Source organism: Dermabacter hominis NBRC 106157, assembly GCF_001570785.1.
GTDB lineage: Bacteria > Actinomycetota > Actinomycetes > Actinomycetales > Dermabacteraceae > Dermabacter > Dermabacter hominis.
This window is the reverse complement of the sequence record NZ_BCSI01000003.1, coordinates 1-230686: the sequence shown is the minus strand read 5'-3', so window position 1 is coordinate 230686 and position 230686 is coordinate 1. Positions and strand designations below refer to the sequence as shown.

205 protein-coding genes, 9 tRNA genes, 1 pseudogene and 1 riboswitch (1 of these 216 cut by a window edge) are annotated in these 230686 nt (G+C 63.3%); of the genes and pseudogenes, 70 read left to right on the top strand and 145 right to left on the bottom strand.

What is annotated here, in order from left to right; all coding sequences use genetic code 11:
• The 3 genes from qcrB to DEHOM01_RS05190 form a co-directional block, all read left to right on the top strand.
• Positions 1-355, top strand: the 3' portion of a protein-coding gene (gene qcrB, locus DEHOM01_RS05200; RefSeq protein ID WP_061211803.1) for a cytochrome bc1 complex cytochrome b subunit. It extends 1277 nt beyond the left edge of the window; the window shows 355 of its 1632 coding nt (coding positions 1278-1632); its start codon lies off the left edge, out of view; it ends in the stop codon at positions 353-355.
• Positions 356-1015: 660 nt separating this feature from the next.
• Positions 1016-1342 carry an ArsR/SmtB family transcription factor gene (locus tag DEHOM01_RS05195; RefSeq protein WP_061211802.1) on the top strand — a complete coding sequence of 109 codons (327 nt, stop codon included), beginning with the start codon at positions 1016-1018 and terminating at the stop codon, positions 1340-1342.
• On the top strand, positions 1243-2484 hold the full coding sequence (locus DEHOM01_RS05190) for an MFS transporter (protein WP_369405725.1): 1242 nt from the start codon (positions 1243-1245) through the stop codon (positions 2482-2484). Before DEHOM01_RS05195 ends, DEHOM01_RS05190 begins: the two co-directional genes overlap by 100 nt.
• Before the next feature lie 546 nt (positions 2485-3030).
• Here the strand turns inward: DEHOM01_RS05190 and ctaF are convergent.
• The 5 genes from ctaF to DEHOM01_RS05165 form a co-directional block, all read right to left on the bottom strand.
• Positions 3031-3447 carry an aa3-type cytochrome oxidase subunit IV gene (gene ctaF, locus DEHOM01_RS05185; RefSeq protein WP_016664693.1) on the bottom strand — a complete coding sequence of 139 codons (417 nt, stop codon included), beginning with the start codon at positions 3445-3447 and terminating at the stop codon, positions 3031-3033.
• Positions 3448-3449: 2 nt separating this feature from the next.
• Positions 3450-5162, bottom strand: a complete 1713-nt coding sequence (ctaD, locus tag DEHOM01_RS05180; RefSeq protein ID WP_016664694.1) for an aa3-type cytochrome oxidase subunit I — start codon at positions 5160-5162, stop codon at positions 3450-3452.
• Positions 5159-6067: an aa3-type cytochrome oxidase subunit II gene (gene ctaC, locus DEHOM01_RS05175; protein ID WP_061211800.1), complete on the bottom strand. Its 909-nt coding sequence runs from the start codon at positions 6065-6067 to the stop codon at positions 5159-5161. Before ctaC ends, ctaD begins: the two co-directional genes overlap by 4 nt.
• Positions 6068-6404: 337 nt before the next feature.
• Positions 6405-6761, bottom strand: coding sequence for a HesB/IscA family protein (locus DEHOM01_RS05170; protein ID WP_016664696.1), 357 nt, complete (start codon positions 6759-6761; stop codon positions 6405-6407).
• Between the two features lie 43 nt (positions 6762-6804).
• Positions 6805-8178, bottom strand: coding sequence for a dipeptidase (locus DEHOM01_RS05165; protein WP_061211799.1), 1374 nt, complete (start codon positions 8176-8178; stop codon positions 6805-6807).
• A gap of 132 nt (positions 8179-8310) precedes the next feature.
• Between DEHOM01_RS05165 and DEHOM01_RS05160 the strand changes: the two genes are divergently transcribed.
• Complete coding sequence (locus tag DEHOM01_RS05160; RefSeq protein WP_061211798.1) at positions 8311-8910, top strand: DUF3043 domain-containing protein; 600 nt, start codon at positions 8311-8313, stop codon at positions 8908-8910.
• A 74-nt stretch (positions 8911-8984) separates the two neighbouring features.
• Here the strand turns inward: DEHOM01_RS05160 and aspS are convergent, their stop codons facing one another.
• Positions 8985-10796 carry an aspartate--tRNA ligase gene (aspS, locus tag DEHOM01_RS05155; RefSeq protein ID WP_061211848.1) on the bottom strand — a complete coding sequence of 604 codons (1812 nt, stop codon included), beginning with the start codon at positions 10794-10796 and terminating at the stop codon, positions 8985-8987.
• A 788-nt stretch (positions 10797-11584) separates the two neighbouring features.
• On the opposite strand from aspS, the gene DEHOM01_RS05150 reads away from it, so the two are divergent.
• A complete protein-coding gene (locus DEHOM01_RS05150; RefSeq protein ID WP_061211797.1) occupies positions 11585-13483 on the top strand; it encodes a DEAD/DEAH box helicase in 1899 nt (632 codons plus the stop codon).
• A 99-nt stretch (positions 13484-13582) separates the two neighbouring features.
• On the opposite strand, the gene DEHOM01_RS05145 is transcribed toward DEHOM01_RS05150, so the two are convergent.
• Positions 13583-13936, bottom strand: a complete 354-nt coding sequence (locus DEHOM01_RS05145; protein WP_061211796.1) for a sigma factor-like helix-turn-helix DNA-binding protein — start codon at positions 13934-13936, stop codon at positions 13583-13585.
• A gap of 153 nt (positions 13937-14089) precedes the next feature.
• On the opposite strand from DEHOM01_RS05145, the gene DEHOM01_RS09965 reads away from it, so the two are divergent.
• Together DEHOM01_RS09965 and DEHOM01_RS05140 are read left to right on the top strand one after the other, a co-directional pair.
• Positions 14090-14254, top strand: a complete 165-nt coding sequence (locus tag DEHOM01_RS09965; RefSeq protein ID WP_016664704.1) for a hypothetical protein — start codon at positions 14090-14092, stop codon at positions 14252-14254.
• Positions 14255-14268: 14 nt separating this feature from the next.
• The gene (locus DEHOM01_RS05140) at positions 14269-15102 is read left to right on the top strand and encodes an SDR family NAD(P)-dependent oxidoreductase (protein ID WP_061211795.1); all 834 of its coding nucleotides are present in this window, start codon (positions 14269-14271) and stop codon (positions 15100-15102) included.
• A gap of 59 nt (positions 15103-15161) precedes the next feature.
• Here the strand turns inward: DEHOM01_RS05140 and DEHOM01_RS05135 are convergent, their stop codons facing one another.
• Positions 15162-15758, bottom strand: coding sequence for a cation diffusion facilitator family transporter (locus tag DEHOM01_RS05135; protein WP_245630655.1), 597 nt, complete (start codon positions 15756-15758; stop codon positions 15162-15164).
• A 176-nt stretch (positions 15759-15934) separates the two neighbouring features.
• The gene (locus DEHOM01_RS10355; RefSeq protein ID WP_369405727.1) at positions 15935-16171 is read right to left on the bottom strand and encodes a pyrimidine dimer DNA glycosylase/endonuclease V; all 237 of its coding nucleotides are present in this window, start codon (positions 16169-16171) and stop codon (positions 15935-15937) included.
• A gap of 167 nt (positions 16172-16338) precedes the next feature.
• Here DEHOM01_RS10355 and DEHOM01_RS05125 point away from each other — a divergent pair, with 167 nt between their 5' ends.
• The 3 genes from DEHOM01_RS05125 to pepT are packed head-to-tail and all read left to right on the top strand — an operon-like array spanning position 16339 to position 18960.
• On the top strand, positions 16339-17019 hold the full coding sequence (locus DEHOM01_RS05125) for a flagellar basal body-associated FliL family protein (protein ID WP_061211793.1): 681 nt from the start codon (positions 16339-16341) through the stop codon (positions 17017-17019).
• Between the two features lie 34 nt (positions 17020-17053).
• On the top strand, positions 17054-17680 hold the full coding sequence (locus tag DEHOM01_RS09960; RefSeq protein WP_156468305.1) for a hypothetical protein: 627 nt from the start codon (positions 17054-17056) through the stop codon (positions 17678-17680).
• Positions 17681-17706: 26 nt separating this feature from the next.
• Positions 17707-18960 (top strand): peptidase T, encoded by a 1254-nt coding sequence (gene pepT, locus DEHOM01_RS05115; RefSeq protein WP_061211791.1) that lies wholly within the window; start codon positions 17707-17709, stop codon positions 18958-18960.
• Between the two features lie 79 nt (positions 18961-19039).
• Here the strand turns inward: pepT and DEHOM01_RS05110 are convergent, their stop codons facing one another.
• Positions 19040-21694, bottom strand: a complete 2655-nt coding sequence (locus DEHOM01_RS05110; protein ID WP_061211790.1) for an esterase-like activity of phytase family protein — start codon at positions 21692-21694, stop codon at positions 19040-19042.
• Between the two features lie 193 nt (positions 21695-21887).
• A complete protein-coding gene (locus tag DEHOM01_RS05105) occupies positions 21888-23915 on the bottom strand; it encodes a S9 family peptidase (RefSeq protein WP_061211789.1) in 2028 nt (675 codons plus the stop codon).
• Positions 23916-24168: 253 nt separating this feature from the next.
• On the opposite strand from DEHOM01_RS05105, the gene DEHOM01_RS10375 reads away from it, so the two are divergent.
• On the top strand, positions 24169-24354 hold the full coding sequence (locus tag DEHOM01_RS10375) for a hypothetical protein (RefSeq protein ID WP_061211788.1): 186 nt from the start codon (positions 24169-24171) through the stop codon (positions 24352-24354).
• 145 nt (positions 24355-24499) lie between these two features.
• Here the strand turns inward: DEHOM01_RS10375 and DEHOM01_RS10350 are convergent, their stop codons facing one another.
• From DEHOM01_RS10350 to DEHOM01_RS05085, 3 genes are all read right to left on the bottom strand, one after another.
• On the bottom strand, positions 24500-24796 hold the full coding sequence (locus DEHOM01_RS10350; protein ID WP_439645382.1) for a hypothetical protein: 297 nt from the start codon (positions 24794-24796) through the stop codon (positions 24500-24502).
• A 138-nt stretch (positions 24797-24934) separates the two neighbouring features.
• Entirely contained in the window at positions 24935-25603 is a 669-nt protein-coding gene (locus DEHOM01_RS05090) for an NAD(P)-dependent oxidoreductase (RefSeq protein WP_061211786.1), read from the bottom strand.
• Positions 25600-26514: an EamA family transporter gene (locus DEHOM01_RS05085; RefSeq protein WP_061211785.1), complete on the bottom strand. Its 915-nt coding sequence runs from the start codon at positions 26512-26514 to the stop codon at positions 25600-25602. The genes DEHOM01_RS05090 and DEHOM01_RS05085 overlap by 4 nt, the downstream gene beginning before the upstream one ends.
• Positions 26515-26593: 79 nt before the next feature.
• On the opposite strand from DEHOM01_RS05085, the gene DEHOM01_RS05080 reads away from it, so the two are divergent.
• Positions 26594-27514 (top strand): LysR family transcriptional regulator, encoded by a 921-nt coding sequence (locus DEHOM01_RS05080; protein ID WP_061211784.1) that lies wholly within the window; start codon positions 26594-26596, stop codon positions 27512-27514.
• 211 nt (positions 27515-27725) lie between these two features.
• Positions 27726-28214 carry a hypothetical protein gene (locus tag DEHOM01_RS09955; RefSeq protein ID WP_061211782.1) on the top strand — a complete coding sequence of 163 codons (489 nt, stop codon included), beginning with the start codon at positions 27726-27728 and terminating at the stop codon, positions 28212-28214.
• Here DEHOM01_RS09955 and DEHOM01_RS05065 read toward each other — a convergent pair.
• From DEHOM01_RS05065 to DEHOM01_RS05010, 12 genes are all read right to left on the bottom strand, one after another.
• A tRNA-Ala gene (locus DEHOM01_RS05065) sits at positions 28206-28278 on the bottom strand. The two genes, DEHOM01_RS09955 and DEHOM01_RS05065, sit on opposite strands and share 9 nt — an antisense overlap.
• A gap of 45 nt (positions 28279-28323) precedes the next feature.
• Positions 28324-28965 carry a histidine phosphatase family protein gene (locus DEHOM01_RS05060; RefSeq protein WP_061211781.1) on the bottom strand — a complete coding sequence of 214 codons (642 nt, stop codon included), beginning with the start codon at positions 28963-28965 and terminating at the stop codon, positions 28324-28326.
• Positions 28965-29354 (bottom strand): ribosome silencing factor, encoded by a 390-nt coding sequence (gene rsfS, locus DEHOM01_RS05055; protein ID WP_061211780.1) that lies wholly within the window; start codon positions 29352-29354, stop codon positions 28965-28967. The genes DEHOM01_RS05060 and rsfS overlap by 1 nt, the downstream gene beginning before the upstream one ends.
• Complete coding sequence (locus DEHOM01_RS05050; protein WP_061211779.1) at positions 29351-30433, bottom strand: prolipoprotein diacylglyceryl transferase; 1083 nt, start codon at positions 30431-30433, stop codon at positions 29351-29353. Before DEHOM01_RS05050 ends, rsfS begins: the two co-directional genes overlap by 4 nt.
• Entirely contained in the window at positions 30420-31028 is a 609-nt protein-coding gene (nadD, locus tag DEHOM01_RS05045) for a nicotinate-nucleotide adenylyltransferase (protein ID WP_082738721.1), read from the bottom strand. Before nadD ends, DEHOM01_RS05050 begins: the two co-directional genes overlap by 14 nt.
• A 10-nt stretch (positions 31029-31038) precedes the next feature.
• Positions 31039-31248 carry a hypothetical protein gene (locus tag DEHOM01_RS05040; protein ID WP_061211778.1) on the bottom strand — a complete coding sequence of 70 codons (210 nt, stop codon included), beginning with the start codon at positions 31246-31248 and terminating at the stop codon, positions 31039-31041.
• 88 nt (positions 31249-31336) lie between these two features.
• Positions 31337-32617 (bottom strand): glutamate-5-semialdehyde dehydrogenase, encoded by a 1281-nt coding sequence (locus DEHOM01_RS05035; RefSeq protein ID WP_061211846.1) that lies wholly within the window; start codon positions 32615-32617, stop codon positions 31337-31339.
• Between the two features lie 37 nt (positions 32618-32654).
• Positions 32655-33827, bottom strand: coding sequence for a glutamate 5-kinase (gene proB / locus DEHOM01_RS05030; RefSeq protein WP_061211777.1), 1173 nt, complete (start codon positions 33825-33827; stop codon positions 32655-32657).
• Positions 33827-35365, bottom strand: a complete 1539-nt coding sequence (obgE, locus tag DEHOM01_RS05025; protein ID WP_061211776.1) for a GTPase ObgE — start codon at positions 35363-35365, stop codon at positions 33827-33829. The genes proB and obgE overlap by 1 nt, the downstream gene beginning before the upstream one ends.
• Positions 35366-35513: 148 nt before the next feature.
• Entirely contained in the window at positions 35514-35768 is a 255-nt protein-coding gene (rpmA, locus tag DEHOM01_RS05020; RefSeq protein ID WP_034373440.1) for a 50S ribosomal protein L27, read from the bottom strand.
• A 33-nt stretch (positions 35769-35801) separates the two neighbouring features.
• A complete protein-coding gene (gene rplU / locus DEHOM01_RS05015) occupies positions 35802-36110 on the bottom strand; it encodes a 50S ribosomal protein L21 (protein WP_016664727.1) in 309 nt (102 codons plus the stop codon).
• Positions 36111-36351: 241 nt separating this feature from the next.
• Complete coding sequence (locus DEHOM01_RS05010) at positions 36352-39318, bottom strand: Rne/Rng family ribonuclease (RefSeq protein WP_061211775.1); 2967 nt, start codon at positions 39316-39318, stop codon at positions 36352-36354.
• A 513-nt stretch (positions 39319-39831) separates the two neighbouring features.
• On the opposite strand from DEHOM01_RS05010, the gene DEHOM01_RS05005 reads away from it, so the two are divergent.
• From DEHOM01_RS05005 to DEHOM01_RS04985, 5 genes are all read left to right on the top strand, one after another.
• On the top strand, positions 39832-41406 hold the full coding sequence (locus tag DEHOM01_RS05005) for a cytochrome ubiquinol oxidase subunit I (protein ID WP_061211774.1): 1575 nt from the start codon (positions 39832-39834) through the stop codon (positions 41404-41406).
• A gap of 19 nt (positions 41407-41425) precedes the next feature.
• Positions 41426-42514: a cytochrome d ubiquinol oxidase subunit II gene (gene cydB / locus DEHOM01_RS05000; RefSeq protein ID WP_061211773.1), complete on the top strand. Its 1089-nt coding sequence runs from the start codon at positions 41426-41428 to the stop codon at positions 42512-42514.
• Between the two features lie 73 nt (positions 42515-42587).
• On the top strand, positions 42588-44240 hold the full coding sequence (gene cydD / locus DEHOM01_RS04995; protein WP_061211845.1) for a thiol reductant ABC exporter subunit CydD: 1653 nt from the start codon (positions 42588-42590) through the stop codon (positions 44238-44240).
• Positions 44237-46096: a thiol reductant ABC exporter subunit CydC gene (cydC, locus tag DEHOM01_RS04990; protein WP_061211772.1), complete on the top strand. Its 1860-nt coding sequence runs from the start codon at positions 44237-44239 to the stop codon at positions 46094-46096. The genes cydD and cydC overlap by 4 nt, the downstream gene beginning before the upstream one ends.
• Positions 46071-47252, top strand: coding sequence for a sensor histidine kinase (locus DEHOM01_RS04985; protein WP_061211771.1), 1182 nt, complete (start codon positions 46071-46073; stop codon positions 47250-47252). Before cydC ends, DEHOM01_RS04985 begins: the two co-directional genes overlap by 26 nt.
• A 15-nt stretch (positions 47253-47267) precedes the next feature.
• Here DEHOM01_RS04985 and DEHOM01_RS04980 read toward each other — a convergent pair whose 3' ends face one another.
• Complete coding sequence (locus tag DEHOM01_RS04980; protein ID WP_016664734.1) at positions 47268-47891, bottom strand: response regulator; 624 nt, start codon at positions 47889-47891, stop codon at positions 47268-47270.
• Positions 47892-48032: 141 nt separating this feature from the next.
• On the opposite strand from DEHOM01_RS04980, the gene chrA reads away from it, so the two are divergent.
• A complete protein-coding gene (gene chrA / locus DEHOM01_RS04975; RefSeq protein WP_061211770.1) occupies positions 48033-49250 on the top strand; it encodes a chromate efflux transporter in 1218 nt (405 codons plus the stop codon).
• A gap of 263 nt (positions 49251-49513) precedes the next feature.
• Here the strand turns inward: chrA and DEHOM01_RS04970 are convergent, their stop codons facing one another.
• Positions 49514-50989 carry an ApeA N-terminal domain 1-containing protein gene (locus DEHOM01_RS04970; protein WP_061211769.1) on the bottom strand — a complete coding sequence of 492 codons (1476 nt, stop codon included), beginning with the start codon at positions 50987-50989 and terminating at the stop codon, positions 49514-49516.
• 762 nt (positions 50990-51751) lie between these two features.
• On the opposite strand from DEHOM01_RS04970, the gene DEHOM01_RS10345 reads away from it, so the two are divergent.
• Positions 51752-51859: a helix-turn-helix domain-containing protein gene (locus DEHOM01_RS10345; RefSeq protein WP_082738731.1), complete on the top strand. Its 108-nt coding sequence runs from the start codon at positions 51752-51754 to the stop codon at positions 51857-51859.
• 699 nt (positions 51860-52558) lie between these two features.
• Here the strand turns inward: DEHOM01_RS10345 and DEHOM01_RS04955 are convergent.
• From DEHOM01_RS04955 to DEHOM01_RS04905, 11 genes are all read right to left on the bottom strand, one after another.
• Positions 52559-54601 (bottom strand): ATP-binding protein, encoded by a 2043-nt coding sequence (locus DEHOM01_RS04955; RefSeq protein WP_061211766.1) that lies wholly within the window; start codon positions 54599-54601, stop codon positions 52559-52561.
• A 71-nt stretch (positions 54602-54672) separates the two neighbouring features.
• Complete coding sequence (locus DEHOM01_RS09745; protein WP_156468304.1) at positions 54673-57195, bottom strand: HsdM family class I SAM-dependent methyltransferase; 2523 nt, start codon at positions 57193-57195, stop codon at positions 54673-54675.
• Between the two features lie 5 nt (positions 57196-57200).
• Positions 57201-60422 carry a type I restriction endonuclease subunit R gene (locus DEHOM01_RS04945; protein ID WP_061211765.1) on the bottom strand — a complete coding sequence of 1074 codons (3222 nt, stop codon included), beginning with the start codon at positions 60420-60422 and terminating at the stop codon, positions 57201-57203.
• Between the two features lie 3 nt (positions 60423-60425).
• Positions 60426-61706: a restriction endonuclease subunit S gene (locus DEHOM01_RS04940; RefSeq protein ID WP_061211764.1), complete on the bottom strand. Its 1281-nt coding sequence runs from the start codon at positions 61704-61706 to the stop codon at positions 60426-60428.
• Positions 61703-63709, bottom strand: coding sequence for a type I restriction-modification system subunit M (locus DEHOM01_RS04935; protein WP_061211763.1), 2007 nt, complete (start codon positions 63707-63709; stop codon positions 61703-61705). Before DEHOM01_RS04935 ends, DEHOM01_RS04940 begins: the two co-directional genes overlap by 4 nt.
• A gap of 322 nt (positions 63710-64031) precedes the next feature.
• A complete protein-coding gene (gene mutM / locus DEHOM01_RS04930) occupies positions 64032-64994 on the bottom strand; it encodes a bifunctional DNA-formamidopyrimidine glycosylase/DNA-(apurinic or apyrimidinic site) lyase (RefSeq protein ID WP_061211762.1) in 963 nt (320 codons plus the stop codon).
• Between the two features lie 12 nt (positions 64995-65006).
• A complete protein-coding gene (gene rnc / locus DEHOM01_RS04925) occupies positions 65007-65756 on the bottom strand; it encodes a ribonuclease III (protein ID WP_082738719.1) in 750 nt (249 codons plus the stop codon).
• Positions 65753-66373: a YceD family protein gene (locus tag DEHOM01_RS04920; RefSeq protein ID WP_061211761.1), complete on the bottom strand. Its 621-nt coding sequence runs from the start codon at positions 66371-66373 to the stop codon at positions 65753-65755. Before DEHOM01_RS04920 ends, rnc begins: the two co-directional genes overlap by 4 nt.
• Positions 66370-66885, bottom strand: a complete 516-nt coding sequence (gene coaD / locus DEHOM01_RS04915; protein WP_061211760.1) for a pantetheine-phosphate adenylyltransferase — start codon at positions 66883-66885, stop codon at positions 66370-66372. Before coaD ends, DEHOM01_RS04920 begins: the two co-directional genes overlap by 4 nt.
• Before the next feature lie 9 nt (positions 66886-66894).
• Positions 66895-67476, bottom strand: a complete 582-nt coding sequence (locus DEHOM01_RS04910; RefSeq protein WP_061211759.1) for an RsmD family RNA methyltransferase — start codon at positions 67474-67476, stop codon at positions 66895-66897.
• A 2-nt stretch (positions 67477-67478) separates the two neighbouring features.
• On the bottom strand, positions 67479-69707 hold the full coding sequence (locus DEHOM01_RS04905) for an ATP-dependent DNA helicase RecG (RefSeq protein ID WP_061211758.1): 2229 nt from the start codon (positions 69705-69707) through the stop codon (positions 67479-67481).
• 214 nt (positions 69708-69921) lie between these two features.
• Between DEHOM01_RS04905 and rpmB the strand changes: the two genes are divergently transcribed.
• On the top strand, positions 69922-70113 hold the full coding sequence (gene rpmB, locus DEHOM01_RS04900; RefSeq protein ID WP_016664741.1) for a 50S ribosomal protein L28: 192 nt from the start codon (positions 69922-69924) through the stop codon (positions 70111-70113).
• Between the two features lie 131 nt (positions 70114-70244).
• Here the strand turns inward: rpmB and DEHOM01_RS04895 are convergent, their stop codons facing one another.
• From DEHOM01_RS04895 to DEHOM01_RS04885, 3 genes are read right to left on the bottom strand one after another with little or no spacing between them, the layout of a single operon-like run.
• Complete coding sequence (locus tag DEHOM01_RS04895; RefSeq protein ID WP_369405723.1) at positions 70245-70895, bottom strand: class I SAM-dependent DNA methyltransferase; 651 nt, start codon at positions 70893-70895, stop codon at positions 70245-70247.
• A gap of 18 nt (positions 70896-70913) precedes the next feature.
• A complete protein-coding gene (thiL, locus tag DEHOM01_RS04890; RefSeq protein WP_061211757.1) occupies positions 70914-71942 on the bottom strand; it encodes a thiamine-phosphate kinase in 1029 nt (342 codons plus the stop codon).
• On the bottom strand, positions 71943-73034 hold the full coding sequence (locus tag DEHOM01_RS04885) for a GNAT family N-acetyltransferase (protein WP_156468303.1): 1092 nt from the start codon (positions 73032-73034) through the stop codon (positions 71943-71945).
• A gap of 66 nt (positions 73035-73100) precedes the next feature.
• On the opposite strand from DEHOM01_RS04885, the gene DEHOM01_RS04880 reads away from it, so the two are divergent.
• Positions 73101-73631 carry a DUF3515 family protein gene (locus DEHOM01_RS04880; RefSeq protein WP_061211841.1) on the top strand — a complete coding sequence of 177 codons (531 nt, stop codon included), beginning with the start codon at positions 73101-73103 and terminating at the stop codon, positions 73629-73631.
• A 3-nt stretch (positions 73632-73634) separates the two neighbouring features.
• On the opposite strand, the gene DEHOM01_RS04875 is transcribed toward DEHOM01_RS04880, so the two are convergent.
• The 6 genes from DEHOM01_RS04875 to leuC all read right to left on the bottom strand — a co-directional run bounded on the left by DEHOM01_RS04875 (position 73635) and on the right by leuC (position 79890).
• Positions 73635-74735 carry a D-alanine--D-alanine ligase family protein gene (locus DEHOM01_RS04875; protein ID WP_061211755.1) on the bottom strand — a complete coding sequence of 367 codons (1101 nt, stop codon included), beginning with the start codon at positions 74733-74735 and terminating at the stop codon, positions 73635-73637.
• 10 nt (positions 74736-74745) lie between these two features.
• Positions 74746-75765, bottom strand: coding sequence for an NAD(P)H-dependent glycerol-3-phosphate dehydrogenase (locus DEHOM01_RS04870; RefSeq protein WP_276325412.1), 1020 nt, complete (start codon positions 75763-75765; stop codon positions 74746-74748).
• On the bottom strand, positions 75749-76342 hold the full coding sequence (locus tag DEHOM01_RS04865; protein ID WP_061211754.1) for a hypothetical protein: 594 nt from the start codon (positions 76340-76342) through the stop codon (positions 75749-75751). The genes DEHOM01_RS04870 and DEHOM01_RS04865 overlap by 17 nt, the downstream gene beginning before the upstream one ends.
• A 33-nt stretch (positions 76343-76375) precedes the next feature.
• The gene (gene murA / locus DEHOM01_RS04860) at positions 76376-77692 is read right to left on the bottom strand and encodes a UDP-N-acetylglucosamine 1-carboxyvinyltransferase (RefSeq protein WP_016664749.1); all 1317 of its coding nucleotides are present in this window, start codon (positions 77690-77692) and stop codon (positions 76376-76378) included.
• A gap of 116 nt (positions 77693-77808) precedes the next feature.
• Positions 77809-78420 carry a 3-isopropylmalate dehydratase small subunit gene (leuD, locus tag DEHOM01_RS04855; RefSeq protein ID WP_061211753.1) on the bottom strand — a complete coding sequence of 204 codons (612 nt, stop codon included), beginning with the start codon at positions 78418-78420 and terminating at the stop codon, positions 77809-77811.
• Between the two features lie 33 nt (positions 78421-78453).
• Positions 78454-79890: a 3-isopropylmalate dehydratase large subunit gene (gene leuC / locus DEHOM01_RS04850; RefSeq protein ID WP_061211752.1), complete on the bottom strand. Its 1437-nt coding sequence runs from the start codon at positions 79888-79890 to the stop codon at positions 78454-78456.
• A gap of 134 nt (positions 79891-80024) precedes the next feature.
• Between leuC and DEHOM01_RS04845 the strand changes: the two genes are divergently transcribed.
• Positions 80025-80756 (top strand): IclR family transcriptional regulator, encoded by a 732-nt coding sequence (locus DEHOM01_RS04845; protein ID WP_276325411.1) that lies wholly within the window; start codon positions 80025-80027, stop codon positions 80754-80756.
• 26 nt (positions 80757-80782) lie between these two features.
• Here the strand turns inward: DEHOM01_RS04845 and DEHOM01_RS04840 are convergent, their stop codons facing one another.
• The 11 genes from DEHOM01_RS04840 to DEHOM01_RS04790 all read right to left on the bottom strand — a co-directional run bounded on the left by DEHOM01_RS04840 (position 80783) and on the right by DEHOM01_RS04790 (position 91044).
• Complete coding sequence (locus tag DEHOM01_RS04840) at positions 80783-81601, bottom strand: universal stress protein (protein WP_061211751.1); 819 nt, start codon at positions 81599-81601, stop codon at positions 80783-80785.
• Positions 81602-81729: 128 nt separating this feature from the next.
• A tRNA-Glu gene (locus DEHOM01_RS04835) sits at positions 81730-81802 on the bottom strand.
• Positions 81803-81878: 76 nt separating this feature from the next.
• Positions 81879-81950 (bottom strand) — tRNA-Gln (locus DEHOM01_RS04830).
• A 138-nt stretch (positions 81951-82088) separates the two neighbouring features.
• The gene (locus DEHOM01_RS04825; RefSeq protein ID WP_061211750.1) at positions 82089-83249 is read right to left on the bottom strand and encodes a hydroxymethylglutaryl-CoA synthase; all 1161 of its coding nucleotides are present in this window, start codon (positions 83247-83249) and stop codon (positions 82089-82091) included.
• On the bottom strand, positions 83246-84307 hold the full coding sequence (locus DEHOM01_RS04820; RefSeq protein ID WP_061211749.1) for a hydroxymethylglutaryl-coenzyme A reductase family protein: 1062 nt from the start codon (positions 84305-84307) through the stop codon (positions 83246-83248). Before DEHOM01_RS04820 ends, DEHOM01_RS04825 begins: the two co-directional genes overlap by 4 nt.
• Entirely contained in the window at positions 84300-85385 is a 1086-nt protein-coding gene (gene fni / locus DEHOM01_RS04815) for a type 2 isopentenyl-diphosphate Delta-isomerase (protein ID WP_061211748.1), read from the bottom strand. Before fni ends, DEHOM01_RS04820 begins: the two co-directional genes overlap by 8 nt.
• On the bottom strand, positions 85378-86505 hold the full coding sequence (locus DEHOM01_RS04810) for a phosphomevalonate kinase (protein ID WP_061211747.1): 1128 nt from the start codon (positions 86503-86505) through the stop codon (positions 85378-85380). Before DEHOM01_RS04810 ends, fni begins: the two co-directional genes overlap by 8 nt.
• On the bottom strand, positions 86502-87494 hold the full coding sequence (gene mvaD, locus DEHOM01_RS04805; RefSeq protein WP_061211746.1) for a diphosphomevalonate decarboxylase: 993 nt from the start codon (positions 87492-87494) through the stop codon (positions 86502-86504). Before mvaD ends, DEHOM01_RS04810 begins: the two co-directional genes overlap by 4 nt.
• The gene (mvk, locus tag DEHOM01_RS04800) at positions 87491-88663 is read right to left on the bottom strand and encodes a mevalonate kinase (RefSeq protein WP_061211745.1); all 1173 of its coding nucleotides are present in this window, start codon (positions 88661-88663) and stop codon (positions 87491-87493) included. Before mvk ends, mvaD begins: the two co-directional genes overlap by 4 nt.
• A complete protein-coding gene (gene gltX / locus DEHOM01_RS04795) occupies positions 88660-90186 on the bottom strand; it encodes a glutamate--tRNA ligase (RefSeq protein ID WP_061211838.1) in 1527 nt (508 codons plus the stop codon). The genes mvk and gltX overlap by 4 nt, the downstream gene beginning before the upstream one ends.
• Positions 90187-90252: 66 nt before the next feature.
• The gene (locus DEHOM01_RS04790; protein WP_061211744.1) at positions 90253-91044 is read right to left on the bottom strand and encodes a fumarylacetoacetate hydrolase family protein; all 792 of its coding nucleotides are present in this window, start codon (positions 91042-91044) and stop codon (positions 90253-90255) included.
• A 132-nt stretch (positions 91045-91176) separates the two neighbouring features.
• Here DEHOM01_RS04790 and DEHOM01_RS04785 point away from each other — a divergent pair, with 132 nt between their 5' ends.
• The 6 genes from DEHOM01_RS04785 to DEHOM01_RS04760 all read left to right on the top strand — a co-directional run bounded on the left by DEHOM01_RS04785 (position 91177) and on the right by DEHOM01_RS04760 (position 96977).
• A complete protein-coding gene (locus tag DEHOM01_RS04785) occupies positions 91177-92190 on the top strand; it encodes a 3-methyladenine DNA glycosylase (RefSeq protein ID WP_245630652.1) in 1014 nt (337 codons plus the stop codon).
• Between the two features lie 48 nt (positions 92191-92238).
• On the top strand, positions 92239-93060 hold the full coding sequence (locus tag DEHOM01_RS04780) for an endonuclease/exonuclease/phosphatase family protein (RefSeq protein WP_061211742.1): 822 nt from the start codon (positions 92239-92241) through the stop codon (positions 93058-93060).
• 34 nt (positions 93061-93094) lie between these two features.
• Entirely contained in the window at positions 93095-95650 is a 2556-nt protein-coding gene (locus DEHOM01_RS04775; RefSeq protein WP_061211741.1) for a DEAD/DEAH box helicase, read from the top strand.
• Complete coding sequence (locus DEHOM01_RS04770) at positions 95647-96177, top strand: PTS sugar transporter subunit IIA (RefSeq protein ID WP_061211740.1); 531 nt, start codon at positions 95647-95649, stop codon at positions 96175-96177. Before DEHOM01_RS04775 ends, DEHOM01_RS04770 begins: the two co-directional genes overlap by 4 nt.
• A 13-nt stretch (positions 96178-96190) precedes the next feature.
• A complete protein-coding gene (locus DEHOM01_RS04765; RefSeq protein WP_061211739.1) occupies positions 96191-96430 on the top strand; it encodes a hypothetical protein in 240 nt (79 codons plus the stop codon).
• Positions 96431-96512: 82 nt separating this feature from the next.
• A complete protein-coding gene (locus tag DEHOM01_RS04760) occupies positions 96513-96977 on the top strand; it encodes a hypothetical protein (protein ID WP_061211738.1) in 465 nt (154 codons plus the stop codon).
• A 12-nt stretch (positions 96978-96989) separates the two neighbouring features.
• On the opposite strand, the gene DEHOM01_RS04755 is transcribed toward DEHOM01_RS04760, so the two are convergent.
• The 15 genes from DEHOM01_RS04755 to DEHOM01_RS04685 form a co-directional block, all read right to left on the bottom strand.
• Positions 96990-97667 carry a hypothetical protein gene (locus DEHOM01_RS04755; RefSeq protein ID WP_061211737.1) on the bottom strand — a complete coding sequence of 226 codons (678 nt, stop codon included), beginning with the start codon at positions 97665-97667 and terminating at the stop codon, positions 96990-96992.
• Between the two features lie 726 nt (positions 97668-98393).
• Positions 98394-100007 carry a citramalate synthase gene (cimA, locus tag DEHOM01_RS04750; protein ID WP_061211736.1) on the bottom strand — a complete coding sequence of 538 codons (1614 nt, stop codon included), beginning with the start codon at positions 100005-100007 and terminating at the stop codon, positions 98394-98396.
• A 46-nt stretch (positions 100008-100053) separates the two neighbouring features.
• On the bottom strand, positions 100054-101136 hold the full coding sequence (locus tag DEHOM01_RS04745; RefSeq protein WP_061211735.1) for a branched-chain amino acid aminotransferase: 1083 nt from the start codon (positions 101134-101136) through the stop codon (positions 100054-100056).
• 41 nt (positions 101137-101177) lie between these two features.
• Entirely contained in the window at positions 101178-102233 is a 1056-nt protein-coding gene (locus tag DEHOM01_RS04740; RefSeq protein ID WP_061211734.1) for a 3-isopropylmalate dehydrogenase, read from the bottom strand.
• 44 nt (positions 102234-102277) lie between these two features.
• Complete coding sequence (gene ilvC / locus DEHOM01_RS04735) at positions 102278-103309, bottom strand: ketol-acid reductoisomerase (protein WP_061211733.1); 1032 nt, start codon at positions 103307-103309, stop codon at positions 102278-102280.
• A gap of 129 nt (positions 103310-103438) precedes the next feature.
• A complete protein-coding gene (gene ilvN, locus DEHOM01_RS04730; RefSeq protein WP_061211732.1) occupies positions 103439-103969 on the bottom strand; it encodes an acetolactate synthase small subunit in 531 nt (176 codons plus the stop codon).
• A gap of 2 nt (positions 103970-103971) precedes the next feature.
• Entirely contained in the window at positions 103972-105726 is a 1755-nt protein-coding gene (locus DEHOM01_RS04725; protein WP_061211731.1) for an acetolactate synthase large subunit, read from the bottom strand.
• 218 nt (positions 105727-105944) lie between these two features.
• The gene (gene ilvD / locus DEHOM01_RS04720) at positions 105945-107777 is read right to left on the bottom strand and encodes a dihydroxy-acid dehydratase (protein ID WP_061211730.1); all 1833 of its coding nucleotides are present in this window, start codon (positions 107775-107777) and stop codon (positions 105945-105947) included.
• Positions 107778-107867: 90 nt separating this feature from the next.
• On the bottom strand, positions 107868-109463 hold the full coding sequence (locus DEHOM01_RS04715) for an alanine/glycine:cation symporter family protein (protein ID WP_061211729.1): 1596 nt from the start codon (positions 109461-109463) through the stop codon (positions 107868-107870).
• Positions 109464-109732: 269 nt separating this feature from the next.
• A complete protein-coding gene (locus DEHOM01_RS04710) occupies positions 109733-111322 on the bottom strand; it encodes an alanine/glycine:cation symporter family protein (RefSeq protein ID WP_061211728.1) in 1590 nt (529 codons plus the stop codon).
• Between the two features lie 117 nt (positions 111323-111439).
• Positions 111440-112951, bottom strand: coding sequence for an Asp-tRNA(Asn)/Glu-tRNA(Gln) amidotransferase subunit GatB (gene gatB, locus DEHOM01_RS04705; protein WP_082738714.1), 1512 nt, complete (start codon positions 112949-112951; stop codon positions 111440-111442).
• Entirely contained in the window at positions 112948-114453 is a 1506-nt protein-coding gene (gene gatA, locus DEHOM01_RS04700; protein WP_061211727.1) for an Asp-tRNA(Asn)/Glu-tRNA(Gln) amidotransferase subunit GatA, read from the bottom strand. The genes gatB and gatA overlap by 4 nt, the downstream gene beginning before the upstream one ends.
• A gap of 3 nt (positions 114454-114456) precedes the next feature.
• Positions 114457-114753 carry an Asp-tRNA(Asn)/Glu-tRNA(Gln) amidotransferase subunit GatC gene (gene gatC / locus DEHOM01_RS04695; protein WP_055088781.1) on the bottom strand — a complete coding sequence of 99 codons (297 nt, stop codon included), beginning with the start codon at positions 114751-114753 and terminating at the stop codon, positions 114457-114459.
• A 17-nt stretch (positions 114754-114770) separates the two neighbouring features.
• Entirely contained in the window at positions 114771-117185 is a 2415-nt protein-coding gene (gene ligA, locus DEHOM01_RS04690; RefSeq protein ID WP_082738713.1) for an NAD-dependent DNA ligase LigA, read from the bottom strand.
• Positions 117186-117189: 4 nt separating this feature from the next.
• Positions 117190-118038, bottom strand: coding sequence for a hypothetical protein (locus DEHOM01_RS04685; protein ID WP_061211726.1), 849 nt, complete (start codon positions 118036-118038; stop codon positions 117190-117192).
• A gap of 158 nt (positions 118039-118196) precedes the next feature.
• On the opposite strand from DEHOM01_RS04685, the gene DEHOM01_RS04680 reads away from it, so the two are divergent.
• From DEHOM01_RS04680 to DEHOM01_RS04660, 5 genes are read left to right on the top strand one after another with little or no spacing between them, the layout of a single operon-like run.
• Positions 118197-118913 (top strand): DUF4129 domain-containing protein, encoded by a 717-nt coding sequence (locus tag DEHOM01_RS04680; protein WP_061211725.1) that lies wholly within the window; start codon positions 118197-118199, stop codon positions 118911-118913.
• Positions 118910-119473, top strand: coding sequence for a hypothetical protein (locus tag DEHOM01_RS04675; RefSeq protein ID WP_061211724.1), 564 nt, complete (start codon positions 118910-118912; stop codon positions 119471-119473). The genes DEHOM01_RS04680 and DEHOM01_RS04675 overlap by 4 nt, the downstream gene beginning before the upstream one ends.
• Positions 119470-120435, top strand: coding sequence for an AAA family ATPase (locus DEHOM01_RS04670; RefSeq protein ID WP_061211723.1), 966 nt, complete (start codon positions 119470-119472; stop codon positions 120433-120435). The genes DEHOM01_RS04675 and DEHOM01_RS04670 overlap by 4 nt, the downstream gene beginning before the upstream one ends.
• Positions 120436-120437: 2 nt before the next feature.
• Entirely contained in the window at positions 120438-121667 is a 1230-nt protein-coding gene (locus DEHOM01_RS04665; protein WP_061211722.1) for a DUF58 domain-containing protein, read from the top strand.
• Positions 121664-122245, top strand: coding sequence for a hypothetical protein (locus DEHOM01_RS04660; RefSeq protein WP_061211721.1), 582 nt, complete (start codon positions 121664-121666; stop codon positions 122243-122245). Before DEHOM01_RS04665 ends, DEHOM01_RS04660 begins: the two co-directional genes overlap by 4 nt.
• Positions 122246-122270: 25 nt before the next feature.
• On the opposite strand, the gene DEHOM01_RS04655 is transcribed toward DEHOM01_RS04660, so the two are convergent.
• The 9 genes from DEHOM01_RS04655 to DEHOM01_RS04615 form a co-directional block, all read right to left on the bottom strand.
• Entirely contained in the window at positions 122271-123359 is a 1089-nt protein-coding gene (locus DEHOM01_RS04655) for a hypothetical protein (protein ID WP_061211720.1), read from the bottom strand.
• Positions 123356-124453 (bottom strand): tRNA 2-thiouridine(34) synthase MnmA, encoded by a 1098-nt coding sequence (gene mnmA, locus DEHOM01_RS04650; RefSeq protein WP_061211719.1) that lies wholly within the window; start codon positions 124451-124453, stop codon positions 123356-123358. Before mnmA ends, DEHOM01_RS04655 begins: the two co-directional genes overlap by 4 nt.
• Positions 124454-124547: 94 nt before the next feature.
• Entirely contained in the window at positions 124548-125681 is a 1134-nt protein-coding gene (locus DEHOM01_RS04645; protein ID WP_061211718.1) for a cysteine desulfurase family protein, read from the bottom strand.
• Entirely contained in the window at positions 125675-126556 is an 882-nt protein-coding gene (locus DEHOM01_RS04640) for a hypothetical protein (RefSeq protein WP_061211717.1), read from the bottom strand. Before DEHOM01_RS04640 ends, DEHOM01_RS04645 begins: the two co-directional genes overlap by 7 nt.
• A gap of 2 nt (positions 126557-126558) precedes the next feature.
• Positions 126559-127569 (bottom strand): vWA domain-containing protein, encoded by a 1011-nt coding sequence (locus tag DEHOM01_RS04635; protein ID WP_061211716.1) that lies wholly within the window; start codon positions 127567-127569, stop codon positions 126559-126561.
• On the bottom strand, positions 127566-128582 hold the full coding sequence (locus DEHOM01_RS04630; RefSeq protein ID WP_245630651.1) for a vWA domain-containing protein: 1017 nt from the start codon (positions 128580-128582) through the stop codon (positions 127566-127568). Before DEHOM01_RS04630 ends, DEHOM01_RS04635 begins: the two co-directional genes overlap by 4 nt.
• Complete coding sequence (locus DEHOM01_RS04625; RefSeq protein ID WP_061211714.1) at positions 128579-129043, bottom strand: hypothetical protein; 465 nt, start codon at positions 129041-129043, stop codon at positions 128579-128581. The genes DEHOM01_RS04630 and DEHOM01_RS04625 overlap by 4 nt, the downstream gene beginning before the upstream one ends.
• The gene (locus tag DEHOM01_RS04620) at positions 129030-129923 is read right to left on the bottom strand and encodes a DUF58 domain-containing protein (RefSeq protein ID WP_034373585.1); all 894 of its coding nucleotides are present in this window, start codon (positions 129921-129923) and stop codon (positions 129030-129032) included. Before DEHOM01_RS04620 ends, DEHOM01_RS04625 begins: the two co-directional genes overlap by 14 nt.
• 8 nt (positions 129924-129931) lie before the next feature.
• Positions 129932-130999, bottom strand: coding sequence for an AAA family ATPase (locus tag DEHOM01_RS04615; RefSeq protein ID WP_061211713.1), 1068 nt, complete (start codon positions 130997-130999; stop codon positions 129932-129934).
• A gap of 134 nt (positions 131000-131133) precedes the next feature.
• Between DEHOM01_RS04615 and glgX the strand changes: the two genes are divergently transcribed.
• From glgX to glgB, 3 genes are read left to right on the top strand one after another with little or no spacing between them, the layout of a single operon-like run.
• Positions 131134-133335, top strand: coding sequence for a glycogen debranching protein GlgX (glgX, locus tag DEHOM01_RS04610; RefSeq protein ID WP_082738711.1), 2202 nt, complete (start codon positions 131134-131136; stop codon positions 133333-133335).
• Positions 133336-133372: 37 nt separating this feature from the next.
• A complete protein-coding gene (locus DEHOM01_RS04605) occupies positions 133373-135391 on the top strand; it encodes an alpha-1,4-glucan--maltose-1-phosphate maltosyltransferase (protein WP_061211711.1) in 2019 nt (672 codons plus the stop codon).
• 24 nt (positions 135392-135415) lie between these two features.
• Positions 135416-137620 carry a 1,4-alpha-glucan branching protein GlgB gene (gene glgB / locus DEHOM01_RS04600; protein WP_061211710.1) on the top strand — a complete coding sequence of 735 codons (2205 nt, stop codon included), beginning with the start codon at positions 135416-135418 and terminating at the stop codon, positions 137618-137620.
• Positions 137621-137699: 79 nt separating this feature from the next.
• Here the strand turns inward: glgB and DEHOM01_RS04595 are convergent, their stop codons facing one another.
• The 3 genes from DEHOM01_RS04595 to DEHOM01_RS04585 are packed head-to-tail and all read right to left on the bottom strand — an operon-like array spanning position 137700 to position 140854.
• On the bottom strand, positions 137700-138572 hold the full coding sequence (locus DEHOM01_RS04595; protein WP_061211709.1) for a co-chaperone YbbN: 873 nt from the start codon (positions 138570-138572) through the stop codon (positions 137700-137702).
• 33 nt (positions 138573-138605) lie between these two features.
• The gene (locus DEHOM01_RS04590) at positions 138606-139640 is read right to left on the bottom strand and encodes a DUF8094 domain-containing protein (RefSeq protein WP_061211708.1); all 1035 of its coding nucleotides are present in this window, start codon (positions 139638-139640) and stop codon (positions 138606-138608) included.
• A complete protein-coding gene (locus DEHOM01_RS04585) occupies positions 139637-140854 on the bottom strand; it encodes a hypothetical protein (protein ID WP_061211707.1) in 1218 nt (405 codons plus the stop codon). Before DEHOM01_RS04585 ends, DEHOM01_RS04590 begins: the two co-directional genes overlap by 4 nt.
• A 165-nt stretch (positions 140855-141019) precedes the next feature.
• On the opposite strand from DEHOM01_RS04585, the gene nucS reads away from it, so the two are divergent.
• Positions 141020-141703: an endonuclease NucS gene (gene nucS / locus DEHOM01_RS04580; protein WP_061211706.1), complete on the top strand. Its 684-nt coding sequence runs from the start codon at positions 141020-141022 to the stop codon at positions 141701-141703.
• Positions 141704-142912 carry an N-acetylglucosamine-6-phosphate deacetylase gene (locus DEHOM01_RS04575; RefSeq protein ID WP_061211705.1) on the top strand — a complete coding sequence of 403 codons (1209 nt, stop codon included), beginning with the start codon at positions 141704-141706 and terminating at the stop codon, positions 142910-142912. It abuts the gene before it with no gap.
• A 127-nt stretch (positions 142913-143039) separates the two neighbouring features.
• On the opposite strand, the gene DEHOM01_RS04570 is transcribed toward DEHOM01_RS04575, so the two are convergent.
• The 17 genes from DEHOM01_RS04570 to lysA all read right to left on the bottom strand — a co-directional run bounded on the left by DEHOM01_RS04570 (position 143040) and on the right by lysA (position 159642).
• Complete coding sequence (locus DEHOM01_RS04570) at positions 143040-143363, bottom strand: F0F1 ATP synthase subunit epsilon (protein ID WP_070436287.1); 324 nt, start codon at positions 143361-143363, stop codon at positions 143040-143042.
• Positions 143364-143368: 5 nt separating this feature from the next.
• Positions 143369-144853 (bottom strand): F0F1 ATP synthase subunit beta, encoded by a 1485-nt coding sequence (gene atpD, locus DEHOM01_RS04565; protein ID WP_061211704.1) that lies wholly within the window; start codon positions 144851-144853, stop codon positions 143369-143371.
• 27 nt (positions 144854-144880) lie between these two features.
• Positions 144881-145798, bottom strand: coding sequence for a F0F1 ATP synthase subunit gamma (locus DEHOM01_RS04560; protein ID WP_061211703.1), 918 nt, complete (start codon positions 145796-145798; stop codon positions 144881-144883).
• A 44-nt stretch (positions 145799-145842) separates the two neighbouring features.
• The gene (gene atpA / locus DEHOM01_RS04555) at positions 145843-147471 is read right to left on the bottom strand and encodes a F0F1 ATP synthase subunit alpha (protein ID WP_061211702.1); all 1629 of its coding nucleotides are present in this window, start codon (positions 147469-147471) and stop codon (positions 145843-145845) included.
• 71 nt (positions 147472-147542) lie between these two features.
• Complete coding sequence (locus tag DEHOM01_RS04550; RefSeq protein ID WP_061211701.1) at positions 147543-148355, bottom strand: F0F1 ATP synthase subunit delta; 813 nt, start codon at positions 148353-148355, stop codon at positions 147543-147545.
• A gap of 14 nt (positions 148356-148369) precedes the next feature.
• Positions 148370-148912, bottom strand: coding sequence for a F0F1 ATP synthase subunit B (locus DEHOM01_RS04545; protein WP_061211700.1), 543 nt, complete (start codon positions 148910-148912; stop codon positions 148370-148372).
• Between the two features lie 12 nt (positions 148913-148924).
• Positions 148925-149185 (bottom strand): ATP synthase F0 subunit C, encoded by a 261-nt coding sequence (gene atpE, locus DEHOM01_RS04540; protein WP_276546606.1) that lies wholly within the window; start codon positions 149183-149185, stop codon positions 148925-148927.
• A gap of 64 nt (positions 149186-149249) precedes the next feature.
• Positions 149250-150056, bottom strand: coding sequence for a F0F1 ATP synthase subunit A (gene atpB / locus DEHOM01_RS04535; protein ID WP_082738710.1), 807 nt, complete (start codon positions 150054-150056; stop codon positions 149250-149252).
• 185 nt (positions 150057-150241) lie between these two features.
• The gene (locus tag DEHOM01_RS04530; protein WP_061211699.1) at positions 150242-150661 is read right to left on the bottom strand and encodes a hypothetical protein; all 420 of its coding nucleotides are present in this window, start codon (positions 150659-150661) and stop codon (positions 150242-150244) included.
• Entirely contained in the window at positions 150658-151782 is a 1125-nt protein-coding gene (locus DEHOM01_RS04525; RefSeq protein WP_061211698.1) for a glycosyltransferase family 4 protein, read from the bottom strand. The genes DEHOM01_RS04530 and DEHOM01_RS04525 overlap by 4 nt, the downstream gene beginning before the upstream one ends.
• On the bottom strand, positions 151779-152522 hold the full coding sequence (locus tag DEHOM01_RS04520) for an L-threonylcarbamoyladenylate synthase (RefSeq protein ID WP_061211697.1): 744 nt from the start codon (positions 152520-152522) through the stop codon (positions 151779-151781). The genes DEHOM01_RS04525 and DEHOM01_RS04520 overlap by 4 nt, the downstream gene beginning before the upstream one ends.
• The gene (gene prmC / locus DEHOM01_RS04515) at positions 152519-153466 is read right to left on the bottom strand and encodes a peptide chain release factor N(5)-glutamine methyltransferase (RefSeq protein ID WP_061211696.1); all 948 of its coding nucleotides are present in this window, start codon (positions 153464-153466) and stop codon (positions 152519-152521) included. The genes DEHOM01_RS04520 and prmC overlap by 4 nt, the downstream gene beginning before the upstream one ends.
• 6 nt (positions 153467-153472) lie before the next feature.
• Positions 153473-154570: a peptide chain release factor 1 gene (gene prfA / locus DEHOM01_RS04510; RefSeq protein ID WP_061211695.1), complete on the bottom strand. Its 1098-nt coding sequence runs from the start codon at positions 154568-154570 to the stop codon at positions 153473-153475.
• Positions 154571-154674: 104 nt separating this feature from the next.
• Complete coding sequence (gene rpmE, locus DEHOM01_RS04505) at positions 154675-154887, bottom strand: 50S ribosomal protein L31 (protein WP_016664822.1); 213 nt, start codon at positions 154885-154887, stop codon at positions 154675-154677.
• A 148-nt stretch (positions 154888-155035) separates the two neighbouring features.
• Entirely contained in the window at positions 155036-156889 is a 1854-nt protein-coding gene (rho, locus tag DEHOM01_RS04500) for a transcription termination factor Rho (RefSeq protein WP_061211694.1), read from the bottom strand.
• A gap of 276 nt (positions 156890-157165) precedes the next feature.
• On the bottom strand, positions 157166-158095 hold the full coding sequence (gene thrB / locus DEHOM01_RS04495) for a homoserine kinase (protein ID WP_061211693.1): 930 nt from the start codon (positions 158093-158095) through the stop codon (positions 157166-157168).
• Positions 158096-158229: 134 nt separating this feature from the next.
• Positions 158230-159642 (bottom strand): diaminopimelate decarboxylase, encoded by a 1413-nt coding sequence (gene lysA / locus DEHOM01_RS04490; protein WP_061211834.1) that lies wholly within the window; start codon positions 159640-159642, stop codon positions 158230-158232.
• A gap of 163 nt (positions 159643-159805) precedes the next feature.
• On the opposite strand from lysA, the gene DEHOM01_RS04485 reads away from it, so the two are divergent.
• Positions 159806-162064 (top strand): bifunctional alpha,alpha-trehalose-phosphate synthase (UDP-forming)/trehalose-phosphatase, encoded by a 2259-nt coding sequence (locus DEHOM01_RS04485; RefSeq protein ID WP_061211692.1) that lies wholly within the window; start codon positions 159806-159808, stop codon positions 162062-162064.
• 21 nt (positions 162065-162085) lie between these two features.
• On the opposite strand, the gene DEHOM01_RS04480 is transcribed toward DEHOM01_RS04485, so the two are convergent.
• The 7 genes from DEHOM01_RS04480 to DEHOM01_RS04450 form a co-directional block, all read right to left on the bottom strand.
• Positions 162086-162325: a hypothetical protein gene (locus tag DEHOM01_RS04480; protein ID WP_061211691.1), complete on the bottom strand. Its 240-nt coding sequence runs from the start codon at positions 162323-162325 to the stop codon at positions 162086-162088.
• A gap of 8 nt (positions 162326-162333) precedes the next feature.
• Positions 162334-162780 (bottom strand): hypothetical protein, encoded by a 447-nt coding sequence (locus tag DEHOM01_RS04475; RefSeq protein WP_061211690.1) that lies wholly within the window; start codon positions 162778-162780, stop codon positions 162334-162336.
• Positions 162781-162812: 32 nt separating this feature from the next.
• Positions 162813-162888 (bottom strand) — tRNA-Arg (locus tag DEHOM01_RS04470).
• A gap of 62 nt (positions 162889-162950) precedes the next feature.
• Positions 162951-164003 (bottom strand): tRNA (adenosine(37)-N6)-threonylcarbamoyltransferase complex transferase subunit TsaD, encoded by a 1053-nt coding sequence (gene tsaD / locus DEHOM01_RS04465; RefSeq protein WP_061211689.1) that lies wholly within the window; start codon positions 164001-164003, stop codon positions 162951-162953.
• A complete protein-coding gene (locus tag DEHOM01_RS04460; protein WP_061211688.1) occupies positions 163994-164773 on the bottom strand; it encodes a M23 family metallopeptidase in 780 nt (259 codons plus the stop codon). Before DEHOM01_RS04460 ends, tsaD begins: the two co-directional genes overlap by 10 nt.
• A 252-nt stretch (positions 164774-165025) precedes the next feature.
• Positions 165026-166120, bottom strand: coding sequence for a hemolysin family protein (locus tag DEHOM01_RS04455; RefSeq protein ID WP_061211687.1), 1095 nt, complete (start codon positions 166118-166120; stop codon positions 165026-165028).
• Positions 166113-167456, bottom strand: a complete 1344-nt coding sequence (locus tag DEHOM01_RS04450; protein WP_061211686.1) for a hemolysin family protein — start codon at positions 167454-167456, stop codon at positions 166113-166115. The genes DEHOM01_RS04455 and DEHOM01_RS04450 overlap by 8 nt, the downstream gene beginning before the upstream one ends.
• A 168-nt stretch (positions 167457-167624) precedes the next feature.
• On the opposite strand from DEHOM01_RS04450, the gene DEHOM01_RS04445 reads away from it, so the two are divergent.
• From DEHOM01_RS04445 to DEHOM01_RS10370, 5 genes are all read left to right on the top strand, one after another.
• Positions 167625-168365, top strand: a complete 741-nt coding sequence (locus DEHOM01_RS04445; RefSeq protein ID WP_061211685.1) for a response regulator transcription factor — start codon at positions 167625-167627, stop codon at positions 168363-168365.
• The gene (locus tag DEHOM01_RS04440; protein WP_061211684.1) at positions 168362-169450 is read left to right on the top strand and encodes a HAMP domain-containing sensor histidine kinase; all 1089 of its coding nucleotides are present in this window, start codon (positions 168362-168364) and stop codon (positions 169448-169450) included. The genes DEHOM01_RS04445 and DEHOM01_RS04440 overlap by 4 nt, the downstream gene beginning before the upstream one ends.
• 32 nt (positions 169451-169482) lie before the next feature.
• Positions 169483-173205 carry a multifunctional oxoglutarate decarboxylase/oxoglutarate dehydrogenase thiamine pyrophosphate-binding subunit/dihydrolipoyllysine-residue succinyltransferase subunit gene (locus DEHOM01_RS04435; protein WP_061211683.1) on the top strand — a complete coding sequence of 1241 codons (3723 nt, stop codon included), beginning with the start codon at positions 169483-169485 and terminating at the stop codon, positions 173203-173205.
• A gap of 112 nt (positions 173206-173317) precedes the next feature.
• Positions 173318-173950 (top strand): GDSL-type esterase/lipase family protein, encoded by a 633-nt coding sequence (locus tag DEHOM01_RS04430; protein ID WP_061211682.1) that lies wholly within the window; start codon positions 173318-173320, stop codon positions 173948-173950.
• Positions 173951-174090: 140 nt separating this feature from the next.
• The gene (locus DEHOM01_RS10370; protein WP_371327113.1) at positions 174091-174165 is read left to right on the top strand and encodes a 50S ribosomal protein bL37; all 75 of its coding nucleotides are present in this window, start codon (positions 174091-174093) and stop codon (positions 174163-174165) included.
• An 82-nt stretch (positions 174166-174247) separates the two neighbouring features.
• Here the strand turns inward: DEHOM01_RS10370 and DEHOM01_RS04425 are convergent, their stop codons facing one another.
• On the bottom strand, positions 174248-174574 hold the full coding sequence (locus tag DEHOM01_RS04425; protein WP_034373682.1) for a hypothetical protein: 327 nt from the start codon (positions 174572-174574) through the stop codon (positions 174248-174250).
• Positions 174575-174673: 99 nt separating this feature from the next.
• Positions 174674-175369 (bottom strand): sigma-70 family RNA polymerase sigma factor, encoded by a 696-nt coding sequence (locus DEHOM01_RS04420; protein ID WP_061211681.1) that lies wholly within the window; start codon positions 175367-175369, stop codon positions 174674-174676.
• A gap of 98 nt (positions 175370-175467) precedes the next feature.
• On the opposite strand from DEHOM01_RS04420, the gene DEHOM01_RS04415 reads away from it, so the two are divergent.
• The 6 genes from DEHOM01_RS04415 to DEHOM01_RS04390 all read left to right on the top strand — a co-directional run bounded on the left by DEHOM01_RS04415 (position 175468) and on the right by DEHOM01_RS04390 (position 181438).
• Positions 175468-176037, top strand: a complete 570-nt coding sequence (locus DEHOM01_RS04415; protein WP_061211680.1) for a hypothetical protein — start codon at positions 175468-175470, stop codon at positions 176035-176037.
• A 14-nt stretch (positions 176038-176051) separates the two neighbouring features.
• Positions 176052-177380 (top strand): 3-phosphoshikimate 1-carboxyvinyltransferase, encoded by a 1329-nt coding sequence (gene aroA / locus DEHOM01_RS04410; protein ID WP_061211679.1) that lies wholly within the window; start codon positions 176052-176054, stop codon positions 177378-177380.
• Positions 177377-178435 carry a ribosome small subunit-dependent GTPase A gene (rsgA, locus tag DEHOM01_RS04405; protein ID WP_061211833.1) on the top strand — a complete coding sequence of 353 codons (1059 nt, stop codon included), beginning with the start codon at positions 177377-177379 and terminating at the stop codon, positions 178433-178435. Before aroA ends, rsgA begins: the two co-directional genes overlap by 4 nt.
• Positions 178436-178465: 30 nt before the next feature.
• On the top strand, positions 178466-179257 hold the full coding sequence (locus tag DEHOM01_RS04400) for an inositol monophosphatase family protein (RefSeq protein WP_061211678.1): 792 nt from the start codon (positions 178466-178468) through the stop codon (positions 179255-179257).
• Between the two features lie 97 nt (positions 179258-179354).
• Complete coding sequence (locus DEHOM01_RS04395; RefSeq protein ID WP_061211677.1) at positions 179355-180575, top strand: pyrophosphate--fructose-6-phosphate 1-phosphotransferase; 1221 nt, start codon at positions 179355-179357, stop codon at positions 180573-180575.
• 95 nt (positions 180576-180670) lie between these two features.
• Positions 180671-181438: a C2 family cysteine protease gene (locus tag DEHOM01_RS04390; protein ID WP_061211676.1), complete on the top strand. Its 768-nt coding sequence runs from the start codon at positions 180671-180673 to the stop codon at positions 181436-181438.
• A gap of 2 nt (positions 181439-181440) precedes the next feature.
• Here the strand turns inward: DEHOM01_RS04390 and DEHOM01_RS04385 are convergent, their stop codons facing one another.
• The 3 genes from DEHOM01_RS04385 to DEHOM01_RS04375 all read right to left on the bottom strand — a co-directional run bounded on the left by DEHOM01_RS04385 (position 181441) and on the right by DEHOM01_RS04375 (position 187710).
• Positions 181441-183090 carry a polysaccharide deacetylase family protein gene (locus tag DEHOM01_RS04385; protein ID WP_061211675.1) on the bottom strand — a complete coding sequence of 550 codons (1650 nt, stop codon included), beginning with the start codon at positions 183088-183090 and terminating at the stop codon, positions 181441-181443.
• Positions 183091-184451: 1361 nt separating this feature from the next.
• A tRNA-Met gene (locus tag DEHOM01_RS04380) sits at positions 184452-184525 on the bottom strand.
• Between the two features lie 104 nt (positions 184526-184629).
• Entirely contained in the window at positions 184630-187710 is a 3081-nt protein-coding gene (locus DEHOM01_RS04375) for a UPF0182 family membrane protein (RefSeq protein ID WP_061211674.1), read from the bottom strand.
• Positions 187711-187808: 98 nt separating this feature from the next.
• On the opposite strand from DEHOM01_RS04375, the gene DEHOM01_RS04370 reads away from it, so the two are divergent.
• On the top strand, positions 187809-188351 hold the full coding sequence (locus DEHOM01_RS04370; RefSeq protein ID WP_061211673.1) for a hypothetical protein: 543 nt from the start codon (positions 187809-187811) through the stop codon (positions 188349-188351).
• Positions 188352-188427: 76 nt separating this feature from the next.
• Here DEHOM01_RS04370 and DEHOM01_RS04365 read toward each other — a convergent pair whose 3' ends face one another.
• Positions 188428-188979 carry a single-stranded DNA-binding protein gene (locus DEHOM01_RS04365; RefSeq protein ID WP_061211672.1) on the bottom strand — a complete coding sequence of 184 codons (552 nt, stop codon included), beginning with the start codon at positions 188977-188979 and terminating at the stop codon, positions 188428-188430.
• A 183-nt stretch (positions 188980-189162) separates the two neighbouring features.
• On the opposite strand from DEHOM01_RS04365, the gene DEHOM01_RS04360 reads away from it, so the two are divergent.
• Positions 189163-189235: transfer RNA gene (locus DEHOM01_RS04360), tRNA-Arg, on the top strand.
• Between the two features lie 53 nt (positions 189236-189288).
• Here the strand turns inward: DEHOM01_RS04360 and DEHOM01_RS04355 are convergent.
• The gene (locus tag DEHOM01_RS04355; RefSeq protein WP_061211671.1) at positions 189289-190524 is read right to left on the bottom strand and encodes a M48 family metallopeptidase; all 1236 of its coding nucleotides are present in this window, start codon (positions 190522-190524) and stop codon (positions 189289-189291) included.
• Between the two features lie 175 nt (positions 190525-190699).
• On the bottom strand, positions 190700-191329 hold the full coding sequence (locus DEHOM01_RS04350; protein ID WP_061211670.1) for a superoxide dismutase: 630 nt from the start codon (positions 191327-191329) through the stop codon (positions 190700-190702).
• 116 nt (positions 191330-191445) lie between these two features.
• Here DEHOM01_RS04350 and orn point away from each other — a divergent pair, with 116 nt between their 5' ends.
• Entirely contained in the window at positions 191446-192072 is a 627-nt protein-coding gene (orn, locus tag DEHOM01_RS10210; RefSeq protein ID WP_082738706.1) for an oligoribonuclease, read from the top strand.
• A gap of 39 nt (positions 192073-192111) precedes the next feature.
• On the top strand, positions 192112-193392 hold the full coding sequence (locus DEHOM01_RS04340; RefSeq protein ID WP_061211668.1) for an AGE family epimerase/isomerase: 1281 nt from the start codon (positions 192112-192114) through the stop codon (positions 193390-193392).
• Here DEHOM01_RS04340 and DEHOM01_RS04335 read toward each other — a convergent pair.
• The 7 genes from DEHOM01_RS04335 to ribD form a co-directional block, all read right to left on the bottom strand.
• Positions 193370-194254: a DNA-methyltransferase gene (locus DEHOM01_RS04335; RefSeq protein WP_061211667.1), complete on the bottom strand. Its 885-nt coding sequence runs from the start codon at positions 194252-194254 to the stop codon at positions 193370-193372. The genes DEHOM01_RS04340 and DEHOM01_RS04335 overlap by 23 nt on opposite strands.
• Before the next feature lie 74 nt (positions 194255-194328).
• Positions 194329-194401, bottom strand: a tRNA-His gene (locus DEHOM01_RS04330).
• Positions 194402-194490: 89 nt separating this feature from the next.
• Positions 194491-194973 carry a 6,7-dimethyl-8-ribityllumazine synthase gene (gene ribH, locus DEHOM01_RS04325; RefSeq protein WP_061211666.1) on the bottom strand — a complete coding sequence of 161 codons (483 nt, stop codon included), beginning with the start codon at positions 194971-194973 and terminating at the stop codon, positions 194491-194493.
• A 25-nt stretch (positions 194974-194998) separates the two neighbouring features.
• A complete protein-coding gene (locus DEHOM01_RS09735; RefSeq protein ID WP_070458216.1) occupies positions 194999-195622 on the bottom strand; it encodes a GTP cyclohydrolase II in 624 nt (207 codons plus the stop codon).
• Positions 195619-196254, bottom strand: coding sequence for a 3,4-dihydroxy-2-butanone-4-phosphate synthase (gene ribB / locus DEHOM01_RS09730; protein WP_082738705.1), 636 nt, complete (start codon positions 196252-196254; stop codon positions 195619-195621). Before ribB ends, DEHOM01_RS09735 begins: the two co-directional genes overlap by 4 nt.
• Positions 196251-196901, bottom strand: a complete 651-nt coding sequence (locus DEHOM01_RS04315) for a riboflavin synthase (RefSeq protein ID WP_016664929.1) — start codon at positions 196899-196901, stop codon at positions 196251-196253. The genes ribB and DEHOM01_RS04315 overlap by 4 nt, the downstream gene beginning before the upstream one ends.
• 3 nt (positions 196902-196904) lie before the next feature.
• Positions 196905-198029, bottom strand: a complete 1125-nt coding sequence (gene ribD, locus DEHOM01_RS04310; protein WP_245630650.1) for a bifunctional diaminohydroxyphosphoribosylaminopyrimidine deaminase/5-amino-6-(5-phosphoribosylamino)uracil reductase RibD — start codon at positions 198027-198029, stop codon at positions 196905-196907.
• Between the two features lie 98 nt (positions 198030-198127).
• A riboswitch (FMN riboswitch) is annotated at positions 198128-198271 on the bottom strand.
• A gap of 153 nt (positions 198272-198424) precedes the next feature.
• Between ribD and DEHOM01_RS04305 the strand changes: the two genes are divergently transcribed.
• The gene (locus DEHOM01_RS04305) at positions 198425-198808 is read left to right on the top strand and encodes a hypothetical protein (protein ID WP_034373723.1); all 384 of its coding nucleotides are present in this window, start codon (positions 198425-198427) and stop codon (positions 198806-198808) included.
• A gap of 11 nt (positions 198809-198819) precedes the next feature.
• On the top strand, positions 198820-199107 hold the full coding sequence (locus DEHOM01_RS04300; protein WP_034373726.1) for a hypothetical protein: 288 nt from the start codon (positions 198820-198822) through the stop codon (positions 199105-199107).
• 452 nt (positions 199108-199559) lie between these two features.
• Here DEHOM01_RS04300 and mobC read toward each other — a convergent pair whose 3' ends face one another.
• The 5 genes and pseudogenes from mobC to DEHOM01_RS10055 form a co-directional block, all read right to left on the bottom strand.
• Positions 199560-199643 carry a plasmid mobilization relaxosome protein MobC gene (gene mobC / locus DEHOM01_RS10340; RefSeq protein ID WP_369405726.1) on the bottom strand — a complete coding sequence of 28 codons (84 nt, stop codon included), beginning with the start codon at positions 199641-199643 and terminating at the stop codon, positions 199560-199562.
• 354 nt (positions 199644-199997) lie between these two features.
• Positions 199998-200132 carry a hypothetical protein gene (locus tag DEHOM01_RS10305; protein WP_259853281.1) on the bottom strand — a complete coding sequence of 45 codons (135 nt, stop codon included), beginning with the start codon at positions 200130-200132 and terminating at the stop codon, positions 199998-200000.
• A 457-nt stretch (positions 200133-200589) separates the two neighbouring features.
• Positions 200590-201759, bottom strand: a pseudogene (locus DEHOM01_RS04295) (IS3 family transposase).
• A 1983-nt stretch (positions 201760-203742) separates the two neighbouring features.
• The gene (locus DEHOM01_RS04280) at positions 203743-203985 is read right to left on the bottom strand and encodes a hypothetical protein (RefSeq protein WP_144246000.1); all 243 of its coding nucleotides are present in this window, start codon (positions 203983-203985) and stop codon (positions 203743-203745) included.
• A 444-nt stretch (positions 203986-204429) separates the two neighbouring features.
• Positions 204430-204663, bottom strand: coding sequence for a hypothetical protein (locus tag DEHOM01_RS10055; protein WP_150332983.1), 234 nt, complete (start codon positions 204661-204663; stop codon positions 204430-204432).
• Positions 204664-204839: 176 nt separating this feature from the next.
• Between DEHOM01_RS10055 and DEHOM01_RS09720 the strand changes: the two genes are divergently transcribed.
• The gene (locus tag DEHOM01_RS09720) at positions 204840-205079 is read left to right on the top strand and encodes a helix-turn-helix domain-containing protein (protein WP_167346644.1); all 240 of its coding nucleotides are present in this window, start codon (positions 204840-204842) and stop codon (positions 205077-205079) included.
• On the opposite strand, the gene DEHOM01_RS04275 is transcribed toward DEHOM01_RS09720, so the two are convergent.
• Positions 205045-205118: transfer RNA gene (locus tag DEHOM01_RS04275), tRNA-Lys, on the bottom strand. The genes DEHOM01_RS09720 and DEHOM01_RS04275 overlap by 35 nt on opposite strands.
• A 135-nt stretch (positions 205119-205253) precedes the next feature.
• Here DEHOM01_RS04275 and DEHOM01_RS04270 point away from each other — a divergent pair.
• The 5 genes from DEHOM01_RS04270 to DEHOM01_RS04250 all read left to right on the top strand — a co-directional run bounded on the left by DEHOM01_RS04270 (position 205254) and on the right by DEHOM01_RS04250 (position 209582).
• Positions 205254-206150 (top strand): NAD-dependent epimerase/dehydratase family protein, encoded by an 897-nt coding sequence (locus DEHOM01_RS04270; RefSeq protein WP_061211664.1) that lies wholly within the window; start codon positions 205254-205256, stop codon positions 206148-206150.
• Positions 206151-206243: 93 nt separating this feature from the next.
• The gene (locus tag DEHOM01_RS04265) at positions 206244-207143 is read left to right on the top strand and encodes an ABC transporter ATP-binding protein (RefSeq protein WP_061211663.1); all 900 of its coding nucleotides are present in this window, start codon (positions 206244-206246) and stop codon (positions 207141-207143) included.
• Complete coding sequence (locus tag DEHOM01_RS04260; protein WP_061211662.1) at positions 207143-207889, top strand: ABC transporter permease; 747 nt, start codon at positions 207143-207145, stop codon at positions 207887-207889. The genes DEHOM01_RS04265 and DEHOM01_RS04260 overlap by 1 nt, the downstream gene beginning before the upstream one ends.
• A gap of 29 nt (positions 207890-207918) precedes the next feature.
• Entirely contained in the window at positions 207919-208980 is a 1062-nt protein-coding gene (locus DEHOM01_RS10205; RefSeq protein WP_245630649.1) for a sensor histidine kinase, read from the top strand.
• Complete coding sequence (locus tag DEHOM01_RS04250; protein WP_276325410.1) at positions 208977-209582, top strand: response regulator transcription factor; 606 nt, start codon at positions 208977-208979, stop codon at positions 209580-209582. The genes DEHOM01_RS10205 and DEHOM01_RS04250 overlap by 4 nt, the downstream gene beginning before the upstream one ends.
• A gap of 27 nt (positions 209583-209609) precedes the next feature.
• Here the strand turns inward: DEHOM01_RS04250 and DEHOM01_RS04245 are convergent, their stop codons facing one another.
• The 4 genes from DEHOM01_RS04245 to DEHOM01_RS04230 are packed head-to-tail and all read right to left on the bottom strand — an operon-like array spanning position 209610 to position 212793.
• Complete coding sequence (locus DEHOM01_RS04245; RefSeq protein WP_061211660.1) at positions 209610-211328, bottom strand: cation:proton antiporter; 1719 nt, start codon at positions 211326-211328, stop codon at positions 209610-209612.
• A gap of 44 nt (positions 211329-211372) precedes the next feature.
• Positions 211373-212125, bottom strand: a complete 753-nt coding sequence (locus DEHOM01_RS04240) for an SDR family oxidoreductase (protein ID WP_061211659.1) — start codon at positions 212123-212125, stop codon at positions 211373-211375.
• 33 nt (positions 212126-212158) lie between these two features.
• The gene (locus DEHOM01_RS04235; RefSeq protein ID WP_016664946.1) at positions 212159-212482 is read right to left on the bottom strand and encodes a GroES family chaperonin; all 324 of its coding nucleotides are present in this window, start codon (positions 212480-212482) and stop codon (positions 212159-212161) included.
• A complete protein-coding gene (locus tag DEHOM01_RS04230; protein ID WP_061211658.1) occupies positions 212479-212793 on the bottom strand; it encodes a hypothetical protein in 315 nt (104 codons plus the stop codon). Before DEHOM01_RS04230 ends, DEHOM01_RS04235 begins: the two co-directional genes overlap by 4 nt.
• Before the next feature lie 105 nt (positions 212794-212898).
• On the opposite strand from DEHOM01_RS04230, the gene DEHOM01_RS04225 reads away from it, so the two are divergent.
• The 3 genes from DEHOM01_RS04225 to DEHOM01_RS04215 all read left to right on the top strand — a co-directional run bounded on the left by DEHOM01_RS04225 (position 212899) and on the right by DEHOM01_RS04215 (position 214285).
• Positions 212899-212980, top strand: a tRNA-Leu gene (locus DEHOM01_RS04225).
• A 43-nt stretch (positions 212981-213023) separates the two neighbouring features.
• Positions 213024-213752 (top strand): histidine phosphatase family protein, encoded by a 729-nt coding sequence (locus DEHOM01_RS04220; RefSeq protein WP_061211657.1) that lies wholly within the window; start codon positions 213024-213026, stop codon positions 213750-213752.
• Complete coding sequence (locus DEHOM01_RS04215; RefSeq protein ID WP_016664949.1) at positions 213749-214285, top strand: DUF4916 domain-containing protein; 537 nt, start codon at positions 213749-213751, stop codon at positions 214283-214285. Before DEHOM01_RS04220 ends, DEHOM01_RS04215 begins: the two co-directional genes overlap by 4 nt.
• Before the next feature lie 44 nt (positions 214286-214329).
• On the opposite strand, the gene rdgB is transcribed toward DEHOM01_RS04215, so the two are convergent.
• From rdgB to clpS, 6 genes are all read right to left on the bottom strand, one after another.
• Positions 214330-214959 carry an RdgB/HAM1 family non-canonical purine NTP pyrophosphatase gene (gene rdgB / locus DEHOM01_RS04210; RefSeq protein WP_061211656.1) on the bottom strand — a complete coding sequence of 210 codons (630 nt, stop codon included), beginning with the start codon at positions 214957-214959 and terminating at the stop codon, positions 214330-214332.
• Positions 214956-215699 (bottom strand): ribonuclease PH, encoded by a 744-nt coding sequence (rph, locus tag DEHOM01_RS04205; protein WP_061211655.1) that lies wholly within the window; start codon positions 215697-215699, stop codon positions 214956-214958. Before rph ends, rdgB begins: the two co-directional genes overlap by 4 nt.
• A 31-nt stretch (positions 215700-215730) precedes the next feature.
• Positions 215731-216513: an MBL fold metallo-hydrolase gene (locus DEHOM01_RS04200; protein WP_061211654.1), complete on the bottom strand. Its 783-nt coding sequence runs from the start codon at positions 216511-216513 to the stop codon at positions 215731-215733.
• Positions 216510-217331: a glutamate racemase gene (gene murI, locus DEHOM01_RS04195; protein WP_016664953.1), complete on the bottom strand. Its 822-nt coding sequence runs from the start codon at positions 217329-217331 to the stop codon at positions 216510-216512. The genes DEHOM01_RS04200 and murI overlap by 4 nt, the downstream gene beginning before the upstream one ends.
• A gap of 72 nt (positions 217332-217403) precedes the next feature.
• Complete coding sequence (locus DEHOM01_RS04190) at positions 217404-218057, bottom strand: DUF2017 family protein (RefSeq protein WP_061211653.1); 654 nt, start codon at positions 218055-218057, stop codon at positions 217404-217406.
• A complete protein-coding gene (clpS, locus tag DEHOM01_RS04185) occupies positions 218057-218338 on the bottom strand; it encodes an ATP-dependent Clp protease adapter ClpS (RefSeq protein ID WP_061211652.1) in 282 nt (93 codons plus the stop codon). The genes DEHOM01_RS04190 and clpS overlap by 1 nt, the downstream gene beginning before the upstream one ends.
• Before the next feature lie 87 nt (positions 218339-218425).
• Here clpS and DEHOM01_RS04180 point away from each other — a divergent pair, with 87 nt between their 5' ends.
• The gene (locus DEHOM01_RS04180; protein WP_082738702.1) at positions 218426-219781 is read left to right on the top strand and encodes a nicotinate phosphoribosyltransferase; all 1356 of its coding nucleotides are present in this window, start codon (positions 218426-218428) and stop codon (positions 219779-219781) included.
• An 18-nt stretch (positions 219782-219799) separates the two neighbouring features.
• On the opposite strand, the gene DEHOM01_RS04175 is transcribed toward DEHOM01_RS04180, so the two are convergent.
• The 4 genes from DEHOM01_RS04175 to hrpA are packed head-to-tail and all read right to left on the bottom strand — an operon-like array spanning position 219800 to position 227282.
• A complete protein-coding gene (locus DEHOM01_RS04175) occupies positions 219800-221665 on the bottom strand; it encodes a DEAD/DEAH box helicase (RefSeq protein WP_082738701.1) in 1866 nt (621 codons plus the stop codon).
• A gap of 40 nt (positions 221666-221705) precedes the next feature.
• Positions 221706-222113, bottom strand: coding sequence for a DUF3039 domain-containing protein (locus tag DEHOM01_RS04170; protein WP_061211651.1), 408 nt, complete (start codon positions 222111-222113; stop codon positions 221706-221708).
• 9 nt (positions 222114-222122) lie between these two features.
• Positions 222123-223322 (bottom strand): NAD(P)-dependent malic enzyme, encoded by a 1200-nt coding sequence (locus DEHOM01_RS04165; RefSeq protein ID WP_061211650.1) that lies wholly within the window; start codon positions 223320-223322, stop codon positions 222123-222125.
• 39 nt (positions 223323-223361) lie between these two features.
• A complete protein-coding gene (hrpA, locus tag DEHOM01_RS04160; protein WP_061211649.1) occupies positions 223362-227282 on the bottom strand; it encodes an ATP-dependent RNA helicase HrpA in 3921 nt (1306 codons plus the stop codon).
• A gap of 152 nt (positions 227283-227434) precedes the next feature.
• Here hrpA and tdh point away from each other — a divergent pair, with 152 nt between their 5' ends.
• The 3 genes from tdh (at position 227435) to DEHOM01_RS04145 (ending at position 230629) form a co-directional block, all read left to right on the top strand.
• Complete coding sequence (tdh, locus tag DEHOM01_RS04155) at positions 227435-228496, top strand: L-threonine 3-dehydrogenase (protein ID WP_034373871.1); 1062 nt, start codon at positions 227435-227437, stop codon at positions 228494-228496.
• A 9-nt stretch (positions 228497-228505) separates the two neighbouring features.
• A complete protein-coding gene (locus tag DEHOM01_RS04150) occupies positions 228506-229702 on the top strand; it encodes a glycine C-acetyltransferase (protein ID WP_016664962.1) in 1197 nt (398 codons plus the stop codon).
• 546 nt (positions 229703-230248) lie between these two features.
• Positions 230249-230629: a DoxX-related protein gene (locus DEHOM01_RS04145; protein WP_016664963.1), complete on the top strand. Its 381-nt coding sequence runs from the start codon at positions 230249-230251 to the stop codon at positions 230627-230629.
• Positions 230630-230686: the final 57 nt, after the last annotated feature.

The window sequence follows — 230686 nt, the reverse complement described above, 5'->3', positions numbered from 1 at the left end:
CTTCGCGATCCCGGTCATCTCGTTCATCGTGACGAAGCGCGTGTGCCTCTCAATCCAGAAGCACAAGAAGCAGATCGCCCTCCACGGCGTTGAAACCGGCAAGGTTGTGCGCATGGAGAACGGTGAAACGCTCGAGATCCACGAGCCTCTCAGCGAGTATGATCGCTGGGTTCTCGTGAGCTACGACAACCACCGCCCGCTCAAGAAGGGCGAGGGCGTCTCGTCGCTTCGAGCAAAGGCCTCGAGCTTCTTCTTCAAGGACCGTGTGGAGCCTGCTACGCCTGCGGAGCTCCGCGAGGCGCTCGAGCACTCGGGCCACGAGGAGCATAAAATCAAGGCTCTCGTCGGCAGCTGATCGAACGCCCGTCCCGAATTCCATAGAGGTTGTGGGGGTTTGCCACTGAGCTTCGGCTCGGGCAGGCCCCCACTTCTGTGTGCCAGGGCTTCTTCTGCTTCGCCTCTTGCTTCCCTACCACGCCTCCGTTCCCTTCTCTTCTGTCCCCCTCTTCCCACCTAACCGGATTGAGGGCAGTCAAACTTCGTTAGTTCGCGTGGCGGTTTTAAGCCGGCGGTCCGACGGTTGCTGGGCTTTCATGTGTGGGCGCCTCGCGCACGAAACTGGCAAGAGGTCTAGAGAGAGCACAGCCATTTCGCTCGCACCACAGTAAAAGAACCCAAGTCTGCCCGAGCATCCAAGTGAACCTTTCTACCCCCTATCCCACCAGAAGATAGTTTGTCGCCCCCGCCCTGAGCGTCCTGCGCTTCACACAAGCACAGCGCTCGAACGGAAAATCGGATCTACCAGCCAACGGCAAGAAAACTCGCGATATTGCGTTAGAGCCCCCGATCAATCACGCATCCCAAGTCTAGGCCCGCCGCGGCACTTCTAGACGCCAGCGCGAGACCTCAAATCGCCCGAATGGGGCGGCGTCAATTCACTGACAGCGCTCGGGATCGTGCAGTGATTCCTGTACGATAATCGTGCAATTATTGCTGCACGATTCATGGAGGTACGATGGCACCCCGCAAATATCACCACCCGAATCCTGACGAAATCAGTTTGCCTAGGGTGCTTGCCGCCCTAAGCGACCCTACGCGGTTAGAAATGATCTGCCGCCTGGCCGACGGTCAAGAGCACGACAGCCTTGAGCTCGCGGACGATCTCCCCCGTTCGACGCTGACGTACCACACGCGCATGCTGCGAGAGGCAGGAATGACCTGGACGAGGAGCGAGGGACGCTCATGCCTAATACAGTTGCGGCGCGAGGATCTGGACCAGTTGTTCCCAGGGGTTCTCTCGGCAGTACTCGCAAGCGCAGACTCCAGGGAGGCACAGGAATGATGCGTCGACTGTGGCCATTCGTGTTGGGCAGCGTTGCCCTCGGCCTAGACGCCTATGTTGTGGCGGGACTTCTACCCGACGTCGCATCATCATTGGAAACTAGGGAAGCCGATGTTGGGTTAAGCGTTGCGGCATTCACGGGCTCCTACGCAGTCTCGGGCCCCTTACTTGCGGGACGCGCTGGGCAGCGGTCGCGACGCAGTTTGGTTACAGCCTTACTGGTATTCACGGTAGCGAACCTGATCACAGCACTGTCACCAACGATTGGGGTCTTCCTAGCCACTCGTATAGTCGCTGGCGCGGCAGCAGGCGTGTATTCGCCACTGTCGTCCGCGGTGGCCTCAGAGGTTGTGGATCAACAGCGTCGAGGTCGTGCGGTGGCTATGGTTCTTGCCGGTCTGGCAGTCGGTACCGTGTTCGGCGTGCCCATCGGACTTTTCCTGGCCCGACTATGGGGGTGGCGCGCGGCGATACTACTGATCGTGATAATCGGCTGCGCTGCACTAGCAGGCATAACGCTGCGCGGCGGCGAACTACCGTCGATTCCGGCGTCTAGCGCTGCTGACCGACTTCGATCCATCACAAGCCCACGGAATCTCCTCACGATTTCAGTAACGCTTCTCACCGCAGTGGCTTCCTTGGGGCTCTACACCTACCTGACCGTCGTGCTGTCCGCCGGAAGCCTAGCGTCGCATCAGAGCCTTGGGATTTGGGTCTGGGGACTCGGTGGGGCGCTCGGGGCTCTAGGCATCGGATGGCTCGTGGACAGGTGTGACCCCTTGCGCTTGAGCGCTGTCATCCTCGCCGGCCTGACATGCGCGCTGATCGGCATGACTCAGGGGCATCTGCCAGGGGTCACCGTGGTGAGCCTGTTCATTTGGGGGCTGTGTGGTTGGTCATCCCTCGCGCCCCAGCAGCATGTGCTCCTGCAGGCGAATCCAGCAGATGGTGCTACGGCTGTGGCTGCTAACGCATCAGCCAACTACCTGGGATCGGCACTAGGGGCGACTCTTGGCTCGCTGTTGGTGGCTGCGCACGTGGCGCCAGACGTGCTATGCGGTTCCGCAGCTGGCGTTGCCGCACTCGCACTGCTCTGCCAGATTGTTCGACAACGGGTGGGATTCCAAAGCGTAGACGCGTAACCCAACACGTTTTCAAGCCACTACATCGCTTCTCGATTCAACAGCCCGCGCTCTACTAGAACTCGCCCAGCGCCCAAGCCCTCTCTCTCTCTCCCCCCCCGACTGCCAGGGGGCCTCGCCGACAGCGAAGCGCTAGCGCATCACTCGCACCTAAGGCAGTCCAAGTGGAACCGCAGCTGACGACCTACCAACACCTCCGCAATACCGACTCATCCACGGCAGTGGATGTCTCCTTGTCGCCATCACCCTCGCTGCCAGCCTTTCCCTGTCGGGCAAGGGTTACGTTCTTACCCGCCTTAGCAAGGATGAATGGCGTGATGGCTTCGTGGGCAGATTGCGCATTTTCTAATCTCCGTAATCACGCCATCCACAACTAGCCTGGCCAATCCATCTTGCGTCCCACCACTTACGGCAAGCTCATCCACGAGGCATCGAGGGTTTCGCGATATCGAGCAAAGTGCCCGGCCAACTCTTTCGAGTCAGCCGGGCATTCGCTATGTCGCCGAGATCAGCGCCCTATTTCACGGGCGTCTCGGAGCCTTACTCTTAGTGGCTGTTGTGCCCCACCGAGTAGGCCATAACCCACATGATGACGCCGATCATGCCGATCACGATTCCGAGCGCGGTGATCCAGTAGGCGATTGGGAAACCGCCGAACGCGAGGGAAGCACCGACCGCACATACGAGTGGCGCCCAGCTGTAGGGAGCGAAGACGCCCTTGTGGCCGGCTTCTTCGTGAACTTCGGCGTTGTCGTCGTCTTGAGCACCTCCGCCGAAGCGGCGCTCGCTCATCCACACGTAGATGGCGATCATCCAGCACATCGCCGCGAGGGCAAAGAGCGCGGGAACGCCGACCCATTCGATCCCGCCGGGATCGACGTTGAGGGTGAGGAGGGTGTAAACAACGCCGACGACGGTCACGAAGCAGCCGATGAGGGCGAAGATGATGACGTTGGTGCGCATTCTTACTTACCTCCGTGGGCGCTAACGAGGGCTGTCTCGTCGCGGTTGACGTGGACCTGGTCGATCGCGGCGACTTCCGGGAACTTCTGGTCGAAGGCCGGACGTTCGGAGCGGATGCGCGGCAGCTCGACGAAGTTATGGCGCGGCGGCGGGCACGAGGTTGCCCACTCGAGGGAAGCGCCGTAGCCCCAGGGGTCGTTCACGGTGACCTTCTCGCCCTTCATGTGGGTGAGGATCACGTTGAGGAAGAACGGAAGAGTCGAGGCACCAAGGATGAAGGCGCCGATCGTGGAGAACTGGTTCATCCACTGGAAACCGTCCTCGGAGAGGTAGTTCATGTAACGGCGCGGTGCACCCTCGACACCCATGAAGTGCTGGATGAGGAAGGTCATGTGGAAGCCGACGAGTAGGAGCCAGAAGTGCACCTTTGCGAGGTCTTCGCGGAGCTTGTAGCCAAACATCTTGGGCCACCAGAAGTAGAAGCCCGCAAACATTTCGAAGGCCACCGTGCCGAAGATGACGTAGTGGAAGTGGGCGACAACGAAGTAGGTGTCGCTCAGGTGGAAGTCGAGCACCGGGGTGGAGAGGATGACGCCGGTGAGGCCACCAAAGAGGAAGGTGGTCATGAAGCCGAGCGTGAACAGCATTGGCGATTCAAAGGTGAGGGAACCGCGCCACATGGTGCCGACCCAGTTGAAGAACTTCACGCCTGTGGGAACCGCGATCATCATGGTCATGAAGGCGAAGAAGTCGAGCATCACTGCGCCGGTTGTGAACATGTGGTGTGCCCACACGGTCACGGAGAGGGCAGCGATCGAGATCGTCGCGTAGACGAGGGTCTTGTAGCCGAAGATGGGCTTGCGGCTGAAGACGGGGATGATCTCAGAGGCGATGCCGAAGAACGGCAGTGCGAGAACGTAAACCTCGGGGTGGCCAAAGAACCAGAAGAGGTGCTGCCAGAGGATTGGCCCGCCGTTGGCAGGGTCAAAGATATTGGCGTCGAGCACGCGGTCAGCGCCGAGGGCGAAAAGCGCGGCTGCGAGAGGCGGGAAGACCATGAGGATAAGGATCGACGTAATGAGGACGTTCCACGTGAAGATCGGCATGCGGAACATGGTCATGCCGGGCATGCGCATTGTGATGATGGTCGTGATGAAGTTGACCGCGCCGAGGATGGTGCCGAAGCCCTGCATGCACAGACCGAAGGCCCACAGGTCGCCGCCGAGCCCCGGCGTAAAGGTGGTGTCAGAAAGCGGCGCGTAGGCGAACCAGCCGAAGGACGCCGCACCTTGAGGCGTGAGGAATCCGGCGCAGGCAATGAGTGAGCCGAATCCGGTGAGCCAGTACGAGAACATGTTCAGTCGCGGGAACGCCATGTCGACCGCACCGATTTGAAGCGGCAGAAGGTAGTTTGCGAAGCCGGCAAAGAGCGGTGTGCCGAACATGAGGAGCATGATCGTGCCGTGCATCGTGAAGAGCTGGTTGTACTGGCCCTTCGACACGACAACCTGGAGGCCGGGCTCCCACAGTTCAGCGCGGATCAGGAGCGCAAGCACGCCGCCGAAGCAGAAGAAGAAAAAGGCGGTCGCCATGTACATGATGCCGATCGTCTTGTGATCGGTCGTGGTGAGCAGCTTGAAGAGCTGGTTGCCCTTCTTCGTCTCAGGCGTGGCCGGGGTGAAGCGGCTCGTGGTCTCTGCGGTTGTAGTGCTCACTTTTTGGCATCCTCACGACGGTTTTCGATGCGGCGGTCGGAATCGTCCTTCATGTTCCAGGACTTTTGGAGGCGGTTGAGGTCGTTCGACAGCTGACCCGTGTTCCCCTTCGCGCGCAGCTCTTCCATGTGCGCTTCGAACTCTTGCTTGGAGACAACCTTGACGTTGAAGAGCATGTCGGAGTGGAACTCACCGCACAGCTCGGCGCATTTGCCGGCGTAGGTGCCTTCGATCTGCGGGGTCACCTGGAAGGCGGTTGTGTGACCGGGGAACATGTCCTTCTTGTAGAGGAAGTCCACGACCCAGAACGAGTGGATGACGTCGCGCGAGTCGAGCTGGAACTCAACGGTTTCGCCAACGGGAAGGTAAAGAGTGGGAAGGTCTTCAGCGGCACCTTCTTCGCCAGTGCGGAAGGACTGGACGCCTGGGTCTTCGTGGACGTCTGCGTCAACGTAGTTGAAGTCCCAGCTCCACTGCTTCGCAACGACATTGACGGTGACATCCGGGTTCGGGTCGAGACGTTCGATCTCGGAGATGTCACGCTGCGTGAAGTAGAAGAGGGTCATGATCATGATGACCGGAATGAGCGTGAACGTCAGCTCGATCGGAACGTGATAGCGCAGCTGGACGGGGAAGCCCTTGTCGCCCTTCTTGCGGCGGTAGGCGATGGCACACCAGAAGATCAAGCCCCACACGAGAAGGCCGACGGCGAGGAGGGTAATCCACGAACCGGTCCACATCGTGATGATGCGGTCTGTCTGGTTCGTGATCTGGTGAGTGGTGTCACCGGGGAGGAATCCTCGCTGCTGCTCTTCCGTGCAGCCCACGAGAGCAAGCGCCGTCAGGCCGAAGGCTGCGATGGCCTTCGGCATTCGGCGGCTGCGTTCCGGGGTTTGGGGGATCACAGGCTGACCTTCCATGTATCGCGTGGCGAATCGGTTGTGGGGAGATTCGCTCTCGATTGTGCGGTTGTTACGGGCTACCTCGCTCCCGGCGTGGCACGGGGTGCGCACACTAATCGGGACGAGAGTCCTTAGTCATCATACGCGACTTGCCACCAAATGTTGCCTTCACCGTCGCTTTTTGCAGATTCGGTGGGGTTTGCTCAGTCACGTTTGGGCCGTTCGGAACGGGCACGAAGGTCCAGCGCGAAGTTTTGGGGTCCGACGGATGCCCGATTAACGCGCAAGTGGGCCGCCGCGTGCGCGGCAGCCCACTCGAGAACTGAACGAACGAGCGCGTTTAGGCGAAGGAGTCTCCGCATGCGCACGAGCTCGACGCATTGGGGTTGTCGATCGTGAAGCCCTGCTTCTCGATGGTGTCGGAGAAGTCGATCGTTGCCCCCGACAGGAACGGGATCGAGTTCTTGTCGACAACGACCTCGACGCCGTTGAAGTCAACGGTCGCATCGCCCTCAAGGAGACGTTCATCGAAGTAGAGCTGATAGATGAGCCCCGAGCAGCCGCCAGGCTGAACGGCGATACGAAGGCGCAGGTCATCGCGACCTTCTTGCGCGAGAAGCTGTTTCACCTTGTCGGATGCAACCTCGGTGAGGGTCACACCGTGTGCGGGAACAGCTTTAGTTGCGGTGTCGGTCATTGGTCCTCCGTCGTGGTCCGGTATGTCACGTGTGCGTCAAAGCCTACGCGGTTTCTTTCGGTTCGAGCTCGGCGGCGCCGAGCAGGATGAGTGCTTCAGCGACGCAGACGCGTTCGAAGTCGCCGAGGTGGAGCGACTCGTCGACGCCGTGGGCGCGCGAATCCGGGTCTTCAACACCGGTCACGAGCACATCCGCTTTCGGGAACAGCTCGAGAAGATCGGAGATGAAGGGGATCGAGCCACCGAGGCCCGTATCGACGGGTTCGACGCCCCACGAGTCATGAAACGCGCGGCGAGCCAGATCCATTCCCGCGCTGCTCGCAGGTGCAAGGAATGGTTTGCCGGCATCGACGGGCGTGAAGGTGACCTTCGCGGCGGCCGGCGTGTGGGCTTCAACGTGCTTTCTAAGAACCTCGGTGGCGTGTGCGGGGTCTTCGCCAGGCGCGATGCGCACGCTGACCTTCGCGCGAGCCTTCGATACGAGCGTGTTCGAGGCTTGCTGCACGGCCGGTGCGTCGATGCCGATGACCGAGATCGCGGGCTTCGTCCACAGACGCGAGGTGATCGATCCGTCGCCGGCGAGCGGCAGCCCTTCGGGGACACCGGCGTCGCGGCGGAAGTCCGCTTCGTCCATGTCAACTTCGGGGGCATCGGCCACGTGAAGACCGTCGACGGCGATCGTGCCGTCTTCGTTGTGGAAGGTCGTGAGGACGCGCGAGAGCTGGGTAAGAGCATCGATCACGGGCCCACCGAACATGCCCGAGTGCACGGAGTAGTCGAGAACCTGAACGTCAAGCTCAAAGGCAACAACGCCGCGAAGGCTCGTCGTGAGGGCGGGGCGGCCGACGGCCCAGTTCGAGGAGTCGGCAACGACGATGATGTCGCTGCGCATGATGTCCTGGTGCTTTTCGAGGAACGGGCGGAAGGTCTCGCTGCCGTATTCCTCTTCACCTTCCACAAACACGACGATGCCGACGCCGGATTCTTCGAGCTCGTCCTTGAGCGCGCGCAGGGCGGTCACGTGAGCCATAACGCCAGCCTTGTCGTCGGCAGCGCCGCGGCCGTACAGGCGGCCGTTGCGCTCGGTCGCGTCAAACGGCGGAGTTGTCCATTCGGATTCATCGCCGACGGGCTGCACGTCGTGGTGGGCGTACAGCATGACCGTCGGCTTACCTGGCTTCGCGGGACGTCGCGCGAGAACGGCCGGCGCGCCGCCCTCGACGGACTCGATGCTCACCTCGGGCATACCGGCATCCTTGAGGAGCGCGGCTACTTTTTCGGCACTAGCCCTCACGTGCGACTGGTCGTAACCGTCAAAAGCGATCGAGGGAATCGCGACGAGCGCCGTGAGGTCCTCGAGTGCTTGCGGTTGAAGGGCTTTGACCTTCTCATTGATTGCGTCGACGCTGAGCGACATTCCTCTTCTCCTTCCGCGCCGCTGGCGCGTTAGTGGTCTTTGCTCCACCGTATCCCTGCAACCGTCGGAATTCCTCACGAAACCCCGTGCCTGCTGTGCGTGTCCGGGCACCGGGAGTCTAGAATTGGGCAGGTGAATACCGACTCTACTTCCGCGCACTCCCCCAACCCTGCCCCAGCCGAGCATTCTGCGACGACCCCGAAGAAGGGGCGCCCGACCCGCTCGCGTAAGGACGCCCAGGCTGCGCGCCGCACGCCGCTCGTCCCGAAGGACCGCAAGGAGGCGAAGCGCCGTTCTAAGCAGAAGGACCGCGCGGCGGCCAACCGCGAGCACCAGGCTCTCCTCACCGGCGATGAGGCGCACTACCCGGTACAGCACCGAGGTGCCGATCGCCGTCTCGTGCGTGACGTCGTCGACTCGCGCCATAACGTCGCCGAGTACTTCTTGCCACTCGCCCTGATCGCGATGCTGTTCCCGTTCGTGATGCAGCTCATCGACCCGGTAAAGTTCCAGGTCGTTTCGATTGTGTTCCTCGCCGTGCTGTGGGCAGGCATCATCGTCGTGGTGATCGATACGTTCCTCGTGCGGCGCAAAATTCGCAAGGCACTCATGGAACGGTTCGGCGTGGTCCCGGCCGGAATGGTGTCGTACGGGCTCCTTCGCTCAACGAACATCCGCCCGTGGCGCATGCCCAAACCGCAGATCAAGCACGGCGAGGACCCTCGTCCGTAGATTTACTTCGCCCACGCGAAAGCCCCCGGCCCGAACATGTCGTTCGGTAACCGGGGGCTTTGTGCAGGTCCGGGTTACTTGGCGGTGTCCGACGGCTGCTCGGCCTTCGCCGAGTCCTTATCCTTCGCCTTCTTCTCAGGCTTAAAGTCCACGCCAGCTTCCTTACGCTGCTGCGGCGTGATGGGCGCCGGAGCTGCCGTCAGCGGGTCGTAACCGTTACCGGTCTTCGGGAAGGCGATGACATCGCGGATCGAGTCGGTCTTCGCGAGGATCGACACGATGCGATCCCAACCGAACGCGATGCCGCCGTGGGGCGGTGCACCGAACTTGAACGCCTCGAGGAGGAAGCCGAACTTCTCCTGCGCTTCTTCTTCGCTGATGCCCATCAGTGCGAAGACGCGCTGCTGGACGTCGGCCTGGTGGATACGGATCGAGCCGCCGCCAATCTCGTTGCCGTTGCACACAATGTCGTAGCCGTAGCTGAGCGCCGAGCCAGGGTCGGTGTCAAACGTGTCGAGGAACTCCGGCTTCGGGGACGTGAAGGCGTGATGAACGGCGGTCCACTCGCCGTGACCAACCGCGACGTCACCGGCCGCTTCGGCGTCGCCGGCGGGCTCGAACATGGGCGCATCCACAACCCACACGAAAGCGAACTCGTCGGGGTTGATCAGGCCGAGGCGGTCGCCAATCTCGTTGCGCACGGCGCCAAGAAGGGCGCGCGAGCTCTTGGCCTCGCCTGCTGCGAAGAACACGCAGTCGCCAGCGCTCGCGCCGACCTCGTCGGCGAGGCCGGCCTTCTCCTCGTCGGAGAGGTTCTTGGCAACGGGGCCGCCGAGCGAACCATCCTCCTGGAAGAGGACGTAAGCGAGGCCCTTTGCGCCGCGCTGCTTCGCGAATTCCTGCCACGCATCGAGGGTACGGCGGGGCTGCGAGGCGCCGCCTTTCATGACGATCGCGCCAACGTACGGCGCCTGGAACACGCGGAACGGCGTGTCCTTGAAGAACTCGGTCATCTCGGTGATCTCGAGATCGAAACGGAGGTCTGGCTTATCGGAGCCGTAGCGAGCCATCGATTCGTGGTAGGTGATGCGCTTGATCGGCGTTTCAATGTCGTAGCCGATTTGCTTCCACACGTTCACGAGGATCTTCTCGGCAAGCGCGATCACGTCTTCCTGATCGGCGAAGCTCATTTCGACGTCAAGCTGCGTGAACTCGGGCTGACGGTCAGCGCGGAAGTCTTCGTCGCGGTAGCAGCGAGCGAGCTGGAAGTAGCGCTCCATGCCGCCCACCATGAGCAGCTGCTTGAAAAGCTGCGGCGACTGCGGAAGTGCGTACCACGATCCGGGAGCGAGGCGTGCCGGCACGAGGAAGTCGCGCGCACCCTCGGGTGTCGAACGGGTAAGGGTCGGCGTTTCGATCTCGACGAAGTCTTCGTTGAGGAGCACCTCGCGCGCGGCCTGATTGACTTTCGAGCGCAGGCGCAACGCATAGGCCGTTTCCGCACGGCGCATGTCCAGGTAGCGGTAGCGCAAGCGAGCTTCCTCGCCCACCTCACTGTGCTCATCGAGCTGGAACGGGAGCGCAGCGGCGGGGTTGAGCACCTCAACCTCGGATGCGATGACCTCGATGTCGCCCGTGGGAAGGGCCGGGTTTTCGTTGCCTTCGGGGCGGCGCTCGACCTTTCCCGTGACCTTGAGCACGAACTCGTTTCGCAGGTGGTGTGCGTCTTCCTCGCGAACAACGACCTGCGACACCCCCGAGGCGTCACGCAGATCGAGGAAGGCCACACCGCCGTGGTCACGGCGCCTTCCAATCCAGCCGGCGAGAGTGACGTCCTGGCCAATGTGATCTGCCCTCAGATCACCGGCGCGGTGGGTGCGAAGCATGAAGATTCCTTTGACTTCGAGGTGGTCGGTCGTGTGCGGCGCATGCATGCGCGGGCACCGTACGGGTGCGGTGCGCTCGGCGATCAGCCGCAATCCGCACCAGTTTAGCGCGCACGGCTAGCGGGTGCAGTCCGACGGTTGCCGCGCAACCGTCGGACCTGCCCCAAATCTCATCGCCACCTACCCCTGCCCCGTCCCCTGTTACTTTCTCCCGTACCCACTCCGCTCTAGCCGCGCTCCAACTCCCCCGGCCCGTGTCTCCTCGCTCCTTAGGTCGCCCCTGCCTCCGTTCCACGCCGCTCCCGCAACGAAAGCGGTGATTTTTGGCGCTAAGGACCTGATTAGCATCGTGAGGCGGCGATTTTTCACCACTTTCACCGAATCTTCTGGGGCGATAGGGGGCAAGGCGGCCCCAGGGGCGAGAGGATTGGGGGTGCCCGAGCAGCGAGATCAAGGGGCGATGAGAGCGTTCAAGGGGCGATGCAAGAGAAATGGGACCAAAAGCCACACGAACAATGCGTGAGGCCAGCAGAGAAATCTTGCGGAGGTGACCATTGTCGCGCCCTTCCCCCCTCCCCTTGCGCCCCTGTTTTCCGTAAGCTGGTGCCAGCACGTGTGAGCGCCATGTGGGCGCGATGAGGACTTAGCGCCGATCCGGACGGCGCATTTTTTGTGCGGGATTCCCGCGGGGACGTGCTCGACAAGATGAGGGGCCGATGAACGGTCCGAAAATGTTCACGTGCGTATTCCGGGGCGGGCGTGTGTGATGGCCCGGAAGGACCCGAATAATGACGACCGACAACCACAACGACACGGAAATCGCCCTGGAAAACCGCGAAGAAATCGCGGAAGCGCTCGAAATGGATGGCATGGCGCAGGCCGGTACATCCGCCGCCGACGGCGGCACGGATACAGACGCCCCCGAAGAAACAAGCAACGACGAGCGCATGCGCTTCGATGAACTCGGCCTTCCGCCGGAGCTTCTCGCGGCCGTCCACGACCTCGGGTTCACGCATCCCTCCCCCATCCAAGAGCGCGCCATCCCCGCACTGCTCGAAGGGCGAAGCGTCCTCGGCGTCGCCCAGACCGGTACGGGTAAAACCGCCGCGTTCGGTCTGCCGCTGCTCGCTGAGATCCGAGCATCGAATCGCTCAACCCAGGGACTCGTTCTTGCCCCAACGCGAGAGCTCGCCATGCAGGTGGCCGATGCAATCCAATCCTTCGCCGCGAAGCTCGATGGTGTGAACGTCGTGAGTGTGTATGGCGGCGCCCCGTACGGCCCGCAGGAAAGAGCACTCGAGCGCGGCGCCCATGTCATTGTCGGCACGCCCGGGCGCGTCATCGACCATCTCAAGCGCGGCAATATCGTGCTCGACGACCTCTCAACACTCGTGCTGGACGAGGCCGATGAAATGCTCCGCATGGGCTTCGCCGAGGACGTCGACGAAATCCTCGGTTTCGCCCCGAAGCAGAAGCGCATGGCACTTTTCAGCGCAACCATGCCTCCCGCGATTAAGCGCGTTGCGGAGGAGCACATGCCCGATGCGGTCAGCGTCGCCGTCGCCCGACAGTCGACGACCGTCACGAGCGTCGACCAGAAGTACGCGGTCGTGCCGTTCCGCCACAAGACGGGTGCCCTCACTCGCATCGTTGAGACGACGGATGCCGATGCCACGATCGTGTTTGTGCGCACGCGTAGCGCGGCCGAAGAAGTAGGAACGGCGCTCATTGCTCGCGGCATCGTGGCTGCGACCATCTCGGGCGACGTCCCACAAAAGGAGCGCGAGCGTATCGTCGAGCGCCTGCGCGACGGTTCACTCACGGTCCTCGTCGCGACCGACGTTGCCGCCCGAGGTCTAGACGTCGAACGCATCGGCCTCGTGGTCAATTTTGACATTCCCTCGGAACCCGAGGCATACGTCCACCGCATTGGCCGCACTGGCCGCGCTGGCCGCACGGGGCAGGCGATTACTTTCGTCGCACCTCACGAGAAGCGGAAGCTGCGCAACATCGAGCGCACGACTCGTCAGGAACTCGAGGAGGTGCAGATCCCCTCGCCGCTCGACGTTTCCCGCCACAAGATGAAGAAGGTGCTGAGTGAGGTGCCCGCACGTCTGGAGAAGGGACGGCTCAACCTCTACTACGACCTCCTCAACGAGTTTTTGAGCGAAAACAATGTCTCGATTGAACAGGTAGCAGCGGCGCTTGGTGCGATGACGGTCGGCGACGACGGCCCACGCGCGAGCGATGATGAGTTTACGGGTGCAAGCTTCCGCGATAAGGGAGCCAAGGGAGATCGCGGCGATCGCAAAGATCGTGGCGACCGGGGAGATCGCAACCGCGGCGAGAAGCGCTCACGCCGCTCGAGTGCTGGCTTCACGACCTACCGCATCGCAGTCGGTAAGAATAACGGCGTGCGCCCGCAGGCGATCGTTGGGGCGATCGCCGGTGAGGGCGGACTCAATGGTCAGGATGTCGGCAAGATCGATCTCTTCCCCTCGTTCTCGCTCGTCGAGCTTCGCGATGGCGTCGACGAGGCAGCGCTCGCCCGCATTGGCCGCGCGCGCGTGGGCGGCAAGCCGATGCGCATTCAGGTCGATCAGGGTCCAAAGAAGGGCGGAAAATTCAAGACCCGTAAGGGCAAGCGATTCGAGGACCGCGGCGCGAAGAAGTCCAATCGCTGGTAAAGAGGCGAGACTTTTCACGCCCCTACCGTTCGAATGCAGTCGCGCAGTTAATCCTGTGCAGGTCCTCGGGGTCGGGTGACGCCCTTTTTGCGTGGGGCGTCAGCTGCTCAGCTGAGAGACGCGTTGTCGCGAGATCCCGAGGATCGCGCCGATGTCGTCCTGGCTAAGGCCGTCGGCTCGCATTTTTCTGATGATCGAACGGCGGATTTCCGAGGCCATTTTTGCCGCTGCCTCCGCTTCTGCGCTTGCGTGGTCGGCTCCGCGTTTGGCGTCGTCGTACTCGGTTACCACGCGCACCTCTCGACCAGTGTGACCGGCGTCCGCGAGAGCGCGCTGCACGAGGGGCCTGATCTGCGCGAACGTACGAGCACGGACTCGGATGCTCTCGCCGCCTATAGAGAGGGTCGCATCCCACTCTCGTCCGCTTCGCGTGGCCTTGACCTCGATCGCCATCGATTCGTCTCCTTTTGCTTACCCGCTCACCACAATCATGCCACACCCTCTTGCGCACCTATCGCAACCGCACCTAGCACATTGGGGGCATCAAGGAGGGTATGACGCGACCGGTAGAGTGGAGGCATCACCCCAACCGAGAAGGAGGCGCCCATGACCCCGCCGAAGTACGCCCAGGCGTTCCCGAGCGCGACCGCCGAGCAGAACATCACCGCCGCCAACGCTCGAGTCGAGGCGCGAATCGCGGGTAAGGGTGCGATCACTCCCCCTCAGTTCGCAACGCTCCTTCAGGCGTGGCGGCTCGAGAAGCTCGCGTGAGAGGCAAAGGCACCATGAGCACACACCTCTCCCCCGAAGGGCTGCGCGGCAAAGTCGCCTTCGTGACCGGCGCCTCCGGCGCACTTGGTTCCGACGCCGCCCGGGCCCTTAACGCCCGCGGAGTTCGGCTCGCTCTCCTGGGCCGCAACACCGACAAGCTCGAGACTCTCGCCGGCGAGCTCGGTGGCCCTGAGAAGGCCCTCGCGATCGAGATGAACGTCCGCAACCTCGCCTCGGTCGAGGCTGCGGCGAAGAGCGCCGCCGACCACTTTGGCGGCATCGATATCCTCGTCGCCGGCGCAGGCATGGTGACGACTGAATTGGTCGAGGACTACTCGGCGACGGGCTTCGTGGATGACGTTGACACCAACCTCAACGGGGTGTGGCGCACCATTAAGGCCACACTCCCCTACGTTCGCAAAGCAAAGGGGCACGTGTGCATCATTGCGTCCCTCGCCTCGTTCATTCACATGCCGGAGATGTCCGCATATTCAGCCTCGAAGGCCGGAGTGCTCGCGCTCGCTAATTCACTCAGGCTTGAGCTCGATGGAAGCGGAGTGAGCGTCGGAACCATTCACCCCTCGTTCTTCGAATCTGCTCTCGGGGATGCACTCACCACCTCTCCGCTCCTGAATCGCGCAAGCGGTAACTTCGGCGGGCTCTTCACCCCGATCAAACGCGAGGACGTCGTTGCCGCGATCGTCAAAAACATCGAGCGTCGCTCACGAGTTGTGGTGCTACCGAAGGCGTTTTCGGCCCTCGCCCTCGTACCTGGTCTCGGCCAGCGCGTAATCGAACCGTATCTCACGCACAATCTTCGAAAGACGGCTCAGAAGCTCTCGCGTTAGCGGGCGATCCCCCAGCTCTCAAGGGTCCGATCAACCATTCCGTGACGCCAACGAGTGCCCTAAGCCTCCAGCTCCGGCTCCTCCGCTCGGGCCTGCTCGAACACCTCTTTTGCCGCACCGAGATTGACGAGCCCAATGACGGTGCCCACGGCGACGTCGGGGAGAACCGAATGCCACACGAGGGTGAGAACGCCTGCCGCAATGATGAGGACGTTCGCGAGCACATCGTTGCGGGCGGCGAGCCATGCGCCGCGCACGAGCGCGTTGTGACCCGCGCGCAGGCGCACGAGGAGCACGGCACAGCAAGCGTTAATCACGAGCGCTGCAAGGGCTGTTCCTGAAAGCGCAAATGGTTCCGGCGGCAGTCCCGTGAGGAGCTTGTGAATCGCCATCGCGAACGCAGCGCCCGCGGGAATAAGGATGAGCCCTGCGAGCGCGTAGGAGGCTTTCCGTCTGCTCTCCAGCGGCCATGCGAGGGCGAGGAGAACGAGGGAGTTGATGAGGAAATCCTCGAGAAAGTCTGCTGCATCGGCGAGCAGAGAGGCGGAGCCGATCGCGAAGGCGAGGATCGCCTCGCCGAGGCAACCGGCAAGGTTGAGGAGCGCGACGATGAGTATTATTCGACGCGCACGAGCGTCAAGCTCCGATGTATTCACGGCCTCTCCCACGATTCAAGGTGTCCTTCCCTCACGCGAAAAAGGGGATGGGGCTCAAGCACAGCACCCTCGGGCGGGACCCCTTGCCAGCCTGGTTCGCGTTCTCGCACCTTCCTTCGTAAGTGCTCGACTTCAAACATTAGCTGCCCGGTAGTAACCGAGAGAGAGCCGTCGAGTTACCCGGGCGCGTGAATTTTCGAATGATCAAACGAGTATCCACGGGAATCTGCCTCACGTGCGATCCCTAAAAGGAATGCCCCGATGCTCCCTTGGGGATCGGCGCTCTCTCGAAAACGTTCGAGTTGGGGATGCTTCGTGTACCCCTTAGTGAGGCCCGCGAGCACCTTTTGCGCCAAGAGTGCCTCACGCCAGCAGGCGACGAGTGCCATCCGATCGAGGTAGGCGGGATTCAAAGACCACAGCCGCAAGTGGCACCCCCTTTCGTGGCGGAGAGAAATGCAAGCCTCTAGCTATTCGAACCGTGCTGTGGCCTAATAGCCAGTTACCCGGGTAGTGTGTGACGTAACCGACGTTTTCCGGCTTCGTTCAAGCGGCGCCACGCGGGTTGAAAGGGAAGGCGATGTCAGCACAGCAACCACCCCAGCAAACGCAGGGCTACCCGCAACCGCCACTTGGGCCCGAAAAGTCGTCGGGAAGGCGAGCAGTCGTCATCTGGTCGTGTATCGCGGCAGCGGGCCTCTTCCTCATTCTTGCGGTGGTGGCAGTCGTTGCATTTCTATTGTGGAACGGCTCGAAAGAAGAGCCTCCAGCCGCACCCGCGACGACTCAAACGTCGCCGTCACCGGCACCCTCTGACCCCACCTCCGAGGGCCCCACTTCCCCGCCCGACGAAACTGAATCGCCGACGCCTGTCGCACCACCAACGACCAACACGCCTTCCGCACCAACGCCGAAGTCTGCTGAAGAAGCGAAGGCGGCACTGCACTCGGCACTGCCGGAGAAGATCGAAAACTGGGTCCTCAAGGATGTTGGTGGGGACAAGATCTATAAGGACGGGGACCGACGGATCAGCTTCATGGTGGTCAGCCTTTCCGAGGACCCATCGAACCCCTCACAGGGCCGTGAGGGCGAACAGGTGTTTGAGCGTGGCAGCTGCGGCGCAAATGCCCACAACCCTGATGCGATCACCTGCCTGATTTTTCCGCGCGCAACAGGAAACACCGCGTATTACATGACATCGAAGTACTCCGATATGGAGGAAATGGTTCGTATTTCGAAAGCCGTGATCGAGGGTAAGTAGTCCCACGAAGCGCGCGTAAAGATAAGGGGAAACCATGGCTGGCCCGCACAACCTGCAGAATCGGACACGATCGCCGCTGGCGATTACTTTTGCGGCCTGCGGCTGCCTCATCGCCGCAGGTATAACAGGGATCATGGTCGCGGTCGCCGCGATCATCATCGGTATGCCCAAAGCCGCAAACCCGCCGGCACCAACGTCTAGTACGTCGACGTCATCGTTTAGCCCGTCGGCGTCGGCCGATGAAACCTCACACCCACCTGCCTCCCCAACGCCTGGCGTCCCTCAGCCGACGCCGGGCCGTCCGTCAATGAACACGGGAGATAACACCGACGACACCATAAACGCCCGCCTTCCCGACACCGTCGGTGAGTGGGATCTCGCCCACATCGGCACAAGGCCCATCTACGCGCGAGGCGAAAACACCATTTCGATCCTCATCTCCGACATCGCCGACGGTAAAGCCACCGCGGAAAATCCCTCGTGGGGGCTCGAAGGTGAGAAGGTTTTCGACCGCGGTGTGTGCGCGCCGCATCCCGATGGACGCGGAGGCTTCATGTGTTGGGTATGGCCCAAGGACCTCCCCGACACCGTGTTTTCAGTGCAGTCTCGCGATGCGTCGATGGAGGAAATCATTAAGGTCGCGGAGGCCGTCCGAGGCTGACCCCGACTCGTACGAAAGAACCGCCGATGACAGCAAAGTCAATCCAAGATGCCCTCGCCGAGCGTTTCCTGCGTTACTCGGCGATTTCGAGCCAGTCTGATGCGTCTTCGACAACCGTTCCCACAAGTGAGGGGCAGTGGGAGCTTGCGCGTTTACTCAAGAGCGAACTCGAGGAGGCAGGGGCCGAGGCGATTCACCTCAGCGACACGTGTGTGCTCACCGCCAAGGTTCCCTCGAACCTTCCCGGAGATGCCGCGGCCCCCGCGATTGGTTTTTGCACCCACCTCGACACGGTCGATGTGAATCTTTCCCCGGACGTGAAAGCCCGCGTGATCGAGTACGGCGGCGGGGATGTGTGCCTCAATGAGGCAAACGACGTCTGGATGCGCGAGCGTGAACACCCCGAGATCGCCCGTTACAAGGGCGAAAGGATCCTCGTGACGGACGGTACGAGCGTTCTCGGCGCGGACGATAAGGCGGGGGTCACGTCCGTCATGGAGACAGCGGTGCGTCTGCTGCAGGATCCGACGGTTCCCCACGGCGACGTGTACCTGAGCTTCGTGCCGGACGAGGAGATTGGTTTGCGGGGCGTGCGGACGATGGACCTCGCGCGCTTCCCCGTCGAGTACGCGTTCACGCTCGATTCGTGCGAGCTTGGGGAGGTTGTGGAGTCGACCTTCAACGCGGCGAGCGTAAGAATCGACATCGTTGGTGTTTCCGCTCACCCCATGAACTCGAAGGGGAACTTGGTCAACCCAATTCTGATCGCGCACGACATCATTGCGCAGTTCGACCGGCGGGAGACCCCGGAGTGCACGGAGGGCCGCGAGTCCTACATTTGGGTGAACGCGGTCGAGGGGAATCAGACCACGGCGCACATCGGTATCGCTGTGCGGGACCACGACCGTGCCGGCTATGAAGAAAAGAAGCAGCGTATCCGCGATAGTGCGGCGCGCGTGTCGCAGGCGCATCCTCGCGCGAAGGTCACCGTCGACATTGAGGACGTGTACGGCAACATCGAGGACGCGAAAACAGAAGAGAACGCGGTCGCAACCGACAGCATTGTGAAGGCAATGGCACAGCTCGGCATCGAGCCGATCCACCTGTCGATGCGCGGCGGCACGGACGGTTCGTGGCTTTCGCGTCAGGGAATCTTCACGCCGAACTTCTTCACGGGCGCGCATAATTTTCACTCGGTGTTCGAGTTTTTGCCGCTTAACGCCTTTGAGAAGAGTTTCGAGATGGTCAATACGCTCATTCGACAGGCGGCACAGCAGTAACGCCCGTGTTCTGAGCCGTGAAAGGGCCGGCGGCCTCCCCGGGGAGATCGCCGGCCCTCGTGTTCGCGGGAAAGACCGCTTAGCGCTTGCGTACGGAGCGAGCGACGAGCGTTCCGCCAACGCCGAGCAGCACGAGAGCTCCGAGCGCGGTCACGAGGTAGGCGCTGCCTTCAACGCCTGTACGCGGAAGCGGCACGTGGGCCTTCTTCTTTCCTTGACTTGTCAGGCGAGTGGGTTCATCAGCCTTCGCCGGTGTCTTCGCTGGCGCTTCGACCGAGTTCGACGGCCCATCGGCAGGCGCGGGGGCAGGCTTCTCAGGTGCTTCACCCGCGCCCTCATCCTCGCCTGTTTCGTCATCGGCGGGATCGGCAGGGAGGTCTTCCGACGGCTGTTCGCCTTCATCGGAGGCGACATCGAAGGCGTCACCGACCTTGCCGAGGCGGAGGAAGAGCGTCTCGCCAGTTGCGTCATCGAGGCCGTCGTTATCGGTGACGGCGTACATCGAGCCGTCCTTTGCGACGGTGAAGCCTTCGAGCTTTTCCTGGGTCCAGCCGTTGGTTGCACGCAGCTTCGGCAGAACATCGAGGACCTTGCCCTTATCGAGCGCGATCGGCGCGCCGTTCGCGGCTGCGACTTCGTCTTCGCTGGGAAGCGATACCTGAACGAGCTGCTTCACCTCGGCGTCGGGGCCGTTGAGCTTATCGCGTTCGATGAGCACGAGTGTGTCGCCGACGATGGTGAGCTCAGAAAGGCCCATCCAGTCACCCTTCGTGTCGGTCGCGGTGAGCTCGACCGTGTACCAGTTCCATGCTTTGGTCGTGGTGTTGTAGCGACCGATGCGTGCGACGTTTCCCTCCTGGGCCTCGAGAGGCTTCGCACTCGCGTCTTTCCACAGCGGACGTTGGATCGCGACGAAGACCTCTTCTTCGCCCTTCTCGTTGATGCGTGCGTCGATGCCCTCGAGACCCCACTTGCCAATGTGCGCGGAAACGTCCTCGGGAAGTGCGATTTCTTCCTGGATGTTGAGGTCGGCATCGGTGCGCACGATGCGGTTTTTGTCGCCCGTCTTGCCTTCGGACGCGAGCCAGAAGCCGCCGTCTTCGCGCTGGCTGAGTCCCTCGATGTCGAGGCCTTCGGCAACTGCGCCATCGCGCTTGACGGCGCGGCGCTCGGTGATGAGAGCAGGTTCTTTCGAGGCATCGATCGTGTAAACGTAGGCGACATCCAGGGCCGCGTCGGACGCTGCGTAGAGCGTGGAGGCGTCGGACTTACTCGCGGCGAGGGAACCGAGCGCCGTCCACGGAACCGCGTGGCCATCTTCGGATTTCACAGAGACGATGCTCGGCTGGGCGGTTTCGGGGGCATCGGCACCGAGCTTGTACAGGTTCACGGCGCTGCGCACGCGAGCGGACGCGTCGTCGGTTTCGCTCGAGACGGCGAGAAGATTGCGGCCGGGGATCGGCAGAATTCCTTCGGGGCCGTTCGTTGTGAACAGCAACTGCTCGAAGGTGGGTGCGGCCGGGTTCTCCACGTTGTAGACCGCAACGAAGTTGGAACGCTCGGAAGCAACGAAGGCGTAGCGGACGCCTTCGATTTCAGCCACGGCGAGCCCTTCAATTTCGGGGCCTTTTTTGCCGGCGCGCTTTTCGTTGTGCAGACCGTACTTGTTTGCGATTTCCTCGATCGAATTGCCGGCATCCCACACGACGGTGCCCTTGGTGTCGAAGACGGTCCAGCCTCGCGAGCCGCCTTTCCAGTCGCCCTCGTTCGCGGTGGCAACGTGCTCGTCATCGATCCACGCAATCGCGTCGGGTTCGCGCGGAATTCTAGTGAGCGATTCGGTCGGCTGGATATCGCCGTCCTTCTTCTCGTCGATGCCGTCGAGGTTCACCGTGCCGGCGGTGAACACGCTCGTGATCTCGTTCGTGTTGAGATCGATAATCGCGACGCCGTTGTTCTCCTGGAGCGTGACGGCGAGCTCGTTCTTCGAGTTGATCGACACGTACTCGGGCTCGAGGTCCTCGGGCGTGTTGAGGCCGGCCTTCTTCACGATGTCGAGAACCTCACCGTTGCTGTCTGTGAAGCGCACGGGGACGGCCGTCCAGGTCGAGGGGTCGCCCTCGAGCTTGAGTGTTTGCACGAAACCGGTGGGCATTTGCGGCAAACCGCCCTCGACGTCCTTGCGTTCTTCATCGCGCTGGTTCTCGATCGCAATTGCGGCAATCGAGCCATCCTTGTTGATAGCGATCGAGTCGGGCTGGCCTTCGAGGTCGATCGAGGCGACCTTTTCTCGCGTGCTGACCTTGAGTACGTCGACGCGTCCCTTCGGATGCTCAAAGTCGCCGCCGGTCTCATCGATCACGACGAGCACGTAATCTCCGGCGACGGCAACCGAGGTGGGCTGGTCATCGGCGTGGCCAAGCTCGGCGAGCGAAACGCTGCCAGCTCCCTTGGGGGCGTTCGGGTCGGTGATGTCGAGGAACCCGATGCGCTTACCTGCAGCGTCGGTGTAGATGAGGGTGTTGCCGTCTTCACTCACGGTCGAAATTTCGGCGACGGTTTCATCCGCGGGATCAACCCCCTCGGGGGCATTCATATACACCGGGTACGTCGCGGTGCGTGCGAAGGGGCTTTCGACGTTCTCGTCGCCCTCGGCGAGAGCGGGGATAGCAAGGCCGAGGCCGAGCGAGCACACGAGGGCACTTGCCGCGAAGATTGAGGAGGTACGCTTCACGTCTTTGACTTTCTAAGAGATGCGGGATCGTTCACGCGCGCCGGGGAAAATTTCACGCACCCCCATCTTTGCCCCACCCGGTAAACGCACGGTTACGCAGCGGCGAGTGTTGGTTGAATCGCTCCGCTTGCAGCAGGAAAAACGCGGCCCGACGGCACCCTAAGAACCGCCGAGCCGCGCAGCGGGTATCGCGCTAACCGAGCAGGTCTGGGTAGTCGGTCTCTACCCCTTTGACGTGGCGGTCCACGAACGCGAGGACAGTCGAGTACCACGTGAACGCGTTGTTCGGCGTCAGCACCCAGTGATTCTCATTCGGGAAGTAGAGGAACCTGTGAGGGTTCTCCTCGGGGCTCTTGCCCGAGGCCTCAAGCAGCTCGTACCAGAGACGCAGACCCTCTCCGATCGGAACGCGGTAATCCTTATCGCCGTGGATCACGAGCATGGGCGCGACAATCTCCCCCACTGAATCAGCGGGGTTGTATTCGGCCACATGAGCATCATCGAGGTGGGCACCCCAGTGCTGGCCAGCGTCGGTCGTGTGGCGGAACTGGTCGATATTCCACAGGGACGCATGCGTGACGATGCAGTCGAAGAAGTCTCCCGTGTGGCCCGCTACCCAGTTCGCCATGTAGCCGCCGTAGGATCCGCCAAGCGCGGCCTTCTTACTTTCGTCAATCTCGGGGCGTTCGAGTGCTGCCTTCGTGGCCCGCATGATGTCGTCGAACGGGCTTCCGCCGAGCTGGTCCCAACCGCGGTCGATCATGCCTTGGCCGTACCCGGTCGAGATGGCGGGGTCGGGAAGGAGCACCGCGTAGCCACGGGCGACGGCCGTCCACGGGTTCCAGCGCCAACTCCAGCTGTTCCACGAGCCGAAGGGGCCACCGTGAATCCACAAAAGAAGCGGCGCAGGGTTTGTTTCACTCGCGCCCTTCGGCACGCACAGCCACGAGCGCACGCTCGTGCCGTCTTCTGCCTCGATGCTGAACTCGGTGAGGTCGCCCGGAACCGCCGGGGCCTCAAGCGCAGCATCGATGCGGCTCACCTCGCGTGCGTCGGGATCGAGCCGCACGGGAAGAGGCGGCTGGTCGATTGCATCTTGAAGGGCGACGAGGCTCCCGTCGCGCTCGGCGAGCGCGAGGGCGTCGTAGTGGAACTTCCCCTCGGTGAAGAGCTCAACCGTTCCCTTATCGACATCGAGACGGAAGATTCCGCCGCGACCCTCATGGTCGGCCGTAAAGTAAATGTTTTTGCCACAAGGCGTGATCGCGACGCAGCCAATCCAGTCGGCGAAATTCGTCGCCGTCATAGTGCGCTCGCCGGTTTCAAGGTTGTAGATCGAGTACTCGAGCTTCAGCGGCACCGTTCGGCTCACCGCCTGCTCACGGGCAAGGAGGAGGTAATCCCCCGCGGGGCTCACCGCTTCGAGCATGTGATGGGCGCCGTCTTCTTCGGCAAGTGTCGTGACGGATCCCGACTCAACTTCGATCTTGACCACGGTACTGAAAGCGTTGATCCCGCGCACCGTGCGATTCAGCGTCGCGTAAATGAAGCGACCGTCGGAACTAATCTGGGCACCCGAGACCCGTTCATAAGGAGCAAAGTGGGTGAGCTGGCGAAGCTCGAGCTCGGCGTCGCCGTCCTCGGTATCGAGCGGCTCGGCAACGAAGATCTGGCTCACGGTGGGGCCAAGGTCGTGATCCCACGCCCTCACGGGATAGCCGGTGTGGAGGATGCCCGTAAATTTCTTGTCTTCGCGCTCTTTCGCGATGCGAGCGTCGTCTTCGGCGTCTTTCGCGTGAGGATGCACCCCGCTCACGAGCGCGATGTGACCGCTTTCGCGCGCGATGCTGAGTCCAGCAAAGCCTGAATGGCGCTTCGCGACGACGCGGGCCTCTCCCCCGCCGTTCGGAAGAAGAAAGAGGCGCTGTTCGCTGTCGTCCTCGCCCGTCTCCCGCTTCGCGGTGAAAAGAATGTCGCCCTCATTGGTGATGCCCGCGAGGGCCTCCCCTTCGAGGCCGCGCGTGAGGCGGCGTGGCTTGCGGGTGTCGCCTTCTCCGCACGGAAGCTCCCACAGGGCACTCACGTACGCGTTTTTCTTCTGGTTGAGTTCGGTGCGTACCGCAATGAGGCGGTCCCCTGCGGGAGAAAGCGCCAGGCCCGAAAAGCGCGGCTCGGCGACGAACTGTGTCAGGTCATGAAAAATTGATGCTGTCTCAGTCATGGAGCAAGCCTAGCGAGAAAAGCGCACAGTGTGCCGCGCGTCTCACCCAGAGGAAGTCGGCCCGCGACAAACGAAAAGCCCCGGGTGCCCGTACCTGCAACCTGGGGCTTTAGTTCGACGTGGACCTAGCGGAAGGCTTGTCGAAACTTGCCCCGCCGTTAGCACGGATGAGTTCAATGCACGACGCGATCCGGCGCCGCACAGGCGACTCGGTCGGCCGTGAGGTCTCTCGGGACCATGGCACGATGAGCACATGCCCACGCCCGAACAGCGCCGTCACGACCTCGCGCGGCTGCGGCGCGTCCGGGACCGGATCGACCGCGAGTTCGACCAGCCCCTCGACCTGGAGGACCTGACTCGCGGCGACTGGTTGAGATGGAGTGGCGTGGTGATGACAGCCGCTCGTCTGCGCAACTGTGATCATGGCGATCGCCAGTAGGAGGTCTTTGCTGGCTGATTCTTGCAGGACCCCAGGATCTGCAAAGCAACGGGGATGGGAATCGGCGTGGCAACTGGGATTGGCAACTGTGTGGCGATGGGGGTGTAGAGGTCGACGCCTTGATCCTGTGTCTGAAGCGACAGGACTAGCGAGTACCGGACCGGCAGGTCCCGTCGGTCCTTCCTGCTGTTGTTCTTCCACCAGCCTCCGACTGGAGAGACCGCCACGTTGTTGCAGTGAGCGAGCTTGGCGCCGGTGCCATTCCATTCTGAAGCGCCCAACTCGTGGCGAGGCCGGACAAGACGAGTCCTGCAGTAAAGATCCCGAAGCCAGCCAGGTACGGTCCGCGCGGGTTGTGCCGGTCTGCGAGGAAGCCGGAGATCACGGTGCCCGCGACACTGGCCAGCATCAGTGCCGAGACCGCCCACCCGTAGGTGTCCATCCCTCCCAGCTCTGAGGCGATGGCCGGCAGAGCCGTAGTCACCCCCCAGTCCCTCGAACGCGACGATGCCCACCGAGACCAGCAGACCGACGGTGACCAAGCGCAGCGCGGGCGAGAACACACCTTCAGTAGTGGCGGTCATGCACGCTTCTCCATCGTCTCGTTGTCGGAACTGAACGTCGCCACGGTGAAGTGGATGTCCTCGCCGGGGTTCTCCAGTTCGTCGACGATGGCGATCGCGAAGTCCGCCGCATTGATGCGAGAGGTTCCGCGCTCGTCCACCAGGAGCGTGTCTGTGCCGCGTTCGTACCGTCCGGTTCGTGGTCCCGGTTCGAAGATCGCTGGTGGGCTGACGTACGTCCACCACCCATGTGGGTGCTGCTGACAAGCGGTGAACTGGTCCAGGCTCGCCTGAGCGATGGTGCGCCACGCTGCCGGAACATAGGCAGGATCGTCAATGACCCGACGGCCCGGCAAGCTGGGCGACCACAGGGGTGCGGATCCGCCCACCACGATCACGCGAACATCGTGGAGCCGGGCGGCATCGAGCACGTTCCGGGTGAGGGCAGGCAGGCTACTCTCCTGGCCAGGCGCGGGGCGGACGGCGACAACAGCCGCGTCCATGTCGGCCACAGCCGCTGCTACTGACGTGCTGTCTGCGACGTCAACGGCTCGGGATGCGACGTCGGCCGCACCGTCCGCGCGCGGGTGGCGGGATGCTGCGAGGACGTCGTGCCCGCGTCGTGCGGCTTCGTCGGTGATGGCAGAACCTGCCATGCCCGTGGCTCCAAAAATGGCGATCTTCATGCGTTGTCCTTTCGTCGATTCGGTGGTGGAAGTTGCCCCGAGGCCAGGGCGATCAGTGCCGTGGCGAAGCCGACAAGCTGGATCGCGGTGAGCGCTTCACCCGCGATGAGCGCGCCCAGTGCCGCAGCGGTCAGGGGTGAGAGCAGGCCGAGCAAGGCGGTCGGCGTGACGGGCAGATGGCGGATGCCCGCGAACCAGATCGTGTACGTCAGCAGCGCCCCGACGAGGCCGAGCCAGGCGTACCCGGCGAGCGCGGCGGCGTCGATGCCGGGCGGGCCGTCGATCACCAGCGCGGGCAGCAGCAAGATCAGCCCGGCTGCGGTGAGTTGCCATCCCGCCAGTCCGACGGCGCTCACGTTCACGGGGCGTCCCCACTTCTTGGTGAGCACGACGCCGGTCCCCATGGACACGGCACCCGCGAGGCCCGCCACCACCCCGAGCGGGTCCAGCGCGGCCTCCGGTCCGAGGACCACGAGGCCCACGCCTACCATGCCGACCACGCCCCACAGCAGCCGCCAACCAGAGAGTTTCTCGTGCAGGATCACGACAGCGAGGAACGCAATCACGATCGGCTGCACGGCGCCCAAGGTGGCAGCGACCCCACCGGGCAGACGCTGAGCTGTCACGAACAATAAGGGGAAGAACGCCCCCATGTTCAGTCCGCCCAGCACCAGACTCTTCCACCACCAGTTGCCCCGGGGGAGTTGGCGGGCGATCGCGAGGGCGATCAGCCCGGCCGGAAGGGTGCGCATCAGCGCGGCGAACAATGGATGTCCCGGTGGGAGCAGGTGGGTGGTGACGATGTAGGTCGTGCCCCAGACCATCGGCGCAACGGCCGTGGTGGCAATCCAGCCGGCACGTGCCGCGGGAGTCGTCGCGCTGTCCGTACCTGGTGCGGTCGTGGTGTCCATGTGTTCCATCCTGACCCCCACACGGTCATGAGTCCAACACATGCTTGTCATTTCTGGCATGCACGGGGATCATGGATGAATGGAGTTGCAGCAGATGCGCTATGCCGTGGCAGTCGCCGAGGAGCGGAGTTTCACGCGTGCCGCCGAACGGTGTTTCGTGGTCCAGTCAGCGCTGAGCCACCAGATCAAGGCGCTCGAACAGGAGATCGGGGTCCAGCTTTTTGCGCGCACCTCACGCCGCGTGGAACTCACCCCGGCGGGGGAGGCCTTCGTCCAGGCGGCACGGCAAAGCCTGGCCGCTGCCGAGCGTGCCGTCGCCGACGCCGCCGCAGCCGGCGGCGAGGTGCGCGGGTCTTTGAGCATCGGAGTGATCCCCACCGTCACGGCCATCGACGTGCCGCACCTACTCGCGTCTTTTCACACCAAACACCCCGCGGTTCGCATCGCGCTACGCACCGGAGGCAGCAAACAATTCCTGGGCGACATCCGCTCCGGTCAGCTCGACGTCGCCTTCCTCGGACTCGCCGAGAGCACACCCCCGCACGGGGTCACCACCAGGGAACTCTCGAGAGAATCCCTGGTCGCGGTACTGCCAGCAGCACACCCACTGGCATCGAGCACGCACGTGACGCTGGAGGACCTCACCCACGAACGGTTCGTCGACTTTCCCAGTGGAACCGCCGGCCGGGCACAGGCCGACCTTGCATTCAGCGCGGCCGGCCTTAAACGCGAGGTGGCGTTCGAAGCGATGACCATCGATCTCATCCTCGGACTCATCCGCAACGGCCTGGCAACAGCCCTCCTATCCGCCCATGTTGTCCCCGCAGACCACACGCTGGCAGCAATCACCGTGCAGGACGCGCCACGGCGAGTGGAATACCTCGCCTGGAACGACTTCAACCCCAGCCCCGCCACCACCGCGTTCCTCGACGCCGTCACTCTCCATCACTCAGAGCACGCCGAGCATTCCGCGGACCTCTCTGACGAATCACCCTCGTGACGTCTACCTAGCGGGATGAAGCGCCCCCACCAAAGCGCCTCTGGGCTACCTCAACGTCCGCACCACCGATGCCCGAGGAAGCGAGTCCCGCGAGATTGAGATCGACCCCGAACGCGCCGAAGCCGAGATCGAACGCACCTACCAGCGCAACTCCCTGACCCAGACGCAGACCCAAACCCAGACTGAGCACGTCCGGAAGGTCCTCAACGACGTGTTCGACCAGCTCGAAGGACCCAGCGAGGACGAACGCAAGCTCCTGGCCGCCCAGCGCGACAAGCTCGAAGCCGAACGCCTCAAACTCGTCCAAGCCCACTTCGCCGACACGATCCCACACGACCTCCTCAAAAGCGAACAAGACCGCATCCGCGCCAGCCTCGACCAGATCACCACACAGCTCGACAACCTCACCGACACCTATGCCAAAGCCCGAACAGGCTTGGACCAGCTCACCGAACTCCTGATCGACCTCGACGACCTCTACAACAAGTGCGAACCAGCCGAACGACGCATCCTGAACCGCGCCCTATTGATCCGCATCATCAACGAAGACGAGGGGAAAGCGACCTACTCACCAGAGACGACCACCGCCAGCGTCCTTGCCCACACCGGTATTAACGCCCCGGCGCACCTCACCGCAGAAACAAAACTGCCCCGCCATCAGGCGGGGCAGTTTCGACTATCTAATCTTACGTGGAGCTAACGGGATTCGAACCCGTGACCTTCTGCATGCCATGCAGACGCGCTACCAACTGCGCCATAGCCCCAAATTTTTTGGGCGTCGCCGTAGCGACTCCAGCAATATTACACGCTCATTGGGCAGCGGAGAAATCCGGCGGGAGGTTCAGTGATGTGAGCCTCACCCACCCAGCGCCCTCGCGCGCTCGCCTGACTTCCACGACAGCGCGGTGACAGTTGCCCATGCTCGCAAGGCCATAAAAATCGCCTAGCCCCGCGCCAATCATCGCGGACAGGCCAAGAGAAATCGCAGCGCCGTGCGCAACAACGACGACGGTGCCGGTCTCGTGTCGATCACTGAATTCGCGACAGGCCGCATCAAACCGGCGCGCGACATCCGCCCTGTGCTCGACTCGAGCCTTTTCGAGACCGCTCGAGACCCCGGCGCGCCACAGCGCAAACTCGAGAGGCCACCCCTTTTCGATCTCCTCGCGGGTCAGCCCCTCCCAGTCGCCAAAACCGCGTTCGCGCAGGCGAGCGTCGGATGAAACCTCTAACCCGTGAGACGCCGCGATTGACTCCGCCGTCGCCATCGCACGCCCAAGCGGTGAGGAGTACACGGCCGCTATGCTCTTGTCACCCGCAAGAGACTCCCCCACCGCACGCGCTTGAGCGAGGCCCGCCTCGTTGAGGGGAATATCGGAAGCGCCTTGAATGCGGCCGGCATAGTTGTAGTCAGTTTGCCCGTGACGAACGAGGATGAGGCGAGAAGCCATTACTTCTCCTGCGCCTCCGCGTCGGGACCGAGGTCAAGATCCAAGTCGATCGCCGGGGCATCACGCCACAGGCGTTCAAGGGCGTAAAACGCGCGGTCCTCCGCGTGCTGGACGTGCACGACGATGTCGGTAAAGTCGAGGAGGATCCAGCGAGCGTCCTTCTCGCCCTCGCGCCGCTTGGGCTTGTAGCCCGCTTTGAACATTTCCTCTTCCACGCCATTGACGATCGCGTTCACCTGGCGTTCCGAGTCGCCTGAGCACACGACGAACACGTCGGTGATGACGAGCTGCTCAGACACGTCGAGTGCGATCACGTTGCCCGCAAGCTTGTCGGCCGCGGCCTGCCCGGCGATGCGGGCCATGTCAATGGATTCCTGGGTTGCGGTCACGAAGCGAGTCCTCCGGAAAGGTCATAGGGAACGGTCTCGGGAATGGGGGCGATTGCTTTCGTGATGCCGGGGCCGATCACGCCCGTCACGAGAAGCACAACGAGGGTAATCGCGATCGCTGCGACGAGCAACCACGTGATCCACATGCCGATTCCGCCGGAGGTGCGACTCGGCTTGTCGAGCACCGTCCCGTCGAAGCGAGCCGCGGGCTTGGGCTCAGGTGCCTGATCGGCGGGAAGGTCACCAACCTCGAGCCACTCGGAGGCGTCGGAGAGCGGTGTCCCGTCGCTCGTCTCGTATACGGGGGCGGGTTCAGTTTCAGGATCGGCAGGCTTGGGTGCGAGTGCCTCGGAAGCGCTCGGCACCGACGTTTCGGGATCGGCAGGCTTGGGTGCGAGTGCCTCGGAAGCACTCGGCGCCGACGTTTCGGGATCGGCAGACACGGAGGTCCAGGCCGACGCCTGCCCAGCCTCGACTGATTCTTGCTCCGTGGGGTCGAGGGTCGGCTCTTCGGGTGCGGTCTCGGCGCTTTCGGCCCCGTCGATGGCGTCGCTCGTGGCGGGATTTCCGGCATCCTCGGCGCTGCCGATCTCTTCAGGATCGAGAACCGCGGTCTCGTACGCGTCAGTCGCGGGTTCGTCAGGGGTTACGGCTTCTCGGCCGAAGCGGGCGCCGGGCCATGAACCCTTCTTCGTGCCGACGCTAGCCGCGGGAAGATCGTCACTCAGGGGGTCCGGGGTAGCTGCCGAAACCTCCTGAGGCGCGGTCTGTTCCGCAGCCTTGCCTCTTTCGGTCTCCACGGCCGCGACTGGCTCGGAGGGTACGTGCGCTTCAGGCTTGGCCTCAGCCGTGGGCTCCACGAGGATGTCGGCGCGGCGCTTTGCGCGCTTGCCGGTGTAGTGCTTCAGCTCGGGAAGCTGATCGTCTGCGACCGGAGGAATCACCGCCGTGCGGCGCGCATAAAGCGTGAGATCGCCCGTCACGCCGCGAGTTGCCGACGTGTTGTTCTCGTCTCCGCTCATTGCACGAGCGCGGCGCCCGTGCCGACGACCGGAAAGCTGCGTCTCAGTTCCCGTCATGCTCACTTCCTAGATAGAGCTTGTATTTGTTGATGTATTGCACGACGCCGTCGGGGACGAGGTACCACACCGGTACCCCCCGCTTGACGCGTGTGCGGCAGTCAGTTGACGAAATCGCCATCGCGGGAACCTCGATGAGGGTCACCCCGCTTGGCGGGAGGCCATCGGTGTTGATGTCGTGGCCGGGGCGCGTGACCCCCACGAAGTGCGCGAGGTCAAAAATCTCGCTGTAATCCTTCCACGTGAGGATGTTCGTGAGAGCGTCCGCTCCCGTGATGAAGAACAGGTCGTCGTTCGGCAATTGCGCGCGAAGGTCACGAAGAGTATCGATCGTGTAGGTCTGCCCTGGTCGATCGATATCGACACGCGAAACCGTAAAGCGCGGGTTCGCAGCCGTTGCCACGACCGTCATGAGGTAACGGTGTTCGGGGTCGGAAATCTCCTTATCCGACTTCTGCCACGGACGCCCAGTGGGGACGAAGATCACCTGGTCAAGGCCGAAAACCGACTGGACTTCGCTCGCGGCAACGAGGTGGCCGTGATGGATCGGATCAAAAGTCCCACCCATCACGCCAATCCGGCGCTTTGCGCTCATGCGGAATGCCTCAGCGGGAGGTGCCGCTGCGGTGCTCGCGCTCAACCTCGGCGACAGTCTTCGCGCTCGAGGACGGTTCCTGGTGGAGACCGCTGAAGAGCGACGTGATCACGAGCAAAAGCATGAGGATCACAAACGCCGCGACGCCGAACACGGCAGGGTGCGGCCCGTGAGAGTGTGCGGCGGCCTCTTCGGCGAGGATCAGAAAATCAGCGTGCATGCCAGACCTTTCGCAATCGTTCATCCCATCGAGGGGCTATGCCATTGTTCCACACATTGCCCCGCGCGCGAGGGTTACGCCGCGAAGCTCACCCCCTCACGTGGCCTTCGCCTCGCACAATCCACGTGGTACTCGTGAGCTCACGAAGGGCCATGGGCCCGCGCGCGTGCAACTTTTGCGTGGAGATGCCGATCTCCGCGCCGAAACCAAATTCGCCCCCGTCACTGAAGCGCGTCGACGCATTGACCATGATGACAGCGGAGTCGAGTCCCGCGATAAAGGCCCGTTCACTCTCAATGGAAGAAGTAAGGATTGATTCGGTATGCCCGCTCGTATGGGTGCGGATGTGCTCCACCGCTTCGTGCACATCGGCAACAACCTTGATAGCGAGGTCCAGCGAAAGGTACTCGGTGAAGAAATCTTCCTCTCGAGCTTCCACGACGCGCGCGGGCCCGCCGTGAAGCACCGCATAGGAGCGAGCATCCGCGTGCAGCACTACTTTTTTCGGGGCGAGCGCCTCGGCTAGACGTGGCAGGAAATCCTGGGCGATGCGTTCGTGGACGAGGAGGTTTTCGAGCGCATTGCACACCCCCACGCGCTGGGTCTTCGCATTGACCACGATGTCGATCGCGCGGTCCAGATCCGCGCTTTCATCGACAAAAATGTGCGTGTTTCCCGTTCCGGTCTCGATCGTCGGCACAAGGCTCTCCTCGACAACGCGGGAGATGAGGCCCGCCCCGCCACGAGGAATGAGGACATCGACGAGACCTCGAGCGCGCATGAGGGCACTAACGCCCTCACGCCCGAGGTCATCGAGGGAGGCCACGAGTTCCGCGGGAAACCCTTCGCCCGTGAGCGCGGTCCTGATTGACTCCACCAGGGCGCGATTAGTGGACGATGCGGCGCTTCCTCCCCGAAGGATGACGGCATTGCCCGACTTGAGTGCGAGGGCTGCCGCGTCAACGGTAACGTTCGGCCTGGCCTCATAGATCATGCCAATCACCCCGAGCGGAACGCGGACTTCGGTGAGCGAAAGCCCGTTCTCGAGCACCCCGCCACGCACAACCTCGCCGACCGGATCGGCAAGGGCTGTGGTCGCGCGCACCTGGGCGGCAATCGCCTGCACGCGAGACGGGTTCAACGCGAGGCGATCTCTCAGGCCCGGATCGATTCCGCTCTCATCCGCACGGGCAAGATCCTCGGCGTTCGCCTCGAGGATTCGCGCGCAATCCGCGTCAAGCTTCGCGGCTATCGCACGCAGAAGGGAGTCCTTTCGCGTGCGATTCTCGCGTGCAATCGTGCGTTGGGCGCGCTTGGCGCGCGCAGCAATGTCGTGAACCCTCTCGGTCACCGTCAACTGCTCATTCATGAGCACCACTTATAGCGCATATCTCCCACCAAAGCGTCTATTTCAGCAGCACGAGATCGTCCCTGTGCACAACCGTGTGCACCCCGATCTCGCTTTCGCGCGCAGCAACCTCTTCCGATGTGAGCCCCATGATGCGCGAGATAGCGTCGGAAGAAAAATACGTGAGCCCGCGCGCCCGTACCCGCCCCGAGCCGTCAGCGATGTCCACGGGAGATCCGGCCGCGAACGTGCCCTCTACGCGCGTGATTCCCACGGGAAGAAGCGAACGTCTCTGCTCGACAACCGCGTGTACCGCGCCCTCGTCGAGCACCAGGGTGCCCTCCCCGCGGCTCGCGTACATGAGCCACATGAGTCGAGACCGCCGGCGACCCGTGGTGCGCGCCGGAAAGAACGTGCCGAAATCTTCGCCTGAGAGAACGGCATCGAATCTCGCGGGGAGAGTGAGAACGCACGCGGTTCCCGTAATGGTGGCGTTATGGGCGGCCGAAAGCTTCGTCACCATCCCACCGGTTCCGACGGTTGACCCGCGTGAGCCGATTTCGACCCCTTCGAGTTTTGCCGCATCCTTCACGCAGGCGATTCTCTCGGCCCCCGGTTCCTTAGGCGGGCGTGTGAAAAGTCCATCGACATCGGTGAGAAGAACGAGGAGGTCGGCTCCCGTCACTTGCGCGACGAGGCTCGCGAGGCGGTCGTTGTCGCCGAAATGGATCTCGCGAGTGGCGACCGTGTCGTTCTCATTGACGATGGGGACCGCCCCTGCGGCGAGCAGCGCGTTGAGCGATGCCCGCACGTTCCTGTATTTCTCGGGGTGAACCATGTCGTCCTCGGTGAGCAACACCTGCCCCACAAGCACATTGCTCATGCCGAAGGCCTGCGACCATTCACGAATGAGCATGCCTTGCCCGACCGAGGCGAGCGCCTGGCTATCGGTGATCGACTCGGGTCGCGCGTTAAAACCCATCGGGCGAAGCGCCGCGGCGATGGCACCCGAGCTGACGATGACGACCTCGCGTCCCTCGTGAACAAGGCGCGACACGCTCGAGGCGAGTGCCCAAATCGCGTTGCGGTTGAGGTCACCGCTTGGAAGCGTGAGCGAACTCGAACCGATTTTCACCACGATGCGCTGTGCGCGCGTGAGAGAGGCTCGCGTATCGAGCCGTGCGGGGTCGTGTACACCGTGCCCGATACGTACCTTGTCGATTCGCGTCATTAGTCGTCTTTCGAAGGATCAGACCAGTGTCCTGCTTTACGCTCCGCTTCCATCGCACTGATCCGGTCCATGCGTTCCTTCACACGCACACGACGCACCTCGCGCTTTTCCTGACGCGTCGGGCGGGTACGCTCCTCAAGTCGCATGTCCGTACCGCGCTGGCCGAGGAATTCCGCACCTGTGACCATGGTCGGCTCCCAATCAAACACAACCGCGTCGTCTCCTGGGCCGATCACGACCGTGTCTCCGGCTTTCGCGCCCTTCTTGAAGAGTTCGTCCTCGATACCGAGGCGATTGAGCCGGTCGGCGAGGTACCCCACAGCCTCGTCATTCGCGAAAGCCGTCTGACGCACCCATCGCTCGGGCTTGTCACCGCGGATGCGGTACACGCGCTGCCCCTCGAACTCCTCCGGGGTGATCGTAAACCCGCCCGAATCCTGGTCCTCGGGGGTGATCGCGATCGTGGGGCGCTCGTCGCGCTCGGGGTTCGGGTTCTCGAGGCGCTGGCGCTCCACGAGGGCTCCGAGGGTCAGCGCAAGCTCGCGAAGGCCCGCGCGAGTCAGGGCGGACACTTCGAGAACGGGAACACCACGCTCCTTGAGCTCTTCACGCACCATATCGGCCATGTCTGACCCGTCCGGCATATCAACTTTGTTGAGCACGATGACCGTGGGGCGCTCCATGAGGGGCGGAAGGCCAAGTCGACTCGACTCAGAATCGAGCCGTTCGGCGTACGTGCGCAGCTCGGTTTCGATGAGCTCGAGATCGTGGACCGGGTTGCGCTCCGCTTCCATCGTCGCGGCGTCAAGCACGTGGACGATCACGTGACAACGCTCGATATGCCGAAGGAAGTCGAGGCCGAGCCCCTTGCCTTCGGACGCGCCGGGGATGAGCCCGGGAACGTCAGCCATCGTGAAGCGGAATTGCTCTTGCTCGACCACCCCGAGATTCGGGGTGAGAGTTGTGAACGGGTAATCCGCAATCTTCGGGCGCGCCGCACTCATCGCGGCGATGAGCGAACTTTTGCCCGCGCTCGGGAAGCCCACGAGGGCTACGTCGGCGATGGACTTCATCTCAAGAACGATGGAACGTTCCTCGCCTGGTTCGCCTAGGAGAGCGAAACCCGGCGCCTTGCGCTTTGAACTCGCGAGGGCGGCGTTCCCGAGGCCACCCTTACCGCCACGCGCCGCAACGAACCGCGTACCTTCACCGACGAGGTCCGCGAGGAAGTTTCCTTCCTTGTCGCGCACGACGGTACCTTCGGGGACCTGGAGCACGAGATCCGCGCCTTTCGTCCCCTCGCGGAAGTCTCCCTTCCCAAATCCGCCCGACTCGGCGCGGCGGTGAGGGAGGTGGTGAAAGTCCATGAGCGTCGTGACATTGCGCGAGACCTCGAGGATGACGTTGCCGCCGTCGCCTCCGTTGGCGCCGTCGGGCCCCGCGAGAGGCTTGAACTTTTCACGCTTGATCGAGGCGCAGCCATTGCCACCATCACCGCCGGTGATGTGGAGAACAGCGCGGTCAATGAAGGTTGCCATGGTGGCCTTTCGACGCGAGCGGATGCGCGAAGAGCGCTCTTGGCACCAGCCTAAGCTGATCCGCTCTGGAGTGCAGGGAGGTTAAACGTGAGGCGGGGAAGAGCCCCGCTGGGCACTTCCCCGCCTCACGTGTGAAAGTGGGCCAGCCTCAGGCCGAGGCCACCACGTTCACCACGTTACGGTCGCGCTTACGCGCGAACTCGACGACGCCCTCGGTGAGAGCAAAAAGCGTGTCGTCGCCGCCACGGCCAACGCCCTGGCCCGGGTGGAAGCGGGTGCCGCGCTGGCGAACGATGATCTCGCCCGCGCCAACTTCCTGGCCCGCGAAGCGCTTCACGCCGAGGCGCTGAGCGTTCGAGTCGCGGCCGTTCTTCGAGGAGCTAACGCCCTTCTTTGATGCCATGAGTCAGTACCTTCTCTCGATATTTGAGATCGCTCAGGCGATCTTCGTGACCTTGAGCCGAGTCAGTTCCTGACGGTGGCCCTGGCGCTTCGTGTAGCCGGTCTTGTTCTTAAACTTGAGGATGCGAACCTTGGAACCGCGGAAGTCTTCGATCTTCTCAGCGGTCACGGTGACCTTCTCGAGGTCTTCCTTCGCGGAGGTCACCTTGTCACCGTCAACCAGGAGGACGGGAGCGAACTCTACGGTGTCACCCGCCTCGCCGGCCACGCGGTTGATCACGATGGTGTCACCAACCGACACCTTCTCCTGACGACCGCCTGCGCGGACGATTGCGTACACCACGTCACTGCTCTTTTCTCGTTGCTGACAATTATGCTGGGTGTTTTCCCTCAAACCGCGCGGGCCACCGGTTGGGGCTTTACGGTCACTGCCGAAAGCGCGACCGCGAGAACCGCTGCGGGAGGGAAAAGTCTACGGCACGAAATGCACCGACGTATAGCTTACGAAATGCATTCCCCAGAATCAACCGTTGCAGGCATCGCGACCTGCGAAAACGCTCGAGAATCCTGTGGAACTCATCACGTCACTCGCCCTGCGAGTCCCCGCTGTGACCCACGGCAGTGTCCTCGGTCTCAGTGGAGGCACCCGCGGGGGCCTCAGAAGTCGTGGGCGGCTCCGCTGATTCAACGGGTTCGCCACCCTCAGCCGGCGCGATGACCTGACCGTCGACAGTCACCTCGGGGGCCGAATGACCGGTGCTCGCAGCGGCAATCGAGGCAATCGTTGCGCGCGCGAGGGCACGCGAAGCCTCGTTGTCTTCAAGCCTGTGAACGTCCGAAGCATTCTTTGAATCGACGAGATCCTGCACGGCGTCTTTCGCCGAGGCGGCCTTGTCCTCGGCGGACTGCCCCTTTGACTCTCGCTTCGCCGACTTATTCGAATCGCCGTCTGAGTTGCGCGACTTCTTGGAGCGCCTGCGCGACTTCTTGGGCTCATCGTCGAAGGCGGGCGGCTCGTGATGATGCTGGCCGTCGAGATCGATTTGAATGCCACGCCCATTGCAGGCCTCGCACATGGTCGAGAACGTTTCAACGAGGCCCGCGCCCACGCGCTTGCGGGTCATCTGCACGAGTCCAAGGCTCGTGACTTCCGCGACCTGATGCTTGGTGCGGTCACGCGAAAGGCACTCGATCATGCGGCGCAGCACAAGATCGCGGTTAGCTTCGAGAACCATATCGATGAAGTCCACCACGATAATGCCGCCGATGTCGCGAAGTCGAAGTTGGCGAACGATCTCCTCGGCCGCCTCGAGGTTGTTACGGGTCACGGTTTCTTCGAGCGAACCGCCAGTTCCCGTGAACTTGCCCGTGTTGACGTCAACGACGGTCATGGCCTCGGTGCGATCGATGACGAGCGAACCGCCGGAGGGCAGGTAGACCTTGCGGTCCATCGCCTTCATGAGCTGCTCATCCACGCGGTATTTCGCGAAGGAATCCTTCTCCCCCACGTGTTTCGTGACGCGCTCGAGAAGATCGGGGGCGACCTCGCTAATGTATTCGTGCAGCTCCCTGTAGACGCTTTCGCCTTCGACGATGAGCGACGTGAAATCTTCATTGAAGATGTCGCGCACAACCTTGATCGCGAGATCCGGTTCGGTTGAGAGCGCGGTCGGGGCGTTCTTGCCCTTGGCGCTCGCTTTTTCGATCTTCTCCCACTGCTTCTGGAGTCGCTCGACGTCACGCTTGAGTTCGTCTTCGCTCGCGCCTTCAGCCGCGGTGCGCACGATAACGCCCGCTTCCGCGGGAACGATCGACTTGAGGATCTTCTTGAGGCGCGCACGCTCCTTGTCGGGAAGCTTCCGGCTGATGCCGGTCATCGATCCACCCGGGACATAAACGAGGTAGCGACCAGGCAGAGAGATCTGGCTCGTTAGGCGCGCGCCCTTGTGGCCAATTGGATCCTTCGTCACCTGGACCAGCACGGGATCGCCCGCCTTGAGAGCGGATTCGATGCGGCGCGGCTGCCCCTCGAGGCCAGCGGCATCCCAATTGACCTCGCCCGCGTAGAGCACGGCGTTGCGACCGCGACCGATATCAACGAAGGCAGCTTCCATCGATGGGAGAACGTTTTGGACCTTACCGAGGTAGACGTTGCCCACCATCGACGTGTGCGACTTCTGCGCCACGTAGTGCTCGACGAGGATGTTGTCCTCGAGCACCACGATCTGGGTTCGGCCCGGTCGTTCGCGCACGATCATCGTGCGCTTGACGGACTCGCGGCGAGCGAGGAACTCCGACTCGGTAATCGAGTGGCGCCTACGGCCGGATTCGCGGCCCTCGCGACGGCGCTGCTTCTTCGCTTCCAGGCGAGTCGAGCCTTTGACAGCCTTGACTTCGTCCCGCGCCTCGCGAACCTTGACGACTGTGTTCGGCGGATCGTCGGGGTGGGGCTCATCAGAGCCGCCTGAGCTGCCCGTTCGGCGGCGGCGACGGCGGCGACGGCTCGACGTGCCACCCTCGTCATCGCTGTCATCCGCATCGGTCGACGAGTCGCGATCGGCGACGTCCTTGGGCTCCTCTTCGCCATTCTCGCCCTGGGGCGAGTCGTCCTCACTCTTGCTTCCGCGACCGCGACGGCCGCGTCCGCCACGGCGGCGACGTCGGCGCGAGCTTCGCTGCGTGCCTTCACCGTCGGATTCTTCGGACTTTTCGGTGTCGTTCGCGCCCGTCTCCGCTTCATCTTCGCTCGCGGATTCCGAATCGGAGCCCTTTTTCTTCGCGCTGCGTTCAGTGCGGGCAGCCTCGCGCGACTCGCGCTCGGCACGCTCGATAGCTGCACGACGTGCGGCTTCGAGATCGGGAGCGCCAAAAGTAATGTCAACGGAGGCTTCGGCGAACGGGTCGCTGGCCTCTTCGCTATCGTCGATATCGCTCGCGGTCGCGGTCGGTTCCGAGGTCGGAGTAGGGGCCTGGAAGAGAAGCGAGGCAAAGCCGAGCATGTCGGGGGCCGACGGCTCTTCGGTTACCTCGACGCTCTGACGAGAATCGGCGAGGGCCTTGAGATCACTCGAAATGTCATGAGCCCCGGAGGAGCCTTCTTCTCGGCCGTCGGATTCTCGCGTGTCCGTGTCGGGTGCGGATTCGGATGCCTCGCTCGACGCACCCTCTTCATGATTCGTACGCCCCTCATCGAAGGCCGCGGGCTCACTCTCGTTTTCCACGACTGAGCTTTGGGCGGACGGCTCAGGCGAATTAGAACGTGCGGCATCGCTCGCGGGAATACTTGTTGCCGACTTCCCTGCCTTCTCTGCCTCTTTCTTGGCGGCCCGCTCGGCAAGCCGACGCTCGCGAAGATTAAGGGGCTTGGCGTCGCTCACGACAGCACTGCCTTGAGCGGCAACGCTCGTGTGCGCACTCGAGGAAGGAGCCGTGTGCTCCGGAGCGACAGAAGGCGCCCCTGCGGGCGCTCCTGCGGCGCGTCGGACACGACGGCGCGGGCGCGAGGCGCCCTGACTACTCGATGATTCGTTATAGGAATCCACTTCAGCCATGTGGCTGCTCCGTTCTAGAGCGGCCCAGCGCATCCTGGAGCCGCCATATGTCATCGCCCGTGGGCGGAAGCCGAATTAACCCTCCCCCTTCGCGCTGCTCTTCACGAGCGCTGCGACACCCGAAGCCTTGCGTCACGGCCAAAGCGTGGCCGGAGCGACAACCGGATAGCGGGGGATCCTTTACGCCGGATGCGTCGGCGCAAACATCACTCCAAGTATCGCACACGATGACACGAATCGCTCGCAGGTAGGCAGCCGTCGGACGCCTCTCGAACGGCGGCGCGGCGCAGCAATAGCCCCGCAACCAGCGGCGCACCAGCCGCGGCAGCGTACTTTTCGCGAGGCGCCCATTGCATAAAACAATGGGGGCGACACGTAAAAACCGCAGGCCAGAAACGCCTTAGAGGCGTAGAATGGCAAACAGCAAAGCCGGGCCCAAAGTCCCGACCATGCACCCTCGAGGTTTCTAACCTGAGGGTGAACCACCCTGTCCCTCTCTAGAAAAGGACGCCCATGGACGCGCTCGATCTCGCGCGGTGGCAGTTCGGTATCACGACCGTCTACCACTTCATTTTCGTGCCGCTCACGATCGGTCTTTCGCTGCTTGTCGCGATCATGCAAACGATCGCTGTACGCGCAAAAGACCCCGTGAAGGCCGATTCGTGGACGCGCATCACGAAATTCTTTGGCTCAATGCTCATCGTGAACTTCGGCATCGGTATCGCGACCGGTATCGTCCAGGAGTTCCAGTTTGGCCTGAACTGGTCTGAGTACTCCCGCTTCGTGGGCGACATCTTCGGAGCGCCGCTCGCGCTCGAAGGCCTCGCCGCCTTCTTCATGGAGTCAACCTTCCTCGGCCTGTGGATCTTCGGCTGGAACCGCCTCCCGAAAGGCCTGCACCTCCTCACGATCTGGATGGTGGCGATTGGCACGACCCTTTCGGCGTACTTCATCATTGCCGCGAACTCGTTCATGCAGCACCCCGTCGCTGCCGTGTTCAACCCTGAAACCGGCCGTGCGGAGCTCGACCCTGCGCAGGGCGGCATTTTCGCGCTCCTGACGAACATCACAACCCTCGCGGCCTTCCCTCACGTGATTGCTGGCGCATGGCTCGTGGCCGGCTGCTTTGTCACCGGCATTGCCGCATGGCACATGGTGAAAAACCACAAGCGCGCCGAGGACCAGACCCTCTCGGGCGAGGAACAGGCCGCTGCCGGCCATCTCGCGAAGAACGTCTGGCGTCCGGCAACCCGCTTCGGAGTCCTCGTCATGGTGCTGTCCGCCGTCGGTCTCCTGGCATCCGGCGACTTCCAGGGCAAGCTCATGTTCGAGCAGCAGCCCATGAAGATGGCCTCGGCGGAGGCCCTGTGCCACACCGAAACGGGCGCGAACTTCTCGATCCTCTCGGTCGCGGGACCCCGCGCGTTCTCTCAGGACTGCACCGACATCTCGCACATCATCGAAATCCCGTACGTGACCTCGATCCTCGCGACGAATGACCCGAACGCAACGCTCAAGGGCGTGACTGAGCTCAACGCTGAATACAAAGAAAAGTTCGGTGCCACGGCCGTCGATGCGAGCGGCAAGACCGTCGACGTCGACTACCGCCCGAACCTTTTCGTCACCTACTGGTCCTTCCGTCTCATGATCGGCTTCGCGATCTTCTCGGGCATCCTTGCCGTCTGGGCTTTCTGGGTCACGCGTGGCAAGGGCGAGAAGGCACGCACCTCGGGCTCGACCTGGTTTGCGCGCTTTGCCCTGTTTGCGATCCCCATGCCGTTCATCGCCAACGCCTTCGGCTGGATCTTCACCGAGATGGGCCGCCAGCCGTGGATCGTCGCACCGTCACCCACCGGCGACCCGCTCGTACGGCTGCTCACGATGCAGGGCGTCTCCGGCCACGAAGGCTGGCAGGTAATCGTTTCGCTCGTGGTCTTCACGCTTCTGTACGGCGTGCTTGCGGTCGTGTGGTACTACCTCATGCGCAACCAGGCCCGCAAGGACATCAAGGCTCCGCGCTCGCTCTCCGCGAAGGAGAGTGCAGCTCCCGCTGAGATCGATACCCCGACCATCAGCTTCGGCTACTGAGAGAAAGGAGTAGACAATCATGGAAGCAACGTTCCTACAGACCCTGTGGTTCATTCTCGTCGCAGTGCTGTTCCTCGGCTACTTCATTCTCGAGGGCTTCGACTTCGGCGTGGGCATGAACGTCTTCGCGCTCGGCAAGGGCGAGGAGAAGCGGAAGAATCAGATCATCACGACCATTGGTCCCGTGTGGGACGCCAACGAGGTGTGGATCCTCGTGGGTGGTGGCGCGCTGTTTGCCGCGTTCCCGGAGTGGTACGCGACGATGTTCTCGGGCTTCTACCTCGCGCTCATCATCATTCTCGTGGCCCTCATCGTTCGCGTCTGCGCGTTCAAGTACCGCAATAAGGTCGAGAGCGCGTCGTGGAAGTTCGCGTGGGACATCTGCCACTTCATCGGTGGCCTCGTGCCCGCGCTCATTTGGGGCGTGGCCGTGGGCAACATCGTGCGTGGCGTCAACATGGAGGCGAATGCCGGCGGCAAGAGCATCGTCACTGATTCGCTCTTTGATCTCCTGAACCCGTTCGCGCTTCTCGCGGGTGTGGTGTTCGTGCTCCTCTTCTGGCTGCACGGCACGCTGTTCCTCGCGCTTCGCACCACGGGCGAGGTTCGACACGACGCGAACAAGCTCGCGGGCGTCATCGCCATCCCGACCATCGTCGCAGCGGCAGCGTGGGTCCTGTGGGCCCAGCTCGCCTACTCGAACAACGCCTGGACGTGGATCCCGCTCGTCATCGCAGCGCTCGCCCTTATCGGGGCGTTTGTACTGAACCGCGCAGGGCGCGAGGGCCTCGCATTTGCTTCGACGTCGGTCGCTATCGGCTTCGCCACGATCATGGCCTTCGGCGCGATCTTCCCGAACGTGCTCCCCGCCGCCAATGATCCGGCTCTCTCGCTGACCGTTATGAACGCCTCGAGCACCGAGTACACTCTTCGGGTCATGACGATCGCGACCGTCATTTTGCTCCCGATCGTTCTCGCCTACCAGGCTTGGGCCTACTGGGTCTTCCGCGCTCGCGTTACGGGCGAGGGCTTCCCGGCCGCCCACGCGGCGAACCTCGCGCGAAAGGCGAAAGAGGGCTACCGCGAAGCCTTCGACACGGAAAGCTAAAGCACCTTTGGCAAAGCGACAGCCTCCACTTGATCCGAGACTCCTCCGTCACGTTCACAGCGCTCGCGCGCACGTGCTCCGCACGGTTGTCTTGGGCCTGGTGGAGGCTGTTTGCGCAATCACGACCGCATGGTGCGTCGCCTCGCTCGGCGCGGATCTCCTCGCCAACCGAACATGGCCGCACGAAAACCCCCTCCCACTTGTCGTGCTCGCGATCGCGCTTGTGATTCGTGCGAGCGCCGTGTGGTACACGCAAGCCACGGGCCATCGTGCAGCGACCGAAACGATCGGGGAACTGAGGCGGGCCGTCGTCGAGACGAACGCGCGTCTCGGCCCGCGCGGACGCACCGGCGAAGCCGCCTCGACAGCCGCACTCGCCACCGCGGGGCTCGAAAACCTCCGCCCCTATCTCACGGGGTACGTTCCGCAGCTTGCACTATCGGCGACGGTCACCCCACTCGCACTGACCGCGATCGCGGTATGGGATCTCACCAGTGCGATCGTCGCGTGTATCGCCCTTCCGCTCATCCCCATCTTTATGATCCTCATCGGGAAAATGACTGAAGGCTCCTCGGCCCGCTCTCTCGCGACCATGCGCACGCTGTGGGCCGAGACTCTGGATCTGGTCGAAGGCCTCCCGACGCTACGTGCGCTCGGCCGCGCACAGGGATCCGAGCGCATCGTCGCGGACCTCGGCGCGCGACACAAGAAGTCCGCAATGACGACGCTTGCGTGGGCGTTCCTTTCGAGCTTTGCTCTCGAACTCATCGCTACCCTCGGCATCGCGCTCATCGCGGTCTCCATCGGTTTGCGCCTCGTGGGCGGTGCAATGGAGCTTTTTCCGGCAATCGCCGTGCTCGTTCTTGCCGCCGAGGTGTATCTCCCCTTGCGCCTTGTGGGCCAGCAGTTTCACGCTTCGACGGATGGCCTCGCGGCCGTCGACGCCGCCTTCGAGATCCTCAATGCCCCCGCAGCGGCGGGCAAAGTGGATACCGGTGACGAGGCCACCCGCCCCGCTGCCCCCTCGCTATCACGCACGAGTATTGTCCTGCGTGATCTGAGCGTTGCGGGGCGCGACCGTCTCGCGCCAGCCCACCTCACTGCCGTCATCACACCCGGCCAGATCACTGCCCTTCGCGGCGCAAGTGGCGAGGGAAAATCGACGACGATCGCCGCCATCCTCGGGCTCCTCACGCCGACCACGGGCGGCGTCCTGCTTCGCACTGAGGAAGGCAACAGTATTGCACTCAGCGAGATCGATCGAGAAAGCCTCTGGGCGCAGATCGCATGGCTGCCCCAGCGACCCGTCGTGGGCCCTGGCACCCTACGCGAGATCCTCCACGAGTCCCTTCCCGCGGGAATCGCCCCGGGAACCGAAGAGGCATGCGCCCTCATTACGAGGGCGTCACGTGCGACCGGTCTCGGCACACACGTCGCGGATGTTCACGGCTGGGACGTCGAACTTGGTCGCGGCGGAACTGGGCTTTCCGTCGGTCAGCGCCAGCGCGTCGCCCTCACAACCGCCCTCCTCGAGGCGAAACCGCTCGTCATCCTCGACGAACCCACTTCGCACCTCGACGGGGCGAGCGAGGCGATGATCGTTCGCCTGCTCGAGACGCTGCGCGAACAGGGCTCAAGCGTCCTCGTGACCGCTCATAGACAGGCTCTCCTCGATGTCGCCGACCAGGTGATCGATGTGCGTGCCGCGGAGGTGCCAGTCCCGTGAAAATATCGTCGCGCGCTCTTTCGCGCATGCATGAGCTCATGGAGATCGCCCCGCGTCAGCTCACATCAGCGGTCGCCGCAGGTGCAGCGACCCTCGCGAGTGCTTTTGCCCTCGCGGTTGTGTCGGGCTACCTCATTACGAAGTCGTGGACGATGCCGCCAGTTCTCGACCTTTCCGTTGCCGTCGTGTCCGTGCGTGCTCTTGGCATCTCCCGCGGCGTCTTTCGGTATTTCGAGCGCCTGCTCACGCACGATGCCGCCCTCACCGGCGTCGCGCGCCTGCGTACCAACATGTACGCGGGGCTTGCGAGCGCCCCCTCAGCCCTCGCAGGGCGCCTCAAACGCGGCGATCTACTCGCGCGTATCGGCGATGACGCCGAAGACATGGCGAACGATGTCATTCGTGCCGTGGTGCCCGCCCTCGTCGCACTCGTCATGGCAGTCGCGATCCTTGCGACCATCGCCCCATTCTCGCCGATTGCGGCACTCGCCATGCTCGTTGGCCTCGCCTTCGCGACGATCATCGCCCCGTTCTTCGCCTTCAAGGCGGCGCTCTTTGCGGAGCGCGAACTCGTCGAGGCCCGCTCTCGCCTCAATACGCTCTCGCTTTTTGCCCTCGACAACGCTGATGTCCTTCGCGTAAAGGGGCAATGGAACAGCACCCTCGCCGACCTAGAGGCCGCCCAGGGACAGTTTGATGCGGCCCTCGACAAAGCGGCCGTGCCCTCGGCTTTCGCGCGCAGTAGCACCCAGATCGCTATGATCCCCGCGCTTCTCGGCTCGATTCTCGCCGCGGGCGCCGTCTACAACCTCGACACCACGGGGTTGCTTGGCGGCCTCATGGGCCACACGGCGGGCATCATCGGCGTCATCATTCTCGCCCCGCTGTCGAGCTTTGAAGCGGCATCTGTTCTCCCGCAAGCAGCCAGTCAGCGCGCACGCTCGATCGTGGCCGCTGAACGCCTCCACGAACTTGATCCAGGCAACACCCCGATCGCCTCAGCATTCGACACTCGGGCAGGCTCGAGCGTGCGCGACGCTCTGCGTGCTGCGACAGAAGACGCGCAGTCGGCGATCGAAGGCCGCCGAGCCGTCGGGCCCGCCTCTGCCGAAGTCGCCCCCGCACCCGCACCCGCACGCGCTGAACGCCCCTCCCCCGCAGTCCTGAGTGCATCTGGACTGACGACGGGCTGGAGTGCCGAGCATCCACTCGCACACGGGCTTGAACTGAGCTTTACCCCGGGAAGTCGCACTCTCGTGTACGGCGCTTCGGGCCGCGGAAAGTCGACGCTCGGCCTGACCCTTGCGGGGCTCCTCACCCCACTGAGCGGGCAAGTTGTGTATGGCGATACTCCCCTCACGTCGTTCACTCCGGCCGCGCTCGCCTCACGTGTGTCGTTTTACGCCGAGGACGCGCACGTGTTTGCGACGAGCCTTCGCGAGAATATTCGTGTCGTGCGCGGCGATCTCACCGACGCAGAAATCCATCGCGCCCTCGACCTCGCGGGCCTCGGTCCATGGGTTTCGGGGCTCGCTTCGGGGCTCGACACAATCCTTGGCAGTGGCGGCGAGGACGTCTCCGGTGGCGAGCGGCGAAGGCTTCTTCTCGCTCGCGCGATCGCGCACGGCGCTCCCGTGACGATCCTCGATGAACCTACCGAACACCTCAACCTTGACCTGGCGGCCGAGCTCATGGACGGTATTCTCACCCCGGGCGCGTTCTTCGCGGCCGATGCGACCGTCATCGTGATTACGCACGATCAGCGCTTCAAGGAATCGGGAGCGGCGGTGCTCGACCTCGACGCCCACACGAATCACGAAGGGAGCACCCATGTCGAACGCCACGAAAATCAGTGAGCTGACAGCGGCGGTACTCAATGCCGAGGACCCCGACGATGTCCTCGACCTCTTGGCCGATTCCACGTTCGAGATTCTTTCGCCCGCTTCGCTCCTCGTGCTTCTCCCCCTGAACGATTCGACGTGGGTGTGCGAGCTTGTTCGGGGGCGGTTTCAAGCTGAACTACTCGGAGCGTCCGTCTCTCACTCGTCGGAAACGGCCGATTCGGCGCCCTTGCCTTTTGTACTCGATCACGACTCACCGGAGGCACTTGCGACTCTCACGTGGGGTGACCTCACGCGCGCTCTTGCCGATGAGGACCTCCCGGCTCCCGCGGGATCGACGAGCGCACTCGTGGCGTTTCCGATCGATGCGGGTGCCGCGAGGCGCGGATTACTCATCGCCGTTCGGTTCGCGGATGAGGGCACCGACGCCACCGCAGCTTTTACCGACGCCGAGAACGTGAGCGCCGCTTCGCTCGCCTCTCTCTTTTCGTTCGCGCTCAATGGGTCAACGGGGCGCAGCGCCATCGAGGATGACCTCAATAATGAACGCAACCGCATCGCCCGCGACCTTCACGATCTCGCCATCCAAGAGCTTTTCGGTGTGGGCATGCAGCTTGAGACCGTGATGTCGCAAGCCTCGCGTTTTCCTGAATACTCAGACGAAGGGCCGGTCGCGACGAGCCTTAAGGATTCTGTCGCGGGCATCGAGCGTTCGATCGCGGAAATCCGCGGGATCGTCCAGTCGCTGCGGAATGAGACGGTCGAGGTGACGCTCTCTCAGCGGCTTCGCCACGAGTGCGGGCTCGCGATCGCAGGCCTCGGCTTTGTGCCGTCGCTGCACCTTCAGGCACCGGTCGCCGAGCTCGACGCGATCGAGGGCGAACTTAAGGAGGATGTTGTCGCGGTCGTGAAGGAGTGCCTGGCGAACGTTGCGCGCCACGCGCACGCGAGCGCGGTCTCCGTGAGCATCACGCTCTTCAAAGAGGGCGTGGATACGGTCATCCAGGTGAACGTGAGCGACAACGGGCGCGGCATCGATCCCAGTATCACGCGCCGCTCGGGGCTCGCGAACATGGGTGCACGCGCACGGCGCCACCTCGGCTGGGTTGATTTTTACAGCCTCGACCCGGGGACGATGGTGAGCTGGCGCGCGACCATCATCGCCGAGTAGTGCGGCGCAGGGGCGTTACTTCCAGTCGGCTCGACGGCGCGAGACGACCCAGGCCGCGACCTGAGTGCGGCGCTGCAGCCCCATTTTGTGGAGGATGCCCGTGATGCGGTTCTTGACGGTCTTTTCGGCGACGCCGAGCTGGTCGGCGATTTCGCGGTTCGCGAGCCCGTCACCGATGTACTCAACGATGCGGCGTTCGACGGCGGAGAAGTCGAATTCGTCTTCGCTCGTGCCGCCCGCGGGCCACGCGGTTTCGCCGTTCGCCACCTTGAGGATCGTCGAGATGATCTCGGCCGAGCGCACGGATTTGAGGAGGAGCCCCGAGGCGCCAGCAGCGCGGGATTCGCGGATCGCCGCATCGTCATTGAACGAGGTGAGCACGAGCATGGTCTGGTTCTCGTTCTCCTGGCGGGCCGCGTTCATGACGTCGATTCCGGTACCGTCGGGGAGCTGGAGGTCCGTGACGAGGATGTCTGGCTGGACGGCGGGAAGCCGACGCTTGGCTTCGCCAACGGTGCTTGCCTCGGCGACAACGCTGAGGCGGGCATCCGCGTCAATGACGGCAACGATGCCGCGACGCACAACTTCGTGGTCGTCGACAATCATGACGCGGTACTGATCGCCGCTTACTTCGCTCACGCGGTACTCTCCAGTTCGTTTGATCGGGATCCTCACTTGTCCTACCTGGACATCCTAGCCGAACGGGGACCAAATGCCCCACTACAACACCTTTATGCGGGCGTATATGAGCGTGCGGCTGCGCGCTCATAAGATGGCAGCATGACAACGACACACGGTGCCGCTGCCGTTAGCTCTCGTGGCTCTGCGTGGGAGGTGCTCGTCGCTTTCTCGAAGCTGGGTGTCACCTCTTTTGGCGGGCCCACCGCACACCTTGGCTTTTTCCGTGCCGATATCGTCGACAAGCGCGGTTGGATAAGCGATGAGGAGTACGCGGATCTCGTGGCTCTGTGCCAGTTTCTTCCGGGCCCTGCCTCTAGCCAGGTGAGCTTTGCTCTCGGGCTCCGCCGTGCGGGTTACCTCGGGGCCTTCGCGGCGTTCGTCGGCTTCACACTTCCGTCCGCCGCACTCATGGTGGCGTTCGCGTATGGCGCGTCGGTGTTTTCGGGAATGGTGGGTTCCGGAATCCTCAAGGGACTCGTGATCGCAGCCGTCGCCATCGTTGCCCACGCCGTCCTCGGTATGGCGCGCTCGCTCACGCCGGATGCCCGGCGCGCGTCAATTGCCGTGGTCGCCGCATGCCTCGCTCTTGTGTTCGCCAGCGCAGCGGGCCAGGTGATCGCGATCGGTTGCGGCGTGCTTGCGGGTCTTGCGCTGTGCAGGTCCGACGCTTCTCCTCCCCCGAGCGTTCTGCGGTTTCCGGTGGGCCGCGCCGCCGGCGTGCTCGCGCTCGTTCTCTTCGCGGGGCTCCTCTTCGGGCTTCCCGTTCTCGCTCATGCCTCGAACAACGGCGGCTTGTCGATCGCCGATGCCTTCTACCGTGCGGGTGCTCTCGTGTTCGGCGGCGGGCACGTTGTTCTGCCGCTTCTCGAATCGGGCGTCGTTGAGCCCGGTTGGGTGAGTGAATCGGATTTTCTCGCGGGGTACGGCGCGGCCCAAGCGGTGCCGGGTCCGCTGTTCACCCTCGCGCCTTATCTCGGCGCGGCCTCGAACATGGGGCCAGGTGGCGTGGCCGGTGCAGTACTCGCTCTCGCGGCAATTTTTGCGCCGGGATTCCTGCTCTTGATCGGGGTTCTTCCCGCTTGGGACCGTTTCCGCACTGTCGTGTGGGCACAGTCTGCGATGCGCGGTGCCAACGCCGCGGTCGTTGGAATCCTCACCGCCGCCCTCTACTCCCCCGTTTTCACGACCGCCATTACCGGCGTCGGGTCTTTCTGTCTCGCTCTCGCATGCTTCGTGCTTCTGCACTCATGGAAGCTCCCGCCGTGGGCGGTCGTGGCGTGCGGAGCTGCGGGCGGGGTGCTCCTCCAAGCGCTCTAGCGCAGGCGCTGACAATAGGGTCAGAAGTGGCTCGAGCGGTTCTGGAACTGCGCCCGCGCGAGGGCACGATTGCACCGTGGGCACGGGCTTCTGTGCTTGCCGTCGGCCTTCAGCGACCGGGCGAAATAGTCGGACTCGACTCGTTTATAACGCTCACGAATGGTCAGTCGAGTCATCAGTCCAGTGGTGACTCAATGGAGACTCGACTGCCTTACGTGGTCTGGCTATGCGATCAAGGGTACTGGTCCTCCCCTTCGACGAGCTTACGCTTCGGGCGTCACGAGCTCCGTCCTCGCCCAACTCGCGATCATCCGGAGTTGTGGATGCTCCCTCACGATCGCTCGCTGACGGTCCGCGGGCATCCCGATCTCGTGCAAGAGATTCAGGATCACCACGCCCGTTGTGACCTCGACGACGGCGACGAGCTCCTCGAGCTCGTGCCTCGGGGTGCGCCCCTCATGAGCCAGGTCGTTGCGGGCCTTTACAGTCCTGCTGGCCCATCGCTCAACATCAGGAACGAGCACAGACACCGCCTCCTGGTCAGGCCGATTGACTAGCGCCCCCAGCCGGTCGCGGAGAGTCAGGTCGTTGCGGATCGCGGACTTGAGCCGCTCCCGCTGATCCTCCGGAGCCAGCTCAAGCATCGCCTCGCGCATCTTCTTGAACTCAGCATTCGGCATTGGGCGCTTTTCGATTCCGAGCGCCCGATGGAGGGCTTCGGCAGCGCCGACCGCCATGAGAAGACGGCTCTCGACGTACTGCGCCGGCGCGTACCTCAGCGCCAAGATCAGGTCCATCGAGGCCCGGAGGCGATCTCGCACAGCGCACCATCGCGGGACGATCTCCTCGAAGGGAATGTCCCTGCAGGTGAAGAACACTCTGCGGTGCTCGATGGCCTTTGCATCTCGCTCCCCCACTGCGGCGGGCAAGTAGAGCACCTCGACATAACGCTCCATCGGATGTCGTTCGGCCCCCGGTCCGTCTCCCGTCAGCTTTAGCCGCAGCCAGATCACCCCGGCAGCACGATGGGTCGCGAGCGAAATCAGGTCCTGCAGAGACTTCATCGATGCGAGCGCTTCCTCGAAGGAGCATGCCCCTCGCGGAGCGACCTGCAGGAAGACCGTGTCACGCATCCGCGCGGTCGTCCTCCCGCGAAGCTCGTCGAAGTACGGAGGATTGCGAAGGTGCTCAAGTGAGTACTCGGTGCCGTCGACCAGGACCGACGTGGATTCCATAGGCTTCGCCGAAATGGAGCCGCTCCCGTCGGGACGCTTCCCGTCTAGAACACCAATGGAAGATGAGAAAACCGTGACGGCGGACCAGCGCCTGAGGTTCTCGATCGAGAGTTGAAGTGCTTCGAACAGGGCGTCACCTCCGTTCGTAGCATGGACACCAATCAGCGCGGACTGAGCCGAGACCACCTGTTTGTCAGGACTCTGAACCCGGGGCCCAAGATTTCGGTTCGAGTTCGTAAAGTTGCACCCGAGCAGAGTGATTTCCCTCGCCTCGGCGACACCGTGGATGACCTCCCAAGACCGCACGCCATCGTGCTCAAGCATTACCCCGGGCTGAGGCGAGGAGAAGATCCGGTCTTCGAATGTACCGATCAACGTCAACCTCACACCGCCATCGCGGTCGTAGCGGAGCACGCCTGGCACCCGATCATCCGGCGCGTCAGGCAGCCACCACAGTCCGGACCACTCATGGGACTCAGCCAGATGCAGCGGTCCACTAGGCATGCGCTCTCCCCTACAAGACTGATGCCCCTGGAGTCCGGACTAGGAGGTCTGAATAGTCACCGGGGCGTACGCTGTCGATTCTAGCAGTGCCAGTTACTCAGCTTGCCACGGGCGTATATACATAACAGACCACACCGGCTTCTCGCACGGCAACCTGAGTAGCAGTTTTGTGACCTCGTAGCTCTAGGGCGTCACTCCGCCAACCTGCCCCCCCTCTTTAGCTTCGCCTCCTTCTCTGCAAGATGATCGAGAAGCACCTTACGTAGAACGATCTTCTGGTCCCGTGTCAACGGCTGCGAGGTGGCTCGAATCCTTCAAACATGTTCCTCTCGAGCCGCGTGGCCAAACACCTCATCGAGCTCAGAGACCCGGAGCCAAGTCTTAACCGTGTACCGCCCATCGCGATCCGTGGAGCCTTCTATGCGCGCCGTCAGAACCCCAGCCTTGGTCCGTCGGCGAATGGACTGAGGGCTGCACGACTCGCGCTCTGACGCCGCGGCAATGTCGATCCACTCATCTTCTGGCCCCATGCTCTACTTGCTCCTTCGCGTTGCCCAGATCCTGACGCGAATGCGATCACCCCGGGTTTTCGAATGTGGCTCATAGTCCGTGGAATCATGGTCATCGTAGCGAAATTGTTGAGATATGAGGGAGTCCGCGCACCGCATCGCATTCGGCGAGCATCTCCGCGAACTCCGCCAGGAGCGAGGCTGAGCGTCTCAGGAGGCCTTCGCTCACCACTTTGGTCTCGACCGCGCCTACATAAGCGGCCTGGAGCGTGGCCGCCGCAACCCCACGCTCGACATCATCGTCAAGTTCGCCCACGGGCTCGATGTCTCCCCATCGGAGCTCCTCAGACCTATTCCTTGAAAGCCGCCAGCTTCGTACGAATAGAAATCGCGGAAGCGCAGTGACTCCCGGGCTGCGATCGGCCCGTCCAAGCCGCACCCGGCTTGCACTAGTTAATGTTCACCGGGCCAGTACCTGTCACCACGGCAAATTGCCCCGTAGTTTCCCGCGTTCCTACCGTCGCTTTCGGCCCCGTGCACTGATGCGTATGTCGACACAGCAGGCACGAAACGTGGGACGGTCAGGAGAAGCTTGGTATTTACGCGTGCCGGAACCGGTGCGGTGAGTCGCGCCTTCATCATGGGGGCATGACACCGCACCTTGTCCTCACTCGTCTCGCTGAACTCCGCGATACGTTACTGGAGAGTACAGCACCCGAGGCGCGTCTCGAAGCCGAGGAGCGGCTCTTCCACGCGCTTTCAGTAGTCGCCGAGAGACACCGGCCTAACGAAGTCGAGGAGTACCGCCCGGCGAGCTTCGGTGACTCCTGCACAAGCCCCAAAGCGTTCAATCACCATCCGATCGGCGAGAGGTCCTGCGTCCACGCCGGAGTAATCGTTCGTTTGTAGTGCGCAACCTGTGGCGACGAGGACAACCAGGCCGTCGAGCAGCCGTGTGAAGAGTATCAATGCCTAATCGGTTCACCGGGCCTAGGTGACTGACTAGCCACGGTAATCCTCTGCACCCGGACGGGATAGCACCCCACCGGTGCAATGGCCCCTATGTCGACGGCAGCCCTAGCTTGTCGAAGAACGCCCGGTTCCTCTCCGTAGCCGCGTTCACAAGCCGGTCGAAGTTCACGACCTCGATGTACGCCTTGTTCGGTTCGTTGAATCCAAAGTAGCCGAGGCCATCGTGAGTCGGCCGCAAGTTCGCATACTCGCATCGACTGATCATCGTCGGCGTGAGATCGGCGACGATGTAGCAGAACGCCGGTGGGTCCTGGGACTTAGGAATCTGGCGGCCGGCTGCCGTTCGCACCCCGCCCTCCCGCACTCGCTTCACGTACTCGAGGCACTGCTGAATCGGATCTTTATCTTCGGTCGCGTCGTTGCGCATCGGTCGCTTGATCTCGACCACGACGATTGACGGTAGGGGTAGCGACTTGCCCTCGGCGGCGAGCACCGGCCGATCGGCAAGCCTCATCGAGAGTATGTCCGGCTCCTTCGTCGACTCCGAGCCCGTGATCGGTGTGCTCTTGAGCGTCTTGTCGGACGCCAGGTAGTCGTGGAACGCGAGACGCTCGTCGAGAATCCAGAGGTTTGAGGCATCGGTGCCGACCTCGTTCGAGTCCTTCCGCATCGGGAACAGCAGCGAGTGGATCGTCTCCTCGCGGCTGTACTTTCCGTGGTCGTCGGATCGGATCAGCTTGGAGAGCAAGTCGAGGATCTTGCGGCGACGGAACACATACGCGGCGAGGTCCGACTGGTTGATCTCGGTGACCTTGTCAAGGTATTCGGCGAGGCGCTCTTCGTAGTCTTCGAGCGGTGCGGAGCCGACCTCGGCGAACACGGCCTGTCCCTCGGCGATGGCGTCCGCCTCGAGCTTCTGCAGGCTGCGATGCAGCATGATCTCGAGGTCCTGGTCTTTGATCGTCGGATCGACAGTCACGCCCAGCGACTCGAGACGCGAGAGAACCGGACGATACCTCGGCGAGCGATTGCTCACGAAGTCGTTCACCCGCGCCTTACCCTCCTGGCGCGCGGCGCTGAGGGGCGTCGCAAGGATCCGCTCCACCTCCTTGAGCGCGGCCGCGCGGATGTCGTCCAGCGAAACGTCGTCGAGCAGTGACGCGCCGGCGACCCGATCCATGATGTCGAAGCCAGTACGGTCACTGCGAACGCGTGTGTCGAGAAAACCCGACGATAGGTAGCAGACGTAGGTAAATTCCGTGGCGTTCTCGTCCTTCAACCGACCATAGAGGCCGGGGACCTTACCAGTGAGATTCTCCTCCATCACCACGCGGCTGGCGGCGCACCAGTGGAGCCGTGGGCTCTGGTTGCGTGTTGACGACTTCAAGCAGAGGTTGACCATCTCGAACTTCTCACCCTTGACATCGATCGTGGTGGTCGGCATCTCTGAGTACACGAACTCGTGCATCAGGTCTTTCAGCGCGACGGAACTCTCACCATCGGACACCGTGATCTCGGGAGCGCCTCCCGGTCGAAGGAAGTACCAAATGCAGTGTTCGAAAATTTCGCGAGCGATTGCTTCGACAGTCTTCGCCGCGGCCTGCTGGTAGGACTCCTTGAAGCCGTCCAGGCGTACGACAGCGCCGGGTTCGGTGAGGCCTTCCGGCTCTCCGCCATGCTCGACCTCCCGGTCCATCGAGAACCGGAACCGACGACCGCAAAGCTCTCCGTCACTGTTCTTGTACGCGCTGCTGACGACAACCCTGTCGAACGCCTTCAGCCAGAGGAGGCGACCAACTCCCCGGCAGCCGAGCTCGGCCTTGTAGTCGGTGTCCAGAGTCTCAAAGGAGTCCATGTTCTCGGGGGTGAAACCCACGCCGTTGTCCTCGATGGCAAACCCTGTGATCGCCTTCTGCGGCGTACGGCCGGGTCCGGCCGGGCCGAGATCGAGCGAGTCCTGCAGCCTCCTGTCAATCCTGACGGCGATGCGTCCGTGTTCGACCGCGTCGCCAAATCGGTCATCGACGGCCTGTATGGCGTTGACGACCGCCTCGAGGAGAGGCAAGAGTGCGTGGCTCTTCGGCAGACTGGTGTTGCGAACTCGCCCTTTGAGTGACGTGGTCAGTGCCATGACGCTCTTCCTCTCTGTAGCTTCGACATCTTCACGCTAGCGGCGCGCACCGACATCGATTGCATCCGAGCTCACCGACGAGCCAGCTCCCCGAAGTCCGCCCGAAGGTTCTCCACGTGTTCCACCCGCTCGCTTTCCGGTCCATACTGGTAGCTGACCATCCGCACGCTCGTCCCCTCGGTGCGGTTGTAGAAGTACGTGGTGAACTGGGCGCTGCTCGGGGCGGCGCGCAGCTGAACGAAGTGGCCCAGGCGCAGCGGCGACTGCGAGCCGTCCCGGACAAGGTAAAGCTCGTCTTCGTACATGTGCTCGCCCACGGCGAACTCTCGAGCGGCGAACGGCGTGCGCGTTCCGACGGCGACCTCTGCGGTCTGGACGACGCTGTCGCGACGGTGCTTGGCGCTGCCCGGACGGACGAGCAGCAGCTGAGACCACACGTTCCCGAGGAGTCCGCGAAGCTCCCTGAGGTCCGAGACAAGCGAGTCGATCTGGGTTCTCAGCTCTTGCTCCGAGGTGTAGCCTGTGTGGCCAGACCACCGATTCCGCTTGCTGTTCAACTCGTTGAACTTCTTGACGACGTCCTTCGAGATCAACCGCTCGATTCCTGCGCGGCCGAGGTCGGCGAACGCCCGGCGGACGCGGGCCACGTCGTCGGCGTTGCCGTTCTCGAGCGCGCTGCGCAGGCTCTTCGAGGTCTTCTCGACGATGACCACCCAGGTGCCGAACGACGCCTTCTCGATGCCCAGATGATGCTCATGCAATGTCTCACGGATCGCCGCTTCGATCTCGCTACTACTACCAGGGTCGCTACGAGTCGCGGCGAGCAGGACGGTCGCGTGGAAAGTCACGATCGCCTCCCAGGCGTGGAGATAAGCGCGTTGCTTCTCCACCGCCGCTTGGGCCGACTCGGCGGTCCACAGCGCCGAGGCGATCGGGTACGGCAACTGTTCCAGCCACGCGGTCAGCGAGTCGTCGAATGCTCCCGCGATCTTGCTCACGACGTCGTCAGCACTTTCTGGGGCAGACCAGATGCTGGCTCGCTGAGTGCCGAGCTCCGCCTGGAACGAACCGAGCCGTTCATCCGCCGAGGCGAGGGCTAGTTGGACCCTGCGGTCCGGGAGCGGCAGGAGGAGTTCGTCGGCCCACCTCATCAGCGAGTTAGCGTCCGACCCCAGAGCCCGGAATTGATGGCCCGAACTGGCGACTTCGATGGCGCGGAGCCGGCTGGCGACGCCCTGCTCCGAATTAAGCCACGCCGCAAGGAAGGGCAGGTAGACCACATCGCTGTCGAGTCGAACGGACAGCACACGTCCGCCGGTGTTTGTCTCCGAGCCGTCGGTGGTGACTCTACCGGCCCCGGTCGTCGGCACGAACAGTTGGTGTTCGTCGTCTCGGTCAACCGCGTCCAGCATCGCCTCAGGCTCTCGGGCGAGAAGGCTGCTCAGGCGGCATTCGGGCCAGCCCTTCGCGGCCATGTCTCGGAGCAGTTCGCGCGAGTCATCGCCGAAGATGCGGCTGGGGTCGAGGTCGACGATCTCGCGTGGTTCCTTGTCCAACTCGATGCCGGAGTCCGGGCCATAGCGAGTCTCCAGGAACTGACCGTCGATCGCCACGTCGTTATACGTGGTGACGCGCCACGACAGCCGGTTTCCTTCGTTCGTGGTGCGCGACAGGCGTGCATCCCTGCGCGTGAATTGCCTGGTGCTGATGGACCGATTGCGCGGGCCCGCCTTCTTCGTCCTTAGCGCGGATTCGAGCGTGTCGAACGTCTCGACTGGAATCGATCTGCGGCCGTGCTCCGTGGTGAACATCGTCTGTAGGTCCGCGATCATCGTCTTCCCCTTGCCGACGTCATCGGCTCTGTTGGAGAAGGTCAGGAGGTACAGGGGGATCCACGTGTCCGGTGCGAGGCCATCGGGGAGACGGGTGACCGACTCCAGCAGGCCGGCGTCGACGATCCGTTGCCGGACAGCACCGGTTGCTCCGCCGGAGCTCAGAGCGCCGGGGTTCACCAATGCCGCGACGCGCCCCCCGCCCTGCTCCGCCGGGCGCAGCTTCTCCAGCGCCAGAGAGATGAACAACCAGGTGCTATCGGAGCGCTGCGGGAGGCCGAATCCGAACTCGCCGACAGACTGCCGCGCTTCCACTGCCGCAGACGAGTGTCTCCAGTGCATGCCCCAGGGCGCGTCGACGATCACCAGATCGGCGCGGAAGCCCTCGAAGGCGTCGTGCACCAGCGTGTCCGCATGCGCGATCTCAGCGTCGCGGATCGTCTCGAACCGGCGAAGGCTTTCCGACACTGCAGCCTCGTTGATGTCCTGGCCGCGATACCGGACGTTAACTCCCGAGGACTGCAGAGCGTCGACCAAGAGGTATCCGGCGAACCCCAATCCGGCCGCAGGATCCCAGACGTCGACAGTCGCGAGGCTCGGATCTAGGCGGCTGAGGGCGCCGATGGCAAGCGCTCGTGCCAAGGACTCACTCGTCGTGTGCTCCAGGCCGACCAGACCGCGGTTCCTGTCGGAGTACGGCACCGAGTCAGAGTTTTGAAGAACCGCGCTGATCGCCGGATGTGGAGCCTTCTTCGTCGCCATCCCGATCACTCGCCCTCGACGGAGGACTCTGCGGCACCCGGAGCTGTCTCGTCAATCGTCCGCATCCGACGCGACCGGTAGAGGAATTGCCCGATAAGGCGGATGAATTCATCGGCCCGGTCGCTCTCACCGGTGAGCGCTCCGGTGAGTTTCCCGAACGCGCCCTCGTTGAGCACAGCGGCGTCGGTGAGGGTCTCGCGCAACTCGGGCGAGGCCATAAACTGGTCCAGGGCATTGTGATCGATCTGGTCAGCGATGCGGGGGTCTTCCTCGGCCATGCCGGCCGCGGCGACGACGAACCCTTCGATCTGCGGGTCGGCGAACTCGGCCCCAAAGAGGGCGTTGATGCGATCGACGATCTCCGACAACAGTTCTTGCTGCGGGTCCTTCCCGATGACTCTAGAACCGATGCCGGTGATGCCAGGTAGCGGCGGGGTGTCCTGGTCGCCTGACAAGCCGATGTTCGCCTTGCCCTGGTCGATCTGACGGACCCGGCGCAGCTCGAGCCCGGATACGTCGACGTCAACGCTCTGCTCCTCGCCGGGCAACAGTCTCGTGAGCTGACGGAGAAACTCTGCGAGCTTCTCCAAATCACTGGTGCCGTAGTCGACCACCTGGGACATGAAGTCATACAGACGTACATACGAACCACAGTCCTTCCGGAAGGTCCGCAGATCGTCGAGCGCCTGTGAGTCCTGCTGTGCGTGCGCCTCGGTCCACCGGTTCACGAACTCATCCCGGGCTGGCGTCACCGCGGCAGCCAGTCGGGCATGCGACTGCTTCGGGACCCACCACGCCTCGGCGTACTGCTCGACGTCGGCAGGCGTGTAGATGCGCGCCTGCGCGAGCTTCGTCGCGAGCCTGTGCACGAGGTTCGGATCCGTACCCGTCTCGACGTGCGCCTCGAGGTAGTACGTGAGGAAGGCTTCCTGGATCTCCTCGGGGTCGTTAACGAAGTCGAGGACGAAGGTGCGGTCCTTCACCTCACCGGAGGGCGCACGGTAGGTGCGATTGAGCCGGGACAGGGTCTGGACCGCGTGCACGTCGGGGAGCTTCTTGTCGACGTACATCGCGCACAGCAAGGGTTGGTCGAAACCCGTCTGGAACTTGTCGGCGACGAGCATGAGCCGGTAATTCGGGCGGCGGAACTCCTTCGCGAGGTCGGAACCGAGCCCGGGGTTCATCGTCGCCTCAGTGGCGTCCTCCAGGCCGTAGTTCTCGTCACTGATCTTCCCGGAGAACGCCACGATCGACTGGTACCCGTACCCCTTCTCGGCGAGGTACTTGTCGGTCTCGATCTTGTACCGCACCGCAGCCTGGCGAGAATCCGTGACGACCATGGCCTTGGCATGCCCGTCGAGCAGGTGCGCGACGTTGGCCCGGAAGTGTTCGACGATGATCTCGACCTTCTGCCCGACGTTCGTCGGGTGCAGCTTCGCGAACCTTATGATCTTGCGCGTGGCGGCTTTCGGGTCGACGAGTCGATCCCCGTCCTCACCGTGGGAGAGCTCGGTGACGAGGCCCTTCTCACCGCGCCGCTCGATCTCGAAGGCGGTCTTGTAGGTCTGGTAACCGCGCAAAACGTCGAGGATGAAGCCCTCCTCGATGGCCTGCCTCATCGGATACACGTCGAACGAGACGGGTTTGCCCTCGTCGTTCTCCCGCCCGAAGAGCTGTTTGGTCTTCGCCTTCGGTGTCGCGGTGAACGCCAGGAGCGACACGTTCCGAGCACCCGCACGCGCAGCGGTCTCGGCAGCGATCTGCTGCTCGCGGGCGAGGTCGGCTTCGACGGTCTGGTTGATGACGTCCTGGCTGTCGAGTTCCTCCTCATCGGTGAACTGACCACCGTCGGTGAGGACCTTCTTGAGATCGCCCGCGGTCTTACCCGACTGTGAGGTGTGGGCCTCGTCGACGATCACCGCGAAGTTCTTGTGCCCGAGGGTCGTGTCGAGAAGATCCTTCACGTAGGGGAAGGTCTGAATGGTGACGACGACGATGAGTGCCGACCCGGTGAGAGCGTCCAGCAGCGCCCGGGACTTGGAGCCACCGGAACGACGCACTGCTGTGGAGTCGATGACGGCGACGGTGCCGACGGTGTCATCGACCTGCTCGACAGCCTGCTGCAGCTGAGCGTCGAGGACACGCCGGTCGGAGACGATGAGGACCTTGTCGAAGACCTTCTCGTTCGAGGTGTCGTGGAGGCGGGCGAGGCGGTGTGCGGTCCACGCGATCGTGTTCGTCTTGCCCGAGCCGGCGGAGTGTTCGATCAGATATCGGTACCCGGGGCCCTCCTCGGTGATCGTCTCCACAAGCTTCTTCACCGCACGCCACTGGTGGTAGCGCGGGAACATGAGCGCGGTGGAGCGTTTGATCTTCCCCGTAGCCGGGTCCTCGTTGACCTCGGTCCTGAGGAACATCTGCGAGCCGAGCACCGCCAACAGGTTTTCGCGCTGGAGGACTTCCTCCCACAGGTAGGACGTCGCAGCACCGTCCGGATTCGACGGGTTGCCGGCCGCCCCGGTGTCCTCGTGACCGCGGTTGAACGGCAAGAAGTACGTCTTCTCCCCCGCGAGCTTCGTGGTCATATGCACCTGGTCGTCATCGACCGCGAAGTGCACGAGCGCGCGGGTGCCAAACCCTAGCAGCGGCTGGCCGGCCGGATCACGGTCCTTCCGATACTGGGTGACCGCCGAACGCCACTCCTGCTTGAAGAAGGATTTGAGCTCGCAGGTCGCTACAGGAAGACCATTGACGAAGAAGACGAGGTCGATCGACCGCGAGTCACCACGTTTGGATGAGAAGTGGACCTGCCGGACTACACGCAGCCGCACCTTGCGGTAGTTCTCCGTGACAGCCTTATTGAGCGTGGTGGCCGGTTTGAACTGGCACATGCGCAGGTGCGCCGTCGCTCCGCAGGTGTGGGAGAACTTCCGGCGCAGGACGTTGAGCGTGCCACCGCCGGAACTCATGGGCATATCGAGGTGGGTAACGAGGGAGTTCAACAGCGCCTCGCGATCCGCGGCTTCCGCGCCGGTGCCAACGCGCACGACCTTGGCGTACTCGTCTGGCTGGGTCTCTTGCAACCACCAGTGCACGTCCTCGGGCCAGATCGCCCGTTCGACGTCGTAGCCGGTGTCCGTCTCGCTGTACTCCCAACCGTGAACCGCGAGGTACTCGGCGATCTCGGTCTCGAACGCAGCCTCGCGTGTACCGTCCGGTGCTGCCATGGTTTAGCTCGCTTTCCGTGCTGTGCGTACGTCGATCTGCCCCGTCACCGCCGCCGTGATGAGCGCCGAGCGACGCTCCTTGGCCAGGGCGATATGTTCTTCCGATTTGGCGATCAGGACGTCGATCTGAGCAGTCTGCTCCTCGATGTGCTCGACGATCGCACGCTGCTCATCGATCGGCGGGATCGGTAGGGGCAGGTTGTCGAGGTCGTTCTGCTTGATCCGGCGGTCGAACGTCGTGTTGGACCGGGTGTACAGCTTGTACTGGTCGAAGTAGGGCGCGGAGCGGAGCACCGCATGCAGGTACCGGGGGTTCAGCGCTGTGTCGATCTCGAACACGCGGTAGTCAGGGCTGACGGCTCCCCGCTTATCCGAGACTCCGATCGCACCGCCGATCAACCACATCGGGTTGACGACGAGATCGCTCGGCCGCGCCACGAAGTATCGAGGGATAGACACGTCGGAAGCGTTCTGCTGGATGGCCATGGTCGAACGATCGATCAGATGGCCCTTGACCGTCAGCGACAGCATCATCTCGGTCCCTGTGACGTTGCGCTCCTCCCGCGCCAGGCAAACCGTCTTAAAGCGCTCCATACGCCACGAGCATGGTGATCGCGCGAGCCAAGGCTCGACGGCCAGCGAGCTCCCCCACCGCGAGAAGTCGTGCTCGCCCCCTTCTTCGCCCTGGAGGCCCATCAGTGCAGCGGTCGTGATGACCGTGAGACGGCGCTCCTCGAGATGACGGATGAGTTCCTCCTGCTTGGCCACGAGCGCGTCGATTTGGGCCGTCTCGTGGTCCAGGTAGTCGGCGATGGCATGTTGCTCGTCAACATGCGGGAGTTGGAGATCCAGCGACATCAGGTCAGTGGCTGTGATCGCTGGATAGGACACACCGACGCTGTTCGCTACGACCTTGTCGACGAACTCGTCGCCCTGGAGCACGTAAGCAAAGAACCGCCGGGAGATGCCCGCCCGCGGGTGCAACACCGCGAAACCTGTCGAAAAGACCAGTTTCTCGTCCGTCTCGGGAACCGTCGCTACCGCGCGCAGATACGTCCGAACTGTGGAGATGACAATGTCACCCGGTTCTGCCAATCTGCGCGCACGGGATGGGGCGTCGCCGAATCGAGTTGTGTCATCGGGGATGTCCATCGTGCCTTGTCCAACGGCACCGATGTCGACGTACTTGAATGTGCGGTCATCACACGTCGACTCCGAAAGCACATGTCTGTTGCAATCGGCGACGTACTTGAGGCGCGACCGTTCCCATACCGCCGGGCTCACGACTCCACCTCGCGCAGCAACGTCATGATCTCGCCGACGACCCTCTCGAGGTCGGCGTCGATCTCGTCGAGCGGCCTAGGCGGATCGTAGGTGTAGAAGTGTCGGGTAAATGGAATCTCGTAGCCCGTCTTCGTCTTTTCCCAATCGACCCAGGCGTCGTGGACGTAGGGCTTCACCTCGGCGTCGAAGTATGCCTCAACGGTCTCGCGGAGCGCCTCGTGCGTCTTCGGGTGACCACCCCACCCGAACGGCACGTTCTCGGTGTCACGCAGCGCCGGGTCGGGCTCGAGATCGCCCTTGTTCTTCCCCGAGATCGCACGGCAGTAGTCGGCGGTCTCGTCATGGACACCGATTGTCTGCCAGAGCTTCTTGCGCTGGGCTGCGGAGAGATCGACGCCACGGCTCTTGACGTGACCACCAAGCTCTTTGTTGAACTTCTCACGGTTGAGGTAGACCTCGTCACCGAAGGACGCGAGCGCCTCGGCGAGACCCTCGACGTTCGCGAGGGTCTTCTGCTGGGAAACGGCAGCGATCGCTTCCGGAGTGCACTGGAAACGAAGCTGCAGCGGGCGCTCGACAGTGACTGTCCAGTACGCGAAGTCGCGGTTCGAGAAGGTCTTGACGGGCACCTGCACGTCGGCGTCCTCGTCTTGCGTGCCGGCGAAGGCACGCACGATGTCCTCGCGGTTCTGACCCGAGATCTCCATGCGCTTGTTGCCAATCGACTTGCGCATCTTCGTACCCAGCGCGGTGGCGTCGATGAGCCGAACGGTGCCTCGGCGTTCGTCGGACTTCGAGTTCGTGAGGATCCACAGGTAGGTGGCGATATCGGTGTTGTAGAACATGTCGTTCGGCAGTGCGACGATCGCCTCGACGAGGTCGTTCTCGAGCATGTGGCCACGGATCTCGGATGGGCCGGAGCCCGCACCGCCGTTGAATAGTGGAGAACCGTTGAGGACGATGCCGGCGCGGCCTCCGCGTCCTGTCTCATCGACGTCACGCATCTTCGCCGCCACATGCAGCAGAAACAGCATCGCGGCGTCACCGACACCAGGCAGGCCCGGCGCGAACCGTCCCTGGCCACCCCGGGCGTGCTCGTTCTTCACCTCTGCCTCGACGGCTTTCCAGTCGGTTCCGAAGGGTGGATTGGAGAGCACGTAGTCGAAGCGACGGTCCTCGAACCGGTCCTCGAAGAGGGTGTCGCCCTGCCGTACGTTGCTCGGGTCCTGGCCCTTGATGAGCAGGTCGGCTTTGCAGATCGCGTAGGTTCGGGAGTTGATCTCCTGCCCGAACAGCGCAATGGATGCGTCCGGGTTGAGGCTGTGCAGGTGCTCGTCGGCGACGGTGAGCATGCCGCCGGTGCCGACTGTCGGGTCGTAGATCGACCGGACCGTGCCGCGGTCGCGCAGCGCCTCGGTGTCCTCGGCATAGACGAGGTCGACGAGGAGCCGGACGACGTCACGGGGAGTGTAGAACTGACCGGCACCATTGTTGGCCGACTCGGCAAACCTGTAGATCAGGTTCTCGAACAGGTCACCCATGTCAGCGTTGGACACACCTTCAGGTGACAGATCGATCTTCTCGAAGTGGTGGACGACCTGTGCTAACCGATTGCGTTCTTCGAGCAACTTGATGACGTTCTCGAAGCCGAAGGACTTGAAGACGTCCAGGTTCGCTGAGAACCCGCTCACGTAGTCGATGAGGTTTTCGGCGAGGTTGTCGGGGTCCTGCAGCGCCTTCTCGAGCGTGTAGTCGCTCGTGGTCCAGAAGGAAAGACCTGCGTTGTCCTCGGTGCGCGTGCGGATCTTCAGGTGCGTGCGGCGCTGCTGCTCCCCGCTGTACTGCGCAACGACCTCTGCCATGACCTCACGGTGCGGCTCCATAACGCATTCGAGGCGGCGGAGCACGGTGAAGGGGAGGATGACGGAGCCGTACTCGGACTCTGCGTAAGGTCCGCGCAGAGTGTCGGCGACACTCCACACGAAGTTGGACAGGACTGACACGGCAGGCGATTCTCCTTATATTTGAGATAGAGCGACGATGTGACCTGATCATATCGATCCAATCGCGCGCAACCGGGTTCCGACGCGTCGAGACCGCGCTCCACGCGAAGCCCTCGCGCACTGAAACACATGCGCAACTCACTGCCCGGAGCGCTCGTTCGAATCTTGGGACACCCACAAGTCTCGATTCAACTCGCTGGATGTACATGCTCGAACGTAAGAAGAGAGTTTCTTCCCACTATGCACTCATGTACGACGGGTCGAGACCGTTGTCCCTTGCTCAGGGACCGAGCAAACAGCCATGCTCCGCAGGAACTCGGAATCAGCGTTTCCGCTGGCAGGACGGGCAGAAGTGGCTCGAGCGATTCTGGAATTGCGTCCGCACGAGGGCACGATTGCACCGTGGGCATGGGGTGCCGTGCTTGCCGTAGGCCTTCAGTGACCGAGCGAAATAGCCGCTTCGGCCATCGACGTTCACGTATAGCGCATCGAAGCTCGTTCCGCCCACCTCGAGGGCGCGCTGCATGACTTCACGGCACGCCCGCAGAAGCTCCTTGACCTTTCGACTCGAGATTCCGATCGCGGGGCGCGCGAAATGCAGCCGCGCCTCCCATAGGCCCTCGTCAGCGTAGATATTCCCGATCCCGCTGAGGGTGCTTTGATCCAGGATGACGGATTTGATGGGGGCCGTGCGCCTACGGATCCGGCGCACGAGGAGCTCTTCATCGAGACAAGGATCGAGCAGGTCACGGGCAATATGCGCCGCGCTTTGCGGAATGAGCGGAAGATCGGTGCCCTCGCCCCCTGCACGAGCATCGGCCGTACCGATCAGCGGGCTTACGTGCATCCCGCCAAAAATCCGCTGATCCACAAAATCGATGCGCGCACCGCCCTCCATGTGAAGGCGAATGCGTAGGTGGGTCGCGGGATCTGGCGCGGGTCCCTCGCTCACGTGCGGTTCCGACGTTTGACTCGCCCCGCGCACTTCCCCGTCGCGAACACGAAGCTGGCCGCTCATGCCCAGATGCATGACGAGCGCTTCGCCGTGCGCTGAAGGAATCGAAGGAGCGTAGCCGGCGTCGGATAGCGGCGCCCACAGGAACTTTCCTCGCCTCGCAACCGAGCGAATGCGGCGCCCCTCAAGCTGCCGCACGAAACTTTCCGCGCCGCCAGAGTGGCGTTTGAGCGAGCGTGCATCGAGCACCTCGACGCGTTCGATCACGCGCGAGGCCATGTACGGCTCGAGGCCTCGACGAACGACCTCAACCTCGGGAAGCTCGGGCACCGCGGGCCTGCCTTACTCTTCGAACATCGTGAATGTCTCGCCGCGTGCGCTGTAGTACGCGAGGACGGCCCTGCGGGCGGCCTCCATCTCGGCCCCCTTCTTGCTCGTGCCTTCGCCCGTCCCCGCGAGGGTGTCGCCAACGCTCACGTGCGCGCAGAAGTGTTCGGTATCGCCCGCTGTCCATTCCTCGTACGTGTAGGCGGGGACAGCGCCAAGAAGTGCGCCGATCTCCTGCAGCCGCGACTTGTAGTCGAATGCGCCGAGCATGAACGTGTCGTCGTCGAGGATCGGAGAGAGGAGGTCGAGCACGAATACGCGGGCCGCTTCGGCGCCGAGGCTCAGGTGCACGGCTCCGATAATCGCTTCGACGGCATCCTCGAGCACGGAATCTCGGTCGCGCCCTCCCGTAAGGGACTCACCCTTGCCGAGCTTGAGGTAGGCGCCGAGGTTGTGCAGGCGCGCGATGTGCGAGAGGGCGCGCGTGCTCACGACGGTCGAGCGGCGTCGGGAAAGAGAGCCCTGGGATGCGTCCGGGTAGGTGCGGTACAGGTGGTCGGCGACGGCGAGGCTCAGCACCGCGTCGCCGAGGTACTCGAGGCGTTCATTCTGTGGGCACTCGTCGTTTTCGAAACTGTAGGAGCGGTGGGTGAGCGCGAGGTCGAGCAGGTCGGGATCGAGCTCGCCCTTCAGCGGGAGCGAAGCCAACAGACCGCTGCGATCCTCGAGGTGCGGGATAGGTTGCCGTTTGCGCTTACGGCTCACTTCTCCTCACCCTCGCGATCGTCGTCCTGCTCGAGCAGTCCGGCGAGCGCCGCAAAACGCGGGTCGTAGATGACATGCTCGTGGTCGGGATCGTCTTCCATACGCATGCCGCACTGAGAGCACAGGCCCGGGCAGTCTTCGCGGCACAAAGGTTGGTAGGGCGCGGCCATCGCAAAAGCGTCGTGAACGAGAGGGCCGAGGTCGATCACATCGCCCTCGAGTACGGGGACGTCCTCGTCTTCGAGCTCGGCCGGGACCTTCTCGGGGTAGCTAAACAGTTCGTCGAAGCGCACGTCGAGGTGGTCGTCAACCGGGTCGAGGCAGCGCGAGCACTCGGCGTGGACGTCCGCGCTTGCCGTCCCGGTCACGTAGATGCCTTCATCGACCGATTCGAGGCTTGCCTCGACCGTGATGTCGTCGCCGGGCCTTACGGCAAATTCGGGATCGCCCACGGGCTGCGTGGAGGTTGCTGCCCGCGAAATGGTGCGCTGCGAGCCAATTTTATGGATGAGATCGATCGCGTCGATCTCAAGATCGAGCCCCGCGTTGAAGGGCTTTTCAGCCTGAGCGTCCTTCTTTCGAGTGCGCGGGGTGCTCTTGCCCTTCGCGTCGGTCATGATTGCTCCTTTGAGTCTACGGCTGGTGTGGTGCATGCAGCGGCGAGGGCGCGCGTTGACGCATCCGGAAGATAAAGGCTCACGTCACCGCCAAGCGAGAAAATCTCTCGCACGAGTGAGCTCGAGACGTGCGCGAGAGCGGGATCCGTCAGGAGAAAGAGCGTGTCCAGCCCGCCGAGGTCCATATTGGCCCGCGCCATGGGTTCCTCGTACGCGAGGTCCTGGGCGTTTCGTATTCCTTTGACGAGGTGGGTTGCGCCGAGTTTCTTCGCGCCTTCGACAAGGAGGCCACCCGGCAGCGTGTCAACACTCGCTCTATCGGCAAGGCCCTCGCGGGCAAGCGTCTCACGAATAGCTTCGCAGCGCGCGTCTAAGGGGATGCGCGCGCTCTTATGGGGGTTATGGGCGACTGCCACGATCACGCGGTCGCTGAGCGCATACGCGCGCCTCACGAGATCGAGGTGCCCGAGAGTGAACGGATCGAATGACCCCGGGATAAGGGCGGTGAGCATGCGTTAAGCCTACCGGCTTGCCTCCGTGATCGCTGGATCGAGGTAGGTGAAGTATTCGACTCTCGTGTCCCCGAAATCTCGCGCTCCCTCGTCAACGAAATAGGAGGGTAGCGGAGTTTTTTCGCTTCGCGCGGAGCGTTCGAGCACGATAGTCGCCTCATCGGAAAGCTGGCCGGCTGCACCGAGGCCGGTCACGAGGCGCGCAAGCTCCTCGGTCGCAACGGCGTAGGGCGGGTCGGCGCACACGAGCGTAAAGGGGGCCTCCCGGCGGGGTCCGACGCTTGCCTGGCCACACTCGACCCTCAGGCTTTCGTCGAGGCCAAGCGCTCGGGCGGCCTCGCCGATGGCTTTTGCCGTGGGGCGATGCGCCTCGACGAGGACGGCGAAGTCCGCGCCTCGCGATAGTGCCTCGAAGGCGAGCGCGCCGGTTCCGGCGTAGAGGTCGAGAACCGTCGAGCCGCGCACGGCGCCCCACGAGTCGAGCCTTGAGAAAACTGCTTCGCGCACGCGATCACTCGTGGGCCGGGTGCGGTTCGTGGGAGGTGACGGCACGGTGCGTCCGCCGAGTCGTCCGGCGATAATGCGGGGCACGGTCAGCTCCTTTCGAGGTTGTCGACGCCGCGAGCACTGTGGCGCGCAATCGCGGCATCGAGGGCATCGTGTTCGCTCGCGGACGGCGCCTCGAGGCTACTTGTCGTAAGCGCCCCTCGAGACAGGGCTTCGGTCACGAGAGCGTCTTCGCGGGCCTCAAGGATCATACGCGCGTCGCGGCCCACGTCGAGGAATCGCACGGCTACGGACGTTCCCGATTGAATATCGCCGACGAGGTCGCCGCCGCCGCGACGCTCGAGATCCAGCTCGGCGAGAGCAAATCCGTCAGTGGTGGAGGCAAGTTCTACGAGCCCGTCGTGCTGCGCGCTCTGGCGAGGGAACCGCGTGGCAAAGAACGCGATTCCCGGATGCGCGCCTCGACCAATACGGCCGCGGAGCTGGTGAAGTTGGGCGAGGCCGAAGCGCTCGGCATCAAGCACGAGCATGACGCTCGCATTCGGCACATCGACTCCCACTTCGATCACGGTCGTCGCCACGAGCACGTCAATGTCACCGGCGGCAAACGCCTCCATGCGCTCGCGTTTAATGTCGCTTGGAAGCCGGCCGTGCAATTCCTCGATGCGAAGCGCGTCAAAGCCCGGTTTCGCCCGCAGCATCTCGAGCGTGTGAGTGACCGCATGGAGCGGGCGTTCGCTCCCGAACGGATCCGCGGGGGAAGCGGCCTGCGCTGGATCCTCCGGATCAATGCGCGGACACACGACGAATGCCTGGCGGCCGGCGTGGACTTCCTCGAGGACGCGCTCCCACATGCGCTCGCGCCACGCGGTATCGCCCAGGGGAACGACAAATGACGACACCTCGGCCCCCTCGCGGGGTCGCCCCTCGAGCGTGAGCAAATCGAGATCACCGACGAGGGCGAGCGCAGCCGATCGAGGGATCGGGGTCGCGGTCATCACCATCATGTGCGGGCGCAAGTCGCCGGGTCCCTTGGACCGCAGTTGGCGGCGGTGATCCACGCCGAAGCGATGCTGTTCATCGATAATCACGAGGCCGAGCTTCAAAAAGTCGACGCTCTCGGTCAGCAGCGCGTGTGTTCCCACGGCGATCCCGGCCTCGCCACTCATGAGATCGAGAAGGCTCTCGCGTCGCTCGGAGGCCTTCTGGGCGCCGACGAGCAGACGAACGCGAGTCGCCGACTCGTGCGCATCAAGGTGACCGCGGCGCGCAAGGTCGCCAAGCATCGACGTGATGGTCGAGTAATGCTGCCGTGCCAGCACTTCCGTCGGGGCGAGAAGCACGGCTTGGAAACCGGAATCGACGGCGCGCGCCATCGCGCGCAGCGCCACCACGGTTTTTCCCGAGCCCACGTCTCCCTGGAGCAGGAGCGACGTGGGGTGGGGTGCAGCAATCCTCTCGGCGATCTGCTCCCCCACGTCCTTCTGTGACGAGGTCAAGGTGAACGGCAGCCGCCCATCGAGTGCCCGGCTGAGGTCCCCGTAGGTCCCGAGCTGCGGGGCGGCGTCCTGAACGTCTTGTGCTCGGCGCCTGGCGAAAATCGACTGGATGACAAAAGCCTCTTCGAAGCGGAAATACCGCAGGGCGCATTCGACCTCCGTTTGGTCGTGAGGCGCATGGAGCATCCTCGCCGCCTCAGCGATCGTGGGCAGGTCGCGCTCACGCCTAATCGCGGCAGGAATGACGTCGCGCAGCTCGTCGACGTGCCGCAGCACTTTTGTCAATAGCGAGCGCATGAGCTTCTGCGTCGCTGCACCGCGAAGTGGATACACGGGAGCAGGCTCGAGCGCAGCGGCGACCGCCCGGGCCTCCTCCGGCGAGGGGTCGCTTGCAAGCAGAAGGTAGTCGGGGTGCGCGATCTGGTTTTCCCCCCGAAAACGCGAAACCGTTCCGCTCACAAGCACGCGCGTGCCCTCGCGCAGCCTGCTCATGTGCCAGTTGACGAGGTGCGCCTTGAAAAGAAAGAACGTGAGTTGGATGCTTTCGCCCTCGTCGTCGCACACGCGCACATCAAGGAGGGTGCCCTTGCGATTCTTCATCGCGCGCTCACGCACGCGTTCGACGGTCGCGATGACGGAGATGTCGTCGCCCTCGCTCAAATGGCGCAGGTCGCGCAAGGGACCGGGCGAGGCATAGCGGCGTGGCGGAATGCGCACGAGGTCCTCGACATCCCCCGCACCCAGTGCGCGCGCGGCGGTGGTTTCCTTGGGAGTCAAGAGACCCGCGGGGAAACCGTCGGCCTTCGCCTTCACCACGCTCGCTCCTTTCGCCCCGCCATCACTGACGGCATTCTTTCACGACCGAAGTCGCGATGTGGCTGACTACACAGGGGTTATGGAGGAATCCCTATCGCTCTTCGCGCGCGAGTGGGCTATGCTTTTGGGGTTGCCCAGCGCCACGCGGCTCGATCCGCTGCATGAGCCTCGGCGCACAAGATCAAGTACGTTAGCGATTATTCAGGAGAACACCGTGGCTTCCAAGTGTGACATTTGCGCCAAGGGCCCGAGCTTCGGCAAGAGCGTTTCCCACTCGCACCGTCGCACCTCGCGCCGCTGGAGCCCCAACATCCAGTCCGTGCGCACCGTGATCGGCGGCACCTCAAAGCGCCTCAACGTGTGCACCTCGTGCCTCAAGGCCGGCAAGGTTCAGCGCGCCGCCTGAGCATCCGGGCACTGCCCGAGCGAAAGCTTAGTAAAAGGACCTCCCCTCGGGGAGGTCCTTTTCGCATGCCCGGAAGACATCCGCAGTGGCACCACACACGAGGTACCCGGGGAAGTCCCACCGAGGTTGCTTTACGTGCCTTCGCCCTTCACCGAGATGGCAACGGCGAATCCAGGGTCATCGCTCGCCGGGCGTAAATCCCACGTCGAAAACACCTGGGGGACCTCGAAGCCCGCGGCAGCAGCATCCGCCACATAGCTCTCGAGCGAATACCCGCGGCCCGTTCCAAAACCGGTAACAAGGCGACCTCCCGGACGCAGGAGCCTTGCGAAGTTCTCGAGCACGCGGCGCCTATCGCTTTCGGCAACAAACGTGACAACATTGCCCGCCGCGACAACCACGTCGAATGTACCGAGTGAGTCCTCACCGAGAATCGCGCACGCCGCGGCAAGGTCGCCTGTAATCCAGCGGGGACCTGGCGAGGTACGCTCCGCATAGGCGACGAGGGTTGGGTCAAGGTCGATCCCCACAACGTCGTGGCCGCGACGAGCAAGCTCTGCACCGACGCGCCCGGTTCCACTCCCGGCATCGAGCACGAGGGCCCCGCGAGGCGCGAGTGCATCGATAAGTCGCGCTTCCCCATCGATGTCCTTGCCTTCGGCGCGCATCCGCTCCCAGCGCTCGATGTACCACTGGGAGTGGCCCGGATTGCGTTCGAGGTTGCGCGTCCACTGCGATTTCCCGGGAGAACCGGGCGTGGGATTCATGGGCATGATCGGCATAGAAGGCATCCATCCACCCTAAACGGAAAAATGGTCCCAGCCGTACATGGCGAGTGGCACGCCGTCGAGACGCACGTCGCCATCGCCCTCGGCAGCGCGCACGCACCCAATCTCCCGGAATGCGGCACGCACCTGAGCGTTTTCGTCCCACACCGAGCGAGGGAACGTCGCGAGCATGAGGTGTTCCTCCCCTGAGCCCAGGACCCACTCCATGGGATCGACGCCAAACACCCTGGCAAGCGGCGCGAGAAGCGCGCGATCACTCTCAAGCGCAGCCCGCGATAGATCGAGGTTTACCCCACTTGCGCGAGCGATTCGGCTCGCATCCCTCACGAGTCCATCGGAGATATCGATCATCGCGCTTGCCGAACGCCCCGCGCCCCACCCCGCTGTGAGGTCGGGTTCGGGCGCGAGGTGCCACGAGAGTGCACGGTCCGCAATGCTCGCGACGCCTTTGCCCCGAGACTCGAGGTCGGGCAGGGTGGCGTCGGACTTCCCGAGTACCTGAGCGAGCCCCGCGCTGCTGAGCCCGAGTACCTCCCCGCCGACCGCAAGAACATCCCCATCTGTCGCGCCAGAGCGCATGACTGCCGTACCCGGCCGCGCAAGTTCGCCGATCGCCGTGATCGAAACCGTGAGCTCGCGAGCGGTGCCGAGGTCCCCGCCGATCACCGACGCGCCGAGCGGGTGCGCCTCGCGCGCAATGCCCTCGGCGATGCCCTCGAGTACCGCGATCGGTGTGTCTTTGCTCGCGAGAACGGTCGTCAGCAGCCAGCGCGGCTGCGCCCCCATCGAGGCGACATCCGCGAGGTTCTGCACGGCAGCCTTGCGGCCGATGCTCACGGGATCGGAAATACCGAGAATGAAGTCGTATCCCTCGACGATCGCATCGGTCGTGAACACCAGCTCCCCGGCGGCGCGAACAACGGCGCAGTCATCGCCCGGGCCCACGATGACCGCATCATCGCGATGCTGAAAAAACGGGACGATTCGCTCGAGGATCCCCGACTCACCAAGCTCGCCGAGGCTTGTCTCGTGCTGCCGCACTCAAATCCCTCGAAGCTTTCCTTCGAAGGTGATTTCTTTCGCGACCGTGCGATAGCCAAGGCGTTCGTTGACGGCATTCATATAGGTATTGGTGTGGTTCGTGTACGTGCGCAGCACATCGACTTTTGACTCAGTTTCGGTCAGGAGGCGATGCGTCATGAGCTTAAGCGCGAGGCCAAGGTTATGCCCGCGGTGCTCGGGCATGACCAGGGTGATGGCCTGCTCGCCAAGTCGCGAACCATCCTCGCGAAACATCACGTATGACGTCCCAGCAAACGTGCCGTTCGACGCGAGGGCGACCGCCGTAAGGCGGCGATAGCCACGTTCAGCGATCCTCGCTTCGATCGCTCGGACCCGCTCCTCGTCGTACTCGGGCTTCTCAAGCGAAGAATCCTCAGTCGGGGCATCCGCGACCATCTGATTCAGCAGCACACACCACTGCTCCATGTGCTCCTCAGGGATGTCCCCTTCCCAGGTAATGATGCGGTACTTGCCAAGGGAAGCTTCGACCTCGACGTGGAGGTCCTCGACGAGATCGCGATCGAGCGGGAGCGAAACCGTGCTCACGAACTCCGTGGCGACCTTCGCGAGGCCAAGCCGGGTCGCGATCCTTGAAGCCGGAAGCTCGTTTTCCGCCTGAGTTGAATCCACGTGGGTGAGCGCATAGCCGAAAGCCTTCGGACGCTCCTCGTGCTTCATGATGTCCCGAAGAGCATCCGTGAGCATCGTGCCAATGCCTTTGCCTCGCCACGCCGGGTACACCACGAGGTCGATCTCCTGCGTATCAGTGTTCTCAGCGAGAGGGAGCTGAAGCTCGGCGAGTCCGGCGATCATGCGCGCACCTTCAAGACTCTCAACCTCGGCCACGAGTTGATAGGAACGCTTCCGATCGGTGTCCGCGTGTTCAGCACGAAGCTCGGCGGGCGTGCGACGCTCGTGGGCGCCGCAAAACTCCTCGTCAAGAACGCGGTAGAGATCCCAATATTGCTTCAGCTCCGCGTCGCTCGATTGATCGAGGAATCGCACCGTGACATGCGGCCCTTCGGGGAAAAGCTGCTCGGTGCGGGGCGTCAGTGCGTACTTCTCGCTCATGGTCACCAAGATTATCAGCTTCCGTCCAGGCACTCACGATCAAGACAGAGAGTTAGGGTGGTGTTCATGATGCATACGCCCCCGGCCCAGCCCCTGGCATGCGCGCTGCGGCGCGCGCTTGGTATCTCGCTTGCGATCGGGAGCACCCTGACACTCGCTGCGTGCGGAGCCGTCGCCGTGCCCCCGCCCGAAGCCGACGCCACCAACCCCCGCTGCGCCGAGATCATCGTGTCACTTCCCGATACCCTTGTAGGCCTCGATCGCAGCGAAACCACGGCCCAATCAACGGCCGCATGGGGTCACGGCGACAGTACGATCGTGCTTCGCTGCGGTGTAACCCCTCCCCCGCCCACGACCGATCTGTGCACCACGATCGCCGCGCGCAACGGCAAGGAGATCGACTGGATCGTGAAAGAAGACGACAAGCGCAGGATCGTCCACATGACGACCTACGGGCGAGAACCGGCAATTGACATCACCGTGCCTCGCTCGGTCGCCCCCGACCAGCCGAGCGCCGCGGCCATCGAACTCGCGAGCCTCATTGCGCAGGTCCCTCAATCGGGTGGTCGCTGCCTCGCATTCGACGACGCGCAATAGCCCCTAGCGCAGCCCTACACCACGCTCAAGGGCGTTGTCGATCAGGTGAGAGATCAGGTCGGCGTAGGAAAGCCCCATGTTCTCCCACAGCACGGGGAACATCGAGATCTGGGTGAAGCCCGGCATTGTGTTGACCTCGTTGACGATCACCTCGCCCGCCCCGGTCACGAACACATCCACGCGCGCGAGCCCCTCGAGTTCGAGGGCTTCGAACGCACGCGCGGCTACCTCTCGCACTGCCGCCACGTACCGCTCGGGAATCGCCGCGGGGATATCGATCGTGACGGTGCCCTTACCGAAATACTTCGACTCGTAGTCATAAAACGCGAGGTCCTCGCCGATGACGACCTCACCCGGAAGACTCGTGCGCGGTGCCTGTCCATTCTCCCCCTGGAGAACGCCGCATTCCACCTCGCGCCCCTCGACACCCTGCTCGATGAGTACCTTCGGGTCGAAGCGGAAGGCTTCGTCAAGCGCCGCATCGAGCTGCTCGGGGGCGTCCACTTTCGTCACGCCGAAACTCGAACCCGCGCGCGCCGGTTTGACGAACAGCGGAAAGGAAAGGCTCGATGCGCGCTCGCGCACCGCCGCTCGAGGTTCACTCGCGCGCGCGACGACGCCGCGGGCAATGTTGAGACCCGCGCCTTCGAGAATGCGCTTCGTGAAGTCCTTATCCATCGAAGCTGCGGAGGCAAGCACGCCCGACCCGACATAGGGCACATCCCAGAGCTCGAATAGTCCTTGGATCGTGCCGTCCTCGCCGTAGGGCCCGTGCAAAAGAGGAAACACCGCGTCAATATGTGCGAGGTGCTCAATACGACCGCCGTCGCGCACGACGCGAAGCTCGACCTTTCCCTGCCCAAGTCGCGACTGCTGAAGGATGATTTCGTCACCCGAATCGGGCACGTGCGGGGCGAGCCCGTTCGTGATCTGCCATTGCTCAGGATCTCCCGTGACCTCGACAAAGCGGCCATCGCTCGTAACGCCGATGGGCACAACGTCAAAACGCGAGCGGTCAATCTGGCGCAAAATACCGCCGGCGGTCACGCATGAAATGCCGTGTTCGCTCGAACGGCCGCCGAAAATCAGCGCGATGGTGTGCACGTGGGCTCCTCTATTCGAATCGGACAGAACGCGAAAGAAGTGCGCTCGTCACTTCGGCAATATTACGCCCGCGATCAACGACATCGACGAGGGCACGGGTGATGGGCAGGTCCAGCTGCGAGCGCTCGGCAAGCTCTGCTACGGCGCGGGCGGTAGGGACGCCTTCGGCGGTTTGTCCGACGCTTGCTCTGGCCTCCTCCAGACTTTGACCTTCGCCAAGGGCCTTCCCCAGTCTGAAATTCCTCGAAAGCGGAGAGGCGCACGTCGCGACGAGGTCGCCCATCCCGGCGAGCCCAGCAAACGTGGGCGTTTCCGCACCGAGGGCAACGCCGAGCCGCGTAATTTCCGCGAGGCCGCGCGTAATGAGCGATGCGCGCGTGTTATCGCCGTAGCCGAGCCCGGCGGCGGCACCCACGGCGATCGCGATGACATTCTTCATCGCGCCCGCAACCTCGACGCCCGTCACATCGCGGCTCACGTAGGCGCGGAAATAGGGCGCCGCACACCACGAGGCCACTTCTCTGGCTGTTTCCTCGCTCGCTGAGGCGATAACCGAGGCGCACGGTTGCTCGCGGGCGATCTCCCGCGCGAGGTTCGGGCCCGACAGCACCGCGATGCGGCTCTCACTAATGCCGCCGGTTGTCGCAAGAATCTGTGACATGCGCTCGTCGCTGCCGCGCTCGATGCCTTTGATGAGCGAGACGACGGGCAGGTGGGCAATGGATGGCCAGGCCGCGAGATTCGCACGCAAGGACTGGGCGGGAACGGCGAGGACGATGCCACGTGCCCCTTGGATAACGTCCTCGGTATCGCTCGAAGCCCAGACGGAGGCGGGAAGCTTTAGACCGGGAACGTAGCTCTCGTTCTCGTGGTTGTCGTTGATCTGCGAAGCGAGTTCCGCTCGGCGCGCCCACAGGCGCACGCGATTGCCACCGCGCGCGAGCATGTGCGAGAAAACCGTGCCCCACGATCCTGCGCCGAGAACCGCGATGTGGCCCTCGCTCTCGCCCGCCCTACTTCGAGCGTTCACCGTTGCCTGAGGGGAGCTGCCGGTTGCGACGGATACCGCGCGTCAATCCCGCGCGACGCGCCCGAGGCGAGGTGAGACGCGCTGTTTCGCGCCGCCTGAGCGTGGCAGGGGCGCGTTTGGCGAGCGTGTGAATCGCCGATGCGTGCATCATTCGTCGCGGGCCAAAGGTGAGGCGACCGCGGATCGTACGGTACTTGACCGCGGTCGTGATCCGCACGAGCTCACCACCGGGCTCGACGGCAACGCCGATGCGGATCATGAGCGAGGGCGTGTCGTCGATAATGAGAGCCTCAGAGCCCACAACCTCGCTCACATAGCGTTCGCGTTCGGGCGGCGGCACGAGGTCGAAAAGGCGAATGGCCTCATCCCGTACGGCCCGGGCACCACGCGAGGTCAGCGTCGCGTTCTCATGAGAGAAAATCGCCTCGGCCCACACGCGCGGATCCGGTTCATCAACGCCCTTGGTTGGCACAATCACGACATCGCAATAGTCCGGAAGCGGAATATCGCGAAGTGCGAGAGACGTGTACCGCTCGTGCGACGCACCGGTCGCGTGCGTCGAGGGATTCTCTGTCACCGTTGGCTCCTTACCTCGAACGTTGATTCGTTCTCACTCTTCCCAGAAATCGGCACCGAGCTTCGTGAGCTTGTCCCTGAAGGATTCGTAGCCACGATCGATGAGGTCGATGCCGTGGATCTGCGAGACGCCGTCAGCCCCGAGTGCCGCGATCAGGTAGCTGAACCCGCCGCGCAGGTCCGGGACCGTGATCTCGGCACCCTCAAGCGGGCGCGGCCCGTTCACAACCGCCGAGTGATTGTAGTTGCGCTGACCGAAGCGGCAGCGGGAGCCGCCGAGGCACTCGCGATACACCTGGATCTGCGCGCCCATGTCATTGAGCGCGCTCGTGAAGCCAAGGCGATTCTCGTACACGGTCTCGTGGACGATCGAAATACCGTTGGCCTGAGTCAACAACACGACGAGGGGCTGTTGCCAGTCCGTCATGAAGCCAGGGTGGACGTCGGTCTCGATCGCTGCCGAGGAGAGGCCCTTACCCGTGTCGTAGAACCGAATCCCGTCATCGTGAATATCGACGCCGGCACCGATCTTGCGCAGCACGTTGAGGAAGGTGCCCATCGCCTTCTGCTCGGCCCCGCGGACGAATACGTCGCCGTGAGTCACGAGGGCAGCGCAGGCCCAGCTCGCCGCCTCGATGCGGTCGGGAATGCAGCGGTGACGGTAGCCATTGAGCTTCTCGACGCCCTCGATCACGATTGTGCGATCGGTACGCAGCGAAATGATCGCGCCCATCTTTTGCAAAACGGCGATGAGATCCTCGATCTCGGGCTCGACGGCCGCGTTCTCGAGTTCAGTGATGCCCTTCGCCCGTACTGCCGTGAGGAGCACCTGCTCGGTCGCACCAACACTCGGGTACTCGAGGCGGATTTTTGCACCACGAAGACCATCCGGTGCCGTGATGTAAATGCCGTGCTCGCGCTTATCAACACGCGCACCGAAATTGCGCAGCACGTCGAGGTGATAGTTGATCGGGCGCGTGCCGATGCGGCAACCGCCCAGATCGGGGATCACGGCCTCACCGAGGCGGTGCAAAAGCGGGCCGCAGAAGAGGATCGGGATGCGCGAGCTTCCCGCGTGAGCGTCGATGTCCGCCACGTGCGCACGCTCGACGTTCGACGGGTCCATGCGGAGGGTTCCCGCTTCCGTATCGCGCTCGATTTTTACGCCGTGCACGCGAAGAAGCTCGCTCACGATCCTCACATCACTGATGTCGGGGACACTCGTGAGGAAGCTTTCGGTCTCACCGAGAAGTGCGGCGACCATGGCCTTCGAGACCAGGTTCTTTGCACCGCGAACGGTGATCTCACCCTCGAGCGGCTTCCCGCCGCGCACATAGAAGCTTGAGGTCATAGTGGAGTTGATTCCTTTTCCGGGACGAGCCCACAGGTAACCGTCTCACCATACCGAACGGCGCTTTGAAAAGAACTGCACACGCGCCGGTGTACGCCGAGGGCGCAAAAGCTCCGCTACTGGGAGTCGACAGTGCGCGCGGGAAGCGTCTTCGGGAGCCAGGAGGGCCGACGCTTTTCAAACTCCGCGATGTCTGCTTCGTGCCGCATCGTGAGCCCAACGTCATCGAGGCCCTCCATGAGACGCCAACGGGTGTAGTCGTCGATTTCGAACGAGAAGGTCGAATCGGCCACCTCAACCACTCGATTTTCGAGATCGACGGTGATGTCGGTTCCCGGCGCGTTCTCGAGGATCTTCCAGATCTGCTCGATATCCGACTGCGAGAGAACTGCGGCAACGAGGCCCTGCTTACCGGCGTTGCCTCGGAAAATATCCGCAAATCGGCTCGAAAGTACCGCTTTGAAACCGTAGTCGCGAAGCGCCCACACGGCATGCTCGCGCGAAGAACCGGTGCCAAACTCTTCGCCTGCGACGAGAACGGAGCCTCGCGAGTAGGGCTCACGGTTGAGCACAAAATCTGGATCCTGGCGCCACGCGCTAAAGAGACCGTCATCGAAACCCGTCTTCGTCACGCGCTTGAGGTACACAGCGGGGATGATTTGGTCGGTATCGACGTTGGAGCGTCGCAGCGGAACACCGATACCCGTGTGCGAAGTGAACTTTTCCATGGTGTGAGTCCTTTCCCAGCGTCCTCGCGGCCCTCAGGCACGCACCGAGGCGTCGGTTTGTTCGAGATTGTCGAGGTCAGCGGGTGATGAAAGGGTTCCGCGCACGGCCGTCGCGGCCGCGACGACGGGCGACACGAGGTGGGTGCGCCCACCCTTGCCCTGGCGCCCCTCGAAGTTGCGGTTCGAGGTCGAGGCGGAGCGCTCCCCCGGGGCGAGCTGGTCGGGGTTCATGCCAAGGCACATCGAGCATCCCGCGTTTCGCCACTCGGCGCCAAAGGCCAGGATCTCCTTGTCGAGTCCTTCGGCTTCGGCCTGGAGTCGCACGCGCGCCGAGCCGGGAACGACGAGAACACGAACATTCGGATCCTTCGTGCGGCCTCGGATCACATCGGTGAAAGCGCGTAGGTCTTCGATTCGACCGTTCGTGCACGAGCCCATAAAGACCGTGTCGACGCGAATGTCCTTGAGTGCGGTCCCGGGCTCGAGGTCCATGTATTCGAGCGCGCGCTCGCACGCGGCTTTCGCGTTGTCGTCGGCGAAGTCCTCTGGGGCGGGAACGGCGCCCGAGAGCGGCAGGCCTTGACCGGGGTTCGTGCCCCACGTGACGAATGGCTCGAATTCGTCGGCGTTGATCACAACTTCGGCATCGAAGGTCGCGTCGTCGTCGCTCCTGAGGCTCTTCCAGTACTCGACCGCTTCGTCCCACGCCTCCCCCGTCGGCGCGTGGGGGCGTCCCTTGACATACTCAAAGGTCGTCTCGTCGGGAGCGATCATGCCGGCCCGGGCACCCGCTTCGATAGACATGTTGCAGATCGTCATGCGCCCCTCCATGGAGAGGTTTCGGATGGCTTCTCCGCGGTATTCGAGCACGTATCCCTGCCCGCCACCGGTACCGATCTTCGCGATGACCGCAAGGATGATGTCTTTAGCGCTCACGCCCGGTTTAAGCGATCCTTCGACCGTAATCGCCATGGTCTTGAAGGGCTTGAGGGGCAGGGTCTGCGTTGCGAGGACGTGCTCAACCTCGGAGGTACCGATGCCGAAGGCAAGCGCGCCGAATGCACCGTGGGTCGAGGTGTGCGAGTCGCCACACACGACCGTGATTCCCGGCATCGTGAGGCCGAGCTGCGGCCCCACGACGTGGACGATGCCCTGGTCAACGTCGCCGAGCGAGTGGATACGCACGCCGAATTCCTCGGCATTGGCACGCAGAGTGTTGATCTGGGTGCGGCTTGTGAGGTCGGCAATTGGTTTGTCGATATCGACGGTCGGCGTGTTGTGATCCTCCGTCGCGAGGGTTTGGTCAACGCGGCGCGGCGAGCGCCCCTCGAGCCGCAGCCCCTCGAATGCCTGCGGGGAGGTCACCTCGTGAAGCAGGTGAAGGTCAATGTACAGGAGGTCCGGCTCTCCGCCTTCGCCCTTGCGGACTACGTGGTCTTGCCAAACCTTTTCCGCGAGAGTTCCCGCCATTTGAGTGACTCCTCGATCGTCGTCTCCCCGCGTCGCTCCTTTGCGTGAAGCGCACAGCTCGTTGGCACCAAGTTTCGCGAAAGCTCAGTGGCGAAGCGCTCGCATTTCACATCGCGAGACGATAGTCTTATTCCATGAACATTCAGATCGAAGAGGGAAGCGGCGTCGGTGTAATCGACAAAGCCGCCACGGTACTCGGCGCACTTGAAGCGGGGCCCGCAACGCTCGCCACTCTCGTGAGCACAACCGGGCTCGCCCGACCGACGGCTCACCGGCTCGCGGTCGCGCTCGAACACCACAGGCTCGTCGCGCGCGATATCCAAGGTCGCTTCATCCTCGGGCCTCGCCTGACGGAACTCGCCGCCGCCGCTGGTGAGGACCGCCTCCTCGCCTCCGCCGGCCCCGTTCTTGCCGAGCTCAGGGACCGCTCCGGAGAATCGGCGCAGCTCTATCGCCGCCAAGCCGAACACCGCGTATGCGTCGCGACGGCCGAGCGCCCAAGCGGCCTGCGCGATACCGTCCCACTAGGCTCAACGCTCACGATGCGAGCCGGTTCCGCCGCACAGATTCTTCTCGCTTGGGAAGAGCCCGACCGCCTCCACCGCGGGCTCCACGGAGCACGCTTCACAGCCTCAATGCTGTCGGCCGTGCGCAGACGGGGGTGGGCGCAAAGCGTCGGCGAACGCGAATCGGGCGTTGCCTCCGTGAGTGCGCCGGTTCGAGGCCCGAGCGACCGCGTCATTGCCGCCCTCTCAATCTCGGGCCCGATCGACCGCATGACGCGACAGCCCGGAAAAATCCACGCTACTCTCGTCATGAGCTACGCGGAAAAACTTAGCGAACTCGTGTGCCAGAGCGGCCACTAGAAGTCCACTTGACGGGCTCGAGCGGCTTACTGCCTCTCGAGCCACACGGGGGTGTTCGCGTACTGCAAGAAAGCGGTATTCGACACGACGGGCTGACGCTCAAGTTCCCCGTGCTTGCCGCGCGCGTTCGCAACGATAAGCCTCGTGCCCTCGCTACGTCGGATCAACTCTTTTGCCGTGTGCTGGCGACCGTACTCGGTGATCTCCACGTCCACCTCGGGCGCAACCTCGCGCAAGTGACGTTGAGCGCTCTCGAGAATGCCCGCCCATTTCTCCTCGGGAATCACGATCGAGGGGACAACACGAACGCCGGTGCCGTACACCTTCGCAAACTCTGCGGCGCGCTCGAGCGCGCGGTCAAAGGCCGTCCCACCGTCGTAAAACACGGCCACGGGGCCATCTGCGGCAATGTCGCCGCGAACGACAACGATCGAACATTTCGAGCGTGTGAGGAGCGCCGAACTGGTTGATCCCACGATGATCGAGAGGAAGCGACCGAGCCCGCGAGAGCCGACCACGAGCGCATCTGCGGTCGCTGACTGCTGAATGAGCACGTCGACCGCGCGGCCGTCGACAATCTGGGTCGTCACCTCGCAGCCGGGGGCAACTTCATGGGCGATCTGAGCCGCTTCATCGAGCAAGCGCTGCGCGGCGACCTTGAGGCCCGACCCACTCACGCCGGGAACGGGATCGACATCGACCCCCATGAGCGGCCACACGAATGCGTGCACAAGATGCAGGGGCTTATTCAGGGCGAGGGCAGTGTGCGCCGCCCAGCGGATTGCGTGATCGGATTCCTCGGTGTCTTCGACGCCGACAACGATCCGGCCTTCATTTGCACTCATGGTTTTCTTCCTTCCACGGCCGGGCTCACGCTTTTGTGAGCCAAACTCCCTGCTCGCTTTAAGGATACGCCGGAAAGGTCCCGGGCACGAAAAAGCCCGACCACCGAAGTGGTCGGGCTTTCGCTCTGTACCCCGTACCGGATTTGAACCGGTGTTACCGCCGTGAGAGGGCGACGTCCTAGGCCGCTAGACGAACGGGGCCTTGCCTCAATGAGACCTTAGAAACTTTAGCAAAGCTGCTGGCTGTTTCCAAATCCAGGTCGTGTGACCTGCATCGCTGGGGTACCAGGACTCGAACCTAGAACAACTGAACCAGAATCAGCCGTGTTGCCAATTACACCATACCCCAAGGGTTTTGCCCGGCGAGCCGAACGAAATACAACAGTAGTCCAGCGCGAAAGCCCCGGCAACTTTTCCTGCGTCCTTTGTGGAAGCTTTCACACGAATGCGATTCCGACGCTGGCCCTGCAACCGTCGGACCCTGTTTTCACGCTTTTTCGTACACCCGAACCGACTCGCGCACACCCGCCAAACGGAATGGGCCCTTCCCCTCCGCACGCGTTTCATAATCGCCCGTACGATCCGCGCGAATGTGCCGTTCGCGATACTCCTCATAGCCGATTTCGCGGCGCGCATCGAGCTGGGCCGTGAGCGCACCTGGGCGCACATGCTCGCGATACCCTTCGACGAGCGTGCCGGCGAAAAACTCGGCGACCGCGCCCGAGCCGTAGCTGAAGATCCCGATGCGCTCGCCTGCACCAAGCTCGGCGTTCTCGAGAAGGGACAAGAGCCCCATGTACACCGACGCCGTGTACGTATTGCCGAGGCGGCGGTTGTGAATCATGGTCTCCTCGAGCGAGGACACGGCGCTCGCGACCGATTGGGCGCCCGCGTGCTTCGCGAGGGTCTGCATGGCCTTCGCCGCCATCTTGGTGAACGGCTGGTGGAAGCACATGCGCGCGATGGAGGAGAACTCCGCTCCCCCGCGGCGCACGTAGTCGTCATATGCCTCTGTCACGGCGCGCAGGTAGACGGTCACGGAGAAACGGCCGTCGACGAGGGCGGTCGTGCGGTCATTGGGACGCCAGAAGTCATGGACGTTTTCGGTGAAAAGACCCGAAGCGGGCTCGATTGCCATGATCGCGGGGTCAGCGCTCACGAGCATCGCTAGCGCACCCGCCCCCTGGGTTGCCTCACCACTCGAATCAAGCTCGTACCGGGCAATATCGCTCGCGATCACGAGAACTTTTTCATCGGGGTTGCGCGCCACGATTCCGAGCGCAAACTGGAGCGCTGCGGTTGCCGAATAGCATGCCTCTTTGAGCTCGACGACTCGGGCATTGTGCTCGAGGCCGAGGAGTTCGTGCACGTAGATGCCCGCCGCTTTCGACTGGTCGATGCCTGTCTCTGTCGCGAGCACGAGCGTGCGGATCTCCTTGGTGCCGTGGCGCTCGATAATGGGCGCAGCTGCCCGGGCCGCGAGAGTGACAATGTCTTCGTCGTCGCCCGGCACGCTCATCTCATGTTGGCCAATTCCGCGCAAATACTTGCCGGGACTCGTGCCTTGTGCTTCGGCGAGCGAAGTGAGGGAGAAGAAGAGCGAGGTCGTCGCCGCTGAGATATCGGTGATGCCGATCGCGTGCGTCATCGCGAACTCCTTTCAAACTGGACGTGGGCGGCCATGAGCTCGCCCGGATTGGTCTGCGCAGCCATGAGCGAGAGCTCGCCGCATAGGACGGTTGCGGCGGCGAGTCCCGCGAGACGTCGGGCGTTCTCCCCCGGCTCGCGCTCCTCGCGGCATCCCAGGCGCGCGAGATTGTCACTCACGAAATCAAGCCCTTTGCCGTTGCCCACGGACCCGACAATGAGATGCGGGATCGTGCACGAGAAATACAGGTCCTCGCCGTCTCGGCCCCGGCGCTCGGTGTGCGTGATGCCCTGGCTGCCTTCAACGATGTTTGCGGCGTCCTGGCCCGTCGCAAGATAGAACCCGAGCAGCATGTTGGCGTAGTGCGCATTGGCACTCCTGAGGGAGCCTGCGGCGATGCCACCCACAAGGTTCTTGCGCACGTTGAGGTCCGCCATACGTTCGGCGCTCGTGCGCAGTCGCCGGCGCAGAACCTCTTCGGGAAGGACGATCTCCGCGATCACATTCTTGCCGCGCCCTCGAATTCCGTTCACGGCCGAGGTTTTCTTGTCGGTGCAGTAGTTGCCGGAGATGCTCGCGTATCGCAAAGCGCTCTCGCGGTTCGCGATGTGCGCCATGAGGGCGTCTGCGGCGAGGGTCACCATGTTGTGGCCAGCCGCATCGCCCGTGAGGAACTCGAGGCGCAAATACAGGAGATTACCGACGATCTCGGGGGCGATTTCGATCAGGCGCGCAAAGCGGCTCGTGCCGGCGACAACCTCCTGAAGCGAGGACAGATCCGCGCACACACGCCTCGCCGCGTCGTAGGCATCGGCCGCCGAATCTGCTTCGAAAAGGATCGAGCGGGTCATGCGCTCGTCAACGAGGGTCGTGCGGATTCCGCCCTCGACGAGCCGGGACACCGTTGCCCCGCGCTTGACTGAGGGAAACAGGGTCGTCTCGTAGGTGGCGAGGGGGACCTCGACCTCGCCTTCGGCCACGTTTCCGCTGATCCTCAGGGGCCCGAGCCATTTCATGGGAATCTGCGCGAAAGCGCCCTGCTCGCGTGTGTCACTCATGAGTGCCTCCATTCGCCTTTCCGCTGCGCCGCGCGTAGGGGGAAAGATCGATGCCTCTCGCCTCCGCGTACTCGCGCACGCGCCCCGTGAGCACGAGATCTGTGCGCGTGAGCGCGTCGACGTTTCGTGCGCCCACGAGCGCCATCATCAACCGCAGTTGCTCTTTCCACGTTCGGATTTCACCAATGAGCGCATCGGGTCCGTGGTCGCGCACGATCGCGAGAAAACCGCCCGCGACTCCCACGGCCTTCGCCCCTAGCGCGAGGCATTTGAGGACATCGAGGCTCGTGCGAACACCTCCGCTCGCGAGAAGCGGGAGCCCCGTGTCGCGCGACGCCCCGCGCGCATCGATCAGGCTCTCGACGGCGCTCTGACCCCAGCCATTGAGGTGGGAGAACTGATCGGTGCGGCGCGCGCTCTCGATGCGTGCGAAGTCAGTGCCACCATTGCCAGCCACGTCCACAAAGGCAACACCGAGTGAGGACAGCGTGCGTGCGCTAGCCCCCGTCATCCCGAAGCCCACCTCCTTCACGATCACGGGAACATCGACGGCCCGTGCGATCGCCTCGATGTGCTGGGCCCAGTGCTCGAATTCGCGATCTCCCTCGGGCATCACGATTTCTTGGACGGCATTCACATGGATTTGAAGTGCATCGGCATCGATGAGCTCGACCGCCTCGCAGGCCTGCTCGGGGCTTGCGTTCGCTGAAAGGTTCGCCATGAGGAAGCCGTGTGGGTTTTCGTCACGAAGAACGGTGAAACTCGGCGCGCACGATGGATCTTTGAAGTAGGCGCTCATGGACCCTGAGGCCATCGCGATACCCGTGTCCGCAGCGGCGATCGCGAGTGCCTGATTAATCTTGCCGGTGAACTCGCTACCGCCGGTCATGCCGTTGATGTAGAACGGCAGAGGCCACGTGCGCTCTCCTATTTCAACCTCGAGACTCACGGTCTCGACATTGACGGCGCTCAGGGCGTGATGAAGCACGCGCACGTCATCGAAGTCCCGTGAGCGGCGGTGGGCGGTCTCTTGCTCCATCGCAAGCCGAACGTGATCGTCTTTGCGGGAACTACTCATGGGCGCTTCCTTGCTTTTCGGTCGTCACATGTGTGCGGGCGTGGAGGTCCGACGGCTCTACGCCCACGTTGAGCGCGGTCATTCCCGCTCGCCGCCAGGCTTGTCTCACTGCCGTCGCGACGTCGGCATTCGGGGCGAGGGCAAGAACGCAGTCCCCGCCGCCAGCTCCCGAGAGTTTTGCGGCGGCACCGTGTGCGACGGCGATCTCGGTCATAGCGCGCAGCTCTGGCGTTTCGATGCCGAGCGGCCCCTCGCTTCCTCCTGCCGCAGCGTCGAGGTCACGCAATTGAGCGAGGACGCATTCGAGCACGCGCATGGCGTCAATCGTCGAGCCCGTGCGCACCGCCTCGACGAAACGCTCCACATGCGCGGCGTTCTCGCGCGCGAATGCTTCGAAGTCGATGCGTCCAGCGCGGGCAGCATCGTCGACTTGCGCTACGAGCGAGCGGGTCGACGCAGGCGCACCGCTCCAGCCGATGACGGTCTTGAGCGCGTGTGGCACGTCGAGCGGCTCAAGAGCAAGGCCCGGCCACTGCGCGGCGAGCGCGCTCTTGACGCCTTCGCGTGCGCGCAGATCGCGCACGGCCTCCCGATCGAATGATCGGTACAGGACCCAGCCACCGAGCACACTCGTGGCGACGTCTGCACACGAGGCGCGCACATTACCGTCGAGCACGGCGAGAGCCGAAAGTTTGAAGAGTTCTCGCGGGCTGAGAGCGATGTTGAGGGCGCGAGCCGCGGCGCCAATGGTCGCGACGACAACGGCGCCGGAAGAGCCGAAGCCATACTTTCGACCGTCACTGTCATCAAGGGTTGACGACACGTGGATATCAAGGGCGGGCAGAGGCCCGTAATACTCCACGAAAACGTCGAGAGCGCGGAAAATAGGTTCTCGCTGCTGCTCGGATGCTGGCGCCTCGGCGCTCACGGGAGCATAGTCGCGCTCCTCGCCCCACTGCTCGCTCGCGACGCGCACGCCGTAGGCGCGGCGCACGGGACTCACGCGGGCCGTGACCGCGCGATCCACGGCGATCAACACCGCGGGATTACCGGCGCGCACAACCCCGTACTCGCCAGCGACGAAAAGCTTTCCCGGGGCGCGGAATTCGAAAGCGCTCATGCTTCGCTCGGGCGCTCACCCTCATCGAGGAGGTAGGCACCGGGGCCGGCGTTCGCAACATGCATCTTCACGTCTTCGATCCTCTCACGCAGGCGCTCGGTAACGAGAGCGGCCTCGCGCGAGCGACACAGAATCTTCACGTTGGGCCCGGCATCGGCGCTCGCGTATGCCTCGATCCCCTGCTCTCGCAGCTCCTGGACCGCATCGATCATCGCGAAGCTCGTGCCCGTCAGGTATCGCACAGGCGGCTCCGCGCCGAGCATCGAGGCGTGCATGCGAAGGGCGCTCATCTCCGCGATCTCGCCGAGGCTCGTGAAATCCGCATCGTGCACGGCGCGCGACGCGCGCTCCAAAAGCACGGCGTTCGACGATACCCATCCCTCGAAATAGGGAGAGGTCTCCACGGTGTGGTTCATGCCGGCGCGGCTGCCGATCTTCTTGCGCGCGCTTGAGATGACCGCGACGACCATCGAAAGGGGCTCGCCGCTCCACTCGAGGGGCTCGGCAATACTCGTGTCGTCACTCGTGCCCTTATTCCAGCGTGCGAGCCCGCCGAAAATTGAGCGGCACGCCGATCCGGAGCCACGGCGCGCGAGGCGCGAAAGCTCCGCATCGCTCAGCGAAAGCCCGTACGCGACACTCGAAGCCTTCGCGAGCGCCGCGAAAGCGGCCGCGCTCGAGGCGAGCCCGGCAGCCGTCGGAACCGTGTTCGTGGAGGTGACATGTGCGTGCGCCTCCGAACCCGCGAGCTCACGCACAAGACTGAGGACCGTGCGCACGCGCGCAGATTCCTCACCGGACAGCTCAACCCCGTCGAGGACGACCCGGTCGAAGGGATCGTCCGTCACCTCGACCGTCGTGGTCGTCGGGAATATGTCGAGAGTCAGCGACAGTGATCCGGTCGCGGGCAGATTGAGCTCGCGATCCGTTTTCCCCCAGTACTTCACGAGTGCAATGTTGGGGTGTGCGACGGCGGTAGCGCGGGTCATGAGCTCTCCTCACTCGCGGGGTTGATTGACCACACATTCTTCGCACCGGCAGCCGAAAGCGCACGCGAAAGCGCGGGGACAGCGCCGTGAGAAGGAGCGAGGGCGATGATGCAGCCGCCCAGGCCTCCACCCGTGAGCTTCGCACCGAGTGCACCTGCATCGCGTGCTGCCCCCACGAGGTGTTCGAGCCGCGAATGCGATACCCCGAGCTCCGTCAAAATCTCCTGGCAGTCGTTCATTGCGCGACCCACGCTGCTCATATCGCCGATACGCAGCGCTTCGCGTGTGGTGTGCGCGAGCGAAGCGATCGTCTCGAGCGCAAGATCCACGAGTCGGGGATCGCGTTCACGCCGCTCGCGGATGCCGCGAACCGCATCGAGGGTGTGCCCGGGAAGCCCCGTGTCAGCCACGACGAGCGCCGGCGCGTGAGCAAGTTCGAGCGGTTCCGCCTTGCCTGCCTGGAACCACAGTGGGCCATCCGCCATGGTCTGGTATGCGTCAAGACCACTCGGAGTTCCATGCGCGATGCGTTCGACGAACTGCACGAGCTCGAAACGTTCCTCGCTCGTGAGTTCGTGACCGTATAGGCGCGCAACGGCAACGGCGATCGCGCTCGCCATCGCGGCACTCGACCCGAGGCCGCGCGCCGTGGGGATACTTCCCTCGACCGTGACTTCGGCGCGTCCAGGCTTCTCGCCCACGTGGCTGAGAATTGTCCGCAGTGCCGACTGGGCGAGTTCGTCCTCGGCCTCTTCCGTATCGACGTCGAGGTAGATCGCGCCCGTGGAAGGGTCGCCGACGGTTGCAATGCGCCGCTTTCCACGCCGCTCCCCCGTGCGCGACGAGGGTACATCGAGCGTGAGGCCACTCTCGAAACGCACCTCGTCGCCGGGAACGGTCTGATCATCGAACGAGAAACCCTCGGTCAGCGAGTACGAGCCGCTGATCGTCCCGAAACCCTCGGCGGAGACGGATCCCTCGATGCGTCCGGTGTGAGTACTGACCGAATCCGGATAGGGCAAAAGCCTGGCCGTTGCCGTGAGGCTCAAGTGGGGAATGGGAAAGGCGATCGCGGGATGCCCGTACACGACAGCGTGCTCGCCGATCAGAATCGTCTTGGCGTGCGCGCTGCCGTGCCCGGTCGCGTACTCGAACGTCTCTTCGCTCACCGGGATGCGAGCAGATCGGCGAACGACGAAAGGCGGGCGATCGTGGATTCGTAGCCGAGAAGCTCCATCGATTCAAACAGCGGCGGGCTCACGCGACGGCCAGAGATGCCCGAACGAAGCGGCCCGAACGCGAGCCGGGGCTTGACGCCCATGCCGTCGATAATCGCTTCGCGCAGCGACGCCTCAAGCGTCTCGGTCGTGAAGTTCTCCTTGCCGCCTTCCTCGATGACCTCGATGGCGCGGCGCACAACGGAAACGGGATCGTCGCCAAGCTTCTTGAGGGCGTCCTCTTCGATCACGAGATCGGCATCGTCGATGAAGAGGAAGCGCAGCATCCCCGGGGCCTCACCGAGGAGGTTCATGCGCGGCTGCACGAGTGGCGTGGCCTTCGCGAGGAGGGCGCGCTGATCCTGGGTGATGGGGGTTTCGACAACCCCGGCCTTCTCGAGGTACGGGATCATGCGCTCGGTGAACTCGGCCTCGTCGAGCATGCGCATGTGGTCGGCGTTAATCGCGAGCGCCTTCTTGTAGTCAACGCGAGCGGGGTTCGGGTTCACGTCGGCAACATCGAACTTCGCGACGAACTGCTCGCGCGTGAAGATGTCCTGATCGCCGCTGTAGCCCCAGCCAAGCAGCGAGAGGTAGTTGATCATTCCCTCGGGCACGAAACCCTCGTCGCGGTAGAGGAAAAGGCTCGACTCGGGATCGCGCTTGGACAGCTTCTTGTTGCCCTCCCCCATCACGTAGGGAAGGTGGGCGTATTCGGGCGTAAACTTTGCGATGCCGATCTTCTTGAGTGCTTCGAACAGCACGATCTGCCGGGGCGTCGAGCTGAGGATATCTTCGCCGCGCAGAATGTGGGTGATGCCCATGAGGGCGTCGTCGACGGGGTTCGTGAGGGGGTAGAGCGGCTGGCCGTTCGCGCGCACGACAACGTAGTCGGGGGTCGAACCGGCTTTGAACGTGATCTCGCCGCGCACGAGGTCGTTGAACGTGATGTCCTCATCGGGCATGCGCACGCGCCACACGGGCTCACGTCCTTCGGCGCGGAACGCTGCCTTTTGCTCTTCGGTCAGGTCACGATCGAAACCGTCATACCCCGATTCCTTCGGGCGGCCAGCGGCAATGTGGCGCTGCTGGATTTCCTCGGGAGTCGAGAACGACTCGTAGATGTAGCCGCCGTCCTTGAGCTTTTGGATGACGTCCTGGTAAATCTCACCGCGCTGCGACTGGCGATAGGGACCGTCCTCGCCGCCCGCGTCCACGCCTTCGTCCCACGTAATGCCAAGCCATCGCATCGCATCGAGAAGCTGGTTGTAGCTTTCTTCGCTATCGCGCGCTTGGTCGGTGTCCTCGATGCGGAACACGAGCGTGCCACCCGTGCGTTTCGCGTAGGCCCAGTTGAACAGGGCGGTGCGCACCATGCCGATATGCGGCGTGCCGGTTGGCGACGGGCAAAAGCGCACGCGGACCTCACTGTGGCCGCGCGTGCTGTCGAGGGCGGGAAGGCTCGCGAGATCGATGTTCTCAGCGCTCACGTGGGTGTTCTCCTTCGAGAGGTTGGCGGGGTGAGATCCCCGGATGTGGTCTTAGGCCTCGAGATCTTCGGGCGACACTATGCGATTTGTGAGGGTGCCAATTCCGTCGATGTCGATGTCGACGGTGTCACCAACGTTCACGAGCCCGACGCCCGCGGGCGTACCGGTGAGGATGACGTCGCCGGGAAGAAGGGTCGTCGAGCGCGTGACCTCCTCGATGAGCTCGGGGATGCGGCGCAGCATGTCGGCGCTCGTGCCGTCCTGTTTGACCTCGCCGTTTACGCGCGAGCGGATGCGTGCGTTCGCGGCATCAAGGTCCGTTTCGATCCACGGCCCGAGCGGGCACGAGGTGTCGAAGGCTTTCGCGCGGAACCACTGGGACTCTTCGCGCTGGGCATCGCGCACCGTGAGATCGTTCGCGCACGTGTAGCCCAGGATGACGTCCGAGGCGCGTTCGGCCGGGATGTTTTTCGCGAGGGTTTTGATGACGACCGCGAGCTCTGCCTCGAAGCTGAGCTCCGCGGCGTCAGCGGGGTAAACGATCGGATCGTTGGGACCGATCACCGACGTGTTCGGCTTGAGGAACAGCAGCGGGCGTTCGGGAGCTTCGTCGCCCATCTCGCGCGCGTGCTCCGCGTAGTTCTTGCCAACGCCAACGACCTTCGACCTTGGGATCACAGGGGCGAGGAGGCGGACGTCCTCGAGCGGGAGGATCGTGCCGTTAGGTTGAATCTGGGTGTACAGCGGGTCTCCCGAGATTCCGTACACCATGTCCACGCCGTCCTTTTCCTGGACGATGCCGAACATCGGGTTCGAGCCGGTGGTGAATCGTGCAATGCGCATGCCCTCAGTCTAGTAGCGCGCTTTGGCTTGCACGGGCTATGCCTCTATGCCCTTGGCCACCCCTCACTCTTTCTTCACATCCGCAGCCCGTGCGCAGCCCGCCCCACACGTATCGGCACGTAAACTCAATGAGTGTTTTCTTCATCGCGTTCGTCTTCGTCATCGCTCTCGCCCGCTGCCCCCGGTCGCTTCGTCGCCGTGATGTCGGCGGAAGAAGCGATGCATGCACGCGAGGAGCACGAGGCGCGCGCGGATCGTTTGAGCGCCCCGCACCGAGAGCGAAAGGCACGCGGCGAGAAGCACCCGATCGAGGATTTTCTGCACACGTACTATCCCTTCAGCCCGGGGCAGCTTCGGCGCTGGCATCCGGGCTGGCAGGTGGGTTACGAAGCCTCGGCGGATCAGGCACGCAGCGGGGTTGGGGATGTCGATTCCGACGGCTGCCGGCGCTGGTATAGCGACATGCAGCCCCAATCGGGCGGCGCATCCGGTGCGGTGCGCGCGGCGGACCTCGAGCGATTTGCACGCGAGCGAGGCGATGCCGCCTACTGGATTCACCGATTGCTGTCTAACTCGAGTTTTGCCGAAAAGCCCGGGAATTTTTCATGCTTTGGACTTCACGAATGGGCGATGGTGTACCGCCTCGGGCCGGGCGAGAAGCGTCACGAATCGCTTCCCTTGCGACTGAGCGCCGAGGAAACAAACCGCGTGGTTGAAGAGAACCGTCTCGTGTGCTCGCATATCGACGCGTTTCGTTTCTTTACGCCGCAGGCGGCTCCGCTCAATGCCTCGCGCCCCACTCGCGAGAGTCAGCCCATGAGAGATGATCCGGCATGCCTTCACGTGGGCATGGACCTGTACAAGTGGTCGATGAAGCTCGCGCCGCTGCTGCCGAGCGATATCGCACTCGACTGCTTCGAGCACGCCCTGGATTTAAGGATTCTCGATATGGAGGCCTCACCGTACGACTGCCGAGGCTACGGATACGGGATCGTACCGATCGAAACTGATGAGGGTAAGCGCGAGTACGTGCGGCGCCAGCGGCTTCTCGCCGATCGTTCGGATGCGCTGCGCACGCGGATTCTCGCCGCCGTGGAACCTCTCGTGCCTCTATTTGCTAAGGCTTCTCGCCCCTGCGCGAGCTAAGTCTCCCAAACACCATTATTCTTCGACGTTTCGCGGCACAATAGAGGTATGCCTGCTTCCCCGCCCTCGTCCCCGCGCACTGCGCGCGTCCGCGTCGCCACGTTCAACATTCATCACGGCGCTAATTCCCGCAACGTTCTCGATCTCGACGCGACCGCTTACGCTCTCGAGTCGCTCGAGGCCGATGTGATCGGCCTGCAGGAGGTCGATCGATTCTTCGGGACGCGCTCAGACTTCGTGGATCAGGCAGCGTGGCTCGCAGACCGCCTCCACATGCACGCTCAGTTCGCCCCCACGATCGATCTTGATCCGTCGCGTCGTTCCGCGGAGCGGGTGGGGCTTAGCACGCGCAGACAGTACGGGATCGCGGTGCTGTCCTCGTACCCGATTGTCGATTCGCACCTCGCGCGTCTTCCCGAAAACCGACTGATCGAACGCCGCGCGGTGCTACGCACGCGGATCGACGCCGATGGAGTCCCCTTCTCATTTGCCGTCACGCATCTCGCCCTCGGCCCAGGGCGGACCAGGCGCGCGCAGTTCCGAGCCGCGCGCGAGGTCGCATTCACGGGCGCGGAGCCCGCAGTCCTCGTGGGAGATCTCAATTCCGCGCCCTCGCATGCGCGCGATTATTCCGTCTTCACGAAAGGGCTCACAGACGTGTGGGCCGCGAAGCATCGCTTCCCGCTTGCCAAGCGCTTCCTCGGCCGCACAAACCCCGTGATCCCCATCCCGATGCGACGTATCGACTACATTCTCGCGAGTCGTGACATTCGGCCGATCTCGGCGAAGACCCTCCGCACGCACGCGTCGGATCACCTCCCGGTCGTCGCGGAACTCGAGATCCCTCACGTCGATCTCGCCGCCGAATAGGCAGCGGCCCGGGCGGGGCTGCCACAATGGGGGCATGCCACTTCTTCACGACTTTCTCCCCACGTCCTCGAGCGAGGATGCGATCGTCGAGGGTTTCATCGCGGCGCAAGCCGAGGTTGGCCGCACCCTCTACTCCCATCAAGAGGAGGCGCTCCTCGCGATCGCCGCTGGCGACCACGTGATTGCCGCGACACCCACCGGCTCGGGAAAGACAACGATTGCCTACGCGGCGCTCTACGCCGCGATGGCGCGCGGAGAAACCGCGTACTACACAGCCCCGATTAAGGCGCTCGTGAGCGAGAAGTTCTTCGAGATCGTCTCGATGTTTGGGGCTGAGAACGTCGGCATGATGACGGGCGATTCGTCCGTGAACCACGAGGCCCCGATCATCGTGTGCACGGCTGAGATTCTCGCGAATCATGCGCTTCGCGACGGTGAGACGAGCGATATCGGCCTCGTCGTCATGGATGAGTTCCACTTCTACGACGATTCCCAGCGCGGCTGGGCGTGGCAGGTGCCTCTGATCGAACTCCCGCGCACGCAGTTCGTGCTCATGAGCGCGACCCTCGGCGACGTGACCTTCTTCGAAAAAGACCTCGCGACGCGCACGGGCAGGAGCGTGAGTACGATCGCGGGGGCCGAACGCCCCGTGCCCCTCGATTTCCGCTGGGCGACGACCGACCTTCCCGAGACGATCACGGAGATCCTCGACAACCGCGACGCGCCCGTCTACATCGTCCATTTCACCCAGAAAGATGCACTCGAACAGGCACAGCACCTGCTCGGCACGAAGATTCTTACGCGCGAGGAAAAAGACAAGATCCGCGAGCTCATCGGTGATTTCCGCTTCTCGCGCGGCTTTGGCTCGATCCTCTCGAAGCTCGTGCGCGAGGGCATCGGCGTTCACCACGCCGGCATGCTCCCGAAGTATCGCCGCCTCGTTGAGCGACTCGCCCAGTCGGGGCTGCTCAAGGTCATCGCGGGCACCGACACCCTCGGGGTGGGGATTAACGTTCCGATCCGCACGGTTCTGATGACGGGGCTCGCGAAGTTCGACGGGCGTCGCCAGCGCCTCCTCAACACGCGCGAGTTCCTCCAGATCGCGGGCCGCGCCGGACGCGCGGGTTACGACACCGTGGGGCACGTCGTCGTCCAGGCTCCCGAGTGGGCCGTCGAGTTCGAGAAGGAAAAGGAGCGCTTCGCAAAGCGCGCCGAAAGCGGATCGAAGCCGAACAACGCGAAGAAAAAGCAGCGCGAACCGAAAATGCGGGTCCCCGAGGGCCGGGTGAACTGGACCGAGGAGAACCTCAGGAAGCTGAGTGAAGAGCAACCGTCGGAACTGAAACCCCACATGGCGATGACGAGCGCAATCCTGCTCGCGCTCATTTCCCGCCCGGGAAGCGCCCTCGAGGCTGCTCGGCACCTCATCGACGAAAGCCACCAGAGCCGCGCCCAGAAATTCGCGCTCAAACGCCGAGCCCTCGAGCTTTTCCGCGGCCTCAAAGAAGCGGAGATCATCACGGTGCGCGAGGAGCCGGACCACCTTGGCCGGACGGTGACGCTCGTGGATGACCTGCAGTGGGACTTCCAGATGAACCAGCCGCTCGCCGCATTCGCGATCGCTGCCCTCGATATCCTCGACGAGGACTCCCCGACTCTCACGATGGACTCGGTTTCGATCATCGAGGCAATTCTCGAAGACCCGTTCCAAATTCTCCTCGCTCAGCAAAACGCCGAAAAGAGCGCTCTACTCGCCGAACTCAAAGCCGACGGCGTCGAATACACCGAACGCATGGCACGCCTCGACGAAGTCACCTGGCCAAAGCCGCTCGAAGAAGAACTCACGACAGCCCTCGAGATCTATGCGAAGAATCGCCCCTGGATCAACGTGCACGACCTCTCCCCCAAGAAGATCGTGCGCGAGTTCTACGAGACGGGCGCGACGTTCAGCGAGTTCGTCTCGCGGTACCAGCTCATGCGCTCGGAAGGCATCGTGCTGCGCTATCTTTCCGACGCCTACCAGGCCCTCCGGCGTACCCTCCCGGTCGAGCTGCGAACCGAAGAACTCGAGGATGTGATCGAGTGGCTCGGAGTGCTCGTGCGCGGCGTCGATTCGTCCCTGCTGGATGAGTGGGAAGCGCTCACCAACCCCGACAGCGATGCGGATGCCGCGAGCGAAGTACGCCCCGATTCGCCACGCAATCTGAGCGCGCAGACCAAGGTGCTCACGCAAATGGTGCGCGCCGCGATGTGGCGACGAGTGGAAGACTTCGCGTTCGAGCGCGAGGAGCAACTCGGTGAACTCGATGGCGCGAGTGGGTGGGACGCGGATCGCTGGGGCGAAGCCATGGACGACTTCTACGACGCGCACGATCACGTCGTGATCGAGGATCGCGCCCGCGCACGCCAATACCTCCGCCTCGAGCAAGAGTCGAAGCGGTGGCTCGTCACGCAGACCATCGTCGATCCCGAAGGCGATAACGACTTCGTGATGCAGGCGATCGTGGACCTCGAACAGACCGACGAGGAGGGCGAGCTCGCGCTCACCCTCGAGTACGTCGGGGACATCGTGAAGGCACCCTGGCGGTGACGCGGCCACGCCTATACGTGCTCGACGTCCCGAAAGGCGAGGGCACGAGCTTCGCCTCACTCACCCGGTTCGTAGCGAGTCATCTCGAGGCCGACGGATGCGTGACGTCATCGTGGGTCGGGGCCGTACTCGCGCGCGAGCAGCTCTACCCCACCGGCCTCCCGCTCGAACCGCCCGTCGCGATACCCCACGCTGACACGACCCACACACTCAAGGACGCACTCGTGGTGGCAAGGCTCGCTGAGCCACTCGCGTTCGGTGCAATGGGAGATTCCGACGCCGGAGCGCTCCAGGTGCGCCTCGCCGTCTTTATCGTTGCCGGCAACGGGATGGCCCAGGTCGAGGCACTCGAAAGGCTCCTCAGCATCCTTGGCGACGGCGCGCGCCGCGAAAGGCTCGAAGCCGGCTCGGCCGAGAACGCACGGCGGTCCTTCGAAGCGATGCTCGAACAACTCGCCGCACTCACCACAGCCCCCGACACCCCCCACCCGCGTACACCTGATCCTTCAAGCCAAAGCCAACCGTGAACGCGCTCAGCGCATGCACGCCCTCTCCGACGAGCTCGACGGCTTCAGCGTCGAAGAACTCGAACGCCACGACCCGTCCTACATCCAAGGCATCCGCGCCCTCTACGACGCAGCAGGCACCCCACAACGCGACGAAACAGCTTTCCGCCACGCCCTCAAAACCGCACACCGCGCACACAAACGCGGCCAGCGCCTCAAAGACGCCCCCATCATCGATGCACACGAACACGCCTACCGCATCACCAATGCGTAGCTCACACGGTCGTCAGGCATAGAATGGGGTTGTCTGGTAGGAAAAGTTTGAGCTGGCGCTATCGCGTTTCAGAGGGGGGCCGGTGAAGAAAAAGCTGTGGTCAACGATTCTGGCTTGCGGATCCATCACTCTTCTCTGCTTGCCCCTTCAAGGTTGCGGTCACGACCTAAGCGCGGAGCTGGGGCTGGATGCCGATGATTCGCCGCAAGTACTGTCGGAAGCCTGGGGGATTGACGTCCCCGCCTCTATGACTACTGAAGAGCTTTACAGCAGCGATGTAGGGTTCACGGGCGACGGAGATTATCTACGCGTAATGAAGCTGCCCAAGGCAGACCAAGTTGGGATGTGGGCTCCAGCTAACTTCCAAGAATCGCCAGATGAATGGGTTGGTACGACCGTCATCACCAACTCGAACGCCCCATTTAATCTAGAAGATTTAAATGATATGAAGTGCCTTCCCGTCACCAAGAGGGAAGATGGATCTTATCTGATGCTCTGCTACAGCAGAGCATCAGATGATTACTATTCCTTCGAATCGATATTTTAAATCGATCCCTCTTTAAACGCTAATCACCACTGGGTATGGCCTGATCACCCCACGCTTCTGCGCGAGCGCCATCACTGCCACAACCTTATTAGTAACGCCTTTATATTTGGTTTTCGGGTCGAAGTCATAGACATCGTGGATTGTGAAGTTATAGTCCGTGGGGGACTTCTTTTTGTAATCAAACCTTTTGATGGAGTAGTAGAGGTTTACCCCGTACTTTCCGCCACTGTTAAGGGCGAAAATGCTAGAGCCGCTGACTGCCTTCGAATTCCTTAGGCGGGCGACTACTGGGCTGGATTTTGCTCGCGAGCCGTGACGCGGACGGTATGCGGATGAATCCTTCTTTTTCGCCCTAAGCAGCAGTTCGGCTGACAGCATGTATCCCCCCGCTGTGAACGCTGCAATTACAGAATTCACAGCGGAGCCAAGAATGTCTTCCTGTGTGACTTTGTAGGGTTGCACACTCCTAGACGTCTGCTCCGGAGCGGGGGGCCTGATCTTCTGTAGTTCCGCTTCAACCGAGGTTCCCTTTTCGGTGAGATCTTGGTCAATCTCCTCGATAACCTGATAGATGAGCTTCAGCTCCTCATCTGTCAGCGAATCATCGGCTAGGGCCGGCTGCAAAAACACAAGAGGCAAACTTGCCCCCAATAGACCAATGGCGGTGCGCCTAGTAACTGTTTTAGACACGATGTTTTCTCTCCTTTGAGTAATTACCAACGCTCCCGAAGTGGCCTCCGGGATGACTCACAGCGAGCCGCACAAGTTGCCCCCCCCAAAAGATCTCTTCCGCTGAAGAGTTAGGATGTGAGAACACTGAAAAAGTCCCTTGCGAGACGTCAAATGTTCCCCTCGGTCGGTAGTGGCAGAGTGAGAGTCTCGCGCACTCCTCGTTCTCGTCGGCTTCAGTGACTCCGTGGCGGCATCTGATTGTGGCAACGCTGTCGTCATCCGACATATAGCACATTCGATAGATGTCTAAAAGTGCGATTGTCCCGGGACCCGGGAAATCTCCGGGCAGTTCGCGTGCGGTCTGGTTGGGTACAGGGCAACGAGACGCGCGGTCGCATCCTCCTCGCCGTCTCCAGTAGGTATAGCGATACCGGACGTATACCACCCCGCCGCGATATCTCGGAAGAAGTGGGCTGCACTCCCCACACCGTTACTACGCACGTAGCGACGCTCCGAGAAGCTGGCTTGCTGCCCGCGAGTAGGGGTGGAAATGCCATAAGCATAGAACGGTTCCCCCCTCCCCCTAGAGAGCACATGGCTTCCACCCTTCTTCACACCTCACCACCACGGGCCTCCCGGCTCCCCTTCTGCCCTTCTCACTGCGGGCTTGAGATGCGGTCCCGCCTACCGCTGGCGCTGCTATCCATTCAGGGCCCACAAGCTGAAAAACCTCGAAGCGATGCTTTAGAGCGATCCTCCGCTTTCGCGCGCTGGGGCCACGCGGAGCTTGTGAAGGCCGTACCAGTACGCGTCGAACAGCGCCTCCCACGAGGCCTCGATAATGTTCGGGCCCACGCCAACCGTCGTGAAGCGGCCAAAGGGTGCCTGGCTCGTCACGAGCACGCGAGTCGTCGCGTCGGTGCCCTGCTGGGAGTCGAGGATACGCACCTTGAAGTCGACGAGGGCGAACGAGGCAATCTCGGGATAGGTGTCCACGAGCGCCTCACGAAGGGCCTTGTCGAGGGCGTTCACGGGACCGTTGCCTTCGGCGATCGTCACGCTTCGGTGACCGGGAGCCGTGCTGAGGCGCACGGTGGCTTCCGATTCGAGCGACCCGTCGCGGAGCTGGTGGGAGGAGGTGCGCCAGGATTCCACCTCAACGTAGGTGGGAAGGTCCCCGAGAACGTGGAGCACGAGCATTTCGAAAGAGGCGTCGGCCGCCTCGTAGCTGTACCCCTCGGCTTCACGCCCCTTGACTGTTTGGGCGAGCAGGGCGAGTGTGGCGTCCTCACCGGAGAGGTCGTAGCCGAGCTCGCGCCCCTTGAGTTCGATCGACGCCTTGCCCGCCATGTCCGAGATAATCATGCGCATGTCATTGCCCACGACCGTTGGATCCATGTGCTGATACAAATCTGGATCCACGCGGATCGCGCTCGCGTGCAGGCCAGCCTTGTGCGCGAATGCGCTCGCCCCTACGTAGGGGGCGCGCGCCGGCGCGGGTATATTCGCGATCTCGGCAATGGCGTGGGCGATTCGAGTGGCGTCGCCGAGCTGCTCGTCTGTCACGAGGGTGCGCCCGAGCTTGAGTTGAAGATTTGCGAGAACCGGGATGAGGTCGGCGTTTCCCGTTCGCTCGCCATAGCCGTTCACACAGCCCTGAACGTGCACCGCACCCGCTTCTACGGCGGCGATCGTGTTCGCGATCGCACAGCCGGAATCGTTATGCATGTGGGCACCGAGACGGTCGCTCTCAAGCCCTGCTTTTTCAAGCCGTGCACGCACATCCGCGACGATCGCACTCACCTGATGCGGAAGCATTCCACCATTCGTATCGCACAAAATGACGATCGCCGCCCCGGCGCGCAAGGCCTCGGCTACGACGCGCACCGCGTAGTCGGCATCGTGAGCGTAGCCGTCGAAAAAATGCTCGGCGTCGATGAACACCTCGCGCCCGTAACCACGGAGAAACTCAATGCTCTCGCGCACCATAGCGAGATTCTCCTTGGCGCTCGTGCGCAGCGCCGATTCGACGTGCCGAAGATCAGACTTTGCCACGAGAGTGACCGTCGGAGCCCCTGAATCCACGAGCGCCCGCAGCTGCGGGTCCTCGCTCGCCGCACACCCCTTTTTGCGAGTCGCCCCGAAGGCCGCGAGGCGGGCGTTCTTCAAAGAGAGCTCTTTTTTCGCACGGGTGAAAAACTCTGTGTCCTTCGGAACTGCACCCGGCCAGCCGCCCTCGATATAGGTCACGCCGAGCTCATCGAGGAGCCTTGCGACCTGTAGTTTGTCCTCAACGCTAAGCGTGAGCCCTTCTTGCTGGGAGCCGTCGCGCAGGGTCGTGTCGTACAGGTGAAACACTGCCGTGACCTCCGGGATGCTGAAAGAAACGGGTGGGGATGCGGCGTTACACGAGGCGCGTGAGCCAGCCGTGGCGGTCCTCAACGCGGCCGTACTGGATGCCCGTCAGCTCTTCGCGAAGGGCCATCGTGACCTCGCCGCTGCCACCATTGCCGATCGTCCACGTGGCGTTTTCATCACGCAGCTCGCCAATCGGGTTGATCACGGCCGCTGTGCCGCACGCAAACATTTCCGTCACGCGGCCCGCAGCGATATCGGCGGTGAGCGCCTCGTAGTTGACGGACTCTTCGCTCGGGCTAAGGCCACGATCGGCGGCGAGCGTAAGGATCGATTCGCGCGTCACGCCTGGAAGGATCGACCCGGTGAGCGTGGGCGTCACGATGCGACCATCGGCGTAGACGACGAAAATATTCATGCCCGAGAGCTCATCGATGTTCGAGTGTGTCTCCGAGTCGAGGAACATGACCTCATCGGCCCCCGCCTTGGCAGCCTCGTACTTGCCCTGGAGCGAGCTCGCGTAGTTGCCGCCGCACTTGGCAAAGCCCGTGCCGCCGCGGCCCGCGCGGGCGGCGAGCGGCGAGACCCAGACGACGAGGGGCTGCACGCCGCGCGGGAAGTAGTTACCGGCAGGCGAAGCGATCACGTAGTAGTCGACCGTGTGCGCCGCACGCACGCCGAGGAAGCTTTCCGAGGCGAACATGAACGGGCGAAGGTAGAGACTCGACTCGCCACCCGTGGGAACCCACGGCTCATCGGCGCTCACGACGCCTCGCAGCGAGGCGAGGAAGTCCTCGGTCGAGATCTCTGGAAGCGCGAGGCGCCTCGCCGAGTTCTGGATACGCGCGGCGTTCTTCTCGGGGCGGAAGGTCCACACGCTTTCGTCGGCGTGCCGGAAAGCCTTGAGCCCCTCGAAGATTTCCTGGGCGTAGTGGAAGACCGCAGCGGCGGGTTCGAGCGAGAGGGGGCCGTACGGAAGAATCTCACCCTCGCTCCAGCCTTCGGCTTCGGTCCACCGCTGATGGGCCATGTAATCGGTGAAGTTGTCGCCGAAGCCGGGATCCTTGAGGATGCGCTCACGCTCCTCGTTCGAGATTCGACGCGGAGCCGAGCTTGCGCGGTATTCACCCATGGGCTTTTATCCTCTCACCTTTAATCGTTGATTTCCCCAGTTTACGAGGCTGCGCGCGCCTTTTCCCGAACAGCCTGCGCGATTGCGTCCCCGATCTGCGCGCACGTACGCGCGGAGCCGGGGTTCTCGGCGAGATCCTCGGTCACGGCCTCGCGCACGCGCTGCGCGGCTGCGTCTTCGCCGATTGACTCGAGAAGGAGCGCAACGGAGAGGATCGTCGCGGTAGGGTTCGCAATGCCCTTGCCCGCGATATCGGGGGCGCTTCCGTGCACGGGCTCAAACATCGACGGAAACTCACCCGTGGGGTTCAGGTTGCCGGAAGCCGAAAGCCCGATGCCGCCAGAGATCGCACCCGCAAGATCAGTAATGATGTCGCCAAAGAGGTTGTCCGTCACGATCACGTCGAAACGCGAAGGATCCTGAACGAGGTAGATCATCATCGCATCGATGTGCGAGTAATCGACCTCGACATCGGGATACTCGCCGGCCACGTTCTCCACGATGCGCTTCCAAAGACGCCCGGCGTGCACGAGCACGTTGTGCTTGTGCACGAGGGTGAGCTTCCCGCGGCGCTTCGCGGCAAGCTCGAAGGCATAGCGCACGACGCGCTCAACTCCGTGGGCAGTATTGATCGACACCTCGGTCGCAACCTCGTCGGCGCTCCCCTCGCGAAGCACCCCACCGGCGCCAACGTACGCCCCCTCGGTTCCCTCGCGCACGACCACGAAGTCGACCGCGCCAGGGTTCGCAAGTGGGGAATCCACGTGCGGGAAGAGAGTCGTAGGGCGGAGGTTCACGTAATGCTCGAACGCAAACCGGAGCCTGAGCAAAAGCCCCCGCTCGAGAACACCCGAGGGTACACTCGGGTGTCCGACGGCACCCAGCAGCAGGGCGTCGTGGCGCTTAAGCGCGTCCAGGTCCTCATCCGTCAGCGTTTCGCCGGTGTCGTGCCAGCGGCTCGCGCCGAGGTTGTAGTCGGTCGTGACGAGGTCACGCCCCGTGCTTTCCAGGGCCGCCCTAAGAACCTTGAGGCCCTCGGGTACAACTTCCTGCCCAATCCCGTCTCCGGGGATGACAGCGAGGTCAAGTGTGCTCATGGTTTCTCCTTCGGTGGCGCGAGGGTGGTGCACGGGGCGACGAATCAGCGCTGTGCGGTGCCCTCTGTGTAGTCGGCATCGAGCTGCTCGGCGCTCCAGGCAAACATCGTGCGAAGCTCCTTGCCGACCTTCTCGATCGGGTGCTCCTGCTCGCTCGCGCGCAGCTTCGTGAACTCGGGCGCACCTGCCTTTTGATCATCGACGAAGCGCTTCGCGAAGCTGCCGTTTTGAATGTCGCCCAAGACGGCCTTCATGGAGGCCTTGACGTGTTCGTCCACGACTCGCGGACCCGAGACGTAGTCGCCGAATTCGGCGGTATCCGAGATCGACCAGCGCTGCTTCGCAATGCCGCCTTCGATCATGAGGTCAACGATGAGCTTGAGCTCGTGCAGCACCTCGAAGTAGGCGATCTCGGGCTGGTAGCCGGCCTCGGTGAGGGTCTCGAATCCTGCCTGCACGAGGTGGCTCATACCGCCGCACAGCACAGCCTGCTCGCCAAAAAGGTCTGTTTCGGTTTCTTCCGTAAAGGTGGTTTTGATCGCGCCCGCGCGCAGGCCACCAATCGCCTTCGCGTATGACAGGGCGAGCGGCCAGGCCTCGCCCGACTCGTCGTTTTCCACTGCGATAATGCAGGGAACACCGCGCCCGGCGACGAATTCGCGGCGCACCGTATGCCCCGGGCCCTTCGGCGCGACGAGCGCGACGTCGACGCCCTTGGGCGCTTCGATGTAGTCGAAGCGGATGTTGAAACCGTGCGCGAAGAAGAGCGCGTTACCCGCCTCGAGGTTGTCCTTGATCTCGTTCTCGTAGATCTCGGCCTGGTACTGGTCGGGGGCGAGGATCATGATGACGTCGGCCCACTTGGCGACCTCGGCGACGGTGTCCACGCCAAAGCCCTGCTCTTCGGCTTTCGCTCGCGATTTCGACCCTTCCTTGAGGCCGATGCGTACCTCGGCGCCGGAGTCGCGAAGGTTGAGGGCGTGGGCATGGCCCTGCGAGCCGAATCCTACGATGCCGACCTTCTTGGACTGGATGAGTGCAAGATCAGCGTTGTCGTCATAAAACATTTCCGCCACGGTGAACTCCTTCGGTTCTCATGTGTGATTCGGTTGTGGGCAGTCTAACCGCCCCTCGTCTTACTTACTGGATACGTGTCTCATATTGAGAAACGCTGGTAGGTGTGTACCCGTCGGACCCCTCGCCCCCTACCCGAGCAGCGCACGATCCGTAATCGAACGCGAGCCGCGCCCGATCGCGACCGCCCCCGACTTCACGATCTCCTTGACCCCGAACTGCTCGAGCATGGACACCAGCGCCGCAAGCTTATCGGCCGATCCCGTCGCCTCGATCGTGACGGAATCGGAGGCCGCATCGACGACCTTCGCCCGAAACATCTGCACAATTTCGAGAACCGACGTGCGGGTCTGGTTATTGGCCTTGACCTTGACGAGCACCAGCTCACGCTCGACCGACTGCCGCGGCTCGAGCTGCACGATTTTCAGGACGTTCACGAGCTTATTGAGCTGCTTCGTGATCTGCTCGAGCGGCATTTGATCGACCTCGACCACGACGGTGATGCGAGAGATGCCCTCGTGCTCGGTGGGTCCCACCGCGAGCGATGCGATGTTGTAACCGCGCCTCGCAAAAAGCCCCGAAACACGCGTGAGAACGCCGGGCTTATTCTCTACCAGGACGGACAGCGTATGGTTCTTCTCCGGGTCGCGCGAAAAGTCCATGCTCAGATCTCCCTCTCCCATTCGGGCGTCATGCCCTGCGCGATTTGAATCTCGTCATTGCTCACGCCAGCGGGCACCATGGGCCACACCATCGCGTCAGCGCTCACGTGAAAATCGACCACGACGGGGCGATCGTTGATCGTCATCGCCTCGCCAATCACCAGGTCGATGTCCTCGTCGCGCTCGCACCGCAGCCCCACGGCACCGTAGGCCTCGGCGAGCTTTACGAAGTCAGGAACGCGGCGCGTGCCGTGTCCGGTATTGAGATCGGTATTGGAAAAACGCTGATCGTAGAAAAGGTTCTGCCACTGACGCACCATGCCGAGCGACGAATTGTTGATGATCGCGACCTTGATCGGAATGTCGTTGAGCACGCAGGTCGCGAGCTCCTGATTCGTCATCTGGAAGCAACCATCACCGTCGATCGACCACACGACCTTGCCGGGCTGGCCCACTTTCGCGCCCATCGCCGCGGGCAGTGAGTAGCCCATCGTGCCGAGGCCGCCGGAGTTGATCCACGAATACGGCTCCTCGAAGTCGATGAATTGGCTCGACCACATTTGGTGCTGGCCTACCCCGGCGACGAAGATCGATTCGGGGCCACTGATGGCGCTGATGCGCGAAATCACGTACTGCGGCGCCGTGTAGCCGTCGGCGGTCGCGGTCCACCCGAGCGGGTAGTTCTCACGCAGTCCGTTCATGATCTGCCACCAGGCTTCGTAGTCGCGATCGTCGCCGTCTGCAAGGCGATCGGCGAGGGCCGCCAGAAGAGCGCGAGCGACATCCGCCGCATCGCCCACAATCGGCACGTCGGCGACTCGGTTTTTTGAAATCTCGGCGGGGTCGATATCGGCGTGCACAACCTTCGCGCCTGGCGCAAACGAGTCAAGCCTTCCCGTCACGCGGTCATCGAAGCGCGCCCCGATCGCGATAATCAGGTCACTGCGTTGGAGAGACGCGACCGCCGCAACGTCTCCGTGCATTCCGGGCATTCCCAAGTGCTGCGGGTGCGAATCAGGAAGGGCGCCGCGCGCCATGAGGGTCGTGACGAACGGAGCGTTCGCCGCTTCGACGAGCGCACGCACCTCCTCGCTCGCGCGCGACCGAAGCACACCACCACCCAGGAGGAACACGGGGCGCTTCGCACTGACGAGCAACTCGACCGCTTCGCGGATCTGCTTGCCGTGCGGGCGACCGGGGATCCGGTAGCCGGGAAGATTGAGCTCTTCGGGCCATTCGAAAACGGTTTCGGCCTGCTGCGCATCCTTCGTCACGTCTACGAGCACGACTCCCGGCCTGCCCGTCGAGGCGATATGGAAGGCCTGCTTGATCGCGAGCGGAATGTCATCCGCATTCTTGACGAGGATGTTGTGCTTCGTCACGGGCATCGTCATGCCCACAATGTCGGCCTCTTGGAACGCGTCCGTGCCAATAAAACTCGAACCGACCTGACCGGTGATGACCACCATGGGGATCGAGTCCATCTGGGCATCCGCAATCGCGGTGATGAGGTTCGTTGCGCCGGGTCCCGAGGTCGCGATGCACACGCCCACCTTGCCGGTGGCATGCGCGTACCCGCTCGCCGCGTGGCCAGCGCCCTGCTCGTGACGCACGAGAATGTGCCGAAGACCCTTCGCATCGAGAAGCGGATCATAGGTCGGGAGGATCGCTCCCCCGGGCAGGCCAAACACGACTTCCGCCCCCGCCGCTTCGAGCGACATGATGAGCGACTGCGCTCCCGTGACTGCTTCAGCCATAACGCCTCCAACTGTTCACTGACGAAAAAGCCCCTCGTTCCTTGCGGGGAATCGAGGGGCGCGGCTTATCGTGCGGGGGCGTTAGCCGCGCCCGGTAACGATAAGGAGAATGCTCTGCATGCGTGTAAAACTACCCGGATACGGATTTTGAAACGAAACAGTTCACATTTTGAGATCCGACGGTTGCCGGGAACCGTCGGACCCACGGCGCTCGCCGCTTACGGGAGAGGCCTGCGCGTCGCGCCGAATGTTGCCGAGCGCACGTGGTGGGCATACACCTTTAGCGCCTGACTCACCTCGCGGCGTCGATTCTTCGGCCGCCACGGAAGAGGTCCGCGTGATTCGCGGCGACGATCAAGTTCTGCCTGCGGAACATCGAGCGTCAGCTCTCGCCTCGGAACGTCGATGATGATTCGGTCACCTGTTTCCACGAGTCCGATCGTGCCGCCCTCAGCAGCTTCGGGCGAAATGTGCCCGATTGAAATGCCCGAGGTGCCGCCCGAGAATCGACCGTCGGTGATGAGCGCGCACGCCTTACCGAGCCCGCGCCCCTTGAGATAGGAGGTGGGGTAGAGCATCTCCTGCATGCCCGGGCCGCCCTGCGGCCCCTCGAACTGGATCACGACAACGTCGCCTTCCGTGACGGACTTGTCGAGGATGCGTTGCACCGCTTCCTCTTGGGACTCGACAACAAAGGCGCGCCCCTCGAAGTGGAAGAGTTCCTCGTCAATGCCGGCGCTCTTGATGACGGCGCCATCAGTTGCGAGATTGCCTCGAAGCACGCACAGGCCGCCGTCTTTCGTGTGCGCAAACGGCACGGCGCGAATCACGCCCGATTCCTGGCCGAGATCGAGCTCCTCCCAGCGCATGTCCTGGCTGAACGGCACCGTCGTGCGTTTCCCGCCCGGCGCCGCGCTGAAGAGCGTGAAGGCCTCCTGCCCGGCCTCTCCCCCGCGGATATCCCACGTGGCGAGCCACTCGGCGAGGGAACGAGCGTGAATTGCGTGCACGGAGTGATCGAGCAGGCCCGCGCGATCAAGCTCGCCGAGGATCGCGGGAATCCCGCCGGCGCGGTGCACGTCTTCGACGTGAGCAATTCCGTTCGGGGCGACCTTGGACAGGCAGGGAACGTTCCGAGAAATCCGGTCGATGTCTTCGAGGCCAAAATCAACTTCACCCTCGATCGCAGCCGCAAGGATGTGCAGCACGGTGTTGGTCGAGCCCCCCATCGCGACATCGAGGCTCATGGCGTTTTCAAACGCCGCTTTCGTGGCGATCGAGCGGGGCAGCACGCTCTCGTCGTCATCGTCGTAGTATCGGCGGCACAGCTCGACGATTCGCGCACCCGCCTCCACGAAAAGGTCGCGGCGGAACGCGTGCGTCGCGAGCGTTGTGCCATTTCCCGGAAGCGAAAGTCCGAGGGCCTCTGTAAGGCAGTTCATCGAGTTTGCCGTGAACATTCCCGAGCAGGAGCCACACGTGGGACATGCATTGTTTTCGATCTGGGCAAGCTGGTCATCGCTGATGGACTCATCGACGGCGTAGCTGATGGCATCGACGAGGTCGATCTTGTGGTCGATGACGCCGTCCACGGGCTTGCCAGCCTCCATGGGGCCGCCCGACACAAAGACGACGGGAATGTTGAGCCGCATCGCCGCCATGAGCATGCCCGGCGTAATCTTGTCGCAGTTCGAAATGCACACGAGCGCATCGGCGCAGTGGGCGTTGACCATGTACTCGATGCTGTCGGCGATGACGTCTCGACTCGGGAGGGAGTAGAGCATTCCCTGGTGCCCCATCGCAATGCCGTCGTCGACCGCGATTGTATTGAATTCCTTCGACACTCCCCCGGCCTCGCGAATCGATTCGGCGACCATGTCGCCAACGTTTTTGAGGTGTACATGGCCGGGCACGAACTGCGTGTAGGAGTTCGCGATCGCGATGATCGGTTTGCCAAAATCATTCGAGCCCATGCCGGTCGCGCGCCACAGGGCGCGTGCGCCGGCCATGTTGCGTCCATGGGTTGACGTGCGTGAACGAAGGTGAGGCATGGCCACAGCATAGGCAGAAACCCAAGACCCCCGCCCAAATATTGGACGAGGGTCTCAGATTATGGAATTGCCTGTCGCGAGAACGACCACTCAGCCTTCGCGATGCGGCCAATCGGGATCATCCGCGAGGCGCTGCTTGAGCGCTTCGTAATCGGCGTTTTCTTTCTCCTCAAGGGCACGGGCCTCTGCCACCTGCTCCTCGGTGGGCTGGTGATCACCCATGCCCACGGCGAGCTCAGGATCAACAACCGCAATTGCGCCGGTCTCAAGCTTCACTTTGTGGCGAAGGATCTCGTAGCGGACGACCTTGGCAAGGAAGTAGATGCCGAGAAGGTTCGGGATCGTCATGAGGAAGAACACAGCATCCGAGAAGTTGATGACAGCGTCCATCGACACGGCCGAGCCGAGAATAACCGCGAGAATCCAGACGATCTGGAAACCGCGCTTCACGAAGGCCGACCGCCCGAAGAGGAACTCGGCGGCAAGGTTGCCGTAGTAGTAGTAGCTCAAGATCGTGGAGAAGGCGAAGAGCGCCACGGCAACGGTCAGAACGTAGGGGAACCAGCTCGCCACCGTGCCAAACGCTGTCGCCGTCATCACAATGCCATCACCGCTGCTATCGGTGTACACGCCCGTCACGGTAATCGCGATGGCCGTAAGCGTGCAGACGATCACCGAGTCCACGAGCGGCTCCCACATCGCGGTGAAGCCCTCCGTGGCCGGCTCCTTGGTCTTCGAGGCCGAGTGCGCCATGCCGGCCGAGCCCACACCCGCAGCGTTCGAGAAGAGCGCGCGCTGAATACCAACGATGGCCACGCCGATCGCGCCACCGGTCACGCCCTCGCCTGTTGTCGCCGTCGTAATGATCTTGACGATCGCCTCCGGAACAGCCTGAATGTTCATCACGATGATCGCGAGAACGCAAAGGAAGTACACGATCGCCATAAGAGGAGTGATGCGGGCCGTCCACGTGCCGATCGATTGGATGCCACCAACGATCACGAGCGCCGCAAGCGCCGCCATGATCGCACCGATGACCCAGCGGTTGTCCTGAAGGAAGGCGATGCCGAGCTGATCGCTGAGGATCGCCGCGCCCTGATTCGACTGGAAGAGGTTACCCGCACCAAACACGCCGATGAGCGTGAATGCCGCGTAGAGGAACGAGAGGACGATGCCGAACTTTTTGAAGCCGATTTCTGCAAGACCGTGCTTGAGGTAGTACATGGGGCCACCGTGAGTGTGGCCATCCTCATCGATTTCGCGGTACTTCACGCCGAGGGTCGCCTCGGCCATCTTCACACTCATCGCAAGGCAGCCGAAAAGCACGATCCACAGGGCCGCGCCGGGGCCACCAACCGAAATCGCAACCGCGACACCCGCGATGTTGCCGAGACCAACGGTGCCCGAAAGCTCGGTCGCGAGCGCCTGGAAAGAACTCACCTCACCCGGGTCGGTCTTACGGGTGTATTTGCCGCGAATGACACCAATCGAGTGCGCAAAGCCCGTGATGGGCTGGAAGCGCAGCCACACCGTGAGGAAGATGGCGGCCGCGACGAGCCACAGCACGATGAGCGGCACTTTGACCCCGGCGACGGAGGGGGCGAAAAAGACAATTGCCGACAGGAAGTTCGCAAAGGGGGCAAAGTACGTATTTAAGAACTGGTCGATCGCACCAGAACTGTGCATCAGTCTCTCCTAGTGGGGGCCGAGTGGGGTGGGAACATTTTTCACCAAACAAGCACTACTTTTCGGAAACGAAGGGGCGGACTCAAGTACATTCGCCAAAACGAAATCTTGGCGACAAAACGCATTTGCCCGCACCCGCACTCCCCTGGGCAAGGGCTCACCTCAATAAAATCACAGGTCAGGGCTTTGGCGTAGCAGGCGTCGGAAAATCAGTCAAGAAGATCCCCGCAGACCCCCGCCGTGTGACTTACGCTACCTAGTGGTCCCGATCACCCCTTCTCGCTCTGCTGACCCCATTCGCCGTCTTCATAGAGACGCTCGCGAATCTCATGCCATTCGCGTGCTTCCTCTTCGTCGCGATCACGCGCCTCAGAGATCTGCTCTTCGGTGGGCTCGTGATCACCCATGCCCACGGCGAGCTCGGGATCAATCTGCGGGATGGCTCCAGTTGTCACCTTCACCCTGTGGCGCAGGATCTCGTAGCGAACGATCTTGGCGAGCGCGTACACGCCAATGAGGTTCGGGATGGTCATGATGAAGATGAGCGCATCGGCAAGAGTGACAACGGAATCGATCGTAATCGCCGAGCCGATGATCGTGAAGGCGATCCATACGATCTGGAAGCCACGCGTGACCCACGGCGAGTTGCCGAGGATGTACTGGATCGCGCTCAGGCCGTAATAGTAGTACGCGAGCACGGTTGAGAACGCGAACGGCACAACAATCACCATGAGCACGTACGGGAACCACGGCGCGACGGTGCCGAAGGCGCCTGCCGTCATGACGATGCCATCTGCCTCCCCGCTTCGGTAAGCACCGGTCACGACAACGACAAGCGCGGTGATCATACACACGACGCACGAGTCCAGGAACGGGCTCCACATGCCCGTAAAGCCCTCGGTCGCGGGGTGGCGGGTTTTTGCCGCCGCGTGCGTCATGCCCGCAGTTCCGACGCCCGCGGCGTTCGAGAAGAGCGCGCGCTGAATACCGATCACGGCTGCTCCAGCCGCGCCGCCGGCAACGCCCTTGGGCTGGAACGCTTCGGTCACAATCGTCATGAATGCCGAGGGGACCTGCGGGAGGTTGAAGAGAAGAATAAGGATTGCGCTGACGAGGTAGGTACCCGCCATGATCGGAACGGCTTTCGAGGTGATCTTGCCGATCGACTTCACGCCGCCGACCACGACGAGCGCGAGGAAGATGCCAAAGACCACACCCACGATCCAGCGGTGGTTGAGAAGGAAGTCCCAACCGAGCTGCTCACCGAGGATCATCGCGGTCTGGTTCGACTGAAACATGTTTCCGCCGCCGAACACGCCGAAGAAAGCCGAGATCGCGTAGAACATCGCGAGAACGCTGCCGGCCTTCGCCCAGCCGATCTCTTTGAACCCATATTTGAGGAAGTACATAGGGCCTGCGTGGACCGTTCCGTCTTCGTCGATCACGCGGTATTTCGTGCCCAGGGTCGCCTCGGCCATCTTGAGGCTCATCGCAAAGAAGCCGAAGATCGCGATCCACAGTGCAGCGCCCGGACCGCCGAGCCCAATCGCGACCGCGACGCCCGCGATGTTGCCGAGCCCGATCGCGCCCGAAATCTCGGTGGCAAGCGCCTGGAAGCTGCTCACCTCACCGGGGTCAGTTTTGCTCGCGTAACGCCCTCTCACGACGTCAATCGCATGCTTAAATCCCGTGATCGGCTGGAATCGCAACCACACCGTCATGAAGACGGCCGCCACTGCGAGCCAGACGACGATCAGTGGGATTTCAATGCCGCCGATATTCGGCGCGTAGAACACGACCGCGCTCATAAATTGAGCAATCGGTGCGATCAGCTGGTCAACGTACTGGTCGAAACTCATGAGTCCCTCTCGGTTGGCCCAGATCTGCTTCAGGCCACAAAATGGGGCCCCGGTCACTAAAGCCCGAGGCCCCACTTCATACTAGGTAGTTCTTAATAACCCATTATGACCGGTGAGTTAGCCCACCTCAAGTTTGGCCATAATGATCTCACGAACGCGCCCGGCATCAGCCTGGCCGCGCGTCGCCTTCATGACCGGGCCGATAAGCGCGCCGATCGCCTGGACCTTGCCGCCCTTGATCTTCTCGACCACGTCGGGGTTATCAGCGATGGCCTGGTCCACGGCGCCCTCGAGAACCGAGTCATCAGAGACAACCGCGAGGTTCTCCTTCTCCACGATGGCGGCGGGATCACCGTCACCATCGAGGACCTTCGCGAGCACCTGGCGGCCGATCTTGTCGTTGATCTTCTTGCCCTCGACGAGCGAGACGAGTTCGGCAACCTGAGCCGGAGTGACGCTGAGCTCCTCGAGCTCTTTCTCGGCTTCCTTGGCGATGCGTGCGAGTTCACCCATCCACCACTTGCGTGCCGCCTGGGGCTTCGCACCCGCAGCGACCGTCCCCTCGATCAGGTCGAGCGCACCGGCGTTAATGACGTCGCGCATTTCAAGATCCGTGAAGCCCCACTCACCGAGCAACCGTCGGCGACGAGCCGCGGGAAGCTCCGGAAGCGCGGAGCGCAGCTCCTCAACCCACTCCCGGCTCGGGGCGACCGGCACGAGATCGGGCTCGGGGAAGTAACGGTAGTCCTCGGCATCGCTCTTCACACGGCCCGGGCTCGTGTGGCCGGTGTCATCGTGGAAGTGGCGGGTCTCCTGGATGACCTCGGCACCGCTATCGAGCACTCCCGCCTGGCGGCTGATCTCGAAACGCACGGCGCGCTCAATTGCACGGAACGAGTTGACGTTCTTCGTTTCGGTACGCGTGCCAAGCGGCGCCTCCGGCGAGGGACGAAGCGAGACGTTGATGTCGGCGCGCACGTTGCCGCGCTCCATGCGCGCTTCCGAAACCTCGAGGGTGCGGAAGATATCGCGGAGCGTACGGACGTACGCCGCGGCGACCTCCGGTGCGCGGCCACCCGTGTTCGGGATCGGGCGCGTCACGATTTCCACGAGGGGGACGCCCGCTCGGTTGTAGTCCACCTGCGAGTGGGTTGCGCCCTGGATGCGGCCTGTTCCACCGATGTGGGTGTTCTTACCGGCGTCCTCTTCCATGTGCGCGCGCTCGATGTCCACGCGCACGATCTCGCCGTCGTCAAGTTCGACGTCGACGTAGCCGTCGTAGGCGATCGGTTCGTCGTACTGCGAGGTCTGGAAGTTCTTCGTGAGGTCCGGGTAGAAGTACTGCTTACGCGCGAACCGACAGTGCTCGGCAATCGAGCAGTTCAGTGCGAGACCGATCTTGATCGCGTATTCCACCGCTTTCTCATTGACGACCGGCAACGTGCCCGGGAGACCGAGCGAGACGGGCGTGATCGCCGTGTTGGGTTCGGCAGCAAACACGTTGGGGGCGCCATCGAACATCTTGGTCTTCGTGCCAAGTTCTACGTGGACCTCGATGCCGAGGACCGGGTCATACTTCTCGATCGCCTCGTCGTAGTCGAGGGGTTCGATATCCGTGTAGGCGTTCACTTGGCGCCTCCTTCCAGGGCCGGGGCGTTGTTCAGGAGAGGCCCTCCCCAGGTGTCTTCAAGCAGCGCCTCGAGTGCGCCGCCGGCGCGATAGAGGCGATCATCGGCCATCGCGGGCGCGAGGAACTGGAAGCCTGCGGGCATCGAATCCTCGGCGAGGCCGCTCGGGAGCGAGAGGCCGGGGACGCCCGCGAGGTTCGCGGGGATCGTCGCGATGTCGTTGAGATACATCTTGAGCGGGTTATCGGTGTTCTCACCGAGGCGGAACGCGACGGTGGGAGCGGTCGGCGACGCGAGAACGTCGCACTTGTCGAAAGCCGCGGCAAAGTCGCGCTGCACGAGAGTACGCACCTTCTGGGCGCTTCCGTAGTAGGCGTCGTAGTAGCCGGAGCTAAGCGCGTACGTGCCGAGCAGAATGCGGCGCTTCACCTCGGCGCCAAAGCCCTGGCCTCGAGTGGCGGCCATGACCTTTTCGGCAGTCGGGTGATCCTCGGGGACTACCCGCATGCCAAAGCGCATGCCGTCGAATTTCGCGAGGTTGCTGCTCGCCTCGGACGGCATGATGAGGTAGTAGGCGCCAAGCGCGTACTTAAAGTTGGGGCAGCTCACGCGAACAATCTCGGCGCCAGCCTTTTCGAGGAGCGCGAGCGATTCTTCGAAGCGCTGCTTCACGAGCGGATCGAAGCCTTCGCCCTCGAGCTCTTCGATAACACCGATGCGCATGCCCTTGACGTCCTTCGCGCGGGCAGCCTCGACGAAATTACCGAAGCCGTCCTTGAGGGAGGTCGAGTCCTTCGGGTCATAGCCGCCGATCACCTCGTGCAAAAGCGCGGCGTCTTCGACCGTGCGCGTGCACGGGCCGGCCTGGTCGAGCGAGCTTGCCATCGCGATGAGGCCGTAGCGCGATACGGAGCCGTAGGTGGGCTTCACGCCGACGGTTCCGGTCACTGCTGCGGGCTGGCGGATCGAGCCGCCCGTGTCGGTGCCGATCGCGAGAGGCGCCTCGAACCCGGCGATAGCTGCGGAGGAGCCGCCGCCTGAGCCGCCGGGGATTCGCTCGAGATCCCACGGATTGTGGGTGTTGCCATAGGCGCTCGTCTCGGTCGAGGAGCCCATCGCGAACTCGTCCATGTTGGTCTTGCCGAGGATCGGAAGCTTCGCGTCGCGGAGGTTCTCCACGAGCGTTGCGTCGTAGGGCGGAATCCAGCCTTCGAGGATCTTCGAACCCGCGGTGGTCTGGATCCCCTTCGTGACGACGACATCCTTCACGGCAACGGGAACACCCGCGAGCGGCGCGAGGCTCTCGCCCTTGGCGCGCGCCTCATCGACAGCGTCGGCCGTGGCACGCGCGTCCTCGCCGGTAACGGTCACGAACGCATTGAGCTGGCCCTCGACGGCCTCGATGCGCGAAAGGTGCGCGTCGGTCAGTTCGCGCGCGCTGAACTCGCCGCTTTGAAGGCCTTTCGCCATGTGCGCGGCGGAAAGCTTCACAAGGTCAGTCATCGGTTACTCCTCCCCGAGAATCTGCGGAACAACGAAGCGGCCATCGGCGGCTTCGGGCGCGCCGGAAAGGGCCTCTTCTTGCGTGAGGGTCTCCGTGACCTCGTCCTTGCGGAACACGTTGGTCATGGGGATCGGGTGACTTGTGGCCGGGACGTCGTCGCTCGCCACTTCGCTCACGGACGCAACCGCGTCCAGGATGGCGTCGAATTCGCCCGCGAAGCGAGCGATTTCTTCGTCGGTGAGCTCAATGCGAGCGAGGGACGCCAGGCGTGCGACTTCTTCAGAACTCATTGCTGGCATGGCATCCATTCTAGGCGCTACGCCAGGGCGTTTTCTCCACCCTCGAGGAGCACTGTGAAACCTTCCTCATCGAGGATCGTGATTCCAAGCTCTTCGGCCTTGGTCGCCTTCGAGCCCGCATTCTCGCCCACGACCACGTAGTTCGTCTTTTTCGAGACGCTTCCCGAGGCCTTGCCGCCGCGCTGGAGGATCGCTTCTTTCGCGCCGTCGCGCGTGAAGTTTTCGAGCGAGCCCGTCACGACAACCGTGAGGCCCTCGAGGGTTTTCTCGATTCCGCTCACGGACTCGTCCTCCATCACCACACCGGAGCGCTTCCAAGCCCCGACGAGCGCGGCGTGCCACTCTTCCTCGAAGAAAGCCTTGACGCTTCTCGCGATCGTCTCTCCCACTCCATCGGTCTCGGAAAGTTCCTCGATGCTCGCGTTCGCGATCGCGTCGATGGAACCCCAGGCCGTCGCGAGGGCGCGGGCCGCCGTCGGACCCACGTGGCGAATAGAAAGGGCCACGAGCACGCGCCAAAGCCCCGCTGCCTTTGCCTTCTCAAGCTCACCCATGAGCACCTCGGTCGTTTTTCCGACGGTGGCCGGCCGCACGAGGCTCCAGGATTTCTTGGACTTGTAGTAGCGCCACTGAGGGCGGTTCCAAAAGGCACTCACGGTGCGCCAGTCGCCCGTCTCTTCTCCGTCACGGCGCACGCTCTGGTAGACCGTGACCTCGCGCAGGTCCTCGGGAGTGAGGTCGAAAAGGTTCTCTCCCGTGCGTACGACGCCCTCGCTCGGCGCGGGGATGCGTGGATCTTCGGGGTCGGTGATACGAAGCACGGGAACGCCGTCGATGTCATCCGTCGCAACCCCGTTTTTGAGCGTCACAAACGCGTCGCTCGTGAAGTCTTCTTCGGTGAGCACGGGGAGATAGAGCGCGTGGCCGGCCTTAAGGGACGCGAGGGCTTCGGCGCGGCGCTTGTCGGGATCGGTGAGCGCGATCGCCGATTCGTCGCCGAGGGCCTCGATATCGAAGGCTCCGCGGCTCGCAGCGTGGGCGATGCGACCCGTGACTTGCGAGGGGCAGTCCTTTTGGTTGGGGCAGCGCCAGTCCTTGTCGCCTTCTTTTTCGGGGCGGATCTCGGCGCCGCAGCTCGGGCAGTTTATCGGCATGACGAACGGCTTTTCGCTTCCGTCGCGGAGCTTCTCGACGGGTCCGAGGATTTCGGGGATCACGTCGCCGGCCTTGCGAAGGATGATCGTGTCGCCAATAAGAACGCCCTTGCGTTCGACATCGAACTGGTTGTGGAGGGTCGCGCGCGCGACAGTCGAGCCCGCAACTTTAACGGGCTCCATGACGCCGAAGGGGGTCACGCGGCCGGTGCGGCCCACGTCCACTTGGATATCGAGAAGCTTGGTCGTGACTTCTTCGGGCGGGTACTTGTAGGCGATCGCCCAGCGTGGCGCACGTGACGTCGCACCGAGCGCGCGCTGGTGGGCGAAGTCGTTGATCTTGATGACGATGCCGTCGATATCGTGCTCGAAATCGTGGCGTTTTTCGCCCGCATCCTCGATGTACTCCGTCACCGCGGCAAGCGAATCAAGAACTCTGAAGTGCGGTGAGGTGGGAAGTCCCCACGAAGCGAGCATTTCGTAGACCTCGCTTTGGCTCTCGGGGTATCCGACGGCACCTTCGTGCGCGCCGATCCCGTGGACGTACACCTCGAGTGCGCGAGAGGCCGTGATCGAGGAATCCTTTTGGCGAAGCGAGCCCGCGGCGGTGTTGCGAGGATTGGCGAACTCGCGAAGGCCGGCTTCGCGGCGCTCTTCGTTGAGTTTTTCGAACTCGTCAATCGGGAAAAACACTTCACCGCGCACCTCGAGAAGCGCGGGCGGCGTGTCGGTCGTGAGCGTATGGGGAACGTTGCGGATCGTCTTCACGTTTGCTGTGACGTCCTCACCCACGCGGCCGTCACCACGCGTGACGCCGCGCACGAGCGTGCCGTTTTCGTACACGAGGGAAATCGCGAGACCGTCAATCTTGAGTTCGGTGAGGAACTGGGGCGTGCCGGGCGCTTCCGCCTCACAGCGCTTCGCCCACTCGTGGATTTCCTCAATGCTGAAGGCATTGTCGAGGCTCATCATGCGCTCGATGTGCGGCACCGAGGCGAAGCCCTGCGCAACTGCCCCGCCCACTGTTTGCGTGGGCGATTCTTCGCTCGCGAATTCGGGGAACTCCTCTTCGAGGTTCGTGAGTTCGCGTTCGAGGGCATCGTATTCGCCGTCGGCCATGATCGGTGAGTCGTTCTCGTAGTACTCGACGCGCGCCTCGCCGAGGCGTTCGCGCAGCTCGAGAATGCGGCCCTCGGCCTCGAGCGCGGTGATCTCCGCGAGGTCAGCGGCTGCGGAGCTGTCTGAGGCGGTCGTGCTCGGTGTCTGCTCGGTACTCACGCGTTCAGTCTACGGGCCGCTCCGCTTCGCCTTCCTGCTCGCGCTTCGCTTTTCGCCACAGGAAGAACGAGGAGACTGCACCCACCGCAAAGATGGCGAGCCACAGCACGAGCGCTCCGATGCCAAAGGAACTCTGTCGCTCTCCGCTTATGTCCAAGGCCAGGAGGATGCCAGCGAGCACCATGAGTGCAAGCTGGAAGAAAAGCTTGCGTTTTGCGACCGTCGCGCGATCCTTCGGGAGGCTCCGCGCGTAGCGCACGGGATCGCCGCACTCCTCCCCCACGCTTCGGTGTGCAGATTCGGCACGGGCGTATGCGTCGTCTGCGAGCTTCTCGATGCGTTTTTCGGTGAGGTCCCCGCGCACGCGAGCGGCACGAATGAATTCTTCGCGCCAGTCGCCCCGATCCTCACCCGGGCCGAAGAGTCGCGACTCTTGCTTCTTTGGCGCGGGCCAGAGAGCGAGCACGGCCCACGCGAGAGCGCCATACACGGGCACGCCAATGAGATAGACGAACGGCGAAAGCTCATACCGCTGGTCAGTCAAGAGCTCGAAAACAGTCGCGCCCGCGAGGGCAAGCGCAAGAATGCTCGCGGCGACAACAACGCACATCCATGCAAACGGCAAACGCCTGCGCGTCGCGTCATACACTGCACCGGCGACCGCGATGAACATTCCGAGCATGAGCGGGGCGATGAGCCCTCCGAGCGAGATATCGGCACTCACGCCATCGCTGAGAAGCCACACAATCGTGAAGAGAATGGAGAGGCCCGCGGCCACGGTGAAAGCGAAGACAGTCGTGAGGCGCGCCGTCATGGGTGCGTCGTCGTCAAAAGCCCAGCCGCTGTGGTTCAATGCCTCTCCTCGCGTTTCTCGCTCACGTGCGTTCCCCTCGAGTTTTTCACACGAGCACCGGCGCGAGCATCCCCTTCAGGGCTCCGGTATAAGATTTCGGGACAAAGAACGCCGCGCCGCGCACGAATCACGAGGCCCGGAGTGAAGGGAGATCCGCGATGAAAGTTGAGCGGGTTTTTCCTGCGCTCATCGCGATCGTGTGCGCTCTCCTCTTCGGGTGTGCAACAGCCGCGCACATGCCTCCCCTCGTGGACATCGGCGCCGGCCCCTCGGCCCTCGATGTCCTCCCGCAGGAGAGCGCGACTGACCAGAAGGCCCACGTCAATACGGAAATCTCCGCAGGGTTCGAGCAGTATCAACCCGAGGGCCCCAATCCCCTCGGCCCGACTCTCGAGATCATCGTGTGGGCGCTGCTCGCGCTTGCAGGGCTGTGCTTACTCATCATTTGTGTGCGGGTAGGGCTACGCGCGCTTAGGACGCGGCGAACGCTCGCTCCTCAAAGCGAGAGTGAGGACGCGCCGAGCGAAGTCGAAGCCTCCGCTGTCGCGGCCTCTCTTCAGGCCGCCGCGCAAGCCCTTGAGAGGAGCGCGGTCGACGGCAACGCCATTGTCGCGGCATGGCTTGCGATCGAAGCCCGCCTCACGGAAGAGGGTTATGGTCGCTGTTCCTACGAAACCTCAAGCGAGTTTGTCGAGCGCGTCGTCGGCTCCGCTGGACTCGATAACTCTCGCCTCGCGCGCCTTGGGGAGCTCTACCGAACCGAACGCTACTCGAGCGCAGAAACTCGCCCCGCCAGCCTCGAAGAGGCACGAGACTTGCTCCGTGCCTTGAGAGGCGAATTGGACACGGCCCCGGCGGGAGGCGCACGTTCATGAAACGTCTCGTGCTCACCTTCGCCGTGACGGCGGCGGCGACGACGGCAATCGTCCTCGCGCTGCACCTCGTGGATATCCGCCTCAATCTCGCCTACGCGCTTATCTTTACCCTCGGCGCGCTGCTTGCGAGGGAACTCAATGCCACGGGACTCACCGGAAGCGAGGCACCCGAGTTTCCGCGAGTCCTCTATCGCGCAGCACCCGAGCTCGAAGCAGCAAAGGATCGCCGCGTGCGCCGCATCGAGGATGACCTCTACCGCACGATCGAGACAAAGCGGCAAGGCCCGCGCCTTCCCGCAACGTATCTCGCGGGCATCGCTCACGAACTCGAGACGCTCGCTGCCACGCGCGGGGAAAGCCTCGGGCTGTCGCAGCAAACGTCGGACATTATCGCCTGTGCGGAAGAGACCGACGCTGCCCACTCCCCTGCCAATGCCCCTCGACCGCGCACGAAGCAGCTCCGCCTCACACGTCGCGGCCTGGTCGCAGCGCTGCGCGACCTCGAGAGTGCATTCGCACGACTGACCGCCCCCGCACCCCACGTCAAGGAGAGGCCATGACCGACACCTTCACCCCGAGCGAGGCCGCCGCACTCAGCACGCGCATCCTCGACGAGACAGAGCGCGCGATCGTCGGTAAGCGCGAAGCGCTCACGAAGCTCCTCGCGGGCATCTACGCGGGCGGACACGTCCTCCTCGAGGACTACCCGGGCCTCGGCAAAACGCTCACGGCCCACTCGTTCGCTCTCGCTCTTGGACTCGAGTTTCGCCGCGCCCAGTTCACGCCCGACCTCCTGCCTGCCGATCTCACGGGCTCCGAGGTGTTCGATCAACAAACGAACGAGTTTGAGTTTCGGCCAGGCCCGGTATTCACGGGGCTCCTCCTTGCCGATGAAATCAACCGCACGCCTCCCAAAACTCAGGCTGCGCTCCTCGAGGCGATGCAGGAACGCCAGGTGAGTATCGAGGGCACGACGCACGCACTCCCGCGCCCATTTCACGTGCTCGCAACCGCCAATCCCGTCGAAACCGAAGGGACCTATCCCCTGCCCGAGGCCCAACTCGACCGTTTCCTCATGCGACTGACCTTCGGCTACCCGAGCGCCGACGACGAATGGGACGTCATCGCACGCCGAATCGAGCGCCGCGAGGAGAGCATCGACGTCGAGCGCGTGCTCCAGGCGGGCGAGCTCGAAAAGCTTCAGCGCTCGGTCGAAACAATTCACGTGAGCGAGGCCGTTGGCCGCTACGCCGTCGCGCTCGTGCGCGAAACGCGAGAGCACAGCGAGACCGCGATGGGGTCTTCGCCTCGCGGCTCGCTCGCGCTCATTCAGTGCGCACGTGCGTTCGCGCTCATCCAGGGCCGCGAATTCGTGATTCCTGAAGACATCAAGACTTTGGCCCACGCGTGCCTCGAGCACCGCGTTGTGATCCGGCCCGAACTGTGGCTCCAGAACATTTCACCCGCGAGCGTGATCGACTCGATTCTCACGCGCGTTCCCGCCCCCGAAGCTGCCGCTTGAGAATGCGTACAACCCAGGCCTATACGCGCGCGGTACTCGCGGCCGCGGCGTTCATCCTGTACGGCGTGCTCGGCTCACGCCTCGACGCCCTCCTTGTGGGGTGTGCGCTCGTTGCCTGGATTGCGGTCGCCCACATCATGCGGCCGAGCGAGGCGAGGCCGGCAACGCTCGAGGCCGCGGAAGCCAAAGTCAACGAGGGTGAGAGCGTCACGGCGATCGCTCGCGGTGCTCGCGGAACACTCGTGACCGTGGGCGTCCACATGAACAGCGGGCTCGAGTATTCGCCTCGATGGGCGGTCATCACGGGTCTCGAAAGTACGTGGGTTCGGGCGACGCCCCGGGTGTGGGGCACGCACGAGTTCGGCCCGTTCACCGTGCAAGAAACCGATGCGCTCGGGGCGTTCCGACGCCACCGGCACCACGCAGCGCGCAACGTTTCTGCCGTCGCGAGTGCAACGGCGAAGCCTCGCCCTCTTCCCCTTGAGCGCGTCCTCGGTGTGAGCGGTCCCCATACTTCCCGCACGAAAGGTGAGGGGACGGCGCTCGCCGACATCCGCCCCTACCGCGCGGGCGATCGACTCAAAACAATCAACTGGCGCGTGACCTCACGCCGGGGAGTACTGCACACGAACGAGACCTTTTCCGAACGAGACACGGACGTCCTTATCGTCGTCGACACGATGGCCGATATCCGGCCGATCGGTGCCGAGCCCGGGGATGGCCGCGCCTCGAGTCTCGATATGAGTGTTGAAGCCGCGACGGTGCTCGCGCGTCACTACCTCTCGCTCGGCGACCGCGTGGGCCTGCACGATGCGGGAGCGTTAATCGGGTCGATCCCCTTCGGCACGGGTGAGCGCCACATGCGACGCATCCTCGAGGCACTCTCGGCCGTATCGCGCGACAAGTCCGTGTCTCCTCGTCTACGTCGGGCCCCGCGCATCCGCTCAGGCACTCTCACCATCGCGTGCACCCCCCTCCTGAGCGAAGAGTTCATTGGGCAGATTGGCCTTCTGCGCGCGATCGGCGCGAACCTCACGATCATCGACACGCTTCCCGCAGAACTCACGAACGCCGCGCGCCTCACGGGTGCTCCCATGCGCCGCATCGACGGGATCGAGGACGCGCATCTGTGGGACGAGGCATGGGTTATTCGCGGATTTGAGAGGCGCTTCGTCATCGCCGATCTTGAACGACGCGGGATTCCCGTGCGCCGCCTCGAGGAGGCTCTGTGATCCGTTCCCTCACCGATCATCTTCTCGATGCTTTCGACCTCGTTCGGGCCGTCTCTCCCACTCAGTGGTGCGCGAGGCTCGGCGCGCTCGCCGCGCAAATCGCCGCTGCGCTCGTCGTCGCGGCGGGTGCAACGGCTGGTTTTACGGCACCTCTCACGATGGGGCTCATACTGCCGTTTATCGCGCTCGCCGTTCTCAACCTTCTTCAACTAGCCCAGCCAGGATCGGAGGCGGGACTCGTCACGTTCGCGGCGTGGATCTTCGCTCTGTGGGCCTCGCCTCCGCTTTCGCTCGCACCGGCAATCGCCTTCGCGATCCTTGTGCTCGCGTCGCATTCCCTGTGGGCACTCGCCGCTCGTTCGCCCGCCCACGGGCGAACGAGCACGAAGGCCCTGATTCGCGTCGTCGGCGCGCTGAGCCTCGTACTCGGTCTTGCCGCGGCGCTCATTGCAATCGCCCTCGTTCCAGTCGCCTTCATGCGCCCGGAAGCGATCCCGAGTGTCATGATCCTCGTCGCGGTCCTCGCTGTTTTCGGAGCGCTCGCGTGGCTGCTTTTACCGCGTACGGGCTCGAAGTAGCGGGCGTCTTTCTCGCTTAATCGCGCTAGTCGCTCACGCGTTCGGCAAGGCCCGGCGCGGCGTGCATGATTTCGTCCATGTCGCACGGGCGCACGAAGGCCGACGCGCCATTTTCACGCGCGGGTTCGGCCGCCCGTCGCCGCGTCACCGCGAATGCGAAGCCGCGAGCCTCGCGAGCGGCGTAGCCGAGTTCATGCCACGCGGCAAGGACGTGCCTCATCGATCTCTCGACCGCGCCCGCCGTCGCCAGGAAGCGAATCTCGACGCCTCGTTCTCGGGCGTCGGCAAGCGCCTCCCACGCACCGCCTACGGCCGCGAGGTCTCTCGAGAGTGGATCGAGGGCGATACTACGCACCCCCGCGTCGAGGGCCGCACGCACGATCCCCACTCGCGCGTCAACGGCGAGCGTGAGTTCTTCCGTTCCAATCCCTCGCTCGGCGACCCCGGTTATGCAGGCGGAAAAGAGATCGGTGAGCCCCGTACGGCCTATGGCGCGGTGGAAACGATAACCGGAAGCGGTACGCACACGCCCCTCAACGGCCCGAAGTGCTCCTCGCTCATCGAGCATGACGCGCGGCCGTGCGCCGGGTACGCGTTCGCGAAGCACGGAAACCTCGGAGCCGATGCCCTCGGCAATGAGGGTGGGAAGCTCCCGCACGAGCCCCGCATCGGCGAGCGCGAGCTCGCCGGAGGCCATAAACACCGAAGAGGCGCACGACACGGGCCCGAGGCGCACGAGGCTCAACGGCCCCTCATACTCGAAAAATGCGAGGCGAGCCGCGTCGAGGCGCGCAAAGGCCGCATCGCGGTTTGCGCGCCATCGTGCGCCTTCGCCCGGGCCGATCCGCCAACCGTACGGAGCGAGGTCTCCCGACACCGGCAGCATCGCGAGGCTCGCCGGCAGAACGTGATCGAAGGAGTCCTCGCCTCCGAGCGCGAGCGACGGCTCCGCCCCGAGCTCCGCCTCAGGACTCGAACCGAGAAGGAAGCGCATCCGCGTCAATCGACCGAGGAGGCGGCCACCATCAACGTCCGCGGCGGACTCGGTGAGAGCGAGGGTGCCGTCGGAAAAAATCGTCACGAGCGAATCGGGCGCTCCCCCGTGTGCTGTCATGCGCGCGCGTCGAGAGTTGCCGAGGCCAGCACGCGGTCGCCCGCGTACAGCACAAGGGTTTGACCGGGCGCGACCCCGCGGATCGGCCGAGCAAGCTCAACGCGGACAGAGGCGATCTCGCCCGCCCGGTCGGCCTCGACACCCGTGATGACGCCCCCAATTGCCTCGCCGTGTGCGCGAATCTGCGCCTCCACCTCGCGGCCCTTGTCAAGATCCTCGAACGGCACCACATCGCTCGCGATGAGCGTGCGCGTCGAGAGCAGTTCGGCGGCCCCCACGACGACCTGGCGCGTCTCGGGCTTGACGTCGAGTACATAGCGCGGCTTGCCATCGGCGGCTGGTCGGCCCAGGTTGAGCCCTTTACGCTGCCCCACGGTAAAACCGTACGTGCCCGAGTGCTCGCCGAGCACCCGACCGTCCGTATCGACGATTTCCCCGGGCTGCTCACCGAGCTCACGCTCGAGGAAACCGCGAGTGTCCCCGTCGGGAATAAAGCAAATGTCGTAGCTATCTGGCTTGTGGCCGACACCGAGCCCGCGCCGATCCGCCTCAGCACGCACCTGGGCTTTATCGGCGAAGTCTCCGAGCGGGAACACCGAGCGCGCAAGCCCTTCGGGCCCCATCACCGCAAGCACGTAGCTCTGGTCCTTGAGCATGTTCGCGCTCCTGTGGAGCGAGCGCGCCCCTTTCGGGCCCTCGTTCCTAATCGAGGCATAGTGGCCCGTGCACACCGCATCGAATCCAAGCAGACGAGCGCGGTCCATGAGCGCCGCAAACTTGATCCGCTCGTTACAGCGCACGCAGGGATTCGGGGTGCGCCCGCGCGAGTACTCCGAAAGGAAATCCTCCACCACGAGATCGTGGAAGTCGTTGGAGAGATCCCACACGTAATACGGAATCCCAATATGATCCGCCGCGCGGCGGGCGTCCGAAGCGTCTTCGACCGTGCAGCACCCGCGCGAACCGTTGCGGGTCTGTTCGCGGTTTTTCGACAGCGCCATATGCACACCCACGACATCGTGGCCCTGCTCGACGGCGAGCGCCGCGGCCACAGCCGAATCGACACCGCCACTCATCGCGGCAAGAACCTTCACCTCGCGCCTTTCACTCGCATGCGTTGCAAACGCCTCCACTGTACAAAGCGAAAGCCCCGCGCACACGATGTGCGCGGGGCATCTCACGAAAGGATCAGCGGTTCGAGGCGACCGCTCGCGCCTTCTCGAGAACCCCCGGGAGGATGCGTACGAGCGCCTCGACATCCGCTCTCGTGCTCGTCCACCCGAGTGAGAACCGGATCGCGCCGCGCATCAGGGTCTCCGAGTACCCCATTGCGCTGAGCACGTGGGAGGCCTGCGTGACGCCAGCGTGGCAGGCCGATCCCGCCGAGCAGTCGATGCCTTCCTGGTCGAGGAGGAACAAGATCGCGTCCTGGTCGGCGCCCTCGAAGCACACGTGCACGACGTGCGCAGAACGCGGGGCGTTCTCGGCCGTGAAATGGGCGCGGGGATCGATCTGGCGGATGCTCTCACGCAAATACCCGGCAAGCGCCTCCCTCTCCTCGCCTCGTGACTGACGCTCCTCGGCGCTCTCGCGAAGCGCCACCGCGAGCGCGGCGGCGTGGGGCGCATCGAGCGTGCCTGAACGAATACCGCGCTGCTGCCCGCCACCTGTGCCGACAGCCGAAAGCTTGATCGACGGGTCGGCGACGAGCAGGCCCGCGCCCACGGGAGCGCCTATCTTGTGCCCCGTAATCGAACACAGCGGCACCTTCGCAAAGTCCGGTGGCGCCATGTGCGCCATGGCCTGCACCGCGTCGGTGTGGACGACGGTGCCGTAACGGGAGGCGAGCTCGGAAAGCGCCTCGAGGTCCTGGATGACTCCGGTCTCGTTATTCACGAGGGCCGCGCTCACGAGAGCGGCCGCGTCTCGTCCCTCGGAAGGCGCGAGGAGCTGCTCGGTCGCGGCGAGATCGAGGCAGCCGTCGGAATCCACCGGCGCGAGATCCCCGTCGAGCGCACGCACCGTATCCACAATCGCGGGGTGATCCGTCGCAAGCCCAACGACGCGCCCTCCGATCCCGCGAAGGGCGAGGTTGTCGGCCTCCGTGCCACCGGAGGTCATGATGATCCAGCTGCGCGGAACGCCAAGGACATCCGCGATCTCCGCAACGGCATCGTCGAAAATTCCGCGCACGCGGCGCCCCGAGGCGTGCTGGCTCGACGGGTTACCGAGGGTGCGGGCGGCCTGCGCGTACGCGTCGAGCGCGCTTGGCCGGATTGCCGTTGTCGCAGCGTGATCCAGATACACGCGAGTTCCTACCATGGTTTCGTTACTCCCTCGTCGTCGCCCTTGCCGTCATCGTCTCCCTCGCCGTTCGAGGGGTCATCGCCGCCGTTCTGTTTCTTGAGCTCGTCCTGTTTCTTTTGCTCCTCGGGGTCGGGCGTGGGGGTGTGGCCCTCGTTTCCCTTCCCCTCCGGGTCATTCTTCTTGGGGTCGTTTTCGGGGTTTTCCTCGTCGTTTTTCCCTTGGTCGTTGGGCCCCTCGCGCTCCTCGTTCCCGGCTTCGCGGTCAGCTTCCTTCCGCTCTTCCTCGATCTGTTTGCCCGTTTTCCCGGTCGATTTCTTGTCCTCGTTGGAATCCGATGAGCTTCCCCCGTTTTGACACGGCGCGAGGATCTCCTCGGCCTTATACAGAAGGTCCGCGCGCTCATTCGGGTCTTCGATAGCCTTCGCTTCTCCAGCCATCGCGACCGCGAGGTTGTTGCGGATCTTGCACTCGGCATGCGGTGGTTTGTTGAGGTCCCTCCCCGTCGTCCACTCGCTCAACGCCTTTTCAAGCTCTCCGCGCGCCTCGGGGAACTTGTTTTCGCGCAGGAACGCGGTGCCTTTCGTGAGATGCGGAAGGTAGGGCTCGAAAAGGTTGAGCTTTTCGACGGGACCGAGACGGTCGCGCGTATCTTCGTACTGCTCGTTCGAGTACGCTCCCAAAGCCCACGCCTGGGTGAGCGGCATCGAGACGAAGCGCACGATACCCGCGAAAAGGAGGAGAACGGGGATCGCGATCAGCAATGTGCCGATCACCCGCAGGGTAAGAAAGCGCCCACGATCAATTCCGAAGCCGCGCCCTTTTCGCGCCGAGCGGCGAAGGCCGAAGCGCTCACGCACCGTAAGCCTCTGGCCGTGCGAGCCTTTCGACATGGCTATCTCCTTCCGGCACGCGCGACGTCCGCGCGAGACAGGGGCTTAGGCAGGCGCAGAGTGAGAGTGACAAGCTCCCACACCGCCAGGAGCGTGAGGAGGATCGAAGCGATCCAGTACCAGTCCTCAAAGCTGGGCGTGGGTTGCTCCTCCGTCGAGTCAATGAACGTGAGTTTGAGGTCCTTCCACGTTTTCTCGAGGGCTGCTCCATCCTCGCCACCGGTGCGGTGGACGTAGGCAACGCCCATTTGCTGCGCGATGAACTGGAGGTTCTTTTCATCAATTTTTGAAAGTCCCCGACCGCCCGCAGGGTCCTTAATGTATTCGCCGTCATGCTCACCACCCACGGTTTTCATGGGGCCGCCTGCGGCGGTGCCGTATCCGAGCACGGCGCCGCTGTCGAGCTTTCCACCGAGCGCCCCGAAAGGCTCGGATTTCTTCTGGTCGGTGTTTTCGCCATCGCTCAAGAAATACACGATGACACGCGAATCAGGATCTTCTTTTTTGGTTTGTTCCACGAGCTTCTGGAGGGCACCTCGCGGGCGGTCGACGTTCGATCCGCGCGAATAAGCGGTTGTTTCGGTGCGCGCCGTGTCGATCCACGACTTGACCGCGCCTGCATCGGTCGTGAGCGGGAGCTGCGCAGAGGCACTCGAATCAAACGTGAGAATCGAAAAACGCGCGCCTTTCAAGCCCTCCATGATCCGAGCCATGTCGGCTTTGGCCCCCTCGAGGCGCGGCTTCGAGCCGTCGTAGTCCTCGGCGTTCATCGAGCCCGTGAGGTCCACAACGAAGATCACGTTCGCATTGAGGCGCTGGGTGCTCAGCGTTTCATCGCCCGTCACGGGCCGCAGAGCCACGACGGCGAGAACGAGCACCATAAGCAGGCGCCGCAACCAGTCGAGACGCGCCCCCTTGCGCACCCCGAGGAGCACGGCGCACGTGACCACGAGCGGAACGAAAATGAGGGCGATAGCCCACCACGGCATGAGGGGATGCAGTCCAAAATTCATCGCTGCCTCCACCCTACGACGACCACTCCGATCAGCATTGCGAGGCAGAGCCCGAAGAACATGGCGGGATGGTCAGTGCGGATGACTCGCGCAATCGCGCCCATGTCGCGCGCCTGTGCCTTTTGAATCTGGGCGATAATCGCTGGAATCGCCCCCGGGTCAGACGAGGCCCAGAAGCCACCGCCCGATCGTTCTGTCTCGCTTTTGAGTTCATCCGCGCAGTGCCCCTGGCAGGCCGACGCCCCCGGATAGAAGGTCCACATCGTGATGTCGCGCTCGATCAGGGTGTCGACGGCTCCGGGGAGTTCGTAAATGCCGGTGCCGCCCGGTTCGTTATCCGTTGCGAGGACTACGAAGCGCGAGCGTTCCTCTTCCGCGTGGTCGAACAACTGACCGCACGAGGCGACGCCGTTACCAATAAGCGAGGGCGGGTAGGTCTCCGAGTAGGTGCCGCCCACGTAGTCCCAAAACTTCTGGATGTCCTCATCGCTGTACTGGGCCGTGCCGAGCCTGTGGGCGACAGGGTTGTAGTTGAGAGCTTCGATCCCTCGCTTGAGCTCGCGTCGGATCAGACCGTAGTCATTCGTGAGCGGGAAGACCGTGCGCGAGTTCGAGTTAAAGATCGACAGCCCGACGCGCTCTCCCTTGAAGCCATCGACAAGCTCGAGGTAGCTTTCGAGAATTTCGCGGTCGAAGGGGAGCATCGAGCCGGAAATATCGAGGCACAGCACGATGTCGCGGTTCTTGAATGACGGGGTTTCAACGCGTTCGCTTGCGAGGCGCCCGGAAAGGAGGGCCCCGGACAGCACGAGTGTGCCCGCGAGCACGACGCTCACGAGACGTAGAACGCGCGAGGTTTTTTGGGCGCGCCGCACGCTCGGTAGGTGGTCGAGGTAGCTCGTGTTCGCGACGAACAGCGCGCGATTACGCACGGCACGGCGGTTGAGATAGGCGAAGGCCCATGCGATGAGGCCCGCGATCAGGAGGAGGCAGCTCACCCACCAGAAACTCATGACCATGCGCGTACCACCCCTCTAGCCGCGTGCAGACTTTCGGAAAGGCGCGTGCGACTGTCGCGGGCATAGCCTGCTTCGTGGGTGCGGGCGAGGAGATTTCCGACGGTCTGCGTGCGCGGGTCGGCCTGAATCCGTTCGACGGGTTCTTGGCGAATATCGAGCCCCTCGCTGCGAAGGACAAAGACACGCAGGATGGCTTCGAGATCGCGATGTCCCTCGCGCGCGCTCTTCTCGCCTGCGTCGACGGCTTCCCCGAGAGCGTTGATCGAGCGGAGGAATTCGGCTTTGAGGGCGTCGGTTGCGCCGGGGCGCTTCGCGTAGGCGCGTCGCTCGACGAGCCAGCGGGTGAGCTTCACAAGGGTCGTGATGAGCGCGATGATGACGAGCGCGCACAGCACCGCGAGGATGAGCCACGCAATCGAATACTGCGGCGGGTCGATGATCTCAAGGCCGTCCATTGCGTGCCCCCTGTCTGCGAAACATCGCGATCATGTCGTCAACGATCTGAGAGTCGCCGTCGGTAAGGGTGTGGACGATCCCGAGGGAGTCGAGCATCGCCGTGATGTCAGCTTCGCGCTTCTCGCGAAACGCGTCTGCTTCCTTTTGCACGGCCGCGACCGTGCGCGTGTGGCGAAGGATTTCGCGCGGGTAGCCGGGGTCGATGAGCGCGGCATCGAGGTCCAGGCGCCCGAGCGGGTCGGCGTCGCGGATGCGCACGACCAGCAGGTCATGGCGCGTCATGAGGCGCCGAAGAGCCCCTTCGCATTCTGGTCCGGGGTTCGCCTCGTCGGTGATGAGGAGCATGAGACTTGAGCGGCGCGTGAGCCTGAGGGCCCGCGTGAGTGCCCATTCAATGTTCGCGGGGGCTCCGCCGAGGACGGTGTTCTTCTGGAGAGTTCTGAGGAGGAGTTCGAGGTGGCCCCGCGAGCTGCGCGCAGGGAGCTGGAGCTGATCGCCCGGGGTTCCCGCAACGAGTCCCACGAGGTCGCCGTTGGAGTGGGCGAGGTAGCACAGCAGGCCCGCGGCGGTCACGAGGGCGTCGCGCTTGGAGGTTCCGTCGGCGGCGCTCGCTGCCATCGCACCCGACGTATCGCCGATGACGCACAGGTAGCGTACGCGCTCCTCGTTGAATTGGCGGATGAGCGGCTCGCCGCTTCTTGCGGTCGCCTTCCAGTCGATATCGGAGATTTTGTCGCCGGGCTGGTAGTACTTGAGGTCGTCGAAGTCTTCGCCGCTGCCTTTAAACAGGGAGCGCCCGCGGCCCGAGATGAGACCACGCACCTTCTTGGTGGTCGTGATCTCGATCTTGGCCTTGACCTTTGTTAGAAGCGACGCCAAAGCGGCTCCTACGGAAGTGGAACCGCGGAGAACACCGCGTCGATGATCGTCTCGGGCGTAATTCCGCTCGCGAGTGCGTCGAAGGTCATCACGAGTCGGTGGCGCAGCACCGAGTAGCGCAGGGCCCGTACGTCGTCGGGGGTAGCGTAGTCGCGTCCTTCGACGAGCGCGTGGGCCTGCGCGACGCGCATGAGTGCGAGCGAACCACGGGGCGATGCGCCCACGCGCACCGATTGGGTGAGGTTTTGAATCGGGCGCGGGCCCGAGCCTCGGGTCGAGAACACGAGGTCGATGATGTAGCGCTTGACCGCGGCATCCACGTACACGCGGTCGACCGCACGCTGAAGGAACTCGATGTCCTCAAGGCTCACGCTCGGCCTCGAGCTCTTTGGCGCAGCGAGCGTGCCCGAGGTCGAGCGATCGAGAATCTCATGCTCTTCCGCGGGCTTCGGATACGTGAGAATTTCCTTCATGAGGAAGCGGTCCATCTGGGCTTCGGGCAGCACGTAGGTGCCCTCTTCCTCGATGGGGTTCTGGGTCGCGAGAACCATGAACGGGTGCGGGAGTGGATAGATCTCACCGCCGATTGAGGTCTGACGCTCCTGCATCGCCTCGAGCATCGCCGACTGGGTCTTTGCGCTCGAGCGATTGATCTCGTCGAGAAGGACAATGTTCGCGTGCACCGGGCCGAGCTGGGTCGTGAACTCACCGGTACCGTAATTGAAGATCTGCGTACCGATAATGTCGTTCGGCATGAGGTCAGGCGTGCACTGGATTCGGCGGAACGATCCGCCGATCGCGCTCGCGAGCGCCTGCGCGGCAGTTGTCTTCGCGAGACCAGGCACAGACTCGAGCAGCACGTGGCCACCAGCGGCGAGGCTTGTGAGAAGCGCGAGCCGCAGACGCTCCTGACCGACGACGCGCGTGCCAAACACCTCGGCGATACTCGCGACAATATGCGCCGCCCGTTCCCGCTCAGCGGGGCCGAGCACGGGGCTTTCCGGTTGGAACGTCCGCGTACGGGAGGGCCCCTGCCCCACCGGACGAGGCGAAGGCGCCTGACCATTCATACTCATGCACGTACCTCTTTTGCCGCTTCCCGATCGATCACACGTGCGCGAGCGCGCACACCACAGCATGACAATACCGAACCGGACTCGACGCCACGTCAAAAACACGGCAAACGCCAGATGTCTGAAACAATGTGTGCGTGACTGTCCCCCCTCCACCAACGACGCCCGGTCTCACCGTGAACGAGGCAGGCGTCGGAACGTATTCGATCCCTGCCCCGCGCGCCGAACGGATTGAGCTGTGCATATTCGACGCAGGACGCGAACGCCGCATCCCGCTCCCCCACGTCGACGCGGGCGTGCACTGGGGAGCCGTCGATGGCCTCACCGAAGGGACCCACTACGGACTACGCGCCTACGGTCCTTGGGCGCCCGAACTCGGCCTCGTATTCAATCCCAACAAGGTACTCGTCGATCCGTACGGGCACGGCATCGATCATGCCTCGGCGCTCCTCGAATCGATGTTCGCCCACACCGTCGATTCGGCACTTCGACCCACGCAACCCCTCGAGCGCGATCCGCATGATAACGCCGACTCAGCGATCCACTCCGTCGTCACGCGCGTCAATCCCGACCGCTTCGACCCCGCGCTGCGCCCCCGCACCCCACTTCGGGACACCATCATCTACGAAGCGCACGTCCGCGGCTTCTCGAAGCTCAACCCGGATGTTCCACCCGAGCTTCGCGGCACCTATGCGGGCCTCGCCCACGAGGCCTCCATCGCCTACCTGCGCGAGCTTGGCATCACGGCGATCGAGCTGCTGCCGATCCACGCGGCCCTCGACGAAGTCCACCTCACGCGCCTCGGGCTTAGCAACTACTGGGGCTACAACACCCTCGGTTTCTTCGCCCCCAATCCGCGCTACGCCACCCAGGCCGCACGTGACGAGGGCCCGAGCGCAGTCCTCGCCGAAGTCCAAGACATGATCAACGCGCTTCACGCCGCCGGCATCGAGGTCATCCTCGATGTCGTCTACAACCACACGGCTGAAGGTGCCAAAGACGGCCCGTGCGTGTCCTTCCGCGGGCTTGACGCGCGCGAATATTACTGGCAGGACTCGGGCCACCTCGCCGACTTCACCGGCACGGGCAATACCCTCGACGCGCGAAGCCCCTACGTCGTGGACCTCGTCATGCGCTCGCTGAGGTTCTGGGCAAACACCGTGGGAGTCGACGGGTTCCGCTTCGACCTCGCCACCACCCTCGCACGAGGTGAGCACGGCTTCGATGCACAGCACCCGCTTCTCACCGCCATGCGCACCGACCCCGCGCTCGCGGGCATCAAGCTCATCGCCGAGCCGTGGGACGTGGGCAGCTTCGGGTGGCAAACGGGCAACTTCCCTGCGGGCATGAGTGAATGGAACGACTCCTACCGCGACGACATTCGAGGCTTTTGGCTCTCGAGCACCCGCGAGCTGAGCGAGAACGGCGCTCCGCAGCACCCCTATATTCGCGATCTCGCCACTCGGTTTGCGGGCTCCGCAGACATTTTTCGACGCGCCGACCCACACGATCTACCCGAGGGTCGATCGATGCGCTCGCCGCTCGCGTCGATCAACTTCGTGACCGCCCACGACGGCTTCACGCTCGCTGACCTCACGACCTACAACGACAAACACAACCTCGCCAACGGCGAGGACGGCCGCGATGGCACCGAGAACAACCGCTCCTTCCACCACGGCGCGGAGGGGCCCGATGCTGCGCTCGAGGCCCTGCGCGATCGAAGCGCCCGCAATCTCCTCGCAACGCTCCTCACGAGCGCTGGCGTTCCTATGATCACCGCGGGTGACGAACGCTTGCGGACCCAAGAGGGCAACAACAACGCGTATTGCCACGACGGCCCTCTCACGTGGCTTTCGTGGGACTCGAGCGAGCGCATCGAACGCCACCTCGCCTTCACAAAAGCAGCAATCACCGCTCGGCGCGCCCTCAGTTCGCTTCGCCCCTCCACCTTCTTCGACGACGCGAGCCTCGAGGATCGCGAGTCGGGCGGCATCAGGTGGCTCAAGGGTGATGCCTCGGCCATGAGCCACGTCGATTGGTTCAACCCCGAACGACGCCATTTGAGCATCGCGATCCCCCACCACGAAGGCCTCACCATCGTGGTGATGAGTAACGAACAGGGGCCTCGAGAGGTGCGCTTGCCCGCGAGCGCTTGGGGTGCGGGTCCGCTCAGCATCGCACTGGATTCTTCGCTTGGGGGCGCGCGTCTCGACCGGGCGAACGAGAGCCTCCACCTCGATGGGCCAACGGTCGTCGTCGTGCAATCCGACGGTTGGCGAGCGCCCACCACGCGAGACGAAAGTGCAGACAATCTCCCAGCGCACCCCGATAAACTTTGAGGCGCAGATCACGACCATGCCGAGATTGGGAGGCACCATGGCCACGAAGGCGAAAGCAGCGATGACCACCGGGATCGGGCGAATCCCGATCACCTCTGTCTCACCGAACGTCGACGGCGGCCGTTTCCCCGTCAAAGCGGTCGTGGGTGAGCGCTTCCGCGTTCATGCCACGAGCTTTCGCGAGGGCCACGACCAGATGGGCGTGCAGCTTCTCGTGACGAATCCCGAGGGCGACACGGTTCGCTCCCCGATGGCGTGCACGAATCCTGGACTCGACCACTGGGAGGGCAGCTTCCGCCCCGATCGTGAAGGCGAATGGTCGTACAGGGTCGAGGCCTTCGATGCCCCCTACCTCACGTGGGCCCACAACGCCGAGGTCAAAATCGCCGCCGGCGTCGACGAAGAACTCATGTGCGCCGAAGGCGTGATCGTCCTCAAGGCTGCGCTCGCCGAGATCCCCAAGAAAAAACGACCCAAAACACACAGGGCCCGTCTCGAAGCAGCGATCGACGCTCTCACCAATACGAGCCTGCAACCGTCGGCCCGCATCGCCCCAGCCCTCGCCGCCGACATGCACGAGGCGATGACCGAATATCCCCTACGCCGCTGGCCCACGCGTTCCGCAAAAATTGCCGTGAGAGTCGAGCGCGAACGTGCACTGTATGGCTCCTGGTACGAGTTCTTCCCGCGGTCCGAGGGCGCGCACTTCGACCCTGAACAGGGTGGCTGGATATCCGGCACGCTCGAAAGCTCACTCCCGCAGCTTGATCGCATCAAGCGCATGGGCTTCGACGTCGCCTACCTCACTCCCATCCACCCCATCGGCACAACGCACCGCAAAGGGCGCAACAACACGCTCACCGCGCTCGAGGGCGATCCGGGATCGCCCTACGCGATCGGCTCACCCGACGGTGGCCACGACGCCATTCACCCCGACCTCGGCACGATCGAGGACTTCGACCGCTTCGTCGCGCACGCGAAAAGCCTCGGCCTCGAAGTAGCCCTCGACATCGCGCTCCAGTGCTCCCCCGATCACCCGTGGGTCAAGGAGCACCCCGAATGGTTCGTCGTTCGCGCTGACGGCACGATCGCGTACGCCGAGAACCCACCGAAGAAGTATCAGGACATCTACCCCTTGAGCTTCGATACCGACTATCGCGGCCTGTACGAGGCGATTCGCGACGTCCTCGAATACTGGATTTCGCACGGCGTCACGCTCTTTCGCGTCGACAACCCGCACACGAAGCCCGTGCGCTTTTGGGAGGAGCTGCTCGCCGAGTTCCGCGAAACCCACCCCGAGGTGCTCTTCCTCGCCGAGGCCTTCACGAAACCGGCGATGATGCACACCCTCGCCAAGGTCGGCTACCACCAGTCCTACACGTACTTCGCATGGCGCCACAGTCCCGAAGAACTTCGCGAATACATGGAGGAACTCAAGGCCGCGGCCCACTACATGCGGCCGAGTTTCTGGCCCACGACCCACGATATTCTGACGCCTTTTATGTCCGACGGCGGCTGGAATGCATTCCGCCTACGCGCGATCCTCGCGGCCACCCTCTCTCCCACATGGGGAATCTACTCGGGCTTCGAGCTTGTCGAACACCAGCCGCGACCGGGGGCACAGGAGAACATCGATAACGAAAAGTACGAATACAAGCCACGCGACTACGAGGGTGCACTTCGCTCCGGCCGCTCGCTCGAGCCGCTCCTCACGCGGCTCAACGAGATCCGCAAGGCCCATCCCGCGCTCCAGACCCTCACGACGACCCGCTTCCACGGCTCAGACGACGACCGTGTACTCGTATTTTCCAAGCACGTCGAAGGGCGCGACACCGATAGCGGTCTCGACGACACGATCATCGTCGTCTCGATGACCGAGGCACACGGGAGCACGTCAACGTGGGTCCACCTCGACACCGAGGCGCTCAACATCCACTCCGACTTCATGGTCGAGGACCTGCTCACGGGTGAGCAGTTCCTGTGGGACCGCGACAGCTACGTCGAGCTGAACGCCGATTTCCGGCCCGCCCATATCCTCCGCGTTATTCGCTACTGAGCGCCGTCACCAAAGGAGATAGACATGAGCGCACCACTTCCCCTTCTTCCCGCGAGCGAACACGAACTCGGTTCAGTCGCGACCGGTTCGTACTATTCGCCGCATTCGATCCTCGGCCTGCACGAATACGAGGGCGGGTACACGATTCGCACGCTCAAACCGTTCGCCGACCAGGTTGTGGCCCTTGTTCGTCTCGAGAACGGCGAACGCCTCGAAATCGAACTGCACCACGAGTACAACGGCATCTTTAGCGCCGCCTTCGAAGCTCCCAATTCCCCGATCGTGCTGCACCGCTTGCGTGTGACGTGGCCCGGTGGCGGCACCGAAATCGTGGACGAGCCCTACCGCTTCCTCCCGACGATCAGCGACTTCGACCTGCATCTCATCCGCGAAGGGAGGCACGAGGAGCTCTGGCGTGCGCTCGGCGCGCACGTGCGCACCCTCGACGGCATTCAGGGCACAAGCTTCACCGTGTGGGCACCCAACGCCGCTGCCGTTCAGGTGATCGGCGACTTCAACGGGTGGAATGGTCGACGCACGGCAATGCGATCGCTCGGCGATTCAGGCGTGTGGGAAATCTTCCTTCCCGGTGTGCGCGCGGGCGCAGTCTACAAGTTCCGCATTCTTGGTGCCGACAGGGTGTGGCGAGAGAAGGCGGACCCGATGGCCCGCCTGGCCGAGGTGCCGCCCGCGACCGGCAGCGTCGTCGTCGAATCAGATTTCGAGTGGAGCGACGATGCGTTCCTCGCCGAGCGCGCCGCGAAGAATCCACTCGAATCGCAAATGTCGATCTACGAGGTTCACCTCGCCTCCTGGCGTCCCTTCGCCTCCTACCGAGACATCGCCGAACCCCTCGTTAGGTACGTCAAGGGCATGGGCTACACGCACGTCGAGTTCCTTCCGCTCGCTGAACATCCTTTCGGCGGCTCGTGGGGTTATCAGGTCACGGGCTACTACGCGCCCACCTCGCGCCTCGGTCACCCCGACGATCTCCGCTACCTCATCAACGCTCTGCACGAGGCAGGAATCGGGGTCATCATGGACTGGGTTCCCGCTCACTTCCCGAAGGACGAGTGGGCGCTCGGTCGCTTCGATGGCACCGCGCTTTACGAACACGCCGATCCACGCAAGGGCGAGCACCCCGATTGGGGCACCTACATTTTCGACCTCGGCCGCACCGAAGTGCGCAACTTCCTCGTTGCCAACGCGTGCTACTGGCTCGAAGAGTTTCACGTTGACGGTTTGCGCGTCGACGCCGTCGCATCGATGCTCTACCTCGACTATTCGCGAAACGAGGGCGAGTGGATCCCGAACCAATACGGTGGGCGCGAGAACCTCGAAGCGATTGATTTCCTCAAGGAGGTCAACGCCACCGCGTATAAGCGAGCCCCGGGCATCACGATGATCGCGGAGGAATCGACCTCGTTCCCGGGAGTCACGAAGCCCACCGACCAGGGAGGCCTCGGCTTCGGGTTCAAGTGGAACATGGGCTTTATGCACGACACGCTCGAGTACCTTGGCCAAGACCCGATTTACCGCCAGTACCGCCACCACGAGCTGACGTTCGCGATGGTCTACCAGTACTCGGAGAACTTCATCCTGCCGATCTCTCACGACGAGGTCGTTCACGGCAAGGCACCGCTGCTGCGCAAGGCGCCCGGCGATGACTGGCAGCAGGCCGCGAACCTCCGCGCCTACTTGAGTCTCATGTGGGCCCACCCGGGCAAGCAGCTACTGTTCATGGGCTGCGACTTCGCGCAGGGAACGGAGTGGAACGAGAACCAGGCACTTCCCTTCTGGCTCCTTGACTTCCCACTCCATCAGGGCGTCAACGATTTCGTGCGTGACCTCAACCGCGTACAGCGCACCTACCCGGCGCTGTACGAGCTGGATCAGGAGGGTGCGGGTTTCCGATGGCTCGATGCTGATGCCGCTGGCCACAACCTCGTGGCGTTCGCGCGTTTCGACCGCAAGGGTGATCCGGTCGTGGCAATCATCAACTTCTCACCCGAGCCGTGGCGTGGCTTCCGGATCGGCCTTCCCGAGGGCGGCGCGTGGGCCGAGGTGCTCAACTCCGACGCTTTCGCTTATGGCGGCAGCGGCGTGGGGAACCTCGGCCGGGTCCAGGCGGAGCCTGTCCCGTACGGCGGCCTCGACTACTCGGTTCGCCTGAGCGTTCCACCGCTCGGAGCGGTGTTCTTTGTTCCGGAGCGCGCGGCAAAGCAGTAGTGTCGACGAATACGGAAGAGGCCTGCGCTCCCCGAGGGGCGCAGGCCTCTTCTCCAGGCGTTTCCGGTCTCTTAGTGCCTTAGAACATGAGGCGGCTGAGCTTCTTGCGGGCCTGAAGCACGCGCTCGTCGTCGACGCCTACGACGTCGAAGAGCTCGAGCAGACGCTCACGGATGCGATCGCGCTCCGAGGGGGTGTCGCGGAACGACGTCAGAAGGCGCGCGAAGGCATCATCGACGTGTCCCCCAAGCAGGTCGAGATCAGCGGCAAGGAGTTGAGCGTCGATGTCCTTCGGGTTCGAGGCCGCGGCCTCGCGCCCGGCCTGAAGGTCGACGCTTTGCGTGCGGCGCATAAGGGCAATCACGGCGAGGCCCTTCTTCGCCTCCGAATCACCGGGGTGCTCGTCGAGGTACGCGGTGAAGGCCGTCTCGGCGCCGTCCATGTCGCCGCTCTCCATCGCGGTGTAAGCCTTCTCAAGGGCTTCGGGCAGCGCGGCTTGCTCCGCAGTCTCGCGCGGGGCCTCTGTGTGCATGCCTTCCTTCGCGGCGAGACCCGCGAGTTCATCCATGACGGGGGCAAGCTGCTCTTTCGTGACTACGCCTTCGAACAGCGGTTGGATCTGTCCCTTCATGAGAAGCACGGCCGTGGGCAGCGACTGGATCCGAAGTGCCGCCGCGACGCGCGGCTGCTGATCCGCATCGAGGATCGCGAGACGGATCGTGCCAGCATGCTTAGCCAGAACCGAACGTAGATCGTCCGTAAAGGCCGCTCCCCCGTTGACGCGTGCGCTCGTCACGAAGAGGATCGTGAGGTGCTGATCGGAGTCTTTGATGAGGCTCTCGAGGTTCGCCTCATTGACCGCGACTTCGCCCTCGAGCGGATCGGAGGTGCCGCCGGTCTGGTTTTCCTTTTTAAGCGTGTTGAAGTCCATCACGCCGTACGAACTCGTCATCGTTTTCTCCTTTGTCGAGTCTTTCGTGGGCTCTCAGCTGCCGGAGACCGACAGGAGCACCTTGTAGGCCCCGATTGGTTGGATCTTGGCGCCGGAGTCCGCCGCGGGAATGTGCATGAGTACGGTCGTGCCGTAGGTGCGCACGAGCTCCTTCTCGAACTTCTTCGTACCCGCAAGCTTCGTGTAGAGGTTGTCCTCCGTGTAGGAGATCGATCCGGAATTCACGCTCACGCGCCGAGTCGAGGTGAGGGTCCCCATGACAACGGCTCCGCCTTCGGCAGTGGCGAGGCCGAGGAACTCGCCTTCTTTGACCGCATATTCTTCGCGGACTGAGGCGACTTCATCCCAGTCCACGCCTTCGTTCATTTGCGCGCGCTCCCCTTGGATTTCAGCGTGGGCGCTCTGCTGGAACGGGTCCTCGTTTATGAGATCGTCCGGGTCGGCTTTGTCGTGGCCGTCCGTGAGCACAGCCGCATACTTCGCGAGGGCTTCCTTGGGGGTCAGCACCAGTCCCTGCTGCTCGAGGTCGACCTGTGTGGTGCCGGCCTCGGCACTCGGCACGGTCGGCATCTCGATGCCGGCAGCCTGGCGGGCCCATCCCCACGAGGTGTAGTCGGAGCGGGCGTCTTTCTGCTGAAGTCCCACGAAGAAGCGTGCCTCGCCCGCGTTTGCGGCATCGTCCACGAGCGCGAGGGCATAGCGAGGAAAACCTTCCGAGGTCGAGGCGATCGGCACGACGAGCTTGTCGCTGGGTCGCTGGAGGGCGCTTTCATGTTCGGGAACCTTGCTGATGATCGCGTAGGTCGCGCGGCGAAACTCCGCGGCACTTCCCGAAATACGCGGGGCGAGAAGATCCGCGTTTTTGCCCGCATCGGCTTTTTCGAGCGCCTTCGCGTATTGGGTGAGAATCTCCCCGAGTTTCTCCCCCGTGAGTTCGGGGGTCGGGCTCGCAAGTTTCGGCCCGGGATCGACCTTCGGCGGTTTCTTTTCGCTTCCGCACGCGGTGAGCGCACCTGCGGCAGTGAGTGCAGTCAGCCCGAGGAGGCTGCGCCGTGAAAGTCCTGTCATCGTTCCTCCTCGATTCGCGTCGCGATGGGGTCGGTCATTGTTGTCGTGGCGTCAGAACCGTCGGCGGCGCGCCTGCGCCCATGCCGAGTGCTCACGCCGCTGCCGCCCGTCTCGTGGTTCTCAAGCTCGAGCGCTTTGAGTCGGTCGGTCACATCGTCGGGAGTACCGCGGCGGCGTCCCTTACGCGCGACGGTGGCGGGGGTGTCCACGTCGTCGTGAGCCGGGCGAGCGTCTGCGGCTTCCCGCGGCACTCCCGGTGCGGGTTCGGCTTGCTCGGCTGGCTCGGCATCGCCGACCGGCTCTTTCGCGGTAGCCGGTTCCGTTTCGCTCACGCTCACGGTTCCGACGGCAGCCTGCGCACGACGCGAGCCCCTACCTTCGGGGGCTTCTGTTGCCTCGTCGCTCTCGCCGCTGCCGGATTCGCGGATCGTATCTTCGCTCTGTGCGTCGGTTCGCGCCGTCGCAGCGTCCTCGTTGTCTGTCGTGTCGACCGCGGCGGAGCCAGCGTCGGACTCCCCCGACTCCTCCTGCTGGCGGGCCTGGCGCTCACTCATCATTTCTTCAAGCACGTCGTCGTGCGTGGATCGCGAGCGCGACGTGAGCGCGATCAAGAGCAGCACGAGGCCGATGATGAGCAGCACTGCGCCGGCAGCGTAGGCATAGGGCGTCCACGCGTTCGTGGCGTTGGTCGGCCACGTGATCTCCACCTTCGTGATGGTCGAGGCATCGCCATCGTTAGCGAGGAGGATTGCGCGATACGGCTGTGGCTTCTTCGGGTCGAGCTCCGCCTTCGACCAGTCTTCGATCGTGAAGGACTCGCCCGTCTTCTTGGGCTTGATGTCGGTCCACAGATCCGAGTTCTGGATACCGGCGGTGCCCTCCTTCTTATCGGTATTTTCGGTGCTCGTCGCGAGCGTTGCCCAGTTCGATGCGCCCGTAATTGCCGTGTACTTCGAGTTTTCGAGGTAGCTCTTCACGGTGCCCTCTGGGGCGGAAATCATGTAGTAGTCACCGCTCGACGTAATCGTCACGGTGCCTTTCTTTCCACCCACATACAGCACACCAGGATTGATCACCACGGCTGCACCGGGATTCTCAAAGCTCGCGCGCGCGGTGTGGTTTTCCTTCGGCGCCCACACGGTCTGGCCGGCCCATCCAAGTGCAAGCCCCGCGAGACCCAGGAGGATGAGGACGCCCGCTAGCCACTTTCGCACGAGGACACGACCTTTCGCTCATTCGACGTCTACGACGCTGTCAAAAACAGTACTCACCCATTTTGGCGGAGTTTCCCGGCGGTGGGCTGAAGGCCACAAGATGCAGTGGGCAGGTCAACATTTCATGTAAAGAGCACTCAAAGACCCATCGCGTAGTCTTTACCAGTGCGATTAGTTCTAGCGGAATGTTCTGTCAATTACGTCGGGCGGCTAACGGCGCACCTCGCGCGGGCCCCCCGGCTCCTCATGGTGAAAGCCGATGGAAGCGTGCTCGTGCACTCCGACGGCGGCAGCTACAAGCCCCTCAACTGGATGGCCCCTCCGTGCTCGCTCACAATCGAGCCCGCAGACGCGGAGGATGCACTCGAAACGTGGAAGGTCACGCATAAGAAGACCGGCGACAGTCTCGAAATCACGGTATTCGAGATCATTGAGGAAATGAGCCACGACCTGGGCATCGACCCAGGGCTCGAAAAGGCCGGAGTCGAGGCGCATCTTCAAGCGCTTCTTGCCGAAAACATGGCGAGCATCGGCGAAGGGTGGAAGCTTGTGCGCCGCGAATACCCCACCGCGATTGGGCCCGTCGACATCCTCGCGAAGAACCCCGAAGGTGGCACGGTCGCGATCGAAATCAAGCGCCGCGGTGAGATCGACGGCGTCGAGCAGCTCACCCGCTACGTCGAACTCCTCAATCGCGATCCGCTCCTCGCCCCCGTGACCGGCATGTTTGCAGCACAGGAAATCAAGCCGCAAGCACGCACCCTCGCAAAGGACCGCGGCTTCGAATGCCTCACCCTTGATTACGACGAACTGCGTGGAATCGACAACTCCGAAATGAGGCTCTTCTAAATGACGCAACGCATCGACGGCACCGCTTTTATCTCCGGCTCTTTCCTTTCCGAAGCCTCGATCCTTATCGACGGCGACACAATCACGTACGCGGGGCCCGAGAGCGCACTCCCCTCGGAGCTCAATGCCGATGAGCACGTGCGCCACGACGGCCTCATTCTCCCGGGGCTCGTGGACATCCACTGCCACGGCGGCGGCGGATTCTCCTTCCCCGATACCGAGGACCCGGCGCAAGCGGCGCCGGCGATCGCGGAGCACCGCGCCCACGGCACGACGAGCATCGTTGCCTCACTCGTGACAGCCGCGCAGGACACGCTCATGTCGAGGGTGCGCGCGCTACGGTCCCTCGTCGAGGCCGGTGAACTGGCGGGAATCCACCTCGAGGGCCCTTTCATCTCCCACGCTCGCAAGGGCGCTCACGACCCCCAGTTCATCGCTGAGGGGGACGCCGCGCGCACTCTCGCGCTCCTTGAAGCGGGAGGCGGCACGATCGCGACGATGACGATCGCCCCCGAAGCGGACCTCGATGGCGGCGTGTCCCGGGCCCTAATCGCGCACGGAGCCCTCCCGAGCTATGGCCACACAGACTGCACGGGTGAACAGATGGTCACCGCAATCCAGAAGGCACACGAGGAGCTCGCAAGCGTCGGCCCCGTCGCCCGTTCCACGAAACCAACCGCCACCCACCTGTTCAACGCGATGCGCCCCATCCATCACCGTGATGCCGGCCCTGCATTCGCCGCGATCGACCAGGCCGCCGCCGGCACGGTCGTCGCCGAGCTCATCGCCGACGGTGTCCACACCTCCGCCGACACCGTGCGGTACACCTTCGATCTCATCACCGACGGGCACATCATGCTCATCACCGACGCGATGGCCGCGACGGGAATGGCCGACGGCGACTACGTTCTCGGCTCGCTTCCCGTCACGGTCAAAGACGGCGTCGCGACCCTCACCGAGGGCGGCGCGATCGCGGGAGGCACCGCCCACCTGCTCGATGTCGTGCGCTTCGCCCACCTCGAGGCAGGCGTGTCGCTTGAGCGCGCTGTTCTCGCCGCAACCGCAACCCCCGCACGCGTCCTCGGCCGCCACGACATCGGCGAGATCCGTGAAGGCGCCCGCGCGGACCTCGCACTCGTGAGCGCCGAGGGGCTCGAGGCCGAACGGGTCATGCACGCGGGTGAGTGGTTCAGTTCCGACGCCTCCTAAGCGGCCCCGTTCTTTTCGTTCTCGCACGGCGGCATTCGGCCGCGTGGAGACACGGCACAGGAAAGCGGCCCCGCCGCACACACGGTGCGCTGGCGGGGCCGCTTTTCACGGAGAAGAGGAAAGACCCTTAGTCGGTCTCGGCCTCTCCTTCGAGCTCTGATGACGGAGTAGAGCGTGCAAGAGCCGCCTCGCGGGCCGCTTCCTCGGTGAGAACCTCGTCGGCAACGACGTTCACGACCTCGGCGTCAACGGAGCAGAAACCGCCCGTGACCTGGAACTCGTGCTTCGCTCCACCGACTTCGGTAATCACCACGGGCCCCTCGCTCAGGAGTGCAAGATGCGGCTCCATGCCGGCCATAATGCCCATCGCACCGTCGATGGCGAACACTGAAACGTACTCGGCTTCGCCTTCCCAGATGCTGCCCTCGGCCGACACGAAGTTGACCTTCATGGCGCTCACTTCGAGGTTTCCTTCTGGATGCGGTCCCAGTTACGAAGCACATCGTCGATGCCGCCGACGTTGAAGAACGCCTGCTCGGCGATGTGGTCGAACTCGCCGTCGCAGATACCCTTGAAGCCTTCGATGGTGTCGCGCAGCGGGACGTCCGAGCCGTCGACGCCGGTGAACTGCTTCGCCATGTGAGTGTTCTGCGAAAGGAACTGCTGGATGCGGCGTGCGCGCGCCACGATGACCTTGTCCTCTTCGGAAAGCTCATCGACACCGAGCATCGCGATGATGTCCTGAAGCTCCTTGTTGCGCTGGAGAATCTGCTTGACGCGAACCGCAACATCGTAGTGATCCTGCCCGATGTAGCGCGGGTCGAGGATGCGCGAGGTCGAGGCGAGCGGATCGATCGCGGGGTACAGACCACGCGAGGCGATCTCACGGCTCAGCTCGGTCGTTGCGTCAAGGTGCGCGAAGGTCGTAGCCGGAGCCGGGTCGGTGTAGTCGTCAGCGGGAACGTAAATCGCCTGCATCGACGTAATCGAGTGGCCGCGGGTCGAGGTAATGCGCTCCTGGAGCACGCCCATCTCGTCCGCGAGGTTCGGCTGGTAACCCACTGCCGACGGCATACGGCCGAGCAGCGTCGACACCTCAGAGCCCGCCTGCGTGAAGCGGAAGATGTTGTCGATGAACAGGAGCACGTCCTGGTTCTGGACGTCACGGAAGTACTCCGCCATCGTCAGCGCCGAAAGCGCCACGCGAAGGCGCGTGCCCGGCGGCTCGTCCATCTGGCCGAACACAAGGGCGGTCTTCTCGATCACGCCCGATTCGGTCATTTCTTCGATGAGGTCCCAACCTTCACGGGTACGTTCGCCGACGCCCGCGAACACCGAGACACCGTCGTGGTTGTTCGCCACGCGGTAAATCATCTCCTGGATGAGAACGGTCTTGCCCACGCCGGCGCCGCCGAACAGACCAATCTTGCCGCCCTGCACGTAGGGCGTCAGCAGGTCGATCGACTTGATGCCGGTCTCGAACATCTGGGTCTTCGACTCGAGCTGATCGAAGTTCGGGGCCTTGCGGTGAATGGGCCAGCGTTCGTTGATCTCGAGCTTCTCGCCCTTTTCTCCGTTGAGCACGTTGCCGACAACGTCGAACACGCGCCCGAGGGTGAAGTCGCCAACGGGGACGGAAATCGGTGCGCCCGTGTCGCGCACGGCCTGGCCGCGCACGAGACCGTCGGTCGGCTTGAGGGCGATTCCTCGCACCATGCCGTCGCCGAGGTGCTGGGCAACCTCAAGCGTGAGGGTCTGGGTGGCTGAGCCACCGTCCTCGTCGCCAGTGGGCAGCTCGATCTCGGTGACGAGCGCGTTGTACATGTCCGGGATCTGGCCCGCGGGGAATTCGACGTCGACAACGGCGCCGGTCACGCGAGCGACACGACCGATGGCGGCGCTAGCCTCGGTCTGAGCCGGGGCGTTTTCGGTGATGGTCATTCTTCTACTCCAAATGTGCTTTCTCGCTCAGCGTTCTTTCCTGCCGGAGGCATTGAGGGCGTCCGCTCCGCCCACGATCTCCGTAATTTCTTGCGTGATCTCTGCCTGGCGAGCGGAGTTCGCAAGGCGAGTGAACTTCTGAATCTGCGTTTCCGCATTGTCGGTCGCGGTCTTCATCGCCTTCTGCCTGCTCGCGTGCTCCGACGCGATCGACTGCAGAAGAATATTGATGATGCGCGATTCAACGTATCGCGGCACGAGCTGCTCAAACACCTCATCGGCGCTCGGCGTGTACTCGTACAGCGGGTACTGGCGGGTCAACCGGCTCTCGGCACCGTCGGCACTCAACTGCAACGGGACGAGGCGCACGACGTTCACATCCTGGCGGAAACGATTCGTGAACCGGTGCCCCACGACGTACAGCTCATCGAGGTGCTCCTCAACCTCTTCCGCAAGGAGTGCCTCGCGAAAGAGCGCCGAAATTTCGCGACCGAGCTTCGGAAGGTCTTCCTCTTTGACGCCAATCCACGACTTTTCGGCGGGTCGGTTGCGGAAGCGGTAGTACGAGTCGCCCTTGCGGCCAACGACGTACAGGACCGGCTGCTTGCCCTCTTCGCGCAGCTTATTCGTGAGGTGTTCGGCCTCGCGAATCGCGCTTGGCGAGTAGGAACCGGCCATGCCGCGATCCGAGGTAATGAGGAGAACACCGACGCGGTTGGAGAACGTGCGATCCGCTTCGAGGAACGGGTGGTTCGTCTCCTCCGCGTGCTGAACGACCGAGGCAATCGCGTCCGTAATCGCTTTCGCGTACGGGGTCGTGGCCTGCACGCGTGCGTGTGCCTTCGAGATTCGGGCAGCCGCGATCATTTCCTGGGCCTGAAAAATTTTCTTCATGCCCTTCGCGGAGCCGATCCGCTTCTTGTATTCCCTTTGCTGGGCTCCCATATCTCTCCCTCGTGACTAACGTTCTATTTCTCGAACATCCGCCACTACTTGGAGGACTTCAGGATCGACTCTTGCTCGATGTCCTCGTCTTCGATCACGCCCGTGTTGTCGTACACGGCGTCCTTCTGCTTTGCAGCGAAGTAGTCGCGCTTGACGTTCTCGATCACGGTCTCGAGTTCCGCCTCGGTCTCCGGGGCGAACTTCTTGGTCTCGCGGATCGTTTCGAGGATCGTGCCATTGTGGCGCAGGAACTCGTGCAGGCGCTCTTCGAACTCGAGGATGTCGTCAACTTCGATGTCGTCGAGCTTGCCGCGCGTGCCGGCCCAGATCGACACAACCTGTTCCTCCATGGGCATGGGGTTGGCCTGGCCCTGCTTGAGGAGCTCAGTCAGGCGAGCACCGCGCGCAAGCTGCTGCTTCGAAGCGGCATCGAGATCCGAGGCGAACATCGCGAACGCCTCGAGGTCGCGGTACTGCGCGAGCGAGATCTTGAGGGTACCGGAGACGCCCTTCATGGCCTTGGTCTGGGCCGAGCCGCCAACGCGCGACACCGAGATGCCGACGTCCACTGCGGGGCGCTGGTTCGCGTTGAACAGATCCGACTGGAGGAAGCACTGGCCGTCGGTGATCGAAATGACGTTGGTCGGAATGTACGCCGAGACGTCGTTTGCCTTCGTTTCGATGATCGGGAGACCGGTCATCGAGCCGCCGCCCATGTCGTCCGAGAGCTTTGCGCAGCGCTCGAGCAGACGCGAGTGGAGGAAGAAGACGTCGCCCGGGTATGCCTCGCGGCCCGGCGGACGGCGAAGAAGAAGCGACACGGCGCGGTAGGCCTCGGCCTGCTTCGACAGGTCGTCGAACACGATGAGGACGTGCTTGCCTTCATACATCCAGTGCTGGCCGATCGCCGATCCCGCGTAGGGCGCGATGTACTTGAAGCCGGCCGGATCGGAAGCGGGGGCCGCAACGATGGTCGTGTATTCGAGCGCGCCGTTTTCCTCGAGGGTCGCACGCACCGAGGCGATCGTCGAGCCCTTCTGGCCGACGGCGACGTAGATGCATCGCACCTGCTGTTCGGGGTCGCCCGATTCCCAGTTGGCCTTCTGGTTGAGGATCGTATCGACGGCGATCGTGGTCTTACCGGTCTGGCGGTCGCCAATAATGAGCTGGCGCTGGCCGCGACCGATCGGGGTCATCGAGTCGATGGCCTTGATGCCGGTCTGGAGAGGCTCCTTCACGCTCTTGCGCTGCATAACGCCGGGGGCCTGAAGTTCGAGGGCACGGCGGCCGGTCGTCGCGATCTCGCCGAGGCCGTCGATCGGGCGGCCCATCGGGTCAACGACGCGGCCGAGGTAGCCGTCGCCAACGGGGACCGAAAGGACCTCCCCGGTGCGGCGCACCTCCTGCCCTTCTTCAATGCCGGTGAATTCACCGAGCACGACGACGCCGACCTCGCGAAGTTCAAGGTTAAGAGCGAGGCCAAGCGTGCCGTCCTCGAAGCGCACGAGTTCGTTTGCCATGAGGTTCGGCAGGCCCGAGACGCGTGCAATGCCGTCTGCTGATTCGGTGACGCGGCCGATTTCTTCGCGACCTGCGTTCTGGGGCTGGTAATTCGACACCGCAGTGTCGAGAGCGTCCCGGATGTCTTCGGGACGAATGGTGAGCTCGGCCATCGCGCTCCGCTTCCTTCTTGGTCATTCCCGGCGGTACCGGGAGGGGTGATACGTGTTCTCGTTGGTGATTCTTAGGCGGAAATGCGTTCGCGAGCATCGCGAACGCGGCCGAAGATCGTGGCGTCGTAGAGGTCGTCGCCGATCGTGATGCGGAGGCCGCCAATCACGCTCGGGTCGATCTCGTAATTCAGGCTCAGCTCGCCGCCGTAACGGGCGGAGAGGATGCGCGTGAGGCGTTCCTGCTGCTCGGGGCTCAACGCGATCGCGCTTGTCACGACGCCGGAGCGGCGGTCGCGTTCGGCGCTCGCGAAGTTCGCGAACTCGAGCAGACGGGCGGGAACCTTGGCTTCGGGCTCGAAGCTCACCGCTTGCGCGGCGAGTGAGACGGTTGCCTCATCCACCTTGCCGCCCAGAAGACGTTCGATGATCCCTACGCGCGCCGAGACGTCGTCGCGCTTGGAGTCGAATGCTTCGGACAGCTCCGGGGTGTCCTCGACGAGGCGCGCAACCTGGAAGAGTTCTTCTTCAACGGCGTGCGCCGTGCCGCGCCCTCGAGCTTCATCGAGAACGAGCGAAACACCCGCGAACTCGATGCCCTCGAGGAGGTGGTTTTGCTCGGACCACGTGCACCGCGAGGCCTCAAGAAGGACCTCGAGAGCGGCCTCGCTCACGCGACCGCCGAAAAGGCGCCGCACGACATCGGCCTTGAGGTCCTCATCGCGACCGGGGTCGCTCATGAGGCGCACGAGCTGGTTGCTCGAGTCAATGACGCGCACGGCTTCGAAGAGCTCGCTCGCGATCTCGGTGCTGGGGGTGTTCGCCGAGGTTGACTCCGCTGCGCGCCGTAGCACGCTCTGGAGCGACTTGGCGGAAACTCCGCGCATGTGCTGTGCCTTCCTTACTTCGCCGCCGTCGACGATTCGAGCTCGTCGAGGAACCGATCGATCACGCGGCGCGAACGCTCATCATCGGTGAGCGATTCGCCAACGATCTTCGAGGCGAGGGTACTCGCGAGCGAGCCAACCTCACCGCGAAGCTCGGCGCTTGCCTGCGCCTGTTCAGCTTCGATCTGCTGCTTGCCGAGACCGATCATGCGTTCGGTCTCGAGGCTTGCGCGCGTACGTGCCTCTTCGATGATGCGAGTGCCCTCTTCTCGGGCCTTCTCGCGCATCTCTGCCGCTTCACGGCGTGCAGCAGCGAGTTCGCTTTCCTGCATTGCCTTGAGACGATCGGCCTCGTACTGGGCCTCTTCCGCCTTACGGATTCCTCCCTCGATCTTCGCTGCTCGTTCGTCGAGAGCCCCGTTCATCTTCGGGAGCACGAACATCATGAATACGAAGGCAAAGATGAGGATGAAGACGGCACTCCAAATAATGTCGGGGACCTCGGGGATCAGCAAGGCGTACTTGCTGACCTCTCCTTCTCCACTTGCCAGATACATTCGGAATTAACCTCAGGAGAAGAGAAGGCCGGTCACAACCGCGAGGAGCGCAATGATCTCGACGAACGCCATGGCGATAAGCATCGTGGTCTGGAGCGAACCGCGGATCTCGGGCTGGCGCGCCATCGACTCGACGGTCTTAGCACCGATCAGGCCGAGGCCGAGGGCCGGGCCGAAAGCGGCGATGCCGTAGCTGAGCGAGGAGAGGTTGCCGTTGATTTCAGCGAGGATGGTGGTGCCCACGAGGGTATTCCTTTCAGTTTTCTGCCGCATTGCCGGGCAGGGTTTCGGTTGTGAGCCGAAGCTCGGGGTGGAAAATCGGAAAAATCTAGACGCCTTAGTGGCTTTCACTCGTCGCCATGTTGATGTACACGGCGGAAAGCACTGTGAAGATGAAGGCCTGCAGAAGGGCAACGAAGATTTCGAAGCCGAAAATGCCGAGTGCGAAAGCTCCCGCGAAGGGGGTCGCGGCAATGAGCCATGTCCCTGAGAACAGGAGCGCTTGCGAGAGGGAGATGAACACGACGAGCATCATGTGGCCCGCGACCATGTTGGCGAGAAGACGCACGGTGAGCGAGAACCAGCGCACGACGGCGAGCTGGAGAAACTCGATCGGGGCGAGCAGGATGTACACAGGCTTCGGCACGCCCGGAGGCATGGTTTCGTGTTTGAAGTAGCCGAGGAAGCCGTGCTGCTTCATGCCGCAGTACACGTAGGTGCCGAAGGTCCACATCGCCAGCAGGAATGGCATGCCGATCACGGAGGTGCCCGCGAGGTTGAGGCCCGGGGTCACACCGGCAAGGTTCATCGCGAGGATGAGGAAGAAGAGCGTGTAGAGCATGGGTGCGAAGCGGCGCCCCTTAGCCTTACCGAGCACGGGCTCGATCGCATTGTCGCGAATGAAGCCCATGAAGAGCTCGAAGATGCTTTGGATGCGCCCCGGCACAACCTTGGCTCGAGAGGCGATTGCGTATGTGATCGCGAGGCATCCCACGACCACGATGAGGCGAATGAGCTGTATGCGGTTGAACTCAAACGGAGTGCCCGCAAAGAGAATCGCATCGGGGAAAAAGTCGGCGAGGGAAGGGGTGTGAAAATCCAGCCCACCTTCAGCGACAAGGCGCGAAGTTTCGCTAGGAATCAACTGCTCTTACTCCAGAGTTGTCGGCGCGCGTTTCGCGAGCCACGGGCACGGGACGATCTGTTCGAGGCGGTTTGCACGCCATGCACGTGCATTCAGCACCTGCGCAGGCTGCGTCGCTATTCGCTCAGCATTCTGAATCAATATAACAGAGGACGAGGCGGACTTTTGGCTCAGGTCGGTACCTCTTACACCTCAATTTTCGGGCGGGTTCGCGCGAGCAGCGCTCCTTCGACCGCAATTGGGGCGACGGCACCGAAGAGAAGCGCAATTCCCACCCATTGCATTGAGAGCCATGCCTCTCCTTTGAGCAGGATGAGACACAGGATGAGGGCGAGCATTTTGCCTCCCCACGTGCACGCAACCGTCCCGAGCATGATGAGCGGGCTTTGAGCGATACCCCAGTACGCGACGATGAGTGCGGGCAGCGTCACCACGAGAGAGAGGAGAGCGCCGACGATCGCGCCATTGCGGGCGAGCGGATCGAAGCCGATCCAGGCAACGAGCACAACGACGGCAGCGATGACGGCACCTACGATCACCGCGCTCACGATCGCTTTTTGCACCAGTGCGTTGTTGTACGCGCGGTTCTTTTCTGCGGTGCTCATGCGGTTTTCTCCACGTCCTTGTTGCGGCGAGCACGGTGGAGCGCTCGCAGGGGGTCAAGCGTCACGACTATAGCGACGACGAGCGAGCCGATCCAAATAAACGCGGCTGTCTTCGCTTCGAAGAACACGGGTGCGAGCAGGCACAGCGACACGAGTGCCGTCCACGTGTACATGATGAGTACAGCGCCGAGTTTTGAGTGCCCCAGGTTCAAAAGGCGGTGGTGCAGGTGCCGACGGTCGGCATGAAACGGCGATTTCCCACTTCCCACGCGCCGGACAACCGCGAGCACCATGTCGAGGGCTGGAAGGATCATCACGCCCACGGGCATGAGGATCGGGAGAAGCTGGCCAAAGGCATCGGAGGGGGCGAGGCGAGCCGGATCGACCTGGCCCGTGACGGCGATGGTTGCCGAGACGAGCAAAAGACCGAGAAAGAGGGCTCCCGAATCCCCCATGAAGATGCGCGCTTTGGAAAAGTTGTGAGGCAGGAACCCAAGGCACGCCCCGATCATGACCGCAGTGATGAGAGCCGCCATCGACGAATAGTCGGTGGAGGATACGTCTCGCGTGAGGAGGTAGGCGTAAATAAAGAACGCCACTCCGCCGATCGCCATGACTCCGGAGGCGAGGCCGTCGAGCCCATCGATGAAGTTCACGGCGTTCATCGCTGCCACAATCACGATGACGGTCAAGATGAGCGATGAGCGAGCGGAAATGAGCGTGAGGCCACCGATCGGGAGGGTCGTGAGTTGCACTCCTTGCGAGGCAACGAAGAGCGCGATGAGCACTTGACCGGCGAGCTTCGTCAGCCAGTCGAGGTCGAATTTGTCGTCGAGGCCGCCGAGCAGACATATGAGCCCACCCGCGATGAGGATCGACCACACCTTGAACGAGCCACGAAAGATCGGTTCGAGGAAGGGCACGTTCGAGGCAAGAAGCATCGCGACCGCGACCCCCGCGAACATCGCTACTCCGCCGAGGCGCGGTGTCACGTCCCTGTGCACATCGCGTTCACGAACGGCGGTCATTGCGCCGATGCGCCGTGCAACGACGCGCGCCGCGGGCGTCACGAGATAGGTGACGGCCGCGGCGATGAGCAGTAGAAAGAGGTAAACCCTCAAGCGTCGGCCTTATCCTCGCCGGCAGGTGACTGTTCTTGAGATGCCTCGGCCCCCTCGCCTGCTTGTTCGTCTTCGGGCTGTACAGGCTTTTCGGGGGTGAAAATCTCGCCGAACTTCGCGACGATCTCCTCTTCGCTCAGTGCGCCGCGACGGAGAATTTCGGGCGGATTCACGGTCGCGTCGATGATCGTGGAGGACTCGCCGATGCGACTCTTGCCGCCATCGACGTAGACCTCAACCGCGTCGCCGAGTTGCACGGCCGCATCCATGACGCTCTTGGCGGCATCGCCGCCGTGCTTGTTCGCGCTCGAAACGGCGAGCGGTCCCGTTTTCTTGAGCAGTGCAATTGCAGCCTCGTGATCGGGCATCCGCAACGCGACGGTGCCTTTGGTGTTGCCGAGGTCCCAGTGCAAAGACGGCTGGGCTTTAACGATCACCGTGAGCGCGCCGGGCCAGTATTCCTCGACGAGGTCTTCGATGATCGGCGGAATATCGAACCCGAGCGCGTGCATGACATTCGGGTCGCCGATGAGCACGGGCGGCGGGAATTCGCGGCCTCGCCCCTTCGCGTCGAGGAGTGCCTGTACGGCGTCTTTGTTGAAGGCGTCGGCGCCGATGCCGTACACGGTGTCGGTCGGCAAAACGATGAGTTTGCCATCCTTGACCGCGGCGGTAGCAGCCTCGAGGGCTCCGTCACGCGTGGATTCGTCGGTGTAGTCGTATACGCTCACGTGCGTCATTCTCTCACTTGTTGTGCTGCGCGCGCCACGAGGAAGCGGTCGCGTCCCGTGAGGTCGCGCGCGGTCTCAATCGTGTCAAAACTCTGTGTCTCTGCGGCGAGGGCTCGCGTCGGCGCTCCCTGGCTTTCGTCGTGTTCCATGATGAGCAGGCCTCGTGGTCGCAGCAGGCGTGCGGCAAGGTTGATCACGGCGCGAGGAACGTCGAGGCCACTCTCCCCTCCCCCGAACAGTGCCTCGTGCGGGTCGTACTCGCGCACCTCGGCGTCGGCGGGAATCGCGCGCGCGGGAATATAGGGCGGGTTCGCGATGACGAGGTCGAGCGGACGCTCGACTATGTGCGTATCGACGAAACCGTCGAGTTCAGTGAGGCCTGTGGGTAGTTCTGCGTGAAAAACGCAGAAGCGCCCCGGTCCGGATGCTGCGCAGTTGCGCTGCGCAAGCTGCACGGCACGCGGGTTCACGTCGAACGCGCTCACGCGGGCGGCCGGAAATTCGTCAAGGAGCGCTGCGGCGAGGGTTCCACTTCCGGTGCAGGCGTCGAGGGCGTGCAGCGGGTCCGACGCTCGCCGGCCTTCCTCGCGCGTCCAGTCATGGGCGATGTCGAGTGCCGTTTCGGTCTCGGGCCGCGGGATGAACACGCCGCGAGCGGTCTCGAGTGTGAGGTGCCGAAAGGGGGCTTGACCGAGGATCAGTTGAAGGGGCTCGCGCCTTTCGCGTCGCGTGAGAACCGCGTCGACGTCAGCCTCGAAGGTCTCGGGGAGCTGGTCAAGGAGCACGAGGGAAGTCTCGGCCTGCGCTGCATGGAGAACGATGAGCCGCGCTTCGGCGTCGGCTGAAGCGATGCCGGCCGCCTGAAGCCGCGCGCGTGCGCCTCGGCGTGCGAGCGCCACTCGCTGCGAAACGCTCGGGCCGTTAAGTGCAGCGGGGGCCCCGTGGTCGTTCACGTGCTCTTACTCGTTCGAGCCCGCGGCGGCGAGCATCGCTTCGCGATCGGCATCCATGAGCGATTTGACGACGGGATCGAGTTCGCCATTGAGCACCTGATCGAGGTTATTCGCCTTGTACCCGGTGCGGTGATCGGCGATGCGATTTTCGGGGAAGTTGTAGGTTCGGATGCGCTCGGAGCGATCCACGGTGCGCACCTGGGAGCGGCGCGTCGCCGAGGCTTCCGCTTCCTGCTCAGCGTGTACGGCATCGAGCAGGCGCGAGCGGAGGATGCGCATCGCCTGTTCCTTGTTCTGGAGCTGGCTCTTTTCGTTCTGGCAGCTCACGACGAGTCCCGTAGGCAGGTGCGTAATGCGAACGGCCGAGTCGGTCGTATTCACGCTCTGGCCACCGGGGCCGGAGGAACGGTAGACGTCGATACGAAGATTGTTCGGGTGAAGCTGTTCGGCGAGGAACTCGTCTTCATCGGCCTCATCGGCTTCGGGGACGACGAGGACACCGACGGCCGAGGTGTGAATGCGCCCCTGCGACTCGGTCACGGGCACGCGCTGCACACGGTGCACACCGCCTTCGTACTTGAGGTGAGCCCACACGCCTTCCGCAGGGCCGACGTTGCCTCGCGTGCGGATCGACATCGCGAGGTCTTTGTAGCCACCGAGATCCGATTCGGTCTCCGTGATGATTTCGGTGCTCCAGCCATTCTTCGTCGCGTACGCCTCGTACATGCGCACGAGATCCGCGGCAAAGAGCGCGGACTCATCGCCACCCGCACCGGCCTTGACCTCGAGGATCACGTCACGAGCATCGTTGGGATCGCGCGGGGCAAGCAGCTCTTCGAGCTTCGCCGTGAGTTCCTCACGCGTGCGTTCGAGAGCGCGAGCTTCCTCCGCCATCGAGGGGTCCTCTTCGGCGAATTCGCGAGCGGTTTCGAGATCCTCGCCTGCCGTGAGCCATTCGCGGTACGTGCTGACCACGGGCCCGAGTTCGGCGTAGCGGCGCCCCACTCGCTTGGCCTTGTTGTGGTCATTATGGAGGGACGGGTCGGCCATTTGCTGCTCGAGGGCCGAGTATTCGTCAACGAGCGAGGACACGTTCTCAAACATGAGGGTCTTTCTTGGCGTAATGAGGCGGACGTGGTGGTTTTGCGTACGCGAAAGCGGCGCCGGCATCCCACATGGAGGCGGGGTGCCGACGCCGCTTAGAAAAGCTACTTCTTGCGCTTGCCGTAGCGCGCTTCGAAGCGGGCCACACGGCCACCGGTGTCAAGAATCTTCTGCTTACCGGTGTAGAACGGGTGGCATGCCGAGCACACTTCGGAGTTGATCTTTCCGTCGGCTTTCGTGCTGCGCGTCACGAACGTGTTGCCACAGGTGCAGGTCACCGTGGTCTCCACGTATTCGGGGTGAATCCCCTTCTTCATGTGATGTCTCCTTTTCGATCATGGCCGCTGGGTCGGCGCCGCGGTGCGGGCCGTGAACCAGAACCGTCGTCCAGTTTCCCACGAATGGGCATGCTGGCTCCAGTGCGCTGCCTGTAACTCTGCTTACAGGCAGCGGCTCGGAGTGTGGTTATTCGCTCTGGCGAGGAACGCTCGGAGTCGTCTTCGAAACGGCGAGAAGGAATTCGTTATTCGACTGCGACTTCTTGAGGCGCTCGAGGAGAAGCTCGATCGCCTGCTGCTGTTCGAGCTGGCCGAGCACACGGCGAAGCTTCCACATGATGGCGAGCTCCTCGTTGCCCATGAGCTCTTCTTCGCGACGGGTTCCCGAGGCATTGACGTCAACGGCCGGGAAGATGCGGCGCTCAGCGAGCTTGCGGTCGAGCTTGAGCTCCCAGTTGCCGGTGCCCTTGAACTCTTCGAAGATCACTTCGTCCATCTTCGATCCCGTGTCCACGAGGGCTGTGGCGAGGATCGTGAGCGAGCCGCCATTTTCGACGTTGCGAGCCGCGCCAAAGAAACGCTTAGGTGGGTAGAGCGCTGAGGAGTCGACACCACCGGAGAGGATCCGGCCCGAGGCGGGCGCCGCGAGGTTGTAGGCACGGCCGAGGCGCGTGATCGAGTCGAGGAGCACGACGACGTCGCGCCCCATTTCCACGAGACGCTTCGCGCGCTCGATCGCGAGCTCGGCGACGGTCGTGTGGTCATCGGCGGGGCGGTCGAAGGTCGAGGCGATGACCTCGCCCTTGACCGTGCGCTGCATGTCGGTGACTTCCTCGGGGCGCTCGTCCACGAGAACAACCATGAGATGAACCTCGGGGTTGTTCTGCGTGATCGCATCGGCGACCTGCTGGAGGATGATGGTCTTACCCGCCTTCGGGGGCGCGACGATGAGGCCACGCTGACCCTTGCCCACGGGGGCAACGAGGTCGATGATGCGCGGCGTGAAATTCGTGGCCTTGTTCTCGAGGCGAAGGCGCGTATCGGGGTACAGCGGTGTGAGCTTGTTGAACTCGACGCGCGCCTTAGCCTTTTCGGGAGTCATTCCGTTGACGGTGTCGACGCTCACGAGCGCCGCAAACTTCGAGTGGCGGTTGTTGTTGCGCCCGCGCCCGCGGCCGCCACCTCCGTGGTGGAAATCCTGCTGGCGCTGCTGTTCCTCGCCGTCCTTCGGCGCCTTGACCTGGCCGACGATCGCATCGCCCTTGCGCAGGCCGTACTTGCGCACCTGGTTCATCGACACGTAGATGTCGCTCGGGCCGGGCAGGTAGCCGGTCGTGCGCACAAACGCGTAGTTGTCGCGAATGTCGAGAATGCCCGCGACCTTGACGAGGACGTCGTCTTCGTGGATCTGCGGCTCGCCGTTGTTGTCGTTGTCGCGACGGTTGCGGTTGCGGTTGCGGTCTCGTCCGCGCGAGCGGCGGCTACGGCGATCGTTGTTGTCGTCGTTGTCGTTGCCGGAGCGGTTGTTGCGACCGTCGCGGCGGCCTTCGCCATCGCGGTTCTTCTGGTCGCCCTGCTTGGTGTCGCGCCCTTTATCGTTGCCGCGCTCGCGGCGGTCGGGGCGCTCCCCTTTGCGGCGATCGCGCGTGGTTTCTGAATCGGGAAGCTCGATGTCTTCGACCCGACGCGGGCGCTCGCCGCGGCGACGCTCTGCGCGGTCGTTGGTATCACCGGTGGACTCGGTGTTGCGCTCCTGTGCATCGCCGCGCTCCTTATCCTCGTTGCGGTTGCGGGAGCGCGAGGGCTTCTGTGCCGTCTCAGCGCTCTGAGGAGCGGGAGCCGCGGGCGCGTCGTCGGAGGGGCTCGTCTTTTCGGTACGCGCGGCGGTGGCCGACGGTGCCTTGCCCGTACGGATTGCCTCGATCAGCTCGCCTTTGCGGAGCTTGCGCACGCCGCGGATGCCCATGGAAGTCGCGATGGCCTGAAGCTCAGGGAGCCTCTTTGCCGAAAGTTCGGCGGCGTCGGTGTAGTTGTCGTTCACCCGGGGTCCTTTCTGAGGTGTGTGTCCCGTGGTTGTACTCAGTTTCGTGAGATGACCGTGCTTTTTCGGGGGAAAACGCGCACTCGGGCACTGGGGCGGGAGGCTCGTGTGCTTCACGCCGAAATAGGGGCACCGGTCGGTGTGAGGAATGCTCGACCACCATGAGAGGTTCTCTTCTGCGAGCGCCTACCGCCGAGGGAAGGATTATGGCTTTGCGCGAGGCATATCGCCAGCCTTCAACGAGGGGCGGGGCCACGTTCGCGTGGCCGAGCAACCTCACGATAACACAGCGTGAATGCCCTCTTGTGCAAGCGGCACGCGCGCCAGGCGCCAGCCGTCGGGCTCTTCGACGACTTCGCGGACGATGCGTGCGATGTCGTCCGGGGCGTCGATAGGGATCAGCACCGTCGGCCCCGCCCCCGAAATTACGGCGGGAACGCCCTGCGAGCGCAGCACGTGGACGAGGCCCACGCTCTGGGGCATATGGGCGCTGCGTTCATCCTGGTGGAGGCGGTCCGCCGTGGCCGCGAACAGGCGTGAGGGATCTTCCGCAAGAGAGTGCACGCGAAGAGCGGCACGGGCGATGTTGTGGGTCGCATCCCGGCGGCGCACCTCGGGGCTCAGTATCGCGCGAGCCGTGGTGGTCGCAAGCGTGCGGTTCGGACACATGATGAGGGGGCGCAGAACGGGCCGACCGTTGGCGTCGCTTGCGACGCGCACGCGCACGGCGTGGGCATTTTCGCCATCCGTGTAGCTAAGGCACACGCCGCCGTGGATAACGGCGGCGACGCTATCGGGATGTCCCTCGATCGACGTTGCGATCTCGAGCATTGCGCGTTCGTCCAGCGCATTCGGTTCCTGAATTATGGCGCGCGCGAGAGCGATTCCGCCCACGATCGCCGCGGCGCTCGAGCCGAGCCCTGCGCCCTGGGGAATGACATTCGTGCACGTGAGCCGCACGCCGATCTGCGGCGCGCCGACCCATTCGAGACTTTCGCGCAGCGTGCGCACGATGAGATTGGTATCGTCGGTGGGCAGCTCGCCGGCTCCCTCGCCACGAATGGTGACCTCGGTTTCCCCCGTGGTGACCTCGAGCGTGTAACGGTCACGAAGCTCGAGAGCGAGGGCGAGGCTGTCGAAGCCCGGACCGAGGTTGGCGCTCGTCGCGCACGGCTGCACCGTGACGCGTTCTCTCGCGATTCTCACACATCCCTCTCTTGCGCGCGGTGGTGTTCGCGGCGCTTCGCTTACTCACTCGCACGCGCCTAGCGCGCACGTGCGTCACCTCAAGCGTAGCGAGTGTCGGGTGCGCGGTCCCGACGTTTCCCTCTCCCCTACCGTTACCCCAGGTCACGTGCGAGCAGGTCCTCGAGAGTTTCGCGGCGGATCATCTCGCTCATCTCGCCGTCTTTGACGGAAACGACGGCGGGCTTGAGCGCGCAGTTGTAGTTGGAGGCGAGCGCGTAGCAGTAGGCCCCTGTAACGGGCACGGAGATGAGGTCACCTCGCCTGACGTCTGCGGGAAGGTACTCGTCTTTCACGACAATGTCGCCACTTTCACAGTGTTTGCCGACGACGCGCACAACGCGAGGCTCGACCTCGGAGGTGCGATTGGACAGCAGGCACGAGTAGTCAGCGTCGTAGAGGGCTGTGCGGATGTTGTCACTCATGCCCCCGTCGATCGACACGTAGAGGCGCTGTTGCCCGGCGCCGAGCTCGACTTCCTTGAGTGTTCCCACCGTGTAGAGCGTTTGGGTCGAGGGGCCCGCGATCGCGCGGCCCGGCTCAAAGCCGGTCCTCGGGATCTCTAGCTCGAGTGCGCGGCAGGAGTTTTCGACGATCGCAGCGAGTTGCCGCGCCAGTTGCTTGGCCGTGCGCGGGGTGTTCTGGGTCGTGTACATCACCCCGAAGCCACCGCCGAGCACGATGTGGGTGATCGGGCGGCCGATCGCCTCGCGCCCCTCCTTCGCGAGGGCGAGCACGCGCCGCGCCGCTACCTCGAAGCCATTCGTGTCGAAGATTTGCGAGCCGATGTGCGAATGCAGGCCCTCGAGCCTGAGCGCGTCCGCGGCCTCGGCGCGCTGGATCGCCTCGAGGGCGTCCCCCGTCGTGATCGATATGCCAAACTTCTGATCCTCGTGCGCGGTCGAGATGAACTCGTGCGTGTGGGCTTCGACGCCCGAGGTCACGCGCAACAGCACCGGCTGGGAGGTCCCTAGGCGAGTGGCAATGGCATTGAGGCGGTCGATCTCGTCGAGAGAATCGATGACGATGCGTCCAACTCCGGTCTCGACGGCGAGGGTGAGCTCAGCATCGCTCTTGTTGTTTCCGTGGAAGGTGAGGCGGCTGGCGTCGGACCCCGCGCGCAGCGCGATCGCGAGTTCCCCACCCGAGCACACGTCCAACCCGAGCCCGTCCTCGCGTACCCACCGAGCGATGGCGATCGAGAGGAAGGCCTTACCCGCGTAACTCATGTCAACTCCAGCAAGCGGCTCGAAAGCCCGCTCGAAGGTGTCGCGAAACAGCCGGGCGCGCGAGCGGAAATCCTCTTCGTCGATCACGAATGTGGGCGTCCCGAACCGTTCCTTGATAGCGCTGACCCCGACTCCCGCGATCTCAACCTCGCCGCGAGCGTTACGCGTCGTCTTCGCGCTCCACAGCCCTTCGATGAGGTGGTTGACGTCGCTCGGATGGGGAAGCCACTGAGGAACGAGATCGTTGCCGTGAAGGGCTCCTGCCTCGTGTGCGCGTATGTCTACTCCTTGCTCTAGGGGACATTCGTTGGCTGAAACCCTAGGTCGAGGGGCCGCGGCGCCGAGGTCGTGTCCACGTGCAAAGACGATCGCCTTTACATCAGCACCCATCCGGGATTGGTAGCGTCGGGAGGTGAAGCACGCGCCTCGGAAAAGGAGCATCATGTCCCGCGCATCCCTCGTTGTCGTCGCCAATCGCCTCCCGGTCGATCGCAAAACGACCCCCGATGGTTCGACCGAGTGGGTCACGAGCCCGGGCGGTCTCGTGACCGCGATGGAATCGGTCATGCGCAACGCGGAATCGGCCGCGTGGGTTGGCTGGGCCGGCGGCGCAGATGAGGACATCGATCCGTTCGACATCGACACCATGCATCTCGTGCCCGTGACCCTCACTGCCGAGGAAGTCGAAAAATACTACGAGGGCTTCTCGAACGACACGCTGTGGCCGCTCTACCACGACGTGATCGCCGACCCGAACTTCCACCGCACGTGGTGGGACGTGTACGTGGAAGCAAACCGCAAATTCGCGAAAGCCGCAGCGGCGGCGACTGCCGAGGGCGGCACGATCTGGGTGCACGACTACCAGCTACAACTGGTTCCCGAAATGATCCGCAGCCTGCGCCCCGATGTCACGATCGGCTGGTTCAACCACATTCCCTTCCCGCCGTTCGAGCTTTTCGCTCAGCTGCCCAAGCGCGGCTCCGTTTTGCGCGGTCTTCTCGGCGCGGATTTGCTCGGCTTCCAGCGCGAGCGCGACGCTATTAACTTCACGACGTGCGTGCGTCAGCTGCTCGGCTATCGCGCCGATGAACACCAGATCATCGTGCCCGGCCTCGGCCTCGAGGATGACCGCACGGTCGAAGCTCGCTGCTTCCCCATCTCGATCGACGTGAGCGTCTACGACGAGCTCACGAAAGACCCTGAGGTGCTCGCGCGCGCGAAGGAAATTCGTGAAGAACTGGGCAACCCCGCAAAGGTCGTGCTCGGCGTGGATCGCCTCGACTACACGAAGGGCATCCGCCACCGCCTCAAGGCCTACGGTGAGCTTCTCAATGATGGCGCGATCGACCCGCACGAGGTGACGATGATCCAGGTCGCGACCCCGTCACGCGAGAGGGTCGACGCCTACAAGCAGCTTCGCGATGAAATCGAGCTGACCGTCGGCCGCCTCAACGGCGATTTCGCGCCGATCGGCCGCCCTGCAATCTCGTATATGCACCGCACGTTCCCCCGCACCGACATGACCGCCCTGTACATGTGCGCAGACGTCGTACTCGTGACGAGCCTTCGCGACGGCATGAACCTCGTCGCCAAGGAGTACGTGGCCTCGCGCATCGATGAACGCGGCGTGCTCGTGCTTTCGGAATTCACGGGCGCCGCGGATGAGCTGCGCGCCGCGACCCTCGTCAATCCCCACGACATCGACGAACTCAAGTCGGCAATCCTTCACGCGCTCTCGATGAGCGAGGACGAACAGCGGGACAACATGCGATCGCTCCGCCGCCAGGTGTTTGATCACGACGTGCAGCGGTGGGCGGCTGACTTCCTTGAAGCGCTCGAGCGCGTGGGTGGAGATCGCAGTGCTGAGGCCAGGAAGGCCCCTGCCCGCCCCACTCTTTCGTCCGACGCCTGCCCTCCTCGCGCCGAGCTGGATTCGGCCCTCGAGGCCTTCGCGCAGACTCCACGCGTGCTGATCGCTTCGGATTTCGACGGCGTGCTGGCACCGATCGTCGCAAACCGCGACGAGGCGCGTGCGATTCCGGAGTCGCTTCAGGCGCTTCGCTCCCTTTCGGGTCTCGACGGCACGAATGTGGCCCTCGTGTCGGGGCGTTCCCTCGAGGACCTAGACGGTCTCACCGAGATGCCGAGTTCCGTTGTGCTCGTGGGCTCGCACGGCGCCGAGATCGGAGCCCTGCCCGAGAGCATGGATGCGGGAATCCTTGATTCCTCTTCCCTGTCGATGACGGACGAACGCCGCTCGCAGCTGGAGGCGATCACGGCGGCGCTTGAGCGAATCTCCCGCAAGTATCCCGGCACGGAAGTAGAAAAGAAGCCGACGGCCGCGGTTCTGCACACCCGCAATGCGAAGGGCCGTGGCGCCGCTAACGCGACCGAGGAAGCCCTCGAGTATGCACGCTCGATCCGGCACGCGAAAGTCACCCCCGGCAAGGCTGTCGTGGAGTTCTCGGTGATCCCCGCAACGAAGGGCGAAGCCATCGACGCTCTCGCTCGCGCGTGCGCATGCGATGCCTGGCTCTACCTCGGCGACGACGTCACCGACGAGTCCGTGTTCAAGCGCGCAGGCGAAAGCGACCTCACCATCAAGGTGGGCCCCGGCGAGACCGCGGCGAGCTTCCGCATCGCCGGCCCAGAAGAGGTCACGGAGCTGCTCGCGCAGCTGCTCGCGAAGCGCGCGGGGTAAGCCGCAAAAGGCTCGCGACGCTCACCCGAGCGGTGGGTAGCGTTCCAAAAACTCCGTGATCTTGTCGAGCACGCGCTCCTTCACTTCCGCTCGGCTCTCGCCACCGGCGGTGTTGCCAAAGAAACTCATGCGCGGCAGCACTTTCCCAATATCGGTGCCGATGCGGGTCACCACCCCGGCATCGAAGACGCTTTCCACAAAGTCCCGGTTAGAGGTGGAAACTTCACCCCTATCCAGGGTGATCGAATAGTGCGATTGCACATCACACCTCAGAGTTCGATCTCCCGCCCGAGCACCCAATCGGGAATCATCACCTCGCGGGCGTAGTAATCGAAGATGGGGGCGGCTTCTGCTGCGGTCCAGACGTCTTCGGGATAAACCTGGATGCTCGGGTAGCGGGGATGGATCGCCGAAGTTTCATCGCCCTCCGGCTCTTCGCGACAGAGAACAAAGTGCACGTAGGTGCCGTCAGACCTGGTGTAACGAAACTCGATCGTGAGGCGCTCGGCAGTGCCCGCGCACTGAAGGTACTGGTCAAGATAGTCGGGGCTGGCAAACTCCTCGTCTGCCGGGTAGTGCCATAGCACGAGCGAATGGAGATTCTCGCCGTCCATGCGCTCGAGGGTGCGCTCGAAGCCGATTTTGCACTCACGCTTCGCCTCGTACGAGGTTTCACCGTTGATCGTGAGGGCCGGTGCCCACTCGGTATCCATCATGGGGGAAAATCTACACGACGAAATAAGGGGGATGGCGCCCGCGACAGGATTCGAACCTACGACCTTCTGCTCCGGAGGCAGACGCTCTATCCACTGAGCTACGCGGGCAACCGTGCCAGTTTAGCAAGATCGGGCACGGGGCGCGCCCTGAGGGCGCGAAACGTGATGCGCTAGGCGGGAACGGGCAGCTGGGCGCCGTGAAGAACCGCCGACGGATCCGCCGCAATACCGAGGCCACTCGGCTCGGCGCCGCTGCGCACAAGCAGATCGCCGACTGCGGCGATCATCGCGCCGTTGTCCGTGCACAAATGCGGCGGGGGCACGCGCAGCTCGATGCCGTGCTTGTCGCACTGCTCCTGCGCCTTCTGGCGAAGATGCCGGTTCGCGGCGACGCCACCGACGATGACGAGGGTGCTCAGGTTCTTCTCCTGGCACGCCTTCACAGCCTTGGTCACGAGCACGTCGACGACCGCTTCTTCGAAGGATGCGGCGATGTCCGCGACGGGAACGGTGGCGCCCGTGCGCTCAATCTGCTCGACGGTGCGGGCCACGGCCGTCTTCACGCCAGAGAACGAGAACGTATACGGGTGATCGCCCGCGCGAAGCATCGCGCGAGGGAACCGGAACGCCTCGCGATCGCCCTCGAGCGCGGCTTTCGAAACCGCGGGGCCGCCGGGGTAGCCGAGGCCTAGCAGACGCGAAACTTTATCGAACGCCTCACCAGCGGCGTCATCGAGCGTGTCGCCGAGGTGCACGATCGGGTCACGAACAAGGTCGCGAACCTCGAGAATCGACGTGTGGCCGCCCGAGACAATCAGGATGATGCTGTGTTCGGGAAGTGGACCGTGTTCGAGGGTGTCCGCGGCAGCGTGCCCAGCGAGGTGGTGCACGCCGTAGAGAGGAACGTCGAGAGCCCACGCAATCGACTTTGCCGCCGCAAGCCCCACGTGCACAGCCGTAGCGAGGCCGGGGCCGGATGTTGCTGCCACGTGCGTGATGTCTTTCGGCTCAACGCCGGCATCTTGAAGCGCGATCTGGAGAGTGGGGACAACCGCATCGAGGTGCGCGCGTGCAGCGATCTCGGGAACCACTCCCCCGAATTCCGCGTGCTTCGAAGCGGATGAGGCAAGCCCCTGACCTAGAAGCTTTCCCTCACTAACAATGCCGAAGCCGGTCTCATCGCACGAGGACTCGACTCCAAGAACGACCGGGCTCAACGCCACAGCGACATCGGATCGACGTGGCTTTCGCCCTTCTGCAGGCCAAAGTGAAGGTGGCATCCCGTCGAGCGGCCGGTGGAACCTACGGTTCCCACCTGCTGGCCCTTCTCGACCGTGTCGCCAGCGCTCACAGATACGGATGAAAGGTGGTAGTACTCGGTTTCCACGCCGTTGCCGTGATCAATCACGACGGCATTGCCGCTCGCGGAGCTCTTGTAACCGGCGAGCGCGGCGGTGCCGGACTCAGCGGCGTAGACGGGGGTGCCACAGTTCGCGCCGAAGTCGACGCCATCGTGCATCTTGCGGTACCCGAGGGTCGGGTGAATGCGGTAGCCAAACGGCGACGTTACGGGCGCGCCAGGAGTGGGCTTTTGCCACTGGCCCTCGCCGGCGACATCGCCAGCATCGAGGCCGCTTCCGGTGAGAGGCGAATCAGCCTTCGCCTCAAGATTCCCCTCGATGGTGGTATCCGCGTAGCTAATCTGGTCGCTCTGGGCGGCCGCGGGCAGGGCAGCGCTCGTAGCGGGTGCCGACGACACGACTTCCTGGGATTGGGGGGCGACAGCTTCCGACGTCGCCTCGACACTCGAGGGAAGAGCCGTGCCCTGATCGGCGGCGGCAGCGGCGAGAGGAACGGCGATTGTTGCCGTGGCAAGGGCGCCCACAACGCCGACCTTCATGGCCGAGCTCGCAGCCTCCGAGTTGCGTCGTGTCCCCTGTGCCGGCTGGAGGGGCCTCATCTGTGCCCTTCCGGCTGCGCGATGCTTCGCCACGTTGAGTGTCCTTCTGCCTTGCCAATGTTCGGTGGTCGCGCGAGCGTCTCTCGCGCGAGCTCGTGCGGAGGGGGAAGCTCCGCTTTTCAAGCCACTACTAACGTAGGCCCGCGAAGAGCCCCAACCGTCCCACCTGGTCGAGTGATTGCCGAATTTTTACCGTCGGCGTCTCTCCCATCACGGTTTAGGCACACAAAGCCCCTCCACAACACGCCATTACCCACAGTCACCCGTGTCGCGCATCACACGTCTTTACTGTGCGGGTGCGGGGCGCGAGGCCGTCGGTCGCGATCCCCCGAGCCGCTGACGCTGCATGACGTCGTTGACCTCGCCCACGAGTTCTTCAAGGACGTCCTCGAGGAATACCGCGCCCACGCTGCGATGGTTCGCGGAGTCGACGCGAGCCATGTGCGCACCGTTGTACTGCATCGCGCGCAACACCTCTTCCACGTCGTCGTCGTCGGCAACCGACACGACCGCGCGCACCTTCCCGGGGCTCACCGGTGTGGTGTAGACGGCCGGGTCTTCGTCGTCGAGCACGATCATGTCCTTGAGGTGCAGGTAGCCCACGAGGTCCCCCGCATCGTTCTTCACGCCGAGGCGGCTGAAGCCCGTGCGCGCCACGATCTCCTCGAACTCCTGGGGGGTGATGCCGTAGCCGACGGTCACCACGTCTTCCATGGGCACCATGACGTCACCCGCCACGTGATCGGAGAATTGGATCGCTCCCTTGAGCAGACCCTGTTCATCGTCGAGCAGCCCTTCGCGTTCAGATTCGTCTACGATCGCGGCGATGTCCTCGGCCGTGAACTGCGAGGAGACCTCGTTTTGCGGCTCTACTCCGATGAGGCGAAGCGCGGCGTTCGCGGTGACGTTGAGGAGCCAAATCACGGGGCGGAGAATTTTGGTGAGCCACACGAGCGGGGGCGCGAGGAGCCTCGCCGAGCCCACCGGAAGCGCAATCGAAAGGTTCTTCGGGACCATTTCGCCGAGCACCACGTGAAGGTAACTCGCGATCAGAAGCGCAATCGTGAACGAGATCGGGTGCACGAGCGCCTCGGGAACGTTGAAACTCTCGAAGATCGGTTCAATCAGGTGTGCGATCGCAGGTTCTGCAACCGCACCGAGCGTCACGGAGCACACGGTCACGCCAAACTGTGCGGTTGCGAGCATGAGCGAGACATGCTGGATCGCCCACAGGGCCGTCTTCGCGCCGGGCTTTCCTTCGGCCGCGAGTGGCTCGAGCTGGCTGCGGCGCACGCTCATGACGGCAAACTCGGCCCCCACGAAGTAGGCGTTACCCACAAGCATCGCAAGGCCGATGATGAGCGCGGAAAGATCACTCATGGTCGTCTCCCTCCTCGTCGTCAACGCGTGCACGCGCTTCGTCCGAGAGCAGTTTCATATCGACCGTGTCCACTCGTCGGCCGTCGAGCGCGGTGACCGCGAATCGTACGCCGGGCACCTCCACGACGTCGCCAACCTGCGGGAGTCGCTCGAGGCGGTCCATGATGAGCCCGCCGAGCGTCTCGTAGTCGGGCGATTCGGGAACGATCACGCCCATATCGCGGCGGATTTCGTCGGGACGCATAAGGCCCGAGAGGGTCCACTCGTCGATCCCGCCCTGCGCGAAACGTTCGGGCTCATCTGTGTCGTGCTCGTCAGATACCTCGCCCACGATCTCTTCGATCACGTCTTCGAGGGTGACTATCCCGGCGGTTCCGCCGTATTCGTCGATCACGACGGCAAGCTGCGCACCCTGAGCGCGGAGGTCCTCGAGCAGAGAATCAAGACCCACGGTTTCGGGAACCCGCACGACCTCGCTCATAATCTCTTTCACGCTCGTGCTCGAGCGTGCGGAGCGAGGAAGCTTGATCGCCTGGCGCGCCTGCACGATACCCACAACGTCATCTTCGCTCTCGTCAGTCACGGGAAAGCGGGACTTGCCGGAGTCAGCGGTGAGGGCGAGCACTTCCGACGCCGGCTCGCTCATATCGATGCTGATCATCGCACCGCGATGCGTCATCACGTCGGCGGCAGTGCGATCGGCAAGCTGTAGCGTGCGCGAAAGAAGAATCGCCGTGCCCTCATCGAGCGTGCCCGCCTGGGCCGAGTGCCTCACGAGCGAATCGAGCTCGGCGGGTGAGCGCGCAGCCGAGAGCTCTTCTTGCGGCTCCACACCGAGGAGGCGAAGGAAGAAGTTCGCGGTCGCGTTGAACATCATGATGAGCGGCTTGAACGCGATCGTGAAGCCGTGCTGCATGGGCGCCACTATTTTTGCCGTCTCGAACGGCGCCGCGATCGCGAGGTTCTTCGGAATAAGCTCGCCGAACACAACCGAGAAGCCATAGGAGAGCACCATCGCGAGCGCGAGCGCGGTCGTCGATACCACCGAGGGTTCGAGTCCAGTGAAACCGAGGAGGCTCGAGAGCACGTCGGTTAGCGGTTCTTTCACCGCGAAACCGAAGATCAACGTCGTGATGGTGATTCCCACCTGCGCACCCGAAAGGTTCGTGGAGAGGTGCGTGAGAGCGTTCATGACGCCCCTCGCGCCTTTATCGCCGCGCGCCACGGCCTTTTCAACCGTGTGCTTATCGAGCGCAACGAGGGAGAACTCAGAGGCCACAAAAATAGCGGTGCCGGCAGTGAGGAGAAGCCCCACGCCGAGGAGGATCCAGGTCATGATGCCCGCTCACCGCTCACGACACACAAGAATGAGGCGCAGCGCGAGCGACCAAGGTGAGGGGGCATACAACTTCGAGGGGGTGAATCGTTCTCGTTCATCGTACGCGCCACTATAGTGCAGGTTCCTTCACAGCGACGGGCCGATTCGCACAATAGGCTTGGGAGCATGATGAGGACCTCAATCACCCCCGCGAGCGCCGCGGAGCAACACGCCCGGATCGTCGTTGTCGAGGATGAGCGCACGATCGCACGCACGATCAGCGACCGCCTGAGCGCTGAAGGGTGGGCTGTCGCAATCGCTCACGATGGCCCCTCGGGCGTCAAGGCGATCGAAAACTTCAAGCCCGATGCTGTCGTCCTTGACGTCATGCTCCCCGGGTTCGATGGGCTGGAGGTGTGTCGTCGAGTCCGCGGTCTCGGCGAGTTCGGGGTGCTCATGCTCACGGCCCGCGATGAAGAGGCCGACATGCTCGTGGGGCTCGGTGTGGGCGCCGACGACTACATGACCAAGCCCTTCTCGATGCGCGAACTCGTCGCGCGACTCAAGGCTCTCGTGCGGCGCGTGCGCCGAAGCTCCTCCGCACCCGCAGCCGCCAACGCGCCCTCGACGATCGAACTCGGCGATCTCCACATCGACCGCGACTCGCGGCGAGTCACGCGTGGCGGAACCGAGGCGCACCTCACCCCCACCGAATACGACCTGCTCGTGTGCCTCGCGCTCGCCCCCGGCACCGTGCTCACGCGCGAGCAGCTCCTCGAAGACGTGTGGGACTGGGTGGACGCTACGGGCACGCGGACGGTTGATTCGCATGTCAAGGCGCTCCGCCGCAAACTCGGCAGCGATCTTGTGAGGACCGTGCACGGGGTCGGGTACGCGCTCGAAGTTCCGGAGGGCTCGCTCGCGTGAAGGTTCCGACGCAGGCTCTCGACGGATCGCCCCTTCAGCGCTTTGGCGCGTTCAAGGTCAAACTCGGGGTCATCGTTGCCGTCTCCGTGCTCGTTGCTGCCCTCCTCGGTTGGGCCGGATCGGCCGCAGGGCTCAGCCCACTGCTATTCATTCCCCTCACGGTTTTCGCTGCGCTCCTTGTCACCCAGATCCTCGCGCGTGGCATGACGCGCCCCTTGCGGGAAATGACCGTCGCCGCTAAAGCGATGGCAATGGGTGACTATGGCAGGCGTGTCACGACAAAATCCCGCGACGAGGTGGGCCAGCTAGCGTCGGCCTTCAACTCGATGTCCGCCGAGCTCGCCCGCACGGACGAGCTACGCAGAGACCTCGTCGCCAACGTCTCCCATGAACTGCGCACGCCCGTCGCGGCGCTGCGGGGTCAACTCGAAAACATGGTCGACGGCGTTACCCCCGCCACGACCGAAAGCCTCGAGATCGCGCTCAACGAAACCGAACGCCTCACAAGGCTCGTGACCCACTTGCTCGACCTTTCGAGACTCGAAGCGGGAGTCGTGGATATCGAACGCGAGCGGATTGAACTCACGCCGTTTTTGCATGAGGCTGTCGACACCGCTCAGCTTGCCGCCCGGACCCAAGAACGCGACGTGCGCTTCGTGATCGACGTGCGGCCGCAAGAGTTGACCGTCGATGCCGATCCCGCACGCATCCACCAGGTCATCGCGAACCTCCTCGACAATGCGTCCAGGCATTCGCCGAGCGGAGGAACGATTTACGTGCGGGCGTGGAGGCTCGAGGACCGCGAGCATGTCGCCATCGAAGTGCGCGATCAGGGGCCCGGAATCGCCGAGGCCGACCGCGAGACCGTCTTCGAGCGATTCGAGCGAGGTGGGAGCCCCGATCACAGCGGCGGTACGGGTCTCGGCCTCGCTATCGCCCGCTGGGCCGTCGAGCTGCACGGCGGAACGATCGACGTCATCGACCATCCCGGGCGTGGCGCGGCGGATCCGAGTTCAACGATTCGGGTCGTCCTACCGAACATTCCCTCTGTTGAGGGGGTGCTCTCGGTTAGTGTTGGACGTTAGCAGTTTCCCACATCGAAAGAGGGCGAGGGGTCGTGAGCGACGCTCAGCATGAAGAACCGGAGAACTCCTTCGGGCCTAACCAGTGGCTCGTCGACGAGCTCCGGGCGCAGTTCGAACAAGATCCCCACAGCGTCGATCCCACTTGGGCGGCGTATTTCACGTCTCACCCGCGCACGGGCACAGACCCGGGCCCAGAGACCGCCGCAACGACAAAGGCTCACGAGCCCGCTGAGACACGCCCGGCTGCCAAGCCCGAACCCGCCGAACGCTGCTCGCGTGAAAAAGAGTCGACGGTGACCCACAGCCACAGCGGCATCTCGTCAGCGTCGGACCGCCCCCGCAACCCGACCACCGAAATCCCCGCCCTCACCACGTTCGAACCAACCGAACCCGAGCCGAGCCGAATGCGCGGGCCCGCCGCCGCGATCGTCAAGAACATGGACGAATCGCTCACGATTCCCACGGCAACGAGCGTGCGCGACATTCCCGTCAAGCTCATGTTCGACAACCGCGAGGTCATCAACGGGCACCTGCGCCGCATGCGCGACGGCAAAGTGAGCTTCACCCACCTCATCGGCTACGCGATGGTCGAGGCGATCAGCGAAGTCCCCGACATGAACAACGGCTTTGAAATGCGGGACGGCAAGCCCACGCTTCTCACGCGCGAAGACATCAACTTCGGCCTCGCGATCGATATTCACAGGGCCGACGGCCGCCGAGGCCTCGTCGTGCCCAACATTAAAGGCGCCGGCCGCCTCTCATTCCGGCAGTTCCGCAATGAATACGACAGGATCGTGAAGCGCGCCCGCGCGGGCCAACTCACAATTGCCGACTTCGAGGACACGACGGTCTCGCTCACGAACCCCGGCGGCATCGGCACCGTCCACTCGGTGCCGCGCCTCATGAAGGGCCAGGGCGTGATCGTGGGCGTGGGTGCTATGAACTACCCGGCGGCGTTCCAAGGGGCAAGCCCCGAGACGCTCTCACAGCTCGCCATCTCAAAGGTCATGACGCTGACCTCGACTTACGACCACCGCGTGATTCAGGGGGCAACCTCCGGCGAGTTCCTCAAGGTCATGGCGAACAAGCTCATGGGCCTCGATGGTTTCTATGAGCGGATCTTCACCTCGATGCGCGTGCCGTACGAGCCGATCCAATGGGTTCCCGACAACCCGTTCAAAGATTCCGACCAGGAAAAGTTCGCGCACGTCATGGATCTGATCCACGCGTACCGTACGCGCGGGCACCTCGTCGCCGACATCGACCCGCTCCAATATCGCCAGCGGAAACACCCCGACCTCGACGTCTCCACCTACGGACTCACGCTCTGGGACCTCGACCGCACATTCCCCACGCGCGGCTTCGGCGGAACCGAGAGGGCGACCCTTCGCGACATCATCGAGAAACTTCGCGATGCGTACTCGCGCACAACCGGGGTCGAGTACATGCACCTCACCGATCCGGAAGAACGACTCTGGTTCCAGGCTCAGATTGAGCGCCCCCGCGAGCCGTTCACGAAGCAAGAGCTCACGCACATCATGGATCGCCTCAACGCCGCCGAGGCCTTCGAGCAGTTCCTTCAAACGAAGTACGTGGGCCAGCGGCGCTTCTCGCTCGAGGGCGGCGAAGCGATGATCCCGCTCCTCGACGCCATCATGTCGGGCGCGGCGCGCGCCGGCATGGACGAAGTGTGCATCGGCATGTCCCACCGCGGGCGTCTCAACGTCCTCGCAAACCTCGCGGGCAAAAGCCACGCGCAGATCTTCCAGGAGTTCGAAGGCACGGAGGATGCCGATGAACTCGGTTCGGGCGACGTCAAATACCACCTCGGCACCGAGGGCTCGTTCACGTCGTGGGATGGTCACAGCACGAAGGTGTATCTCGCCGCTAACCCGAGCCATCTCGAAGCCGTCAACCCCGTTCTTGAGGGGATCGTGCGCGCAAAGCAAGACCGCTCGACGAACCGCACGCTCGACTTCCCCATCCTGCCGATCCTCGTGCACGGCGACGCGGCGTTTGCAGGCCAGGGTGTCGTGACCGAAACGCTCAACCTTTCCGAGCTTCGCGGGTACCGCACGGGCGGCACGATTCACGTGGTGGTCAACAACCAAATCGGATTCACGACTTCGCCGGATTCATCGCGCAGCTCGTTCTATTCGACCGATATCGCGAAGGGCACGCAGCTGCCGATTTTCCACGTCAACGGCGACGACCCCGAGGCCGTCGTGCGGGCTGCTGAAATCGCATTCGCGTACCGTCAGCGCTTCCACCGCGACATCGTGATCGACATGGTGTGCTACCGCCGCCGCGGTCACAACGAGGGGGACGACCCGTCGATGACACAGCCGCTCATGTACAAGATCATCGAAAACAAGCCGAGCGTACGCAATCTGTTCACGGCAACGCTGCTCGAGAGAGGCGACCTCTCCGACGATGAGCTTCAAGGCGTCGTCGAGAACTTCCACTCTCACCTCGAAAACGCTTTCGCCGGCTCACGCGCGGGCGCCAGTGTGACGGGGGCGAGCGTTCGCGGGCTCGAGCTGCCCGATTCGCAACAGGCGAGCGAACCACCGCACGAAGTGCCCGCGTTCGACACGGGCGTGAGTCGTGACATCCTCGAGAAGATCGCCGATGCCCACGCCGCCTACCCCGACGAGTTCACGCCGCACCCCAAGATCGCGCAGCTCGCGACCAGGCGTATTGCGATGAGCCGTCAAGGTGGCATTGACTGGGGCTTCGGGGAGATCCTCGCATTCGGCTCCCTTCTCGTCGAAGGTTGCTCGGTTCGCCTCGCCGGCCAGGATTCACGGCGCGGCACGTTTACCCAGCGCCATGCCGTGTTCATCGACGGTAAAACCCAGGACACGTGGACCCCGCTGCAGCACATCGACCGCCAGCAAGCAACGTTCAGCGTGTTCGATTCCTCGCTGAGCGAGTTCGCGGCCCTCGGATTCGAATACGGCTACTCGGTCGAAGCGCTCGATTCCCTCGTGCTGTGGGAGGCGCAGTTCGGCGACTTTGCGAACGGCGCCCAAACGATCATCGACGAGTTCATCGCAAGCAGCGAGCAAAAATGGGGTCAGCGTTCCGGCGTGACGCTCCTGCTCCCCCACGGGTATGAAGGCCAGGGCCCAGACCACAGCTCCGCGCGCCCCGAACGCCTCCTCCAACTGTGCGCCGAACAGAACATGCGCGTCGTCGCCCCCTCAACGCCGGCGAACTACTTCCACTTGCTTCGCCGACAGGCAAAACGCCCCCGAAAGCGCCCCCTCATCGTTCTCACGCCCAAGTCGATGCTGCGAAACAAAGCCGCAGCGAGCAGCGTCGAAGAATTCACCTCCGGAACGTTCATGCCGGTGGTCCCCGACCAAGGCCGCAACGCCGAGAGCGTGACACGTGTGCTGCTGTGTTCGGGCAAGATCTACTGGGAACTCGACAAGGAGCGAAAGAGGCGCGGCGAGGAGACCACGGCAATCGTGCGCCTCGAGCAGCTCGCCCCGATCCCGAGCGACGCGCTGCGCGATGCCCTCGCCCCATTCGGTGACGTCCCGCTCACGTGGGTCCAAGAGGAGCCACTCAATCAAGGTGCGTGGGGCCACCTCGCAATGAATCTTCCCCGCGATATTTCCGCGCGGCTGCACGTGCTCGCACGCCCCGCCTCGGCGAGCCCCGCAGCGGGTACCATGAAGAGGCACCTTGTTGAGCAACGCGAACTTCTCGACCGCGCCTTTGCACGGGACACACTCGAGAAGTAGAGGGAATTCCCACTCGCGTAGGAGCGCCATCGGGTCGTGGGCAAGCGTCGGAACCCCGCCCCGTGGCCTTCACCGCCACAACCGCCATCGAAGCCAACCGAAGGGACCGCACGTGACTTCTTCCCCCGCCCCAGCACAGCCGCGCGTTCGCGTCATCGCGCTTGGCGATGAAATGCTCGCCGGCGCCGGCGACCAGCGCGCGATGGGATGGTTCACGCGCGCCCTCGCCCAGCACAACGGTTCGGGCGATCTCGTGGACTCCTACACCGCCGCGATCCCCGGCGAAACAACCGCGGAACTCGCACGGCGATGGGAAGCCGACGTCACTCGCCTGCTCGACACGCACAACACGGGCGAAAGCGATGACACGCAGCACCGCGTCGTGATCGCTCTCGGCCGCGCCGACCTCGGCGCTGGCATCAGCATCGCGCGCTCGCGCCTCAATCTCGCAACGGTCCTCGACGGCCTCGGCCACCTTCGGATCCCCGTCTTCGTCGTCGGCCCTGCCCCCTCAAAGGACCGTGAACGCACCGACGCGATCCTGGAGCTTTCGCACGCTTTCCACGACGTGTGCGCACGCCGCCGCATCCCCTACGTGGACCCAGCGGCCGCGCTTGCCCACCACGATCAATTCCTCGCCGATGTCGCGCGCTCGCCGCGCGATTTGCCGTCGCAAACCGGATACGGGCTCATCACGTGGCTCGTGCTTCACGGCGAATTCTCGGAATTCCTCGCCGCCCAGTAGGCTCCGACAGCGCGTGATGTTGATCCCCCCTAGCGGCATGACCCCGCGGTCACGCGCGTGAAGTGTGAGACAATACCGGGGTTGCCTTCGCACCTGATGTGCGGGCAGTGACTCACGAATCGATCGAGAAGGAGAGTGCCATGAGCAAGCGCGGACGCAAGCGCAAGTCGCGTAGGAAGAACAGCGCGAACCACGGTAAGCGCCCCAGCGCCTGAGCAACGCGCTCGGCACGCGAATCCGTAAAACGCCCGGCTGACACATCAGCCGGGCGTTTCTTCGTTCACGGTGGCGGAGCAGCTAGCCGCGCGCGGGACCCTCACTCGTGCGGGTAACGGCGATCGATTCACTGCGCACGGTGCCGTCGGGCCCATAGCTCACGCGCACCTCGCGATAGGTGAGGGTGCGCGCCGAACCGCGCACGCGCTCGCGAAGTTCTTCGGAGGCACGACCCGCGCATGACGCGCGCAAAAGCTGGCGTACAAGTCGCGCCTGCTCGATTTCTCGCGCACATGCGGCGCACTCTCCAAGGTGGCTTTCGAGTTCAACCGCTTCGGCGTCGCTCAGCCGCCCGGTGAGGGCGCGATCGACCCGATCCATGAGGCGCTCAAGCGCTGGATCACCCACGAGTAGCCCCTTTCGTTGGTCTCAGCCCTGCCGACTCGGTGCCGCGGCTCGCGGCGTTTACACGGACACTGAACGCCTCACGTGCACCTTTTATTCCCCTCACGCTTGCGTCTCCTCGCCCGCGGCGGAATCGGCTTCGCGCAAATAGCCGCGCTCGCGCGCGTACTGCTCGAGCGACGCACGCAGGAGCCCGCGCCCCCGGTGGATACGCGACATCACGGTGCCGATCGGCGTGCCCATGATCTCGGCGATTTCCTTGTATGAGAACCCCTCGACATCCGCAAGGTAGACCGCTTCGCGGTAGTCGTCACGGAGGTCGTTCAACGCATCTTGAATATCGCCTTCGGGAAGAAGCGCGAGGGCCTCGGCCTCGGCGCTGCGAAGCCCCGTGCTGTCGTGAGAGGCCGCGCGGGCAAGCTGCCAATCTTCAACCTGCTCGCCTCCGGATTCCTTGGGGCGGCGCTGCGCTTTGCGGTACGACGAGATGAAGGCGTTGTGCATAATGCGGAAAAGCCAGGCGCGCATGTTCGTACCCGCCTTGAAGCTCGTGGAGGCGCGAAATGCCCGCACATAGGTATCTTGAACCAGGTCCTCGGCGTCGTGCTGATGCCGCGTGAGGCGAAGCGCGCCCGAATACAGTGCGTCGATGTGGCTGAGCGCCTCGTGCTCAAAGTCCTCGGGGCTGAGCGTCGTGGGTGACTCGGAGTCCGCCTGTGCTGCGGCAGCCTGTTCACCGCGCTCCACAGCACCCTCCACATCGCTCCCCGGACCGGGGAACTTCTCGTTCTCGCTCATCGCTTCGACTCTACGCTGTTCAGGTGGGAGTTTCATGCGGTGCGGTAGTCTTGGCGTGTTCCGATTCGCATGGCTTTACAAAGGAAGCTGAGGAAAGCATGTCCCTCGTTCGCCGCATCGCACGCCCCCTTCTCGCCGCACCGTTCATCTTCGAGGGTGTGCAGACCGCCATCCGCCCGGATCGCGTTCTCGATGCTCTTCCCGTAACGATCGCCGACATCGACGAGCAGGTCTCCAAGAGCCCGCTCCCGACCGACGCCGAAACGATTCTTCGCACCGCCGGTGGCCTTGCCGCTGTCGCTGGCGCTGCCTTCGCGCTCAACAAGAAGCCGCGCCTTGCCTCCGCCACCCTCCTTCTCACCACCACGGTCGGCCTCGCAGGCCGCAAGCGTGTCTGGGAGCTCAAGGGCACCGAGCGCACCGAGGAACTGCGTGCGATCGCCGGTGACCTCGGCCTCCTCGGTGGCATTCTCCTCGCCGCTGTCGACACCGACGGTAAGCCTTCGCTCGCCTACCGCGTCGACAAGGCCATCGAGCGCGCCCAGAAGTCCGCTGCCGAAAAGCAGCGCGAGCTCGAAAAGGCCGCTAAGAAGAACAAGAAGAAGTCGTCGAAGAGCCTCGACGAGCTCGACCGCACGCTCGCGAAGAAGATCAAGCGCGCTGCCTGAGTCCGAGGTTTTCCGTGTCTGACGTTCAGTGGACGGCGCCCGTTGCCCACGGGCCCATCGACGCTCACGTCAGCATTCCCGGCTCAAAGTCCCTCACGAATCGGTGGCTTGTGCTCGCCTCTCTTGCGAGCACACCCACCGCGCTCGTGGGGGCACTTGCGTCTCGCGATTCACGCCTCATGATCGAAGCGCTCGAAGCGCTCGGCGGGAATGTCCGCAAGAGTGATCGCGCGCTCGTCGTCGAGCCGCTCAATCCCGGCGCACCGAGCACCGATAACGAGACGCCGCTCGAGATTCACTGCGGCCTTGCGGGAACGGTCATGCGTTTCGTGCCGCCGCTTGCCGCGCTCTCGGGCCGACCCGTGACGTTCACGGGCGATGAGGGCGCGCTCGTGCGCCCCATGGCAGCGCTTCTCGATGCGCTTCGCCAGCAAGGCGTCGAGGTGACATGCCACGGCCAGGAAGGGTTCTTGCCCTTCACGGTGCACGGCAACGGCCTTCGCGGCGGCACGGTGACGATCGATGCGAGCGGCTCGAGCCAGTTCGTCTCTGCCCTCCTTCTCACGGCCGTCCGCGCCGATTCCCCCCTCACCATTCGCCATGTCGGCGAGCGCCTCCCCTCACTCCCCCATATCGAGATGACCCTCGCACTCCTTCGCGAGTGCGGCATCGACGCTCGCCATGAGGTCACGGATGGTCATCACGAATGGACCGTGACACCAGGCGAGCTGCGCCTGCCCGATCCGGTTACCGTTGAGCCCGATCTTTCCAACGCTGGCCCGTTCATCGCGGCGGCCCTCGTTGCCGGCGGCACCGTCTCGATCGAGAACTGGCCGGAACAGACAACCCAACCGGGAGATGAATTCCGAAGGATCCTCCCCCTCATGGGCGCGCGCGTCGAGCGCATCGGGCCGGACGTCGAGTTTTCGGGCACGGGTCCCCTTCGAGGGATCGATATTGACCTGTCGGCCGTCGGCGAGCTCACCCCCACCATCGCAGCCCTCGCCGCTCTCGCCGACACTCCGAGTCGCCTTTCAGGCATCGGACACCTGCGCGGCCACGAGACGGACCGCGTCCACGCCCTCGCCGTCGAGCTCACAAAACTTGGCGCGCGTGTTCACGAGGGCGAGGACTTCCTCGAGATCACACCGGGCCCCATGACGGGCACCGTTGTCGAAACCTACAAGGACCACCGCATGGCAACCGCCGCCGCGATCATCGGGCTGCGCGTTCCCGGCGTTCGGGTCGTGAACGTCGACACGACGAACAAGACCCTTCCTGACTTCGTGGGAATGTGGACCTCAATGCTGCACACGGAAAGCCCCGCGGGGAACACGTGGTGAGGCGCGCAGGGAATCTCACAAACTACGAGGATTTTGATGAATCCTCGGTGCGTTCGCGCCCCAATCGTCGCGGCTCCCGACCCCGCACGAAGGAACGCCCCACCTATGCCGATGCCATCACCGCGCGTGTCGTGGGAGTCGACCGTGGCCGCTGGCGCACCATCGCGGAGGAAGGCACCGAGAACGAACGCGCAGTGACCGCTATGCGCGCGCGTGCCCTCGGGCGCACCCCCATCGTGCCCGGCGACCTCGTGCGTCTCACGGGCGACACCTCCGGGCGCACCGACACGATCGCCCGGATCGTCGAGGTTGGCGAACGCACAAGTTTCCTGCGTCGAAGCGCCGACGATGACGACGCGAGCGAGCGCCCCCTCGTCGCTAACGCTGACACCCTCGTGATCGTGACGGCCCTCGCGAACCCCGAACCGCGCGGAGGCATGATTGACCGCTGCCTCGTCGCTGCCTATGTCGCGGGTATCACGCCACTGCTGTGCCTCACGAAAGCCGACCTCGCTGGCCCCGCGACGTTCCTCGAAAGGTACGCGCCGCTCGGCATCGAGCACCTCACCACTCATATGAATGCCGACGGCAGCATCGCCGGTATCGACGCGCTACGCGAACGTCTCAGCGGGCATCTGAGCGTACTCGTGGGCCACTCGGGGGTCGGCAAATCGACGCTCATCAACGCGCTAGTGCCGGGCACCGACCGCGCAACGGGCCATGTCAACGCCGTCACGGGCCGCGGGCGCCACACCTCGAGTTCCGCCCTCGCGTTGCGCCTTCCGGGCAGCGACGGCTGGGTGATCGACACGCCCGGGGTACGCTCGTTCGGCCTTGGCCACGTGAGCCCCGAAGAACTCGAATCCGCATTCGAGGACCTCGCTCCCCTCATGGAGGAGTGCCCGCGCGGCTGCACCCACATCAGTGCCGACGAGGGCTGCGCCCTCGATGCACTCGTCGCCGACGGGCGCGCGGGAAGCGCCGGCCCCGCCCGACTCGCAAGCTTCAGGCGCCTCAACTCGACGCTGCGCACCAATGACCCCTGGGCCCTGTAGCTGCCCACCAGAGCGAAGGAGAAACCACGTATGGCCTCGGCACACCAGGACGATATCCGCCTCGCCCACGTTCTCGCCGACTCCGTCGACCAGCTCACGATGTCGCGTTTCAAGTCTGAAGACCTCACGCGCGAGCGCAAGGACGACGACTCGATCGTGACCGATGCCGATCGAGCGGCGGAAGAACTCATTCGCGCTCAGCTTTCTCGTACCCGCAGCCGCGACCAGGTCATCGGCGAAGAGTTCGGCTCGCACGGCGAGAGCAACCGAAAGTGGATCATCGACCCCATCGACGGCACCGCGAACTTCGCGCGCGGCGTTCCCGTGTGGGCGACGCTCATCGCCCTCGAGGAAGACGGCGAGGTCGTCGTGGGCGTCGTGTCAGCGCCCGCTTTGAATCGGCGGTGGTGGGCAGCCGTCGGAGCCGGGGCCTTCACGGGCCCGCGCCTGTCTGCCGCCCAACGCCTTCATGTCTCCTCCACCGAGCATCTTGAGCAAGCCGTGCTGTCCTACGGGAGCCTCGAGGGCTGGGCGCGCGCCGGGAAACTCCGCGAGTTCGTGAACCTCCTTCAGAGAGTCGAACGCACCCGCGGGTTTGGCGATTTTTGGAGCTACATGCTCCTTGCCGAGGGGGGAATTGACGCCGCGATCGAACCCTCCCTCAAGCTCCACGACATGGCGGCTCTCGTACCGATTATTTGCGAAGCAGGCGGGCGCTTCACCGATCTCGACGGTACTGACGGCCCCTACGGGGCGAGTGCAATCGCGAGTAACGGGCCACTTCACGGCGCGATCCTCGAGGCTCTGCAGTCCTCTCGCTAAGCTTCTGCCTCGGCGGACGCGAAGGAGAAAACTGTAGAATAGTGGCGCACACGTGCGGCGTTATCGCCGCGCACCACACCACCTGGGAAGGACCCTCATGAGCGTCAAGCGCGTTGCTCTCCTGACCGCGGGCGGTTACGCCCCGTGCCTCTCGTCCGCCGTCGGCGGCCTGATCGAGCGCTATAACGAGCTGAACCCCGAGATCGAGATCATCGCCTACAAGCACGGCTACTGGGGCCTGCTCTCCGGCGAGAAGATCGTGATCGACGATGAGGCCCGCAAGAACGCGCACCTCCTGCACAACTACGGCGGCTCGCCCATTGGCAACTCACGCGTGAAGCTCACAAACACGAAGAACCTCGTCGAGCGCGGCCTCATCAAGGAGGGCGAGAATGCCCTCGAGGTCGCTGCGAACAAGCTCAAGGCTGATGGCGTTGACGTGCTCCACACGATCGGTGGCGATGACACGAACACAACCGCCGCTGATCTCGCGAAGTACCTCGCCGACAACAACTACCCGCTCCAGGTCGTGGGTCTGCCGAAGACGATCGACAACGACATCGTTCCGATCCGCCAGTCGCTCGGTGCTCGCACCGCCGCGGAGCAGACCTCCCTCTTCGCGCAAAACGTTATTGCGGAGAACGGCTCGAACCCGCGCATGCTCATCATCCACGAGATCATGGGTCGCGCATGCGGCTACCTCACGGCGGAGGCCGCACGCTACTACCAGGATTGGCATTCGAAGCAGCAGTGGCTGCCGTCGATCGGCCACGATGAGCGTCGGTGGGATGTCCACGCCGTATTCCTGCCCGAGCTTGCGCTCGATATCGAGGGTGAAGCGGAGCGCCTCAAGAAGGTTATGGACGAGGTCGGTTGCGTCAACATCTTCCTCTCGGAGGGCGCCGGCATCCCCGAGATCATCGCCGAGCTCGAAGCCAAGGGCGAAGAGGTCGAGCGCGATCCGTTCGGCCACGTGAAGCTCGACAAGATCAACCCCGGCCAGTGGTTCGCGAAGCAGTTCGCGGAGCGCCTCGGGGCCGAAAAGGTCATGGTGCAAAAGTCCGGTTACTTCGCTCGCTCTGCGAAAGCTAACGCTGATGACCTGCGCCTCATCAAGTCGATGACCGACCTCGCCGTGCAGGTCGCCCTTGAAGGCGGCACCGGCGTGATCGGCCACGACGAAGAAAAGGGCGACCAGCTTCGCGCGATCGAGTTCGAGCGCATCGCCGGTCACAAGGCCTTCGACGTGGACCAGGAATGGTTCGCCGGCGTTCTCGAGCGCACGGGCCAGAAGCTCGTGAAGGCCGAGAAGCACTGATCTCCCCGTTAGGCGGGATGATCGCCTGAGAGGACCGGGCACGTGCGTTTTGCGCTCGTGCCCGGGTTTTATTAACTGCGAAAGGGGTCCGACGCTTGATTCGCCACACGCTGACCGCACTCTTCCCGCCGCATGCACGCGAGAGTGGGGAGCCGCCGCTGGGGCCGCACGCTGATCACTACGAGGCTTGGAGCGGCGTCCTGAATTTCTCGCGGCGGCCGCGCCAGGGTGCCCTGGGCGATTGCTGGCTCATGGCGCCGATGCTCGCAATTCACGCGCTCGATCCCGAGTTTTTTGCGAACGCCATCAAGGTTCAGCCCGGGTCACCCAAAGCGCTCGCGCGTGTGTTCGTGGAGGGTGCCCCGGCGTGGCGCAGCGTGAATATGCGCTTTCCTGCCACCGATGGTGGCCACTTCGCCTACGCGACAGAAGAAGGGGGCGGCCCCGGCTGGCCCGGAATTCTCGAGAAGGCGTGCGCAGCGGAGTTCGCGGGATCATACGCGTGGATTGCGCGGGGCTTTGCGAAATGGGGGTTTCCAGCGCTTAGCGGCGTGCGCGCCTCGACGCGTCTCACGCTTCCCTCCCCCGGCGAAGTCGAAGACCTTCTCGCCAAGAGGCGGCCCATCGTCGCCTCCACCCACATGTTCTCCCCCGCGCTCTCGCGCAAGCGACAGTCGGGAGCTATTCCGCCGATGCACGTCATGGCGGTTGTGGGTGCGAAGCCTGATACCGGCGAGATCGTGCTTCGTAACCCGTGGCGCCCGGGTGCCTGGGTCACACTCAACAAGCGAGAGTTCCGCCGCGCGTTCCTCTCAGTCGACGTGCTTGACCAGCCACTCGGGCGCTCACGCGAAGGTTCGTAGGGTCAGCCCTTACAGTTGAAGCCGTTCTGCTTCTTGCCGGTGCCGGAGCAGTAGGCGTGTCCGGCCTCGAGGCCGCCCGTGTTCAGAGTCAGCTCGCTGACCGTCACGGGAATATAGCCGGCGTCATTGACCTGGCTGAGGATCTGCTCAGCCGCATCCACGGTCGAATCGTGAATATCGTGCATGAGAGCGATCGGCTCGGCGTAGGCGTTTGCACCCTCGACGGCTGCCTCGATCGTTTTGGCCGTGTCCTTCGTTTTCCAGTCGAGAGTGTCGACGTCCCACTGCACGATCGCCATGCCGCGAGAGGCAACAATCTCATCCACGGTTTCGTTGTGGCTGCCATACGGCGGGCGGAACAGAAGCGGCTCGAAACCCGTGGTCTCCGCGAGAAGATCAGAGTTCTCGTTGACTTCCTTCTCCACGCGCTCGCGCGACTTGCGCTTGAGGTCGGGGTGGGTCACGGAGTGGTTGCCCAGTTCAAAGCCCGCTGCCGCGACCATGAGAGTCGTCTTGCGGTGCTCTTTGATGCTGTTGCCCATTTCGAAGAACGTCGTTGCCGCTTTCGCCTTCTTGTAGACGTCAAGGAGCTCGGGAGTACGGGCGCCGGGGCCGTCATCATAGGTCAGAGCGACGCAGTGCTCGAGGAACACGTCGTAGCCGATCGCGGTAGTCGGGCGCACCGCACCACCGGGAGTGGGCGACGGTACCTCAGTCGAGGCGCCTTCGCCCTCGGCGCCGTCGGACTGTCCACCATCCGATGCCGCGGGGCTCGCCGCTTCGGAACCGTCCGACGGTCGGTTCGGCGAATCGATCGGCTTTGCAACATGGCGCTTAGGCGTGAAGTGGTCGAGTTCTTCGCTCGGCTCACCCGTGAATTTCGCGGGCTTTGCGCTCGCGTCCTTCGCGAGCTTTCCGAGATCAGAAAGGAACGGTTCCGCGTCGACGACGAGCCGTGCCGGGGCTTCACCGGCCGCTCCCGTACGGAACGCGAGCACGAGTTTGCCCTCGGGATTGAATGCCATCGCCGGGCCATTGCCGTACGGGGCACTCTTGTCAATGAGAGCTTTATCGACGGCCGAGGCATCAACCTTGGCCTTGCCTGCGGCATCGTGGACGGCTTTCGCAAACTCGCCCCACTTCGCAGCCTCGATAAGCGCGGCTGGGGCAAACGACTGCTTCTTTCGTGCGTCGTACCAGATCGAGCAGGGCACATCCGCCTCGTCGCCGAGGCTCCCCACAACCGCGACGCCCACGACGTCCTGAGCGGCGGCGAGAATCGTAGCCTTGATCTCGGCCTTCTCGATGTCTCCCCAGTGCGCCTCGCGCAGCAGACGGTTTCGCACGACCTCGGTCGCCTGGGTCAGATTGCGTGCCTTCGGAAATCGCGGGGTCGTGACGGTCTTGCCTTCGGCTTCGGGGTTGAGCGTAACGTCAACCATTTCGAGGAGCGAAGCATCTGCGCTCGTCCACTCGGTCGACGGTTCGGGACTCGTGCTCGGTGACTGCGCGCCACCCTTACCAGAGGCCTTACCGCCGTTCTTTCCATCCCCTGCATTCGAGCAGGCAGCGAGGCCGGCAACGGCACCAGCTGAAAGTCCGGCGAGAGCGGTGCGGCGGCGAATAGGACGGGTTTCAAGAAGCGGCGACACGATTCTTCCTTCGTCGAAAGTATTGGAAAGCGAGCACTCGCACGAACCTGCACAGCTAAATAACATTGTCCGCACGCGCCTCGCCGCCCACGAGTGTACTCCCCTGCAATTCACGAACCTTCACGCCCACGCGCATCGCGAGCCCGGATAGTTCCCGGAGCCACTACTCGCTACTGCCCCCCTACCGGACGCCCTCGTCCGGTTTCAGGGTGAACCGAGGGTGAAGAAATGAGACCAGGCAAGCCGCCATGAGGGCTGTCATACCGTTTTCCTGCATCTGAAATACGCACGACGGTTGGCTGACACAACGGCGAGGTGCCGAACAAGCAACCACATCGGGGGTACACACGCACAATTCACGACAGGGGCGGGGTTGTCACCGGAACCCCAGACGGTACGAACAAAATGTAACCCCGGCGATATAGCCGAGGCCAGTGATCGTTCCGGGGTCTTCGGAGATGACTATAACGTAGGGGGAGTCGCGATGTCTACGGTTCCGAACGCCGTACCCAACTGCGGGGCGTGGAATGCGGATGAGATCTGTCGCTTCATTACATCGGAGCGCCTAGCATCGTATTTTACTGACACCGATGGGAGCGTCCGCCAAGCACTCCACCTATACGAGTGGAACATGAGAGCTTCAGCATCTGTCTTAGAGCTGACGTCGATGGTGGAGGTCATCGTTCGAAATTCACTTGACGCGTCACTCATCGCATGGGTCTCCACTCACCACCCAGGGGCGTCGTGGTTCGATGCGGCGCCGCTTGACGCGCATGCACAATCAGACATAGCAAAAGCGAGACGCCGGGCAACGCGGCATGGAAGACGGCCGGAGGTGCATGGCAGTGTGATCTCAGAACTAACATTGGGATTCTGGCGCTTTCTCGTCGAGTCGCGCTACCTCACCCGCCTCTGGGTACCGGCTTCTCATACTGCGTTTCCGCACGGGGCCAAAGATCTCCGCACACGACAAGAAGAAGTCGCGCTGCGCATGAAGCAGCTCACCACCGTGCGAAACCGTGCCGCGCACCACGAGCCGATCCATCGCCGGGATCTGGGCCGGGACCTTCGGGCGGCTATAGATCTCGCATCTTGGGTTTCACCGGACGTCGGTGCTTGGGTGGCATCGAAGAATTCACTACGGACACGCATCGAGGGCAAACCGCAACCTTGACCTCAAAGGCCACTCAAGTGGAGAAAGTGGAGCCCGACCTTGATGCCAGTTCAGGGTGGGCAAAAGGTGGACAAAATAGACCAGGGAAGCCGTCTTGGGGTCTGTCATGTCGTTTTTCGCCACCCTGAGTGAGTGGGCATGAAAAAGCGGCCCTCATGAAGTTGATACTCATGAGGGCCGCTACTCGTAGCGGGGGCAGGATTTGAACCTACGACCTCCGGGTTATGAGCCCGGCGAGCTACCGAACTGCTCCACCCCGCGTCGGTGATCTCTAACTTAGTAGGCCTCCACCGCGGAGTCTAGTTTTGAGCGCGTAAACGTTTCGTAGTTCACGTTCACGCCCCGTTTACACTCCCTTTCCCTCTCTAACTCCCGCCGTTAGAGAGCTGGGCGTTTGCCGCATCGGCGCGCTCAATGGCATCCTTCAGCCTCTTCTGCGCCTCGCCGTACTTCGCCCAATCACCCTGAGCACGCGCAGTCTCGGCGTCCTTCCATGCGGCATCCAGATCCTTGAGCGCAGCGTCGAGATCTGCCTTCGGGTCGCCCGAGCCTTCAGCGGGCGCCGGGGCATCGCTCGGACTGGGGCTCGGCTCGGGGCTTGGCGATGGCGACGGTTTTGCGTCGTTGCCGCCCTTAGCCGGATCCGAGACCGCGTCTTCAACGGCTTTAGCCTCTCCCGTTGTGGGGACCTCGGCGTCGCCTGCGCTCGCGCCCGAATCGCCGCCAAAGACGGCATCGAGTGCCTCGTCGAGCGTGTCAGCGTAGCCCACCTTGTCGCCGAAACTCACGAGGACCTTGCGCAGCAGCGGATACGAGGTGCCGCCACCTGCACTCGAGCTCATGACGTACACCGGCTGGACATACAGGAGACCGCCGCCAACGGGGAGCGTAAGCAGGTTGCCGTTGATGACCTTCGAGTTGCCTTGCCGCAAGAGGTTCAGCTCATTCGAGACCTGTGGGTTGGAGTTGAACGTGTTTTGCACCTGGCGCGGGGCACTCACCGGGTTCGAGCTCGGGAGCACGAGGAGCGTGAGCTTGCCGTAGTCCTTCGCGGGATTGCCCGCCTTCATCCCCGTCTCGGAGTTGACTGCAAGCAGGCCCGTGAGAACATCCTGGCCGGATTCGGGGATATAGCTCGAGGAGAGCGTGAACTGTGGCGCGCTCTCGTCGGGCATCTGCATCGTGAGGTAGTGCGGGGCTTGAAGCGGAGCCGAGCTACTCTCGCTATCGCGCGCTTGGGTGGGGTCCGGGGTGGTCTGCCAGAAGTCCTGACCCACGTAAAAATCCTCGGCTTTGTCGATGTGGTACTTACCGAGAATCGAGCGCTGCACCTTGAAGTAATCTGCCGGGTAGCGAAGGTGGCTCATGAGTTCACCGGAGATGTCGCTCGAGGGCTTGACGGACTCCGGGAAGGACTTCTCCCACGCCTTGAGGATGGGATCTTCCGTATCCCAGGCATACAGGGTCACGCTGCCATCGAAGGCGTCGACGGTGGCCTTCACCGAATTACGCATGTAGTTCACGCGCCGCTCACGAAGACCGGCCGTATCGGCGCCGTTAACCTTCGAGTCGGTCACGACAGCGTCGAAATTAGTGGCCTGTGCGTACGGGTAGCGATCGCTCGTGGTGTAGGCATCGATGACCCACTTGAGCTTGCCGTCCACGACTGCCGGGTACATCTCGGTGTCGAGCGACAGGAACGGCGCAACCGTTTTCACGCGCTGCTGCGGGTCGCGATCGTAGAGGATCTGCGACTTTTCGTTCACGTAGCTCGAAATCAAGATGTTGAACTCGCGGAACTTAATGGCAAACAGCATTCGGTTAAAGAAGTTGCCGACACTCGGGCCACCGTTACCGGTATAGGTGTTCGAAACCTGGCTGCCCTGATCATCGCCATCTGTTCCGGACTGGTAGTCGAACTCCTGGGGATCGGCGCCTTCGGGGGCACCGACGATCGAATAGCTCGGCGAATGACGCCCGAAGTACACGCGCTCTTGGAAGTCGCCGAGCTTGCCCGAGCCGGGAACACCGGACTGATAGAAGGCGGGCTCGCCATCGGGGCGCCGCTGGTTACCGTAGGCCGCAGCAACGCCGAATCCGTGGGTGTACACGACGTGCTGATTCACCCACGACTGCGAGGAGAGCTCGAGCTTGTCGGGCCGTAGCTCGCGCACGCCGATCACGGTGTCTTGTTTTTGCCCGTCGATGTCGTAGCGGTCCACGCTCAGTGTCTCTTCGAAGCCCCAGTAGCGTCGGTTCGCCTCGCGCTGGCCGAATGTTGGCGACACCACCGCGGGGTCGAGAAGGCGGATCTGCGCCGTCGTCGCGGCATCCTCGCGCAGCTGACCCGACGTTGCCGTCGACTTTGCGCGATAGGAAATCTCGTTGACGTCTTCGAGCCCATACGCTGCGCGCGTGGCAGCCATGTTCTGTTCGATGAACGGCTTTTCGAGATTGCGCTCGTTCGGCTCCACCTTGAACGTCTGAATGAGGTAGGGGTAGACCATTCCCACCGCGACCGTCGAAAGCACGATGAGGCCCGCCGCAGCAGCGGGAAGCTTCCAGTTGCCCTTGAGGATCCACGCGAGCAGAAGGAGTGCGACGATAATCGCCGAAATCGCGAGAATCGTTTTCCCCGGGATCAGAGCGTGAACGTCGGTGTAGGCGGCGCCATCAAACTTCTCGTGCGAGGCAGTGAGGGCCGCATACCGTTCGAACCAGTGCTGGGCCGCGAGCACAAGCATGTACGCCATCGCGATGATGCCCACATGCGTGCGCGCGGCGCGAGTAAGGTTGAGCCCCTTCTTGTGGTCCCACTCGATGCCGCCGTAGATGAAGTGCCCGAGGACAGCGGCGAACGCGCTCGCGAGAATCACGAAGTTGACGAGCCCGAGCGCCGTCTCGATCACGGGAAGAGTGAACACGTAAAACGCAATGTCTTTATGGAAGACCGGATCGGTTTTCCCAAACGGCTCCTGGTTGAGCATGAGCAAGATCTCTTGCCACTGCCGAGTCAGGGTCAGTCCACCAAAAATCCCGAGAATTACCGGGGCAGCAATAGTGATGATCTTGCGAAGCGGCTCGACCGCGTCGCGGAACCCCGCGATCGCGATGTCTTCGCGGGTGACGGGCACGATCTGCGGTCTGTACTTGTGGCTCACCCACAGGCATACGAAAATCGGGGCGGCAACAGCCACGAGCCCCACGAGGAACAAGATCCCCTCCGTCACCCACTTCTTCACGAGGAAGTCGTTGAAGCCGAGTTGGTCGAACCACATGTAGCTCGTCGCAACCTCGGCGAACCACGCAAAAGCCACGATCAGCGCAACGATCACGACGAGTGTGATCGTGAGCGGCGACACCTTCTTCGCGCCCTTCTTACTCGCAGAGCCCGCGGGCCTTGGACCTGGCTGGGCAGCACCGGCAAAGGGATTCGTAAAACTCAACGGCGACCTCGGCTCACATCGTGGGGAACTATCGTGGGAGGAGTACTCACCCCGCCTAGAGGCAAGTGCCACTATTGTCCCAGTAAGGAGCAAGCGCTGTGCATTCAGAAACGCGAGACCTCAACTTGAGCGAAACCGAAGGGGCCCTCGCGGCCGCGGTACTCGAGCTCGTTCGCCACACGCGCGAACAGGATTCCCCGGGACCCGAACACATCGCGCGCTTCGCCCTCTTCAGCACCGAAGCCCTTCTCGAAGAACGCCCCGAGTTTTCTCGCCTTCTCCCACAAGAGACGCTCGACCTCGCCAGCGGCGACCCCCACCATCTCACGAGCATCGAGACCGGAACACAGCATGGCGATGTCGCCGACGAGCTCGAACACGCGTTGTGGCCAGAAAGCTGCGCGGGCGGCTACATCCAAGCCCGCATCCGCGGCGCGGTCGATGGTGCGCCCGGCGCAACTCCCGCGCCTGTGTTCGTCGCCGCTGGCGCCCTGAACACAGGCGAAACGTTCAGCGCGGTCGCACGCGAAGGCGAGGACCTCCGCGTCGGCCGCGACCTGATCCCCGAGCTCGTCGCAGCCCTCTGTGCGAGTCTCGGCATCGACTCACCTGGTGCGGGCGCCGCTGCGCCAACCGAGTAAACGCGTGAAGCACACAAGCGTCGGACCCCGCACGCCCGCATTGCGCACGTGCGGAAGCCGACGCTTCACTCCACGTTCAGGCGTAGCTGGGTTCCTCCACCTCGGTGAGCGCCTCGAGATCGCTCTCGCTCAACTCCCCCTCGACGCCTGTGTGGCTCTCGAGTTGAGCGTGCGCAGCGTCATTCGACTCGCCCTCTGCAGCCTCTTCTTCGACATCGGGAGACGTGGTGCGCACCTCACCGGTGTTCTCATCCACCCACGACGGCGCACTCTTCGCGTACTGCGCGGTTCCGTAGGTGAGGTCGATAGCGACGTGATCGGCATGCAAAAGCAGCTCGGTGCGAGTGTTGCCGTCGCGGTCCTCCCACGTCTGCGTCACGAGGCGGCCCGTGCACAAAAGCGGCTGGCCACGCTTCACCGATAGCACAACGTTGTTCGCAAGCGATTCGCGCCGTACCTGCACGCGCACGTATTCAGGCTTACGTTCCTTCCATTCCTTCGCCTGTACGTCGTAGTACCGATCATTGACGGCGACGGTAACGGACGTGCGGCAGCCGCCACCATCAAACTTGAAGATTGTGGCATCCGCGGTCGCGTTGCCCTGGATGGTTGTCACGATTGCGTTCATTGAAGTTCCCCCTGGGATCGGTCGCCGCCTGGTGCGGCGCTCACCCACGAGCATGCCGCTCGTTCGCGTCCTCGAAAAGAGACTCATACGTGTATGTGGAGAGCACTGAATTGTGGAGCGCGAGCTGCCGCGCATTCGGCTCCACCGTGCGCTCCCGGTACACTGGATCCGCCCGCGCGGCATGCCTCCATAGCTCAATGGATAGAGCAACGGCCTTCTAATCCGTAGGTTGCAGGTTCGAGTCCTGCTGGGGGCGCGAAAAAGCGCCAGTGTCCTCCACTGGCGCTTTCGCTTTGTGATCCGTGCGGATCAGTGGGCTCCCGGCTTGCGGGATACGAGAGGGTTCGCCGCTTCGGCCGACGGTTGGCGCACCTGTAGCGGACGCATCTGCTGCGGCTCGGGGTAGGACTGACCGAAGGGGAAGCGACCAAACTGTTCCTCCCCGATCACATGCCCCTCGGCCCGGGCCCGGTCAAGGAGTGCGAGCGCCTCCTCGGGGGTCGGGTACTTGCCGCTGAAGGTGGAGCCGGCGGGAAGGTAGGGCTCGAAGATTCGATTCTTGGGACGCAGCCACATTCGCCCGGGCTTGGAGCGGTCCCGCAGTGCGTGGGCGCGCCACGTGATGACCGGGTGAGTCACCGAAAGGTTGACGAGGTGGATCCACAGGCCCTTTTCGGTTGCGGCGCGATCGGCGAGCTCATGCACGTTGACGTGCGCGTTGAGGTACTTTCCTCCCGAGAGAAGGGCCATCGTTCCCGGGGCGCCCTCGGGTACGTGGGCGTAACCGTAGTTATCCGCGGTGTACTCCTGGGCGCGTGAAAGGGCCTTTCCGAGGATCGGAATGCGCATCATGAAGTTCGAAAACAGCAGGCGGAAATACGAGGTGTGGCCGGCGGCGTGGTGGCCAACCTCGTGCGCGATCACAAAGCGAAGGGCCTCGGGGTCGCGGACTTTGCCGCCCACTTCGAAGAGGTCGGAATAGACACACACGAAGCGCCTATAACCGTGGCCGGCGGCAAAGGCGTTGATCATGCCGTTACCGGAGAGCACATAGGCGTCGGGTACGCGGCGCATTCCGAACTGTTCGGCAGCTTCGGCGACCATCCGGTATCCCTCGGGGAACTGCGTGGGGCTCATGCGCACGCCGGAGGCTCGAAGCTGCGCGTACATGAGCGCGCGGGCGATCCATAGCACCCATGGGATCAACATGAAGGCAACGAACAGCTGGATCCCGATGGAGATGGGGCTGTAGGGGTTCGAGAGCCCGCCGTCTGCCGACTCCCCCTCGAAGGCGGGCTGGATGCTCGACCACTTTCCCGTCGCCGCCATGTAAATGATGAACACGACGGCACCGACCCACGCGACGAAGAGAAGGCACGTGATGAGAACTCCCACGGCAAACAGCGGGATGTCCCACGGATGCCGAAGGGAAAGATCCCCCAGCAGCCCGTGGCGCGTGGAGCCGTTAAAAAGGCCCGGCTTCCCTGCCGGTTTCGTGTGCTCGCTTTCGAAGGTGGGCGGGTCTTGAGATTCGATTTCGGTCATGACTCCACCGTAACAACAGCGACCTTCCGATCCCTACCGCACCACCAACGCGAGAAGAGTGGCGGCGGAAGAATGATTGTGGCGTGTTGGTGCCTGCTGCCGATGGGGCATAGCGCGCGAAAGCACAAAGGTGGGGCGCCGCCGTCGCGACGCCCCACCCACACAATTGAGATGCTCAGGCCACCGGGGTGATGAGGCCCTTCGTCTGGGAGGTCGCGCGCGAGAAGCGCTCAGCGACATCGGCCCAGTCGACGATGTTCCAGAATGCCTTCACGTAGTCAGCCTTGACGTTCTGGTAGTCGAGGTAGAAAGCGTGCTCCCACATGTCGAGGAGGAGCAGCGGCACGGTTGCCGCTGCAAGGTTGCCCTGGTGGTCGTAGAGCTGCTCGATGATGAGCTTCTCGCCGAGCGAATCCCATGCGAGGATCGCCCAGCCGGAGCCCTGAATGCCGAGCGCGGCAGCGGTGAACTGGGCGCGCAGGCCATCAAACGAACCGAAGAACTCTTCGACTGCCTGAGCGAGCTCACCCTCGGGCTTGTCGCCGCCTTCGGGCGAAAGGTTCTCCCAGAAGATCGTGTGGTTCACGTGGCCGGCGAGGTTGAACGCGAGGTTCTTCTGAAGCTGGTTGATCGTGCCGAAGTCGTTCTTGTCGCGAGCTTCCGCGAGCTGTTCGAGCGCCTGGTTCGCGCCGTTGACGTACGTCTGGTGGTGCTTATCGTGATGCAGCTCCATGATGCGGCCCGAGATCGAGGACTCGAGAGCGGCGTAGTCGTATCCGAGATCGGGAAGAGTGTATTCAGCCATGACGGCCACCTTTCTTCGACGCTTGCGTGCGGGGCATGCAGGGAATGCATGCGCACGTCGAAAGCCTATCGATTCCCATTGGGTGTTCAGTGTGAACTCGGGTTTACGATAGAGGCGTGAGTTCTACAACGACGAAACCAGGTAACGACCGCATCATCTGGGTGGATTGCGAGATGACGGGCCTCGATAAGACAAACGATGCTCTTATCGAAGTCGCCGTTCTCGTGACCGACGGGGACCTCGAAATCCTCGGCGAAGGGGTGGATGTCGTCATCAAACCCCCGGCAGGCGCGCTCGAGTCGATGGATGATTTCGTGCGGAACATGCACACGACTTCGGGTCTGCTCGAGGAGCTCGACGGTGGCATCACCCTCGTCGAAGCCGAAGAGGCGTGCCTCGCCTATGTCAAGGAGCATTGCCCCGAGCCCGGCAAGGCGCCTCTCGCGGGCAATTCGGTGGGCACCGACCGTGCTTTCATCGACCGCGACCTCCCGGAGTTTGCCCAGTTCATGAGCTACCGCACGATCGATGTCTCAAGCCTCAAGGAACTCGCCAAGCGCTGGTTCCCGCGCGTGTTCTTCAATACGCCGGAGAAACACGGCGGCCACCGCGCACTCGCCGATATTCGCGAGTCGATTCAGGAGCTCAAGTACTACCGCGAAGTTCTCTTCGTGAAGGAGCCCGGCCCCACGAGCGATGAGGCCCGAGCAGCCTCGAAGAAGTTCGAAATCACGCCTCAGTAGACTCTTCCCGCACTCTCACACCACACAGGAGTTTTGACAATGACGACACCCCTCCTTCTCGAGGCAACGAAGACCGACCCCGCGCATGCCGCGTGGCTTGAGGATGTGGGGAAGGATCTACTCGAGTGGGGCGCAGCCTCGCGCACGGAGCATGGCTTCGGATGGCTCGACTCAAGCGGTACTCTCGATCCGGATCACGACCTCGAACTGTGGATCAATTGCCGCATGACACACTGCTTCGCCCTCGCAAGCATCCGCGGCACCGAGTCCTCTCGCGATTATGCCGAGCTCGCAGCCCACGGCCTCTCGGCGCTTTCGGGCGCGTTTCACGATGTCGAACACGGCGGTTTCTACTCGATCATCGCCCGTGAAACGGGTGAGCCGGTTGATGATTCGAAGCAGGCCTACGCCCACGCGTTCGTGGTACTCGCCGCTTCGAGTCTCGTCGAGGCAAAGATCCCTGGCGCGGGCGAACTCCTTGAAACCGCGCTCGAGGCACATGCACGCTTTTTCGAATCCGAGCACGAGATGTTTGCCGACACCTACTCGCGCGATTTCTCGAACTGCGAGGACTACCGCGGGATCAACGCGAATATGCACAGTGTCGAGGGGCTTCTCGCAGCCTCGGCAGCGACCGGCCGCCTCGAGCTTTTCGAGCGCGCCGCGGTTATCGTCGAGCGCGCGCTCGCGTTCGCGAAGGGCAACGGCTGGTTCCTGCCCGAGCACTTCACGACCGCGTGGGAGCCCCGCCCCGACTACAACCGGGAGGATCCCGCCCACCCGTTCCGCCCCTATGGTGCGACGATCGGCCATTCGTTTGAATGGGCGCGCCTCGCCCTGCACACCGCCGCCGGTTTCGAGGGGCAGTTTTCCGACGCCACCCGGGCTCAGGAACGCGCCTCAGCTTTGCGCTATGGCGCGCTCGCCCTCGCCGAGAAGGCGTGTGAGACGTGGGGAATCGATGGTGACGGCGGCTTCCCGTACACGGTGGACTGGGATGGCTCACCCGTCGTGCACGAACGCATGCACTGGGTCGTCGCTGAGGCCATCGGTGCGGCCGCTGTGCTGTTCCGTACGAGCGGCGATGCTGCCTGGGAAGAACGCTATGAGTCCTGGTGGCAGTGGGCAAAGGCGACAACCATCGTTCCCGGAAAGCTCGGCAGCTGGGTCCACGAGCTCACCGCCACGGGCGAGATGAGCGAAACGACCTGGAAGGGCCAGCCAGACATTTACCACGCCTACCAGGTCACGCTTATTCCGCGCCTTCCCGCATGGCCGCCTCTCGCTCACGCCGTCGCTACGGAAGCTCGCTCTCGATAAACCGCGCGTTCGACCCCGCGAGCCTCCGCTGCATCACTTCGAAGGCTTGCGGGTTCGAGTCGATCGCAAGGAACCGTCGGCCCAGTTTGTGCGCGACCGAAGCGGTCGTACCCGAGCCGGCAAAGAAATCGAGCACCCAATCGCCCTCGCGACTGCTCGCTTGCACGATTCGCCTGAGAATCCCCTCGGGCTTTTGGGTCGCGTAGCCGGTCTTTTCGCGCCCCGTGGGTGACACAATCGTGTGCCACCACACGTCGGTGGGAAGTTTGCCCCGCTCCGCTTTTTCTTTCGTGACGAGGCCGGGCGCCATGTAGGGCTCGCGATCGACGTCCTCCGAGTTGAAGAAATAGCTTTTTGGGTCCTTGACGTACACGAGGATCGTGTCGTGCTTCGCGGGCCATCGCTTCTTCGTACGCGCTCCGTAGTCGTACGCCCAGATGATCTCGTTGAGAAACGACTCGCGGCCAAAGAGCGCATCGAGGAGAACCTTCGCATAGTGCGCCTCGCGATAGTCGAGGTGGAGGTAGAGCGTTCCCGACTGGGCGAGCACGCGATGTGCCTCGATGAGCCTCGGTTCGAGGAACTCCCAGTAGTCCTCGAACGCGTCGTCGTAACCGTAAAGGGCGCCCTTGATGCTCGTGTAACTGCGCCCTTTGAAGCCCACGCGTGCACCTTCGGCACCCTCCTTAGCGCGCACGGTCTGGAGGGACTGGCGCTGTTGGCGCCGCCCCGTGTTGAACGGCGGGTCGATGTAGATAAGCTGGATCGACTCGCTCGGGAGAGTGCGGAGTACCTCGAGGTTTTCCGCGAGCACAACGCTCGAGGCAGCGCCCTCTCCCACGAGGGCCTTCGTGTCGCTCATGTGTCCTCATTTCGCGAGTGCCGGTTTTGCGCGCTTAAAGGAAAGAGCCCCTCGCTCGAGGGGCTCTTTAGCGGGGTGATCGACGGGATTTGAACCCGCGACCGCCTGGACCACAACCAGGAGCTCTACCAACTGAGCTACGACCACCATTGTGCGGGGTCTCCCGCAACGGATAAATACTCTACCCGGCTGCCCCGGGACTTCGCGAATCCTTGCAGGAGAAAGGGATGTGAATCTCACCGCATGTCAGAAAGCGGGGCGAGGGCGCGGAACGTGCGGATCGCCGCCTCGGCCGCGGCATAGCCAGCGTCCTCGCTCGCGCCTTCCACACCCGAACGGTCAACGGCCTGTTCGCGGGTATTGACCGTGAGCACGCCATTGCCCACGGGGGTGGACTCGTCGAGGGCGACGCGTGCAAGACCCTCCGTCGTCGCGCCGGAAATGTACTCGAAGTGTGGAGTCTCGCCGCGAATCACGACGCCGAGCGCAACCACGACATCGCACGTGCGCGCAAGCGCTTGCGCGGCAACCGGGAGCTCGAACGAGCCGGGCACACGCACTTCCGTCACCGTGCAGCCCGCATCGGCGGCCGCGCGCCTGGCACCGTCGAGCAAGGCATCCATGATTTCCGTGTGCCAGCTCGCCGCCGCGATACCGATCGTCGCCGGGCCGGCATCATGCGTGCCAAGCGCCGAGGAGGGGGTGCCGTATCCAGCCATAGGGTTCTCCTTCGATGTCGTGGGGTTAGTCGTGCGAGGGGCCGAGGCGATGCGCCATCTTCTCGCGTTTGGTTTCAAGGTAGCGCCTATTTGCCCCGCGCGGTGCGATGACGCTCGGCACGATCTCGGCAACCTCGATGCCGAGGCCCGCAAGCGCGCCGTCCTTTTCGGGGTTATTCGTCATGAGACGCACGCGCCCCATGCCCAGGGCGCGAAGAATGTCCGCCGCATCGTCGTAGCGGCGTGCGTCAACGGGCAGGCCTAGGTGGACATTCGCCTCGACCGTGTCGTCACCGAGATCCTGAAGGTGGTAGGCGCGAATCTTCTCGAATAGACCGATGCCTCGCCCTTCGTGGCCGCGCATGTAGATCACGGCCCCTCCTTCGCGCTGGATCGTCTCGAGCGCTTTTTCCAGCTGCTCGCCGCAATCGCAGCGGTACGAGCCGAAAATATCGCCCGTCGCACATTCGGAGTGCACGCGCACGAGAGGAGGCTGGGAAGCGTCGGAACCCTCCCCCGGCCACGCGGCGCCACGCGCGAGCAGACTCACGTGTTCCGCATCGCGACCGCGCCACGCACGCACCTCAAACGTGCCGTGAGGCGTTGGCATCTGAATCGGCTCAGTGCCGCGAACGCGCGCCTCGCTCACTGGGCCGCCTCGCGGGCGTCCCGATCCTCGAGATACGCCGTGAGCTGCTCAATCGTGATGATGCCCAGCCCGTGCTCGCGAGCGAACGCCGCGAGGGCTTCCGCGTGCATCATCGATCCGTCGTCGTACACAACCTCGCCGATGAGCCCCACGGGGGTCAGGCCTGCAAGCCGCGTGAGTTCAACAGCGGCCTCGGTGTGGCCGGGACGCTCGCGCACGCCGCCGTCCTTCGCGATAAGGGGAAGGACGTGACCCGGACGAATGAGGTCTGCCGCGCTTGCGGTCGCGAGCGTGCGCGCCGTGATCGCCCGATCCACCGCGGAAATACCTGTCGCTTCAACCGCGCGTGCATCGCAGCTAATCGTGTAGGCGGTGCGCAGCGGATCCTCACTGTTCGGAACCATGAGCGGAAGCTCAAGGGCAGCGGCGCGCTCAGTGGTCATGGGCGCACACAGGTACCCGGAGCTGTGCCGCACAAAGAAACCGACCTTCTCGGGGCTCGCGAGCTCGGCGGCCATGATGAGATCGCCTTCGTTTTCGCGGTTCTCGTCGTCGAGCACCACGAGGATCTCTCCGCGCGCCAGCAGGGCGAGCGCCTCGTCCATAGGAGTCAGGTCAATCGCAAAGCTCATTTCGTGCACTCCTTGCGAGCGGCGCGCACGGCTACTAGACGCGCCGTGTATTTGGCGATTACGTCGGTCTCGACGTTCACTCGGGTTCCGACGGTTGCCTCGCCGAGCGTCGTAGCCTCGAGCGTCTCGGGGATGAGGGCCACCTCGACGAACGCGGGGCTCTCCCCCGGCGTATTCACGGCCGTGACGGTGAGCGAAACACCATCGAGGGTGATCGAGCCCTTTTCGGCGACCTGCTCTTCAAGGTTGTCGGGGATCTCGATGCGCATGCGGCGCCACGTCCCCTCATCGTCAATGCGGGCAACGGCTCCCACGCCGTCGACGTGCCCCTGCACGATGTGGCCGTCGAGGCGGGCGCCGACCTCGGTGCAGCGCTCGAGATTCACGCGGCTTCCGACGGCGAGGTCGCCGAGGCTCGTGCGCGCGAGGGTCTCCCCCATGGCGATCGCGGTGAAGCGAGCCTCCTCGCCCTGGGTTTCGGGCGTTTCAATCGCCGTCAGGCACACGCCGTTCACGGCGAGAGATCCGCCGAGCGCGAGGCCGTCGAGCAGAGGCGCCGGTGCCGCGAGGGTGAGGCGCGCCGTGTCGTCCGCCCCTTTCTCAAGCCCCGTCACGGTGCCCTTCGCGCTGATAATTCCTGTAAACATTGTTCACTCACCTTTCGTGGGAGTTTGCTGCCGCGCACGCGGGATCGCGTGGAAGAGAAGATCTGAACCGCTCACATGGAGTGATTCGGGAACGATGTCGAAGTCGAGCCGGTTCTTGAGGGTTCCGATACCGAGGCCCGCGACGGAGGGCGTGCCCGCGCCGAGCATGGTCGGAGCCTGATGGATCCAGAGGTCGTCGACGAGGTCGAGCTTGAGCGCCGCGGATATGAGGCGCGGACCGCCTTCGATAAGGAGGTGCTCAACTCCGTGGTCGGCACGGAGATTTTCGAGTACGCCGCGAATATCGTGCGTGCGGTAAAGAAGGGGGCGTGCGTGTTCAGGGCCCTGTGCGGCTTTCGCGAGCCACGAGTGTGGCTCGAGCGGGCTTTCACCGATCACCACGCGGCGCGGTTGACGAGCGCCGAGGCGGCCGTGCGCGTCGCGTGCCGTGAGCGCGGGGTCATCGGCGCGCGCGGTTCCCGTGCCCACGGCGATCGCATCCACGGTGCTCCTGAGCGCGTGGCCCTCTGCGCGGGCATCCTCTCCGGTAATCCACGCGTTCGTGCCATCGGCCGCTGCGACGTATCCATCGAGGGTGTGCGCGATCTTTGCTGTGACGAATGGCCGCGACTCACGCGTGGCCTGGAACCAGCGGCGGTTCAGTTCCGTTGCGCGGGCAGTGAGGTCCCCTCCGACGGTAGTCGGCAGCGCGTCACTCCACAGACGGGCGTCGATGCCGGCATCGCGAAGAAGAGCACCCCCGTTCGCGGCGATGTCGTGCGGGTCTTGAACGGCGTAGAGCACACGCGCAACGCCCGCGTCGATAAGAGTGCGCGCGCACGAGGGCGTACGGCCCGCGTGGGCGCACGGTTCAAGAGTCACGATGCAGGTCGCGCCGTGCACATCGAGGCCACGTTCTCGGGCGACCGCGAGGGCATCTGCTTCGGCATGCGGGGTTCGGGCGCCTCGGTGGAAGCCTGTGGCGAGGAGCTCCCCGGAGGGGCTTAGGAGCGCTGCGCCAACGCGTGGGTTGGCACCGAGGGGTCCGCGCTGTGCCTGTTCAAGCGCGCGCTCACACGCCTCACGCATGGTGCTGTCACCCGCGGCGTCGTGAGGGGGCTGATTCATGCCCATGGTCCTCGCCTCCCGCATCGCTCATCTCAATCGATGATCCGGGAGAAGGGAAACCTGCGAGAGCACGGCGCGTAAAAGCGGCACGCTTCGCCCGCATGAACCTCCCATCCAGACTGTACTGTCGGCACCGGAATTCCACCGGTCAGGCCCAAGGCTCGCCCCACGGAGTGAAACGCGCCCGGGTTAGCGGGCTTTCACCGCCAGTTCGGAATTGCACCGAGTTCCCGGAACATGCGCCACCAGTTTAGCGCGCATGCGGGAGGGAACGACGAAACCCCCGCTCGTTCGAGCGGGGGCTTCCGTGTCGTGCGCCATCAGGGACTCGAACCCCGGACCCACTGATTAAGGTGTGTTCCTACCCGAGTAGTTTCCTCCGTGTAATTGGCCGTGTGCATATCCTTCGCGAGCGTGATCGACGCGCACTGGCGGAGCCGAAGCCCCTTCGATGGCGTCAACAAAGCGGTCGCGGGCCGGACGAGTCGAGGAGCCGCTCTCTCCCCTACATCGAGGAGAACCCCCATGTTTTCCGCTCCTTCATCATCACGGATCATGACGAGGTCGAAGGTGACCGAATTGCCGAGCTAAAAGGGCTCCCTGAGCCCTCCTCCATCGCGCAGAACCCGTACACCGCAGCCGAACACGACGTTGTGGGTGAGCTCTTCAGCCGCGGCCGCAGCTGCGCAGCCGCAATAATCGCGGAAGAGTCTGTTGCGACCTCTCAAAAGACCAAGAAAATCATCACTTCCATTCCGCCTGCCCGCAGTGCTTGCTAAAATGCACCAAGATGGAACGCATCACCTTTGGTTGGGACTACACGAGCTGGCCGATATTTAGCAGCACGACCGGCAGCGATCCGTATCCAGACATCCGCTCCCAAATATCTCCCGATCTCGCCAATGCTCTCGCGCAGTGGGCCGAAGAGATGTGCGAAGCGTATGCGGATGAGACTGGTCTCGTCCGACCATCACCTTCAACAGCCGCCAAACTCGATAACAAGTTTGATGAGCTGACTTCACGACTTCTCGCTGAAGGAATCGACGTTGAGCAAGACGCTCGTTGGTGGCATTCGTAACCACTGGGGGTGTCAATTCATCCGGCCTACGACCTACGTGGGTTCAATGCAGGCCGCATGTTGCCGTACCTTTGCGAGGGCAAGCGCTGCGGGTAGGGGTATGTGCGCCGCGTTCCCAAGGGGCAACAGAGGTGCGAGGGAACTTCATCGCTCCCTACCGTGCTGGAGCTCCTATGCGCTGTAGGGGCGCTTTTGCGAGCATGTCTGCCACTGCTACGGCTTTCCCCATGGCGGGGCAGCGGAACGGGCTTCCTCACACTCGCTGCACTTGTACTGAGACTCGTTCGCCTTTCCCTAGCCATGCAGATAGGCCGCAATGCTGCCAGCCGCTCCCCTCCGGTGGTCGTTACGATCACAGCTGCTCACTCGTCCAGGCGCGAATCTCCCCCGACTGCCGACGCATCACCGCGGTACCCTCCGGTACCCGCAAACCCCTTGAGCTTATTCGCGCGCTATGTATGAGCCGCGTTGAGCACTCGCGCCACCTGGTTCAAGTTATTTCCCTCGTGGTTCAGATCAGCGGGCAGCCATACCACCTCGCGCAGGAGCTCACCCCCATCACTGGCGTCAGTTTCGCCCAACGACCGCAGCGTACGATCACGAACCAGCGAGACAACGGGCCCGCTCCATCGCGCTCAACGCGAACGCGCGGCGGCTCAAGCTCGTGCGAGTTCCCCGACAAGTTCACGCGCCGCGTGCGCTTATCCGTCCCCAGTGTCAGCCTGCCCGAGGCACTGGCTTCACCGGCCTCGCCGGTGCGGTGTTGTCGGAATCGAGCACGATTCCTTCGATGATGACCTTGGAGTCGTCGGGAAGGTCAAACTTCTTCTTGTGCGGCGGAACTTACGTTGGGACGACGAGGTTGGAGTCTCGTGGAGCAGTCGTGCCGGTCACGTGCGCGGAACGATGATCTTTCCGGTGGTGCCGCGATCAAACGTGATGTAGGCGGGCGCCTTCTTGGCATTCGGGTCGAGCGCACACATGGCGTCTTTGACGTCGGCGACACGCGCCCTCGCGGCCTTCAATGGCAAAAATGAACAATTGATGGACGTGCTCGGCTTGCCATACGGAGCCGTCTACGCCAACTTCGAGGCGATTCACCTTGGAAGGCCTCGGAAGTGGCGATCATGGCGGAGCACTTCGGTATCCCCATCGCCTCGTCCTACACCGACCTTGCGTCGTTATATAGCAGTGAAGCCCCCGCTCAAGGAGCGGGGGCTTCTGTTGTGCGCCATCAGGGACTCGAACCCCGGACCCACTGATTAAGAGTCCCAAACCAGGCGACCTTATCGAGGTTGATTTCACCGGCGGCAGCGGATGACCGCCTGAGTGACGCTACACCTTTGACGATATATATCTTGGGCAATATGGTGATGGCACGACGTGGACACTGCACTGCAGCATGGAAGTGTCCGAGTGGTACGCAAAACTCAGTCCCACAGACAAAGGGAACTTCTGCACGATTAGGTGACAATGGTGGTGTCAGGCTGCGAGGCTCACGGCCTGGTTCATGATGGTCTCGTATTCGATGGGGGCAGTCGGCCCAGTCGCGTTTGTCGGCGGCGCGGGTGGTACGTTCTCTCGATCCAGGTGCCGATTGCGATGCGGAGTTCTTCGCGGGTCCGCCACCGCTTGCGGTCCGGAACGTTTTTCTGCAGGAGTGCGAAGAAGGAGTCCATCGCTGCGTTGTCGCCGGCCGCACCAACTTTGCCCATCCACCCGATGAGGTGGTGGCGGTTCAGGGCGTGCACGAAGCTTCGCGCTCGGAACTGGAATCCTCGGTCCGCGTGCACGATGCACCCAGCAGCATCGGAACGGCGCGATACCGCGTTGTTCAGGGCGTTCACCGCGAGACGGGCCTTCATCCGGCCGCTGATCGAGTAGCCCACGATCCTCCCGAAGAACTCGTCTTTGATCGCGCACAGGTAGAGCTTGCCCTCGTCGGTCCAGTGCTCGGTGATGTCGGTCAGCCAGAGCTCGTTGACGTCACCTGCGGTGAAGTCCCGCTGGACGAGATCGTCGTGCACGCTCGGGCCTGGGCGTTTCCTGTTCTTACCGCGCTTCTTCCCGAACACGGGCCACCACTGGTTATCTCGGCAGATCCGCCACGCGGTTTTCTCGCACATCACTTCGCCCGCGGCGCGGGCCTCCCCTCCCCTACTAGGAATCTGGATCCGAACTCGGGATCGTCCCGGTGGGCGTCGAACAGAGCGTTTGCCCGGTAGGCCTCGGTCAGCTCGGAGGCGGTGACCTGCCGGTTTCGCCAGCGGTAGTAGGGCTGGCGGGAGAGGTTCAGGACCCGCAAGGACACCGCGACGGGGATCCCGTCAGCGGCGAGCTCGCTCACGAGCGGTTAGAACCATTTCCCGGCAGATTCGTCTGGGACAGGTAGGCGGCCGCTCGACGGAGGACCTCGTTCTCCTGCTCCAGCACCCGGTTGCGGCGACGGAGATCGCGCAGTTCCGTCGAGTCCTCACGGGTCCTCCCGGGGCGGTTGCCGTCATCGATATCGGCCTGGCGGATCCATTTATGGAGCGCCATCTCGTGGATTCCGAAGTCCTTCGCGATCTGCGCGAGCGTGACGCCGTCCTCACGGGACCGGGCCACCCGTACGACGTCATCGCGGAACTCTCGAGGGTAGGGAGCGGGCATAGGGCACATCGTTCCAGGCCGCCCTGCGGGCAAGCCAGATCAGATGTCACCTTTCCGCGCAGCAGTCCCTCCTGATTGCTTTTCAAATCGCGCTTAAACTCCTGCGCCGAGGAAGAGCCTGGTGCATACGTTGTTGGGAGGTGCTCGTGCGTCGGCTACATCTGCCTGTTGATGGGTGCGCTGCCGAATGTGATCGCATCGGCAGCGCACCCGCCGCGGGGGCGTTTTCAGCCGCCCGAGGTCCTAGGAGTCGACCCGGTTGGGCTCTGCCGCAGTGCGCGTGCTGCGGTTCGGTCCGCGTTCTGCCTCTCGTGGCGGCGACGGCTGTGAGTGTGCACTGCGTCCCTTGAACACGAAGCCCCCGGTCGCGACAAGGACTGCGAGTGCCCCAATGCTGGACCAAATAGCATGCGTCTGTTGAGTGAAGGCATCACTTACTGCGATGGAGCTAGATACGCCTAAGCATATGCCGAATAGCGCACCGATTAACCGGTCTTTCATCATGGCGGTTCCTATCTCTCGGGCCGTCGTGTTAGGGAAGGCGCATGCACGGAACGCAGACATTGGGGGCGCCAAACTTTGAACAGCATGCTCGCAACGCGGGACCGCATGAAGCGAAGGCGCACGCTAGGCAGAGGGCGATACCGGCGCCGGTGGGAGATGAGGCGCATGGTGCCGCGCATGTAGCGCATCCTGCTGCTCGCTCCAGACACTGCATGACGTTCTTTGACTGGCAGGATCCACTCACCTGATAGTTCGTCTTCGCGCAACCGCCACAAGGATCTTTCTTTGATGCTCTCGCTGTGTGAGCATCGTACGTGGCAGCTAATTGGGCAGCTGGGATTGGCTTTTCCGCGCGACCATTGACACTTGCGGCTGAAAGGGAGAGAGCGTCGTTTTCCTGGTCATACCTATATATTTCGACGCCGACTCCGGTGGAGCCGTCTTCGGCGGTCTCTTTTGTATAAACGAGGAACCGAGAGTCGGGAAGCTGGAGGGCTGCGACGGACCGGTGGGAGCCGTCGCTGAAGCTTGTCCGGGCGAACTCCGATTGCATTGCTTCGGGCGCATCGGGACGCTGCCCGGCCTCGGTGGCCTCCTTACCACGTAATCCCTTCTGAGCGATGGCTGTGCTCCGCGGGAGACTCGTTGCCAGGTCGAGGTCAAGTGCGGCGAGGGCAGCTCTTGTGTTGCTATCTTCCGAAAGCTCTTGCATCAGCTCGTCGATGCTGGGCTGGTCGAGACCACTAGTCTTGGACTTTAGCGGCTTCGGCTCGAGGGCATGCGCCACCCCTGAGCCAACCCGTGTATGGATGGTTGCAATGGTAGCGACGGCCGCGAGCCCGGCTGCGCTTTGAAGCGCGGCGCGCCTACTGAAGAACCGTCGCTCCGCATGAGGAGTAGTAAATGCTAGATGTTCATTATTGCGGTGAACTCCGATAATTCGGGCCAACAGAAGGGACGTAGTCGGGCCAAAGCGGCGGGCCATGAGAGCAACAAGCCGCGGGCCTGAGTATACCTTTGGGGTAGTACGATTGAACGTGATCGCCACGGGGATGTGTGGCGGGTTTGGGCCGAAGTGGTTGATGCGGATCTGTTCGACCTCTGGGTCGGAAAGAGGTCGTGCGAGGAGTTTGCCGTTGGTTTCCTGCTCCAGTGAGTGAGAGATGGCGCTACATTCCCCGCACCCTGAATCAAAGGCGATGTAGGTTTTCGAATAGTACAGTGAGTCCTGCGTCATTACTGTACTCCTGTGGCTTTTTCGGAAGGCACCGGTTGGTCACCCCTGAGTCAAACTAGCAGCCGACTCTAGTGTGGTCAAGATCTCAAGTGAGCTTCCTCTGAACTCCGGGCCAGTTCTAAGGACCAAGCATGGGGAGTTGGTCAAACGTGTTGCTCTCGGAGATCGGTTTGGATTTCGTGAACAAACGAGGTGTGTAGTCGGGCGGCGATAGCCCTTTGTGGAGGCGCATACCGCCGAGGCTATTTCCCGACTAACCTGGCCGCGATGACGTCGTCCGTGTCGCCCTGAACCGTGAGCACGGCACCCACCTGAAGGACATCGCCGAGGACTTCGGCACCAGCTTCTCCTGCCTGACGAACTGGGTCCGCCAGGCCGAGGCCGAGGCCGGCAACAAGTCCGGCACCACGAAAGCCGAAGCCGAAGAACTCCGCGCCGCATCCCCACGCCCCCAGATGCCCATGAGCACCACTGAAACGTGGCAACCGAGCCACCCGCGACACCACGAGCCCACGCATCCTGCATCAGCACATGGTCAAAACCGTCGCCGTCATCAGCACGCGACAGCTCCGAAAACCGTGTCACCGCCTCAACTCCAGGCCCCACCTGACGAGACCCAACCCCCATCACGTCCTCAACCGCAGCCCGATCAAGATTCGTCGCGACACTCGTAATCACGTAACCGAGAGGGTTATCCATCGCCAGCAACCGCGCCGCGAAAACCCCTAAATCACCGCCACCGCAGCCAGCCACAACCAAGACCGCTTCGCTCACGCAGTCCCCACTGCATTCGAGCGTCGAAGACTTAGCTGAAAGCACTTCACCGATGAGCTCCACGAACTCAGGACCTGCTTCGCCGTGCCAGCCGTCTTCGGCTAGCCCGCCCAAGATTCCCCGAAACCTCGCTTGGTCAGTCATCGCGCTACCGCCTACTGCGCCGAGCCCTCGTCGGACTCACGCGCTTGCTCGGCAGCTTCACCCCATCGGCGAAGCATTTGGCCGCGAACGTTAATTTTTTCGTCAGTCGCGGCTCGTAAGGACAATGCGACTTCGTCCCAGGTCGCAGGCCGAACGGAACGCCTTTGGTCCATTGCCCAGTCATAAAGTCCGGGGTAGCCCTTTTGTGTGAGCAGGATGTCTGCAATTCGAGCACTAGTAGTCATAAGGACAGCGGACTACTATTTTTAGTAACCTCGCACCATCTTAAATACAAATTGGTAACGATGCAGTTAGCGCCCACCCTGAGGGTATGTTGACACTGAATCAGGTAGGAATCATAAAGCAAACGGTAGACGAACGAATTTCTGCGGCCACTCGCGCACTGGTAGCACTCCACGGCATGAGGAACGCCGACCTAGCAGATGTGCTTGGCATCGGGCAGAACTCTGTGTTTATGAAGTTGCGCGGCGACTCACCTTGGAAGGCGGCTGAGGTGGCACTGGTGGCGGAATACTTCGGTGTGCCGATCTCTATCATTTTCGATGGGATGGCTGCCGTTAACAATGAAGAAGCCCCCGCTCTTCCGAGCGGGGGCTTCCGTGTCGTGCGCCATCAGGGACTCGAACCCCGGACCCACTGATTAAGAGTCAGTTGCTCTAACCAACTGAGCTAATGGCGCCTAACGAAGAAATACTTTACGCCGCACTGTGCCGCTTGCGCCAATCGAGCCTGGCTTTTTATGCCGAAGCACACATTCAGTGCCGCCACTTAGACTGTGACGGTGAGTCGTAGCCGAACCATAAGGAGCTGAGCGGTGAGGATCGCAGTCACGGGTGCCACGGGAGTCCTTGGGCAGCAGGCTGTCGAGGCCCTCGTCGCGGCCGGGCACGAAGTCACGGGTGTCACGCGTCGCGAGCGCGGCCTTCCCATTGTCGAGGGGCGCGGCGCTCACGGCGTCATCGCCGATGTCTTCTCCGCAAGCGACCTCGAGCGCACCTTTCGCGGCCACGACGTCGTGATCAATACCCTTGCGAAGATCCCCACGGGAATGGGCGCACTTCGCCCCTTCGCCTGGCGCGAGGACGACCGCCTTCACCTTGAAGCCTCCGCAGCAATCGCTACAGCCGCCGCGCGTGCGGGGGTCGGAAAACTCATTCAAGAATCCTCGATGTTCATGTACCCCGACAACGGAAGCAAGTGGATCAGCGAGGAGCATCCGCTGGCTGTTAAGAATCCCGCGTTCAAGCCGCGCGTGCGCGAAATGCGCGCCGCCGTCAACTTCGCGGAAAATGGACGCAGCGCCGTCATCCTCCGCCTCGGGCAGCTGTACGGCCGCGACCCCGGCACCACCTACGCTCTTCGCAAGACCCGTGAGGGAGAAGCGGTTCTCCTAGGCAAGCCGAGCGACTACCTCACTCTCGTGCACCACATCGACGCCGGCCGAGCCTTCCTCGCGGCCCTCGATGCCCGTTCCGGTTTCTACAACGTGGGCGGCGAACCGATCACACGTGCACGGTGGGCGAAGGACCTCGGTCGTGAAGCGCGCGCGGGCATGGATGCGAAGTTCTTTCCCGCCGCAACGCAAGCGGTGCTGCCCGCGAAAATGGACGTGCAGCGTCGCTCGCTGCGGGTCTCGTCAATTCGCTTCATGCGCGAAACGGGCTGGCGCCCCACGATCGGGCCGTCGAGTCTCGGTTGGTCGCGCATGTAGCACGTTGCCGCTCGACGACACATGACACCTGTCACGTCAATCACGTGACAGCTCCCGATAGCGAGGAACTCGTGCCTGAAAAAGACTAGAGGCATGAACACCATCGCAGTGGAGATCACGGGGCTCCGTAAACAATTCCCCTCGGTGCTTGCCGTCAACGACATCGACCTCACGGTCGAGCGCGGCGAGATTCTTGCGTTTCTCGGGCCGAACGGCGCGGGAAAAACCACAACGCTCGACATGGTGCTCGGCCTTTCGCAACCCTCGTCGGGGCGCCTCCGGGTATGCGGCACCACGCCACGCGAAGCGATCAAGGCCGGCAAAGTCTCGGCGCTTTTGCAAACGGGCGGACTCATTGCCGACATCACGGTAGGAGAAACCGTCGATTACATCGCCTCAACCTTTCCGAAGCCCACGATGGGCAGGCGTGCTCTTGAGCTCGCGGGCATCACGGACCTCGCGGATCGCAAAGTCAAGGCGTGTTCAGGCGGCGAGCAGCAACGCCTCAAGTTCGCGCTCGCGCTCCTGCCTGATCCCGAGGTACTCATCCTCGATGAGCCAACGGCTGGCATGGACGTCACGGCTCGCCGCGCTTTTTGGGATCGAATGCAGGCCGAGGCAACCTCCGGACGCACGGTCATTTTTGCCACCCACTACCTCGAAGAGGCCGAGCAGTTTGCGCGGCGCGTCGTTTTCATCTCCGAGGGTTCGATCGTGGCCGACGGCCCCACGGACCAGATTCGCGATCTCACCGGCGCGCGCGAAGTGCGTGTGCGCGCGAACAATCCCGAAACTGTCATGGCCGCCCTTCGCGAGCGCTTCCCGAGCCAGCGCGTTGAGATCAACGGTTCGAGTGTGGCGACCGTCAGCAGCGAAAGCGACGACGTGGCCCGGTTCCTCCTCGCCATGGACGGCGTAAGTGCACTCGAAATCTCACATCCCTCCCTCGAAGACTCCTTTGTTCGCCTCACGAAAGATCGGAAGGTCAGCTAATGTTTGCGATCGAACTCAAGCGCCAATTCAGAGATCTCGTCAATCTCTTCTTCATCGTGGGGTTGCCGGTCCTCATTTACATCGCGATCGGGACGACAAACGACTTTGCCGATATCAACTTCGGCGACGGCAACATTGCCATGTCGATCATGATTGCCCTCGCCGCGTATGGAGCCGCAAGCGCGACAACCGGCATTGCCACGCAGGCCGGCGTTGAAAAAATCCGCGGTTGGGGCAGGCAGCTCGGACTCACGCCGCTGAGCGACGCACGCTACATCGCGGTCAAGGTGGGAGTTGGAAGCATCATCGCTCTCCTCCCGCTCGTGATCGTGTATGCGATCGGCGCCCTCACCAAAGCGGAGGCCCCGCTCGAGGATTGGATCGTCTCGTTCCTCATTCTCTTCGTGGGCTCAATGATGTTTGGCTTCTACGGCCTTATTTTTGCCTTCGCCATGCGAAGCGAGGGCGCTGCCAACGCTTCGACCGGCCTTCTCGTGTTGTTCGGCTTCCTCGGGAATCTCTTCATTCCCCTCAGCGGCACGCTTCTCCAGATCGGCCGGTTCACGCCGCTTTACGGATATGCGATGCTCGCCAAATACCCCGTGGTCCATGGGAAGATGTACTCCACCGGCGCGGACTTTTACGAGGACCCGCTGTGGTACGGGCTTGTGAACATGGCGGTGTGGCTCGTGATCTTCGTAGTCCTCGCCCTCGTGCTTGCCCGGAAGACTCGCGAAAGGCAGTAATGCTCGACAAAACGGAACAAGGAGCCACCGTGGAGCGCAGGCGCGCAATCGCGTATGCCATGTCGCTCGTGTGGCTCCTTTTCCTCGCCTTCCCGCTGATAACGGCATGCCAGGGAGGGATTCCGACGCTTGCCGGCGTACTCTCAATCCTCCTGACGCTCGCGTTTGCTGCGCTCTATGCAGCGTCGATGGTTCGGCACTTTCGCGATCCGGATCGGATCACCGAGACGATCACCTCTAGAACAGTCGGCTTCATGACGCTCCTTGTAGCGCTGTGTGTCGCGCAGATGTTCCTCATTGGCACCGATGCTCTCGGCCTCGTGGTGTTTCTTGTACCCGTGGCGGTCTTCCTCTTACCTCCGAAACCCGGTTATATCGCCGGTGCATGCGTCGTGGTCGCGATCCTCGCCTATCCCCTGCTCGCGCGAGAGCCGTGGTCGATGTCGTTCGGGATCATCGCCTCGTGTGTGTTCCTCGGCTGCGCGGGTTCGGTGTTCTTCACAAAGTCCGCGATCGATGACTCCCGCGTCGCGTCTCAGGAAGCCGTTCTCGACGAGCGCGAAAGAGTCGCGCGCGACATCCATGACGTCCTCGGGCACACGCTCACCGCGATCGCGCTGAAATCCGAACTCGCCGAGCGCCTCGTGGATAAGGACTCGGCCGCGGCGAAGCGCGAGATCGCCCTCATCACCCAGCTGTCGCGCGAAGGCATTGCCGACGTGCGCTCCACGGTGCTCGGCCTTCGCGTGCGTCAGCTTGGCGCCGAACTCGAGCAGGCACGAACCGTTGCGCGCGAAGCCGGGATCGAGCTCACGGTATGCGGCGACGCCACCGACGTCGACCCGCAGTACAGGACCCTCTTTGCGTGGGGCCTGCGCGAGGCCATGACGAACATCGTGCGCCACTCACACGCCAAAAAAGCGGTCATCACGATTCGTCCCCGCAGCATCGACATCACCGACAACGGCGTAGGGTTCTCGGGCACGAGCGGAAACGGCCTGCGCGGCCTACGCGAAAGGGTCGAAGGCGCGGGCGGAACGCTCACACTCACGGGCGGCAACGACGGAACGACAGTGCAGGTGCAGATGTGATCAGGGTTCTTATCGCGGACGACCAAGCGATGGTGCGCGGCGCCCTCGCGGCGCTCCTGAGTCTCGAGGACGACATCGACGTCGTCGCGCAAGCGGCACACGGCGAAGAGGCACTCGCGATTGCGCGAACAACCGACATCGACGTTGCACTCCTGGACATCGAAATGCCAGGCCTCGACGGCATCGAGGCGACCGCTGCGATCACGCGCGAGGGACTCGATGCGCGTTGCCTCATCGTGACGACCTTCGGCCGGCCCGGCTACCTTCGCCGCGCCCTCGACGCCGGCGCAAGCGGCTTCGTGGTCAAGGAAACACCCGCCGATCAGCTCGCCGAAGCCGTCAGAAAAGTTCACGCTGGCGGGCGCGTCGTCGATCCCGCGCTCGCGACCGAGTCGCTTTTCGACGGAGCAAACCCCCTCACCGAACGCGAGCAAGAAATCCTGCGCATCGCCCGCGACGGCGACAAAATCTCAAGCATCGCAAGAAAGGTTCACCTGAGCGAGGGAACGGTGCGAAATTACCTATCCTCGGCAATCCACAAAACCGGCGCCGCGACGAGGGCTGCCGCCGCAAAACGCGCCGACGAACGAGGATGGCTCTAGAGAGAAGGCAAGCGTCGGGCGCCCCTCTCATACGCGCGAACGCGCGTTGACCTCGAACCTATCGAGCATGTCCTCTACCGCGTGGAACGCGTGATGAGAGTAGGCGCCCACCGAACGCTCCTCCTCGAGAGCGAGCCGGAGCGCATCCAGATAGCGCGTGAAGAGCGCCCAGTAGACATCGCGCGTATCCCTCTCGAGCCGAAGAGCTTCCGTGTTCGTGCGGTTGTTGAGCGCCGCCATTCGCCTTTCAAGCTTCGTGATGACGTGCGGCGGAACCGGCTTGCCGTCGATCGTCTGCTCGGCGAGGGGGCCGAGCTCACGGTTGACCGTCTCCAGCATGCTCCTCACGAGCATCTTTTCCTCGTGCCGCCGCTCATCAATGCCGGGTGCCGCAAGACCCGTTGCGCGAATAACGAACGGGAGCGTCCCCCCGAAGAGCAGCAGCGACCCCACGGCTACGAGGAAGGCGACAAATATGACCGCGCCGCGATACTCGACGAGCTGACCTCCCGCAACATAGGGGAGGGTTTGGATCGCCGCGAGGGTCACGACTCCTCGCATCCCCGCCCATGCCAGCACGATTCCGCCCTTCGGCGAAATCTGCTCGGTGAGCGCGTAATCGATGTCGGCACGAGTGCGATTGAGCCATCGCGAGCTTTCCGATTCCCAGTTCGAACCGAAGCGGTTACGCGCACGCTGCTCGCCCTTCTCGGTGAGGCCGCCCTTGAGCGTGTGCCCGAGCGCGCGGGCACGGGCCTCGCGGTGATTCGACATCCACACGACAACCGCGACGCCACACGCACGCAGCACGATCAACACGGCGAGCACAACGAGCGCCATAAGCCACACGCGCCCCAGGCTTCCACTCACGCGCGAGTCGTTCACGAGCCGCGCCACTTGCATGCCCATGAGAAGGAACACCGCGTGCTCGAGCACGTAGCTCGTAGTTGCCCAGGTCGAGCGGACCATCGCGCGTTCCTCCGCATTGAGGGACCGCGGCGCGAGATGCGCCATCACAACCGCGCACACTACAACGGCAATCACGCCGGAAGCGTGCACTTGCTCGGCAGGAATATACGAGGCCCACGGGCTCGCGAGAGTCACGATGGTGACGAGGACCGGGTCGTTGAGTCGGCCACGGGCCCAATTAATGACCCGACCCGTCACATACCCGATCGCCAGCCCGCCCGCGACAGCCCACAGGAAGCCGAGGCTCGCTTCGACGAGTGAGAATCCGGTCGCGAGGGTTGCGACCGCCATCCGCATCGTCACGAGAGCGGCCGCGTCGTTGAAGAGGCTCTCCCCCTCGAGCAAAGTCATGAGGCGATCGGGAAGGCCGAGACGCCGGCCGATGCTCGTCGCCGCGACCGCATCGATCGGCGATACCGCGGCCCCAAGTGCGATGGCGAGTGGAAGGGAGATCTCGCAAAAAAGCAGGTGCACGATCACGCCCACGAGGACGGCCGGCACTATGACCATGACGATACTGAGCCACGCAATCGGCTTGAGGTTTCGTCGAAGCTCAATCACGGGCACGTTGCGACCCGAGGCGAAAAGAATCGGCGGAAGCACGCCGAGGAGAACCATCTCGTTCGTGAGTTCAACGTCGGGAATCCACGGGGTGAAACTCGCGACGATCCCGAGCACGAGAAGGAGGAGCGGCGCCGCGATGCCGGTGCGGCGCGAGAAAAGCGCGGAGGCAACAAGAACGGTGAGCCCCACGAGCGCGAGGACGATGAGTTCCATTTATGGCTCTTTCCTCGTGCGCGCGGGGCCCACTGTCATAATGCTTACTTCGCGTCCACCTGCGCGAGGAAGTCCTGTGCGCCGCCCACGAGCTCAATGTGCCCCGTGGGCAGGTCAGCCGTCGCGAGCTTCGCGATCTCTTCTGCAAACTCGCGCACCGAGTACAGCTTCCCGGCTGCCTCGCGACGTGCCTCGAGCGCACCCGGCTCCATGCGGTTGAGGAGGGTCGCCGTGACCGTTCCCTCGATCATGTCGCCCGAGACGACCACAAAGCTCACGCCCTTCTCGCTCATCTCGGGGATGCGCGATGTCAGCTCGTCCTCGCCCGCACGCTTCGACTTCGCGACCGCGTCGTACGCGTCCATGGTGTCAACGTCGTTGATGAAGTGCGCCTGGTGGCTCGTCACGAAGATGACGCGACCGCCGGGATTCATGCGCGAGAGCGCCGCGGTGAGAGCGTTCGATTGTGCGTCGCGATTGAGGCGAAGCGCGTAGTTGTCGCCGAGATCCTTCTCCATACCGCCTGAGGCGTTGAGAACGAGCAGATCGAGCGAACCAAACTCGTCGATCGCCGTTTGCATGAGGCGGTCGAGATCCTCTTCGCTCGTGAGGTCGGCGCCCACGGCGACGGCGCGACCGCCGGCCTCTTCGATTTCTTTCACGACCTTGTTCGCCCGCGGCGCCTTTTGACGATAGTTGACGACGACGTTGTAACCTTCCGCGGCGAGAATCTTCGCGGTGTCAGCACCTACGCCTCGCGACGAACCCGTGATGACGGCGGTTTTTGTGGTGGTCATGAATGATTCCTTCCAATCGGAGGAGCAAGAGGTTCAGAGATAGAGGCCGGTGACGTCGCCTTCGTGCGCATCTTCGTACACAGCGTGCACGTCGCGTTCGCGAAGGAGCACGTATACCTTCGCGTCGAGTTCGACCTCGGCACGGTCGCCCGGATCAAAGAGCACGCGATCGCCTACGCGCACTTGGCGCACGTTGCTACCGGCGGCGACGACGTTCGCCCACGACAGGCGAGTCGACACGCTTACGGTTGCCGGGATCAGAATCCCGGACTTGCTGCGGCGCTCGCCCTCGGGATCCGGCTCGACCAAGAGGCGGTCGTGAAGCATCCGGAGCGGAAGCGCGGGTGTGTCACTCACTTCTGACGGTAGTCCCGGTCGTAGTAGTCGCCGTCCTTCGGCGTGCGCGTCACGAGGACAATCGCGCCAGCGGTAATCGCGAGAAGGCCGAGAGCGCCACCGATGAGGCCCGCGACCGGTGCGGGCTTGACGGCGCCGCTATCGGCGACGAAAAAAGACTTCGCGGAATCCGTTGCTTCGTTCTTCCAGCGCTGGATGGCGTTGACGGGGTTGATGCGGTCGAGCAGCTCGTCGATGTCAGCGGCGAGATTGTCCTGGCGGCGCAGGGCCTCGCCCTTCATCTCCTCGAGGCTTTCCTTCTTCTTTCCCACGAGTTCCTCCCGGGATGTATGGTCGCGTGGTCGTACCGCTCGAGTCTACCGGTCGTAGGCTGGACTTTCACCGCGACCCCTTGGCCGGGTAGGCTAGACGGGTATGCGCACGTGGCGGAATTGGTAGACGCGCTGGATTTAGGTTCCAGTGCCCTCGGGCGTGGGGGTTCAAGTCCCCCCGTGCGTACTCCCTCTCATCTCGACAACGCGCCAGCGTTGAGGAGGAAGCGATGACCCTGATTGGCCTCGTCCGTCACGGCCAGACGGACTGGAACCTCGCGCACATCTTCCAGGGGGCAAGCGATGTTCCCCTCAACGCGACCGGGGTTGAGCAGGCCCATCACGCTCTCGATTCCACCCCGGAGTTCGCCTGGGACGGCGTCATGAGCTCACCTCTCATTCGTGCCCGCCTCACCGCCGAAGTGATCGCGACCGACCACAGCCTTCCGTTGATCGGCGTCCACGAGGGGTTCCGCGAAGTCGATTTTGGCTGGGCGGAAGGCAAACCCAGCGCCGAGGCCTACGCGGCCTATCCAGAGCGTGATTTTCCCGACCGGGAAAGCGTCGATGCTGTCCTCGAGCGCGCATGCGCAGCGGTGCGCGACGTATCGGCGCAGCACCCCGATGGACGGATTCTCGTGGTCGCGCACGGGACTCTCATTCGATACCTGGCCAGTGCCGTCGCACAGCGCGACTTCACCTCGCTCCCTAACACCTCGCTCACGCTCCTCGAGGTCTCCCCCACGCTCTGGCGAGTCCCTATGATCGCGGGCTATTCGCTACGCGAACCATTCGAATGGGCACACGAGGAGGGTGCGCTCCCCCGCTTCGATCCCGCCTGGGACGCGCCAAGCGGCATTGACCCGGCCACCCTCCCGCTCGCCGAACGCTCCGCACTCGAGGAGTACCGCCCGACAACCGAAAAAGCACCTAGCCACACCACCGAGGAGTCACGATGACGCGCACCGCAGTGGGAACCGAATCCAACTGGTTTGACGACGACGAGATCCGTGAGCTCCGTCGTAAGCTCCCGATCCTCTACATCGATGTCGTCCCCGTTCGACTCGACCCCTACGGGGCGATCAAGGACATCGGTCTGCTTCTTCGCGCCGACGGTTCCGGGCGCATCATTCGCTCCCTCGTCTCTGGCCGCGTCCTCGTGCACGAGAGCCTTCGCGAGGCCATCATTCGCCACGTCGAGAAGGATCTCGGTACCGTGGCGCTTCCGAAGGTCCCCACGTCGATGGTGCCTTTTACCGTTGCGGAATACTTCCCCACCCCGGGCCAGTCGCCGTTCGTGGACCCGCGCCAGCACGCGGTTTCACTCGCGTACATCGTTCCCGTCGAGGGCGACTGCGCCCCGCAAGAAGATGCACTCGATCTCGGATGGTTCGATGCGGCGACGATCCTTGAGTCAGCCGTCATGAACGAACTTGAGCAGTCGCATGCGATTCTCGTGCGCCGCGCCCTTGCAGCCGGGGGCATCAACTAGCAACAAACGCCTAGCGTCTCAGGCGCGCAAGCGCCCCGCGGGAATCAGATCAGGCTCGCGAGTCGCCCGGCCAACGCGCGAAACGCCTTGCCGCGGTGGCTGATCGCATTTTTCTCCTCGGCAGTGAGTTCAGCCGACGTCTTTTCGTACCCCTCAGGGACGAAAAGCGGATCGTAGCCAAACCCGCCCTCGCCGCGCGGCTCGCGAAGGAGGGCCCCTCGCATCGTGCCGAGCTCGACAACCTCTCGAGCGCTGCCACCGTCGGAATGGGGAATGACCGCTGCGGCCGCACACACAAACTGCGCTCCGCGGTGGGCCGGTGCGATATCGGCGAGCTGAGCGAGAAGGAGGGCGTTGTTGGCGGCGTCATCGCCGTGGCGGCCCGACCAGCGGGCACTGAAGATCCCCGGGCTTCCGCCGAGAATATCAACGGCAAGACCCGAGTCATCGGCGATCGCGATGAGGCCGCTCTCTCGCGCCGCCGAACGTGCCTTGATCAGAGCGTTCTCCTCGAAGCTCACGCCATCCTCAACCGGGTCGGTGAGGCCCAATTCGGCACTGGAGACGACAAGAGCCGGGTCGAAGCCGTCGATCGCCCCCGCGAGTACCTCGCGCAGTTCCTTGAGCTTCTTGGCGTTGTGGCTCGCGAGAACGATCTTCGCACCGGTACTCACTGGCGCTCCTCAAACGCCGCGAGCTGCATCTGGATCAACTGTTCACAGCCCTGGGAGGCCAGGCCAAGGAGTTGGTTCAGCTCGTCGTAGCTAAAGGGTGCTCCCTCGGCTGTTCCCTGAACCTCAACGAACTCGCCCGAACCGGTCATGACGACGTTCATGTCGGTTTCGGCCTTGACGTCCTCGCGGTACTCGAGGTCAAGCATCGGGGTGCCATCAATGATGCCGACGCTCACCGCCGACACGGAGTCGCGCAAGACGTCGGCGAGCACCGGGATCGAGGCATGGCGTTTGCCCCACGTGATCGCGTCGACGAGGGCGACATACGCGCCCGTGATTGCTGCGGTCCGCGTTCCACCGTCAGCTTGCAGAACGTCACAATCGAGCTGAATCGTGTTCTCGCCAAGCGCCTTCATATCGACGACGCTTCGAAGCGAGCGACCGATGAGTCGCGAGATTTCGTGGGTGCGCCCACCGATCTTGCCCTTGACGCTCTCGCGATCCGAGCGGCTCCCGGTCGCGCGCGGAAGCATGGCGTATTCCGCCGTAACCCAGCCCGTGCCGCTGCCCTTCTTCCAGCGCGGCACACCCTCCGTGAAGCTCGCCGCGCACAGCACGCGCGTGCGCCCAAATTCGATCAGGCAGCTGCCTTCGGCGTGGTCAAGCCAACCGCGCGTGATCCTTACGTCGCGGAGCTGATCGACGGTGCGCCCGTCGACTCGGGTGATCTGCTCGGTCATGGCTTTCTCCTCGTTGGTTGCGAGCTGGGAATTAAAGCGTGTAGGTGCGAAGTGACTCGGCGAGTTCGAGAGGCCCGTCGAACTCGGCCCTCGCCTCTTCGAGCGGGACTTTGCGATCGGTCCACGGCGGGATGTGGGTCAGCACAAGCTTCTTCACACCGGCTTCGCGCGCCAGAATTCCGGCACGCTTGCCCGTCAAGTGGATGCCCTGGAAGTGGTCGTCGCGCCCCTCAACGTACCCGGCCTCGCACAATAGAAGGTCAACGCCACTTGCGAGAGCCGAGGCGCCCTCGCACACGTCGGTATCGCCCGTGTAGGCGAGTACGGTGTCGCCCACGGCGATACGGAAGCCGAATGCGGGAACGGGGTGCTCCACGGGAACCGCCGTGATGATCGCGCGCCCCGCTTCGATGCTGTCCCCCTCCGATAGCGCAATGAACTCGTAGGGGGCGCGGCTTGCGCCAGGCGGGATGGGGTCGGGATTGCCGGTCGCGGCGCTCAAGCGTTCATCGATACCTTCGGGCGCGAAAACGCGGACCGTCGGGCAGTTGACCAGCGGGTGGTAGGCGAGGTAGACCTCGAGTCCCGCGAGGTCAAGGAAGTGATCCGCATGCAGGTGCGAAATGAGAATGATGTCGATGTGAGACGGGTCGATGACCTTGTGAAGGTTAGAGAGGGCACCATTGCCACAATCGATGAGGATGCGAAACGGCTTACCGCGTTTACCGGGCACGGTCACGAGGTAGCACGAGGCCGGCTCGCCCGGACCCTCATAGCTGCCGGAGCAGCCCACCACTGTCAATTCGATGCTCATGCATTCTCCTCACGGGCGGGGATGGAGGTCGTGTGGGTAATCGCGGGGCCGAGGAAGCGCTGCGAGAGGCGTGCGAAGTTGCTCGTGCGGCCCACGCGCGGCGCCGTCTCAGCGAAGATGTGGCTCGGCGCGGTGGCCGCCGTGCGCATGAGGTTTTCACCCTGAAGTGTGCGGTACACGTCGATTGCGGTTTCTTCCGAGGATGACACGAGCGTGACGTCCGGCCCCATCACGTAGCTGATTACGCCGGCGAGCAGCGGATAGTGCGTGCAGCCAAGCACGAGCGTGTCCACGCCCGCTGCTTTGAGGGGCGCGAGGTACTCTTCCGCGGCAGCGAGGACCTCCTCGCCCGAATCGGTCCCGCTCTCGAGGAACTCGACGAAGCGGGGGCAGGCTGCGGCCTCCACATGAACGTCAAGCGCCGCTGAAAAGGCATCCTGGTAGGCCCCCGACTTCACGGTCGCACGCGTACCGATCACGCCGATTCGCTTGTTGTGGGTCACGGACACGGCGCGGCGCACGGCCGGTTTGATGACTTCGAGAACGGGAACGCTGTAGCGCTCGCGCGCATCGGCAAGAACTGCCGCGGTTGCCGTGTTGCACGCGATCACGAGCATCTTGACGTCGTGCTCGACGAGTTCGTCCATGACCCCGAGAGCGTATTCCCGCACCTTCGCGAGCGGTTTGTCGCCATAGGGCGTGTGGGCCGTGTCGCCGATGTAGAAAAGCTCTTCATTCGGCAACTGATCGATGATCGCGCGTGCGACAGTGAGCCCGCCGATCCCGCTATCAAAAATCCCGATGGGTGAATCGTTCACGCTTTCAATCTATCGACCTGCGCGCTGACCGAGAGCGCTTCGGCCCACCCGTGCAAGGGATCTCACAGGCACCTAGGAGCGAGCGTTCAGGGCCCCGATCAACGTCGCCTGAAGCCACGAGGCGAACTCATACAGGGTCGCGAGGAACTCCAAACCGGCAACTCCCGGCTCGGCCTCAACCTGTTCGAGGTCGTTCGAACACAAAAGCTGGAGCGCTTCGAAGTCGCCGTCGTTCTCGATCCCCATGCGGTCCGCGAGAACAAGGCGAATAATGTTGAGCGCCTTGAGCCATGAGAGCGCATCGGAGCGCTCGATCACGATCTCATCGTGCGGCCCCTCTCCCCCGATGTCTCCGGCAACTTCCAGGCTCGCGCGAAGCACGCTCAAGTTCACGATATGGGCATCGGCGAGATTGCCCTGCGTGAGCCGCCGATACTCGCCCGCCTCTTCATCGTTCTCGCTCGCGGGCGGGAAAAGCCGCTGAGTTGCGCTGTCGCGCGGGGCCTCCGTCCGCGCGCGCGAGGTCTCAGCCTCGAGCCTCGCGAGCGGATCCTCTGACATCACCTCGCTCGGGCGTTGCCCGGTCTCATCACTCTCGCCGATTTCAAGATCGGCGCGGATGAGGTCGGTAATTTCGCCCGCTACTTGCGCGAGAACGGCGCGCTCTTCCGCCTCGAGCCTGCACATCAGTCGACCGTCGGCCCGCGCGATGAACGAATGCGCCACTACGCCTCCTCGAGGATCGCGAGGAGGCCGAATTCGTGCATCGCTCCCACGTGAGACTCAGCGGTCTCTCGCCCGTCGCACGACACGATCGCACGCCCCTGCGTATGGACCTGCATCATGAGCGCGTGGGCCTTGGAGCGGGCGTACCCGAAGTGAGTGCGAAACACGTAGGTCACGTACGTTTGCTCATTCACCGAGTCGTTAAGCACGACGGTGTTCCACTTTCGGTCGGTTTCGGTTCCGACGCTTGCCAGGGACTCGCTCTGGCGGTCTTCGCGCACGGCGTTTCCTCCCTCGCCTCTCAACTTCGGGCTCCACTACGGGTATGAACACTAAGACTACCCGGCTTCCTCGTTTAGGCTTGCTCTGTGCCAACGACCTCACTAAAGACCGATTTGTACGAACTCACCATGATCCAGGCCGCGCGTGATGCCGGTGTCGCGGATCGCCAATGCGTGTTCGAGGTGTTCACCCGCTCGCTTCCCGAGGGGCGACGCTACGGAGTGTTCGCGGGGATTGGCCGCATTCTCGATGCGCTCGAATCGTTTCGCTTCGAGGCTGAGGATCTCGATTTTCTGCGGTCGACGGGGCAGTTCACCGAGGACGTGCTCGCCTATCTCGCGGACTACCGGTTCGAGGGCAACATCGATGCGTATGCGGAAGGCGAGCTCTTTTTCCCGGGCTCCCCCGTCGTGCGCGTCGAAGGCACCTTCGAGCAGTGCGTGCTTCTCGAAACACTCGTGCTCTCCATCCTCAATCACGACTCGGCGATTGCGTCCGTGGGCTCGCGCATGATCCAGGCTGCGGCGGGGCGTCCGTGCATCGAGATGGGTTCGCGGCGCGTGCATGAGGATGCCGCCGTTGCCGCCTCGCGTGCCGCGGCCATCGTGGGATTTTCGTCAACCTCGAACCTCGAGGCCGGCCGAACCTACGGGATTCCCGTCGTTGGCACCTCCGCCCACGCCTTCACTCTCGTGTTCGACACCGAAGCGGAAGCCTTCCAGGCTCAAGTGAACTCGCTGGGCGCACACACGAGCCTGCTCGTGGACACGTTCGATATCTCCGCGGCCGTCGAATCCGCGGTAGCCATCGCGGGCCCCGACCTCGGCGCGGTGCGCATCGACTCCGGCGCCCTCGGCGAAACGGCCCGCGAGGTGCGTGCCCAGCTCGATGCGCTCGGCGCGACGAGCACCTCAATCACCGCGACAAGCGACCTCGACGAATACCGCGTATTTGCACTTCGCGACAGCCCCGTCGATAGCTACGGGATCGGCACTCGCCTCGTGACCGGCGGCGATCACCCCGCGCAGGGCTTCGTTTTCAAACTCGTCGAACGCGAGAACTTATCCGGCGAGATGGAGGCCGTCGCGAAGAAGTCCGCGCAAAAGGCCACCGTCGGGGGAAGCAAACGCGCCTATCGTGTGTGCGGCGCCGAAGGCGAGGCATGCGCCGAGCTCGTCCTCGCCGATAACCAGGACGGGCAGCCAGCGCAAGCCCCGGGCTCCCGGCCTCTTCTCACTCGCCTCGTCGAGCGCGGCGAAGTTCTGGATTCACGCAGCCAATGGGAGCGTATCGAAGCCGCACGCAGTGTGCACGAGCGTGCTCTCGACGAACTTGCACTCGCCGATCCGCATATCCGCACGGGGCAGGACGGCGATGTCGCGCTGCCGGTCGTCCACTCCCTCGAGGAGCTCGCCTGCCTGCGAAACGCCGGGAATCGATAGTTCCCGGCAAGCGTCGGGCTACTTCTTGCCCACGAACCAGCCGCGCAGTATGTCGATCCTTTTTTGGATCTGTTCCGCGCTCGCCTGCGGAACGGCCGGGCCACCCGAGCGGCGGCGCAGTTCGTTGTGCACCTGACCGTGCGGGGTTCCGGTGCGGCGCGCCCAGCCCGATACGAGCGAGCTGAGTTCCTTGCGGAGAGCCGTCACGTCGCGATGCGTTGCTGCTGCGGGCGCGCTCGGGCGTGCGGACGAGCGCCGCTGCTGGCTCTTTTGACGCTCGCGCAAGAGCGTCGTCACTTGCTCCGGCTCAAGCAGGCCTGGGATTCCCAAAAACGCCTGCTCTTCCTCGCTCCCCGCCATCGCGAGGGTCCCGTACTCGCCACCGTCGAAGAGGACGCGGTCAAAGTGGGCATCTGATTCGAGGGCTTCGTAGCTGCCCTCAAGCTCACTGCTCGCCTTCTCCTCGCGATTGGCCTCGCGCAGCGCTTCCTCATCGAGGCCCGTCTCCGGGTCAAGCTGGTCTTTTTCGCGCATGTCGAGGACGTGGTCACGCTCGACCTCCATCTCGTTTGCGAGGCCGAGAAGAACGGGGACCGAGGGAAGAAACACGCTCGCGGTCTCTCCACGCGTGCGAGAGCGCACGAAGCGGCCCACCGCCTGCGCAAAGAACATCGGGGTCGAAGTCGACGTTGCATACACGCCCACGGAAAGGCGCGGAACGTCGACCCCTTCGGACACCATGCGCACCGCGACCATCCATCGATCCTGCGAGGCGCTGAACTCTTCGATCTTGCGGCCCGCGGTCGCGTCATCCGAGAGGACGAGGGTGGGTTTCTCACCCGTGATGCGTTCGAGAATCTTTGCGTACGCGCGCGCAGTGGACTGATCCGTCGCGATCACGAGGCCGCCCGCGTCGCTCACGCCGCGACGAACCTCGGTGAGGCGTTGATCGGCTGCCGCAAGAACAGTGGGGATCCACTCGCCCTTCGGATCGAGCGCAGTGCGCCACGCCTGCTGCATGATGTCTTTCGTTTCGAGGCCGCCAAGCTGCGCCGAAACCTCGTCCCCGCTCTTCGTCCGCCAGTGCATTCGCCCCGAATATGTCATGAACAACACGGGTCGCACCACGTGGTCCTGCAAAGCCTGACGGTAGCCGTACGTGTAGTCGGCCTTTGAGCGCATGAACCCCTCGGCGTCAGGTTCGTAGCGCACGAAGGGGATGTGGGCATCGTCCGAGCGGAACGGGGTACCCGTGAGTGCGAGGCGACGTTTCGCGGGGTCAAAGGCCTCGCGGACACCATCGCCCCACGTGAGCGCGTCGCCCGCATGGTGGATCTCATCAAGAATGACGAGGGTGGGAGCCGCCTCGGTTCTCGCTCGGTGCAACCTCGGGTTCGCCCCCACTTGCGCGTACGTGAGGGCAACGCCCTGATAGTGATCGCCGTGCCGACCCTGGGAATTAGAGAAGTTCGGGTCGATCTGAATGCCCACACGCAGCGCGGAATCCGCCCACTGGGTCTTCAGGTGCTCGGTCGGGGCAACCACGGTAACGCGGCGCACCACCCCTTCCTTGAGCAGGCCCGCGGCGATCTGCAAAGCAAAGGTTGTTTTGCCGGCGCCCGGGGTCGCCACGGTCATGAAGTCGCGCGGCTGGCGCTCTTGGTAAAGGTTCAGGGCTTCGGCCTGCCACGCACGGAGCTTCGGCGCCGTGCCCCACGCTGCGCGTTCGGGGAATGCGGGCGGCATCTGCTGCGCCGCAAACGACGAGGGCTTGCGGGGGGTCGACTGGGTGTGCACAGCCGGCGCGTGTTGCTCGCTGGTGCGCGTCGACTCCAGATAGCTCGAGAACAGGTCGGGCGAAGCGGAAGAATCGTGGGCATTCATAAGCGCCATCCACGATAAACCCGGCAGCGGCTAGAGCATCTCAGCGACCCGAGCCGAAAAGCCCCCGAAAGCCGCCAAAGCCGCCTTTACCTCGGCCTTTATCCTCGCCGTCGCCCGAGTTGCTTCCGTCACCAATGCCGTCGTAGATCTCTTTGCACTGCGGGCACACGGGGTACTTCTTCGGGTCGCGGCCAGGAACCCACACTTTGCCGCACAGCGCGATCACCGGCGAGTTGTTTAGCGCAGCTTTCGCGATTTTTTCCTTCTGCACGTAGTGGGCGAAGCGATCGTGATCGCCTGGATCGGCGTCCTCCGTCTGTTCCTCACGTTCGAGCACCGCTGTCGAGCTCGGCGCAGCGCCGGGGGCAGTGGGTGCCTGCGGGGCACCGTGGTCCGGGGAGTTCGGGTCCGAGATCGAGGCCGTGAAGCGAATGCGTGTCGTACTCATGCCTCGATCCTAGCGGGGCTCCCCCGCGCGGGCCACGGCGCGCGCAACCGCGGGCGTGACGCGCTCGTCAAACACGCTCGGCACAATGTGGCGCGCTGAAAGCTCGTCGTTGCTGACAACGGAGGCGATCGCCTGGGCCGCCGCGAGAAGTGCCTCGTCGGTGACCTCGCACGCGTGGGCGTCGATAAGCCCGCGGAACACACCGGGGAACGCAAGGACATTGTTGATCTGATTCGCAAAATCACTGCGTCCCGTCGCTACGACGGCGGCGTGCTTCCAGGCGATCTCGGGGTCGACCTCGGGCACGGGGTTCGAGAGCGCGAAGACGATCGCGCGCTCGTTCATGCTCCTCAGCATCGACTCATCGAGAATGTTCGGGACGCTCACGCCGATAAACACATCGGCTCCCTCAACGGCCTCGCGCAGCCCACCCTCCACTTTGCGAGGGTTCGTGTGGCGAGCGATCCACTCGAGACGATCTCCGGCCTCGCGACCCTCTCGAACGATGCCCTTCGAGTTTGTGACGATCACATCGCGCGCGCCCGCCGCAAGGAGAAGCCGCAGGATTGCCGTGCCCGCAGCGCCCGCACCCGACATCGCGATGCGAACCTCTTCAATCGGCTTTTCCACGATCGTGAGCGCGTTCGTGAGCGCCGCAAGAACGCACACGGCGGTACCGTGCTGGTCGTCGTGGAACACAGGAATGTCGAGCTCGGCACGCAGTCGGTCTTCGATCTCGAAACAGCGCGGCGCGGAGATGTCTTCGAGGTTGATTCCCGCGAAAGCGGGTGCGATCGCCTTGACGTGCGCGACGATGTCCTCAACCTCGTGCGCATCGAGGCAGATCGGGAAGGCATCCACGTCCGCGAAACGTGAAAAGAGCGCTGCCTTTCCTTCCATCACGGGTAGCGCGGCGAGGGGGCCTCGATCGCCGAGCCCTAGGATGGCGGAGCCGTCGGTCACGACCGCGACGGTGTTCTTCTTGATCGTGTACTCGCGGGCTTTCTCGGGCTTTTCCGCGATTTCCTCGACGACGCGGGCCACGCCCGGCGTGTAGACGATCGCGAGATCGTCAGCGTTGTCGATCGGAGCGGTGGGCTCGACTGTGAGCTTTCCGCCTTCGTGGGCCTCAAAAATGCGACGTTCGACGGCTTCGGTTCCGATCTCAAGACGCGTGGGTTCGGTGCTGTCAGGTGTGTGCGTAGCCATGATTTCATCCTTCCACGGCCACGACATTTCCGCCGGGACTTACCGAAGATCCGCGATCGCGCGGCGCACTCTCTTTTCCGAAACCGTGTACCGCGTTCCAAGTTGCTGCGCAAAGAACGAGACTCGCAGCTCTTCGAGCATCCAGGGAATCTCGCGCGCCTCTTCGCTTTCGAGCGTTTCTGCCGAGATTTTCGATTTCGCCTTCTCGAACATGCCGGCAAGATCCTCGATCTGCCACGCAAGTTGAGCATCGCGCGCAGGGTTGTCCTGCATTTTCTCGATCCTGTGGATGTCTGCCTTCAGGTAGCGAGGAATCTCGGGAACGATGTGCGCAGGCGTGCGCGAAATGAACCTCCCGGAGGTAAGCGAGTCGGCGTGCTCGCGGATTTGGGTGAGTTGCTGCAGCACCGAGAGGCTCGAAACTTTGGAGACGGCCCGCTGAAGCTTCGCGTGAAGGGCGAGAGCGTCGACGGCGGCGAGCACGAGCGTGCGTGAAAGGCCAGCGTGCTCGGCACGCACGGCCTCGACGAGCGCGTCGAATTCAGCCTTCGTCCACACAAGACCGCCGTTTTCCGTTCGGGAAATCAACTCGGCGCTCGCGGCGAGCGCCGCATCGCTCAAAAGCGCCTTTGCGCTCCCGTAACTGGATTGAGAAATCGCGAGCTTCGTGGGGTTCGGGAGCGAGCCGAGCACCTGCGCAGAGTTCGACCCGAGAGTTTCGGTCACGAGGTGCGTCACGGCACGGACGTGCTCGCGGCGCTGATCGAGGGCAGTCGGCATCGCGGTGAGGTCGACACTCACACCGCCGCTATCCTCGCGGAGTTTGAGCGCGGGATACACGACAACATTGAGCCCACCTTGCCGGTTGCGTTTCGTGCGGGGAATCTCGAAGTCAGGAAACCCATCGAGATCGCGGTCGCCAAAGGACTCGGCTTGCCGGGCCGCGCTTGACTCGACACGTGCGCGGTGTGCCTTCTTGAGTGCGAGAAGGTCATCGCCCGAGCCGATCTCGCGCCCGCGATCATCGCGAACCGAGAAATGCATGCGAAGGTGCGCGGGAAGTTTGCTCGCATCAAATTCATCGCCGTAGAGCGGCAGGTCGTCGGGGACACCGGGAAGTGCCACGAGTTCGTCGGCAACAGCTTCGACGAAGCGCTCACCCGTATTCGGGTCGTCGTCGCGCAGGATCTGGGCGACGGCGCGTGCCTTGTCCGGCGCGGGGATGAGGTGGCGGCGAATTGGCTTCGGGAGGGTCCGAATGAGCTCGGCAATTTTTTCCTCGCGCATGCCAGGCACGAGCCAATCAAAGCCCTTCGGCTCGAGCCTGCCGAGCACGGCGAGGGGAACGAGGGCCGTGACACCATCCTTGAAGTGGGCCGTCGATTTCGGCTGGTCACCGTCGCAGGCACCTCGAGCCGAAGGCTCGAATGTATAGCGAAGCGCGAGCGTGATGTCCCCCTGCACCCACGTGTCAGGGAAGCCTGCGGCCTGGTCCTCCGCGTCGTCCTCGAGCAGGATCTCACGAGTGAGATGCAAGAGCTCGGGAGTTTCGTGACGCTGCTTCTTCCACCACGCATCGAAGTGCCGCCCGCTCGTCACCTTCGCGGGGATACGCGCGTCATAAAACTCGAACAGTGCGGCGTCGCCCGCGATGAGGTCCCTGCGCCGCGCCTTGTTTTCAAGCTCTTCGAGTTCCTCGATGAGTCGCACATTGTCGCGAAAGAAGTGGTGGCGGGTGTTCCACTGCCCCTCGATGAGGGCATGTTGAATGAAAATCTCGCGCGAAAGTTCGGGATCGATGCGGCCGTAGGCGACGGGGCGGCGCGCGAAAATCGGGACGCCAAACAGGGTCGCTTTTTCGTACGCCATCGCGCTTGCCTTCTTCGAGCTCCAATGCGGCTCGGAGTAGCTGCGCTTCATGACGTGAGGGCCGACGTCCTCAATCCACGCGGGATCGATCTTCGCGGCCGTGCGGGCGAACAGGCGTGATGTTTCCACGAGTTCCGCGGCCATGACGTAATCGTGGCGTTTTCTCGCGATCGTGCTTCCGGGCCAGATCACGAACCGCGAATTGCGCGCACCCTGGTAGTCGCGCGTGCGCTCGTCGTAGAGCCCCACGTGGCTCAGAAGCCCGGCCAGCAGGCTTTGGTGGATGGTCGCGTCGCTCGCCGGGTTATCCGACGGCCGCAGCCCCACGTCGCGGCACATGTCTTTGAGTTGCGCGTGGAGGTCCCACCATTCGCGGATACGCACGTAGTGCAGGTATTCGCTCTTAACTTCGCGCTTGAATGCCGAGTTGGAGAGCGCCTTGCGGCGCTCTCTCAAGTGCCGCCAGAGGTTGAGGTAGGTGAGGAAGTCACTCGTGTCGTGAGTGAAACGCGCGTGCAGTTGATCCGCCTGCGCTTTCTTCTCGAGGGGCCGCTCGCGCGGATCCTGAATCGAGAGCGCGGCGACGATCACGAGGACTTCGCGGAGTGCACCGCGCTTATCGGCCTCGAGGAGCATGCGCGCCATACGCGGGTCGAGCGGAAAACGCGAGATCTGCTCGCCGATCGCCGTGAGCGCTCGTCCACCGGGGGCATTTTTCTCGCTGCGAATCGCACCGAGCTCCTCGAGGAGGCGCACGCCATCACGCACCGCGCGCTTATCGGGGGCTTCAACGAACTCGAAGCTCTCTATGTCGCCGAGCCCAAGAGCGGTCATCTGCAGGACGACGCTCGCAAGGGCCGTACGAAGAATTTCTGGTTCGGTGAACTCGGGCCGCGTGTCGAAATCCTGCTCGGAATAGAGGCGAATCGCTATGCCGGGGCTCGTGCGCCCAGATCGACCCGAACGCTGCTTCGCGCTCGCCTGACTGATCGGCTCGATCGGGAGGCGCTGCACTTTCGTACGCTGCGAGTAACGTGAAATGCGGGCGAGGCCCGAGTCGACGACGTATTTAATGCCCGGAACGGTGAGGGAGGTTTCCGCGACATTCGTCGCGAGAACGATCCGACGGCGGCCGTCTTTCGGCAGGCTGAAGATCTTCTGCTGGTCCTGCTCTGAGAGACGGCCAAAGAGAGGCAGAACGTCGATTCGACTCGCCGCCCCCACTCGTTTCTTCACGTGCGTTTGGAGCTCCTCTCCCACCTCGCGGATCTCACGCTCACCCGGGAGAAACACAAGGATGTCGCCGGGCCCCTCGGCGATCAGTTCATCGCAAGCATCGACGATCGCCTCGGTGAGGTCACGCTCCTCGCTGCGGATGTCTGCGAGTTCGTCCACCTCACCGATCTCGGGCTCGAGGACGAGCGGCCGGTAGCGCACCTCAACGGGGTAGGTGCGGCCCGACACCTCGATGATGGGGGCGGGGTGCAGGTCGCCCGCGCGATCCTTCTTTCCGAAGAACTCGGCGAAGCGCTCGGGGTCGATTGTCGCCGAGGTAATGATGATTTTCAGCTCGGGCCTACGGCGGGCAATGCGCTTGAGGTAGCCGAGCAGCATGTCGATCGTGAGACTGCGCTCGTGAGCCTCGTCGATGATGATGGCGTCGTATTTCTTCAGCAGCCTGTCGCCGTGAATCTCCGAGAGGAGGATGCCGTCGGTCATGACCTTGAGGCGCGTGGATGTGGCGGTGTTTTTCGTAAACCGCACCTGGTATCCGACGCTTCCCTCGCCAAGCTTCTCGCCCAATTCCTCCGCGATGCGACTCGCGACGCTTCGGGCGGCGATCCTTCGGGGCTGCGTGTGACCGATCATGCGACCGCGGCCACCGTAGCCGAGTTCGAGGAGCATTTTCGGAAGCTGCGTGGTTTTGCCGGAACCTGTCTCGCCAGCGACGATCACGATTTGGTTGTCGCGAATCGCTCGCTGGATTTCCTCACGCCGCTGAGAGACGGGAAGGTCAGCGGGGTAGGTGATCGCAAGGCGCGGCTTCGCCCTGCCGGGGCGCGCGCCAGTGTTCTCGTTGCTGGAGGTCATATCGCCTCCATCGTAGTCGCCGGATCGCCGCATTCGTCCGTGGGAGTGGACACAAGCATCCCTCACATGCGGCAGGTGCGCCCGCATCCGAGTCTCGTTCAGCACGACACCCCTACCATTGAGGCGCATCCCTACCGAACAGAGAGGTTCTTATGAAAGCCCTTCGCAAGTCCGCCCCACAAAAGGGACTCGAGATCGTTGACATCCCGGAGCCGCAGGTCGGCCCCAACGATGTCAAAGTGCGTGTCATGCGCGCCGGTATCTGCGGCACCGACCTGCACATCCTCGAGTGGGATGCTTCCGCACAGGACATGTGCGATTCGGTCCCGTTCACGCCGGGCCACGAGTTCTACGGGGAAGTCACCGAGATCGGTGACGACGTCGTGGACGTGCGCGTTGGCGATCGCATCTCGGGCGAGGGCCACGTCGTGTGCGACATTTGCCGCAACTGCCGCGCGGGACGCCGCCACATGTGCATTCGCACGCGCTCGATCGGTGTGCAGCGCGATGGCGCGTTTGCCGAGTACGTCGTCATCCCGCAGCAAAACGTGTGGGTTCATCACGACGATGGTGGCGAAAAGGTCATCACGCCCGAGCTCGGCGCGATTTTCGATCCGCTCGGCAATGCCGTGCACACGACGCTTAAATTCCCACTCGTTGGCGAGGATGTTCTCATCACCGGCGCTGGCCCGATCGGGCTCATGTGCGCCGCCGTTGCTCGCCACGCCGGTGCACGCTACATCGCGATCACCGACGTCAAGGAGCACCGCCTCGCGATGGCAAAGGACATGGGCACGGATGCCCAGATTGACGTCTCGAACACAAGTATTCGCGACACGCAGGCGTCTCTCGGCATGCGCGAGGGCTTCGATGTCGGCCTTGAGATCTCCGGGCAGGCAAGCGCCCTCCAAGACATGATCGACAATATGAACCACGGCGGCAAAATCTCCATGCTTGGCCTGCCCTCGAAGCAGTTCGAGATCAACTGGACGACCGTCGTGACGCGCATGCTCACCCTCCAGGGCATCTACGGACGCGAAATGTTCGAAACGTGGAACGCCATGAACGCTATGGTGCGCACCTCGAAGATTCTTCGCGAGCGCGTGCTGTCGACCGTGACCGACGTGCTGCCCGCTGAAAAGTGGGCGGATGCCTACGCGCTCGCGCGCTCAGGCGAAGCTGGCAAGATCGTTCTCGACTGGGAAAACATTTAAGGAGTATCGATGTACACGAGCATGAAAGACGAGCTGACCGCGGAACTCAACGCCATTCGCGAGGCCGGAACGTACAAGAATGAGCGCCCGATTCTCACCCCGCAGTCGAATGCGGTCTCGGCTGCTTCCGCGCGCGATGCAGAAGGCCGCGACGTCCTGAACTTCTGCGCGAACAACTACCTCGGTCTCGCCGATCACCCCGAGCTCATCGCCGCCGCAAAGCGCGCCCTGGACGAGCGCGGGTTCGGCATGGCGAGCGTGCGCTTCATCTGCGGCACCCAGGATCGCCACCTGGTCCTCGAACAGAAGCTGAGCGAGTTCCTCGGAACCGACGATACGATCCTGTTTTCCTCGTGCTTCGATGCGAACGGTGGCGTTTTCGAGTCACTCTTCACGAAAGAAGACGCCATCATTTCCGATGAGCTCAACCACGCGAGCCTCATCGATGGCATCCGCCTGTCGAAGGCCGCGCGTTACCGCTACAAGAACGCCGACATGGACGATCTTCGCACCCAGCTCGAGGCCGCGAAGGGCGCCCGCCGCACCGTCATCGTGACCGACGGCGTCTTCTCCATGGACGGCTACCTCGCTCCGCTCGACAAGATCTGCGACCTCGCCGATGAGTTCGGCGCGCTCGTGCTCGTGGACGACTCGCACGCCGTGGGCTTCATGGGCGAGACGGGTGCGGGCACCCCCGAGCACTTCGGAGTTTCGGATCGCGTCGATATCTACACGGGCACGTTCGGTAAGGCCCTCGGCGGCGCAAGCGGTGGGTACGTGTCGGCGCATCAGGAGATCATCGATGTTCTGCGTCAGCGCGCCCGCCCCTACCTCTTCTCGAACTCACTCGCGCCGGCGATCGTCGAAGCGACCATTACCGCTCTCGACCTCGTGAAGAATTCGGGTGAGCTTCGCACGAAGCTGTTCGAGAATGCGGAGCATTTCCGCAGCGCTATGACCGAAGCCGGGTTTGAGCTGCTCGAGGGCGAACACGCCATCGTCCCCGTGATGTTCGGCGACGCCGCCCTCGCGGGCCGCATTGCCGATCGTATGCTTGAGCACGGCGTGTATGTCACGGCGTTCAGCTACCCGGTCGTGCCGAAGGAGAAGGCACGTATCCGCGTACAGCTCTCGGCGGCCCACACGAGCGAGGATATCGACCGCGCCGTCCAGGCATTTGTCGCGGCTCGCGACGCCGAAAACTGAGTTTCCCATCGCCCTGAATTGCATAGGGGTTGTGGGGGTTTGACCCAAGCTCTCTCCCCCATTGCCCTGAATTGCACGGGGGCCACGGGGGTTTGACCTCCGACCACTCCCAATAGCGAAAGGCCCGGCATCTGAACTGGCCCCCGAAAGTTGGACTGGTTTAACTCTAGGCGGTTAGGGCTTCAAGGGGGGGTAAGTAGCAAAATGTGTGTCTGATTTTCGGGGTTCTTACTGATCAAACGGTATAAATCGGGCGTGTATAAGGTTTCGCACCTTATACACGCCCGATTCTGGTCCAATCCATCAGAACGGCATCCTCATGTGCTATCCGGGGGTTGGTTCGCTCCCAGGAAATCTTCCGGTGGTGCATGCGCTACAACACGCGCAGGCGGCACTCCTGGTGCAACCTTCTAGCCCCCGTTGACTTCCTAGCCCCCGTTGATTTCGAAGCGCTTAATTCAGCTACACTGACCCAAGCAGCATAGTTAGCCCCCGACGTGTCTACTTTCCAGGGGCCAGGCCCACCAGCACAACTAGGAGAACACCATGTCGAAGAAGCAGACCGTTCTACGCACCGGCCTCGGGACCCTGTTCATCGGAGCCGGCATCATCCAAGCCACTCACCGCGAATTCTTCACCGCCCTCGTCCCGGAACAGATCGCTGAACATGGCGACCGGGTGCAGGGCGCCGCGACCGTCGCCCTCACAGGGATCGGGGCGAGCTTCCTCATCCCGCCCCTCAACCCCATCGCTCGTTGGGCCGCGACCATCATGCTCGCCGGAACTCTTCCCGCTGCGATCGATCAGCTCCGCAACCCCGAAGTGACGGAGAAGCTCGGCATCCCGACCTCCGTCGTCGCACTCCGCATCCCAGCGCAGGTCCTGGTGATCATCGGCGCCTGGTACGCCACCCGCAAATCGAGGTAGCAACCTCCACGCGCGTCTGACCAAGAGCAATGGCAGCGGCTCTATAGCCCATGCCTT

Bases quoted from the DNA above. Each gene is read 5' to 3' on its own strand.
- DEHOM01_RS05195 (WP_061211802.1), top strand. From the start codon at position 1,016: ATGGCACCCCGCAAATATCACCACCCGAATCCTGACGAAATCAGTTTG.
- DEHOM01_RS05190 (WP_369405725.1), top strand. From the start codon at position 1,243: ATGCCTAATACAGTTGCGGCGCGAGGATCTGGACCAGTTGTTCCCAGG.
- ctaF (WP_016664693.1), bottom strand. From the start codon at position 3,447: ATGCGCACCAACGTCATCATCTTCGCCCTCATCGGCTGCTTCGTGACC.
- DEHOM01_RS05170 (WP_016664696.1), bottom strand. From the start codon at position 6,761: ATGACCGACACCGCAACTAAAGCTGTTCCCGCACACGGTGTGACCCTC.
- DEHOM01_RS05165 (WP_061211799.1), bottom strand. From the start codon at position 8,178: ATGTCGCTCAGCGTCGACGCAATCAATGAGAAGGTCAAAGCCCTTCAA.
- aspS (WP_061211848.1), bottom strand. From the start codon at position 10,796: ATGCTTCGCACCCACCGCGCCGGTGATCTGAGGGCAGATCACATTGGC.
- DEHOM01_RS05150 (WP_061211797.1), top strand. From the start codon at position 11,585: ATGACGACCGACAACCACAACGACACGGAAATCGCCCTGGAAAACCGC.
- DEHOM01_RS05145 (WP_061211796.1), bottom strand. From the start codon at position 13,936: ATGGCGATCGAGGTCAAGGCCACGCGAAGCGGACGAGAGTGGGATGCG.
- DEHOM01_RS09965 (WP_016664704.1), top strand. From the start codon at position 14,090: ATGACCCCGCCGAAGTACGCCCAGGCGTTCCCGAGCGCGACCGCCGAG.
- DEHOM01_RS05140 (WP_061211795.1), top strand. From the start codon at position 14,269: ATGAGCACACACCTCTCCCCCGAAGGGCTGCGCGGCAAAGTCGCCTTC.
- DEHOM01_RS05125 (WP_061211793.1), top strand. From the start codon at position 16,339: ATGTCAGCACAGCAACCACCCCAGCAAACGCAGGGCTACCCGCAACCG.
- DEHOM01_RS09960 (WP_156468305.1), top strand. From the start codon at position 17,054: ATGGCTGGCCCGCACAACCTGCAGAATCGGACACGATCGCCGCTGGCG.
- pepT (WP_061211791.1), top strand. From the start codon at position 17,707: ATGACAGCAAAGTCAATCCAAGATGCCCTCGCCGAGCGTTTCCTGCGT.
- DEHOM01_RS05105 (WP_061211789.1), bottom strand. From the start codon at position 23,915: ATGACTGAGACAGCATCAATTTTTCATGACCTGACACAGTTCGTCGCC.
- DEHOM01_RS10375 (WP_061211788.1), top strand. From the start codon at position 24,169: ATGCCCACGCCCGAACAGCGCCGTCACGACCTCGCGCGGCTGCGGCGC.
- DEHOM01_RS10350 (WP_439645382.1), bottom strand. From the start codon at position 24,796: ATGGACACCTACGGGTGGGCGGTCTCGGCACTGATGCTGGCCAGTGTC.
- DEHOM01_RS05090 (WP_061211786.1), bottom strand. From the start codon at position 25,603: ATGAAGATCGCCATTTTTGGAGCCACGGGCATGGCAGGTTCTGCCATC.
- DEHOM01_RS05085 (WP_061211785.1), bottom strand. From the start codon at position 26,514: ATGGACACCACGACCGCACCAGGTACGGACAGCGCGACGACTCCCGCG.
- DEHOM01_RS05080 (WP_061211784.1), top strand. From the start codon at position 26,594: ATGGAGTTGCAGCAGATGCGCTATGCCGTGGCAGTCGCCGAGGAGCGG.
- DEHOM01_RS05060 (WP_061211781.1), bottom strand. From the start codon at position 28,965: ATGGCTTCTCGCCTCATCCTCGTTCGTCACGGGCAAACTGACTACAAC.
- DEHOM01_RS05050 (WP_061211779.1), bottom strand. From the start codon at position 30,433: ATGACGGGAACTGAGACGCAGCTTTCCGGTCGTCGGCACGGGCGCCGC.
- nadD (WP_082738721.1), bottom strand. From the start codon at position 31,028: ATGAGCGCAAAGCGCCGGATTGGCGTGATGGGTGGGACTTTTGATCCG.
- DEHOM01_RS05040 (WP_061211778.1), bottom strand. From the start codon at position 31,248: ATGCACGCTGATTTTCTGATCCTCGCCGAAGAGGCCGCCGCACACTCT.
- DEHOM01_RS05035 (WP_061211846.1), bottom strand. From the start codon at position 32,617: ATGAATGAGCAGTTGACGGTGACCGAGAGGGTTCACGACATTGCTGCG.
- proB (WP_061211777.1), bottom strand. From the start codon at position 33,827: ATGACGCGAATCGACAAGGTACGTATCGGGCACGGTGTACACGACCCC.
- obgE (WP_061211776.1), bottom strand. From the start codon at position 35,365: ATGGCAACCTTCATTGACCGCGCTGTTCTCCACATCACCGGCGGTGAT.
- rpmA (WP_034373440.1), bottom strand. From the start codon at position 35,768: ATGGCATCAAAGAAGGGCGTTAGCTCCTCGAAGAACGGCCGCGACTCG.
- DEHOM01_RS05010 (WP_061211775.1), bottom strand. From the start codon at position 39,318: ATGGCTGAAGTGGATTCCTATAACGAATCATCGAGTAGTCAGGGCGCC.
- DEHOM01_RS05005 (WP_061211774.1), top strand. From the start codon at position 39,832: ATGGACGCGCTCGATCTCGCGCGGTGGCAGTTCGGTATCACGACCGTC.
- cydB (WP_061211773.1), top strand. From the start codon at position 41,426: ATGGAAGCAACGTTCCTACAGACCCTGTGGTTCATTCTCGTCGCAGTG.
- DEHOM01_RS04985 (WP_061211771.1), top strand. From the start codon at position 46,071: ATGTCGAACGCCACGAAAATCAGTGAGCTGACAGCGGCGGTACTCAAT.
- chrA (WP_061211770.1), top strand. From the start codon at position 48,033: ATGACAACGACACACGGTGCCGCTGCCGTTAGCTCTCGTGGCTCTGCG.
- DEHOM01_RS04970 (WP_061211769.1), bottom strand. From the start codon at position 50,989: ATGCCTAGTGGACCGCTGCATCTGGCTGAGTCCCATGAGTGGTCCGGA.
- DEHOM01_RS04955 (WP_061211766.1), bottom strand. From the start codon at position 54,601: ATGGCACTGACCACGTCACTCAAAGGGCGAGTTCGCAACACCAGTCTG.
- DEHOM01_RS09745 (WP_156468304.1), bottom strand. From the start codon at position 57,195: ATGGCGACGAAGAAGGCTCCACATCCGGCGATCAGCGCGGTTCTTCAA.
- DEHOM01_RS04945 (WP_061211765.1), bottom strand. From the start codon at position 60,422: ATGGCAGCACCGGACGGTACACGCGAGGCTGCGTTCGAGACCGAGATC.
- DEHOM01_RS04920 (WP_061211761.1), bottom strand. From the start codon at position 66,373: ATGACCGACGCGAAGGGCAAGAGCACCCCGCGCACTCGAAAGAAGGAC.
- coaD (WP_061211760.1), bottom strand. From the start codon at position 66,885: ATGCTCACCGCCCTTATCCCGGGGTCATTCGATCCGTTCACTCTCGGG.
- DEHOM01_RS04895 (WP_369405723.1), bottom strand. From the start codon at position 70,895: ATGCCGATCATGCCCATGAATCCCACGCCCGGTTCTCCCGGGAAATCG.
- DEHOM01_RS04885 (WP_156468303.1), bottom strand. From the start codon at position 73,034: ATGAGCGAGAAGTACGCACTGACGCCCCGCACCGAGCAGCTTTTCCCC.
- DEHOM01_RS04880 (WP_061211841.1), top strand. From the start codon at position 73,101: ATGATGCATACGCCCCCGGCCCAGCCCCTGGCATGCGCGCTGCGGCGC.
- murA (WP_016664749.1), bottom strand. From the start codon at position 77,692: ATGACCTCAAGCTTCTATGTGCGCGGCGGGAAGCCGCTCGAGGGTGAG.
- leuD (WP_061211753.1), bottom strand. From the start codon at position 78,420: ATGGAAAAGTTCACTTCGCACACGGGTATCGGTGTTCCGCTGCGACGC.
- leuC (WP_061211752.1), bottom strand. From the start codon at position 79,890: ATGGCGGGAACTCTCGCGGAAAAGGTTTGGCAAGACCACGTAGTCCGC.
- DEHOM01_RS04845 (WP_276325411.1), top strand. From the start codon at position 80,025: ATGAACATTCAGATCGAAGAGGGAAGCGGCGTCGGTGTAATCGACAAA.
- DEHOM01_RS04840 (WP_061211751.1), bottom strand. From the start codon at position 81,601: ATGAGTGCAAATGAAGGCCGGATCGTTGTCGGCGTCGAAGACACCGAG.
- DEHOM01_RS04825 (WP_061211750.1), bottom strand. From the start codon at position 83,249: ATGACGCACGCGATCGGCATCACCGATATCTCAGCGGCGACGACCTCG.
- DEHOM01_RS04820 (WP_061211749.1), bottom strand. From the start codon at position 84,307: ATGAGTGACACACGCGAGCAGGGCGCTTTCGCGCAGATTCCCATGAAA.
- fni (WP_061211748.1), bottom strand. From the start codon at position 85,385: ATGAGTAGTTCCCGCAAAGACGATCACGTTCGGCTTGCGATGGAGCAA.
- DEHOM01_RS04810 (WP_061211747.1), bottom strand. From the start codon at position 86,505: ATGAGCGCTTTCGAATTCCGCGCCCCGGGAAAGCTTTTCGTCGCTGGC.
- mvaD (WP_061211746.1), bottom strand. From the start codon at position 87,494: ATGACCCGCGCTACCGCCGTCGCACACCCCAACATTGCACTCGTGAAG.
- DEHOM01_RS04790 (WP_061211744.1), bottom strand. From the start codon at position 91,044: ATGCGCATTGCACGATTCACCACCGGCTCGAACCCGATGTTCGGCATC.
- DEHOM01_RS04780 (WP_061211742.1), top strand. From the start codon at position 92,239: ATGCCTGCTTCCCCGCCCTCGTCCCCGCGCACTGCGCGCGTCCGCGTC.
- DEHOM01_RS04775 (WP_061211741.1), top strand. From the start codon at position 93,095: ATGCCACTTCTTCACGACTTTCTCCCCACGTCCTCGAGCGAGGATGCG.
- DEHOM01_RS04765 (WP_061211739.1), top strand. From the start codon at position 96,191: ATGCACGCCCTCTCCGACGAGCTCGACGGCTTCAGCGTCGAAGAACTC.
- DEHOM01_RS04745 (WP_061211735.1), bottom strand. From the start codon at position 101,136: ATGGGTGAATACCGCGCAAGCTCGGCTCCGCGTCGAATCTCGAACGAG.
- DEHOM01_RS04740 (WP_061211734.1), bottom strand. From the start codon at position 102,233: ATGAGCACACTTGACCTCGCTGTCATCCCCGGAGACGGGATTGGGCAG.
- ilvN (WP_061211732.1), bottom strand. From the start codon at position 103,969: ATGGACTTTTCGCGCGACCCGGAGAAGAACCATACGCTGTCCGTCCTG.
- DEHOM01_RS04725 (WP_061211731.1), bottom strand. From the start codon at position 105,726: ATGGCTGAAGCAGTCACGGGAGCGCAGTCGCTCATCATGTCGCTCGAA.
- ilvD (WP_061211730.1), bottom strand. From the start codon at position 107,777: ATGCCTCACCTTCGTTCACGCACGTCAACCCATGGACGCAACATGGCC.
- DEHOM01_RS04715 (WP_061211729.1), bottom strand. From the start codon at position 109,463: ATGCACAGTTCTGGTGCGATCGACCAGTTCTTAAATACGTACTTTGCC.
- DEHOM01_RS04710 (WP_061211728.1), bottom strand. From the start codon at position 111,322: ATGAGTTTCGACCAGTACGTTGACCAGCTGATCGCACCGATTGCTCAA.
- gatA (WP_061211727.1), bottom strand. From the start codon at position 114,453: ATGACTGACCTTGTGAAGCTTTCCGCCGCGCACATGGCGAAAGGCCTT.
- gatC (WP_055088781.1), bottom strand. From the start codon at position 114,753: ATGCCAGCAATGAGTTCTGAAGAAGTCGCACGCCTGGCGTCCCTCGCT.
- DEHOM01_RS04680 (WP_061211725.1), top strand. From the start codon at position 118,197: ATGAAAGTTGAGCGGGTTTTTCCTGCGCTCATCGCGATCGTGTGCGCT.
- DEHOM01_RS04675 (WP_061211724.1), top strand. From the start codon at position 118,910: ATGAAACGTCTCGTGCTCACCTTCGCCGTGACGGCGGCGGCGACGACG.
- DEHOM01_RS04670 (WP_061211723.1), top strand. From the start codon at position 119,470: ATGACCGACACCTTCACCCCGAGCGAGGCCGCCGCACTCAGCACGCGC.
- DEHOM01_RS04665 (WP_061211722.1), top strand. From the start codon at position 120,438: ATGCGTACAACCCAGGCCTATACGCGCGCGGTACTCGCGGCCGCGGCG.
- DEHOM01_RS04655 (WP_061211720.1), bottom strand. From the start codon at position 123,359: ATGACAGCACACGGGGGAGCGCCCGATTCGCTCGTGACGATTTTTTCC.
- DEHOM01_RS04645 (WP_061211718.1), bottom strand. From the start codon at position 125,681: ATGGTAGGAACTCGCGTGTATCTGGATCACGCTGCGACAACGGCAATC.
- DEHOM01_RS04640 (WP_061211717.1), bottom strand. From the start codon at position 126,556: ATGTCGAAAGGCTCGCACGGCCAGAGGCTTACGGTGCGTGAGCGCTTC.
- DEHOM01_RS04635 (WP_061211716.1), bottom strand. From the start codon at position 127,569: ATGAATTTTGGACTGCATCCCCTCATGCCGTGGTGGGCTATCGCCCTC.
- DEHOM01_RS04630 (WP_245630651.1), bottom strand. From the start codon at position 128,582: ATGAGTTTCTGGTGGGTGAGCTGCCTCCTCCTGATCGCGGGCCTCATC.
- DEHOM01_RS04625 (WP_061211714.1), bottom strand. From the start codon at position 129,043: ATGGACGGCCTTGAGATCATCGACCCGCCGCAGTATTCGATTGCGTGG.
- DEHOM01_RS04615 (WP_061211713.1), bottom strand. From the start codon at position 130,999: ATGAGTATGAATGGTCAGGCGCCTTCGCCTCGTCCGGTGGGGCAGGGG.
- DEHOM01_RS04605 (WP_061211711.1), top strand. From the start codon at position 133,373: ATGGCCACGAAGGCGAAAGCAGCGATGACCACCGGGATCGGGCGAATC.
- glgB (WP_061211710.1), top strand. From the start codon at position 135,416: ATGAGCGCACCACTTCCCCTTCTTCCCGCGAGCGAACACGAACTCGGT.
- DEHOM01_RS04595 (WP_061211709.1), bottom strand. From the start codon at position 138,572: ATGACGAGTTCGTACGGCGTGATGGACTTCAACACGCTTAAAAAGGAA.
- DEHOM01_RS04590 (WP_061211708.1), bottom strand. From the start codon at position 139,640: ATGACAGGACTTTCACGGCGCAGCCTCCTCGGGCTGACTGCACTCACT.
- DEHOM01_RS04575 (WP_061211705.1), top strand. From the start codon at position 141,704: ATGACGCAACGCATCGACGGCACCGCTTTTATCTCCGGCTCTTTCCTT.
- DEHOM01_RS04570 (WP_070436287.1), bottom strand. From the start codon at position 143,363: ATGAAGGTCAACTTCGTGTCGGCCGAGGGCAGCATCTGGGAAGGCGAA.
- atpD (WP_061211704.1), bottom strand. From the start codon at position 144,853: ATGACCATCACCGAAAACGCCCCGGCTCAGACCGAGGCTAGCGCCGCC.
- DEHOM01_RS04560 (WP_061211703.1), bottom strand. From the start codon at position 145,798: ATGGGAGCCCAGCAAAGGGAATACAAGAAGCGGATCGGCTCCGCGAAG.
- atpA (WP_061211702.1), bottom strand. From the start codon at position 147,471: ATGGCCGAGCTCACCATTCGTCCCGAAGACATCCGGGACGCTCTCGAC.
- DEHOM01_RS04550 (WP_061211701.1), bottom strand. From the start codon at position 148,355: ATGCGCGGAGTTTCCGCCAAGTCGCTCCAGAGCGTGCTACGGCGCGCA.
- DEHOM01_RS04545 (WP_061211700.1), bottom strand. From the start codon at position 148,912: ATGTATCTGGCAAGTGGAGAAGGAGAGGTCAGCAAGTACGCCTTGCTG.
- atpE (WP_276546606.1), bottom strand. From the start codon at position 149,185: ATGCGGCAGAAAACTGAAAGGAATACCCTCGTGGGCACCACCATCCTC.
- DEHOM01_RS04530 (WP_061211699.1), bottom strand. From the start codon at position 150,661: ATGAGCACCGCAGAAAAGAACCGCGCGTACAACAACGCACTGGTGCAA.
- DEHOM01_RS04520 (WP_061211697.1), bottom strand. From the start codon at position 152,522: ATGACGCACGTGAGCGTATACGACTACACCGACGAATCCACGCGTGAC.
- prfA (WP_061211695.1), bottom strand. From the start codon at position 154,570: ATGTTTGAGAACGTGTCCTCGCTCGTTGACGAATACTCGGCCCTCGAG.
- rpmE (WP_016664822.1), bottom strand. From the start codon at position 154,887: ATGAAGAAGGGGATTCACCCCGAATACGTGGAGACCACGGTGACCTGC.
- DEHOM01_RS04485 (WP_061211692.1), top strand. From the start codon at position 159,806: ATGTCCCGCGCATCCCTCGTTGTCGTCGCCAATCGCCTCCCGGTCGAT.
- DEHOM01_RS04475 (WP_061211690.1), bottom strand. From the start codon at position 162,780: ATGATGGATACCGAGTGGGCACCGGCCCTCACGATCAACGGTGAAACC.
- DEHOM01_RS04455 (WP_061211687.1), bottom strand. From the start codon at position 166,120: ATGAGTGATCTTTCCGCGCTCATCATCGGCCTTGCGATGCTTGTGGGT.
- DEHOM01_RS04450 (WP_061211686.1), bottom strand. From the start codon at position 167,456: ATGACCTGGATCCTCCTCGGCGTGGGGCTTCTCCTCACTGCCGGCACC.
- DEHOM01_RS04445 (WP_061211685.1), top strand. From the start codon at position 167,625: ATGATGAGGACCTCAATCACCCCCGCGAGCGCCGCGGAGCAACACGCC.
- DEHOM01_RS04420 (WP_061211681.1), bottom strand. From the start codon at position 175,369: ATGAGCGAGAACGAGAAGTTCCCCGGTCCGGGGAGCGATGTGGAGGGT.
- DEHOM01_RS04415 (WP_061211680.1), top strand. From the start codon at position 175,468: ATGTCCCTCGTTCGCCGCATCGCACGCCCCCTTCTCGCCGCACCGTTC.
- DEHOM01_RS04400 (WP_061211678.1), top strand. From the start codon at position 178,466: ATGGCCTCGGCACACCAGGACGATATCCGCCTCGCCCACGTTCTCGCC.
- DEHOM01_RS04395 (WP_061211677.1), top strand. From the start codon at position 179,355: ATGAGCGTCAAGCGCGTTGCTCTCCTGACCGCGGGCGGTTACGCCCCG.
- DEHOM01_RS04365 (WP_061211672.1), bottom strand. From the start codon at position 188,979: ATGAACGCAATCGTGACAACCATCCAGGGCAACGCGACCGCGGATGCC.
- DEHOM01_RS04355 (WP_061211671.1), bottom strand. From the start codon at position 190,524: ATGACCGAAATCGAATCTCAAGACCCGCCCACCTTCGAAAGCGAGCAC.
- DEHOM01_RS04350 (WP_061211670.1), bottom strand. From the start codon at position 191,329: ATGGCTGAATACACTCTTCCCGATCTCGGATACGACTACGCCGCTCTC.
- DEHOM01_RS04340 (WP_061211668.1), top strand. From the start codon at position 192,112: ATGACGACACCCCTCCTTCTCGAGGCAACGAAGACCGACCCCGCGCAT.
- DEHOM01_RS04335 (WP_061211667.1), bottom strand. From the start codon at position 194,254: ATGAGCGACACGAAGGCCCTCGTGGGAGAGGGCGCTGCCTCGAGCGTT.
- ribH (WP_061211666.1), bottom strand. From the start codon at position 194,973: ATGGCTGGATACGGCACCCCCTCCTCGGCGCTTGGCACGCATGATGCC.
- ribB (WP_082738705.1), bottom strand. From the start codon at position 196,254: ATGAGCTTTGCGATTGACCTGACTCCTATGGACGAGGCGCTCGCCCTG.
- DEHOM01_RS04315 (WP_016664929.1), bottom strand. From the start codon at position 196,901: ATGTTTACAGGAATTATCAGCGCGAAGGGCACCGTGACGGGGCTTGAG.
- ribD (WP_245630650.1), bottom strand. From the start codon at position 198,029: ATGAATCAGCCCCCTCACGACGCCGCGGGTGACAGCACCATGCGTGAG.
- DEHOM01_RS04300 (WP_034373726.1), top strand. From the start codon at position 198,820: ATGGAACGCATCACCTTTGGTTGGGACTACACGAGCTGGCCGATATTT.
- DEHOM01_RS10055 (WP_150332983.1), bottom strand. From the start codon at position 204,663: ATGACTACTAGTGCTCGAATTGCAGACATCCTGCTCACACAAAAGGGC.
- DEHOM01_RS09720 (WP_167346644.1), top strand. From the start codon at position 204,840: ATGAGGAACGCCGACCTAGCAGATGTGCTTGGCATCGGGCAGAACTCT.
- DEHOM01_RS04265 (WP_061211663.1), top strand. From the start codon at position 206,244: ATGAACACCATCGCAGTGGAGATCACGGGGCTCCGTAAACAATTCCCC.
- DEHOM01_RS04260 (WP_061211662.1), top strand. From the start codon at position 207,143: ATGTTTGCGATCGAACTCAAGCGCCAATTCAGAGATCTCGTCAATCTC.
- DEHOM01_RS04245 (WP_061211660.1), bottom strand. From the start codon at position 211,328: ATGGAACTCATCGTCCTCGCGCTCGTGGGGCTCACCGTTCTTGTTGCC.
- DEHOM01_RS04240 (WP_061211659.1), bottom strand. From the start codon at position 212,125: ATGACCACCACAAAAACCGCCGTCATCACGGGTTCGTCGCGAGGCGTA.
- DEHOM01_RS04220 (WP_061211657.1), top strand. From the start codon at position 213,024: ATGACCCTGATTGGCCTCGTCCGTCACGGCCAGACGGACTGGAACCTC.
- DEHOM01_RS04215 (WP_016664949.1), top strand. From the start codon at position 213,749: ATGACGCGCACCGCAGTGGGAACCGAATCCAACTGGTTTGACGACGAC.
- rph (WP_061211655.1), bottom strand. From the start codon at position 215,699: ATGACCGAGCAGATCACCCGAGTCGACGGGCGCACCGTCGATCAGCTC.
- DEHOM01_RS04200 (WP_061211654.1), bottom strand. From the start codon at position 216,513: ATGAGCATCGAATTGACAGTGGTGGGCTGCTCCGGCAGCTATGAGGGT.
- DEHOM01_RS04175 (WP_082738701.1), bottom strand. From the start codon at position 221,665: ATGAATGCCCACGATTCTTCCGCTTCGCCCGACCTGTTCTCGAGCTAT.
- DEHOM01_RS04170 (WP_061211651.1), bottom strand. From the start codon at position 222,113: ATGAGTACGACACGCATTCGCTTCACGGCCTCGATCTCGGACCCGAAC.
- DEHOM01_RS04165 (WP_061211650.1), bottom strand. From the start codon at position 223,322: ATGGCTACGCACACACCTGACAGCACCGAACCCACGCGTCTTGAGATC.
- hrpA (WP_061211649.1), bottom strand. From the start codon at position 227,282: ATGACCTCCAGCAACGAGAACACTGGCGCGCGCCCCGGCAGGGCGAAG.
- tdh (WP_034373871.1), top strand. From the start codon at position 227,435: ATGAAAGCCCTTCGCAAGTCCGCCCCACAAAAGGGACTCGAGATCGTT.
- DEHOM01_RS04150 (WP_016664962.1), top strand. From the start codon at position 228,506: ATGTACACGAGCATGAAAGACGAGCTGACCGCGGAACTCAACGCCATT.
- DEHOM01_RS04145 (WP_016664963.1), top strand. From the start codon at position 230,249: ATGTCGAAGAAGCAGACCGTTCTACGCACCGGCCTCGGGACCCTGTTC.